The organism is Streptomyces sp. NPDC014623 (genome assembly GCF_043088245.1).
Lineage (GTDB): Bacteria > Actinomycetota > Actinomycetes > Streptomycetales > Streptomycetaceae > Streptomyces.
The window spans coordinates 1-175,288 of record NZ_JBIBZU010000018.1 but is presented as its reverse complement, the minus strand read 5'-3'; the positions used below and the strand labels follow the sequence as shown (position 1 = coordinate 175,288).

At 70.6% G+C, this 175,288-nt stretch carries 152 protein-coding genes, 5 tRNA genes, 1 pseudogene and 1 riboswitch; of the genes and pseudogenes, 111 read left to right on the top strand and 47 right to left on the bottom strand.

The genetic code is table 11. The annotated features are described in order from the left end of the window. Positions 1-138: 138 nt before the first annotated feature. The 8 genes from ACF1FZ_RS26770 to ACF1FZ_RS26735 form a co-directional block, all read right to left on the bottom strand. Positions 139-720 carry an ATP/GTP-binding protein gene (locus ACF1FZ_RS26770; protein WP_014048542.1) on the bottom strand — a complete coding sequence of 194 codons (582 nt, stop codon included), beginning with the start codon at positions 718-720 and terminating at the stop codon, positions 139-141. Next, on the bottom strand, positions 701-1,357 hold the full coding sequence (locus ACF1FZ_RS26765) for a DUF742 domain-containing protein (RefSeq protein WP_391775938.1): 657 nt from the start codon (positions 1,355-1,357) through the stop codon (positions 701-703). Before ACF1FZ_RS26765 ends, ACF1FZ_RS26770 begins: the two co-directional genes overlap by 20 nt. A gap of 89 nt (positions 1,358-1,446) precedes the next feature. After that, positions 1,447-1,860 carry a roadblock/LC7 domain-containing protein gene (locus tag ACF1FZ_RS26760; protein ID WP_006127847.1) on the bottom strand — a complete coding sequence of 138 codons (414 nt, stop codon included), beginning with the start codon at positions 1,858-1,860 and terminating at the stop codon, positions 1,447-1,449. A 10-nt stretch (positions 1,861-1,870) separates the two neighbouring features. Then, positions 1,871-5,092, bottom strand: coding sequence for a nitrate- and nitrite sensing domain-containing protein (locus ACF1FZ_RS26755; RefSeq protein ID WP_391775937.1), 3,222 nt, complete (start codon positions 5,090-5,092; stop codon positions 1,871-1,873). Positions 5,093-5,442: 350 nt separating this feature from the next. Then, the gene (locus ACF1FZ_RS26750) at positions 5,443-6,024 is read right to left on the bottom strand and encodes an ATP/GTP-binding protein (RefSeq protein WP_015611636.1); all 582 of its coding nucleotides are present in this window, start codon (positions 6,022-6,024) and stop codon (positions 5,443-5,445) included. Next, positions 6,005-6,412 (bottom strand): DUF742 domain-containing protein, encoded by a 408-nt coding sequence (locus tag ACF1FZ_RS26745; RefSeq protein ID WP_266709549.1) that lies wholly within the window; start codon positions 6,410-6,412, stop codon positions 6,005-6,007. The genes ACF1FZ_RS26750 and ACF1FZ_RS26745 overlap by 20 nt, the downstream gene beginning before the upstream one ends. A 134-nt stretch (positions 6,413-6,546) precedes the next feature. Next, positions 6,547-6,960, bottom strand: coding sequence for a roadblock/LC7 domain-containing protein (locus ACF1FZ_RS26740; protein WP_259934900.1), 414 nt, complete (start codon positions 6,958-6,960; stop codon positions 6,547-6,549). A gap of 9 nt (positions 6,961-6,969) precedes the next feature. After that, complete coding sequence (locus ACF1FZ_RS26735) at positions 6,970-10,617, bottom strand: nitrate- and nitrite sensing domain-containing protein (protein ID WP_391775936.1); 3,648 nt, start codon at positions 10,615-10,617, stop codon at positions 6,970-6,972. Between the two features lie 610 nt (positions 10,618-11,227). Between ACF1FZ_RS26735 and ACF1FZ_RS26730 the strand changes: the two genes are divergently transcribed. The 9 genes from ACF1FZ_RS26730 to ACF1FZ_RS26690 all read left to right on the top strand — a co-directional run bounded on the left by ACF1FZ_RS26730 (position 11,228) and on the right by ACF1FZ_RS26690 (position 15,154). Then, complete coding sequence (locus tag ACF1FZ_RS26730; protein WP_391775935.1) at positions 11,228-11,410, top strand: hypothetical protein; 183 nt, start codon at positions 11,228-11,230, stop codon at positions 11,408-11,410. 81 nt (positions 11,411-11,491) lie between these two features. After that, on the top strand, positions 11,492-12,268 hold the full coding sequence (locus ACF1FZ_RS26725) for a fumarylacetoacetate hydrolase family protein (protein ID WP_391775934.1): 777 nt from the start codon (positions 11,492-11,494) through the stop codon (positions 12,266-12,268). Next, complete coding sequence (gene gltX / locus ACF1FZ_RS26720; protein WP_391775933.1) at positions 12,261-13,772, top strand: glutamate--tRNA ligase; 1,512 nt, start codon at positions 12,261-12,263, stop codon at positions 13,770-13,772. The genes ACF1FZ_RS26725 and gltX overlap by 8 nt, the downstream gene beginning before the upstream one ends. 106 nt (positions 13,773-13,878) lie before the next feature. Continuing rightward, positions 13,879-14,598 (top strand): HAD family hydrolase, encoded by a 720-nt coding sequence (locus ACF1FZ_RS26715; RefSeq protein WP_391775932.1) that lies wholly within the window; start codon positions 13,879-13,881, stop codon positions 14,596-14,598. Between the two features lie 84 nt (positions 14,599-14,682). Next, positions 14,683-14,754 (top strand) — tRNA-Gln (locus ACF1FZ_RS26710). A 20-nt stretch (positions 14,755-14,774) separates the two neighbouring features. Next, a tRNA-Glu gene (locus ACF1FZ_RS26705) sits at positions 14,775-14,847 on the top strand. 60 nt (positions 14,848-14,907) lie between these two features. After that, positions 14,908-14,980 (top strand) — tRNA-Glu (locus ACF1FZ_RS26700). 9 nt (positions 14,981-14,989) lie between these two features. Continuing rightward, positions 14,990-15,061 (top strand) — tRNA-Gln (locus ACF1FZ_RS26695). Between the two features lie 20 nt (positions 15,062-15,081). Continuing rightward, positions 15,082-15,154, top strand: a tRNA-Glu gene (locus ACF1FZ_RS26690). A gap of 136 nt (positions 15,155-15,290) precedes the next feature. On the opposite strand, the gene ndgR is transcribed toward ACF1FZ_RS26690, so the two are convergent. After that, positions 15,291-16,007: an IclR family transcriptional regulator NdgR gene (gene ndgR, locus ACF1FZ_RS26685; RefSeq protein WP_033303994.1), complete on the bottom strand. Its 717-nt coding sequence runs from the start codon at positions 16,005-16,007 to the stop codon at positions 15,291-15,293. A gap of 174 nt (positions 16,008-16,181) precedes the next feature. On the opposite strand from ndgR, the gene leuC reads away from it, so the two are divergent. From leuC to ACF1FZ_RS26665, 4 genes are all read left to right on the top strand, one after another. Further along, positions 16,182-17,609, top strand: a complete 1,428-nt coding sequence (gene leuC / locus ACF1FZ_RS26680) for a 3-isopropylmalate dehydratase large subunit (protein ID WP_391775931.1) — start codon at positions 16,182-16,184, stop codon at positions 17,607-17,609. A 2-nt stretch (positions 17,610-17,611) separates the two neighbouring features. Continuing rightward, positions 17,612-18,205, top strand: coding sequence for a 3-isopropylmalate dehydratase small subunit (gene leuD, locus ACF1FZ_RS26675; RefSeq protein ID WP_391775930.1), 594 nt, complete (start codon positions 17,612-17,614; stop codon positions 18,203-18,205). A 104-nt stretch (positions 18,206-18,309) separates the two neighbouring features. Beyond that, positions 18,310-18,537 carry a hypothetical protein gene (locus ACF1FZ_RS26670; RefSeq protein WP_031100634.1) on the top strand — a complete coding sequence of 76 codons (228 nt, stop codon included), beginning with the start codon at positions 18,310-18,312 and terminating at the stop codon, positions 18,535-18,537. 142 nt (positions 18,538-18,679) lie between these two features. Further along, the gene (locus ACF1FZ_RS26665) at positions 18,680-19,327 is read left to right on the top strand and encodes an HU family DNA-binding protein (protein ID WP_391775929.1); all 648 of its coding nucleotides are present in this window, start codon (positions 18,680-18,682) and stop codon (positions 19,325-19,327) included. Between the two features lie 82 nt (positions 19,328-19,409). Here ACF1FZ_RS26665 and ACF1FZ_RS26660 read toward each other — a convergent pair whose 3' ends face one another. Both ACF1FZ_RS26660 and cofC read right to left on the bottom strand, forming a co-directional pair. Beyond that, positions 19,410-19,613, bottom strand: a complete 204-nt coding sequence (locus ACF1FZ_RS26660) for a hypothetical protein (protein ID WP_391775928.1) — start codon at positions 19,611-19,613, stop codon at positions 19,410-19,412. A gap of 10 nt (positions 19,614-19,623) precedes the next feature. After that, positions 19,624-20,307 (bottom strand): 2-phospho-L-lactate guanylyltransferase, encoded by a 684-nt coding sequence (gene cofC / locus ACF1FZ_RS26655; protein ID WP_391775927.1) that lies wholly within the window; start codon positions 20,305-20,307, stop codon positions 19,624-19,626. A 150-nt stretch (positions 20,308-20,457) separates the two neighbouring features. Between cofC and ACF1FZ_RS26650 the strand changes: the two genes are divergently transcribed. Genes ACF1FZ_RS26650 through ACF1FZ_RS26640 form a run of 3 tightly spaced genes read left to right on the top strand, consistent with a single transcriptional unit; the run spans position 20,458 to position 23,436 of the window. Then, positions 20,458-21,210 (top strand): lysophospholipid acyltransferase family protein, encoded by a 753-nt coding sequence (locus tag ACF1FZ_RS26650; RefSeq protein WP_391775926.1) that lies wholly within the window; start codon positions 20,458-20,460, stop codon positions 21,208-21,210. Beyond that, positions 21,207-22,217, top strand: coding sequence for an NAD(P)H-dependent glycerol-3-phosphate dehydrogenase (locus ACF1FZ_RS26645; protein ID WP_391775925.1), 1,011 nt, complete (start codon positions 21,207-21,209; stop codon positions 22,215-22,217). The genes ACF1FZ_RS26650 and ACF1FZ_RS26645 overlap by 4 nt, the downstream gene beginning before the upstream one ends. 34 nt (positions 22,218-22,251) lie before the next feature. Beyond that, positions 22,252-23,436, top strand: coding sequence for a D-alanine--D-alanine ligase family protein (locus ACF1FZ_RS26640; RefSeq protein WP_391775924.1), 1,185 nt, complete (start codon positions 22,252-22,254; stop codon positions 23,434-23,436). Between the two features lie 31 nt (positions 23,437-23,467). Here the strand turns inward: ACF1FZ_RS26640 and ACF1FZ_RS26635 are convergent, their stop codons facing one another. Further along, positions 23,468-23,956 (bottom strand): DUF3515 domain-containing protein, encoded by a 489-nt coding sequence (locus ACF1FZ_RS26635; protein ID WP_391775923.1) that lies wholly within the window; start codon positions 23,954-23,956, stop codon positions 23,468-23,470. Between the two features lie 20 nt (positions 23,957-23,976). Further along, complete coding sequence (locus ACF1FZ_RS26630) at positions 23,977-24,210, bottom strand: Lrp/AsnC ligand binding domain-containing protein (protein WP_014153840.1); 234 nt, start codon at positions 24,208-24,210, stop codon at positions 23,977-23,979. A gap of 320 nt (positions 24,211-24,530) precedes the next feature. Here ACF1FZ_RS26630 and ACF1FZ_RS26625 point away from each other — a divergent pair, with 320 nt between their 5' ends. Both ACF1FZ_RS26625 and thiD read left to right on the top strand, forming a co-directional pair. Then, complete coding sequence (locus ACF1FZ_RS26625; RefSeq protein WP_391775922.1) at positions 24,531-25,502, top strand: thiamine-phosphate kinase; 972 nt, start codon at positions 24,531-24,533, stop codon at positions 25,500-25,502. A gap of 10 nt (positions 25,503-25,512) precedes the next feature. Then, on the top strand, positions 25,513-26,322 hold the full coding sequence (gene thiD / locus ACF1FZ_RS26620) for a bifunctional hydroxymethylpyrimidine kinase/phosphomethylpyrimidine kinase (protein ID WP_391775921.1): 810 nt from the start codon (positions 25,513-25,515) through the stop codon (positions 26,320-26,322). A gap of 75 nt (positions 26,323-26,397) precedes the next feature. On the opposite strand, the gene rpmB is transcribed toward thiD, so the two are convergent. After that, positions 26,398-26,583, bottom strand: a complete 186-nt coding sequence (rpmB, locus tag ACF1FZ_RS26615) for a 50S ribosomal protein L28 (protein WP_003965989.1) — start codon at positions 26,581-26,583, stop codon at positions 26,398-26,400. A gap of 258 nt (positions 26,584-26,841) precedes the next feature. Here rpmB and ACF1FZ_RS26610 point away from each other — a divergent pair, with 258 nt between their 5' ends. From ACF1FZ_RS26610 to mutM, 9 genes are all read left to right on the top strand, one after another. Continuing rightward, complete coding sequence (locus tag ACF1FZ_RS26610; RefSeq protein WP_391775920.1) at positions 26,842-28,464, top strand: DAK2 domain-containing protein; 1,623 nt, start codon at positions 26,842-26,844, stop codon at positions 28,462-28,464. 51 nt (positions 28,465-28,515) lie between these two features. Then, positions 28,516-30,744 (top strand): ATP-dependent DNA helicase RecG, encoded by a 2,229-nt coding sequence (gene recG, locus ACF1FZ_RS26605; RefSeq protein ID WP_391775919.1) that lies wholly within the window; start codon positions 28,516-28,518, stop codon positions 30,742-30,744. 86 nt (positions 30,745-30,830) lie between these two features. Next, positions 30,831-31,415 (top strand): 16S rRNA (guanine(966)-N(2))-methyltransferase RsmD, encoded by a 585-nt coding sequence (rsmD, locus tag ACF1FZ_RS26600; protein WP_391775918.1) that lies wholly within the window; start codon positions 30,831-30,833, stop codon positions 31,413-31,415. Positions 31,416-31,441: 26 nt separating this feature from the next. Further along, complete coding sequence (gene coaD / locus ACF1FZ_RS26595) at positions 31,442-31,921, top strand: pantetheine-phosphate adenylyltransferase (RefSeq protein WP_391775946.1); 480 nt, start codon at positions 31,442-31,444, stop codon at positions 31,919-31,921. A 97-nt stretch (positions 31,922-32,018) separates the two neighbouring features. After that, a complete protein-coding gene (locus tag ACF1FZ_RS26590; protein ID WP_391775917.1) occupies positions 32,019-33,134 on the top strand; it encodes a cell division initiation protein in 1,116 nt (371 codons plus the stop codon). A 136-nt stretch (positions 33,135-33,270) separates the two neighbouring features. After that, positions 33,271-33,942: a YceD family protein gene (locus ACF1FZ_RS26585; RefSeq protein WP_391775916.1), complete on the top strand. Its 672-nt coding sequence runs from the start codon at positions 33,271-33,273 to the stop codon at positions 33,940-33,942. A gap of 2 nt (positions 33,943-33,944) precedes the next feature. After that, on the top strand, positions 33,945-34,118 hold the full coding sequence (gene rpmF, locus ACF1FZ_RS26580; RefSeq protein ID WP_003965982.1) for a 50S ribosomal protein L32: 174 nt from the start codon (positions 33,945-33,947) through the stop codon (positions 34,116-34,118). A 19-nt stretch (positions 34,119-34,137) separates the two neighbouring features. Further along, positions 34,138-34,962, top strand: coding sequence for a ribonuclease III (gene rnc / locus ACF1FZ_RS26575; RefSeq protein ID WP_391775915.1), 825 nt, complete (start codon positions 34,138-34,140; stop codon positions 34,960-34,962). Positions 34,963-35,060: 98 nt separating this feature from the next. Next, on the top strand, positions 35,061-35,918 hold the full coding sequence (gene mutM / locus ACF1FZ_RS26570; RefSeq protein WP_391775914.1) for a bifunctional DNA-formamidopyrimidine glycosylase/DNA-(apurinic or apyrimidinic site) lyase: 858 nt from the start codon (positions 35,061-35,063) through the stop codon (positions 35,916-35,918). 163 nt (positions 35,919-36,081) lie between these two features. Here the strand turns inward: mutM and ACF1FZ_RS26565 are convergent, their stop codons facing one another. After that, positions 36,082-37,044: a CAP domain-containing protein gene (locus tag ACF1FZ_RS26565; RefSeq protein ID WP_391775913.1), complete on the bottom strand. Its 963-nt coding sequence runs from the start codon at positions 37,042-37,044 to the stop codon at positions 36,082-36,084. 155 nt (positions 37,045-37,199) lie between these two features. Between ACF1FZ_RS26565 and ACF1FZ_RS26560 the strand changes: the two genes are divergently transcribed. The 5 genes from ACF1FZ_RS26560 (at position 37,200) to ftsY (ending at position 45,329) form a co-directional block, all read left to right on the top strand. Continuing rightward, positions 37,200-37,481: an acylphosphatase gene (locus tag ACF1FZ_RS26560; protein ID WP_391775912.1), complete on the top strand. Its 282-nt coding sequence runs from the start codon at positions 37,200-37,202 to the stop codon at positions 37,479-37,481. Positions 37,482-37,917: 436 nt separating this feature from the next. Next, complete coding sequence (locus tag ACF1FZ_RS26555; RefSeq protein ID WP_033304037.1) at positions 37,918-38,130, top strand: hypothetical protein; 213 nt, start codon at positions 37,918-37,920, stop codon at positions 38,128-38,130. Positions 38,131-38,460: 330 nt separating this feature from the next. Beyond that, on the top strand, positions 38,461-42,144 hold the full coding sequence (locus tag ACF1FZ_RS26550; protein WP_391775911.1) for an AAA family ATPase: 3,684 nt from the start codon (positions 38,461-38,463) through the stop codon (positions 42,142-42,144). A gap of 256 nt (positions 42,145-42,400) precedes the next feature. Then, positions 42,401-43,819: a sugar porter family MFS transporter gene (locus ACF1FZ_RS26545; RefSeq protein WP_391775910.1), complete on the top strand. Its 1,419-nt coding sequence runs from the start codon at positions 42,401-42,403 to the stop codon at positions 43,817-43,819. Between the two features lie 304 nt (positions 43,820-44,123). Next, on the top strand, positions 44,124-45,329 hold the full coding sequence (ftsY, locus tag ACF1FZ_RS26540) for a signal recognition particle-docking protein FtsY (protein WP_391775909.1): 1,206 nt from the start codon (positions 44,124-44,126) through the stop codon (positions 45,327-45,329). A gap of 65 nt (positions 45,330-45,394) precedes the next feature. Here the strand turns inward: ftsY and ACF1FZ_RS26535 are convergent, their stop codons facing one another. After that, on the bottom strand, positions 45,395-46,042 hold the full coding sequence (locus ACF1FZ_RS26535) for a bifunctional DNA primase/polymerase (RefSeq protein WP_391775908.1): 648 nt from the start codon (positions 46,040-46,042) through the stop codon (positions 45,395-45,397). 419 nt (positions 46,043-46,461) lie between these two features. On the opposite strand from ACF1FZ_RS26535, the gene ACF1FZ_RS26530 reads away from it, so the two are divergent. From ACF1FZ_RS26530 to ffh, 5 genes are all read left to right on the top strand, one after another. Further along, a complete protein-coding gene (locus ACF1FZ_RS26530; RefSeq protein ID WP_391775907.1) occupies positions 46,462-47,937 on the top strand; it encodes a hypothetical protein in 1,476 nt (491 codons plus the stop codon). 337 nt (positions 47,938-48,274) lie between these two features. Continuing rightward, positions 48,275-49,627, top strand: a complete 1,353-nt coding sequence (locus ACF1FZ_RS26525) for an ammonium transporter (RefSeq protein ID WP_391775906.1) — start codon at positions 48,275-48,277, stop codon at positions 49,625-49,627. Continuing rightward, positions 49,624-49,962 (top strand): P-II family nitrogen regulator, encoded by a 339-nt coding sequence (locus ACF1FZ_RS26520; RefSeq protein WP_391775905.1) that lies wholly within the window; start codon positions 49,624-49,626, stop codon positions 49,960-49,962. The genes ACF1FZ_RS26525 and ACF1FZ_RS26520 overlap by 4 nt, the downstream gene beginning before the upstream one ends. A gap of 32 nt (positions 49,963-49,994) precedes the next feature. After that, complete coding sequence (locus ACF1FZ_RS26515) at positions 49,995-52,448, top strand: [protein-PII] uridylyltransferase (protein ID WP_391775904.1); 2,454 nt, start codon at positions 49,995-49,997, stop codon at positions 52,446-52,448. Between the two features lie 121 nt (positions 52,449-52,569). Further along, the gene (gene ffh / locus ACF1FZ_RS26510; protein ID WP_391775903.1) at positions 52,570-54,117 is read left to right on the top strand and encodes a signal recognition particle protein; all 1,548 of its coding nucleotides are present in this window, start codon (positions 52,570-52,572) and stop codon (positions 54,115-54,117) included. A 54-nt stretch (positions 54,118-54,171) separates the two neighbouring features. Here ffh and ACF1FZ_RS26505 read toward each other — a convergent pair whose 3' ends face one another. Beyond that, positions 54,172-55,038 carry an SAM-dependent methyltransferase gene (locus tag ACF1FZ_RS26505; protein ID WP_391775902.1) on the bottom strand — a complete coding sequence of 289 codons (867 nt, stop codon included), beginning with the start codon at positions 55,036-55,038 and terminating at the stop codon, positions 54,172-54,174. Positions 55,039-55,558: 520 nt separating this feature from the next. Between ACF1FZ_RS26505 and ACF1FZ_RS26500 the strand changes: the two genes are divergently transcribed. The 17 genes from ACF1FZ_RS26500 to ACF1FZ_RS26420 all read left to right on the top strand — a co-directional run bounded on the left by ACF1FZ_RS26500 (position 55,559) and on the right by ACF1FZ_RS26420 (position 68,370). Continuing rightward, positions 55,559-56,152 (top strand): hypothetical protein, encoded by a 594-nt coding sequence (locus ACF1FZ_RS26500; protein ID WP_003965961.1) that lies wholly within the window; start codon positions 55,559-55,561, stop codon positions 56,150-56,152. Positions 56,153-56,307: 155 nt separating this feature from the next. Continuing rightward, positions 56,308-56,748, top strand: coding sequence for a 30S ribosomal protein S16 (rpsP, locus tag ACF1FZ_RS26495; RefSeq protein ID WP_099177594.1), 441 nt, complete (start codon positions 56,308-56,310; stop codon positions 56,746-56,748). 2 nt (positions 56,749-56,750) lie between these two features. After that, positions 56,751-56,990, top strand: coding sequence for an RNA-binding protein (locus tag ACF1FZ_RS26490; protein WP_014048589.1), 240 nt, complete (start codon positions 56,751-56,753; stop codon positions 56,988-56,990). Between the two features lie 120 nt (positions 56,991-57,110). Further along, positions 57,111-57,701, top strand: coding sequence for a ribosome maturation factor RimM (gene rimM, locus ACF1FZ_RS26485; protein ID WP_391775901.1), 591 nt, complete (start codon positions 57,111-57,113; stop codon positions 57,699-57,701). After that, positions 57,701-58,522 (top strand): tRNA (guanosine(37)-N1)-methyltransferase TrmD, encoded by an 822-nt coding sequence (gene trmD / locus ACF1FZ_RS26480; protein ID WP_391775945.1) that lies wholly within the window; start codon positions 57,701-57,703, stop codon positions 58,520-58,522. The genes rimM and trmD overlap by 1 nt, the downstream gene beginning before the upstream one ends. 124 nt (positions 58,523-58,646) lie before the next feature. Beyond that, on the top strand, positions 58,647-58,997 hold the full coding sequence (rplS, locus tag ACF1FZ_RS26475) for a 50S ribosomal protein L19 (protein WP_391775900.1): 351 nt from the start codon (positions 58,647-58,649) through the stop codon (positions 58,995-58,997). Between the two features lie 45 nt (positions 58,998-59,042). Continuing rightward, positions 59,043-59,816 carry a signal peptidase I gene (gene lepB, locus ACF1FZ_RS26470; RefSeq protein ID WP_391775899.1) on the top strand — a complete coding sequence of 258 codons (774 nt, stop codon included), beginning with the start codon at positions 59,043-59,045 and terminating at the stop codon, positions 59,814-59,816. Then, positions 59,809-60,864: a signal peptidase I gene (gene lepB, locus ACF1FZ_RS26465; RefSeq protein ID WP_391775898.1), complete on the top strand. Its 1,056-nt coding sequence runs from the start codon at positions 59,809-59,811 to the stop codon at positions 60,862-60,864. Before lepB (ACF1FZ_RS26470) ends, lepB (ACF1FZ_RS26465) begins: the two co-directional genes overlap by 8 nt. Further along, positions 60,782-61,663: a signal peptidase I gene (lepB, locus tag ACF1FZ_RS26460; RefSeq protein ID WP_391775944.1), complete on the top strand. Its 882-nt coding sequence runs from the start codon at positions 60,782-60,784 to the stop codon at positions 61,661-61,663. The genes lepB (ACF1FZ_RS26465) and lepB (ACF1FZ_RS26460) overlap by 83 nt, the downstream gene beginning before the upstream one ends. Before the next feature lie 49 nt (positions 61,664-61,712). After that, on the top strand, positions 61,713-62,483 hold the full coding sequence (gene lepB / locus ACF1FZ_RS26455) for a signal peptidase I (protein WP_391775897.1): 771 nt from the start codon (positions 61,713-61,715) through the stop codon (positions 62,481-62,483). Then, entirely contained in the window at positions 62,473-62,961 is a 489-nt protein-coding gene (locus ACF1FZ_RS26450; protein ID WP_391775896.1) for an NUDIX hydrolase, read from the top strand. The genes lepB (ACF1FZ_RS26455) and ACF1FZ_RS26450 overlap by 11 nt, the downstream gene beginning before the upstream one ends. 63 nt (positions 62,962-63,024) lie before the next feature. Further along, positions 63,025-63,333, top strand: coding sequence for a DUF2469 domain-containing protein (locus ACF1FZ_RS26445; RefSeq protein ID WP_003965949.1), 309 nt, complete (start codon positions 63,025-63,027; stop codon positions 63,331-63,333). A 133-nt stretch (positions 63,334-63,466) separates the two neighbouring features. Continuing rightward, positions 63,467-63,826, top strand: a complete 360-nt coding sequence (locus tag ACF1FZ_RS26440) for a YraN family protein (protein ID WP_391775895.1) — start codon at positions 63,467-63,469, stop codon at positions 63,824-63,826. Beyond that, positions 63,826-65,448 (top strand): YifB family Mg chelatase-like AAA ATPase, encoded by a 1,623-nt coding sequence (locus ACF1FZ_RS26435; protein ID WP_391775894.1) that lies wholly within the window; start codon positions 63,826-63,828, stop codon positions 65,446-65,448. The genes ACF1FZ_RS26440 and ACF1FZ_RS26435 overlap by 1 nt, the downstream gene beginning before the upstream one ends. Continuing rightward, positions 65,445-66,617, top strand: a complete 1,173-nt coding sequence (gene dprA, locus ACF1FZ_RS26430; protein WP_391775893.1) for a DNA-processing protein DprA — start codon at positions 65,445-65,447, stop codon at positions 66,615-66,617. The genes ACF1FZ_RS26435 and dprA overlap by 4 nt, the downstream gene beginning before the upstream one ends. 261 nt (positions 66,618-66,878) lie before the next feature. Continuing rightward, positions 66,879-67,715: an RNA polymerase sigma factor WhiG gene (gene whiG, locus ACF1FZ_RS26425; protein WP_391775892.1), complete on the top strand. Its 837-nt coding sequence runs from the start codon at positions 66,879-66,881 to the stop codon at positions 67,713-67,715. A gap of 97 nt (positions 67,716-67,812) precedes the next feature. Beyond that, positions 67,813-68,370 carry a TetR/AcrR family transcriptional regulator gene (locus ACF1FZ_RS26420; RefSeq protein WP_391775943.1) on the top strand — a complete coding sequence of 186 codons (558 nt, stop codon included), beginning with the start codon at positions 67,813-67,815 and terminating at the stop codon, positions 68,368-68,370. A 155-nt stretch (positions 68,371-68,525) separates the two neighbouring features. Here ACF1FZ_RS26420 and ACF1FZ_RS26415 read toward each other — a convergent pair. Then, positions 68,526-69,029 (bottom strand): annotated as a pseudogene (locus ACF1FZ_RS26415) (murein hydrolase activator EnvC family protein); the annotation flags it as partial. Positions 69,030-69,308: 279 nt separating this feature from the next. On the opposite strand from ACF1FZ_RS26415, the gene rpsB reads away from it, so the two are divergent. The 9 genes from rpsB (at position 69,309) to ACF1FZ_RS26370 (ending at position 79,499) form a co-directional block, all read left to right on the top strand. Further along, positions 69,309-70,241, top strand: a complete 933-nt coding sequence (gene rpsB / locus ACF1FZ_RS26410; RefSeq protein ID WP_391775891.1) for a 30S ribosomal protein S2 — start codon at positions 69,309-69,311, stop codon at positions 70,239-70,241. Between the two features lie 100 nt (positions 70,242-70,341). Further along, complete coding sequence (gene tsf, locus ACF1FZ_RS26405; RefSeq protein ID WP_391775890.1) at positions 70,342-71,178, top strand: translation elongation factor Ts; 837 nt, start codon at positions 70,342-70,344, stop codon at positions 71,176-71,178. Between the two features lie 157 nt (positions 71,179-71,335). Next, a complete protein-coding gene (gene pyrH / locus ACF1FZ_RS26400) occupies positions 71,336-72,112 on the top strand; it encodes a UMP kinase (RefSeq protein WP_325747235.1) in 777 nt (258 codons plus the stop codon). A 107-nt stretch (positions 72,113-72,219) separates the two neighbouring features. Beyond that, positions 72,220-72,777, top strand: coding sequence for a ribosome recycling factor (gene frr, locus ACF1FZ_RS26395; RefSeq protein WP_391775889.1), 558 nt, complete (start codon positions 72,220-72,222; stop codon positions 72,775-72,777). Then, a complete protein-coding gene (locus ACF1FZ_RS26390) occupies positions 72,777-73,868 on the top strand; it encodes a phosphatidate cytidylyltransferase (protein WP_391775888.1) in 1,092 nt (363 codons plus the stop codon). Before frr ends, ACF1FZ_RS26390 begins: the two co-directional genes overlap by 1 nt. A gap of 480 nt (positions 73,869-74,348) precedes the next feature. Next, a complete protein-coding gene (gene rlmN / locus ACF1FZ_RS26385) occupies positions 74,349-75,455 on the top strand; it encodes a 23S rRNA (adenine(2503)-C(2))-methyltransferase RlmN (protein ID WP_391775887.1) in 1,107 nt (368 codons plus the stop codon). A 78-nt stretch (positions 75,456-75,533) separates the two neighbouring features. Continuing rightward, positions 75,534-75,650, top strand: a riboswitch (TPP riboswitch). 71 nt (positions 75,651-75,721) lie between these two features. Beyond that, complete coding sequence (locus tag ACF1FZ_RS26380) at positions 75,722-76,816, top strand: thiamine ABC transporter substrate binding subunit (protein WP_391775886.1); 1,095 nt, start codon at positions 75,722-75,724, stop codon at positions 76,814-76,816. 44 nt (positions 76,817-76,860) lie between these two features. Beyond that, positions 76,861-78,474, top strand: a complete 1,614-nt coding sequence (locus ACF1FZ_RS26375) for an ABC transporter permease (RefSeq protein ID WP_391775942.1) — start codon at positions 76,861-76,863, stop codon at positions 78,472-78,474. A gap of 2 nt (positions 78,475-78,476) precedes the next feature. Further along, positions 78,477-79,499, top strand: coding sequence for an ABC transporter ATP-binding protein (locus ACF1FZ_RS26370; RefSeq protein ID WP_391775885.1), 1,023 nt, complete (start codon positions 78,477-78,479; stop codon positions 79,497-79,499). Positions 79,500-79,533: 34 nt separating this feature from the next. Here the strand turns inward: ACF1FZ_RS26370 and ACF1FZ_RS26365 are convergent, their stop codons facing one another. The 5 genes from ACF1FZ_RS26365 to ACF1FZ_RS26345 all read right to left on the bottom strand — a co-directional run bounded on the left by ACF1FZ_RS26365 (position 79,534) and on the right by ACF1FZ_RS26345 (position 84,663). Further along, the gene (locus ACF1FZ_RS26365; protein ID WP_391775884.1) at positions 79,534-80,652 is read right to left on the bottom strand and encodes an LOG family protein; all 1,119 of its coding nucleotides are present in this window, start codon (positions 80,650-80,652) and stop codon (positions 79,534-79,536) included. A gap of 34 nt (positions 80,653-80,686) precedes the next feature. Further along, positions 80,687-81,850: a hypothetical protein gene (locus ACF1FZ_RS26360; RefSeq protein ID WP_391775883.1), complete on the bottom strand. Its 1,164-nt coding sequence runs from the start codon at positions 81,848-81,850 to the stop codon at positions 80,687-80,689. Beyond that, positions 81,832-82,569: an ABC transporter ATP-binding protein gene (locus ACF1FZ_RS26355; RefSeq protein ID WP_391775882.1), complete on the bottom strand. Its 738-nt coding sequence runs from the start codon at positions 82,567-82,569 to the stop codon at positions 81,832-81,834. The genes ACF1FZ_RS26360 and ACF1FZ_RS26355 overlap by 19 nt, the downstream gene beginning before the upstream one ends. 223 nt (positions 82,570-82,792) lie before the next feature. After that, entirely contained in the window at positions 82,793-84,172 is a 1,380-nt protein-coding gene (locus ACF1FZ_RS26350; protein WP_391775881.1) for an aspartate aminotransferase family protein, read from the bottom strand. Beyond that, positions 84,157-84,663, bottom strand: coding sequence for an Lrp/AsnC family transcriptional regulator (locus ACF1FZ_RS26345; protein WP_391775880.1), 507 nt, complete (start codon positions 84,661-84,663; stop codon positions 84,157-84,159). The genes ACF1FZ_RS26350 and ACF1FZ_RS26345 overlap by 16 nt, the downstream gene beginning before the upstream one ends. 162 nt (positions 84,664-84,825) lie before the next feature. On the opposite strand from ACF1FZ_RS26345, the gene ACF1FZ_RS26340 reads away from it, so the two are divergent. Both ACF1FZ_RS26340 and ACF1FZ_RS26335 read left to right on the top strand, forming a co-directional pair. Further along, a complete protein-coding gene (locus ACF1FZ_RS26340) occupies positions 84,826-86,265 on the top strand; it encodes a gamma-aminobutyraldehyde dehydrogenase (RefSeq protein WP_391775879.1) in 1,440 nt (479 codons plus the stop codon). Between the two features lie 1,003 nt (positions 86,266-87,268). Next, positions 87,269-87,775, top strand: a complete 507-nt coding sequence (locus ACF1FZ_RS26335; RefSeq protein WP_391775878.1) for a hypothetical protein — start codon at positions 87,269-87,271, stop codon at positions 87,773-87,775. Between the two features lie 279 nt (positions 87,776-88,054). Here the strand turns inward: ACF1FZ_RS26335 and ACF1FZ_RS26330 are convergent, their stop codons facing one another. From ACF1FZ_RS26330 to ACF1FZ_RS26320, 3 genes are read right to left on the bottom strand one after another with little or no spacing between them, the layout of a single operon-like run. After that, entirely contained in the window at positions 88,055-88,876 is an 822-nt protein-coding gene (locus ACF1FZ_RS26330) for an SAM-dependent methyltransferase (RefSeq protein WP_391775941.1), read from the bottom strand. 35 nt (positions 88,877-88,911) lie between these two features. Further along, positions 88,912-89,616 (bottom strand): glycerophosphodiester phosphodiesterase, encoded by a 705-nt coding sequence (locus ACF1FZ_RS26325; protein ID WP_391775877.1) that lies wholly within the window; start codon positions 89,614-89,616, stop codon positions 88,912-88,914. 23 nt (positions 89,617-89,639) lie between these two features. Continuing rightward, a complete protein-coding gene (locus ACF1FZ_RS26320) occupies positions 89,640-90,674 on the bottom strand; it encodes an adenosine deaminase (RefSeq protein WP_391775876.1) in 1,035 nt (344 codons plus the stop codon). Positions 90,675-90,792: 118 nt separating this feature from the next. Between ACF1FZ_RS26320 and ACF1FZ_RS26315 the strand changes: the two genes are divergently transcribed. Continuing rightward, positions 90,793-91,494: a DUF4190 domain-containing protein gene (locus ACF1FZ_RS26315; protein WP_391775875.1), complete on the top strand. Its 702-nt coding sequence runs from the start codon at positions 90,793-90,795 to the stop codon at positions 91,492-91,494. A 69-nt stretch (positions 91,495-91,563) separates the two neighbouring features. Here ACF1FZ_RS26315 and ACF1FZ_RS26310 read toward each other — a convergent pair whose 3' ends face one another. Continuing rightward, positions 91,564-92,103: an NADAR family protein gene (locus ACF1FZ_RS26310; protein ID WP_391775940.1), complete on the bottom strand. Its 540-nt coding sequence runs from the start codon at positions 92,101-92,103 to the stop codon at positions 91,564-91,566. 216 nt (positions 92,104-92,319) lie between these two features. On the opposite strand from ACF1FZ_RS26310, the gene ACF1FZ_RS26305 reads away from it, so the two are divergent. The 7 genes from ACF1FZ_RS26305 (at position 92,320) to ACF1FZ_RS26275 (ending at position 101,545) form a co-directional block, all read left to right on the top strand. After that, entirely contained in the window at positions 92,320-93,834 is a 1,515-nt protein-coding gene (locus ACF1FZ_RS26305; RefSeq protein WP_391775874.1) for a gamma-aminobutyraldehyde dehydrogenase, read from the top strand. A 48-nt stretch (positions 93,835-93,882) separates the two neighbouring features. Continuing rightward, positions 93,883-95,130, top strand: coding sequence for a PotD/PotF family extracellular solute-binding protein (locus tag ACF1FZ_RS26300; RefSeq protein ID WP_391775873.1), 1,248 nt, complete (start codon positions 93,883-93,885; stop codon positions 95,128-95,130). Between the two features lie 50 nt (positions 95,131-95,180). Then, the gene (locus tag ACF1FZ_RS26295; protein WP_391775872.1) at positions 95,181-96,341 is read left to right on the top strand and encodes an ABC transporter ATP-binding protein; all 1,161 of its coding nucleotides are present in this window, start codon (positions 95,181-95,183) and stop codon (positions 96,339-96,341) included. Then, positions 96,338-97,261: an ABC transporter permease gene (locus ACF1FZ_RS26290; RefSeq protein ID WP_391775871.1), complete on the top strand. Its 924-nt coding sequence runs from the start codon at positions 96,338-96,340 to the stop codon at positions 97,259-97,261. The genes ACF1FZ_RS26295 and ACF1FZ_RS26290 overlap by 4 nt, the downstream gene beginning before the upstream one ends. After that, positions 97,261-98,064 (top strand): ABC transporter permease, encoded by an 804-nt coding sequence (locus tag ACF1FZ_RS26285; protein WP_391775870.1) that lies wholly within the window; start codon positions 97,261-97,263, stop codon positions 98,062-98,064. Before ACF1FZ_RS26290 ends, ACF1FZ_RS26285 begins: the two co-directional genes overlap by 1 nt. Positions 98,065-98,085: 21 nt before the next feature. Next, the gene (locus ACF1FZ_RS26280) at positions 98,086-99,501 is read left to right on the top strand and encodes an NAD(P)/FAD-dependent oxidoreductase (protein ID WP_391775869.1); all 1,416 of its coding nucleotides are present in this window, start codon (positions 98,086-98,088) and stop codon (positions 99,499-99,501) included. Positions 99,502-99,712: 211 nt separating this feature from the next. Then, positions 99,713-101,545: a chitinase gene (locus ACF1FZ_RS26275; protein WP_391775868.1), complete on the top strand. Its 1,833-nt coding sequence runs from the start codon at positions 99,713-99,715 to the stop codon at positions 101,543-101,545. Here the strand turns inward: ACF1FZ_RS26275 and ACF1FZ_RS26270 are convergent. Further along, positions 101,530-102,066, bottom strand: a complete 537-nt coding sequence (locus ACF1FZ_RS26270) for a phosphatase PAP2 family protein (RefSeq protein ID WP_391775867.1) — start codon at positions 102,064-102,066, stop codon at positions 101,530-101,532. The two genes, ACF1FZ_RS26275 and ACF1FZ_RS26270, sit on opposite strands and share 16 nt — an antisense overlap. A 410-nt stretch (positions 102,067-102,476) precedes the next feature. Then, positions 102,477-103,817: a 4-aminobutyrate--2-oxoglutarate transaminase gene (gene gabT, locus ACF1FZ_RS26265; RefSeq protein WP_391775866.1), complete on the bottom strand. Its 1,341-nt coding sequence runs from the start codon at positions 103,815-103,817 to the stop codon at positions 102,477-102,479. Between the two features lie 257 nt (positions 103,818-104,074). Here gabT and ACF1FZ_RS26260 point away from each other — a divergent pair, with 257 nt between their 5' ends. The 13 genes from ACF1FZ_RS26260 to ACF1FZ_RS26200 all read left to right on the top strand — a co-directional run bounded on the left by ACF1FZ_RS26260 (position 104,075) and on the right by ACF1FZ_RS26200 (position 122,464). After that, positions 104,075-106,444, top strand: coding sequence for an ATP/GTP-binding protein (locus ACF1FZ_RS26260; protein WP_391775865.1), 2,370 nt, complete (start codon positions 104,075-104,077; stop codon positions 106,442-106,444). Positions 106,445-106,590: 146 nt separating this feature from the next. Then, positions 106,591-108,168, top strand: a complete 1,578-nt coding sequence (locus ACF1FZ_RS26255; RefSeq protein WP_391775864.1) for a PucR family transcriptional regulator — start codon at positions 106,591-106,593, stop codon at positions 108,166-108,168. A 155-nt stretch (positions 108,169-108,323) separates the two neighbouring features. Continuing rightward, positions 108,324-109,769: an aldehyde dehydrogenase family protein gene (locus ACF1FZ_RS26250; protein ID WP_391775863.1), complete on the top strand. Its 1,446-nt coding sequence runs from the start codon at positions 108,324-108,326 to the stop codon at positions 109,767-109,769. Between the two features lie 509 nt (positions 109,770-110,278). Continuing rightward, complete coding sequence (locus tag ACF1FZ_RS26245) at positions 110,279-110,503, top strand: hypothetical protein (protein ID WP_391775947.1); 225 nt, start codon at positions 110,279-110,281, stop codon at positions 110,501-110,503. Positions 110,504-110,919: 416 nt separating this feature from the next. Continuing rightward, positions 110,920-112,866 carry an acyl-CoA dehydrogenase family protein gene (locus ACF1FZ_RS26240; RefSeq protein ID WP_391775862.1) on the top strand — a complete coding sequence of 649 codons (1,947 nt, stop codon included), beginning with the start codon at positions 110,920-110,922 and terminating at the stop codon, positions 112,864-112,866. A gap of 81 nt (positions 112,867-112,947) precedes the next feature. After that, the gene (gene aroA, locus ACF1FZ_RS26235) at positions 112,948-114,189 is read left to right on the top strand and encodes a 3-phosphoshikimate 1-carboxyvinyltransferase (protein ID WP_391775861.1); all 1,242 of its coding nucleotides are present in this window, start codon (positions 112,948-112,950) and stop codon (positions 114,187-114,189) included. A 107-nt stretch (positions 114,190-114,296) separates the two neighbouring features. Then, the gene (locus ACF1FZ_RS26230) at positions 114,297-115,079 is read left to right on the top strand and encodes a hypothetical protein (RefSeq protein WP_391775860.1); all 783 of its coding nucleotides are present in this window, start codon (positions 114,297-114,299) and stop codon (positions 115,077-115,079) included. A gap of 61 nt (positions 115,080-115,140) precedes the next feature. Beyond that, a complete protein-coding gene (gene dxr / locus ACF1FZ_RS26225) occupies positions 115,141-116,394 on the top strand; it encodes a 1-deoxy-D-xylulose-5-phosphate reductoisomerase (RefSeq protein ID WP_391775859.1) in 1,254 nt (417 codons plus the stop codon). Continuing rightward, complete coding sequence (locus tag ACF1FZ_RS26220; RefSeq protein ID WP_391775858.1) at positions 116,391-117,701, top strand: M50 family metallopeptidase; 1,311 nt, start codon at positions 116,391-116,393, stop codon at positions 117,699-117,701. Before dxr ends, ACF1FZ_RS26220 begins: the two co-directional genes overlap by 4 nt. Before the next feature lie 171 nt (positions 117,702-117,872). Then, complete coding sequence (gene ispG, locus ACF1FZ_RS26215) at positions 117,873-119,030, top strand: flavodoxin-dependent (E)-4-hydroxy-3-methylbut-2-enyl-diphosphate synthase (protein WP_391775857.1); 1,158 nt, start codon at positions 117,873-117,875, stop codon at positions 119,028-119,030. Between the two features lie 139 nt (positions 119,031-119,169). Further along, the gene (locus tag ACF1FZ_RS26210; RefSeq protein ID WP_391775856.1) at positions 119,170-120,015 is read left to right on the top strand and encodes a GNAT family N-acetyltransferase; all 846 of its coding nucleotides are present in this window, start codon (positions 119,170-119,172) and stop codon (positions 120,013-120,015) included. 29 nt (positions 120,016-120,044) lie between these two features. Further along, positions 120,045-120,620, top strand: a complete 576-nt coding sequence (locus ACF1FZ_RS26205; RefSeq protein ID WP_391775855.1) for a GNAT family N-acetyltransferase — start codon at positions 120,045-120,047, stop codon at positions 120,618-120,620. A gap of 143 nt (positions 120,621-120,763) precedes the next feature. After that, a complete protein-coding gene (locus tag ACF1FZ_RS26200) occupies positions 120,764-122,464 on the top strand; it encodes a proline--tRNA ligase (RefSeq protein WP_391775854.1) in 1,701 nt (566 codons plus the stop codon). A gap of 57 nt (positions 122,465-122,521) precedes the next feature. Here ACF1FZ_RS26200 and ACF1FZ_RS26195 read toward each other — a convergent pair whose 3' ends face one another. Genes ACF1FZ_RS26195 through ACF1FZ_RS26185 form a run of 3 tightly spaced genes read right to left on the bottom strand, consistent with a single transcriptional unit; the run spans position 122,522 to position 124,485 of the window. Then, positions 122,522-123,436 (bottom strand): aminoglycoside phosphotransferase family protein, encoded by a 915-nt coding sequence (locus tag ACF1FZ_RS26195; protein ID WP_391775853.1) that lies wholly within the window; start codon positions 123,434-123,436, stop codon positions 122,522-122,524. Between the two features lie 36 nt (positions 123,437-123,472). After that, positions 123,473-123,967 carry a ferritin-like domain-containing protein gene (locus ACF1FZ_RS26190; RefSeq protein ID WP_391775852.1) on the bottom strand — a complete coding sequence of 165 codons (495 nt, stop codon included), beginning with the start codon at positions 123,965-123,967 and terminating at the stop codon, positions 123,473-123,475. Further along, positions 123,964-124,485, bottom strand: a complete 522-nt coding sequence (locus ACF1FZ_RS26185; RefSeq protein WP_391775851.1) for a hypothetical protein — start codon at positions 124,483-124,485, stop codon at positions 123,964-123,966. The genes ACF1FZ_RS26190 and ACF1FZ_RS26185 overlap by 4 nt, the downstream gene beginning before the upstream one ends. A 171-nt stretch (positions 124,486-124,656) precedes the next feature. On the opposite strand from ACF1FZ_RS26185, the gene rimP reads away from it, so the two are divergent. The 10 genes from rimP (at position 124,657) to ACF1FZ_RS26135 (ending at position 137,711) form a co-directional block, all read left to right on the top strand. Next, entirely contained in the window at positions 124,657-125,154 is a 498-nt protein-coding gene (gene rimP / locus ACF1FZ_RS26180) for a ribosome maturation factor RimP (RefSeq protein WP_391775850.1), read from the top strand. 2 nt (positions 125,155-125,156) lie between these two features. Next, positions 125,157-126,197, top strand: a complete 1,041-nt coding sequence (gene nusA, locus ACF1FZ_RS26175; RefSeq protein ID WP_391775849.1) for a transcription termination factor NusA — start codon at positions 125,157-125,159, stop codon at positions 126,195-126,197. Positions 126,198-126,357: 160 nt separating this feature from the next. Next, positions 126,358-126,636: a YlxR family protein gene (locus ACF1FZ_RS26170; RefSeq protein ID WP_391775848.1), complete on the top strand. Its 279-nt coding sequence runs from the start codon at positions 126,358-126,360 to the stop codon at positions 126,634-126,636. 148 nt (positions 126,637-126,784) lie between these two features. After that, positions 126,785-129,901, top strand: coding sequence for a translation initiation factor IF-2 (gene infB / locus ACF1FZ_RS26165; protein ID WP_391775847.1), 3,117 nt, complete (start codon positions 126,785-126,787; stop codon positions 129,899-129,901). 167 nt (positions 129,902-130,068) lie between these two features. Beyond that, a complete protein-coding gene (locus tag ACF1FZ_RS26160; protein ID WP_391775846.1) occupies positions 130,069-130,365 on the top strand; it encodes a DUF503 domain-containing protein in 297 nt (98 codons plus the stop codon). Between the two features lie 23 nt (positions 130,366-130,388). Further along, a complete protein-coding gene (gene rbfA / locus ACF1FZ_RS26155; RefSeq protein WP_391775845.1) occupies positions 130,389-130,850 on the top strand; it encodes a 30S ribosome-binding factor RbfA in 462 nt (153 codons plus the stop codon). Continuing rightward, on the top strand, positions 130,847-131,746 hold the full coding sequence (gene truB / locus ACF1FZ_RS26150; protein ID WP_391775844.1) for a tRNA pseudouridine(55) synthase TruB: 900 nt from the start codon (positions 130,847-130,849) through the stop codon (positions 131,744-131,746). The genes rbfA and truB overlap by 4 nt, the downstream gene beginning before the upstream one ends. A gap of 211 nt (positions 131,747-131,957) precedes the next feature. Then, positions 131,958-135,518 (top strand): trypsin-like peptidase domain-containing protein, encoded by a 3,561-nt coding sequence (locus tag ACF1FZ_RS26145; RefSeq protein ID WP_391775843.1) that lies wholly within the window; start codon positions 131,958-131,960, stop codon positions 135,516-135,518. A gap of 41 nt (positions 135,519-135,559) precedes the next feature. Then, a complete protein-coding gene (locus tag ACF1FZ_RS26140; protein WP_391775842.1) occupies positions 135,560-136,513 on the top strand; it encodes a bifunctional riboflavin kinase/FAD synthetase in 954 nt (317 codons plus the stop codon). Positions 136,514-136,586: 73 nt separating this feature from the next. Further along, the gene (locus tag ACF1FZ_RS26135) at positions 136,587-137,711 is read left to right on the top strand and encodes an XdhC family protein (RefSeq protein ID WP_391775841.1); all 1,125 of its coding nucleotides are present in this window, start codon (positions 136,587-136,589) and stop codon (positions 137,709-137,711) included. 8 nt (positions 137,712-137,719) lie between these two features. Here the strand turns inward: ACF1FZ_RS26135 and ACF1FZ_RS26130 are convergent, their stop codons facing one another. The 9 genes from ACF1FZ_RS26130 to eccE all read right to left on the bottom strand — a co-directional run bounded on the left by ACF1FZ_RS26130 (position 137,720) and on the right by eccE (position 149,469). Beyond that, complete coding sequence (locus tag ACF1FZ_RS26130; RefSeq protein WP_391775840.1) at positions 137,720-138,715, bottom strand: oligopeptide/dipeptide ABC transporter ATP-binding protein; 996 nt, start codon at positions 138,713-138,715, stop codon at positions 137,720-137,722. Then, positions 138,712-139,773, bottom strand: coding sequence for an ABC transporter ATP-binding protein (locus tag ACF1FZ_RS26125; protein ID WP_391775839.1), 1,062 nt, complete (start codon positions 139,771-139,773; stop codon positions 138,712-138,714). The genes ACF1FZ_RS26130 and ACF1FZ_RS26125 overlap by 4 nt, the downstream gene beginning before the upstream one ends. After that, positions 139,770-140,690 (bottom strand): ABC transporter permease, encoded by a 921-nt coding sequence (locus ACF1FZ_RS26120; protein WP_391775838.1) that lies wholly within the window; start codon positions 140,688-140,690, stop codon positions 139,770-139,772. The genes ACF1FZ_RS26125 and ACF1FZ_RS26120 overlap by 4 nt, the downstream gene beginning before the upstream one ends. Further along, complete coding sequence (locus ACF1FZ_RS26115) at positions 140,687-141,778, bottom strand: ABC transporter permease (protein ID WP_391775837.1); 1,092 nt, start codon at positions 141,776-141,778, stop codon at positions 140,687-140,689. Before ACF1FZ_RS26115 ends, ACF1FZ_RS26120 begins: the two co-directional genes overlap by 4 nt. A gap of 3 nt (positions 141,779-141,781) precedes the next feature. Continuing rightward, positions 141,782-143,656 carry an ABC transporter substrate-binding protein gene (locus ACF1FZ_RS26110; protein ID WP_391775836.1) on the bottom strand — a complete coding sequence of 625 codons (1,875 nt, stop codon included), beginning with the start codon at positions 143,654-143,656 and terminating at the stop codon, positions 141,782-141,784. Between the two features lie 197 nt (positions 143,657-143,853). After that, the gene (locus ACF1FZ_RS26105; protein ID WP_391775835.1) at positions 143,854-146,772 is read right to left on the bottom strand and encodes an SCO5717 family growth-regulating ATPase; all 2,919 of its coding nucleotides are present in this window, start codon (positions 146,770-146,772) and stop codon (positions 143,854-143,856) included. 332 nt (positions 146,773-147,104) lie between these two features. Next, a complete protein-coding gene (locus ACF1FZ_RS26100) occupies positions 147,105-147,338 on the bottom strand; it encodes a DUF397 domain-containing protein (RefSeq protein WP_099177828.1) in 234 nt (77 codons plus the stop codon). 83 nt (positions 147,339-147,421) lie between these two features. Continuing rightward, on the bottom strand, positions 147,422-148,132 hold the full coding sequence (locus ACF1FZ_RS26095; protein ID WP_391775834.1) for a hypothetical protein: 711 nt from the start codon (positions 148,130-148,132) through the stop codon (positions 147,422-147,424). Further along, on the bottom strand, positions 148,129-149,469 hold the full coding sequence (eccE, locus tag ACF1FZ_RS26090; protein WP_391775833.1) for a type VII secretion protein EccE: 1,341 nt from the start codon (positions 149,467-149,469) through the stop codon (positions 148,129-148,131). Before eccE ends, ACF1FZ_RS26095 begins: the two co-directional genes overlap by 4 nt. Positions 149,470-149,652: 183 nt before the next feature. On the opposite strand from eccE, the gene eccB reads away from it, so the two are divergent. From eccB to ACF1FZ_RS26075, 3 genes are all read left to right on the top strand, one after another. Continuing rightward, positions 149,653-151,185, top strand: coding sequence for a type VII secretion protein EccB (eccB, locus tag ACF1FZ_RS26085; protein WP_391775832.1), 1,533 nt, complete (start codon positions 149,653-149,655; stop codon positions 151,183-151,185). A 10-nt stretch (positions 151,186-151,195) separates the two neighbouring features. Further along, the gene (gene mycP, locus ACF1FZ_RS26080; protein WP_391775831.1) at positions 151,196-152,440 is read left to right on the top strand and encodes a type VII secretion-associated serine protease mycosin; all 1,245 of its coding nucleotides are present in this window, start codon (positions 151,196-151,198) and stop codon (positions 152,438-152,440) included. A 146-nt stretch (positions 152,441-152,586) separates the two neighbouring features. Then, positions 152,587-153,039, top strand: a complete 453-nt coding sequence (locus tag ACF1FZ_RS26075; RefSeq protein WP_391775830.1) for a hypothetical protein — start codon at positions 152,587-152,589, stop codon at positions 153,037-153,039. Here the strand turns inward: ACF1FZ_RS26075 and ACF1FZ_RS26070 are convergent. Next, the gene (locus ACF1FZ_RS26070) at positions 153,015-153,407 is read right to left on the bottom strand and encodes a hypothetical protein (protein WP_391775829.1); all 393 of its coding nucleotides are present in this window, start codon (positions 153,405-153,407) and stop codon (positions 153,015-153,017) included. The genes ACF1FZ_RS26075 and ACF1FZ_RS26070 overlap by 25 nt on opposite strands. A 1,387-nt stretch (positions 153,408-154,794) precedes the next feature. Here ACF1FZ_RS26070 and ACF1FZ_RS26065 point away from each other — a divergent pair. From ACF1FZ_RS26065 to ACF1FZ_RS26055, 3 genes are all read left to right on the top strand, one after another. Beyond that, positions 154,795-156,054, top strand: coding sequence for a S8 family serine peptidase (locus tag ACF1FZ_RS26065; protein WP_391775828.1), 1,260 nt, complete (start codon positions 154,795-154,797; stop codon positions 156,052-156,054). Between the two features lie 76 nt (positions 156,055-156,130). Beyond that, positions 156,131-156,484 carry a WXG100 family type VII secretion target gene (locus tag ACF1FZ_RS26060; protein ID WP_391775827.1) on the top strand — a complete coding sequence of 118 codons (354 nt, stop codon included), beginning with the start codon at positions 156,131-156,133 and terminating at the stop codon, positions 156,482-156,484. 66 nt (positions 156,485-156,550) lie between these two features. Further along, positions 156,551-156,850, top strand: a complete 300-nt coding sequence (locus ACF1FZ_RS26055; RefSeq protein ID WP_391775826.1) for a WXG100 family type VII secretion target — start codon at positions 156,551-156,553, stop codon at positions 156,848-156,850. A gap of 102 nt (positions 156,851-156,952) precedes the next feature. Here the strand turns inward: ACF1FZ_RS26055 and ACF1FZ_RS26050 are convergent, their stop codons facing one another. The 3 genes from ACF1FZ_RS26050 to eccCa form a co-directional block, all read right to left on the bottom strand. Beyond that, the gene (locus ACF1FZ_RS26050; protein WP_391775825.1) at positions 156,953-158,038 is read right to left on the bottom strand and encodes a terpene synthase; all 1,086 of its coding nucleotides are present in this window, start codon (positions 158,036-158,038) and stop codon (positions 156,953-156,955) included. A gap of 283 nt (positions 158,039-158,321) precedes the next feature. Beyond that, a complete protein-coding gene (locus ACF1FZ_RS26045) occupies positions 158,322-158,621 on the bottom strand; it encodes a hypothetical protein (protein WP_391775824.1) in 300 nt (99 codons plus the stop codon). A gap of 399 nt (positions 158,622-159,020) precedes the next feature. Continuing rightward, positions 159,021-162,989, bottom strand: coding sequence for a type VII secretion protein EccCa (eccCa, locus tag ACF1FZ_RS26040; protein ID WP_391775823.1), 3,969 nt, complete (start codon positions 162,987-162,989; stop codon positions 159,021-159,023). 245 nt (positions 162,990-163,234) lie between these two features. Between eccCa and eccD the strand changes: the two genes are divergently transcribed. The 6 genes from eccD (at position 163,235) to ACF1FZ_RS26010 (ending at position 170,309) form a co-directional block, all read left to right on the top strand. After that, positions 163,235-164,737: a type VII secretion integral membrane protein EccD gene (gene eccD, locus ACF1FZ_RS26035; RefSeq protein WP_391775822.1), complete on the top strand. Its 1,503-nt coding sequence runs from the start codon at positions 163,235-163,237 to the stop codon at positions 164,735-164,737. Positions 164,738-164,913: 176 nt separating this feature from the next. Then, positions 164,914-165,204, top strand: a complete 291-nt coding sequence (rpsO, locus tag ACF1FZ_RS26030) for a 30S ribosomal protein S15 (RefSeq protein ID WP_003965855.1) — start codon at positions 164,914-164,916, stop codon at positions 165,202-165,204. Between the two features lie 270 nt (positions 165,205-165,474). After that, the gene (locus ACF1FZ_RS26025; protein ID WP_391775939.1) at positions 165,475-167,691 is read left to right on the top strand and encodes a polyribonucleotide nucleotidyltransferase; all 2,217 of its coding nucleotides are present in this window, start codon (positions 165,475-165,477) and stop codon (positions 167,689-167,691) included. Next, positions 167,688-169,067 (top strand): M16 family metallopeptidase, encoded by a 1,380-nt coding sequence (locus ACF1FZ_RS26020; RefSeq protein ID WP_391775821.1) that lies wholly within the window; start codon positions 167,688-167,690, stop codon positions 169,065-169,067. The genes ACF1FZ_RS26025 and ACF1FZ_RS26020 overlap by 4 nt, the downstream gene beginning before the upstream one ends. A 22-nt stretch (positions 169,068-169,089) precedes the next feature. Continuing rightward, a complete protein-coding gene (gene dapB / locus ACF1FZ_RS26015) occupies positions 169,090-169,842 on the top strand; it encodes a 4-hydroxy-tetrahydrodipicolinate reductase (RefSeq protein WP_391775820.1) in 753 nt (250 codons plus the stop codon). Positions 169,843-169,856: 14 nt separating this feature from the next. After that, positions 169,857-170,309 (top strand): hypothetical protein, encoded by a 453-nt coding sequence (locus ACF1FZ_RS26010; protein WP_391775819.1) that lies wholly within the window; start codon positions 169,857-169,859, stop codon positions 170,307-170,309. A 43-nt stretch (positions 170,310-170,352) separates the two neighbouring features. On the opposite strand, the gene ACF1FZ_RS26005 is transcribed toward ACF1FZ_RS26010, so the two are convergent. After that, positions 170,353-170,904: a hypothetical protein gene (locus tag ACF1FZ_RS26005; protein ID WP_391775818.1), complete on the bottom strand. Its 552-nt coding sequence runs from the start codon at positions 170,902-170,904 to the stop codon at positions 170,353-170,355. Positions 170,905-170,997: 93 nt separating this feature from the next. Continuing rightward, positions 170,998-171,237 (bottom strand): hypothetical protein, encoded by a 240-nt coding sequence (locus ACF1FZ_RS26000; protein ID WP_391775817.1) that lies wholly within the window; start codon positions 171,235-171,237, stop codon positions 170,998-171,000. Between the two features lie 175 nt (positions 171,238-171,412). On the opposite strand from ACF1FZ_RS26000, the gene thyX reads away from it, so the two are divergent. The 3 genes from thyX (at position 171,413) to ACF1FZ_RS25985 (ending at position 175,018) form a co-directional block, all read left to right on the top strand. Further along, the gene (thyX, locus tag ACF1FZ_RS25995) at positions 171,413-172,150 is read left to right on the top strand and encodes an FAD-dependent thymidylate synthase (RefSeq protein WP_391775816.1); all 738 of its coding nucleotides are present in this window, start codon (positions 171,413-171,415) and stop codon (positions 172,148-172,150) included. Between the two features lie 151 nt (positions 172,151-172,301). Then, positions 172,302-173,201, top strand: coding sequence for a 4-hydroxy-tetrahydrodipicolinate synthase (gene dapA, locus ACF1FZ_RS25990; protein ID WP_391775815.1), 900 nt, complete (start codon positions 172,302-172,304; stop codon positions 173,199-173,201). Between the two features lie 131 nt (positions 173,202-173,332). Further along, complete coding sequence (locus ACF1FZ_RS25985) at positions 173,333-175,018, top strand: ribonuclease J (RefSeq protein ID WP_325746037.1); 1,686 nt, start codon at positions 173,333-173,335, stop codon at positions 175,016-175,018. Positions 175,019-175,288 lie beyond the last annotated feature (270 nt).

Sequence of the window (175,288 nt, the reverse complement as noted above, 5' to 3'; positions counted from 1 at the left end):
GCAAGACGCTCGGCTGGGAGACCCCAGCCGAGCGTCTGCGTGATCTACTCACCACCTAAAACCAGGCGGTGTTGCAACGACCCCCTGAACCCAAGCTCCTTCGCCGGAGTACGGGGCCTTCGCCGTGCGGCTGAGGGATCAGCGCAGGCGGGCCATCAGGGCGTGCTCGACCAGCGTGATCAGAGCGCTCTTGGCGTCCGCGCGGTGCCGGGCGTCCGTCGTGAGGATCGGGGTGTCCGGGCCGATCTGGAGGGCTTCGCGTACTTCGTCGGGGGTGTAGGGCTGGTGTCCGTCGAAGCCGTTGAGGGCGATGACGAAGGGGAGGCCGCTGTTCTCGAAGTAGTCGACGGCGGGGAAGCAGTCGGCGAGGCGGCGGGTGTCGACGAGGACGACGGCGCCGATGGCGCCGCGGACCAGGTCGTCCCACATGAACCAGAAGCGGTCCTGTCCGGGGGTGCCGAACAGGTAGAGGATCAGGTCCTGGTCCAGGGTGATGCGTCCGAAGTCCATGGCCACCGTGGTGGTGGTCTTGTCCCCGGTGTGGGTCAGGTCGTCGATGCCCGCGGAGGCGGACGTCATCACGGCTTCGGTGCGCAGCGGATTGATCTCCGAGACGGCACCGACAAACGTGGTCTTACCCACGCCGAAGCCCCCTGCCACCACGATCTTCGCCGAGGTAGTGGAGCGGGCCGCTCCGCCGCTAGAGCTTGCGAAGTCCACTGAGCACCCTTTCGAGCAGTGTCACATCTGGCTGGCCGGCGGTCTCGTCGCCGCCGGGCTGATGGATAGCGACGAGTCCGGCCTCGGCCAGGTCGGCGACGAGGATCCGGGCAACGCCGAGGGGGATCGAGAGAAGGGCGGAGACCTCGGCCACCGACTTGATCTCGACGCAGAGCCGGCAGATCCGCTGGTGCTCGGGCAGCTGCCCCTGGAGCCTGGACGGATCGGCCGTGGTGCTGACCAGCGCCTCGATGGCGAGCTGGTAACGCGGCCGGGTCCGGCCGCCGGTCATGGCGTACGGACGGACCAGCGGATTGTGCACCGCGGGCTTGGCGGGCTCCGGGGCCTGCCGCTGGACCGGCTGGATGCGCGACGGCGGTGCCTCGTACCGCTGCTGCGGCTCGTGCTGCGGCTGCTGGTAGTGAGGCTGCTGCTGCGGCCACCCGGGACCGGGCTGCTGGGGCTGTTGCTGCCAGTCGCCGCCCTGTGCGCCCTGGTGGTACGGCTGATACGGCTGATAAGGGTCTTGCAGACCTTGCCCGCCGGGCACGGAGGGGGCGTCGAAACGGTTGTCACCCTGTTCACCCGGAACCCGCTGACCGCCCTCATAGGGGTGTCCGCCTGTGGGTGCTGCCACGTTTCCTCCTCCGACTGCCGGTCGCCGTCCCAGTGGTGCCGCGCCACCGCACCTTATGGCGCGGTGACGAGAAACGCACTGTCTGTCTATTAGTTAAGAAGACTTCCCTGGAGTTCGGCGCGGAGATCCGGGGTGAGAACACTTCCTGCACGGTCTACGAGAAGTGCCATTTCGTACCCAACCAGGCCGATGTCGGCATCGGGGTGGGCGAGGACAGCGAGTGAAGATCCGTCAGAGATGGACATGATGAAGAGGAATCCTCGCTCCATCTCCACAACGGTCTGATTCACGGCGCCGCCTTCGAAGATCCGGGAGGCACCCGCGGTGAGCGACGTCAGGCCGGAGGCGACAGCCGCCAGCTGATCGGCGCGGTCCCGTGGGAAACCTTCGGACATCGCCAGCAGGAGTCCGTCGGCGGAGACCACCACCGTGTGCGACACCCCTGGGGTGTTGTCCACGAAGTTGGTGATCAACCAGTTCAGATTCTGCGCCGCCTGGCTCATCGGGCTCACACTAACGCTCCTGGTTGTAGGTATCACTTGTGTCCGACCCCGCGGTACGTCCCCGCAGGACACCACGGCGCAGGTTGCTCAACCTGCCCCGCACGTCCTCAGGGGCGCGGGAGACCTGTGGGCCGCCCTGCTGGGTCTGCTCCGCCGTACCCTCGACCAGGTTGGCCTTGGGCACCCGCCGGGGGAGTCCGGAAGGGGTGATCCCGCCCGCCTTCGGCTCCCGGAGCTTCTCGGCCCGCTCCCAGCGCTCGTCGTTCGCCGAACGCCAGTCGTCGGGGCCTTCTCCGTCGGCCTGCTCCGTCCGCTGCTGCCCCTGCGGCTGTTCCTGCTGAGGCCGCTGTCGCTGCTCCGGAGCGGCAGGCTGATCGTTTCCTCGGCCGGAGGGCTGCCAGTGCTGCTGACCCGCGCCCCGGCGCGGGAGACCCGCCTCGGTCAGGTTGTGACCGGGATTCGGCGTCGGCCCCGGGCGGTCGAATCCTACGTGCTCCTGCGGTTCGGCGGGAGCGCTCGGCACGGATTCCGCTTCGGGCTGCGCCTGGGGCTCGAGGGCTCCCGGATACGGCTCCTGATCTGCCCAGCCGCCCTGGTGGGAGCGACCGTCCTGCGGAACGAACTGATCGGTGTACTGCTCCTGGAAGCCGTCCTGAGCGGGGTACGCGGCTTCCGCATAGTTGTTCGGCTGCGGGTTCTGATAGCCGTTCCCAGGGGCGTACGGGTCGTAGCCGCTCCCGTAACCCGCCTGCGGGTACTCCTGCTGCTCCTGACCGTACTGCTGCTCCGGAGCAGGGGTGTACTGCTCCTGGCCGTACTGCTCCTGCGCGAACTGCTGGTCCGGGGCGTACTGCTGTCCGGCGCCGTCCTGGAGCGGCGCATGCTCACCGTCCGTCTGTGCCCCCAGAGCGGCCCGGCGCTCCTCACGCATCAGCGACCGGTTGACCGGGTCCAGCTGCGGGGTGTCCGCCGCAGGGGCCTCGTAACGGGAGTCGTCGAAGCCGAGCTCCGCCGCTGTGCGCACCGGGGTGCGCTGCGACGCCGAGGCGAAGGCCTGCGGGCGTTGCTGCTCGGACATGATCGAGGAGACGGTGAAGTCGTTCTCCGGAGCGGGCTCACCACCGCCACCGTGGGTGATGGCGTCCGGCAGCATGACCAGCGACGTGGTCCCCGCCTGCTCGCCCGAGGGGCGCAGCTGGACGCGGATGTCGTGCCGGTCGGCCAGCCGGCCGACCACGAACAGGCCCATCCGCTGGGACACCGCGGCGTCCACGGTCGGAGGGTTGGCCAGTTTGTGGTTGATGTCCGCGAAGTCCTCGGCGGTGAGGCCGATGCCCTTGTCGTGGATCTCGACCATGACGCGGCCGTCGGGCAGCCGGGTCGCGGTGACCCGGACCTTGGTCTGCGGGGAGGAGAAGGTGGTGGCGTTCTCCAGCAGCTCGGCCAGCAGGTGCACGAGGTCGGTCACGGCCTGGCCGTGGATCTCGCTCTCCGGCACGCCGGTGAGCTCGATGCGCTCGTAGGACTCCACCTCGGAGGAGGCGGCCCGCAGCACGTCGACCAGCGGCACCGGCTGGTTCCAGCGCCGGCCGGGCTCCTCGCCCGCGAGGACGAGGAGGTTCTCGCCGTTGCGGCGCATACGGGTGGCCAGGTGGTCCAGCTTGAAGAGGCTCTCCAGCTGGTCCGGATCGGCCTCGTTGTTCTCCAGGTCGGTGATGAGGGTCAGCTGGCCCTCGATGAGCGACTGGTTGCGACGCGAGAGGTTGGTGAAGATCGCGTTGACGTTGCCCCGCAGCATGGCCTGTTCGGCGGCGAGCCGGACGGCCTCGCGGTGCACCTGGTCGAAGGCGCGGGCGACCTCGCCGATCTCGTCCTGGCTGTTGATCGGGATCGGCTGCACCCGGGTGTCCACCCGGCCCGGCTCGGCCCGCGACAGCTGGTCGACCAGCATCGGCAGCCGCTGCTCGGCGATACCGAAGGCGGCCGTACGCAGCCGGCGCATGGAGCGGCTCATCTGGCGGGCCATGAGACCGGCGATGATGAACGCGGCGAGCAGCGAGATGATCACGATCGCGGCGTTGACGATGGCGTCGTTGCGCGCGTCGGTCGAGATCTCCGCAGCCTCGGCCACGGCCTTGTCGACCAGCTCGTTCTCGACCGTCGTGTAGCCGTCGAACTTCGCGGTCGCGGCGGCCATCCAGGTCTCGGGGGTGATGCCCTTGGCCCTCAGCTCGTCCGGCTGCCTGCCCTGGCCGATCTGCTGGGCCATGCCGTCGAAGACCGAACCGTCGACGCTCGGAGGCGCCACGAAGGGCTTGCCGGCGGCCTTGGCCTCCGCCTCGGCGGCCTTCAGCTGCTCGGCTCCCTCGGCGGCCTTGCCGGCCATGACTTCCTTGAGCCGGGCCGCGTCGGCCTCCGTACCACCGGAGATGAACTCACCGAGGGCGATCTGCTCCAGGTAGTTGTACGAACTGAACGCGGTGACCTGGCCGTTGAACTTGCGCTGCTCCTGGCTCGGGCGCACCAGCAGGTGCATGCCGATCGAGCGCTGGAGCGATTCCGCGGCCTTGGCCAGCTCGATCGCGTACACGGTCCGGCCGTAACTGGTGATGTTGCCGGTCCCCAGGCCGAGCTCGTTGGAGAACTCCATCAGCGAGTGCTGGACCTTGGTGTAGCCCTCTTCCGTCTTCACCGGGTCCATGGCCTCGGCGTAGGCGGCCTTGCGCAGTTCGGGGAGCAGCGGCTCCTCCGCCTCGAACAGCTTCAGACGGCGGTGGAGACCCGCCTTGTCCGGCATGTTCTGCACGGCGGCGTCGAACTTCTGAGCGGCGCTGTCCGTGGTGGCGCGCACCCGCTCCACCTCGGCGGCGGTGCGCTTGTTGGACAGCAGGGGCTGAGCGGTGAGGTCACGCTCGTTCAGCAGTGCCTGTCCGTAGGCCGCGGCCGCGCGGACGACCAGCGCCGTCTTCTCGGCGTCCTGAGCTTCGTTCCAGGTGTCCACCGACCCCTTCACCTGGAAGCCACCCATGACCAGACCGACCAGCGCGGGGATCAGGAGAATGGCGTTCAGCCGGGTGGGCACCCGCCAGTTGCGCGGGGACAGCCGGCTGGTGCTGCCACCGGCCGGCCCCGCCTCGGACGACGTGTCCGCAGGCGGGGACGCCGCAGCGCGCGGCGGCGTGAAGTTGCCCCGCTCCGGCTGCGCCGCGGAGCCCTCGTTGCTTCGCCTCACTCGACCAACAACCTCTCGGCGTCGGCACCTACGTTGTGCCGGATTATCGTTCAGGGGCCGTGACTACTGGGTAGTTCGAGGCATTGCAGCACGCAGACCGGCCGCGTTCCAAACAGTCGGAATGAGAGATTCCACCTGTGAACGTCCTTAGATAAAACGGGCATAAAGAGCGAGCCCCGTCAAAAGGCGAGGCTCGTATGAGCGCAGCGGTACCGATCGTGCGCGTCGGGTGTTGGCGGGACTTCAATTGTCTGTCGAAATGTTATGAACACGGGGGCGGAGCGTGTCAAAGGACACAGGCCGCCCCCGTGTGACTACAGCAACCTCCGTAGGCCGCGACCGGCTTACGGCTACTTCAGGCGGGCCATCAGGGCGTGCTCGACCAGCGTGATCAGGCCGCTCTTGGCGTCCGCGCGGTGCCGGGCGTCCGTCGTGATGATGGGGGCGTCCGGGCCGATCTGGAGGGCTTCGCGTACTTCGTCGGGGGTGTAGGGCTGGTGTCCGTCGAAGCCGTTGAGGGCGATGACGAAGGGGAGGCCGCTGTTCTCGAAGTAGTCGACGGCGGGGAAGCAGTCGGCGAGGCGGCGGGTGTCGACGAGGACGACGGCGCCGATGGCGCCGCGGACCAGGTCGTCCCACATGAACCAGAAGCGGTCCTGTCCGGGGGTGCCGAACAGGTAGAGGATCAGGTCCTGGTCCAGGGTGATGCGTCCGAAGTCCATGGCCACCGTGGTGGTGGTCTTGTCCCCGGTGTGGGTCAGGTCGTCGATGCCCGCGGAGGCGGACGTCATCACGGCTTCGGTGCGCAGCGGATTGATCTCCGAGACGGCACCGACAAACGTGGTCTTACCCACGCCGAAGCCCCCTGCCACCACGATCTTCGCCGAGGTGGTGGCACGGGCCGTGCCGCCGCTAGAGCTTGCGAAGTCCACTGAGCACCCTTTCGAGCAGTGTCACATCCGGCGTGCCGCCGGCCTCTCCGTTGCCCGGCTGGTGGATGGCCACCATGCCGGCTTCCGCCAGGTCCGCCACGAGGATCCGTGCCACACCCAGGGGCATGGACAGAAGGGCGGAGACCTCGGCCACCGACTTGACCTCTCGGCACAGGTGGCAGATCCGCTGGTGCTCGGGCAGCAGTGTCCCGAGGTGGGCGGGGTCCGCTGTCGTGCTGACCAGCGCTTCTATCGCGAGCTGGTAACGCGGCCGGGTCCGGCCGCCGGTCATGGCGTACGGACGGACCAGCGGCTGGTCGCCTTCGCCGTCGTACGATGCGTGGTGCAGTGCGCCGTACGGATCGGGCGAGGCGGGTGGCGGGGTCATAAATCCTCCGGGCGTGACAGCAGGGTGTCGGCTTGCCGTCTGAAGGTGGCCGGTGAGGGGCTGTGTCGGCCGGACGGGTGAGGGTTTTGAGTAGTACCTGGGGGGATCGTGTCAGGTGTCTGCCGCATGGCCGGTCAGTGGAGCAGACTGCCTTGTAGTTCGGCACGGAGGTCAGGGGTGAGGACGCTCCCCGCACGGTCGACGAGGAGTGCCATCTCGTATCCGACCAGACCGATGTCCGCGTCCGGATGTGCGAGGACGGCGAGGGAGGACCCGTCCGAGATGGACATGAGGAAGAGGAAACCTCGCTCCATCTCCACGACGGTCTGGCTCACGGCGCCGCCTTCGAAGATCCGGGAGGCACCCGCGGTGAGCGACGTCAGGCCGGAGGCGACAGCCGCCAGCTGATCGGCGCGATCGCGCGGGAAACCTTCGGACATCGCCAGCAGCAGGCCATCCGCGGAGACCACCACCGTGTGGGACACCCCTGGGGTGTTGTCCACGAAGTTGGTGATCAGCCAGTTCAGATTCTGCGCGGCCTGACTCATGGGGCTCAACTAACGCTCCTGCTGGTGAGTGGGGCCGAGTTGGAAACTGCCGGTAGACGAGCCGGTGTTGGCCTGTCGTCCCTGCTGGATGCCCCGGCGGAGATTGGTCAGACGGCCGCGTACGTCATCGGGCGCACGCGAAACCTGAGGTCCGGACTGATGATTCTGCTGCTGAGCAGTGCCCGGCACCAAATTGGCACGTGGGACACGGCGGGGCAGCCCGGAAGTGGTGATCCCGCCCGCGGCGGGCTTCTTGACCCGCTCGGCCTGGCGCACCAGTTCGTCGTTGGGCGAAGCACGCCATGAACTGGTGGCGCCGGTGTCGGCCGCACCACGCCGCGGCATGGGCGGGGGCGTGGTGCCGGCGGGCTGGGGGGCGGCCGGTGCCTGCGGTTCCGCGGCGGGCGGCTGCTGGCCGCCCTGCTGCGGTCCGTGGAACCAGTTCGTCTCCAGCGTGTCGTACAGCGGTGTACGCCCGTCGCCGGGGCCGGCCGGCGGCAGTCCCTCGGGCTGCTGCGGCAGCGCCGGATGGCGCTGCGGCTCACCGGCGGAAGAACCCTGCGGACGCGGCGCGGGCGACTGGTCACCGAAACCCTGGTCCTGAGGAATCGGGGCGTTGAAGTCGGGGCGGGCGAACTGCGCGGTGCTCGCCGGGTCCGGGGCCTGCGGTGCCGAGAAGTCGGGGCGGGCGAACTGCGCGGTGCTCGCCGGGTCCGGGGCCTGCGGTGCCGAGAAGTCCGGGCGGGCGAACTCCGCGGTGGCACCGGGGCCCTGACGGTCGTTCATCGGCGGACGCTGGTTCGGCGGGCTGAACGGCTGGTTCGGACCGGAGGTGCCCGGCCGGGCGAACCGGCCGGTGTCGTGCTCCTCGTGACCACGCGGCGAGTCCGGCTGCGTACGGCGGGGAGCACCCTGCTCCTCGACGCCCCAGCTCGTGCCCTGCGGGCGCTGGGGCTGCGGGTCGCCGCCGGGCAGCTCGGCACGCGGGCCGCCGGAGGACGGCAGCAGACGGCCGGGGCCGCCGGGCTGCTGAGGACCGCCGTCGCCGCCCTGGCCGGGCCGGGGCTGCTGCGGAACCTGCCGCGCGGGCAGGCCGCTCTGCTGACCGGAGTGGCCGAAGAGATTGGGCCGGCCGGAGTCCGCACCCGCCGAGGGGCCCTGCGGGGGGCGCGCTCCCGGACGGGCACCGCCGGCGAAGGCTCCCGCGAGGCCGCCGCCCTGACGCGGCCCCTCGGGCCGGCCCTGACCGGGCAGTCCGGGGCTGCCGCCCTGCTGCGGCTGACGCGGTCCGCCGTCACGCGAGGGCAGCTCCGCCCGGGGGGCCGAGCCCGCGCCGACCTGCTCGCGCGGTGCGGCCGGTCCCAGCCCCTTCGCGGGAGCCGGCGCGGAGCCGCCGAACCCGGGACGCTGGCCGCCCGCGGGGGCGCCACCGCCGGCGAGGAGACCACCCGGGGCGCCGCCCTGCGCGCCCTTGCCCTGCTGACCCTGCTTCGACGGCTGCTTGCCGCCGTTCGCGACCTCCATGGGCAGCATGACCAGCGCGGTCGTACCGCCGGAGTCGGAGGGCCGCAGCTGGATGCGGATGCCGTGACGCAGCGACAGCCGGCCGACCACGAACAGACCCATGCGGCGGGACACCGAGACGTCCACGGTGGGCGGTGAGGCGAGCCGCTCGTTGATCGCGGCCAGGTCCTCGGGGGAGAGGCCGATACCCGTGTCGTGGATCTCGACGAGCACACGGCCGTCGGGCAGCGCGTGACCGGTGACCCGGACCTTCGTCTGCGGGGAGGAGAACGACGTGGCGTTCTCCAGCAGCTCGGCGAGAAGGTGCACGAGGTCGTTGACCACGCGGCCGGCGACCTCGGTCGCGGGCACCGCGGCCAGTTCGATGCGCTCGTACTGCTCCACCTCGGAGGCGGCGGCACGGAGCACGTCGACCAGCGGCACGGGCCGGGTCCAGCGGCGGCCGGGCTCCTCACCCGCGAGGACGAGGAGGTTCTCACCGTTACGGCGCATACGGGTCGCGAGGTGGTCGAGCTTGAAGAGCGAGGACAGCTGGTCCGGGTCGGCCTCGCGCGACTCCAGCTCGGAGATGAGCGAGAGCTGGCGCTGGATGAGGCCCTGGCTCCGGCGCGAGAGGTTGGTGAACATCGCGTTGACGTTGCCTCGCAGCAGCGCCTGCTCGGCGGCCAGGCGGACCGCCTCGCGGTGCACGTCGTCGAAGGCCGTGGCCACCTGGCCGATCTCGTCACGGGAGTGGATGCCGACCGACTCGACGGAGGTGTCGACGTCCTGCGGGTCCGTCTCCGAGAGCTGCTTGACGAGCTCGGGCAGCCGGTCCTGGGCGACCCGGGTCGCGGTGTCCTGCAGCCGTCGCAGCGAGCGGATCATGGACCGCGCCACGACGAAGGCGCCGACCAGCGACACGCCCAGGACGATGAGGATGATCGCACCGTTGAGGATCGCGTCGCGCTGCGACTCCTCACGCAGCTCGCGGGCCTTGCTCTCCATCTCGCCGAGGAGCGAGGCCTCGATGGTCTTCATGGCCTGGATCTTGGTGGAGCTCTGGTCGTACCAGTCCATGTAGGTGCGGGTCTTGCCGCTGCCCTCCATGCCCAGCGGACTGTCGAGCACCTTCTTGGAGTAGATGTCGGCCGCGGTGATCTCGGGATTCCCGGTGCCCAGCGGTGCCAGCAGCTCGGCGGAGCTCTTCCCGGTGGACTCGTAGGTCGTCTCGAACGTCTTGAGGGTCGAGTCCGCTTTTCCTTGAGCGTTGCGCCCGAACGCCTGGTCGTTGTCGTTCAGGTGCGGTTTGTCGCCGGTGCCGTCCGGCAGCGCCGCGGCGATGATGGCGCGCTCGACGGAGGCGTACTCCTTCGAGGACGAGAAGGCGGCCAGCGCACGCGTCCGCTTGATCATCTCCGGGTTGCTGGTGGCCTGCGCCATGTCCTGCGAAAGGCTCAGCAGCGAGGTGATCAGCTGGCTGTACTGGTCGATCGTGTTGAGGCTCGGGCTCTCGGCCGCGTACGCGTCCTTACGGATGCTGGTGATCTTGCCCAGCTGCCGGCTGATCTCGCTGACGCTCGCGTGGATGCTGTCCAGCGCCGCGTCGCCCGGGGTGTTGCCGATCTCGTCCGTGGCCTCGAAGAAAGCGGCCTTGGCACGGTCGGTGCGCTCACGGGGCTGGGTGACCTTGTAGTCGGTGGCCTTCACACCGTTCGACAGCGGGCCGGCCGACCTGTCGCGCTCCTCCTGGAGCGCGTTGGCGAGCGCGGTCGCCTTCCTGGTCATCTGGGTGAGCAGCTGCATGTGCTCCAACTGGTCCATGTCGTTCATGGACTCGTTGATGCGCAGTCCGCCCAGGGTGGTCGCCGCGACCACGGGGAGGGCGAGCAGGGAGACCAGACGCGTGCTGATGCGCCAGTTACGCAGGGCCAGACGCGAGCCGGTCGAGGTGGAGCCGGCCGGCTTGAGGGGCGCTGCGGCCTCCGTGCTGCCGGTGCCCGTCGTGCCGGGGCGCTGCGCGCGGTCACCGCCGTCACCGGCCGCACCGGGATTCTGGGCGTGCTGGGGCGAGGAACCGCGGTCGTTCCCGCCGCGCGGCTCCTGCTCCGCCGGGGTTTCCCCTCGGCCCTGGCGGGGCTGGGGCGACCCCATGCCATCCCTCTTGAAACGTCCCTGCACTAGCGTCGCAACCTCTGGACCAGGCGCTCCTCCGCGTGTGGCGCGGCGGGGCGGTGTCGGCGTCGTGGGGCGCTTGACGCGCCCCATGGTGGTCGTGAGTGACCGGCGTACTTCCCCCTCCCGCCGCCACTCGGCGCTGCGTTGCGCCCCTGCGCGCTGGGCCTGAAACCCGCGGCGGTGCGTGGAATTCCAGCACAGAGGAGGATCTCCAACAAGGCCCGCGTACCGGGCCGTGACCTGGATGACACGGTGTGACGGATGGGTGACAAGACGTAGAACGCGTTAGGGGTCAAGATGGGTCATTACGGGTGGCAGTCCTGAGGATGGCAGGTGTCCCAGACGCGATGATCGGGAGCGGAATGGCAGATTCAGAGACGTATTGTCGGGTTTGGGGACCATAGTCAACTGTCCGCAATAGGTGTTTTTGTCGGCAAGTTCGTGAGCAAACTCACATCATGATCGTCGTCTGATCCCGGCCAAGAGGGGGAATCGGATGTTTAGCCTGACGCTTTACAGGGATGGCGAATCCGACAACCGGCGCACCTCCGGGCAGCGCCCCAGCGACAAAGGTCCCATACGGCAGATGAAGACGACGATGACGTTCCGCAACATTGCCAACCCCCGGCGCACGACGCTGGCGCACCTCGAGGACGCCGGGGCGATGCAGCCGCCGGAGCAGCGGGAGCACGCCGTCGCCCTGCCCACCCAGACGGCCAACCCGCGCCGCACCGTCCTCATGGAAGCCCCGGCCGCGGCGGCGAAGTAGCGGCCGTCCCGCGGCCTGGCGAGGCGATAGCCTGGAGCGTCAGTCTTCAGCCAGCCAGCAAGTGAGGGGCGACAGCATCCCGTGCGCATCGCCAGGTTCTCCATCGACGGCAATGTCGCCTTCGGCGCGGTCGAGGGCGACAGCCCCGACAGCCTCGTCCTCGACATCATCAAGGGCATCCCGTACGCCGACTTCGAACTCTCCGGGACCAAGGTCCCGCTGAAGAAGGTCCGGCTGCTGCCGCCCGTGCTCCCCAACAAGGTCGTGGCCATCGGTCGCAACTACGCGGAACACGCCGCCGAAATGGGCAACGAGGTCCCGGATGTGCCCGTCGCCTTCTTCAAGCCCACCACCTCGGTGATCGGTGCGGGCGACTCCATCGAGTACCCCTCCTTCTCCGAGGAGCTGCACCACGAGGCCGAACTGGCCGTGGTGATCGGCCGTATGTGCCGCGAGGTCCCGCGTGAACGCGTCAAGGACGTCATCTTCGGTTACACCTGCGCCAACGACGTCACCGCCCGCGACGTCCAGCGCCGTGAGAGCCAATGGGCCCGGGCGAAGGGCTTCGACACCGCCTGCCCGCTCGGCCCCTGGGTGGAGACCGGCGTCGACCCCGCCGACCTGGCCATCCAGGCCACGGTCAACGGCCGGCAGCGTCAGCTCGGCCGCACGAGCGACATGATCCGCTCCGTCGAGGACCTGGTCGTCCACATCACGGAGGCCATGACGCTGCTCCCGGGCGACGTGATCCTCACCGGGACCCCCGCAGGGGTCGGACCCCTGCACGTCGGCGACGAGGTCGCCGTCACCATCGAAGGCATCGGCACTCTCACCAACAAGGTGATCAAGCGTGGCTAACGCACCCTCCCCCCAGCTCTCGACCTCGCTCGGCCAGGGGACACCCCCCCGCGTCCGTTTCTGTCCCTCCCCGACCGGTAACCCCCACGTCGGTCTGGTCCGGACGGCCCTCTTCAACTGGGCCTTCGCCCGGCACCACCAGGGCACCCTGGTCTTCCGTATCGAGGACACCGACGCGGCCCGCGACTCCGAGGAGTCCTACGAGCAGCTGCTCGACTCGATGCGCTGGCTCGGCCTCGACTGGGACGAGGGCCCCGAGACCGGAGGCCCGCACGCCCCGTACCGCCAGTCGCAGCGCATGGACCTCTACAAGGACGTCGCGGACAAGCTCCTGGCCGCCGGGTACGCGTACCCGTGCTACTGCACCACCGAGGAGCTCGACACCCGCCGCGACGCCGCTCGCGCGGCCGGCAGGCCCTCGGGTTACGACGGCCACTGCCGCGACCTGAGCGACGAGCGGAAGGCCGCCTACGAGGCCGAGGGCCGCACCTCGATCGTCCGTTTCCGGATGCCCGACGAGGCGATCACCTTCACCGACCTGGTCCGCGGCGACATCACCGTCCAGCCGGAGAACGTCCCGGACTACGGGATCGTCCGCGCCAACGGCGCTCCGCTCTACACGCTGGTCAACCCGGTCGACGACGCGCTGATGGAGATCACCCACGTCCTGCGCGGCGAGGACCTGCTCTCCTCCACCCCGCGCCAGATCGCCCTCTACCGGGCGCTCATCGAGCTGGGCATCGCCAAGGACACCCCCGCCTTCGGCCACCTCCCGTACGTCATGGGGGAGGGCAACAAGAAGCTCTCCAAGCGCGACCCGCAGGCCTCGCTCAACCTCTACCGTGAGCGCGGCTTCCTGCCCGAGGGGCTGATCAACTACCTCTCGCTGCTCGGCTGGTCGATCGCCGAGGACCGCGACATCTTCGGCCGCGACGAGCTGGTGGCCGCGTTCGACATCGCCGGCGTCAACGCCAACCCGGCACGCTTCGACCTGAAGAAGGCCGAGCACATCAACGCCGAGCACCTGCGCATGCTCGACGTGAAGACCTTCACCGAGGCCTGCGGGCCCTGGCTGAAGGCCCCCTTCGCCCCCTGGCCGCCGGAGGCCTTCGACGCGGAGCAGTTCGCCGAGATCGCCCCGCACGCCCAGACACGCGTGACGGTCCTCTCGGACATCACGGCCAACGTCGACTTCCTCTTCCTGGACGAGCCCGTCCACGACGAGGCCTCCTGGACGAAGGCCATGAAGGAGGGATCCGACGCCCTGCTCGTCTCGGCCCGCGCCGAGCTGACCGCCGCCGAGTGGAACGCCGAGGCGCTCAAGGCGGCCGTCCTCACCGCCGGCGAGAAGCACGGCCTGAAGCTCGGCAAGGCGCAGGCCCCGGTCCGCGTCGCCGTCACAGGCCGTACGGTCGGTCTGCCGCTCTTCGAGTCCCTGGAGATCCTGGGCCGCGAGAAGACGATCGCCCGCATCGACGCGGCACTGGCGAGGCTCGCCGCGTAGCTTTCCGCGCATGCCGGAGGCCGGGGCCCCTTCAAGGGCCCCGGCCTCCGGCATGCGCGTGGGGGCCTGTGGCATCGGAACGTCCGGAGACGGGTAGGTACGCCGCATGGCCATCCGTGCGGTCCTCTGGGACATCGACGACACGATCTTCGACTACTCCGGAGCCGACCGCATCGGTATGCGCAGACATCTGGAGCACGAGGGCTTCCCCGAGGGATACGGCTCCCTGGAGCGGGCCCTCGACGCCTGGAAGGCCGTCACGGACGTGCAGTGGGAGCGCTTCGCCGCCGGGGAGACCGACTTCCAGGGACAGCGGCGGGAGCGCGTACGCGCGTTTCTCGGACGGTGGCTGAGCGATGCGGAGGCCGACGACTGGTTCGGCCGGCACGCCGCGCACTACGAGGCCGCGTGGGCGCTCTTCCCGGACACCCTGCCGGTCCTCGACCGGCTGGCGGGAGGCTTCCGCCATGCCGTCCTGTCGAACTCGAGCATCCACAACCAGGACCGCAAGCTGCGCGCCCTCGGGGTGCGGGACCGCTTCGAGGCCGTGGTCTGCGCCGTCGAGCTGGGTGTCTCCAAGCCGGACGCGGGAGCGTTCCACGCCGCCTGCGAGGTGCTGGAGCTCGACCCGCACGAGGTGGCCTACGTCGGCAACGAACCCGACATCGACGCGGGCGGCGCGGTGGCCGCCGGACTCGCCGGGATCTGGCTGGACCGCGAGGGGCAGGGCGGGCGCCCCGACCTCGTGCGCATCACCGGCCTGGACGAGCTCCCCGGCCTGCTGGCAGGAGATACCCGTTTTGGAGCGCCGGACACCTTCAGGTAATGTTCTTCCTGCGCCACCCGAGCGGGCCGAAAGGCCCGGGCGGAAGCGCAGACAGAAACAAGACCCTCAGGGGTTGCGTTTCAGTGGGCTATGGTGTAATTGGCAACACTACGGTTTCTGGTACCGTCATTCTAGGTTCGAGTCCTGGTAGCCCAGCGCAAGTCAGCAGTAACCACGCCCCCGTTGTGTAGCGGCCTAGCACGCTGCCCTCTCACGGCAGTAGCGCCGGTTCGAATCCGGTCGGGGGTACAGATCCTTCCCGCGAGAACATCTGGGTCGCACCCACGTACTCGATGCAGGATCGCTAGGGCCCCCGTTGTGTAGCGGCCTAGCACGCTGCCCTCTCACGGCAGTAGCGCCGGTTCGAATCCGGTCGGGGGTACTTCCACCATGGGCTATGGTGTAATTGGCAACACTACGGTTTCTGGTACCGTCATTCTAGGTTCGAGTCCTGGTAGCCCAGCGCAAGTCAGCAGTAATCACGCCCCCGTTGTGTAGCGGCCTAGCACGCTGCCCTCTCACGGCAGTAGCGCCGGTTCGAATCCGGTCGGGGGTACAACACAGCAGTACGGCAAGGCCCTTCGCTTCGGTGAAGGGCCTTCTGCATGTGCGCGCAGTGTCCATCTCGGGGCCCCGGCAGGTGATTTGGGCCGCCACGACGCTGGGGCGGCCGGAGGGGACGAGATGGCCGGTCAGCCCGTGCGGCGCAGGGCCTCGCTCAGCCGTGCGGCGGAGTCGATGATCGCCTGCGCGTGCATACGGCCGGGGTGGCGTGTCAGCCGCTCGATCGGCCCGGAGACGGACACGGCGGCGACCACCCGGTTCGACGGCCCGCGGACCGGGGCCGAGACCGAGGCCACGCCCGGCTCGCGTTCACCGATCGACTGGGCCCAGCCCCGCCGCCGGACGCCCGAGAGCGCCGTCGCCGTGAAGCGGGCCCCCTGCAGGCCCCGGTGCAGGCGCTCCGGCTCCTCCCAGGCCATCAGGATCTGCGCGGAGGAGCCCGCCTTCATCGTGAGCGTGGAGCCGACCGGCACGGTGTCCCGCAGTCCGGACAGCCGCTCCGCCGCCGCCACGCAGATCCGCATGTCGCCCTGCCTGCGGTAGAGCTGTGCGCTCTCGCCGGTGATGTCGCGCAGGTGTGTGAGTACGGGTCCGGCCGTCGCCAGGAGGCGGTCCTCGCCGGCCGCGGCCGCGAGCTCCGCGAGCCGGGGGCCGAGAATGAAACGGCCCTGCATGTCCCTCGCCACCATGCGGTGGTGTTCGAGTGCCACGGCCAGACGGTGTGCCGTGGGCCGCGCGAGCCCTGTCGCCGCGACCAGTCCGGCGAGGGTGGCCGGACCGGACTCCAGAGCGCTCAATACCAGAGCTGCCTTGTCGAGAACGCCGACGCCACTAGAGTTGTCCATACGACGATACTCGCGTCTCACTCTGTGAAACGCAAGTTCAATTTTCCCCGGAAGTTGCGAACCTGTACGTGCGGCCGCACGACGGCCCGCAGCCACCGCCCCGCCCGGGGGCCAGGACGGCGGCACCCGAAATCTCTAGTTGGGCCGACGGCGACGCCGGCCGGAGGGAAAGCGATGGGTAGGACACTCGCGGAGAAGGTCTGGGACGACCACGTCGTCCGGCGCGCCGATGGCGAGCCCGACCTCCTCTTCATCGATCTGCACCTGCTGCACGAGGTGACCAGCCCGCAGGCGTTCGACGGTCTGCGCCAGGCCGGCCGGCCGGTGCGGCGGCTCGACCTCACCATCGCCACCGAGGACCACAACACCCCGACCCTCGACATCGACAAGCCGATCGCCGACCCGGTCTCCCGCGCCCAGCTGGAGACCCTGCGCAAGAACTGCGCGGACTTCGGTGTCCGGCTGCACCCGCTGGGTGACGTCGAGCAGGGCGTCGTGCACGTGGTCGGCCCGCAGCTCGGCCTGACGCAGCCCGGCACCACGGTCGTCTGCGGCGACTCGCACACCTCCACCCACGGCGCCTTCGGAGCGCTGGCCTTCGGTATCGGCACCAGTCAGGTCGAGCACGTCCTGGCCACCCAGACGCTGCCGCTGGCCCGCCCCAGGACCATGGCGATCACCGTCGAGGGCGAACTCCCCGACAGCGTCACGGCCAAGGATCTCATCCTGGCCATCATCGCCCGGATCGGCACCGGCGGCGGTCAGGGCTACATCCTCGAATACCGCGGCCCCGCCATCGAGAAGCTCTCGATGGAAGCCCGGATGACCATCTGCAACATGTCGATCGAGGCCGGCGCCCGCGCGGGCATGATCGCCCCCGACGAGACCACCTTCGCCTACCTCGAGGGCCGCGACCACGCCCCGAAGGGCGAGGAGTGGGACGCCGCGGTGGAGTACTGGAAGACGCTGCGCACCGACGACGACGCGGTCTTCGACGCCGAGGTCGTCATCGACGGCGCCGCACTCGCGCCGTTCGTCACCTGGGGCACCAACCCCGGCCAGGGCGCGCCCCTGTCGGCCAGCGTCCCCGACCCCGCTTCGTACGAGGACGCGTCGGAGCGCCACGCCGCCGAAAAGGCCCTCGAATACATGGGGTTGACCGCCGGCCAGCCGCTGCGTGAGATCAGCGTGGACACGGTGTTCGTGGGTTCCTGCACCAACGGGCGCATCGAGGACCTGCGCAACGCCGCCTCGGTCCTCGACGGCCGCAAAGTCGCCGACGGTGTACGGATGCTGGTCGTCCCGGGCTCCGTCCGGGTCGCGCTGCAGGCCGTCGAGGAGGGCCTGGACAAGGTCTTCACCGCCGCCGGCGCCGAATGGCGGCACGCGGGCTGCTCGATGTGCCTCGGCATGAACCCCGACCAGCTCGCCCCCGGCGAGCGCTCCGCCTCCACCTCGAACCGGAACTTCGAGGGCAGGCAGGGCAAGGGCGGCCGCACGCACCTGGTCTCCCCGCAGGTCGCCGCCGCCACCGCCGTGCTGGGCCGTCTGGCCTCGCCCGCCGACCTGTCCGACGTCCGTACGCCCGCCGGAGTCCGATAACCATGGAAGCATTCACCGCACACACCGGCCGGGCCGTTCCGCTGCGCCGCAGCAACGTCGACACCGACCAGATCATCCCCGCGCACTGGCTGAAGAAGGTCACCCGCGACGGCTTCGAGGACGGGCTCTTCGAGGCCTGGCGCAAGGACGAGGACTTCGTCCTCAACCGCCCCGAGCGCAAGGGCGCCTCGGTCCTGGTCGCCGGTCCCGACTTCGGTACGGGCTCCTCGCGTGAGCACGCGGTCTGGGCCCTGCAGAACTTCGGCTTCAAGACCGTCATCTCCTCCCGCTTCGCCGACATCTTCCGTGGCAACTCCCTGAAGAACGGTCTGTTGACCGTGGTCCTCGGCCAGGAGGTCGTCGACAGGCTCTGGGAGCTGACCGAGGCCGATCCGACGGCGGAGGTCACCGTCGACCTGGAGAAGCGCCAGGTCCTCGCGGACGGAATCACGGCCGACTTCGAGCTCGACGAGAACGCCCGCTGGCGACTGCTGAACGGGCTCGACGACATCAGCCTCACTCTTCAGAACGAAGCGGACATTGCGACTTACGAGGCGGCCAGGCCGTCCCACAAGCCGCGCACGATCGACGCCTGAGCAGCGCTTTTCCCGAACTGCGCCCCCCGCCGGTAGGCGGGGGGCGCAGTCGCTTGTTGAGACCCCCTCGGGCGACAACTCGCCCTAGATGGCACAATCGGCGCATGGAACGCGACAGCCAACTCGAGCTCTATGGCCAAGTCGCCGACCGATTGAAAGAAGCGCACGCAAAGGTGCGCGCACTGCAAGTCCCGGAGGGCGTACGGATGGCGCTGTCCCGGAAGCTGCTGGTCGTCACGGCCGCGGCTAAGCACGATCTCCCAGGCGCGGCAAGACGTCTGGACCGGTTGATGAAGGACCTCGATGAGGGCCGATTCCCCGAAGGTGACTGATGCTGCGGGCCGCGCAGCGGTCGACTTCGTTGCGGCACTAGGGTGATTAGCCCGTTTCGTGTTTGATTTGCGGTATATATCTGCCTAACGTGCGAAAAAGCCTGAACAGTTTCGTTCCGGCAATGTCTCCGAAGGGGAAGACGTGAACAAGGCGCAGCTCGTAGAAGCGATTGCCGACAAGGTCGGCGGCCGCCAGCAGGCCGCAGACGCAGTCGATGTGGTGCTCGACGCGATCGTCCGTGCGGTCGTCGCGGGGGACCGTGTCTCGGTCACCGGCTTCGGCTCGTTCGAGAAGGTCGACCGGCCCGCCCGGTACGCCCGCAACCCGCAGACCGGCGAACGCGTACGGGTCAAGAAGACCTCCGTGCCCCGTTTCCGTGCGGGTCAGGGCTTCAAGGACCTGGTGAGCGGCTCCAAGAAGCTCCCCAAGAACGACGTGGCCGTGAAGAAGGCCCCCAAGGGCAGCCTCTCGGGCGGTTCTTCCACCCGTACGACGGCCAAGGCGGCCGCGAAGAAGGCCACCGCGAAGAAGGCCACGGCGCGCAAGACCACGGCGGCCGCGAAGAAGACGGCCCCGGCGAAGACCACCGCCAAGAAGACCACCGCAACGGCCAAGAAGGCCACACCCGCGGCGAAGAAGGCGACCCCGGCGAAGAAGACGACGGCCACGAAGAAGACCGCCGCCGCCAAGACCGCCCCCGCCAAGAAGGCCACCGCGAAGAAGGCGCCCGCCAAGAAGGCCACGGCGCGCACGACCACGGCCAAGAAGTCCACCGCACGCAAGAAGTGAGACCGGGTACCGCTCGTTCCTCACACGCGCCGGGCCGGGCTCCCCTAGGGGAGCCCGGCCCGCGGGCTGTCCAGGAGTCCGTTCAGAGCGTCTGCAGCGTCACCAGGGTGATCCGCAGCGCGGTCCCCTCGCCCTCGGTCTCGATCCGTACCCGCTGTCCCGGACGCAGCAGCCGCAGTCCTCCCGCGTCGAACGCCGGGGCGTCGAAGGCCACCGGGGTGCCGTCGTCGAGGAGCACGCTGCCGGTGCGGGTCTCGGAGTCGTACGTGAACGAGGTCGCCTGCATGAGCGGCAGCCTACCGGTCACCGGCAGGCAGCACCGGGGCCGCCAGTCCCGCGGTGAACCGCCCCGCCCCCAGCGCCAGCGCGGCCTCCAGGTCGTCGCCCGTATCCACGTCCCTGCGGACCGAATCGAGGCCCGGCAGGGCGACCTCGACCGCCCCCGACGCCAGGTGCCGTGCACGCGACGCCCCGCCGAAAGCCGGCCGCAATTCCACGCCGGGCGCCGCGGAAAGAAATGTGGTGCCGATTCCCTGCGCATCGCTGACAAACGCACGGGGGAATGCCGCAGCGAATTCGAGCACCCGGGCCAATTCGCCCGAACGCAGCGCGGGGAGATCCGCGTTGAGCGCGGCCACCGCCGCGCCCCCGCGCCGCGCGCGCACCCACCGTGCGCCGTGTTCCAGTGCCGCGTCGAGTCCGGCCGCCGGGGTGTCGGCCACGGTGTGCGCGCCGAGCGCCGCCAGCGCCGCCCCGGCCACCGGATCGTCCGTGACGACCACCACATCTCTCACCGCCCGGCAGGACAGCGCGGCCGACACGGTGTCCTGTGCGAACGCCAGGGCCAGGCGCGGGCGCAGGTCCCCGCCCACCGCCCGGGCGAGTCTGCTCTTGGCCAGGGCGAGCGGTTTCAACGGGACGACCAGGGACCAGGGACCGGCCGGGTCGGTGTTCGTGACGATCTCCCCCTCCGTACGCATCGGCCCGTATTCTCGCCTGCCGGTACGGCAACCCGGAGGTCCGCCCCCATGGGTGAGGCGTACGGTGTTCTCCACGCACCAGGGGCCCCGGAGCGAGGCAGCACCGCCGCGAGCCCCGCAGCATCTCAGCTCCTAGAGGAAGGCGTCCGAGTGCCCCGCCGTAGAATCGGCTTCTGGTACCGCCTGGCGGCGGTCATCGCGAAACCGCCCCTGGTGGTTCTGTTCAAGCGGGACTGGCGGGGGATGGAACACATTCCGGCCGATGGCGGATTCATCACCGCGGTCAATCACAACTCGTACCTCGACCCGCTTTCGTACGGGCATTTCCAGTACAACACGGGGCGTGTGCCGCGGCTCCTCGCCAAGGCCGGACTGTTCAGGACGCCTTTCGTCGGAATGATCCTGCGCGGCACCGGGCAGATCCCCGTCTACCGCGAGACGACCGACGCGCTCGACGCCTTCCGTGCCGCCGTCGACGCCATCGAGCGGGGCGAGTGCGTCGCCTTCTACCCGGAAGGCACGCTCACCCGCGACCCCGACATGTGGCCGATGGCCGGCAAGACCGGCGCCGCCCGGGTCGCGCTGATGACCAGGGCCCCGGTCATCCCCGTCGCCCAGTGGGGCGCCAACCTCGCGATGCCGCCCTACGCCAAGGAGAACAAGCTCCGGCTGTTCCCCCGCAAGACCCTGCGGGTACAGGCCGGGCCGCCGGTCGACCTCTCCCGCTACTACGGTCTCGAGCCGACGTCCGACGTCCTGCGCCAGGTGACCGAGACCATCATGGCCGCGATCACCGCCCAGCTCGAGGAGGTGCGCGGCGAGAAGGCCCCCGCCCAGCTCTACGATCACCGCAGGGCCCGCGCCGAACAGCGGCGCAAGGCAGAGGGAAAGGGATCGACGTGACGCACCTCGCAAAGGCGGCCGTCTTCGGAACCGGCTCATGGGGCACGGCCTTCGCCATGGTCCTCGCCGACGCTGGCTGCGAGGTCACCCTCTGGGGCCGCCGCGCCGAGGTCGTCGAGGCCGTCAACACGACCGGCACCAACCCCGGCTACCTGCCGGGAGTCGAGCTGCCCGCCTCGGTCCGTGCCACGACCGACCCCGCCGAGGCGCTGCGCGGCGCCGACTTCGCCGTCCTCGTCGTGCCCTCGCAGACCCTGCGCGCGAACCTCGCCGACTGGACGCGGCACCTGGAGCCCGGCACGGTGCTCGTCTCCCTGATGAAGGGGGTCGAACTCGGCACCGCCAAGCGGATGAGCGAGGTCATCGAGGACGTCACGGAGGTCACGCCGGACCGGATCGCCGTCATCACCGGCCCCAACCTCGCCAAGGAGATCGCCGAACGCCGCCCCGCGGCCGCCGTCGTCGCCTGCTCGGACGAGGACGTCGCCCGGCGCCTCCAGGCCGTCTGCCACACCCCGTACTTCCGGCCGTACACCAACACCGACGTGGTCGGCTGCGAACTCGGCGGCGCGGTGAAGAACGTCATCGGCCTCGCCGTGGGCATCGCCGACGGCATGGGTCTCGGTGACAACGCCAAGGGCTCCCTCATCACCCGTGGTCTCGCCGAGACCACCCGGCTGGGGCTCGCCATGGGCGCCGACCCGCTCACCTTCTCCGGACTGGCCGGACTCGGCGACCTGGTGGCGACGTGCTCCTCGCCGCTCTCGCGCAACCACACCTTCGGCACCAACCTCGGGCGCGGTATGACGCTCCAGGAGACCGTCGCCGTCACGAACCAGACCGCAGAGGGCGTCAAGTCCTGCGAATCCGTGCTCGACCTGGCGCGCAGGCACGACGTCGACATGCCGATCACCGAGACGGTTGTCGGCATCGTCCACGAGGGCAAGCCGCCGATGGTCGCGCTCAAGGAACTGATGTCGCGCAGCGCCAAGCCCGAGCGACGCTGACTCGAGCCCTACCAGCAGGTACGCTCATCGCGATATGAGCAGCCAGAACCTCCCCCAGAGCCCTGAGAGCCCCCGGAGCTCCGAGCAGAGCTCCGAGCCGGGCCGCAAGCCGCGTGTGGCCGTCGTGTTCGGCGGCCGGAGCTCCGAACACGGCATCTCGGTCGTCACGGCCGGTGCCATCCTGAGCGCCATCGACCGGACGAAGTACGACGTCCTGCCGATCGGCATCACCAGGGACGGACGCTGGGCCCTCACGTCCGACGACCCGGCCCGCATGGCCATCACGGACCGGCGGGTGCCCGACGTGGGCCAGCTGGCCGACTCGGCACAGGGCACCGTGACGCTCTCCGTCGACCCCGCGAACCGGGACGTCGTCGTGAGCGAACCCGGTTCGGTGCCCACGGCCCTGGGTGAGGTCGACGTCGTCTTCCCCATGCTGCACGGCCCCTACGGCGAGGACGGCACGCTCCAGGGGCTCCTGGAGCTCTCCGGTGTGCCCTACGTCGGTGCCGGTGTCCTGTCCTCGGCCGTCGGCCAGGACAAGGAGTACATGAAGCGGGTCTTCACCTCCTTCGGGCTGCCGGTCGGCCCCTACGAGGTCGTCCGCCCCCGGGAGTGGGAGTCGGACCGGCCCGCCGCCCGCAAGCGCATCATGGAATTCGCGGCAGAGCACGGCTGGCCGCTCTTCGTGAAACCCGCCCGCGGCGGCTCCTCCATGGGCATCACCAAGGTCGACGACGCCGCCGGGCTCGACGAGGCGATCGACGAGGCCCGCCGGCACGACCCCAAGTTCATCGTGGAGTCCCTGCTGCGCGGCCGGGAGATCGAGTGCGGCGTGCTGGAGTTCGAGGACGGACCGCGCGCCAGCGTGCCCGCGGAGATCCCGCCCGTCACCGCGCACGACTTCTACGACTTCGAGGCCAAGTACATCGATTCGGCGGCCGGTCTGGTTCCCGCACCGCTCACCGACGAGCAGACCGCAGAGGTGCGGCGGCTCGCCGTCGAGGCCTTCGAGGCGGCCTCCTGCGAGGGCCTGGTGCGTGCCGACTTCTTCCTCACCGAGGACGGCACGTTCGTCATCAACGAGATCAACACCATGCCGGGCTTCACCCCGATCTCCATGTTCCCCCGCATGTGGCAGGCGAGCGGTGTGGAGTACCCGGAGCTGGTGGACCGGCTGATCACGTCCGCGCTCAACCGCCCCACCGGCCTGCGCTGACCTCCGAGGGCTGTCCCACGCGGGACAGCCCTCAAAGACTGTCGGGGACCGTTTTCTTCACGGGCGCGGCGAACGCGGACAGGGGGGTGACGTCGTGGGCGTACTCCGTCCCGAGCGTCACCTCGACATACGCCTTGCGGTAGGTGGTCGTGAACCGCGGGCCGGCGCCGTCGCGCTGCTCCAGCAGCCAATTGACGCCGTCCGCGTCCACGGCGTCGGACTGGGGATCGTCCATCTTCGCGGGCCGCGGGACGCCGCAGCGCAGTACGATCGCCCCGTCACCCCAGCCGGCCGTCAGTTCCGAATCCGGCGAGGGATCGCTCCGTTCCAGACCGGTGACGGTCTCCGGCAGCGCCTCGTGCAGTTTCCCGCAGTACCCGGCTGCCTCCGGCGACGGTGTGGGAACCGTCACCGAGGGCTGGGCACCACCGGAGGAACACCCCGCCGCGGCCAGCACGAACAGGGCGGCGGAGGGGGCGAGAACACGGGAACGGGGGGACCGGCGGCGGGTGTGAGTCACCGGACCAGCGTAGACAGGGGTCAGAGGTGGACGACCGGGCAGGTCAGAGTACGCGTGATGCCGTCCACCTGCTGGACCTTGGCGACCACCATGCGGCCGAGCGCGTCGACCGTGTCGGCCTGTGCGCGCACCACCACGTCGTAAGGACCTGTGACGTCCTCCGCCTGGATCACTCCCGGGAGCTTTGCGATGGTCTCGGCGACGATCGACGCCTTGCCCACCTCGGTCTGGATGAGGATGTACGCCTGTACCACGGAACCTCCAGGGCGGCCACGAGGATCATGTGGGGGAAAGGGACGCCACGTTATCGCGTCGCGCAGGGCCGCGGGGAGACCTGCGGGCCGGTTGACGCCCACAGCGTGGCGTATGCACCACAGAAGTTGACGTATCTCTTGACGGTACCGACAGCAGTAGGGGCTCGCGACCGCAAGCCCAGCGGTGCGGGAGAGGGACAGTGACGCCTGCACGTCCCGGGGCCACCGGCTCCCGTGGGCCGTCCGCCCACGGTCCGGGCCTCCGGCCGCTGAAACAGCCCGGACAGGTGTCCGGTGCGATATATGAGAGGTGAGACTCGGTGAAGGGAACCGTGGGCGAGTTGGGGGAGTTCGGGCTCATCAGAGAGCTCACTTCCCGGCTCACCACCACTCCGGCGGTACGGCTGGGACCCGGCGACGACGCCGCGGTCGTGGCCGCTCCCGACCGCAGGGTCGTGGCCAGTACGGACATCCTGCTGGAAGGGCGGCACTTCCGCCGTGACTGGTCGACGGCGTACGACGTCGGCCGCAAGGCCGCCGCCCAGAACCTCGCCGACATCGCGGCCATGGGCGCCGTGCCCACCGCGCTGCTGCTCGGTCTCGTCGTACCGGCCGACCTGCCGGTCACCTGGGCCGCCGAACTGATGGACGGACTGCGTGACGAATGCCAGGTCGCCGGCGCGGCCGTGGTCGGCGGCGACGTCGTCGGCGGTGACACCATCACCGTCTCGATCACCGCGCTCGGCGACCTGCGCAACCACGAGCCCGTGACCCGGGCCGGCGCACGGCCCGGCGACGTCGTGGCCGTCACCGGATGGCTCGGCTGGTCCGCGGCCGGATTCGCCGTGCTCTCCCGGGGGTTCCGCTCGCCGCGTGCGTTCGTCGAGGCCCACCGGCGCCCCGAACCGCCCTACCACGCGGGTCCCGCGGCGGCCGGGCTCGGCGCGACGGCCATGACCGACGTCAGCGACGGACTCGTCGCCGACCTCGGTCACATCGCCGAGTCCAGCAAGGTCCGCATCGACCTGCGCTCCGGGCTCATCGACATCCCGTCGCAGATGTCCGACATCGGGCAGGCCGTCGGGGTCGACCCCCTGCAGTGGGTGCTCACCGGGGGAGAGGACCACGCCATCGTGGCGACGTTCCCGTCCGACGTGAAGCTCCCCGCGCGCTGGAAGGTCATCGGAGAGGTCCTCAACCCCTCGGCGCTGCCCCAGGTCACCGTCGACGGGGCGCCCTGGACGAGCAAGGGCGGCTGGGACCATTTCGGATCCATCGAGGACGCCCAGTAGATTCCGGGGCATGAGCGCACCTGCCCCGATACCGCCCCGTGTCCTCACCGTCGCCGGATCAGACTCCGGCGGCGGTGCGGGCATCCAGGCCGACCTGAAGACGATGCTGGCCCTCGGCACCCACGGAATGAGCGTGCTGACCGCGGTGACCGCCCAGAATTCGCTGGGCGTGCAGGGCGCCTGGGAGCTGCCGGCCGAGGCCGTGCGCGCCCAGTACCGCAGCGTCGTCGACGACATCGGCGTCCAGGCGGTGAAGACCGGCATGCTGTCCTCGGCCGCCCTCGTCGACACCGTCGCGGAACTCCTCGCGCAGACCGGTGCGCCCGTCGTCGTCGACCCCGTCGGGGTCTCCAAGCACGGGGACGCGCTGCTGGCCGCCGAAGCACTCGACGCCGTACGCACCAAGCTGCTGCCCGTGGCCACCGTCGCCACCCCGAACCTCGACGAGGTGGCGCAGCTCACCGGAGTCACCGTCACCGACGAACCGGGGATGCGCGGGGCCGCCGCGGAGATCCTCGCGTACGGACCGCGCTGGGTGGTGATCAAGGGCGGCCATCTGCCCGGTGAAGCCGTGGACCTGCTCACGGACGGCAACGAGGAGCACTGGCTGCGCGCCCCCAGGCACGACAACCGCCACACCCACGGGACGGGCTGCACCCTCGCCTCCGCCATCGCGTGCGGACTCGCCCGCGGCCAGGACGTCCCGACCGCCGTGCGGGGCGCGAAGGAGTACGTCACCGGCGCGATCCGGGCCGGCTTCGCGCTGGGCGGCGGGATCGGCCCCGTCGATCACGGCTGGCTCACCCGCACCGCCCGCTGAAGCACAGCAAAAAGCCGGTCCACCGAGGTGGACCGGCTTTTTGGGCAACCGGAAGGCTGCGCTACGACGGGGACGTCAGCGCGCGACCTTGCCGGCCTTGATGCACGAGGTGCAGACGTTGAGCCGCTTCGGCGTCCGACCGACCACTGCACGCACGCGCTGGATGTTGGGATTCCAGCGACGGGACGTACGGCGGTGCGAGTGCGAAATGCTGTTGCCGAAGCTCGGCCCCTTGCCGCAAACGTCGCAGTTGGCAGCCACGGGTCACTCCAAAGACTTCAGATGCACTTACAGTGAATTCCGGCGCGCCGGAATCATTTTACTGAAGTGGCGGTACCGGAGGGATTGGCCCGGCTTTCGTCGGGCAACCGAAGCAGCATACAACGCCTGCTTCGGAGATACGAAACTACCACGGCTCCCCGCGCACTCCGTCCCGCACCTCTGCCCGAAGGGCCCGTGCGCGAGGGCTACCCTGCGGTGCAGCCAGCCCCCCACGGCCGCCCCCAAGGAGGACCAACGGTGCCGCAGCCCCCCGACGATCTCGACGCCGTCGCGGTGCGCACCTGGTGCTCACTGGCCCTGGAGGCCCTGGGCCGGGAGCGCACGGCCATCGACGCCATCAACGTCTATCCCGTCGCCGACGGGGACACCGGCACCAACCTGTACCTGACCGTCGAGTCGGCGTCCGCGGCCGTCGAAGCGGTCTTCGCCGCCCACGAGACCGGCTCCACCACGCCCTCCCCCGCGGACGCCGTACGGGCCATGGCGCACGGCGCGCTGATCGGTGCCCGGGGGAACTCCGGGACGATCCTGGCCCAGTTGCTGCGCGGTATGGCTTCCGTACTGTCCGAGTCGGGTGACGCGCGTCATCTGCGGGCCGCGCTGACGGAGGCCGCCGCAGCGGCACGGCTGGCCGTCGCCCACCCCGTCGAGGGCACGGTGCTCACCGTCGCCACGGCCGCGGCCGAGGCGGCCGTGGCCACGGACGGGAGCACATGCCTCGAGGACGTGGCCGAGGCGGCGTACGAAGGGGCGCGCGCCGCCCTCGCCGCCACCCCCGGCCAACTCGCCGTCCTCGGGCGCGCGGGCGTCGTGGACGCGGGCGGGCAGGGTCTGGTGGCCGTGCTCGGCGCACTGCTGGAAGCGGTCGGCGGACGGGCGCGGGAGCGTGCCGTCCTGCCCGCCCCCGAAGTCCTGCCCGGGGCCGGCGACTGCGCGGACGCGGATCCGGACGGCGGCCCGGCCTTTGAGGTCATCTATCTCCTGGAGGCCACCGACGACGCGGTAGCCGGGCTGCGGAGCCGGCTGGACGCCCTGGGGGACTCCCTCGTGGTGGTCGGCGGCGACGGCCTGTGGAACGTCCACGTCCACGTCGACGACGCCGGAGCTGCCGTCGAGGCCGGGGTCGAGGCCGGCCGGCCCCACCGGATCCGGATCACGCACTTCGCCGCCGACCGGATCCGCGCCCACCGGGACCCCGTCCAGCGTGCCGTCGTCGTGGTCGTCCCCGGTGACGGGCTCTCCGGCCTGTGCGCCGAGGCCGGGGCGACCACCGTGCTGGCGCGCCCCGGCGAGCCGCCCGCCAGCGGAGAACTGGTCGACGCCATCCGCCGGGCCCACGCCCGTGAGGTGGTCCTGCTGCCCAACGACACCCAGCTGCGCCACACCGCCGCCGCAGCCGCGGAACAGGCCAGGGCCGAAGGCATCCGGGTCGCCCTGGTCCCCACCCGTGCCGCCGTCCAGGGCCTCGCCGCGCTCGCCGTCCACGAGCCCGGCCGCAGCTTCGACGAGGACGTCGTCGCGATGACGTCGGCGGCCGGTGCCACCCGGTACGCCGAACTGGCCGTCGCCGAACGGCAGTCATGGACGATGGCGGGCGTCTGCCAGACCGGCGACATCCTCGGCATGATCGACGGGGACGTGGCCGTCATCGGTGAGGACGTCCCCGGCACGGCCCGCACGGTCCTGGACCGGATGCTGTCGGCAGGCGGTGAACTCGTCACCCTCGTCCTGGGCCAGGACGTGCCCGACGCCCTGGCCGACGAGCTGGGCGAACACATCCGCGAGGGTTACCTCGCCGTCGACACGGTCGTCTACCGGGGCGGCCGCCAGGCGGCGCCCCTGCTGATCGGCGTCGAGTGACACGTCGCGCGGGGCGGCGCGCGGAGACGTCTGTCAGTGGCGTGGTGTGCAATGGACCGCGTGTCCGCTTTCGATGAACCCCTCAAGAAGCTGCTCGGCGGAGCCACCGCGAAGGTGATGGCCGAACACCTCGACCTGCACACGGTCGGGGACCTGCTGCACCACTACCCGCGGCGCTACGAGGAGCGGGGCCGGCTCACGGCGCTCACCGAACTGCCGCTGGACGAGCACGTGACGGTCGTCGCACAGGTCGCCGACGCGCGGATCATGATGTTCAACAACGGCCGCGGCAAGCGGCTGGAGGTCACCCTCACCGACGGGAGCGGCAGGCTCCAGCTGGTCTTCTTCGGACACGGCGTCCACAAGCCCCACAAGGAGCTCCTCCCCGGGCGGCGGGCGATGTTCGCGGGCAAGGTCTCGGTCTTCAACAGGAAGATGCAGCTCGCGCACCCCACGTACCAGCTCCTCGACGCGAAGGACATGGAAGAGCCGGCTGATGTGACCGAGGCCGTCGGCGCCTTCGCGGGGCAGCTGCTGCCGATCTATCCGGCCTGCAAGCAGCTCGACTCCTGGCGGATCGCCAAAGCCGTCGACACGGTCCTGCCCAGCGCACAGGAGGCGGCGGACCCGCTTCCCCCGGCGCTGCGCGAGGGACGTGGGTTCATCCCCCTCCCCGAAGCGCTGCTCAGGATCCACCGCCCGCACACCAAGGCGGACATCGCGGCCGCGCGGGACCGGCTGCGCTGGGACGAGGCCTTCGTCCTCCAGGTCGCGCTCGCCCGCCGGCGCTACGCCGACACCCAGCTCCCGGCAGTGGCACGCGGACCCGTCCCCGGCGGACTGCTCGACGCCTTCGACGCCACGCTTCCCTTCACCCTCACCGAAGGCCAGCAGAAGGTCACCGGGGAGATCTTCGACGCCCTGGCGACGGAACACCCCATGCACCGGCTGCTCCAGGGAGAGGTCGGGTCCGGCAAGACACTGGTCGCGCTGCGGGCCATGCTCCGGGTCGTCGACGCGGGCGGCCAGGCGGCGATGCTCGCGCCCACCGAGGTGCTGGCCCAGCAGCACCACCGCTCCGTCACCGAGATGATGGGCGACCTGGCCGAAGGAGGCCTGCTCGGCGGCTCCGACCTCGGTACGAAGGTCGTCCTGCTCACCGGCTCCATGGGCGCGGCGGCCCGCCGGCAGGCACTGCTCGACCTGGTCACGGGCGAGGCCGGGATCGTCATCGGCACCCATGCGCTGATCGAGGACAAGGTCCGGTTCCACGACCTCGGTCTCGTCGTCGTCGACGAACAGCACCGCTTCGGCGTGGAACAGCGCGACGCGCTGCGCTCCAAGGGGAAACAGCCGCCCCACCTGCTGGTCATGACGGCCACACCCATTCCCCGTACGGTCGCCATGACCGTCTTCGGGGACCTGGAGACCTCCGTGCTCGACCAGCTCCCCGCCGGCCGTTCCCCGATCGCCAGCCATGTCGTCCCCGCCAAGGACAAACCCCACTTCCTCAGCCGCGCCTGGGAACGCGTCCGTGAGGAGGTGGAGAACGGCCACCAGGCCTACGTCGTCTGCCCCCGCATCGGCGACGACGCCGAGGAGGCCGCGGAGAAGAAGGGGAAGGCGGGGAAGAAGCAGGCGGCCCCCGGCGAGGACGGGGAGAAGCGGCCGCCGCTGGCCGTGCTGGACATCGCCGAGCAGCTCGCCAAGGGCCCGCTCGCCGGGCTGCGCATCGAGGTCCTCCACGGCAGGATGGCGCCCGACGACAAGGACGACGTCATGCGCCGCTTCGCCGCCGGCCAGGCCGACGTCCTGGTCGCCACCACCGTCATCGAGGTCGGGGTGAACGTCCCCAACGCCACCGCGATGGTGATCATGGACGCGGACCGCTTCGGTGTCTCCCAGCTGCACCAGCTACGGGGCCGTGTGGGACGTGGCAGCGCCCCCGGCCTCTGCCTGCTGGTCAGTGAGGCCCACGAGGCCAGCGCCGCCCGGGCCAGGCTCTCCGCGGTCGCCGCCACCCTCGACGGCTTCGAGCTCTCCCGCATCGACCTCGAACAGCGGCGCGAAGGCGATGTGCTCGGCCAGGCGCAGTCCGGGGTCCGTTCCTCCCTGAGGGTGCTCAGCGTCATCGACGACGAGGAGGTCATCGCGACGGCCCGTGAGGAGGCCGTCCGTGTCGTCGCGGACGATCCCGGGCTGGAGCGGCTGCCGGAGCTGCGCACCGCCCTGGACGCCCTGCTCGACAAGGACCGGGAGGAGTACCTCGACAAGGGGTGACCGGGCGGATCCCCGACGACGCCATATCGTGGGAGCACGGCGCGCGTCCCGTCCTGTGCGCCGCCCGCGACCCGAGGAACAGACCCATGACCCGCGTGATCGCCGGCACGGCCGGCGGACGCCGCCTGGCAGTCCCGCCCGGCACCGGCACCCGCCCCACCTCCGACCGTGCGCGCGAAGGCATGTTCTCCACCTGGGAAGCGCTCCTGGGCACGCTCGACGGCATCCGTGTCGCCGACCTGTACGCGGGTTCCGGCGCGGTGGGTCTGGAGGCGCTCTCGCGTGGAGCGGTCCACGCGCTGCTCGTGGAGGCCGACGCCAAGGCCGCGCGCACCGTGCGCGACAACATCCGCACGCTCGGTCTGCCCGGCGCCGAGTTCCGTGCGGGCAAAGCCGAGCAGATCGTGACCGGACCGGCACCCTCCGGTCCGTACGACGTGGTTTTCCTCGATCCGCCGTACGCCGTCACCGACGACGATCTCCGGGAGATCCTGCTCACACTCCGTGCTCAGGGGTGGCTCACGGACGACGCCCTCGTCACGGTGGAACGGAGCAGCAGAGGCGGGGAATTCAACTGGCCCGACGGATTCGAGCCACAGCGGTCCCGCCGCTACGGCGAGGCCACGTTTTGGTACGGTCGCGCCGCCTCTACGTGCGAAGACGCACGATGACCGCACCGGAGAGCGAGGGAATCACATTGCGCCGCGCCGTCTGCCCGGGGTCGTTCGACCCCATCACCAACGGGCATCTCGACATCATCGGACGAGCTTCGAAGCTGTACGACGTCGTCCACGTCGCAGTGATGATCAACCAGTCCAAGAAGGGCCTGTTCACCATCGACGAGCGGATCGAGATGATCCGCGAGGTCACCGCGGACTTCGGCAACGTGGAGGTCGAGTCCTTCCACGGCCTTCTGGTCGACTTCTGCAAGCAGCGTGACATCCCGGCGATCGTGAAGGGCCTGAGGGCCGTCAGCGACTTCGACTACGAGCTGCAGATGGCCCAGATGAACAACGGCCTCTCAGGGGTCGAGACACTCTTCGTACCGACGAACCCCACCTACAGCTTCCTGTCGTCCTCCCTGGTCAAGGAGGTCGCCACCTGGGGCGGCGACGTGGCGCACCTGCTGCCGCCGGCGGTCCACGACGCCCTCGTGGAGCGCCTCGGCCGGCAGTGAGGTGCTGACCATCCGTCACCAGGTGTCGGACGGGAGGCGACTGGCCTTACAGTCGTCCCGTCCGTCTCCAACAGCAGCAGAGAGTGGCGAGCACACGGTGGACGTGCAGAAGAAGCTCGACGAGATCGTCGAAACGGTCGGGAACGCCCGCTCCATGCCCATGTCGGCGTCCTGCGTGGTCAACCGGGCCGAACTGCTCGCGATGCTGGAGGAGGTGCGCGAGGCCCTCCCCGGCTCGCTCGCCCATGCCGAGGAGCTCATCGGCGGCCGTGAGCAGCTCGTCGAGCAGGCCCGGCAGGAGGCCGAGCGGATCATCGAGTCCGCTCACGCGGAGCGCAGCTCGCTGATCTCCGGCACCGAGATCGCCCAGAGGTCCCAGGCGGAGGCGGACCGGATCCTGTCCGAGGCCCGCAGGGAGGCCGACGAGGTCCGTGGCGAGGCCGACGAGTACGTCGACAGCAAGCTCGCCAACTTCGAGGTCGTCCTCACCAAGACCATCGGTTCCGTCGACCGCGGCCGTGAGAAGCTCCTGGGCCGCGGCGAGGGCGTCGACGAGCAGGGCTACGAAGACCCCGACTTCGCCGAGGCGCCGGAGCGCAGCGCCGATCCCGAGACGCTCCGCCGGCGTGCCGACGACTACGTGGACACCAAGCTCGGTGCCTTCGAGGCCGTGCTCGCCAAGACCCTGGAGGCCGTCGGACGGGGCCGTCAGAAGCTGCACGGCCGGGTCGCCACCGACGACCTCGGCGCGCACATGGCCGCCCAGGACGCCGCGGGCGGTCACCTGCACACCAGCGACGAGGACCACTGGGCCGGCCTGGCCGGCCTCGCCGCCCCCGAGCCGCAGCAGAGCCCCCGGCCCTCCTACACGGAGCCGTCCCAGCCCGGCTACGCGCCGGCCGCCGGCTACCAGGACCCCGCGCAGACCGGCTTCCCGGCCCAGGGCGGGTCCGAGCCGCAGTACGCACAGACGTACGGCTACCAGGATCAGCAGGCGGCGCAGGACGGCTACGGCTACCAGCAGCAGCCCGACCCTTACGCCGCCTACCAGCAGCAGGCGTACGACCCGAACCAGCAGCAGGAGTACGGCTGGCCGCAGCGGACCCAGGCCGCCCCCGCGCAGCAGGGGGAGAGCGCGCTCGACGAGACCAGTCTCTTCGACACCAGCATGATCGACCTGGAACAACTGCGCCGGTACGAGCAGGGCCGCTGACCGGAGCGGTCCGTACCGGATTGGGAGCTGGGCGGTACGTCCAGTATCCTGGCTCTTCGGTCGCGCGTATGTCCGTGATCCCGGCTGCCCTCTTTCCTCCGGACAGGGGCGGTCCTCCCGAAGCCTCACCTCGCACATGATTTCGAAAGCAGGAAAAGCCCTGAACGGTCACCTCGACCACCGAAACCCCCTCGTGTTCGATACGCGCGAGCTGGGCCGGCGTCCCGGTGCCATGAAGCGGCTGACCCGCTCGGTGGAAGCGCCCGGCTCGCCGGTCCTCGGTATCGACGGGGTCATCGGCGTGCCGGAGAGCGCGCCGGTGGCGCTGGACCTCCGCCTCGAATCGGTCATGGAAGGGGTGCTCGTCACAGGCACCGCCCGTGCGACGGCCGAGGGGGAGTGCGTAAGGTGTCTGGAGCCGCTGGCCCTCGAGGTCGAAGCGGACTTCCAGGAGATGTTCTCGTACCCTGACGCCGATGACCGGAACCGCAGCAGGACCGCGGACCCGGTCGACGACGCCGAGGACGACGAGGACAGGTTCTTTCTCGAGGACGACTCGTTCGACCTCGAGCCTGTGCTGCGTGACGCGGTGGTGCTCGCACTGCCGCTGCAGCCGGTGTGCAAGGAGACCTGTGCCGGTCTGTGTTCCGAATGCGGGATCAGGCTGGACGAGAATCCGGATCACCACCACGATGCCGTCGACATCCGTTGGGCGGCACTGCAAGGACTCGCCGAGACCGTTCAGGACGGCGAGAAGGACAACATGGGCGGCGCCGAACCGGGCGTCGACGAGAAGCAGGAGAAGTAGCCGTGGCTGTTCCGAAGCGGAAGATGTCGCGCAGCAACACGCGCCACCGCCGGTCGCAGTGGAAGGCTGCGGTCCCCACCCTGGTTTCGTGCGAGCGTTGCCAGGAGCCGAAGCTCCAGCACATTGCGTGCCCGAGCTGCGGCACCTACAACAAGCGCCAGGTCCTCGAGGTCTGAGCGGCTGGTGAGAGGCCCGATGTCTGAGTTGTCCAGCGCCAAGAAGCAGGCAGACAACGTCAACACAGCCTCGTCCCACACGCTTCTGGAAGGGCGGCTCGGGTATCACCTCGAGTCCGCCCTTCTGGTGCGTGCGCTGACCCATCGCTCGTACGCATACGAGAACGGCGGTCTGCCCACCAACGAGCGGCTCGAATTCCTCGGGGATTCGGTGCTCGGCCTGGTGGTCACGGACACGCTGTACCGCACCCACCCCGACCTGCCCGAAGGCCAGCTGGCCAAATTGCGGGCCGCGGTGGTCAACTCGCGTGCACTTGCGGAAGTGGGCCGCGGCCTCGAACTCGGCTCCTTCATCCGGCTCGGCCGCGGTGAAGAGGGTACGGGTGGCCGGGACAAGGCTTCCATCCTCGCCGACACCCTTGAAGCGGTGATCGGCGCCGTCTATCTCGACCAGGGCCTCAGCGCGGCCTCCGAGCTGGTGCACCGGCTCTTCGACCCGCTGATCGACAGGTCCTCCAACCTCGGAGCCGGCCTGGACTGGAAGACCAGTCTCCAGGAGCTCACCGCGAGCGAGAGCCTCGGAGTCCCCGAGTACCTCGTCACGGAGACCGGCCCGGATCACGAGAAGACCTTTACTGCTGCTGCTCGCGTCGGTGGTGTCTCGTACGGCACCGGCACCGGCCGTAGCAAGAAGGAAGCGGAGCAGCAGGCGGCGGAGTCCGCCTGGCGCGAGATCAGCGCCGCCGCGGAAGCGAGGGAGGCCGCGGCCGAGGCCGCAGCCGACGGAGGGGTCGCCGACATCCCTGCCGTCCCGTCGCCGCACTCGGACGCAGCTCCGGCCTGAATCATCCGGGAACCCCTCGGTGCGTCCGCGCACCGAGGGGTTTTCGCTGTCCCGTCACGGCTGTCACGCCCGTCCCGTCCCTCGAAGGAGTACCCGTCGTGCCCGAACTGCCCGAGGTCGAAGTCGTGCGCCGGGGCCTGGAGCGCTGGACCGCCGGGCGCACCGTCGAGGAGGTCGAGGTCCTGCATCCGCGTGCGGTCCGCCGGCACCTCGCGGGGGGTCACGACTTCGCGGCCCGGCTCCGCGGCCTGCGCTTCGGCGCGGCGATGCGCCGCGGCAAGTACCTCTGGGTCCCTCTCGACGAGGCGGAGTGCTCGCTCCTGGGGCACCTCGGCATGAGCGGGCAGCTGCTCGTACAGCCCGAGGAGGCCGCCGACGAGAAACACCTGCGGATCAGGATCCGCTTCGGCGACACACTCGGGACCGAACTGCGCTTCGTCGACCAGCGCACCTTCGGCGGGCTGTCACTGCACGGGAACACCACCGACGGCCTGCCCGACGTCATCGCGCACATCGCGCGCGATCCCCTCGACCCGGCCTTCGACGACACCGCCTTCCACCTGGCGCTGCGCCTGCGCCGTACGACGGTCAAGCGCGCCCTGCTCGACCAGTCCCTGATCAGCGGCGTAGGCAACATCTACGCCGACGAGGCGCTCTGGCGCAGCCGGCTCCACTACGAGCGGCCGACCGCGACCCTGACCCGCCCCAGGACGGCGGAACTGCTCGGCCATGTCCGGGACGTGATGCGGGAGGCACTCGACCAGGGGGGCACCAGCTTCGACAGCCTGTACGTCAATGTGAACGGGGAGTCCGGATACTTCGACCGGTCGCTGGACGCCTACGGGCGCGAGGACGAGCCCTGTCACCGCTGCGGGACACCGATGCGCAGGCGGCCGTGGATGAACCGTTCCAGTTACTTCTGCCCGCGCTGCCAGCGGCCGCCGCGGACCTCCTGACGTCACGGTTCACGCCTGGTGTGCCGCGTCGTACCGGCTCCGGGCTCCGACGGCCTCGGGCATCCGGTCCTCGAAGGACTGGATGAGGCTCCTCAGCCGCTCCTCGGCCTCACAGCGGGGTGCAGCGCGCCGCACGGGTGAGGGAGGACAGGCGGCGGAGGGATCAGAAGCCGAAGTCCTGCGTCCACCAAGGGCCGCCGGAGCCGAGGTGCACGCCCACTCCGAGGGTCTTGTAGTCGCAGTTGAGAATGTTCGCGCGGTGGCCCTCGCTGTTCATCCACGCGTCCATCACGGCCTGCGCGTCGGCCTGCCCCCGGGCGATGTTCTCGCCGCCGAGATTCTGCACACCGGCTGCGGCCGCACGATCCCAGGGGGTCGCCCCGTCGGGGTCGGTGTGGCCGAAGAAGTCACGGGCCGCCATGTCCTCGCTGAAGTCCTGGGCGAGCGCGGTCAGTGAGGTGCTGGTGGTGACCGGGCTGCAGCCGGCCGTCGCGCGCTCCTGGTTGACCAGGGAGAGGACGGCGGCCTGGGCGGAGGTGGCGGACGGGCTCGCCGGGGCGGCGGGCTTGCTGCTCGGGGCGGCCGACGAAGGCTTCGAAGCGGCCGGCGGCCGGGCCGCGGGGCTGGAGGGCGCGCTCTTCCTCGGCTGCTCGGCCGGCGGCTTCGTCCTCTCCGGCGTCTTCGCCGCCGGTTTCGACGCGGTGGCGGACGGCTTCCTGTCCGGCTTCTCGACCGGGGTGGCGGAGGGGGATTTGGAGGGGAGGGCGGAACGTCCGGCGCCCGGGCCGGCCCCGGCCGGGGACGAAGCCGACGACGAGGCCGACGCCGACGTGCGGCCGGTCGGCTCGGCTGACGACCCTCCCTGGGTCAGCAGGTCAGGAGCACCACCCGCGTACACCTTGTCGGCGGCGCCGCCTCCGCTGACGCTGTAGCTGTCGCCGCCGGGCAGCAGGCCGGAGGCGACAGCTACCGCTCCCACGGCCACGGCCGCGGACACGCCGAGGAGACCGGCCCGCACGGGTATGCCCGCTCGCTTCTTCCGGCGTGCACTTCGGTACCCGTCCTCCGTGTCCACCGCATGCTGCTCAGCGGCGGGGGCCGCGCCTGCGCGTCGATGCCGTCCCATGCGCTGTGCCTTCCTCGTGCTCCGGGCGTCGTTCCGACGTCACCGCATTCAAGATCAAATTCACCCGTTCGGGTGAGGCTATTGCGAGGGGACCTTACGCCATGACGGATTGGGGCGGCGTGCTCGTCGAGCAATGGGCCGGTTAGCGTTCGGGCATGAACGAAGACGCACGACTCGTCGTATGGGTACGCGGTCGAGTACAGCAAGTAGGTTTCCGCTGGTTCACCAGGGCAAATGCTTTGGAGATCGGAAGTCTCACCGGTTTCGCCCTCAATCTCGACGACGGCCGGGTGCAGGTTGTGGCGGAAGGGCCGCGTGAGAATTGCCACCGGCTGCTCGACTGGCTCGGTTCCAGCGACACGCCCGGCCGCGTGGACGGTGTCACTGAGATCTGGGACACGCCCCGGGGCGGCTATGAGGGATTCACGATCCGCTGATCACGAAGGAGGAAGAGGTCCGGGTCCGCTGTGCGCGCAAAGGGCGGCGACCGGTGAACGGGAAGGACCGCGAGGGCCGCGCACCCGAAATGACCTGCACAAGAAGCCGGTGGCCCGCCATGGTTGCCAAGAGGCGGGTGTCGTGCCAGGCTGCGGAATTGACGAAGATCTCCATGCCCTTCGGGTCCCGCGGGAGAGCCGCGCCGCATGATCGTCCAGCCGCGCGCCCCCGGGGCACCCGGCCCCGTGGCGTGTGATCGTGTTGACCGTCAAACTTTTTGGTGAGACGCTGAAAACCCCGCGCACCTTAGCTGTTCGGCAGAGCTGGAGACAGCGGAACAGCAGTGAACAGAGAGCACTGTCGAGCACCGCGGGTGCGATTCCCTCACGACCCACACCGCATCGGTCGGTCATACAGTGTGGAGGACCTTTCATCATGGCAAAGGCGCTTCTCGGTTACGTCGGCGGTTCCGACCCGCGACTCCTCGCCGAGATGCGACGGCTTCAGAAGCGCGTCCAGGACCTGGAATCCGAGCTCGTACGGATCCAGGACGAGAACGACGCGCTCAACGCCGCCGCTCAGCACCAGGAGTCGCTGCTCGACAGCATCGACATCGATGTTCCCCAGGCGGAGCCCGCGCTGACCTGATCCCCGGCCTTGCCGGGGCCGGCCGGTCCGCTCGCCAGCCGCTCGGGATCAACCATCGAAATCTTCGTCACGGATCGCTGTCCCGGACACCGGGGACTGCTGGTGATCCGGTCCGTCCGCGATCCGTCGCGTAGGGTTGTGCCCGGACCACCGCACAGCAACACCGTGCGGGTTTCACAAGGGACGCTTCGGCGTCCCTTCTTTCTTTGTCTCCTGGTCCGTCCCCGCCTGCCCTTTGGCCCGCCCCGGGCTTATCGCTCTTCGCCTACCGTCTGATGTGCCCTGCACCTTCATCAGCGAAACCGAGAGTGAAAGGTAGAGTCCGGCGGCGTGCACCTCAAGGCCCTGACCCTCCGTGGTTTCAAATCGTTCGCCTCCGCCACGACCCTGCGGTTCGAGCCGGGGATCACCTGTGTCGTCGGTCCCAACGGATCGGGCAAATCCAATGTGGTGGACGCGCTGTCCTGGGTCATGGGGGAGCAAGGGGCCAAATCCCTGCGCGGCGGAAAGATGGAAGACGTGATTTTCGCCGGCACCACGGGAAGGCCGCCGCTGGGCCGCGCGGAAGTCTCGCTGACGATCGACAATTCCGATGGTGCGCTGCCCATCGAGTACGCCGAGGTGACGATCACCCGGATCATGTTCCGCAACGGCGGCAGCGAATACCAGATCAACGGCGACACCTGCCGGCTGCTCGACATCCAGGAACTCCTCTCGGACTCAGGCATCGGCCGTGAGATGCATGTCATCGTCGGCCAGGGCCGGCTGGACTCGGTCCTGCACGCCGATCCGACGGGGCGCCGTGCCTTCATCGAAGAGGCGGCCGGTGTGCTCAAGCACCGCAAGCGCAAGGAGAAGGCGCTGCGGAAGCTGGAGGCGATGGGCGCCAACCTCGCCCGTGTCCAGGACCTCACCGACGAACTGCGGCGCCAGCTCAAACCGCTGGGCCGGCAGGCCGCCGTGGCGCGCCGGGCCGCCGTCATCCAGGCCGACCTGCGGGACGCCCGGCTGCGGCTCCTGGCCGACGACCTGGTGCGGCTGCGGGAAGCGCTGCGTGACGAGATCGCGGACGAGGCCGCCCTCAAAAAACGCAGGGAAGCGGCGGAGGCCGAACTCAAGGCGGCGCTCGTCCGTGAGGCGGGCCTGGAGGACGAGGTGCGCCGACTGGCGCCGCGGCTGCAACGGGCGCAGCAGACCTGGTACGAACTCTCGCAACTGGCCGAACGGGTGCGGGGCACGATTTCGCTCGCCGAGGCCCGGGCGAAGAGCGCCTCGTCCGCACCGGAGGAGGAGCGGCGCGGACGCGACCCGCAGGACATGGAGCGTGAGGCCGCACGGATCCGTGAGCAGGAGGCGGAGCTGGAGGCGGCACTCGAAGCGGCGGAGCACGCCCTGGAGGACACCACCGCACACCGCAGCGAACTGGAGCGGGAGCTGGCCGCCGAGGAGCGCAGGCTCCGGGACGCGGCCCGGGCCATCGCCGACCGGCGCGAAGGTCTCGCCCGGCTCCGCGGACAGGTCGACGCCGCCCGCAGCCGGGCGGCTTCGGCACAGGCCGAGATCGGCCGGCTGGGAGCGTCGAGGGACGAGGCGCAGGAGCGGGCCGCCGCCGCCCAGGAGGAATACGAGCAACTCAAGGCCGAGGTCGAAGGTCTGGACGCGGGTGACGCGGAGCTGGCGGACCAGCACGAGGGTGCGAAACGGGAGCTCGCCGGGGCGGAGGCCGCCCTGAGCGCGGCGCGCGAGGCGGTCACCGGGGCGGAACGCAGTCGCGCGGCGGTTTCGGCCCGGTACGAAGCACTGTCCCCGGGGCTCCGGCGCAAGGACGGCACCGGCGTCCTGCTCAGTGCGGGGGGCCGGCTCCCCGGACTGCTCGGACCGCTGGCGGAGCTGCTCACGGTGGCCCCCGGTCACGAGGTCGCCGTGGCCGCCGCGCTGGGCGCTGCCGCCGACGCCGTCGCGGTGACGGACCCGGCCGCGGCGGCGGACGCGATCCGCCTGCTGCGCAAGCAGGACGCCGGGCGCGCGGCGCTGGTGACAGGCGGAGCAGGGGCGGGGCGGGAACCCGCGCAGGCACCGGGACAGCCGCCGGAGCCGGTCGGTTCCCCTGCCGGTCAGGCGCCGGCGGGCACCGGACACGGCCACCCCCCGGCCGCCGGGACGGAGCACGGGGCGGCAGCGGCCGGCCGGGCCGTCGCCTCCGGGGAGCGCGGCGCGCCGGCCGTGGCCGACCTGCTGCAGGGGCCCGCCGAACTGCTGGCGGCCGTACGCCGGCTGGTGCGCGACATGGTGGTCGTCGGAACACTGGAGGACGCCGAGGAACTGGTCGCCGCCCGCCCAGGGCTGACCGCCGTCACTGCCGAGGGCGACGTACTGGGAGCCGATTTCGCACACGGTGGGTCCGCTGGGGCTCCCAGCCTGCTGGAGGTGCAGGCCTCCGTCGACGAGGCCGCCGCCGAACTGGCCGAACTCGCCGTGCGCTGCGAGGGACTCGCCTCGGCCCAGCGCGCCGCCGTGGCGCGGCGTGACGAGAGCGCGGCCCGGGTGGAGGTGCTGGGGGAGCGGCGCCGGGCCGCCGAGCGGGAGAAGTCCGCAGTGGCGCAGCGGCTCGGACGGCTGGCGGGGCAGGCCCGGGGCGCCGCCGGGGAGGCCGAGCGGATGACCGCTTCCGCGGCCCGGGCGCAGGAGGCGCTGGAGCGGGCCACCGAGGAGGCCGAGGAGCTGGCGGAACGGCTGCTGGTCGCCGAGGAGGACCCGGTGGAGGAGGAGCCGGACACCTCCGTCCGGGACCGCCTCGCAGCAGACGGCGCCAACGCACGCCAGACCGAGATGGAGGCCCGACTTCAGGCCCGTACCCACGAGGAACGCGTCAAGGCTCTCGCCGGGCGGGCCGATGCCCTCGACCGGGGGGCCCGCGCGGAACGAGAGGCCCGCGCCCGTGCCGAGCAGCGCCGCGCCCGGCTGCGCCACGAGGCTGCCGTGGCCACCGCCGTGGCGGCGGGCGCCCGGCAGTTGCTCGCCCATGTCGAGGTCTCGGTCGTACGGGCGGAGGAGGAACGGACCAGGGCCGAGGCGGCGAAGGCCGAGCGCGAGCGGGACCTGGCAGCCGAACGCGGCTGCGGCCGTGACCTCAAGAGCGAGCTCGACCGGCTCACCGACTCCGTGCACCGGGGCGAGGTGCTCGGGGCCGAGAAGCGGCTGCGCATGGAACAGGTGGAGGCCAGGGCGCTGGAGGAGTTCGGCGTGGAGCCGGCCGGTCTTGCCGCCGAGTACGGCCCGGACCAGCTGGTGCCGCCGTCCCCAGCGGCGGAGGGTGAGGAGCTTCCGGCCGATCCGGAGCATCCGCGTAACCAGCCGAAGCCGTTCGTCAGGGCCGAGCAGGAGAGGCGGCTGAAGGCGGCCGAACGGGCGTACCAGCAACTCGGGAAGGTGAATCCTCTCGCCCTCGAGGAGTTCTCGGCGCTGGAGGAACGGCACAAGTTCCTCTCCGAGCAGCTCGAAGACCTGAAGAAGACCCGGGCCGATCTGATGCAGGTGATCAAGGAGGTGGACGAGCGGGTGGAGCAGGTGTTCACGGAGGCGTTCCGCGACACCGCGCGTGAGTTCGAGGGTGTCTTCTCCCGGCTCTTCCCGGGCGGCGAGGGCCGTCTCGTCCTCACCGACCCGGACCACATGCTGACGACCGGCCTCGACGTCGAGGCCAGGCCCCCCGGCAAGAAGGTCAAGCGGCTCTCCCTGTTGTCCGGGGGCGAACGGTCCCTCACGGCCGTCGCCCTGCTGGTCTCCATCTTCAAGGCCCGGCCGAGTCCGTTCTACGTCATGGACGAGGTCGAGGCGGCGCTCGACGACACCAATCTCCAGCGTCTGATCCGGCTCATGGAGGAGCTCCAGGAGAGCTCCCAGCTCATCGTCATCACGCACCAGAAGCGGACGATGGAGGTCGCCGACGCGCTGTACGGCGTCTCCATGCAGGGTGACGGCGTCTCCAAGGTGATCAGCCAGCGGCTGCGCTGAACCCTCCTCCGTGCATCGGCTGACGCATGGGCACAGCTTCTTTACTTAATTTCCAACACTTCAACGCACCTTTTGGGCACTGCTGGGTACTTGTGAGGCACCTCTTCACCTGGGCCCAAGTCTTGACTTCGAAACTTGAACGCATAACCTCGTCAATGTTGTTTTTACCTTCAAGTGGTGGTCGGCTAGAAGTTGTGCGCCACTGAGAGGGCTCACCCCCCACACCTGACGTTGCGGCCAGGTACCAGGAGTTCATGTGACCAGCACAGCGCGCGGACCGGAGTCCGGAGCCCGGGAGGCCCATCCGGACCATCTCGGCCATGTCATCTTCATCACGGCAGCCGCAGCGATGGGCGGCTTCCTCTTCGGCTACGACAGCTCCGTGATCAACGGTGCCGTCGAGGCCATCCGCGACCGCTATGACATCGGGTCGGGGACGCTGGCACAGGTCATCGCGATCGCTCTGATCGGCTGTGCCATCGGCGCGGCCACGGCGGGACGCATCGCCGACCGCATCGGCCGTATCCGCTGCATGCAGATCGCCGCGGTGCTCTTCACCATCAGCGCCGTCGGCTCCGCGCTGCCGTTCGCCCTCTGGGACCTCGCCATGTGGCGGGTCATCGGCGGCTTCGCGATCGGTATGGCCTCGGTCATCGGCCCGGCCTACATCGCCGAGGTCTCGCCGCCCGCCTACCGCGGCCGGCTCGGCTCCTTCCAGCAGGCGGCCATCGTCATCGGCATCGCCGTCTCGCAGCTGGTCAACTACGGGATCCTGCAGCTCGCCGACGGTGACCAGCGCGGCAAGATCGGTGGCTTCGAAGCCTGGCAGTGGATGCTCGGGGTCATGGTCGTCCCGGCGATCCTGTACGGGCTGCTGTCCTTCGCGATCCCCGAGTCGCCGCGCTTCCTGATCTCGGTCGGCAAGAAGGACCGGGCCCGGAAGATCCTCGAAGAGGTCGAGGGCAAGAACGTCGACCTCGACGCGCGCGTGAACGAGATCGAGACGGCCATGCGCCGTGAGCACAAGTCCAAGTTCAGCGACCTGCTCGGAAGCCGCTTCGGCTTCCTGCCGATCGTCTGGGTCGGTATCGGCCTGTCGGTCTTCCAGCAGCTCGTCGGCATCAACGTGGCGTTCTACTACTCGGCGACGCTGTGGCAGTCCGTCGGCATCGACCCGTCCGGCTCGTTCTTCTACTCGTTCACCACGTCGATCATCAACATCATCGGCACCGTGATCGCCATGGTCCTGGTGGACCGGGTGGGCCGCAGGCCGCTCGCGCTCGTCGGTTCCACCGGTATGGCCATCGCCCTGGCCTTCGAGGCCTGGGCCTTCTCCGCAGACCTGGTCGACGGCAAGCTGCCGAGCACCCAGGGCGTCGTCGCGCTGGTCGCGGCCCATGTCTTCGTGCTCTTCTTCGCCCTCTCGTGGGGCGTCGTGGTCTGGGTCTTCCTCGGCGAGATGTTCCCGAACCGGATCCGTGCCGCCGCGCTCGGTGTCGCCGCCTCCGCGCAGTGGCTCGCCAACTGGGCGATCACCGCGAGCTTCCCCAGCCTGGCCGACTGGAACCTGTCGGGCACCTACATCATCTACACCTGCTTCGCCGTGCTCTCGATCCCCTTCGTTCTCAAGTTCGTGAAGGAGACCAAGGGCAAGGCGCTGGAGGAGATGGGCTAATCCCCGCTGCCCCTCTCCTCGACCCGCTGCCCCGGTCCGGCCCATGCCGGCCCGGGGCAGCGTTCTGCTGTCCGGGCCCGGGCCGGGTCCGGACAGGGGCGTCCTGCTGCGCCGGCAGCACATCCACCCGGCTCAGCGCCGGCCCGGCCGGTGCGCCCGCCGCCGGGGACGGGATCCAGGCCGCGGTTCTCCACGGACAGCGGCGTGTCTTTACCCCCAAACGTGGCATACGGCCCCGGCGGCCGGCTCCGACCGCTCTTCGCAACCGCGCCGGACCACTGCTGTGGCCGATACTGGACACGTTATGGAAATCGTCATCCTTGCTGTAGTCATCGCCCTGGTCGCGGTCGGCCTGATCAGCGGGCTCGTGGTCAGCAGCCGCAAGAAGAAGCAGCTGCCGCCCTCGGCGCCGTCGAGCACGCCGACCATCACTCCTCCCACCGAACCCCGTGTCGGTGAGGAAGCCGAGACGCCGCGCGACGAAGCGCGGCGCACCATCGAGGAGGTCGGTCTTCCCGGCGCCGGGACTCCCGTCGAGGAGACCCCGGTCGTCATCGAGCCGGAGATCCCCGAGCTCGAAGTCCCCGAGCCCACCGCCGGCCGCCTGGTGCGGCTCCGCGCCCGGCTCGCCCGCTCGCAGAACACGCTGGGCAAGGGGCTGCTCGCCCTCCTGTCCCGCGACAACCTCGACGAGGACACCTGGGAGGAGATCGAGGACACGCTCCTGACGGCCGACGTCGGCGTGACCCCCACCCAGGAACTGGTGGAACGGCTGCGCGAGCGGGTCCGCGTCCTCGGTACCCGGACGCCCGAGGAGCTGCGCACGCTGCTGCGCGAGGAGCTCGTCACCCTGCTCGGCCCCGACTTCGACCGTGAGGTCAAGACGGAGGGCGGGGACGGGACGCCCGGCGTCGTGATGGTCGTCGGGGTCAACGGCACCGGCAAGACGACCACCACGGGCAAGCTCGCCCGGGTCCTGGTCGCGGACGGCCGCAGCGTCGTGCTCGGTGCTGCGGACACCTTCCGCGCCGCCGCCGCCGACCAGCTCCAGACCTGGGGCGAGCGCGTCGGCGCCCGTACGGTGCGCGGCCCCGAGGGCGGGGACCCCGCCTCGATCGCCTTCGACGCGGTGAAGGAAGGCATCGCCGAGGGCGCCGACGTGGTGCTCATCGACACCGCGGGCCGGCTGCACACCAAGACCGGCCTGATGGACGAGCTCGGCAAGGTCAAGCGGGTGGTGGAGAAGCACGGACCACTCGACGAGATCCTGCTCGTCCTCGACGCCACGACCGGGCAGAACGGCCTCGTCCAGGCGCGGGTCTTCGCCGAGGTGGTCGACATCACCGGCATCGTCCTCACCAAGCTGGACGGCACGGCCAAGGGCGGCATCGTCATCGCCGTCCAGCGTGAACTGGGCGTCCCCGTGAAGCTCATCGGCCTCGGCGAGGGCCCGGACGACCTGGCCCCGTTCGAACCGGGCGCCTTCGTCGACGCGCTGATCGGTGACTGACCGGCACACCCCCGTGTACGCGTGAAGGGCGGTGGACCCGAGAGGGGTTCACCGCCCTTCGGTGTTCACCACCGGTGGCATATGTAGGCGAGGGCGCCCAGGAGCAGCCGGGCCTGCGGGGGAGCGGCAGCCGTGTCCCGCGCCGGCGGACGCAGCCAGCGGACGGGACCGAGGCCCCCGAGGTCCGACGGGGGAGCGGTGACGTACGCTCCGGGGCCCAGCGCCCGCAGATCGAGATCTGCGTCGTCCCAGCCCGTCCGGTAGAGCAGCCCGGGCAGCCCGGCCGCCGCGCCCGGGGCGACGAAGAACTGCGTACGGCCGGTGGGCGTCGACGCCACCGGCCCCAGCGGCACCCCCATCCGCTCCATTCGCACCAGCGCGCGCCGGCCCGCGGCGTCGGCGACGTCGAGCACGTCGAAGGTCCGGCCCACCGGCAGCAGGATCGAGGCGCCCGGCACCTCGGCCCAGGCATCCGCGACAGCACCGAGGGTGGCGCCCGGCGGCACCTCGCGGGCGGAATCCAGCGGGTGCGCGCCCGGGGCGGCGCACGCGGCGTCACCGCAGGAACAGGCCCCGGCCGCCGCACGCGCGCCCGGAGCCACCGCCCAGCCCCAGAGGCCTGTGTACTCCGCCACCGCGGTCGCACCGGCCGTACGGCTCCGGCGCCGCGTGCCGGACCGCATCTCCCGGATGCCGCCGATCGTGAAGCCCATGCCCCCTCCAACGGGTCCGACTCACCGGTGGTTACGACCCGGAGCCCTGGACGTCCTCCCGCCCCGCCGGTCGCCGGCGTGCGGTGTGGCGCCGCAGGATGCGCGATGCGCCCCGCGCGCCTCTGAATGCCTCATTCCGCTTATTGCTGATCGCGGCCTGTCAAGTGAATCGCGGACTACGCCGAACGGGTTCATCCGAAGGGGTGGCGAATGGTGGCGTTTCTGCAACGGCCCTCGCCAGGGCGGTGATCGCGGGATTACTGTGGGTGCTCGAAGCTGCAATTGCATGTGCAGTTGAGTATGCCTCGGGCAATTCGCCGGTTTGTTCGATGACGTGCAACGCCCGTACGGCCCACACCGGGACGCGGCATTCTGATAGAGGTTCGCGCGACAGGTTTCGGCGGATGGGGGGCGTTCCAGTGAGTGGCAGTGGCGCAGGCGAGACGAATGCCGGGAAGCGCCCCAACGGGCAACTGGGTTCGTGGTTCGTCCGGAGCGGCTGGTCGAAGGGCGAGCTCGCCCGCCAGGTGAACCGGCGGGCCCGTCAGCTGGGTGCCCACCACATCAGCACCGACACCTCCCGGGTACGCCGCTGGCTCGACGGCGAACAGCCCCGTGAACCGATCCCGCGCATCCTCTCCGAGCTCTTCTCGGAGCGTTTCGGCACCGTCGTCTCCGTCGAGGACCTCGGACTGCGCACCCCCCACCAGGCACCCTCGGTGGCGGGGGCCGACCTCCCCTGGGCGGGACCGCAGACCGTCGCGCTGCTCAGCGAGTTCTCCCGCAGCGACCTGATGCTCGCCCGGCGCGGCTTCCTCGGCAGTTCCCTCGCCCTGGCCGCCGGCCCGGCCCTCATCGAACCCATGCAGCGCTGGCTGGTGCCCGTCACCCGCCCGGGGCAGCCGGAACCGGAGCTGCCGGGTACGGAGAGCCGCCCCTCCCGGCTCTCCGGCCCCGAACTCGACCTGCTGGAATCCACCACGGCGATGTTCCGCCAGTGGGACGCCCAGTGCGGCGGCGGGCTGCGCCGCAAAGCCGTGGTCGGCCAGCTCCACGAAGTCACCGACCTGCTGCAGGAACCGCAGCCCCAGGCCACCGCCAAGCGCCTCTTCCGCTGCGCCGCCGAACTGGCCGAACTCGCGGGCTGGATGAGCTACGACGTGGGTCTCCAGCCCACCGCCCAGAAGTACTTCGTCCTGGCCCTGCACGCCTCCAAGGAGGCCGGTGACAAACCTCTGGGTTCGTACATCCTCTCCAGCATGAGCCGTCAGATGATCCACCTCGGCCGGCCCGACGACGCGCTCGAACTCATCCATCTCGCCCAGTACGGCAGCCGCGACTGCGCCACGGCCCGCACCCAGGCCATGCTGTATGCGATGGAAGCGCGTGCCTACGCCAACATGGGCCGGCCGAGCAAGTGCAAGCGAGCGGTCCGGATGGCCGAGGACACCTTCGCCGACGCCGTCCTCGACGACGAGCCCGAGCCCGACTGGATCCGCTTCTTCTCCGACGCCGAACTGCACGGCGAGAACGCCCACTCCTACCGTGACCTCGCCTATGTCGCGGGCCGCAGCCCCGCCTACGCCTCGCTCGCCGAGCCCGTCATGACCCGAGCCGTCGAGCTCTTCGGCGAGGACGACGAGCACCAGAGGTCCTACGCGCTCAATCTGATCGGCATGGCCACCGTGCATCTCCTCAAGCGCGAGCCGGAGGAGGCGGCCGTCCCCGCGACCATGGCCCTGAGGATCGCCAGGAAGGTCAGGTCGGAGCGCGTCAACACCAGGCTCCGCAAGACGGTCGACACCGCGGCCAGGGACTTCGGCGACATCCCCGAGGTCGCCGGGCTCAGCGATCTGCTCACCGAGCAGCTCCCGGAGACCGCCGAAGCGGTCTGACCGGCACCCTGCCACCGGCCGCGACGGCCGCCCCGTACCACCCGACTCGGCTCCCCCATCGCCAGGTCAGCGGGTCGCCGTCGTGGCCGGTTCACGTCGCCGGGTCTTCCGGCCGCACCGTATGCGGTGCGGCCGGCATGGTAGGCAGCGCACCGGGTCCGACGCCCCTGGTTCACCGGTACGTAACACACGCGGTTCCTTCGTCACCGCGGTGAAACACCGTGCGGCATTCGTGGAAACCGCGCTGCGCGAATGTCATGGCGCATAACCGGCCCGCACCTTTTCACCGTGGTCCCGCACCCCCGCACGTGGCCGCACCGACGACGAGGAGACGCCGATGCCCCCAGGCATCACGACGCTTGCCGCAGACGCTCCCGAGCTGTCTGCCGCCAACACCGGGTTCATGCTCATCTGCTCCGCGCTGGTGATGCTCATGACCCCGGCCCTGGCCTTCTTCTACGGAGGCATGGTCCGCGTCAAGAGCACCCTGAACATGCTGATGATGAGCTTCATCAGCCTCGGGATCGTCACGGTCCTGTGGGTGCTCTACGGATTCAGCCTCGCCTTCGGCACCGACATCGGCTCCGTCATCGGCTGGAGCTCGGACTTCGTCGGCCTCAGCGGGATCGGCGTCACCGAGCTCTGGGACGGCTACACCATCCCGGTGTACGTCTTCGCCGTCTTCCAGATGATGTTCGCCGTCCTCACCCCGGCCCTGATCAGCGGCGCCCTCGCCGACCGCGTCAAGTTCACCTCCTGGGCCCTGTTCATCGCCCTGTGGGTCACCGTGGTCTACTTCCCGGTCGCGCACTGGGTCTGGGGCGCCGGCGGCTGGCTCTTCGAGATGGGCGTCATCGACTTCGCGGGCGGGACAGCCGTCCACATCAACGCCGGTGCTGCGGCCTTCGGCGTGATCCTCGTCATCGGAAAGCGCGTCGGCTTCAAGAAGGACCCGATGCGGCCGCACAGCCTGCCGCTCGTCATGCTCGGCGCGGCGCTCCTGTGGTTCGGCTGGTTCGGTTTCAACGCCGGTTCATGGCTCGGGAACGACGACGGTGTCGGTGCCGTCATGTTCGTCAACACGCAGGTCGCCACCGGCGCGGCGGTCCTCGGCTGGCTCGCCTACGAGAAGATCCGTCACGGCTCCTTCACCACCCTGGGTGCCGCGTCCGGCGCGGTCGCGGGCCTCGTCGCCATCACCCCCGCGGGCGGTGCGGTCAGCCCGCTCGGCGCCATCGCGATCGGCGTCATCGCCGGCGTCCTGTGCGCCATGGCCGTCGGCCTCAAGTACAGGTTCGGCTACGACGACTCCCTCGACGTCGTCGGCGTCCACCTCGTCGGTGGCGTCCTCGGTTCGCTCCTCGTCGGCTTCTTCGCCACCGGCGGTGTGCAGTCCGACGCGGCCGGCCTCTTCTACGGCGGTGGACTCGGCCAGCTCGGCAAGCAGGCCGTCGGTGTCTTCGCGGTCCTCGCCTACTCTCTGGTGGTCTCCGCCGCCCTCGCGTTCATCCTCGACAGGACGATCGGGATGCGGGTCGGTGAGGACGACGAGATCTCCGGCATCGACCAGGTCGAGCACGCGGAGACGGCGTACGACTTCAGCGGTGCCGGCGGAGGCTCCGCCCCGCGCACCACGCCCCCGGCGCCCGGAACCACGACAGCCCCGACGAACAAGAAGGTGGACGCATGAAGCTCATCACCGCGGTCGTGAAACCGCACAGGCTGGACGAGATCAAGGAGGCCCTCCATGCCTTCGGCGTCCAGGGGCTCACCGTCACGGAAGCCAGCGGTTACGGGCGTCAGCGCGGGCACACCGAGGTCTACCGTGGTGCCGAGTACACGGTCGACCTCGTCCCGAAGATCCGTATCGAGGTGCTGGTCGAGGACGAGGACGCCGAACAGCTCGTCGACGTGGTCGTCAAGGCCGCCCGGACCGGCAAGATCGGTGACGGCAAGGTCTGGAGCGTCCCCGTCGAAACCGCGATCCGCGTCCGGACCGGCGAACGCGGCCCGGACGCACTCTGACCGGCGGTCCCTGTGAACGGAAAGGCAACTGGGTGACGAGCACCGAAGTGACCACCGAATCCGAGGACTCGGGACCCAGCGGCTATGCGGCGGCCCGGCTGCGCCTCCTCCAGGAGGAGGCGCATTCCGGGCCGCCGCGCCGTGCCGCGCTGGCCCGGCTCACCGACGGCTGGCTCGACGGGCTGTTCTCCGCGGCCGCGGAGGACGCGGGCGTCCGCGGTGCCGCACTCGTCGCTGTCGGCGGGTACGGCCGCGGCGAGCTCTCCCCGCGCAGCGACCTGGATCTCCTGCTCCTGCACGACGGGACTGCGGACACCGGGGCCGTCGCCACCCTCGCCGACCGGATCTGGTACCCCGTCTGGGACCTCGGCCTCGCCCTCGACCACTCCGTACGCACCCCCGGTGAGGCACGCAGGACCGCGGGGGAGGACCTCAAGGTCCAGCTCGGCCTGCTCGACGCGCGCCCCGTCGCCGGAGACCTCGGCCTCGTCGCCGGGCTGCGGACCGCGATCCTCGCCGACTGGCGCAACCAGGCCCCCACACGCCTCCCCGCCCTCGACGAGCTCTGCCGCGAGCGGGCCGAACGCATGGGCGAGCTCCAGTTCCTCCTGGAACCGGACCTCAAGGAAGCACGCGGAGGCCTCCGCGACGCCACCGCCCTGCGTGCCGTCGCGGCCTCCTGGGTCGCGGACGCCCCCCGCGAAGGGCTCGCACAGGCCCGGCGCACGCTCCTCGACGCACGCGACGCACTGCACCTCACCACCGGCAGGGCCACCGACCGCCTGGCCCTGCAGGAACAGGACCAGGTCGCCGGCGCCCTCGGCCTCCTCGACGCCGACGCCTTGCTGCGCCAGGTCTACGAGGCCGCCCGGACCGTCTCGTACGCCACCGACGTCACCTGGCGCGAGGTCAACCGAGTGCTGCGTTCCCGCTCCGGCAGGCCCCGGCTGCGGACGATCCTCGGCGGCGGGGCCAAGGCCGCACCGGAACGCACTCCGCTCGCCGAAGGCGTCGTCGAGGCCGACGGCGAAGTGGTCCTCGCGCGCACCGCGCGGCCCGAACGCGACCCCGGCCTCGCCCTCCGGGCCGCCGCCGCGGCAGCCGAGGCAGGACTCCCGCTGTCCCGCCACCTCGTACGCCACCTGAGCACTGCGGCCCAGCCGCTGCCCGTACCGTGGCCCGCCCAGGCCCGCGAGGAACTCATCACTCTGCTCGGCGCGGGCGAGGCCACCGTAGGCGTCTGGGAAGCCCTCGAAGCGGAAGGCATCGTCACCCGTCTGCTGCCCGACTGGGAGCGGGTCCACTGCCGCCCGCAGCGCAATCCCGTCCACACCTGGACCGTCGACCGCCATCTCGTCGAGACAGCTGTCCGCGCCTCCCACCTCACCCGCCGGGTCGGCCGCCCCGACCTCCTCCTGATCGCCGCCCTGCTCCACGACATCGGCAAGGGGTGGCCCGGGGACCACTCCGTCGCGGGGGAGGTCATCGCCCGTGACATGGCCGCCCGCATCGGCTTCGACAAGCAGGACGTGGCAGTCGTCGCCACGCTCGTACGCCACCACCTGCTGCTCGTCGAGACCGCCACCCGGCGCGACCTCGACGATCCCGCGACCGTCCGCTCCGTCGCCACGGCCGTGGGCAGCGCCTCCACGCTGGAACTCCTGCACGCGCTCACCGAGGCCGACGCACTGGCCACCGGCCCCGCCGCCTGGAGCTCCTGGCGCGCGTCCCTCGTCACCGACCTCGTGCAGCGCGTCGCCGCGCTGCTGGCAGGCGAGGAACCCCCCGTACCTGAACCGCTCGCGCCCAGCGCCGAGCAGGAACGCCTCGCCGTCGAGGCGCTGCGCACCGGCGAACCCGTCCTGTCCCTCCACACCCGGCCCGAACCGGCCTCCGAGGGCGGAGAGCCCGAACCCGTCGGCGTCGAACTCCTCATCGCGCTGCCCGACCGCCCGGGTGTCCTGCCCGCGGCGGCCGGGGTGCTCGCCCTGCACCGCCTCACCGTGCGCGCCGCCGACCTGCGCGCCGTCGAACTCCCCACCGAGCTGGGCGGACCGGCCGGCCTGCTGGTGCTCAGCTGGCGGGTCGCGGCCGAGTACGGTTCGCTTCCGCAGGCCGCCCGGCTGCGGGCCGATCTCGTACGAGCCCTCGACGGCTCCCTGGACATCCGGGCCAGGCTCGCCGAACGCGAGGCCGCCTATCCACGGCGGCGCGGAGTGAAGGCCCCGCCTCCCAGGGTGACCGTCGCGGCGGCGGGCTCCCGCCTGGCCACGGTGATCGAGGTCCGCGCCCAGGACGCCCCGGGGCTGCTGCACCGGATCGGCCGGGCACTGGAGCAGAGCGCGGTGAGGGTGCGCAGCGCCCATGTCTCCACGCTCGGGGCCAACGCCGTGGACGCCTTCTACGTCACGGACCCTGACGGTGAACCGCTGTCCCCGCAACGGGCCGCGGAGGTGGCCGGGGAGGTCCAGAAGGAGCTGGGCTGACCCCCTGCCCGGACCCCGTTCGTCACGAGAAACGGGCGAGGGCTTCGCGTCCTCCGGGGTCCGGATACCCTGGAGGACGACTGACCTGCCACGCCCCCGACCCTGAGGACCGACGAGCGCCGTGTTCGATACTCTCTCCGACCGCCTTAGCGCGACTTTCAAAAACCTCAGGGGCAAGGGCCGCTTGTCCGAGGCGGACATCGACGCCACGGCTCGCGAGATCCGTATCGCCCTGCTCGAGGCCGATGTCGCCCTTCCCGTCGTCCGCGCGTTCATCGCCAACATCAAGGAGCGGGCGCGCGGCGCCGAGGTCTCCCAGGCGCTGAACCCCGCCCAGCAGGTCGTCAAGATCGTCAACGAGGAGCTCGTCGGCATCCTCGGCGGCGAGACCAGGCGGCTCAGGTTCGCCAAGAACCCGCCCACCGTGATCATGCTCGCGGGTCTGCAGGGTGCCGGTAAGACGACCCTCGCCGGGAAGCTCGGCCTCTGGCTGAAGGCCCAGGGCCACTCCCCGCTGCTCGTCGCCTGCGACCTCCAGCGCCCCAACGCCGTCAACCAGCTGAGTGTCGTCGCCGACCGCGCCGGTGTCGCGGTCTACGCGCCGGAGCCGGGCAACGGTGTGGGCGACCCGGTCAAGGTCGCCGAGGACTCCATCGAGTTCGCCAGGTCCAAGGTTCACGACATCGTCATCGTCGACACCGCCGGCCGTCTCGGCATCGACGAGGAGCTGATGCGGCAGGCCGCGGACATCCGCGACGCCGTGAGCCCCGACGAGATCCTCTTCGTCGTCGACGCGATGATCGGTCAGGACGCGGTCAACACCGCCGAGGCCTTCCGCGACGGCGTCGGATTCGACGGCGTGGTGCTCTCCAAGCTCGACGGTGACGCCCGCGGTGGTGCCGCCCTGTCGATCGCCCACGTCACGGGCAAGCAGATCATGTTCGCGTCGAACGGCGAGAAGCTCGAGGACTTCGACGCCTTCCACCCCGACCGCATGGCGTCACGCATCCTCGACATGGGTGACCTGCTCACCCTGATCGAGCAGGCGGAGAAGACCTTCAGCCAGGAAGAGGCCGCCAAAATGGCCTCCAAGCTGGCGTCGAGCAAGGGCAAGGACTTCACGCTCGACGACTTCCTGGCGCAGATGGAGCAGGTCAGGAAGATGGGCTCCATCTCCAAGCTGCTCGGGATGCTGCCCGGCATGGGGCAGATCAAGGACCAGATCAACAACATCGACGAGCGTGACGTCGACCGTACGGCCGCCATCATCAAGTCGATGACCCCGAAGGAACGCGCCGAGCCGACGATCATCAACGGCTCGCGCCGGGCCCGTATCGCCAAGGGTTCCGGTGTCGAGGTCTCCGCCGTGAAGAACCTCGTGGAGCGGTTCTTCGAGGCCCGCAAGATGATGTCGAAGATGGCCCAGGGCGGCGGTATGCCGGGCATGCCCGGGATGCCCGGCATGGGTGGCGGCGCCGGCCGTCAGAAGAAGCAGGTCAAGCAGGCCAAGGGCAAGCGCAAGAGCGGCAACCCGATGAAGCGCAAGGCCGAGGAACAGGCCGCAGCGGCCCGGCGGGAGCAGGCGGCGCAGGGCGGCGCGTTCAACCTGCCCGCCCAGGAGGACAAGAACTTCGAACTGCCGGACGAGTTCAAGAAGTTCATGGGCTGACGGTCAGGAACACGTGCGAAGGGGCGCCCCGCCCGGCGGGGCGCCCCTTCGCGCTCACGTCACGCACACCAGGTAGCGGAAGACGTTCGGCATCCACACCGTGCCGTCGGGCCGCAGATGCGGATGCAGAGCCTCCGCGACCTCCTTCTCCACCTGGGTGCGGTCCGTCGCCCGGATCGCCGTGTCGAACAGCCCGGTCGACAGCAGGCCGCGTACCGCGCTGTCCACGTCGGCGTAACCGAACGGGCAGGAGACCCGGCCCGAGCCGTCCGGCTTGAGTCCGGCCCGTGCCGCTACCTCCTCCAGGTCGTCGCGCAGCGTCGGCCGCCAGCCGCTGCCGGAGCGCGGAGCGCGCGCCGACTCGGTGAGCCGGGCGGCCACCCGCAGTACGGGAGCCGTGGCGCACCGCTCCGGCGGCCCCCATCCGGTCAGCACCACCGTCGCCCCCCGCACGGCCAGCGGCACGGCGGAGGCCAGCGCGGGCGCGAGCCCCTCGGAGTCTCCGGCCGCGCAGCCGATCGGCTGGAAGGCGGTCAGCAGGTTGTACGGCGCCTCACCGTCCGGAGCGGTTGCCGGGACCCGGTCGGCGAGCCTCGCCCGCGGGCCCGTACGGCCCGGACCCGCATCCTGACCCGGATCGGGGGCGAGCCGCTCGCGGGCCAGGGCGAGCCGTTCGCGGTCGGTGTCGACGCCGGTGACGCGCGCCCCGCGTGAGGCCGCGATCAGCAGCGCGAGCCCGGAACCGCAGCCGAGGGAGAGCATCCGCGTGGCGGTCCCCACTTCGAGGCGCTCGTACACCGCCTCGTAGAGCGGTGCCAGCATGCGCTCCTGGATCTCGGCCCAGTCACGGGCGCGGGTACCGGCGTCCACCGGAGCGGACGAATCCGTGTACCTGTGGTGCCGGACGAGCGTAGGTGTCATGGAATGCGCCCCAATCCGCCGTGAGGTCGGTCGTGCCCGAGTGAGGTCCCCCATGTCCATGTGCTGGGTGTGCGCCCACAGCCCCCGTGTGTCAGAGAACTCCGCATCGGCGGTCCCGTCCAGGGGTCGGACGGGGTGGGACGGCAATGCTTGCGTGCCCCGGTCGTGCGCCCCCGGACGCCGTGTGGCAGGTGCGGCCGCCGGGAACAGCACGCCTGCTGCTCGCTACCTCACAGTGTTACCCGACACGCGGGGGCGCAGCACGTCGAGCGCCCCCGCGCCGGGCCTCGACCGGTGCGGGGCCGCCTCTCCGTGGCGGGTAATGTCGCCCGCGCGGCGTCCGTCCACGTCAGGGCGTACGCATGACTACGTACCACCTTGGTGTGAGCTGTGAGGCTTCTCCGCTGATCTGCGTACCCGCCCTCGTCCGGACGCATCAAGGGCAACTGACTGGTACGTGCAAATTATTTGGGATGCCCCGGAATAGGAACACCGGAGCGCCCAGGCTCGTTGTCACGACGTGAGCACGACACCACCTGTACTTGCCGCAGAGCTGGCACAGGCGTGGGCCGACATTCAGCGGTACCACCCCGAGCTGCCTGATCTTGCCGCGCCAGAGTCCCTGATCGGAGAGTCCTCGTCCGCCTGTGGCGCCGAACTCTCCTTCGAACGGCTGCTCCATGAGGCAGTCCACGGCATCGCCGCCGCGAGAGGTGTCCGGGACACCTCCCGCGCCGGCCGTTACCACAACCGGCGCTTCCTCGCGATCGCCGAGGAGCTGGGCCTCGATCATGCCGAGGAACCCCATCCCAGCAGCGGATTCTCGCTGGTGACACTGAATCCCGAGGCCAAACGCAGATACCGCCCGACCACGGAACGGCTGCAGCGCGCGCTCAAGGCGCACACCGTCGCCACCGCGGCGGACACCAAGCGCTCGTTCCGTGGTCCCGCCGCGCGGCACGGCTCGTCCGGGGGAGGAGTGCGGGTCAAGGCCGTCTGCGACTGCGGACGCAACGTCCGCGTCGTTCCCTCGGTCCTCGCCCAGGCTCCGATCGTCTGCGGCGGCTGCGGCAAGCCCTTCCGCATCCCGGAAGCGGCGGTCGCGGTGGGGTGACCCCATGCGGTGTGGCACAATGGCTAGCTGTACTCGACAGTCGCACAGGACCCCTCTCTCCTCCGGCTGACGCGTCCATCGGGCACCCGAGTACCGCAACCCCACGTGGCATCTTTTGTGCCCAACCACGTCAGAGACCAGGAGACACCACTTCCGTGGCAGTCAAGATCAAGCTGAAGCGTCTGGGCAAGATCCGTTCGCCTCACTACCGCATCGTCGTCGCCGACTCCCGTACCCGCCGTGACGGCCGGGCCATCGAGGAGATCGGCCTGTACCACCCGGTGCAGAACCCCTCCCGCATCGAGGTCAACTCGGAGCGCGCGCAGTACTGGCTGTCCGTCGGCGCCCAGCCGACCGAGCCGGTCCTCGCGATCCTGAAGCTCACCGGTGACTGGCAGGCCCACAAGGGTCTCCCGGCCCCCGCGCCGCTGCTGCAGCCGGAGCCCAAGGCTGACAAGCGCGCCCTGTTCGAGGCTCTGGCCACGGACGGCGACGAGGCCAAGGGTGAGGCCATCACCCAGAAGGCCAAGAAGTCGGACAAGAAGGCGGACGAGGCTGCTGACGCTGCTGCGTCCACCGAGTCGACCGAGGCCTGAGCATGCTCGAGGAGGCTCTTGAGCACCTCGTGAAGGGCATCGTCGACAACCCCGACGATGTGCAGGTCGCCTCGCGTGACCTGCGCCGTGGACGCGTGCTCGAGGTCCGGGTCCACCCGGAAGACCTCGGTAAGGTGATCGGCCGTAACGGTCGCACCGCGCGCGCCCTGCGTACCGTCGTGGGTGCCATCGGCGGGCGTGGAATCCGTGTCGACCTCGTCGATGTGGACCAGGTTCGCTGAAAGAGTTGAACACCGGCCGGGGCCGGGGAGGGCTTTCGAGCCGTCCCCGGCCTTTGTCGTCCGTACATGACCGCCGCCCCCATGTGCCGGACGGTCCGATAGACCAGCGGGAGAAGTAGCGTGCAGTTGGTAGTTGCGCGGATCGGTCGCGCCCACGGCATCAAGGGCGAGGTCACCGTCGAGGTGCGCACCGATGAGCCCGAGCTCCGGCTCGGGCCCGGGGCCGTGCTCGCCACGGAGCCCGCCCACACCGGGCCGCTGACGATCGAGGCCGGCCGGGTGCACAGCGGCAGGCTCCTGCTGCGGTTCGAGGGCGTGGGTGACCGTACGGCCGCGGAAGCACTGCGCAACACGCTGCTGATCGCCGAGGTGGACCCGGCCGAACTGCCCGAGGACCCCGAGGAGTTCTACGACCACCAGCTGATGGACCTCGATGTCGTCCTCGCCGACGGCACGGAGATCGGCCGGATCACCGAGATCACCCATCTGCCGTCCCAGGACCTGTTCATCGTGGAACGGCCGGACGGCAGCGAAGTGATGATCCCGTTCGTCGAGGAGATCGTCACCGAGATCGACCTGGAGGAGCAGCGGGCCGTCATCGTCCCGCCGCCGGGTCTGATCGACGAGAGCGAGGCCGTGATCGCCTCCACACGTGACGCGGAGGCGGACGCCGCCGGGGGCGACGGGCGTGAAGGGAAGAGTGACGCGTGATGCGGCTCGATGTCGTCACGATCTTCCCCGAATACCTGGAACCCCTGAACGTCTCGCTCGTCGGCAAGGCGCGCGCCCGGGGGCGCCTCGACGTACACGTCCACGACCTGCGGGACTGGACCTACGACCGGCACAACACGGTGGACGACACGCCCTACGGCGGTGGTCCCGGCATGGTCATGAAGACCGAACCCTGGGGCGAGGCGCTGGACGACGCGCTGGCCGGCGGTTACGAGGCCGGGGCGCACTCCCCGGTGCTCGTGGTGCCCACGCCCAGCGGCAGGCCCTTCACCCAGGAGCTGGCCGTCGAGCTCTCGGAACGGCCGTGGCTGGTCTTCACCCCTGCCCGCTACGAGGGCATCGACCGGCGGGTGACGGAGGAGTACGCGACCCGGATGCCGGTCATCGAGGTGTCCATCGGGGACTACGTCCTGGCGGGCGGGGAAGCCGCCGTCCTGGTGATCACCGAGGCCGTGGCCCGGCTGCTGCCCGGAGTGCTCGGCAACGCCGAGTCGCACCGTGACGACTCCTTCGCGCCCGGCGCCATGGCCCACCTGCTCGAGGGTCCGGTCTACACGAAGCCCCCCGAGTGGCGTGGGCGTGGCATCCCCGAGGTGCTGCTCAGCGGTCACCACGGCCGGATCGCACGCTGGCGACGGGACGAGGCCTTCCGCCGTACCGCTCTCAACAGACCTGACCTCATCGAGCGTTGCGAGGCGTCCGGCTTCGACAAGAAGGACCGCGAGATGCTCTCCATCCTCGGCTGGTCCCCGGGGCCCGACGGGCGATTTTGGCGCAGGCCCGAGGCCGTGGAAGAATAGGCCCGCTGTACGTCCGGCGTGCGCCCCTGCCACAGGGGGACAGACGCCCGTCCGATGTGAACAGCATCCGGACTTCACTCTCTCCCGTCGATGACCTGTGGCATCGGCGAAGAAAGCAGACAACATGACTTCCCTGCTCGATGGCGTCAACGCCGCCTCGCTCCGTACCGACCTCCCGGCGTTCCGCCCCGGCGACACCGTCAACGTCCACGTGCGCGTGATCGAGGGCAACCGCTCCCGTATCCAGCAGTTCAAGGGCGTTGTCATCCGCCGCCAGGGCGCGGGCATCAGCGAGACCTTCACGGTCCGCAAGGTCTCCTTCAGCGTCGGCGTCGAGCGCACCTTCCCGGTGCACAGCCCGATCTTCGAGAAGATCGAGCTCGTCACCCGCGGTGACGTCCGTCGCGCCAAGCTGTACTTCCTCCGTGAGCTCCGCGGCAAGGCCGCGAAGATCAAGGAGAAGCGCGACCGCTGATTCACCTCCGGCGTCCACAGGACGGCCCGATAGGATTCGGCCCCGATGGACACGGAAGCACAGCACATGGAGCGCGATCTTTCCTCCGGCCCCGCAGACGGGGAGGGGGAGGGGTCGCGCTCCACGCATGTCCCGGACCGGTCGGCAGCCTCTGTCTCCTGGAGGCGGACCGTCTTCCTCGGCATGCTGTGCACGGTCGCTCTGCTGCTCCTCAGCGCTTTCGTGGTGCAGCCCTTCCTCATCCCCAGTGGCTCGATGCAACCCACATTGCGGGTCGGGGACCGGGTCCTCGTCAACAAACTGGCGTACCGTTTCGGCTCGGAGCCGAGACGCGGCGACGTGGTGGTCTTCGACGGCACCGGATCCTTCGTACCGGAGACGGCGTCCGGGGAGAACGCCGTCGGCGCGCTGCTGCGCGGGGCGGCCGCGTCGCTCGGTCTGGCCGAACCCGCCGGGTCCGACTTCGTGAAGCGGGTGGTGGGCGTGGGTGGCGACCGTGTGGTCTGTTGCGACAAGCGGGGGAGGGTCGAGGTGAACGGTGCTCCTCTGGACGAGGAGTATCTGCACCCGGGCGACCGTCCGTCCGACGCCGCTTTCGACATCGTGGTGCCCGACGGCAGGCTGTGGGTGATGGGCGATCACCGCAGCAGGTCGCGGGACTCCCGGGACCACCTGGGGGCGCCCGGGGGCGGAATGGTGCCCGTCGAGCGGGTGATCGGGCGGGTCGACTGGCTCGGCTGGCCGCTCGGCAGGCTCGGCTCCCTAAAGGGCACCGACGCCTTCGCCGGCATACGGCCGGCGGACGGGGCCCATGGGTAACCGGGGGCGCAGGAGGGAAGCACCGGACACGGGCCCGCCGCCCACCGGCTCGAGGCCGGCCACGGGCCGCTCACTGCCCACACGGGCGGAGCGCCGCAGACTCGCCCGTAAGGTGAAGCGCCGCAGGCGCCGGTCCGCGCTCAAGGAGATACCGCTTCTCGTCCTCGTCGCGCTGTTGATCGCCCTGGTGCTCAAGACCTTCCTCGTCCAGGCCTTCGTGATCCCCTCCGGGTCGATGGAGCAGACCATCCGCATCGGTGACCGGGTGCTGGTGGACAAGCTGACCCCCTGGTTCGGTTCCGAACCGCAGCGTGGCGACGTCGTCGTCTTCAAGGACCCGGGCGGCTGGCTGCAGCAGGAGAACACCACCACCGAGGATCCGCCTGCCGGCGTGAAACAGGTGAAGGAGCTGCTGACCTTCATCGGGCTGCTGCCCTCCGAGGACGAGCAGGACCTGATCAAGCGCGTGGTGGCCGTCGGGGGTGACACCGTGAAGTGCTGCGGTACCGACGGCAGGATCACGGTCAACGGTGTGGCGCTCGACGAGCCGTATCTGAATCCCGGAGATGTGCCCTCCACCCTCGAATTCGAGGTACGGGTCCCCCGGGACCGCATCTTCGTGCTGGGTGATCACCGGTCGAATTCCGCGGACTCGCGGTTCCACCTCGACAAACCGGGCAAGGGCACGGTGTCGGAGGACGAGGTCGTGGGGCGGGCCGTGGTGATCGCCTGGCCGCTCGGGCACTGGCGCAGGCTGGAGGAGCCCGGAACGTACGCCTCCGTCCCCGGCGGGAGCGCCGGAACGACGGCCGGGGCGGCCCCGTCGAATAGTGTGTCCTCCCAGGATCACAACGGAATGATCCTGCTCCCGACCCCTGCGGAACTCCCGCTCGTTATGGGAGTGGTGGGCCTGCGCCGAATCGGGCGCGGGCGGTGGCACGGAGTGAGGAGTGGATGTGGGGGATTTGGCGGTCGGCGCACGATCCGGACACGACGAACCCGAGGACCGGCCTTCGAACAGCGGGGTCCCGGTGGAGGCGGGGAGTGACGGCGACTCCCCGGACGGTGGCAGTACGGCGGTGAAGAAGCCCCGTTCGTTCTGGAAGGAGCTGCCGCTCCTCATCGGCATCGCACTCGTTCTCGCGCTGCTGATCAAGACATTCCTGGTGCAGGCGTTCTCGATTCCCTCGGACTCCATGCAGAACACCTTGCAGCGGGGCGACCGGGTGCTGGTCGACAAGCTGACGCCGTGGTTCGGTTCGGAGCCGGAACGCGGGGAGGTCGTGGTCTTCCACGACCCGGGCGGCTGGCTGGAGGACACCGCGGCGCCCGAGCCCAACGCGGTGCAGAAGTTCCTGAGCTTCATCGGGCTGATGCCGTCGGCCGAGGAGAAGGACCTGATCAAGAGGGTCATCGCAGTCGGCGGCGACACGGTCGAGTGCAAGAAGAACGGGCCGGTGACGGTCAACGGCAAGGCACTGGACGACAAGTCGTTCATCTTCGCGGGCAACAGTGCCTGTGACGACGAGCCCTTCGGGCCGATCCATGTGCCCGAGGGCCGGATCTGGGTCATGGGTGATCACCGGCAGAATTCGCTGGACTCCCGTTATCACCAGGAGCTGCCCGGTCAGGGCACGGTGTCCACGGACGAGGTGGTCGGGCGGGCCGTCGTCGTGGCCTGGCCGGTCAACCGCTGGGCGACCCTCCCGGTGCCGAGCACCTTCGACCAGCCCGGGCTGAACGCGGCTGCCGCTGCGGCGGTTCCCGGAGTGCTGGGTGCAGCAGGCGCGCTGCCCCTCGTGTTCTGGCGACGCCGCAGGCTGACCCGCGGGCGTACCGCCGGGTAGGGTGCCGACTCGGATCAGCGATTGTCGATCTCCGATGGGGAGCGCTGGGATGAGTGGATCAGGACGTCATGACGGCCACGGCCGGCTCGGCAACGTGTTGTCGAACCTGGCCGTGGCCGTCGGCTGTGTGCTCTTCCTCGGCGGATTCGCCTGGGGAGCGGTGGTCTACAAGCCGTACACCGTGCCGACCGACTCGATGTCACCGACGGTGAACGCCGGCGACCGGGTGCTCGCGGAGCGGGTGGACGGCGGCGATGTGCGGCGTGGAGACGTCGTCGTCTTCACGGACTCGGCCTGGGGAGCCGTCCCCATGGTGAAGCGTGTCGTCGGGGTGGGGGGCGACAAGGTCGCGTGCTGCGACAAGGGCGGCCGGCTCACCGTCAACGGCGAGGCCGTCGAGGAACCGTATCTGCGGGACAGGGGCGCCTCGTCGCCCGCGTCGGCTGCCGGGACTCCGGCCTCACCCCGGAACTTCACGGCCGAGGTGCCCGAGGGCCAGCTCTTCCTCCTCGGGGACGAGCGGAACACCTCGCTGGACTCCCGTGTGCACCTGGAGGATCCGGGACAGGGCTCAGTGCAGCGCGGTGCCGTCCAGGCGCGGGTGGACGCCGTGGTATGGCCCATGAACGGCATGATCGGCCGTCCCGAGGCCTTTGCCGCCCTGCCCGGTGGTGTGTCGTCCGACGGGCCGCTGCGGCTGCAGGCCGGCGCCCTCGTGGCGGGTGCCGTGCTCATCCTGGGCGGAGCCGCCTACGGTCCGCTCGCGACCCGCTCCGCCCGGAGGACCAAGGGGCCGAAGGCGTCCGCCGATGCGTACTGAGGCGCGCAAGGTCGCTCGTGTGGTGCTCCTGGACCCGGACGACCGGATTCTGCTGCTGCACGGTTTCGAGCCCGAGGACCCGGCCGAGAGCTGGTGGTTCACCCCGGGCGGCGGCCTGGAGGGCGAGGAGACCCGGGAGGAGGCCGCCCTGCGGGAGCTCGCCGAGGAGACCGGCATCACGGATGTCTCCCTCGGGCCGCTGCTGTGGACGAGGACCTGCTCCTTCCCGTTCGACGGCCGGCGCTGGGACCAGGACGAGTGGTACTTCCTGGCCCGTACGTCGCAGACCGCGACCGACCGGAAGGGGCTCACCGAGCTGGAGCTGCGCAGCGTCGCCGGTCTGAGGTGGTGGACTTCCGCCGAACTTCTCGCCACGCGTGAGACGGTGTACCCGACCAGGCTCGCAGGGCTGCTGCGCACGCTGCTCGACGAGGGTCCCCCGAGTGTTCCGCTGGTTCTCGCCCCCGAAATCGTCTAATCGGCCAGGGGTGTGCGGGGCTGACGCACAATAGGGGGACGCACGGCTGAAGGGGAACATGCCATGAGTGCCGAGGACCTCGAGAAGTACGAGACCGAGATGGAGCTGAAGCTCTACCGGGAGTACCGCGATGTCGTCGGTCTGTTCAAATATGTGATCGAGACCGAGCGGCGCTTCTACCTCACCAACGATTACGAGATGCAGGTGCACTCGGTCCAGGGTGAGGTCTTTTTCGAGGTATCCATGGCGGATGCATGGGTCTGGGACATGTACAGGCCCGCCCGGTTCGTCAAGCAGGTTCGGGTGTTGACCTTCAAGGACGTGAACATCGAGGAGCTCAACAAGAGCGATCTCGAACTCCCGGGCGGCTGATCCCGGGCGTGCCGCCGGCGCCGCCCGGTTCACTCGTCCGGGTGGCCGGGATATCCACAACGGCCGAGTTGTCCACCAAGATCCAACAGGTCGGGCGGGGGGCGTCACAGTCGGGGCCGGAGGTGGTGCCGACATGAACGCACGGGGGGCACTCGGGCGGTACGGCGAGGATCTGGCGGCACGGCTGCTGGCGGACGCCGGTATGACCGTGCTGGACCGCAACTGGCGGTGTCGCGCAGGTGAGATCGACATCGTCGCCCGGGACGGCGACGCGGTGGTCGTCTGCGAGGTGAAGTCCCGCAGAGCGAGCTGTTTCGAACACCCGATGGAGGCCGTCACACCGGCCAAGGCCGACCGGCTGCGCAGGCTCGCCGAGATCTGGCTCGACCGGCACGGCGGGCCACCGCCGGGCGGGGTCCGGATCGATCTGATCGGCGTGATCCTGCCCCGGCGCGGCGCCCCGGTGGCCGAGCATGTCCGGGGTGTGGCCTGATGGGGTTCGCGCGGGCGTGTTCGGTGGCTCTGGTCGGTGTCGAGGGTGTGGTGGTGGAGGTCCAGGCCGATCTGGAGCCAGGTGTGGCGGCCTTCACGCTGGTCGGCCTGCCGGACAAGAGCCTGGTGGAGAGCCGGGACCGGGTCAGGGCCGCGGTCGTCAACTCGGGGGCCGAGTGGCCACAGAAGAAACTCACGGTGGGCCTGTCCCCCGCCTCCGTACCCAAGGGCGGCTCGGGTTTCGATCTCGCTGTCGCGTGTGCGGTGCTCGGCGCGGCCGAGCGGATCGACCCTGCCGCCATCGCCGATGTGGTGATGATCGGGGAGCTCGGACTCGACGGCAGGGTGCGCCCGGTGCGCGGGGTGCTGCCCGCGGTGCTCGCGGCGGCGGAGGCGGGTTACCGGCATGTCGTCGTCCCGGAGCAGACGGCTGGGGAGGCCGCCCTCGTGCCGGGCGTCTCGGTCCTCGGTGTACGGAGCCTGCGCCAGCTGATCGCCGTCCTCGGCGACGAGCCCGTGCCCGAGGAGCCGGCCGCCGACCGGGGCCGTCCCGACACGATGCTCGCGGGACTGATGGTGCCCGGAGCCGGCCTCGGCGCGGGGCTGGCTCCGCTGTCGGCCGACGGCACGGCGCACCGGCCAGATCTGGCCGATGTCGCGGGCCAGGACCGTGCACGCAAGGCGCTGGAGGTGGCCGCGGCAGGGGGGCACCATCTGCTGCTCTCCGGTCCGCCCGGGGCGGGGAAGACCATGCTGGCCGAGCGGCTCACGGCGATCCTGCCGCCGTTGTCCCGGCGGGAATCCCTCGAGGTGACGGCGGTGCACTCGGTCGCCGGCATCCTCCCGCCGGGCGAACCTCTGATCAGCAGGGCGCCGTACTGCGCTCCGCACCACTCGGCGACGATGCAGTCACTCGTGGGTGGGGGAAACGGTCTGCCGAGGCCGGGAGCGGTGTCCCTGGCGCACCGGGGCGTCCTCTTCCTCGACGAGGCCCCCGAATTCTCGGGGCGGGCCCTCGACGCACTGCGCCAGCCCCTGGAGTCCGGGCACGTGGTGGTCGCCCGCGCGGCCGGGGTGGTCCGGTTGCCCGCCCGCTTCCTGATGATCCTGGCCGCGAATCCCTGCCCGTGCGGGAGGCACACCCTGGCCGGTGCGGGGTGCGAATGCCCGCCGTCCGCCGTGCGCCGCTATCAGGCGCGGCTGTCGGGCCCACTGCTGGACCGGGTGGACCTACGCGTCGAGGTCGAGCCGGTCGGGCGGGCGGACCTGATGGGGAGCGGTGGCCGCGGGGAGTCCTCGGCCGAGGTGGCCATCCGCGTACGGGAGGCCAGGGAGCGCGCGGCGGCGCGGCTCGTGGGCACCCCATGGACCACCAACAGCGAAGTGCCCGGGCACGAGCTGCGGACCAGGCTGGTCACGGCGCCCGGCGCCCTGATGGCGGCCGAGCGCGACATGGAGCGGGGCATCCTCACCGCCCGCGGCCTCGACCGGGTCCTGCGTGTGGCATGGACCGTGGCGGACCTGAGGGCCGCCGACCGCCCTGACGCCTCGGACATCGCGGTGGCCCTGGAGCTGCGGACGGGCATCCCGCGGGGGGTCCCGGTACAGGCGGGTGCCCTGTGAACGCGCCACCGGACCACAGCGGGCAGGAGCGGTTGGCGCGTGCCGCCCTGACCCGCGTGTTCGAACCGGGGGACGAGCGCGGAGGCCGCTGGATCCGCGAGATCGGGCCGGTGGAGCTGATGCGGCGTCTCGGCGGCACGGACGGGTCGGCGCAGACACTCAAGGGGATGACGGCCGCCCGGCTCGCCGGTTACCGGCTACGGGTCTCGAGCGCCGATCCCGGGAGGGACCTGGCGGACGTGGCCGGTATCGGCGGGCGGTTCGTCTGCCCGGGCGACCGGGAGTGGCCGAGCCAGCTCGACGATCTGGGTGACGCGCGGCCCATCGGGCTCTGGGTGCGCGGCCGGCCCGATCTGCGTCTGTGGGCGCTGCGCTCCGTCGCCCTGGTCGGCGCCCGGGCCTGTACGCCCTACGGGGCGCACATGGCGACGACGCTCGCCGCGGGGCTGGCCGAGCGGGGCTGGGTCGTGGTCTCCGGTGCGGCGTTCGGGGTGGACGGCGCCGCCCATCGCGGGGCACTGGCCGCAGGCGGGGCGACCATGGCGGTCCTGGCCTGCGGGGTGGACGTGGCATATCCCCGAGGACACTCCGAGCTGATCGGCCGCATCGTGGAACAGGGCATGGTCATGGGTGAGCTGCCGCCCTCGGACCATCCGACGCGCAGCAGATTCATCCTGCGGAACAGGGTGATCGCGGCACTCACGAGAGGCACCGTGGTGGTGGAGGCCGAGTACCGCAGCGGCTCACTTGTCACCGCGAGGAACGCACAGCGGCTGGGCCGCTTCACGATGGGAGTGCCGGGCCCCGCCACCAGCGGTCTCTCAGCCGGGGTCCACGAACTCCTCCGCGGTGAGGGCGTCCTGGTCACCGATGCCGCCGAGATCTCCGAGCTGGTGGGGGAGATCGGCGAACTCGCTCCGGTCAGGAGCGGCCCGGTCCTGCCCAGGGACAGCCTCGACGCCGCCTCCGCACGGGTGCTGGACGCGCTGCCCCGGAAGGGCAGCATGGACGGGCGTGACGTGGCCCGGAGCGCCGGGGCGTCAACGGACGAAGCGCTCGGGCGGTTGTACGAACTGCACTCACTGGGGTTCGTCGAACGGGAGGGCGGCGGATGGAGGTTGACGCAGGGACGGACACGAGAAGGGGACGCGCGGCGAGGCGGTACTTGACCCGGAGCATTCGGGTGAAAAGGTGATGCCGATGGCCTCGGCAGTACCAGGTCGGGCCTCCGGGAACGGTGCGAGCGGTGACGGTCCATGCCGTCGGGCCCTGTCGGGCGGCGGGGAAAAGACGGAGATCCGGAACGCCATCGCACAGCGCGGTTCCCTCGCCCTTCGCTCACCGCGACACCTCGGTCACGCTACGCTCACAAGGAATCCGCCCCGCAGACACGTCCCAGCACTTCACAGCAGAACGGCTCAAGGCACCACATGCCCCAGCACACCTCCGGGTCTGACCGCGCGGCAGTACCACCGGCTGCGCGTGGCACTGTGCGCCCTCCCGCCCCCTCCTCGCTCGACGAGTTGTGGCGTTCGTACAAGACCACGGGCGACGAGAGGCTGCGGGAGCAGCTGATCCTGCACTACTCACCGCTGGTGAAGTACGTCGCCGGCCGGGTCAGTGTGGGGCTGCCGTCCAATGTGGAGCAGGCGGACTTCGTCTCGTCCGGCGTCTTCGGGCTGATCGACGCCATCGAGAAGTTCGACATCGAGCGGGCCATCAAGTTCGAGACGTACGCGATCACCAGGATCCGCGGGGCGATGATCGACGAGCTCCGGGCGCTGGACTGGATTCCCCGCTCCGTGCGGCAGAAGGCGCGCAAGGTCGAGCGCGCCTACGCCACGCTGGAGGCGCGGTTGCGGCGTACGCCGTCGGAGTCCGAGGTCGCCGCGGAGATGGGTATCGCCCTGGAGGAACTGCACGCCGTTTTCAGCCAGTTGTCGCTCGCCAACGTGGTGGCGCTGGAGGAGTTGCTGCACGTGGGCGGCGAAGGCGGCGACCGGCTGAGCCTGATGGACACGCTGGAGGACACCGCGGCCGACAATCCGGTCGAGGTCGCCGAGGACCGCGAGCTCAGACGGCTGCTCGCCCGCGCCATCAACACACTCCCCGAGCGGGAGAAGACCGTCGTCACGCTCTACTACTACGAAGGTCTCACCCTCGCCGAGATCGGAAACGTCCTCGGTGTCACCGAGAGCAGGGTCAGCCAGATCCACACCAAATCGGTGCTGCAGCTCCGGGCGAAACTGGCCGACGCGGGACGCTGAGCCGAGGCGGCTCCGGCCGGCCGGACGCGGGCGTACACCCCCCTTCGAACAGATGCCGCCGTAGAGTGGGGAGGTGCCCAGGATTCGAGCGGCCTCCGTGGCCGAGCACCGGACCATGCAGCGCGGCGCCCTCCTGGACGCCGCGCGCTCCCTGCTGTCCGAGGGTGGTACGGAGGCGCTGACCTTCCCCGCTCTCGCCGAGCGCACCGGCCTCGCCAGGTCCTCCGTCTACGAGTACTTCCGCTCCCGCGCGGCCGTCGTCGAGGAGCTCTGCGCCGTCGACTTCCCGGTCTGGGCCGCCGAGGTCGAGAACGCGATGGAACGGGCCGGGACACCCGAGGAGAAGATCGAAGCCTATGTCCGCCGGCAGCTGGACCTGGTCGGTGACCGGCGGCATCGCGCGGTCGTGGCGATCTCCGCGAGTGAGCTCGACGCGGGCGCCCGGGAGAAGATCCGCGCCGCGCACGGCGGCCTGATCGCCATGATCGTCGAGGCACTCGCCGACCTGGGCCACACCGAGCCGAGGCTCGCCGCCATGCTGTTGCAGGGTTCCGTGGACGCCGCGGTGCGCAGGATCGAGCTGGGCGCGGCGGAGGAGCCGGACACCGTGGCGGACACGGCCGTGGCCATGGTTCTGCGCGGAGTGCGAGGCTGAGCAGGCCTCCGGTCCGCCCCGGGGAGCGGCACACCGAACACCGGCAGCAGCCGGGAAGGACCCCGTCGGAGCAGTGACGGAGGGAGCAGCGACAGCGGGTCCAGATAGACGTCTCCGCGCCGCAGGCCCCAGTGGAGACAGCCGGACGCGCAGTGGGACGTCTCCGGCCCGACGGTCCCCACCACCTGCCCCGCCACCACCTCGTCGCCCTCGGTGACCTGGGCCCGCACCGGCTCGTACGTGAAGCGGAGCGGCGGCTCCCCGCTCCCGGCCACGTCCACGGAGACCACTCCGCGCCCCGCCACCGGACCCGCGAAGGCGACCCGGCCCGAGGCGGCCGCCCGCACCGGGGTGCCCGGCGGAGCGGCGAGGTCCGCTCCGCGATGGCCCGGCCCGTAAGGGCCGGCGGGCGGCTCCCAGCCCCGTACGACCAGGGGCCGGCCCGCGAGCGGCCAGGCGCGGTCACCGCCGGGCGGCGCGCCCGCCGCGGCCCTGGCGGTGAACGGTCCCAGCAGGACCACGAGCAGTGCGGCCAGCGTCGTGGCCGGCAGCGCGAGGAGGAGGGCTGCCGCCGGCGTGGCCGGAGGGGCAGGCGGTGTGCCTCGCACCGACGGGGCGGCACGGGGCGGGCCGACGGTTCTTCCAGGTGAGCGGAACATGACGGCAACGATCTCCCGGGGGCGGCGTCCCGCGGGGATCATGGCCCGGATCTGTGGACGGCCGAGCGGTTGTGGACATCGCCGTCACCCGGCACCCGGCGGGTCCCGTACACTTCTTCTGGCGATCCGGGTCACCGGGTCGACTTCGCACGCCCCGCCACCTCCCTCTCTGCGGACGGTGGCCGCGCTCCTCGGTCCCTTGTGGCACGGCGCGTCGGGGCGTCAGGCGCGACAGCAATCCTGCGGTCGCGACAACCGAGTACCTCAAGGAGTACGGCCATGGCCGTCGTCACGATGCGGGAGCTGCTGGAGAGCGGCGTCCACTTCGGTCACCAGACCCGTCGCTGGAACCCGAAGATGAAGCGCTTCATCTTCACCGAGCGCAACGGCATCTACATCATCGACCTGCTCCAGTCGCTGTCGTACATCGACCGCGCCTACGAGTTCGTCAAGGAGACCGTCGCCCACGGCGGCTCCATCATGTTCGTGGGTACGAAGAAGCAGGCCCAGGAGGCCATCGCCGAGCAGGCGACGCGCGTCGGCATGCCGTACGTCAACCAGCGTTGGCTCGGTGGCATGCTCACCAACTTCTCCACCGTCTACAAGCGCCTTCAGCGTCTGAAGGAGCTCGAGCTCATCGACTTCGAGGACGTGGCCGCCTCCGGCCTCACCAAGAAGGAGCTCCTGGTCCTCTCCCGCGAGAAGGCCAAGCTGGAGAAGACCCTCGGTGGTATCCGCGAGATGCAGAAGGTGCCCAGCGCCGTCTGGATCGTCGACACCAAGAAGGAGCACATCGCCGTCGGTGAGGCGCGCAAGCTCCACATCCCGGTCGTCGCGATCCTCGACACCAACTGCGACCCCGACGAGGTCGACTACAAGATTCCGGGCAACGACGACGCGATCCGCTCCGTCACCCTGCTCACCCGCGTGATCGCCGACGCCGTCGCCGAGGGCCTCATCGCCCGCTCCGGTGCCGCGACCGGTGACTCGAAGCCGGGCGAGAAGGCCGCCGGCGAACCCCTCGCCGAGTGGGAGCGCGACCTGCTCACGGGCGAGAAGAAGGACGACGCAGAGGCCCAGTCCTCCGCCGAGACCGAGAAGGCCGCCGACGCCGAGCCGGCCGCCGCCGCCGACGAGCAGGCTGCCGAGCAGGCCGAGGCCCCCGCCGAGGCGCCCGCCGCCGAGGCTCCGGCCACGGACGAGCAGGCCTGACACCCGTCAGTCACGGCTGAATGACGGCGGGGGCCGGTGCATCGCACCGCCCCCGCCGTTGACCCGTAGATCTTTCAGACTTCGAGAGAGAAACAGACTCATGGCGAACTACACCGCCGCTGACGTCAAGAAGCTCCGCGAGCTCACCGGCGCCGGCATGATGGACTGCAAGAAGGCGCTCGACGAGGCCGACGGCAACGTCGACGGCGCCGTCGAGGCGCTCCGTATCAAGGGCCAGAAGGGCGTCGCCAAGCGCGAGGGCCGTTCTGCCGAGAACGGTGCCGTCGTCTCCGTCGTCTCCGAGGACAAGACGTCCGGCGTCCTGCTCGAGCTGAAGTGCGAGACGGACTTCGTCGCCAAGGGTGACAAGTTCCAGGCCGTCGCCAACACGCTCGCCGCCCACGTCGCCGCGACCTCCCCGGCTGACATCGAGGCGCTCCTCGCCTCCGAGATCGAGCCCGGCAAGACCGTTCAGGCGTACGTGGACGAGGCCAACGCCAACCTCGGCGAGAAGATCGTCCTGGACCGCTTCGCGCAGTTCACCGGCGACTACGTCTCCGTCTACATGCACCGCACCATGCCCGACCTGCCGCCGCAGATCGGTGTACTGGTCGAGCTCGACAAGGCCGACGCCGAGCTGGCGAAGGGCATTGCCCAGCACATCGCCGCCTTCGCGCCGAAGTACCTCTCCCGCGAGGACGTCCCGGCCGAGGTCGTCGAGGCCGAGCGCCGCGTCGCCGAGGAGACCACGCGCGCCGAGGGCAAGCCCGAAGCCGCGCTCCCGAAGATCGTCGAGGGTCGCGTCAACGGCTTCTTCAAGGAGGCCACGCTCCTCGGCCAGCCCTACGCGCTGGACAACAAGAAGTCCGTCCAGAAGGTCCTGGACGAGGCCGGTGTCACCCTGAAGCGCTTCACGCGCATCAAGGTCGGCATCTGAGTCCGTCCGCGAACAACGGTGGACCCCGATAGGGTCTGGTGCAGTCGTCGGCCGCACTCAGCCGGACGACCGCAGATCTGACGAGGAGGCCATTGCCGCTGAGGGACACAGCCCCACCGGCAATGGCCTTCTTCGTATGTGCACGAGGAGAATCTCCATGAACAAGGGCGCGGACGCCACACAGGGTGATCACAAGCGCGACGACGGCACGATTTCCGGGCGCTTCATGCTGAAGCTGTCCGGTGAGGCCTTCGCGGGTGGCGGAGGGCTCGGTGTCGACCCCGATGTCGTGCACACCATCGCCCGCGAGATCGCCGCGGTCGTTCGTGACGGCGCGGAGATCGCGGTCGTCATCGGCGGCGGTAACTTCTTCCGTGGCGCCGAGCTCCAGCAACGCGGCATGGACCGGGCGCGGTCCGACTACATGGGCATGCTCGGCACGGTCATGAACTGCCTGGCGCTGCAGGACTTCCTGGAGAAGGAAGGCATCGACTCACGCGTCCAGACCGCCATCACCATGGGTCAGGTCGCGGAGCCGTACATCCCGCTCCGTGCCGTACGGCACCTGGAGAAGGGACGCGTCGTGATCTTCGGTGCCGGCATGGGAATGCCGTACTTCTCCACCGACACGACCGCGGCCCAGCGCGCCCTGGAGATCGACGCCGAGGCGCTGCTGATGGGGAAGAACGGCGTGGACGGGGTCTACGACTCCGACCCGAAGACCAACCCCGACGCGGTGAAGTTCGACGCGCTGGAGTACGGCGAGGTGATCGCCCGCGATCTCAAGGTCGCCGACGCCACCGCCATCACGCTCTGCCGTGACAACCAGCTCCCGATCCTCGTCTTCGAGCTGACCGCGGAGGGCAATATCGCCCGCGCGGTCAAGGGTGAGAAGATCGGCACGCTGGTGAGCGAAGAGAGCACCCGGGCCTGACGGCCCAGAAGATGGACAACGGCCTGCCGGTCGGACACCGTGCAGGTGAGGACGCCGACGCAGGATCCGACGATGCCGGGTCCGCCCAAGACACGCAGGAGCACGTGGTGATCGAAGAAATCCTCCTCGAGGCCGAGGAGAAGATGGAGAAGGCCGTCGTCGTCGCGAAAGAGGACTTCGCCGCGATCCGTACCGGTCGTGCGCACCCGGCGATGTTCAACAAGATCGTCGCGGACTACTACGGCGCGCTGACCCCGATCAACCAGCTCGCCTCGTTCTCGGTCCCCGAACCGCGGATGGCTGTGGTGACCCCGTTCGACAAGACCGCCCTGCGCAACATCGAGCAGGCGATCCGTGACTCGGACCTCGGTGTCAACCCGAGCAACGACGGCAACATCATCCGTGTGACGTTCCCCGAGCTCACGCAGGACCGCCGCAAGGACTACATCAAGGTCGCCAAGACCAAGGCCGAGGACTCCAAGATCTCGATCCGCTCCATCCGCCGTAAGGCCAAGGAGTCGCTCGACAAGCTCGTCAAGGACAAGGAGTCCGGCGAGGACGAGGTCCGCCGTGCGGAGAAGGAGCTCGACGACACCACCGCGAAGTACGTCACGCAGGTGGACGAGCTGCTCAAGCACAAGGAAGCCGAGTTGCTCGAAGTCTGATGAACGACTCTTCCTGGGGCGCCCCGCAGGGAGCCGGTTACTGGGGCGCGTCCGAGACGGGGACCGCTCCGGCGGGTCCCGCATACGATGTGCGAGGCGCCCAGCAGACTCGGCCCATGCCCATCGTGCCGGACGCTCCCGACGCAGGTAGAGACGCTGACGACCGCGACGACCGGAACAGGGACGCCGCCGCCCGCGTCAGCGGCCCCCTGTTCCGTGACGAAGAGCCGCAGGAGCCCATGTCCACCCCGTTGCCGACGCCCCCGCCGCACAGGAAGCGTGCGGGGCGTGATCTGCGTGCCGCCATAGGGGTCGGTCTCGGGCTCGGCGCGGTCGTCGCCGGGTCGCTCTTCATCGTGAAGGCCGTCTTCGTCGGTGTGGTCGTGATCGCGGCGGTGGTGGGGCTCTGGGAACTCGCCTCCCGCCTCAAGGAGCGCAAGGGGATCAACGCCCCCCTCGTGCCGCTCGCCGTCGGCGGCGCCGCCATGGTGGTCGCCGGCTACGTGCGGGACGCGGAGGGCGCCTGGACCGCGATGGCGCTCACCGCGCTCGCGGTCCTCGTCTGGCGGATGACGAAGCCCCCGGAGGGCTACCTCAAGGACGTCACGGCCGGTGTCTTCGCCGTGTTCTACGTGCCGTTCCTGGCGACGTTCGTCAGCATGATGCTCACCGCGGACGACGGTGCGTGGCGGGTGCTGACCTTCCTGCTGCTCACGGTGGTCGCCGACACCGGTGCGTACGCCGTCGGATGGCGCTTCGGCACGCACAAGCTGGCACCCCGCATCAGTCCCGGGAAGACCCGTGAGGGCCTTCTGGGCGCGGTCGGTTTCGCGATGGCCGCCGGTGCGCTGTGCATGCAGTTCCTGATCGAGGACGGCAGCTGGTGGCAGGGACTGCTGCTGGGGCTCGCCGTCGCCGTCAGTGCCACGCTGGGAGACCTGGGCGAGTCCATGATCAAGAGGGACCTCGGGATCAAGGACATGGGCACACTGCTGCCCGGCCACGGCGGCATCATGGACCGGCTCGACTCGCTGCTGCCGAGTGCTCCGGTCGTGTGGCTGCTGCTGGTGCTGTTCGTGGGATCCGGCTGAGCGGAGCCACGGCTTTCCGCGTCGCTCTTCCACGGGGCCCGCCGTCCACCGGACGGCGGGCCCCGCCCGTGTGCGCTCAACGACGCCGGGGCAGCCTCCTGCCGTTCCCGCGGAACCGCGGGAGGAGGAACAGTCCGGACAGGACCCACACCGTCAGGAACGCCCGCCTGAACCACGGAGGGCTGCCGGCGCTCGTCGAGTTCGGCTGCGGCCGGCACGGCCGGCTCCTGCTGCCGGGTCCTCCGGACGCGCCGCCGGTCCATGGGACTCCACCGGCACATGCGCTCGGCCCTGCAGGGCCCGGGCCGGCGGGAGCGCCGGCACCGGGCGCCGGCCGTGCGATCGGTCACCGTCGCCGCGCACGGCTGAGCCGCTCGCGGGCCGTGGGCGGCCTGCCGACGGCCGGCGCGGGTGGCCGGGGAGCCGCCCGAGCACCGGCGGCCCTGAGGACCACGGTGTGTCTGCGACACTGGAAGAACCATGCCTAAGCCCGGAGAACTCACTTTCGTCGCGCCCCGCGGAGCCAAGAGGCCGCCGCGGCACCTCGCCGACCTCACGCCCGACGAGCGCAAGGAAGCAGTCGCCGCGACCGGCGAGAAGCCCTTCCGCGCCAAGCAGCTGTCGCAGCACTACTTCACGCGGTACGCGCACGATCCGGCGGAGTGGACCAACATCCCGTCCGCGTCGCGTGACAAGCTCGCCGAGGCGATGTTCCCCGACCTGATGTCGGTCATGCGCCACATCAGCTGTGACGACGACACCACCCGTAAGACGCTCTGGAAGCTGCATGACGGCACGCTCGTCGAGTCGGTCCTGATGCGCTACCCGGACCGGGTGACCATGTGCATCTCGTCCCAGGCGGGCTGCGGGATGAACTGCCCGTTCTGTGCGACCGGTCAGGCAGGGCTGGACCGCAATCTGTCGACCGCCGAGATCGTGCACCAGATCGTGGACGGCATGCGGGCGCTGCGCGACGGCGAGGTCCCGGGCGGCCCGGCGCGGCTGTCCAACATCGTCTTCATGGGCATGGGCGAGCCGCTGGCGAACTACAAGCGCGTGGTCGGGGCGATCCGCCGGCTGACGGACCCGGAGCCGGACGGTCTGGGGCTCTCGCAGCGCGGTATCACCGTGTCCACGGTGGGCCTGGTACCGGCGATGCTGCGCTTCGCCGACGAGGGCTTCAAATGCCGGCTCGCGGTCTCGCTGCACGCGCCGGACGACGAGCTGCGCGACACCCTCGTGCCCGTGAACACCCGCTGGAAGGTCCGCGAGGTCCTGGACGCCGCGTGGGAGTACGCGGAGAAGTCCGGCCGCCGTATCTCCATCGAGTACGCGCTGATCCGTGACATCAACGACCAGGCATGGCGGGGTGACCGGCTGGGCCGGCTGCTCAAGGGGAAGCGGGTACACGTCAACCTCATCCCGCTGAATCCGACCCCGGGCTCGAAGTGGACCGCCTCGCGGCCCGAGGACGAGAAGGCTTTCGTCGAGGCGATCGCCGCCCATGGCGTGCCGGTCACCGTCCGGGACACCCGCGGCCAGGAGATCGACGGAGCCTGCGGACAGCTGGCTGCCTCCGAGCGCTGACGCTCTCCCGGCGGGCAGGTGCCATCCGGCCGGTCCGGCGTGATCCGGCCGGTGTAGCCTGGCCCGGAAACCAACTTCATATTCCGGCAGGGGAGCGCCACAGCGCTGAGAGTGCGGCACCGGGGACAGGCCGGCCGCAGACCCTCTGAACCTCGCCCGGGTCATTCCGGGTAGGAAGTTCGGACCTTACTCAAGCTGTTGCGCCCTGCCCGCTCGCGAGCGGGCAGGGCCGCGTCTCTTCCTGGTCATCTCCAGGAGGAATCATCATGAAGACCACCACGAAGTACGCGGCGACGGCGCTCGCCGCCGCGCTCGGTGCCACCGTGCTCGCGGGCTGCGGCGGTTCCGGCGACGGGGCCTCCGGCGATGCGGGAGCCGGCTCCAGGACCGTCACCCTGGTCAGCCATGACTCGTTCAACGCCTCGGACGCCGTCCTGAAGGCGTTCACGAAGGAGACCGGCTACAAGGTCGAGGTGCTCAAGAGCGGTGACGCCGGAGCCGCGCTCAACCAGGAGATCCTGACCAAGGGCTCCCCCCGCGGCGACGTGTTCTTCGGAGCCGACAACACGCTGCTCTCCCGGGCCCTGGACAACGGCCTGTTCACGCCGTACGAGGCGAAGGGCCTGGACCGCGTCCCGGCCGGCACGCAGCTCGACAGGGGCCGGCACCGGGTCACGCCCGTCGACACCGGTGACATCTGCGTCAACTACGACAAGAAGTACTTCGCCGACAAGAAGCTCGATCCGCCGAAGTCCTTCGACGACCTGCTGAAGCCCGCGTACAAGGACCTCCTCGTCACCGAGAACGCCGCGACCTCCTCGCCGGGCCTCGGCTTCCTCCTCGGCACGGTCGCCACCTACGGCGAGACCGGCTACCAGGACTACTGGAAGAAACTGAAGAACAACGGCGTCAAGGTCGTCGACGGCTGGGAGCAGGCGTACAACGAGGAGTTCTCCGGCTCCGCGGGCGGCAAGAAGACCAAGGCCGACCGGCCGCTCGTCGTCTCGTACGCCTCCAGCCCGCCCGTCGAGGTGCTGTACGCCGATCCGCAGCCCGCCGAGGCGCCGACGGGCGTCGCGACAGGTACCTGCTTCCGTCAGATCGAATTCGCCGGCCTGCTGGACGGCGCGAAGAACGAGGCGGGCGGCAAGGCGCTGCTGGACTTCCTGATCAGCAAGCAGTTCCAGGAGGACATGCCGCTGAACATGTTCGTGAACCCGGTGGTGAAGGACGCGAAGCTGCCGGAGCTCTTCACGAAGTTCGGAGCGACCGTCGACGAGCCGGCGACCGTGGCCCCGGAGAAGATCGCCAAGAACCGTGAGCAGTGGGTCCAGTCGTGGTCCTCGCTCGTCGTGAAGTAGTCGCGCGGCCCTCCTGGAGGGGGAACGCGGTGCGGCTCGGCCTCATGGCCGTGCCCGTCGCGTTCTTCGCGCTGTTCTTCGCCTACCCGGTCCTCGCGATCGTCGGCCGGGGGCTGAAGGCGGACGGTGTCTGGCGCTTCGGCCGGATCGGCACGGTGCTGAGCCGGCCGGACATCCTCGACGTCCTCTGGTTCACCACCTGGCAGGCCCTCGCCTCGACCGCACTCACCCTCCTGATCGCGCTGCCCGGCGCCTACGTCTTCGCCCGGTTCGACTTCCCCGGCAAACAGCTGCTGAGGGCCGTGGTGACGGTGCCGTTCGTCCTGCCGACCGTCGTCGTGGGTACGGCGTTCCTGGCGCTGCTGGGACGCGGCGGGTTCCTCGACGAGCTCTGGGGGGTCCGGCTCGACACCACGGTGTGGGCGATCCTGCTCGCCCACGTGTTCTTCAACTACGCGGTCGTCGTACGGACGGTGGGCGGCCTGTGGTCGCAGCTCGACCCCCGGCAGGAGGAGGCCGCCCGGGTGCTCGGGGCCGGCCGCCTCGCAGCCTGGCGGCGGGTAACCCTGCCCGCGCTCGCCCCGGCCGTGGCCGCGGCGGCACTGATGGTCTTCCTCTTCACGTTCACCTCCTTCGGGGTCGTCCAGATCCTCGGCGGTCCGGCCTACTCCACGCTGGAGGTGGAGATCTACCGGCAGACCGCCCAACTGCTCGATCTGCCGACGGCCGCCGTACTGACCCTGGTGCAGTTCGCGGCGGTCGCCGGCATCCTCGCCGTCCACGCGTGGACCGTACGGCGCCGGGAGACGGCCCTGAGGCTCGTGGACCCGGCGCAGACGTCCCGGCCTCCTCGCGGGGCCGGGCAGCGGGTGCTGCTCGGCGGCGTGCTGCTGACCGTGCTGCTCCTCGTCCTGCTGCCGCTCGGCGTGCTGGTGGAACGCTCCCTGGACACCTCGGACGGCTACGGGGCCGGCTTCTACCGGGCCCTGCGGACCGTCGACGCCAGCGGCTCCACCTTCCTGGTCCCGCCGCTCGACGCCATCGGCAACTCCCTGCGCTACGCGCTCGTCGCGACGCTCATCGCCCTCGTGGTCGGAGGCCTCGCCGCAGCGGCCCTGACCAGGCGGGCGGGGCCGCTCGTGCGGGGCTTCGACGCCTTGCTGATGCTGCCGCTCGGGGTGTCGGCGGTCACCGTCGGCTTCGGCTTCCTCATCACGCTCGACAAACCGCCGCTCGATCTGCGTACGTCCTGGATCCTCGTCCCGCTCGCGCAGGCCCTGGTGGGTGTCCCCTTCGTCGTACGGACGATGCTGCCCGTCCTGCGCGCCGTGGACGACCGGCTGCGGGAGGCCGCCGCGGTGCTGGGCGCCTCGCCGCTGCGGGCCTGGCGGGAGGTGGACCTCCCGCTGGTGCGGCGGGCCGTGCTGGTGGCGGCCGGGTTCGCCTTCGCCGTGTCACTCGGGGAGTTCGGCGCGACCGTGTTCATCGCCCGCCCCGACAACCCCACCCTGCCGGTCGCCGTCGCCAGGCTGCTCGGGCGTTCCGGAGAGCTCAACTACGGCCAGGCGATGGCCCTCAGCACGATTCTCATGCTCGTCTGCGCGGTGTCGCTGCTCCTGCTCGAACGTATCCGCACCGACCGATCCGGGGAGTTCTAGAGATGCTGGCAGTGGAGTCCGCCACGGTCCGGTTCGGGAAACGGACGGCGCTGGACGCGGTGGACCTGGAGGTCGCGGACCACGAGATCGTCTGTGTGCTGGGTCCGAGCGGCAGCGGCAAGTCGACGCTGCTGCGGGCCGTGGCCGGGCTGCAGCCCCTGGACGGCGGACGGGTGTTCCTGGACGGCGCCGACCAGGCCCCGTTGCCCGTGCACCGGCGCGGGCTCGGTCTGATGTTCCAGGACCATCAGCTGTTCCCGCACAGGGACGTCGCCGCCAACGTCGCTTTCGGACTGAGGATGCACGGCGTCCCCCGCGCCGAGCGGGACCGCCGGACCGGTGAACTCCTGGATCTGGTCGGCCTGCCCGGAGCCGGCCGACGGGCCGTCGCCGCTCTGTCGGGCGGCGAACAGCAGCGCGTCGCTCTCGCCCGGGCCCTGGCGCCACGCCCGAAGCTGCTGATGCTGGACGAACCGCTGGGCCAGCTGGACCGGAGCCTGCGCGAACGGCTCGTCGTCGAACTCCGCACCCTCTTCGGCCGGCTGGGCACCACCGTGCTCGCCGTCACCCACGACCAGGGCGAGGCCTTCGCGCTCGCCGACCGTGTCGTGGTCATGCGGGACGGCCGGATCGCCCAGGCGGGAACCCCGCTGGAGGTCTGGCAGCATCCCGCGTCGGCTTTCGTCGCCCGTTTCCTCGGCTTCGACAACCTGGTGGACGCCACGGTCACGGGGACGGCCGCCGACACGGCCTGGGGCAAGATACCGGTGCCCGAGGGGGCGCCTCAGGGCGCATGCGAACTGCTCGTGCGGCCGGGGGGCGTCCGGATCGGCGGCCCGCAGGACGGCCTGCGCTGCTCGGTGGGCGTACGCACCTTCCGCGGACACCACGTCACCGTCCTCCTGCACCCCGGCGAGGGGCCGGACCTGGAGGCGGAGTGCGCGCTGCGGGACACCCCGGAGGAGGGGGCCGTCGTGGGCGTGACCTTCGACCCGGCGGAGACGGTGGTCCTCCCACCGGCCTGAGTGCGCCGGGTGGCGGCCCCGGCTGCCGGCCGGGTCAGCCCGTCAGCCGGGCGAGGGCACCGGCCGCCTCCTCCACCGTGTCGACGAGCGCGATGCGGGACTCCATCGGCCGGCCCGCCGCGAGTGCGCTCAGCAGGGGCCACGCGGGCAGTTTCTCCGTCCAGTGCGCGCGGTTCACCAGCACCATCGGTGTGGGCGCGGAACGCGACTCGTAGTAGTTCGGCGTCGCGTTGTCGAAGATCTCCTGCACGGTACCGGCGGCGCCCGGCAGGAAGATCACACCGGCCGTCGACCGGGCCAGCAGCCCGTCCTCGCGCACGGCGTTCGCGAAGTACTTGGCGATGTGGTCCGCGAAGGCGTTCGGCGGCTCGTGGCCGTAGAACCAGGTCGGGATCGCGACCGAGGAACCGCCGTGAGGCCAGCGCTCCCGCACGGCGAAGGCGGCTTTCACCCAGGCGGTGACCGACGGGCTGAACGACGGCTCCGCGGCCAGGAGTTCACAGGCCTTGAGCAGCATCGCGTCGGAGTGCGGAGCCGCGTACGCGCCGAGGTTGGCCGCTTCCATGGCGCCCGGGCCACCGCCCGTCGCCACGGTCAGACCGCTGCGGGCCAGCTCCCTGCCGAGTACGGCCGCGCCGTGGTACTCCTCCGATCCGCGGGCCATCGCGTGGCCGCCCATCACGCCCACCACGCGGGCCCCGGCGAGGTGCTCGTCCAGAGCGTCGGAGACCGCGTCGTCGTGGAGTGCCCGCAGCATCGAGGCGAAGACGTCGCCGTTCGCCTCGGTCGCCTGGAACCAGTCGTACGCCCGGGCGTCGGGCGTCGATCCGTAACCACCCTCGGTCAGGCCCTCGTACAGGGCGTCGGGGGTGTAGAGCAGCCCGCGGTACGGGTCGAAGGGAAGACCCGGTACCGGCGGGAAGACGAAGGCGCCGTCCGCCCGTATCTTCGCGTCCGAGCGGGGTTCCATGCGGCAGCCGAGGAAGACGGCGCCCCGGGTGTCGGTCATGAGCAGCGCGTCGCCCCGGTCCGTCAGGTCGACGGCCTGGACGCGGTGGCCGGCGAGCGTGCCGGCCGCGACTGCCTGGTCGAATGCGGTGAGCGTCTCGATCTCGATGCCCGGCGCGTACGTGTACTCGTCCGTGTTCTCCACGCCGCCATGCTACGGACCGGCCCGGCGGCGGATGTCACCCCGTCAGAGGCAGCGCTGCCAGCTCCGCGAACGCCCAGGTGAGCGGGGCGAAAACGGTCAGCAGCACCAGGGCCCGCAGGACTGCGGCGGCGCGGAGGACGGACGCCGGCGCGCCGAGCCGCAGCAGGGTCCTCGCCGTACGGGCACGGGCCTGCCTGGCCTCCAGGGCGGTGGTCAGCAGGGTGGCCGTGGTGCAGCCGAGGACGAGTACGGCGCCGAGCGCGGTGAGCGGACCGAAGGGGCGGGGCCCGCCGGTGTACAGCACGGAGGCCGCGATCACCCCGGACAGGACCGCGCAGACGATGCCCAGCGGGCGCCCGATCCGCGACGCCTCGTCCATCAGGACCCTCCCCGCCAGCAGCCGTACGGCCCCCGGGCGCACCGCCTGGAGCAGCCGTCCGCACAGATGGGTGAGACCGGGCCCCACCATGGCCAGACCGATCGCGGTGAGGATCCAGCCCGCGAGCACGGCGGCCGGGGCCGAGCCCAGCCTGCCCGGCAGCGGGAAGGGGCCGCCCGCCGGGCCGCGGCTCGCGTACGCCTCGACCGCGAGTCCCACCGCGGTGAGCGCCACTCCCCAGGGCAGCCCCGCCGGCGCCGGTGCGGGTGCGAGATCCTCCTCGGCCTCCTGGGCACCGGACGGTGCGACCGGCCTGGAACGCAGCGCGAGCCCGCCGGCCGCGGAAGCGGCCAGCGGCACCAGCGCCAGCAGCGTGAGCGCGGCACCCATCGGCAGTGGTGCGCCCGCGCCGAGGAACTCGGCCGCGCCGCCGCCGAGCGGCAGCCCGGCCGGATCACTACGGAGGCGGAGGAAGAGGAGCAGCGCCACCACCGATCCCAGTGTGGTGGAGAGGGCCGTCGAGACCGCGCCCAGCACGGCGAGACGGGCCGGCCCGAGACCGGAGGCGAAGAGCCCGGGCCGCGGACGGATGCTCGGATCCGTGCGCGCGACCGCCACCGCGAACTGGACGGTCGCGGCGAGCGGGACGGTGCACCACAGCAGCCGCAGTACGGAACTCGACGCGTGCGCCGGGTGCGCGGAGGCGTACCCCAGCGTGCACAGGAGCAGGAAACCCACCCCGGCCGATGCGGCTGCGAGGAGCAGGCGCCGCATCAGGACCAGGGGATGTGAGCCGCGGGTCAGACGGAGAGCGAGCACGCCGAGCGGCCTTCCGTATCGGACGCGGCGGGCAGGGAGACGGTGGTGACACGGCGGCCGTCCAGCATGCCGACCGCACGATCGGCGAGTGCGGCGACCTCCGCGTCGTGGGTGGCGAGCACGACGGTGATCCCGTGGGACCGCGCGGCCGTGGTGAAGGTGCGCAGGAGCTGTGCGCGCTCGGCGTGGTGAAGGGTCGCGGTCGGTTCGTCCGCGAAGATCACGGACGGCGACGCGGTCAGCGCGCGGGCCACGGAGATCCGCTGACGCTGCGACTGGAGCAGGGCGTGGGGCCGTTTCCTGGCGAGCGGGCCGATGTCCAGGCGCTCCAGCCACTCGGCGGCGGCCTTCTTCGCCGCCCGGTGCGAGACGCCCCGCAACAGCAGCGGCAGGGCGGCGTTCTCCCAGGTGCTGAGCTCGGGCACGAGCTGCGGCTCGGCGGCGATCCAGCCGAATCTGTCCCGGCGGAGCCGTTCGCGCAGCCGGGGGCCCATGGTGTGCACGGGCACGCTGTTGAACCAGACCTCGCCCTGCTGGGGCACCAGCTGGCCGGAGAGGCAGTGCAGCAGGGTCGTCTTCCCGCACCCCCGGGGGCCGGTCACGGCAAGGATCTCGCCGTCGCGGACGCCGATCGAGACACCGTCGAGCCCCGGTGATCCGTTGTGGGAGTGATGCAGGGAACGTGCCCAGATCACGTCGTTGTCGGGCGGGGCCACCATGGCGTACACCTCGGTTCGGATCAGATTTCCCGTCCCCTCACGGGGGACGAATACAACGAAAACAAAGCTGATCGGTCACTCGGCACGCTAGGCAGCCGAAGCGGGGTGACGGGACAGTACGCGGCCCGGACGCCCCCTTCTCACTCGAACGGGTGCATCCGGGCCGCGTGGACCGTATGAAATGACTGCCGGACGCCCTGGAGGCGGCAGCCGGTGGCGTCGGTCAGAGCTTCGTCCAGGCCTCCGTCAGGACACCGCGCAGGATGCCCTCGATCTCGTCGAAGGTCGACTGGTCGGAGATCAGCGGCGGTGCGAGCTGGACGACCGGGTCGCCGCGGTCGTCGGCCCGGCAGTAGAGGCCGTTCTCGTACAGCGCCTTGGAGAGGAAGCCGTACAGGACGCGCTCCGTCTCCTCGTCGGTGAACGTCTCCTTGGTGGCCTTGTCCTTCACCAGCTCGATGCCGTAGAAGAAGCCGTTGCCGCGGACATCGCCGACGATCGGCAGGTCGAGCAGCTTCTGCAGCGTCGTCAGGAACGCGTTCTCGTTGTCCAGGACGTGCTGGTTGAGGCCCTCGCGCTCGAAGATGTCGAGGTTGGCGAGGCCGACCGCGGCGGACACCGGATGACCGCCGAAGGTGTAGCCGTGCAGGAAGGTGTTGTCGCCCTGGTAGAACGGCTCGGCCAGGCGGTCGGAGACGATGCAGGCGCCGATGGGGGAGTAGCCCGACGTCATGCCCTTGGCACAGGTGATCATGTCCGGGACGTAACCGAACTTGTCGCAGGCGAACATCGTGCCGAGACGGCCGAACGCGCAGATGACCTCGTCGGAGACGAGCAGCACGTCGTACTGGTCGCAGATTTCGCGCACCCGCTGGAAGTAGCCGGGCGGCGGCGGGAAGCAGCCGCCGGCGTTCTGCACGGGCTCCAGGAAGACGGCGGCGACGGTGTCCGGGCCCTCGAAGAGGATCTGCTGCTCGATCTGGTCGGCGGCCCAGCGGCCGAAGGCCTCCGGGTCGTCCCCGAAGAGCGGGGCACGGTAGATGTTGGTGTTGGGCACCTTGTGCGCGCCGGGCACCAGCGGTTCGAACGGGGCCTTGAGCGCGGGCAGGCCGGTGATCGACAGGGCGCCCTGCGGGGTGCCGTGGTAGGCGACCGCACGCGATATGACCTTGTACTTGGTCGGTTTGCCCTTGAGCTTGAAGTACTGCTTGGCCAGCTTCCAGGCGGTCTCGACCGCCTCACCGCCGCCGGTGGTGAAGAAGACCTTGTTGAGGTCGCCCGGGGCGTGGTGGGCGAGCCGCTCGGCCAGTTCGACGGCCTTGGGGTGGGCGTAGGACCACACCGGGAAGAAGGCCAGCTCCTGGGCCTGCTTGTAGGCCGTCTCGGCGAGTTCGTGACGGCCGTGTCCGGCGTTGACGACGAACAGCCCGGAGAGGCCGTCGAGGTAGCGCTTGCCCTTGTCGTCGTAGATGTAGGTGCCTTCGCCGCGCACGATGGTGGGAACGGGCGCGTTCTCGTAGTCCGACATGCGGGTGAAGTGCATCCACAGGTGGTCGTACGCGGTCCGGCTCAGGTCCTTGCTCACGGCTATCGGGTTCCCCACATATAGGTCTGCTTCTTGAGCTTGAGGTAGACGAAGCTCTCGGTGGAGCGCACTCCGGGTATGGCCCGGATACGTTTGTTGATCGTCTCCAGCAGGTGGTCGTCGTCCTCGCAGACGATCTCCACCATGAGGTCGAAGGAGCCCGCGGTCATCACCACGTACTCGCATTCGGCCATGGCCGCCAGGGCTTCGGCCACGGGGTCGAGGTCGCCCTCGACATTGATCCCGACCATCGCCTGGCGCCGCAGCCCCACGGTGAGCGGGTCCGTGACGGCGACGATCTGCATCACGCCCTGGTCGAGCAGCTTCTGGACCCGCTGGCGTACGGCCGCCTCGGAGAGGCCCACGGCCTTGCCGATCGCGGCGTACGGCCGGCGCCCGTCCTCCTGGAGCTGCTCGATGATTGCGAGGGACACGGCATCGACCGCTGGGGACGATCCGTTCCCGGTCCTGGAGTCTGCGCTGCGACTGGCCACGTCCCCACTGTGCACCGGGCTTCGTCTGTCTGGCAAGCCCGAATCGATGAAATTCGTTGTCTGAGCGTCCTGATCTCACTGAATCCGAAGTTCGCGGCGGGTGGGTATGTCGAAAGCGTCACCCCACGGTTTAGGGTGGAAGTCTCACCCATCGGACAGCCGACAGGAGGGGTGGTTGTGACCACCGAGGTGCGCCGTCTGCGCAACTACATCAACGGAGAGTTCCGGGACGCCGCGGACGGGCGGACCATCGACGTGGTCAACCCGGTGACGGAAGAGGTCTACGCGACCTCGCCGCTCTCCGGACAGGCCGACGTCGATGCCGCCATGGACGCGGCGGCCGCCGCGTTCCCCGCCTGGCGCGACGTGACGCCCGCCGAGCGCCAGAAGGCCCTGCTGAAGATCGCGGACGCCTTCGAGGAGCGGGCCGAGGACCTCATCGCGGCGGAGTCGGAGAACACCGGCAAGCCGCTGGAGCTCACCCGTACCGAAGAGATCCCGCCGATGGTGGACCAGATCCGCTTCTTCGCGGGCGCCGCCCGGCTGCTCGAAGGCCGCTCGGCCGGCGAGTACATGGAGGGCCTCACCTCCATCGTCCGCCGCGAGCCGGTGGGCGTCTGCGCCCAGGTCGCGCCGTGGAACTACCCGATGATGATGGCCGTGTGGAAGTTCGCCCCGGCGCTCGCCGCGGGCAACACCGTCGTCATCAAGCCCTCCGACACCACTCCGGCGTCGACCGTGCTGATCGCCGAGATCATCGGGCAGATCCTGCCGAAGGGCGTCTTCAACGTCATCTGCGGTGACCGCGACACCGGCCGCGCGATGGTCGAGCACCCGACCCCGGCGATGGCCTCCATCACCGGCTCGGTGCGGGCCGGCATGCAGGTCGCCGAATCCGCCGCCAAGGACGTCAAGCGGGTCCACCTGGAGCTCGGCGGCAAGGCCCCCGTCGTCGTGTTCGAGGACACCGACATCGCCAAGGCGGTCGAGGGCATCTCCGTCGCGGGTTACTTCAACGCCGGCCAGGACTGCACGGCAGCGACCCGCGTCATGGTCCACGAGTCCATCCACGACGAGTTCGTCGCCGCGCTCGCCAAGGCGGCGGCCGACACGAAGACCGGACTGCCGGACGACGAGGACGTGCTGTACGGCCCGCTGAACAACGCAGACCAGCTGGCGCAGGTCAGCGGGTTCATCGAGCGTCTCCCCGCGCACGCCAAGGTCGAGGCCGGCGGGCACCGGGTCGGCGACAAGGGCTACTTCTACGCCCCGACCGTCGTTTCCGGCCTCCGGCAGGACGACGAGATCATCCAGCACGAGGTCTTCGGCCCCGTCATCACCGTCCAGTCCTTCACGGACGAGGCCCAGGCCGTGGAGTACGCCAACGGCGTCGAATACGCCCTGGCCTCCTCGGTGTGGACCAAGGACCACTCCCGTGCGATGCGGATGTCCAAGAAGCTCGACTTCGGCTGCGTGTGGATCAACACCCACATCCCGCTCGTCGCCGAGATGCCGCACGGCGGGTTCAAGAAGTCCGGTTACGGCAAGGACCTCTCCGCCTACGGCTTCGAGGACTACACCCGGATCAAGCACGTCATGACCTCGCTCGACGACTGAGCGCTGTGCACGTGGACGTCCCCGGGCCGCGGCCCGGGGACGTCCACGGCGGTGTCCTCGTTCGCCGTGGCCGGAGTGTGCGGGCCGGGCCGCCGGCACCGGACGGCTGGTACGTCGTCCGCCGGGCCGGTGCGCCGGCGTGCCGCGCGGGTGCGCCCGGTCCCGGACCGCCTCGTGTGCCGTCCTTCCCTGCCGCGGGCCCTCTGTCTCCTCCGTGCCGGCTTGCCGGCGCCGTTCCGGCCGGCTGCGGCGATCGCCGCCCATGGGAGCCCGGCGGGCGCGCGGGTCCCGGCCGCCCGGACACGGGACGCCCCCTGCACTTCACCGACGGGACCCTCGGCACCGACGACGAGGGCGAGCCGAGGCGCCCCACGCCCGACGCCTTCTCGCGCCGGACCGCAATCCCCGTCACGCACACCGAGGAGACCGGCGGCACCGGCGAGTTCTTCGGGAGGACCAGTCCGGCGCTCATGAACCACCGGCCGACGGGCGGGGCCTCGCCGTCGTCAGCGACGGCACGCCCGCCCGGTCCACAAGGCCCGGCCGGGCGCAGGAGGCGGACCGGGCGGGGGCAGCCCGACGTCGCCGGGTACCTGGACCTGCGGCCGCGCCCGGCGGCGCACGGTTGCACAGCGTCCCCTGGCGGTCCCGGAGCCCCGGCACCGCCCGCCACGAGCGCAACGCGGAGAAGCGCGTCGGCCGCTACCACCATCCGGAGGCCGCCGCGGAACCGGCACCTGGGTGAACTACGTCTGCCCGGTGCCGCCGGCCGGCGGGAGCCCGGCCTCCTCCAGGGACGGAAAGACCGCGGCGTTCGCCGAGGACCCGCTCGTCCTCCCCGGCGACGTGAGCCGCGAACGACTCCCCGTCGCCCGTGACATGACCGCGAAGGGAGTGCACCGGCCTCGCGAAGAAGTGAACTCGGCCGCCGGCCTCCGAGTACCCGCCGGACGCGGCGGACCCCAGCTTTTGAACGTGTTCATGATGTGCGTACGCTGCGGTCATGAGCGAACGAGCCCTTGTGCGGCGCATACGCGTGTGGTTGGTCGTCTTCATCGTCTGTCTGGTGCTCAGCGGACTCACCGCCTTCCCGCTGGTCACCGAACTCCGCTGGGCCGAGGACCTGTTGGCCTCCTCCGCCTCTCCCGTGCCCGAGCACTTCCCCGCCCTGGCGGAATGGATCAGCCGGGTGCGGACCGGTCTCGACGAGGTCGACGCGAACCAGCCCTTCGTCCTGTACGGCACCGACTGGCTGGCCTTCGCCCACCTCGTCATCGCGGTCGCCTTCTACGGTCCCTACCGTGACCCGGTCCGCAACATCTGGGTGATCGAGTTCGGCATGATCGCCTGTGCCGGGATCATCCCGCTCGCCCTGATCTGCGGGCCGATCCGGGACATCCCGTTCTGGTGGACCGTCATCGACATGTCCTTCGGAGTGTTCGGGGTCATCCCGCTGCTCGTCGTCCGCCGCATGATCAAACGCCTGGAGGCGGTGGCCGTCACGGCGTGACGCCCGCCCGGCCGATGGGACGCCGAAGGCCGCCACCACGATGTCCGTCGCCGTGACGTTCGTGTGGCCGCCCTTCGCGGCGGTGGGATCGACGCTGTACACCGGCGTCCCGGACAGGCCGGAGGACGCCGTACGTCTCGCGGGCGGTCCCGGTCCGTTCCCGGACCGCCTGTCCGGCCTCGGCCCGGTGGGTCACTCCAGCTGCCGCGCCCGGTCCTCCACCGCCCGCAAGCGCGGCGGCCGCCGGCCGCCCCGGTCTTCGTACCGGTGCTCCCCGCGTCAGGGCTTCCGGCCCACCGCGCCGAACTGGGCGATCTCGGGGATACGCCCGGTGGACTCCGCCCGCCAGCGGGAACAGGACACGATGCCCGGCTCCAGGAGGTCCAGGCCGTCGAGGAAGGAGGCGAACTCCGAGCGGCCGCGGGCGGTGATCGGCGGGGTGGCGTTCTCGTTCCAGAAGCGCATCGCGGCCTCGTTGCCCTCGCCGCCCAGCTCCAGCGTGGGGTGGGTGAGCACCAGATGGCTGCCGGACGGCAGGGCGTCCATCAGCTTCGTCACGATGCCCCGTGCCTCGTCCGTGTCCAGGACGAAGTTGAGGATGCCCAGCATCATCACCGCGACCGGGCGCCGGAGGTCCAGGGTCCGCCCGGCGGCGCGCAGGATCCGCTCCGGATCCCGGGCGTCCGCCTCGATGTACTCGGTGGCGCCCTCGGGCGAACTGGTGAGCAGCGAGCGCGCGTGCGCCAGGACGATCGGGTCGTTGTCGACATAGACGACACGTGCGTCGGGCGCGGTGTGCTGGGCGACCTCGTGGGTGTTGTCCGCGGTCGGCAGTCCGGTGCCGATGTCGAGGAACTGGCCGATCCCCACGTCACCGGCCAGATGACGCACCACCCGGCCCAGGAACGCCCGGTCGGCGCGGGCCACTTCGCCGATGCTCGGATACATGCCGGTGACCCGGTCCCCCACCACCCGGTCGACCGAATAGTTGTCGCCGCCGCCCAGCCAGTAGTTCCACACCCGGGCGTTGTGGGCGATGTCGGCACGGACACGGGAGGGCGCGGTTCGGCGGCCGGGCTCGGGCACGTCTGCTCCTGGCATCATGGGCGGTACGGACCGCCCATGATGCCGGACCTTCAAGGAGTGGCTCGCGCAGGGGAGTTGGCCAACTGCTTCCGGAGCGCGTCGATCCGGTTGGTGGTGATCGAGTCGACGCCGCAGGCGAGCAGCCGGCGCATCGTGCGCCGGGTGTCCACCGTCCAGGCGGAGACCAGCAGTCCCTCCGAGTGGACGCGGTCGGCGAGCTCGCGGCTCAGCAGCCCGAAACGGTAGTTCAGCCAGCGCGGCCGTACCGCTTCGAGGAGCACGGGGCGCGGAGGGGCGAGCGTCGTCCAGGTCAGCGCGATCTCGGCGGACGGGTCGGCCGCACGCACCCGCAGCATCGCGTGTGTGTCCGCGCAGTAGTACACGCGGTCCTGGGCCCCGCACTCCCGTACCAGGCCGACGATCTCCCGTACGGACGCGTCGGTCGAACCGGGCAGGTCGACCATGATCCGCCGGTCACCGGAGGCGGACAGGGCCTCGCGCAGGGTGGGTACCCCGCCGCCGGTCCTCTGCGCCAACTCCCGGTGATCCAGACGGTCGAGCCGGATGTCGTGGCCCCACAGGCGTTCCAGCGTGGAGTCGTGGAGCAGCACGGGCACCCTGTCCCGGGTGACGCGGACGTCGATCTCGACCGCGTCCGCCCCCCGCTCCACGGCGGACCGGATCGAGGGAAGCGTGTTCTCGCGGGCACGGTAGGGATCGCCGCGGTGGGCCACGGCGGTGACGGTGGTGGTCATGAGGCCATTGTGACCGGGGAGGTTCACCGGCCCGGGCCCTCCAGCCAGTTCGTCGTGTACGTGTCGATCTCCGCTGCCAGCGCCCGCTTGCCCGCAGGGTCCAGATACGAGGCCTCCACGGCGTTCTTCGCCAGATCGGCCACTCCACGCTCGTCCAGGCCGAGCAGCCGGGCCGCCACCCCGTACTCGTTGTTGAGGTCGGTGCCGAACATGGGCGGGTCGTCACTGTTGACCGTGACGAGGACGCCCGCCTCCACCATCTCCCTCATCGGGTGCTGTTCGATGTCCGCGACCGCCCGGGTGGCGATGTTCGACGTGGGGCAGACCTCCAGGGGGATGCGGTGCTCGGCGAGGTGGGCCAGCAGCTTCGGATCCTGTGTGGAGCTGGTGCCGTGACCGATGCGCTCCGCGCGCAGCGCGGTGAGGGCGTCCCAGACGGTCTGCGGACCCGTGGTCTCACCGGCGTGGGGCACGGAGTGCAGCCCCTCGGCGATCGCGCGGTCGAAGTAGGGCTTGAACTGCGGGCGGCCCACGCCGATCTCGGGCCCGCCCAGGCCGAAGGAGACCAGCCCTTCGGGCCGCAGTCCGACGGCGAGCCGGGTCGTCTCCTCGGCGGCCTCGAGACCGGCCTCGCCCGGGATGTCGAAGCACCAGCGCAGGACGACGCCGAGTTCGGACTCGGCGGCCCTGCGGGCGTCCTCGATGGCCTCCATGAAGCCCTGCTCCGGGATCCCGCGGCGGGTCGAGCTGAAGGGGGTGACGGTCAGCTCCGCATACCGGATGTTCTGCCGTGCCATGTCCCGGGCGATCTCGAAGGTGAGCAGCCGGACGTCCTCGGGGGTGCGGACCAGGTCCACCACCGAGAGGTAGACGTCGATGAAGTGTCCGAAATCGGTGAAGGTGAAGAAGTCCGCCAGCGCCTCCGGGTCCGTGGGGACCTTGGAGTCGGGGTGGTGGGCGGCCAGTTCGGCCACGATGCGGGGGGAGGCCGATCCGACGTGGTGGACGTGGAGCTCGGCCTTGGGCAGCCCCGCGACGAAGGGGCGCAGATCGTTCATCGGATACTCCCGGATCTCTGTTGTCGGCCGGGCGCACCGGCTGCACCGGTCATCGTAGGCGGGGCCCTGCGGCTGCAGGACGGGCCGTAGCATGGCGGGACCACGATGGGGGAGGCCCATGTCAGACAACACACAGCAGCCCGGGGGCGAGGGCGCGCGGCGCGATCCGTGGGCTCCGCCCGACCACAGGGTGGATCTGGGCAAGCGGCCCGCGGACGCCGCCCCGCCCGCCGTGCACGACCAGCCCACGGTCACGTCCATGCCGAGCGCCGACTCGGGTACCGGGCCCGTACCCGGACCGGCCGGGGCCTTCGTCCCGCAGCAGCCCTCCGTGCCCGCCCCGCCGGTCGGACCGAACGGGCCGGGGCAGCCCGGCCCGTACGGTTACCCGGACTCGCCCGCCGTGCCCCCGGCGGCGTACGGCTACCCGGCCGCGCCCTCGCCCTCGTACGGCTATCCGGGATACCCCGGCTACGGCGGCCAGCCGCCCTGGGGCCCGGCGCCCGCGAACGGGCTGGGGATCGCGGCGATGGTCCTCGGCATCATCGCGGTGGTCGGCTTCTGCATGTGGGGGTTCGGCATCATCCTGGGCATCCTCGCCCTGATCTTCGGCATCATCGGCCGGGGCCGCGCCAAGCGGGGCGAGGCGACCAACGGGGGCATGGCCCTCGCCGGGATCATCCTGGGATCGGTCTCGATCGTCATCAGCGCGGTCTTCCTCGGATTCCTGATCTGGAGCGTCGCCAACGAGGACTCGGGCAGCGGTTACGACTACGACGACCCTTACGCCACGTCACTGGTCGTCGGCACCTCCCGCTGACCCTCGGTGGACGGACGCCCGTGGCCGGGTCCCGGGAAAGCGCGTCCCGGTGCCCGGCCGGGCGGGGCGTCACCCCGCGCGCAGCCGCGCACGCGCCTCCATGAGCGCGAAACCCAGCAGATTCAGTCCTCGCCAGGAAGCGGGGTCCGCGGTGCGCGGATCGTCCCGGGCGAGTCCGATGCCCCATATCCGGTCCACCGGACTGGCCTCCACGAGCACGCGCTCACCGGTGCCCAGCAGATACGCCCGCAGCGCCGGATCCTGGCCGAACTTGTGCACGCTGCCGTCGACGACCAGGGCGAACCGCTCCCGCGCCCATATGCCCTCGTCGAACCCCCCGACCAGCCGGCCCGCCCTCTTCGCGGCGGCGGGGCTGCTCGCCGCCACGGCCCGGGCCTCCCCCTCCGCGTCCCCGAAGAGCCGCGCCTTGCCCGCCATCATCCAGTGCTCGGCCGAGGCGTAGGTCACCGAACCGACGGTGAACGCCGCCGGCCACCACTGGCTGAGGCAGCTCTCCCCGAGACTGCCGTCCGGACGAGGCCGATGACCCCAGAACGGCAGGTACTTCACTCTCTCCCCACGGGCCGCCCGTGCCACGAGAGCGTCCATGTATTCCCGTTCCATGGCAGCCGAGTCTGGCATCCGCCACTGACAGCCGGTACAGGGTTTTCCGCACGCACCGGACACATCGTCGACAGATTCCGTCGCGTAACCAAAAGGAAACAACGGAATCACTTGTTGGCAGGGGTGCCCTCTGTCAGGATCGGCTCTCAATTCGGCAAGAAGCTACGCCGCTCCTGGTCACGGGGCAGCGGAGGAGACGTCATGGGCAACGGCTTCCAGGTGCAGGACCGCTTCGCCGCGGGTGCGCAGTACATCGGCGGACGGCTGCGCCCCGGCACATCGGGGCGCCTGCAGGACGTGGTCGACCCTGCTACGGGCAGGACGGTCCACCGCTACGAGCTGGCGGGAGCCGATGACGTCGACGCCGCTGTCGCCGCCGCCCGCGAGGCCTTCCCCGGCTGGTCGGGGCGCACCCCGGCCGAACGGTCCGAGGCGCTGCACCGCTTCGCCGCCGTACTGGCCGGGCAGGCCGAGGACTTCGCGTACGCCGAATCCCTGCAGTGCGGCAAGCCCGTCAAGCTCTCCACCGAGTTCGACGTGCCCGGCACGGTCGACAACGTCTCCTTCTTCGCCGGCGCCGCCCGTCATCTCGAAGGGAAGTCGGCCGGCGAGTACAGCGGTGACCACACCTCCTACGTACGCCGCGAGGCCCTCGGGGTCGTCGGCTCGGTCGCGCCCTGGAACTACCCGCTCCAGATGGCGGCCTGGAAGGTCCTCCCGGCCGTGGCCGCGGGAAACACCATCGTGCTGAAGCCCGCCGAGATCACCCCGCTCACCTCGCTGATGTTCGCGCAGGCGGCTGCGGAAGCCGGCATTCCGGACGGTGTGGTCAACATCGTCTCCGGTGCCGGGCGGGACGCGGGCGAGCATCTCGTGAGCCACCCGGACGTCGTGATGACCTCCTTCACCGGATCCACCGCCGTCGGCAGGCGGGTCGCCGAGCTCGCCACCTCCACCGTCAAACGCCTGCACCTGGAACTCGGAGGCAAGGCGCCGTTCCTCGTGTTCGACGACGCCGACCTCGACGCCGCGGTCCAGGGAGCGGTCGCCGGTGCCCTCATCAACACAGGCCAGGACTGCACGGCGGCCACCCGGGCCTACGTCCAGCGCCCTCTCCACGACGCCTTCGTGAGCGGGGTGGCAGCCCTGATGGAGAGCGTGCGGCTCGGCGACCCCTTCGATCCGTCGACCGACCTCGGCCCGTTGATCAGCCGTCAGCAGCGCGACCGGGTCGCCGGGTTCGTCGAACGCGCCCGCGCCCACGCCACCGTCGTCACCGGCGGCGAGGCTCCCGGAGGCGCACTCGCCGACGGGGCCTACTACCGGCCGACCCTGATCACCGGCGCCGCCCAGGACAGCGAGATCGTCACCTCGGAGATCTTCGGCCCCGTCCTGGTCGTGCTGCCCTTCGACACCGACGACGAGGGGATCCGCCTCGCCAACGACACTCCCTACGGCCTGGCCGCCTCCGCCTGGAGCACCGGTCTGTACCGGGCCAACCGCGCCACCCGAGAGCTCAGGGCGGGCTGCGTGTGGATCAACGACCACATCCCGATCATCAGTGAGATGCCGCACGGCGGGTGCGGGGCCAGCGGCTTCGGCAAGGACATGTCGTCGTACTCCTTCGAGGAGTACACCCAGGTCAAGCACGTCATGTTCGACAACACCGCGGTCGCCCGGAAGGACTGGCACCGCACCGTCTTCGGGGACCGATAGCAGCGGCCGCCGGCCGGCGGCTCCACCCACCCGGAAGGGCACACGCGTATGGAGCAGTACGAGCCCGAGCGCCTCTCCGCGCCACAGCTGGCCGCCATGAGGCGCAGCCTCGAAGGCGGCAGGGGCGCCCTCACCCGCCGTTCGCTCCTGAGGGCGTCGGGTGCGGGAGCCCTCTCGCTCGGCGGCCTCGGGGCGCTGAGCGCGTGCGGCATCCCGCCCGCCGCGCGGCAGGAGGGAGCCGCGGCCTCCGACGACCACTCGGCGGCGGAGAAGCAGATCAACTTCTCCAACTGGACCGAGTACATGGACGTCGGCGAGGACGGGAAGAGCCGTCCGACCCTGGACGCGTTCACGGAACGCACCGGGATCAAGGTCAGGTACACCGAGGACATCAACGACAACGTCGAGTTCTTCGGGAAGATCAAACCGCAGCTCGCGGCAGGCCAGGACACCGGCCGCGACCTCGTCATCGTGACGGACTGGCTGGCCGCACGCATCATCCGGCTCGGCTGGGCGCAGAAGCTCGACCCCGCGAACCTCCCGCACGCCTTCGCGAACCTGTCGGCCCAGTTCCGTACGCCCGACTGGGATCCGGGACGCGCCTACTCCTACCCGTGGACCGGCATCCCGACCGTCATCGCCTACAACGAGAAGGCGACCGGCGGCCGGAAGGTGGACTCCGTCACCCAGCTGCTCGACGACCCCCGGCTCAAGGGCAAGGTCTCCTTCCTCTCGGAGATGCGCGACTCGGTCGGGATGACGCTCCTCGACATGGGCAAGGACCCCGGGTCGTTCACGGACGCCGACTACGACGCGGCCGTCGGCCGCCTGCAGAAGGGGGTCGACAGGAAGCAGATACGCCGCTTCACCGGCAACGACTACACCGCCGACCTGAGCAAGGGTGACATCGCGGCCTGTGTGGCCTGGGCGGGCGACATCATCCAGCTCCAGGCCGACAACCCGGCGATCAAGTTCTCGATCCCGTCCGCCGGCTACATCACGTCGAGCGACAACATGCTGGTCCCGGCGAGGGCACGGCACAAGACCAACGCCGAGAAGCTCATGGACCACTACTACGAACCCCCGGTCGCGGCCCGGCTCGCCGCCTACATCAACTACGTCTGCCCGGTGGACGGGGTCACCGGTGAGCTCGCGAAGATCGACGAGTCGATGGCGTCCAACACGCTGATCCTCCCCGACGAGGCGATGGCCGCGAAGTCACGGGCCTTCCGCTCCCTCAGCTCCGAGGAGGAGACGGCGTACGAGGAGAAGTTCGCCGAGCTCATCGGCGCCTGACCGGCCCGCCCCCCTCCCGAACTCCTCCGACACCCCTGGGACCGTGACCCATGACACAGCAGCAGACAGCGGGCGGCGACGTCCGTCTCACCGGGATCAGCAAGACCTACGGCTCCTTCACCGCAGTGCACCCCCTCGACCTGACCGTCCCGCAGGGCTCCTTCTTCGCGCTGCTCGGCGCGTCCGGCTGCGGCAAGACCACCACCCTGCGCATGATCGCGGGCCTGGAGGACGCCACCACCGGCACCGTCTCGCTCGGCGGACGCGACATCACGGGCCTGCCCCCCTACAAACGGCCCGTCAACACCGTCTTCCAGAGCTACGCGCTCTTCCCGCACCTCGACGTCAGCGAGAACATCGCCTTCGGGCTGCGCCGCCGCGGCATCAGATCGGTGAAGAAGCAGGTCGGCGAGATGCTGGACCTCGTCCAGCTCGGCGACTTCGCCCGCCGTAAGCCGCACCGTCTCTCCGGCGGCCAGCAGCAGCGCGTCGCCGTGGCACGCGCGCTCATCAACCATCCCCAGGTCCTCCTCCTCGACGAACCCCTCGGCGCCCTCGACCTCAAGCTGCGCCGTCAGATGCAGCTCGAACTCAAGCGGATCCAGACCGAGGTCGGCATCACCTTCATCCACGTCACCCACGACCAGGAGGAGGCCATGACCATGGCCGACACCGTCGCGGTGATGAACGGCGGCCGCGTCGAGCAGCTCGGCGCCCCCGCCGACCTGTACGAGAACCCCCGGACCACCTTCGTGGCGAACTTCCTCGGCACCTCCAACCTCATCGAGGGCGAGATCGTCTCCAGGGGCACGGACGTCGTCGTCTCGGCCGGCGGCGGGAAGCTCAGGCTGCCCGGCGGGCGGTGCCCGTCCACCGGGCAGAACGGAGGGAAGCTGCTCGTGGGCGTCCGCCCCGAGAAGATCTCCCTCACCCACACCGACGACACGGCCGCGATACCCGACGGCCGTAACCGGGTCACCGGCCGCATCACCGACTCCAGCTTCATCGGTGTCTCCACGCAGTACGTCGTCGAGAGCCCGGCCGGCAGGGCTCTCCAGGTCTACGAGCAGAACATCGAGCGCGACAGCCGGCTCGTACCCGGCGCCGGGGTCGTCCTGCACTGGAACCCGGAACACACCTTCGGACTCGACGCGGACCAGCACATCGACGCCGGGGCCGCCGGCACCGAAGACATGGAGGAAGCGGCGTGAGCGTCACCGACGCGCCGCCGGCGCCCCCCGCGAAGGCCGGGGTCCGCACACCGTCCACCCGCAGGCGGCTCGTCCCCTACTGGCTGCTGCTCCCCGGCATCCTGTGGCTGCTCGTCTTCTTCGCGCTGCCGATGGTCTACCAGGCGTCGACCTCCGTACAGACCGGATCCCTGGAGAAGGGCTTCGAGGTCACCTGGCACTTCCGCACGTACTCGGACGCCCTCGCCGACTACTACCCCCAGTTCGTCCGGTCCCTCCTGTACGCGGGCACCGCCACCCTCCTGTGCCTGCTGCTCGGCTACCCGCTCGCCTATCTGATCGCCTTCAGGGCGGGCCGCTGGCGCAACCTGGTGCTCGTGCTGGTCGTCGCGCCGTTCTTCACCAGCTTCCTGATCCGGACGCTGGCCTGGAAGACGATCCTCGCGGACGGCGGCGCGGTCGTCGACGCACTGAACACCCTGCACGTCCTGGACGTCACCGCCTGGCTCGGCTGGACCGAGAACAACCGGGTCCTGGCCACCCCGATGGCCGTCGTCTGCGGTCTGACCTACAACTTCCTGCCGTTCATGATCCTGCCGCTCTACACCTCGCTGGAACGGATCGACGGCCGGCTGCACGAGGCCGCGGGCGATCTGTACGCCACCCCCGCCACCACCTTCCGCAAGGTGACGCTGCCGCTGTCCATGCCCGGGGTCGTCTCCGGCACCCTGCTGACGTTCATCCCGGCCAGCGGCGACTACGTCAACGCGGAACTGCTCGGCTCCACCGACACCAAGATGGTCGGCAGCGTCATCCAGAGCCAGTTCCTGCGTGTTCTCGACTACCCGACGGCGGCCGCGCTCTCGTTCATCCTCATGGCGGTCGTCCTGCTCGTGGTCACCGTCTACATCCGCCGCTCCGGGACGGAGGACCTGGTCTGATGCCCGTACTCCGTCTGCTCCGCCGGAACCTGGTCGTGATCGCGGGCCTGCTGACCCTCGCCTACATGGTCCTGCCGAACGCCGTCGTCATGGTCTTCTCCTTCAACCAGCCGAAGGGGCGCTTCAACTACGCCTGGCAGGAGTTCTCGCTCGACGCCTGGAAGGACCCCTGCGGCGTCGCCGACCTCTGCGGCTCGCTCTCGCTCTCGCTGCGGATCGCGTTCTGGGCGACCGCCGGCGCGACCGTGCTCGGCGTGATGATCGCGTTCGCGCTGGTCCGCTACCGCTTCCGGGCCCGCGGCGCGGTCAACTCACTGATCTTCCTGCCGATGGCGATGCCCGAGGTCGTCATGGCGGCCTCGCTGCTCACGCTCTTCCTCAACATGGGAGCCGGACTCGGTTTCCGGACCGTGCTGATCGCCCACATCATGTTCTGCCTCAGCTTCGTGGTGACCGCCGTCAAGGCACGGGTGATGTCGATGGACCCGAGGCTGGAGGAGGCCGCCCGCGATCTGTACGCGGGCCCCGTGCAGACCTTCGTCCGGGTGACCCTCCCGATCGCCGCCCCGGGGATCGCCGCGGGAGCGCTGCTGGCCTTCGCGCTGTCCTTCGACGACTTCATCATCACCAATTTCAATGCCGGTTCCACGGTGACCTTCCCCATGTTCGTGTGGGGATCGGCGCAGCGCGGAACACCCGTGCAGATCAACGTCATCGGTACGGCCATGTTCGTCATCGCCGTGGCGGTGGTCCTCGCCGGACAGCTCATCGCGAACCGGCGGAGGAGCCATGCGGGAAAGTAGCCTCCGAAGGAGTTGGGAACCATGGCCCCGGACGCCATGCGCAGTGCCGCACACTCACTCTCCGACGCACGTCCCGTGTCCTACTGGCTCGACAGCCCGGGAAAGCCGGAGGCCCGTCCCGCGCTGACCGGCGACGAGCGGTGCGGCCTCCTGGTCGTCGGCGGCGGCTACAGCGGGCTGTGGACCGCGCTGATCGCCAAGGAACGGGACCCCGGGCGCGATGTCGTCCTCATCGAGGGCCACGAGGTGGGCTGGGCCGCCTCGGGCCGCAACGGCGGATTCTGCGCCGCCTCGCTGACCCATGGCCTGGCCAACGGTCTGGAACGCTGGCCGGACGAGATCGGGGCCCTGGAGGAGTTCGGCGCGCGGAACCTCGACGCGATCGAGGCCGCGGTCGCCCGCTACTCCCTCGACTGCGACTTCGAGCGCACCGGCGAGATCGACGTGGCGACGCAGCCCCACCAGCTCGACGAGCTGCGGGAATGGCACCGCAGGACCCAGGAGCTGGGATTCACCGGACTGGAATACCTGGACCGGGACCAGGTGCGCGCGGAAGTCGACTCACCGACATTCCTGGGCGGACTGCTGGACCGGCGCGGCGTCGCCATGCTGCACCCGGCGAAGCTCGCCTGGGGCCTGAAAGAGGCATGTCTCGGCCTGGGTGTACGGATCTACGAGCACACCCGTGGCCTCGAACTCGTCCGGTCGGGGGCCGGTACGGCGGTGCGCACCCCGTACGGCCGGGTGTTCGCCCGTGACGTCGCTCTCGGCACGAACATCTTCCCCTCGTTGGTGAGGCGGGTGCGCCCGTACACGGTTCCGGTGTACGACTACGCGCTGATGACCGAGCCCCTGAGCGCGGAGCGGCTCGCCTCGGTCGGCTGGCGAAACCGTCAGGGACTCGGGGACAGCGCGAACCAGTTCCACTATTTCCGGCTCTCGGCGGACAACAGGATCCTGTGGGGCGGATATGACGCCGTCTACCCGTACGGCGGCCGGCTGCACTCCTCGCTCGATCAGCGTCCGGAGACCTTCCTGAAGCTCGCCGGACAGTTCTTCGAGTGCTTTCCGCAGCTGTCCGGAGTGCGTTTCAGCCACGCCTGGGGCGGTGCGATCGACACGTGTTCCCGCTTTTCGGCGTTCTTCGGCACGGCCCACCGCGGACGGGTCGCCTATGCCGCCGGATACACCGGACTCGGGGTGGGGGCGACCCGTTTCGGGGCGGAGGCGATGCTGGACCTCCTCTCCGGCGAGAAGACGGAGCGCACCGCGCTCGGCATGGTCCGTTCCAAGCCGGTGCCCTTCCCGCCCGAGCCGTTCGCCTGGGCCGGGATCGAGCTGACCAAGAGGTCCCTCGCCCGGGCGGACAGCCGTGGCGGACGCCGAAACCTGTGGCTGCGGACCATGGACCGGCTGGGGCTCGGCTTCGACAGCTGAGCCCGGGGGCTCCGGCTCACCACCGATCGGCAGCCGAACCCGCGGCGGGAGGCCCGCCGGTGCGGGCCTCCCGGAGACGGGGGCGCACGGGCCGCGGCAGCCCGGGGCGGGCGCAGCGGCGGGAGGCGAGGTACCGCCAGAGGTCTTGACAACCTGATTGGTCTGGACCATGTTGTGCGCACCCCCCATTCCCTGCTGCACGGAGGCTGTCGTGGCACGAACCGGACCCCGACCACCCGCCCGTCCCTCCGGGCTCCTCACCGCCCTCTCGGCCGGCCTCCTCGCCGCCGGCGCCCTGGTCGCCACGGCACCGGCCGCCGGAGCGGCCGACGCCGATCTGGCGCGCAACGGAGGCTTCGAGGCGGGACTCGACGGCTGGAGCTGCACCGGCGGGAGCGGCGCAGCCGTCAGCGCTCCTGTGCGCAGCGGGAGTTCGGCACTGAAGGCGACGCCGGCGGGCAGCGACAACGCCCGGTGCTCCCAGACGGTGACGGTGAAGCCCGACTCCGCCTACACGCTCGGCGCGTGGGTGCAGGGCAGCCCCGTCTACCTCGGAGTGTCCGGCACCGGGACCACCGACGTCTCCACCTGGACCCAGTCCACCGGTGCGTACAAGCAGCTCACCACCACCTTCAGGACCGGCCCCGCGACCACGTCGGTGACGCTCTACATCCACGGCTGGTACGGCACCCCCGCCTACCACGCCGACGACCTCACCCTGATCGGTCCCGGCGGCGGCCCCGTGGCCGTGCCCGCCGCGCCCACCGGCCTGCGGGCCGGCGCGGCGACCGCGTCCTCCGTCCCGCTGTCCTGGACCGCCTCCGCCGGAGCCACCGGCTACCACGTCTACCGCGGCGGTACGAAGGTCCTGGACACCACCGGCACCTCGGCGACCGTGACGGGGCTGGCGGCCTCGTCCGCGTACAGCTTCCAGGTCAGCGCCGTCAACGCGGCCGGTGAGTCGGCGAAGTCGGCGGCCGTGAGCGTCACCACGGCCACGGGTGGCGGAGGGAGTGACGACGCCGGTCTCCCGGAGCACGCCCTCGTCGGCTACCTCCACTCCAGCTTCGCCAACGGCTCCGGATACACGCGGATGGCCGACGTGCCCGGCTCGTGGGACGTCATCAACCTCGCCTTCGGTGAGCCGACGTCCGTGACCTCCGGCGACATCCGCTTCTCGCTCTGCCCCGTGGCCGAGTGCCCGAACGTCGAGAGCGAGGCGGAGTTCAAGGCCGCCATCAAGGCCAAGCAGGCCGCCGGCAAGAAGGTGCTGATCTCGATCGGCGGCCAGAACGGCCAGGTGCAGCTCGCCTCCACCGCCGCCCGCGACGCCTTCGTCTCCTCCGTCAGCAAGATCATCGACACCTACGGGCTCGACGGCCTGGACATCGACTTCGAGGGCCACTCGCTCTCGCTCGCCACGGGCGACACCGACTTCCGCAGCCCGACGACCCCCGTCATCGTCAACCTGATCTCCGCGGTGAAGTCGCTCAAGGCCAGGTACGGCGACGACTTCGTTCTCACCATGGCCCCCGAGACCTTCTTCGTGCAGCTCGGCCACCAGTACTACGGCTCGGGACCCTGGGGCGGTCAGGACCCGCGGGCCGGCGCCTACCTGCCGGTCATCCACGCCCTGCGGGACGACCTCACCCTGCTGCACGTCCAGGACTACAACTCGGGCCCGATCATGGGACTGGACAACCAGTACCACTCCATGGGCGGCGCCGACTTCCACATCGCCATGACCGACATGCTGCTCACCGGCTTCCCCGTCGCGGGTGATCAGACCAAGGTCTTCCCGGCGCTGCGTCCCGAGCAGGTGGCCTTCGGCCTCCCGGCCTCCCCCCAGGCGGGCAACGGCCACACCTCGCCCGCCGAGGTCACCAAGGCGCTGAACTGCCTGACGAAGAAGACCGACTGCGGCAGCTACCGGACGCACGGCACCTGGAGCGGACTGCGCGGGCTGATGACCTGGTCCATCAACTGGGACCGCTTCAACAACTGGGAGTTCTCGAAGAACTTCGACGCCTACTTCGGCGGCTGACCGTTTCCGCTGACCGCCCGCAGGGCGAGCAGCAGCACCCCGCCGACGCACCAGCCGGCCACCACGTCCAGCGGCCAGTGGTAGCCGCGCAGCACCAGACCGGCGCTCGTCGCCGCCGTCAGCAGGACGGCGGCGACGAGCGCCATCCATGACCGCTTCAGGTGCGGGGCCAGCAGCAGGGCCGCGGCCCCGTACGCCACCATCGCCGTGGTCGTGTGCCCCGAGGGGTAGTAGCCCGTCGCCTCGGTGAGCGGACCCTGGCGGTCCGTCCACAGCTTGAGCGGGACGACGAGCGCGGGGACGGCGGCCATGGCCAGGACGGCGTACAGCGCCGCGCGCCCGGCGCGGCGGAACCAGGCGACGAGGACCGCGCACGCCAGCACGGGCACGGCGGCCTGCACGTTGCCGAGATCCGCGAACAGCTCGGTGAGCGGGCGGGGTCCGCGACCGGCCAGCTCCAGGCCGAGCCGCTCGTCGGGACCCAGCAGCGGGCCGCCGGCCAGCACCTGCCAGGTGATCACCAGGAAGAGGACCGTCAGCGCCGCGGCCGCGGGAACGAGAAGAACCGGCCACCGGGGAACAGGGGGGAGTGTTCCGAGGTGGCCGGTCGGATCGGTTTGCCGCGCGCCCCGGGGGGTGTGGGGCGAGCGGCCATCCGATCGGTGAGGATTCCCGGAGCCCGCAGCTCCAGCGGTGTGCGCGATGGCACGGCCGGGACGGCACTGGGGGAGCCCCGGCCCGGCATCACCCGCAGTCCCCTGCGGGCGGGGTGTTTCTCTCATCTGGGAAAACCGTACGTCAGAGGAAGGAGGCACCGGAAGTGGCAACGGTATCCCGCCATGGCCCTCCCACACCTTCTTCACACGCCCTCACCCGGCCGCCGGTCGCCGCCGTCGGAGACGGCCCCCGGGGGCCGGGTGATTCGCACGCCTCAGAGCTGCGCGAACGCCTGCTCGAGGATGTCCAGCCCCTCGTTCAGCAGGTCCTCGCCGATGACGAGCGGCGGCAGGAAGCGCAGGACGTTGCCGTAGGTGCCGCAGGTCAGCACGAGCAGGCCCTCGGCGTGGCAGGCCTTGGCCAGCGCACCCGCGGCAGCCGCGTCGGGCTCCTTCGTGCCCGGCTTCACCAGCTCGATCGCGATCATGGCGCCGCGGCCCCGGATGTCCCCGATGGTGTCGCCGTTCGGGAGCTTCGACCGCATCTCGGCGAGGCGGCCCTTCATGACCTCCTCGATGCGCTTGGCCTTCCCGTTCAGGTCCAGCTCGCGCATCGTCTCGATGGCGCCGAGCGCACCCGCGCAGGCCACCGGGTTGCCGCCGTAGGTCCCGCCGAGGCCGCCGGCGTGGGCGGCGTCCATGATCTCGGCGCGGCCGGTCACCGCGGAGAGCGGAAGACCACCCGCGATCCCCTTGGCCGTGGTGATCAGGTCGGGCACGATGCCTTCGTCCTCGCAGGCGAACCACTGGCCGGTGCGGCAGAAACCGGACTGGATCTCGTCCGCGACGAAGACGATGCCGTTGTCCTTCGCGAACCGGGCGATCGCCGGGAGGAAGCCCTTGGCCGGCTCGATGAAACCGCCCTCGCCGAGGACCGGCTCGATGATGATCGCCGCGACGTTGTCGGCGCCGATCTGCTTGGTGATCTCGTCGATGGCCTGCGCGGACGCCTCGGCACCGGCGTTCTCGGCGCCGGTCGGCCAGCGGTAGCCGTACGCCACCGGCACGCGGTACACCTCGGGCGCGAACGGGCCGAAGCCCTGCTTGTACGGCATGTTCTTCGCCGTCAGCGCCATCGTGAGGTTCGTCCGGCCGTGGTAGCCGTGGTCGAAGACGACCACCGCGGTGCGCTTGGTCCAGGCCCGGGCGATCTTCACGGCGTTCTCGACGGCCTCGGCACCCGAGTTGAACAACGCCGACTTCTTGGCGTGGTCGCCCGGCGTCAGCTCGGCGAGCTGCTCACAGACCTCGACGTACCCCTCGTACGGCGTGACCATGAAACAGGTGTGGGTGAAGTCGGCCAGCTGCGCCGAGGCGCGGCGTACGACCGCCTCGGCGGAGGCGCCCACCGAGGTCACCGCGATACCGGAACCGAAGTCGATCAGCCGGTTGCCGTCCACGTCCTCGATGATTCCGCCGCCCGCCCGGGCGGTGAAGACCGGCAGCGTGGAACCCACACCTGCGGCGACCGCCGCGACACGGCGGGCCTGCAGCTCCGCCGACTTCGGGCCGGGAATGGCGGTGACGACGCGGCGCTCCTGCGGGATGTCGGACATGCGGGGCTCCTGGGGGTGTTTCGGACGCTTCTGTTTCTGCAGGCTAGGGGCGGGTGCGGGCAGTGGTCATGCTCCGATCGGGAGTGGTGGGAGCGTGTCCTTGTCCGTGGCGGACAGATGCCCCGGCGGGACATGTGTCCGCCACGGAGGGTGCTCGCGACCGGGCCGTACGCCCGCATGGCTGAACTCCCGGTGCACGGGCACTAGATTGGCCGGTGCGAGAAGGCGGGACCTGGCTGGTCAGGGGGCAGCGGTTCATGGACACCGAAGGCACGTACGACGCACGGGGCACGGGCGCGGACCGGGTTCCCCGCCCCGCCGGGCCACCGCCCGCGGCGCCACCGCCTCCCGCCCATGCCCCGCACCCGCGAGGGCCGTCGGCGGGGGACGCCGGGGTCGAGGAGTGGCTGCGCACCCCGCGTCCCGTGCGGGAACCGGGCGTATGGCGTTACGGGCACACCCCGCGCCCGCCCGAGGAACCCGAGGGCGTGTCCGACCGCTCGCTGCTGGTGGGGGTGCTCATCTCCGTACTCAGCGGGCTGCTCCTGTGGTCCCTCTGGCGCAACGGGTACATCCCCTACCGGCTCGTCCCCGTGAAGCTGTTCACCCCGGGCGACTGGTGGTACGCCGGTACGTTCGGCGGGCCCCGGACGATCGAGGGCGCCGACGCCCTCACGGTCTACGAGGCCGTCCTCTTCGGGCTTCTCGTCTACGGATGCGGGCGCCTGGGCAACTGGCCCGAGATCTTCCGGCGCCATGTCGCCGGCCGGGGGCAGCCCTTCCTCGGGCTGGCCGCCGCCGCCGGAGGAGCCCTGGCCGAGCTCCTCGTGTGGAAGGACGCCGTGCCGGTCGTCCGGCCGGTGCTGATCCTCGTCGCGTCGGTCGCGGGCGGGGAGATCTACCAGAGCCAGGCCGTCGTCAACCTGATCTACGCCCTGATCGCCCTCGGGGTGCTCTGGCCGTTCGCCGTCCTCGGCCGCTGGCGCCGACTCCTCGCCGGCCGGCTCGGGAAGGGCGCCCCCGTGGTGCCCGCAGCACCCTCCGCGCCCCCGGACGTCCCCACGCCCGAGCAATGGCCCGAGCTGCGCGCCGCAGGGCAGAGGGACGCCGCCGACACCCTCACCGCCGAGGTGCGAACCGGCCGGATGAACGACGTCGACGTCGCGCGGCTGCGCCACGCCTGGAGCGTGGGCCGGGGGCACCCGGAGCGCCTCGCCGCGTTCACCGAGGCGGTCCTGCGCACCGGCGGTGCCGCCGCGCTCCATCCCTCAGGCGCTCGGGACCTGCCGCGCCGCACCGCCCGGCACGACCTGCTCACCGGGCAGGTCCGGCTCGGCAGCTGCGCCGACGACCCGCACAACCCGTATGCCCGCCGCGGTTCGGGCATCGCCCTGGAACCCGCACTGCTGGGCACGTCGCTGCTGGCCGTCGGCCCGCCCGGGGCCGGCAAGTCCGCCCGGCTGGTGCGGCCGGTCGTCGAGTCGCTCGCCCTTCAGGCACTCGCCGGGCGGGCCGCGCTGCTCGCCGTCGGCGGGGCCGGGGGCGAACTCGGTCCGGACGACGCGTTCGACGTGGTGGTGCGGATCGGCGACCCGGGCTCCGCGCACGACTTCGACCTCTACGGCGGTACGACCGACCCGGACGAGGCCGCGAGCGTCCTCGCGGAGGGCCTGATCGGTGATGTGACCCACCTGGACAGCAGGCGCGCCGCCACCGTGCTGGCCCAGCTGCTCGGCCCCTACCGCGCCGTCCACGGGCACTTCCCCGGGGTGCCCGCGCTCCGGGAACTCCTGGACGGCGACCTCGCGGCGACCGACGCGCTGCGGGAGGCGCTCGCGGCGGGCGGCCACCAGGCGATGCTGCGCGAACTGGAGGCCCGGACCCGTCAGAAGGGAGGCGCCGCAGACCCCGGACCGGTGCTGGCCGACCGGATCGCGCTGCTCGACCGGCCCGCGTTCGCGTCGTTCTTCTCCACCGGGGAGGAGGCCCGGCCCTTCTCGCTGCGCTCCCTCGGCCACCTGCCCCTCCGGGTCAGGATCGACCTCCCCGAGCGGGCACACGCCGAGGCCTCGCGGCTGCTCGCCCGGCTCGTCCTCGCCCAGTTCAACGCCGTCGCCGCCGCCCGCACCGACCGTTCGCTCTTCGTCTGCCTGGTCCTGGACGACGCCACGCACACCGTCACCGCGGAGACCGTCCGGGGCGTCCGGCGACTGCGGTCGGTCAACGCGGGAGCGGTCCTGACGCTGCGCACCGTCGACGACGTCCCCGAAGGGCTGCACACCGCACTGCTCGGCGCGGTCGGCTGCTGCATGGCCTTCAGCGGGGTCACCACCTGGGACGGCAAGCGCTTCGCCGAGGTCTGGGGCAAGGAGTGGGTCGAGACCCGCGAGGTCGCCCAGCACGCGGTCTTCGCGGACCAGCCGTTCACCCGCGCCCTGCACGCGCTGCGCAAACTCGTCACCGGCAAGGCCGTGACCCGGGACGCCGTGACCGTGCGGCGGGTCGAGCGGGAGCGCTGGTCCGCCTCGGAGCTGGCGTACCAGCTTCCCGCAGGTCACGCGGTGCTGTCGCTGACGACGGTGGACGGCGAGCACGCGCCCCCGCTCCTGGTCGAGCTGGGCGGCTGAGCGCGAGGTTACGAGGACCCTGCCGCCCTGGCAGAATCGGTGAGGCCGCCTGTACGGGACGGCGCATTCGACCCGTCCGCGCAGGGCGGTCCCATCGAGCCGTCCGCACGGCCGGCGCAAACGACTCCCAGAGGTCCGGCGGTCCCATGCCTCCTACTCTCGCCTCCCTCGTCCAGCACTCGGCGCTCAAGCTCGCCGTCCGGGCGGGTGCCGACCGGCTCGGCACGCCCGTGCGCTGGGCGCACGCCAGTGAACTCGCCGACCCCGTCCCGTACATGGACGGCGGGGAGCTGCTGCTCGTCACCGCGACCAACCTCGACGCCCGGGACCCGGCGACGATGCGCCGGTACGTCCAGCGGCTGGCGGGCGCGGGGGTCGCGGGGATCGGCTTCGGTGTGGGGGTCACCTACGAGGAGATCCCGCCGGCGCTGGTGGACGCGGCCGAGGAAGCCGGGCTGCCGCTCCTGGAAGTGCCCCGCCGCACGCCGTTCCTCGCGATCAGCAAGGCGGTGTCGGCTGCGATCGCCGCCGACCAGTACAGGTCGGTCACGGCCGGTTTCGAGGCCCAGCGGGAACTGACCCGGGCCGCGGTCGCCGGGGACGGCCCGGGGGAACTGCTGACCCGCCTCGCCGCGCACGTCGACGGATGGGCCGCGCTCTACGACTCCTCGGGAGCCGTCGTCGCCGCCGCGCCCGACTGGGCCGCCCGCCGCGCCGCCCGGCTCACACCCGAGGTGGAGCGGCTCCGGGACCGCCCCGCCCCGGCCAGCGCGGTCGTCGGCGACAGCGACAGCGCCGACCGGGTCGAACTGCAGTCCCTGGGCGCCGGCCGCCGGAACCGCGGTGCGCTGGCGGTGGGCACGGGGGCGGCGCTCGGAACGGCCGAGCGCTACGCGGTGCACTCCGCGGTGGCCCTGCTGACCCTGACCACGGCCCGTTCCCGCGCGCTCCAGGGCGCGGAGCAGCGCCTCGGCGCCGCGGTCCTGAGGATGCTGCTGGCGGGCGAGTCCGTCCACGCCCGGGCCGTCGCGGGCGACCTGTACGGCGGACTGCTCGACGCCCCCTTCCGGCTGCTGATCGCCGAGGCGCCGGCCTCCTCCGGGACGGAACTGCTCGCCGGGACGATGGAGGCCGCCGCCTCCCGGTCCGGTGAGGCACTGCTCATGGTCCCCGAGGGTGAACGCCTCGTGGTGCTGGCCGTGGACGGGGGCGAGGCGGTCGCGGCCTGTGCGGCCCACGCCCGGACCACGGCCGGCCGGCCGGAGCGCGGGCCCGGTGCCGAGGACGCGGACGTGGTCGTCGGCATGTCCGCCCCTGCCGGCCCGATCGCCGTCTCCGCCGCCTACAAGCAGGCCGAGCAGGCGCTCTCCGTCGCCCGTCGCCGGGGCAGGGCCCTGGTCGAGCACGAGGAACTCGCGACCGGCTCCGTCCTGCCCCTTCTCGCCGACGACGCCGTACGGGCCTTCGCCGACGGGATGCTGCGACCGCTGCAGGAGCACGACGCGAAGGGCCGTGGCGATCTGGCCGCCTCCTTGCGTGCCTGGCTCTCCCGGCACGGCCAGTGGGACGCCGCCGCCGCCGACCTGGGCGTCCACCGCCACACCCTGCGCTACCGGATGCGCCGGGTGGAGGAGATCCTGGGGCGCTCACTGGACGATCCGGACGTGCGGATGGAGCTGTGGCTGGCGCTGAAGGCGACGGTCGCCTCCTCGGGGACGCAGTAATCCCTCCGGCTACGACAAACCGGCGCACCGGGAGGCCGCTCCACTCCACGGCGGACAAGCCTCATCCGCGCCGGGGCGTCCTACGGTGGGGCCGAAGGGCGCCTTCGCGGTGCCCGGCGATCGTCGTTCACCACCCCCGAAGGGCCGGAACCGCCATGACTTCCACCCACGCCTTCTGGCTGGCCGGCCGCCAGGCCACCGGCGAGGACAGCTTCGACGTCACCAATTCCTGGGACGGCCGTCTCGTGGGCACGGTCTCCGTGCCCACCGACGCCCAGGTCGAGGAGGCCGTCGCCGCCGCGTACGCCGTGCGCGAGGAGTTCGCCGCGACCCCGGCGCACGTACGGGCGGCCGCGCTCGACCACGTCGTGCGCCGCCTCACCGAGCGCACCGAGGAGATCGCCCAGCTGATCTCCGCCGAGAACGGCAAGCCCATCAAGTGGGCCCGTGGTGAGGTCGGACGTGCCGTCTCCGTCTTCCGGTTCGCCGCCGAGGAGGCCCGCCGCTTCAACGGCGGCGAAGCCCAGCGGCTGGACACCGACGCCGGCGGGACCGGCCGCCTCGGGCTGACCCGGCGCTTCCCGCGCGGGCCGGTTCTCGGCATCGCACCCTTCAACTTCCCGCTCAACCTGAGCGCCCACAAGGTCGCCCCGGCCATCGCCGTCGGTGCGCCGATCGTCCTGAAGCCGGCGCCCGCCACCCCGATCTCGTCCCTGGTCCTGGGTGAGCTGCTGGCCGAGACCGACCTCCCGGCCGGCTCCTGGTCCGTGCTGACGGTGCCCAACGACAAGATGCCCGCCCTGGTCCGGGACGAACGGCTGCCCGTGATCTCCTTCACCGGTTCCGGGCCGGTCGGCTACTCGATCATGGAGTCGGTGCCGCGCAAGCACTGCACCCTGGAGCTCGGCGGCAACGGAGCCGCTGTCGTGCTCGGCGACTACTCCTCCGAGGAGGACCTGGACTGGGCGGCGACCCGCATCGCGACCTTCTCCAACTACCAGGGAGGCCAGTCCTGCATCTCGGTGCAGCGCGTCATCGCCGACGCCACGGTCCACGACCGGCTCGTACCGAAGATCGTCGCGGCCGTCGAGGCCCTGGTGACCGGTGACCCCTCCGACGCGGCCACCGACGTCGGCCCGCTGGTGGACGAGGACGCCGCCCGCCGGGTCGAGTCCTGGGTCGACGAGGCCGTCACCGCCGGTGCCACACTGCTCACCGGCGGCAGGCGTGACGGTGCCACCTACGCCCCGACGGTCCTCACCGACCTCCCCGGCACCACGACGATCGCCTGCGAGGAGGTCTTCGGCCCGGTCCTGTACGTCCAGAAGACGCAGGGTGAGGCCGAGGCCTTCGCCGCCGTCAACTCCTCGAAGTACGGGCTGCAGGCCGGTGTCTTCACCCACGACCTGCAGACCGCCTTCCGCGCCCACCGGGCCCTGGAGGTGGGCGGCGTGGTCATCGGCGACGTGCCCTCCTACCGCGCCGACCAGATGCCGTACGGCGGTGCCAAGCAGTCCGGGGTGGGCCGCGAGGGCGTGCGCTACGCCATGGACGACTACACCTACGAGCGGGTGCTGGTCCTCACCGGCCTGGCCCTGTAGCCAGGACGCCCGCGACGAACGGCCGGAGCCCGGCTGTGCGGGGCTCCGGCCGTTGCTGCCGTCCCCGCGGTCCCGCGCGCCGTTGCCTGCGGACGACCGGTGCGCGGCGGCGGCACGCGTGAACCACCCGAGGACCGGACCGGTCCCGGGCGGGCGGCTTCCGCCGGTCCCGGGCGGGCGCTGCCGGTGCGCGGGGGAGCGGGTGACCGGGATCCGGTGGCAGCTCACCGACGCACCCGGCGGTGAAGGCGTCGAAGGTGCTCGCCCCAGGCCCTTCGAGGCCGTCGTCGGCCAGTGCGCACCGGTCTCGCAGCCGCGCGTCCCGGCCCGGCGGCTCCGGAGGCGGCCGGGCGCCCTGAGGAGGCGGACGGGCTCGCACGCCGTGCTCGGGAGCGGCAAGGCCGTGATCCGGCTCCCCGGCGATGATCGCGCGTGACCTCGGGCCCGTCCAGGCGGTTAGGGCAATCAGCGGATGAACACATCCGATGAGAAGAAGACGAGGTCATCACGTGAAATCACACCGGTCGCGGTCGCTGCTCCGAGGAATCGTCGGCTGCGGTGCCGCCCTGATGGCCGTGGCGCTGCCCGCCGGGGCGGTGCACGCCGACGAGACGCAGACCCATTCGCACAACGCGCCCCACGTGGCTCTCGTCCAGACCGGGCAGATCGACGACCCCCTGGAGGACGTGCTGGAGCACGTGGCGGTCCTGGGCGCCACCTACGTCCTCGACTGAGGCACGTCCTCGGAACCGCCCACCGGCCCGCCCGGCTCCGGGCGGTCTCCGGCCTCAGGCGAGGTCGCCCGACCGGCGGATCGGCGGTGCCCGGCTTCCGGTCCCGGCAGGCCGCACCGTCCCGGGGAGGGCGCGGCGACCGCCCTCCCCGCCGCACCCCTCCGCGCACCGGCGTGCCGCGCCCTTCGCGGCCGGTGCCCGGCGGTGGGCCCACGGAACGCCATGACGGGTGGAACCGCAGGCCGGACCGGCCGGAAGGGCCCGCGGTGCGAGGCTCCGGCCGCCTTCCCGTGCCTCGGGGAGGCGGCCGCAGGGGTGGTGGGGCCGACGCGGATCGGGTAGATACGGACGAGTGGTACCGATCGGCACGCGTACGGCCCGACCCCTACCCCGACTCGCGGCGAGGTGAGCTCCTCATGTCCGCCCCATCCGACATTCCCCAGGCCCCCAAAGTCACCGAGCGCGAAGCACGGCAGGTGGCCGAGGCCGCCCGTGAACAGGACTGGCGCAAGCCGAGCTTCGCCAAGGAACTCTTCCTCGGTCGCTTCCGGCTCGACCTGATCCACCCCCACCCCCAGCCCGCCCCCGACGACGTGCGGCGCGGTGAGGCCTTCCTCGCCCGGCTGCGGGAATTCTGCGAGACCCGGGTCGACGGCGCCCTGATCGAGCGTGAGGCCAGGATCCCCGACGAGGTGATCAACGGCCTCAGGGAACTCGGCGCGCTCGGCATGAAGATCGAGACCAGGTACGGAGGCCTGGGGCTGACCCAGGTCTACTACAACAAAGCGCTCGCGCTGGCCGGTTCGGCGAGCCCCTCGATCGGCGCGCTGCTCTCCGCGCACCAGTCCATCGGCGTACCGCAGCCGCTGAAGATGTTCGGTACCCAGGAGCAGAAGGACGCCTTCCTGCCCCGCCTCGCACGGACGGACATCTCCGCCTTCCTCCTCACCGAACCCGACGTCGGCTCCGACCCGGCACGCCTCGCGACCGCGGCCGTGCCCGAGGGCGACGACTACGTCCTGGACGGTGTGAAGCTCTGGACGACCAACGGCGTCGTCGCCGACCTGCTCGTCGTCATGGCCCGGGTCCCCGAGTCCGAGGGCCACAAGGGCGGCATCACCGCGTTCGTCGTCGAGGCCGACTCCCCGGGCATCACCGTGGAGCACCGCAACGCCTTCATGGGCCTGCGGGGCATCGAGAACGGTGTCACCCGCTTCCACCGCGTCCGCGTCCCCGCGGCGAACCGGATCGGCCCCGAGGGCGCCGGCCTCAAGATCGCCCTCACCACGCTCAACACCGGCCGCCTCTCCCTGCCCGCCATGTGCGTCGGTGTCGGCAAGTGGTCCCTGAAGATCGCCCGTGAATGGTCGGCCGCCCGTGAACAGTGGGGCAGGGCGGTCGCCCGGCACGAGGCGGTCGGCGCGAAGATCTCCTTCATCGCCGCCACCACCTTCGCCCTCGAAGCGGTCGTGGACCTCTCCTCACAGATGGCCGACGAGAGCCGCAACGACATCCGCATCGAGGCCGCGCTCGCCAAGCTGTACGGATCGGAGATGGGCTGGCTGATCTCCGACGAGCTCGTCCAGATCCGCGGCGGACGCGGCTTCGAGACCGCGGCCTCACTCGCGGCCCGGGGCGAACGCGCCGTCCCCGCCGAACAGATGCTCCGCGACATGCGGATCAACCGGATCTTCGAGGGCTCCACGGAGATCATGCACCTGCTGATCGCCCGCGAGGCCGTCGACGCCCACCTCAAGGTCGCCGGCGACATCATCGATCCCGACAAACCGCTCTCCGACAAGGCGAAGGCGGGCGTCAACGCCGCCGGCTTCTACGCACGCTGGCTCCCCAAGCTGGTCAGCGGTCCCGGCCGGCTGCCCAGCGCCTACGGTGAGTTCCGCGTTCCCGGGCACCCCGACCTCTCCGTGCACCTGCGGTACGTCGAGCGCTCGGCCCGCAGGCTGGCCCGCTCCACCTTCTACGCGATGTCCCGCTGGCAGGGCCGCATGGAGACCAAGCAGGGCTTCCTCGGCCGGATCGTCGACATCGGCGCCGAACTCTTCGCGATGAGCGCCGCCTGTGTCCGGGCCGAGCACCTGCGCGCCGACGGCGACCACGGCCGCGAGGCCTACCAACTCGCCGACGTGTTCTGCCGGCAGTCCCGTCTCCGTGTGGAGGAGCTCTTCGGCCGGCTCTGGTCCAACACCGACGACATCGACACACGCGTCGTCGGCGGAGTCCTCTCCGGGACCTACACCTGGCTGGAGGAGGGTGTCATCGACCCCAGTGGTGACGGCCCCTGGATCGCCGACGCCACTCCGGGCCCGGCCACCGGGGACGACGTCCACCGCCCGATCCGCTGAACCCGGGGCACCCCCGCGGGGCGCGTCCACCGCCTGGACGCGCCCCGCGGACACGCCCACCGCAGGGCAGCATGGACGTCCGTGACCGTCACCGACATCCCCGGCTCCAAGTCCGTCACCGCCCGCGCCCTCTTCCTGGCCGCCGCGGCGAACGGCACCACCACCCTCGTGCGCCCCCTGCACTCGGACGACACCGAGGGGTTCACGGAGGGACTGACCCGCCTCGGATACGGGGTCAGCCGCGAGCCGGACCGATGGCACATCGAGGGCCGCCCCACCGGCCCCGCCGTCACCGACGCCGACGTCCACTGCCGCGACGGGGCCACCACGGCACGTTTCCTGCCGGCCCTCGCCGCCGCCGCGGCCTCCGGAACGTACCGCTTCGACGCCTCCGCCCAGATGCGCCGCCGCCCCCTCGCGCCGCTCACCGAGGCCCTCCGGACCCTCGGCGTGGACCTGCGCCACGGAGAAGCGGAGGGCCACCACCCGCTCACCGTCGAGGCATCGGGCGTCAAGGGCGGCGAACTGGTCCTGGACGCCGGGGAGTCGAGCCAGTACCTCACCGCCCTCCTCATGCTCGGCCCGCTCACCGCCGAAGGCCTCCGGATCGAGGTCACCGAACTCGTCTCGGCGCCGTACATCGAGATCACCCTCGCGATGATGCGCAGCTTCGGCGTCGACGTCGTCCGGGAGGGGAACACCTTCACCGTTCCCCCGGGCGGCTACCGCGCCACCACCTACGCCGTCGAGCCCGACGCGTCCACCGCGAGCTACTTCTTCGCCGCCGCGGCCCTCACGGGCCGTGAGGTCACCGTCCCCGGCCTCGGCACGGACGCGCTCCAGGGCGACCTGCGCTTCACCGACGTGCTGCGCCGGATGGGCGCCGACGTGCGTACGACGGCGGACTCCACGACCGTACGGTCAGCCGGCCGGCTCTCCGGCCTGACGGTCAACATGCGCGACATCTCCGACACGATGCCGACCCTCGCGGCGATCGCACCGTTCGCCACCTCGCCGGTACGGATCGAGGACGTCGCCAACACCCGGGTGAAGGAGTGCGACCGGCTGGAGGCCTGCGCGGAGAACCTGCGGAACATGGGGATCACCGTGCGCACCGGGCCCGACTGGATCGAGATCCACCCCGGCACCCCGCGCTCCGCCGAGATCGTCACCCACGGCGACCACCGCATCGTGATGTCGTTCGCCGTCGCCGGACTGCGCACCCCCGGCATGAGCTACGACGACCCCGGCTGCGTACGGAAGACGTTCCCCCGCTTCCACGAGGAGTTCGCGGACTTCGTGGCGAGGACCACGCAGGGGTGACGACCTGACGCGGAACGGCTGTGCCCGCCCGCGGCATGCCGCACAATCGAGCCCCGGCCGCGATCAGGGAACGGATCGCGGCGCGTCGACGGTGGACAGGGGCAGGGATGTTCGGGGTGCACGGGGCGGGCGGCCGCCGGGCTGTCGTAGGGGCGGGCTGTGCGGTGGTGGCCCTCGTGGGCCTCGCCGGATGCGGAAGCGGCGGCGGCAGCGACAAGGACGAGGCCGGGCGTGAGGGGGCCGGGCAGGGCCCCGCCCCCTCACGCCCGGCAGCCACGGCGGGCCCGGCCGACGGGCTCACCGAGGCGCAGCTCACCGCAGTCGCCTTCGCCGACGGGGAGCCGGCCGGCGGCCTCACGGCGTCCGAGTACACCCTGGACGGGCCGCTCGGGGACTCCTACACCGCCGATCCCGCTCCCTGCCAGCCGCTGGTCAGCCTCGCCGGTGACGTCAGCGGCCACGCCCCCGTCGCCCAGGTGCAGCGCAAGGCCGACAAGCCCGGGGAGATGCTCGGGGTCACCGTCGACGTGACCCTGCGTTCCTACGGTGACGGCGAGGCCGCGAAGGTCATGGCGTCGCTGGAGAGGGCGGGCCGGGACTGTGCCGGGGGCTTCACCGAGGTACGAGCCGTCGCACGCGCCAGGTACGAGAAGGCCGAACCCGCCGCGCTGCCCGCCTTCGCGGACGAGGCCGACGAGGCGAAGGCGTACCGCTTCACCGTTCTCGACGTGAAAGGGAAGCTGAAGCTGTACGAGTACCTCACCGTCCTGCGGTCGGGTTCCACCACACTCGCGTTCCGCGCGGAGATCCTCGGCACACAGGACATCGGCGGGGTTCCGGAGGACGTCATGGCAGCCCAGTGGAGGAAATTCCGTGCCGGGCAGGCCTGAGGCACGCACAGAGGGGGGAGCCCTGTCGGCGCGCCCAGCGGATGCGGCCACAATGGGGGCCATGAGCGACAGCCCCGCACCCCTCGCCGACCCGCATCTCGTCTTCGACGCGGCGGAAGGCCGCCGGGATCTGGTGATCCTCGGCTCCACCGGGTCCATCGGCACCCAGGCCATCGACCTGGTCCTGCGCAACCCCGGCCGTTTCCGCGTCACCGCGCTCTCCGCCGCGGGCGGCAGGGTCCAGCTCCTCGCCGAGCAGGCCCGGCAGCTGCGCGTACGTACGGTCGCGGTGGCCGACGGGGGCAAGGTGCCCGCGCTCCGCGAGGCCCTGCGTGAGGCGTACGGCGCGGGGGAGCCGCTCCCGGAGATCCTGGCCGGGCCCGACGCCGCCACGGATCTCGCGGCGGGCGACTGCCACACCGTGCTGAACGGGATCACCGGCTCGATCGGCCTCGCCCCGACCCTCGCCGCGCTGAGGGCGGGCCGCACCCTCGCCCTGGCCAACAAGGAGTCGCTGATCGTCGGCGGCCCCCTGGTGAAGGCGCTGGCGGCCCCCGGCCAGATCATCCCGGTCGACTCCGAGCACGCGGCGCTCTTCCAGGCCCTGGCGGCGGGGAAGCGCGCCGACGTCCGCAAGCTCGTCGTGACCGCGTCCGGCGGCCCGTTCCGGGGACGTACGCGCGCCGAACTGGCCGACGTGACCCGCGAGCAGGCCCTGGCACACCCGACCTGGGCGATGGGCCCGGTCATCACGGTCAACTCCGCGACCCTGGTCAACAAGGGGCTGGAGGTCATCGAGGCGCATCTGCTCTACGACATCCCGTTCGACCGGATCGAGGTCGTGGTCCACCCCCAGTCGTATGTTCACTCGATGGTGGAATTCACCGACGGCTCCACCCTCGCCCAGGCGACACCGCCCGACATGCGGGGTCCCATCGCGATCGGTCTCGGCTGGCCCGAGCGGGTCCCGGACGCGGCCCCCGCGTTCGACTGGACGAAGGCCTCCAGCTGGGACTTCTTCCCGCTCGACACCGAGGCGTTCCCGTCCGTCGGACTCGCCCGGCACGTGGGCACCCTGGGCGGCACGGCGCCCGCGGTGTTCAACGCCGCCAACGAGGAGTGCGTGGACGCCTTCCTGGCGGGACAGCTCCCCTTCAACGGAATCATGGATACGGTCACATCGGTGGTCGCCGAACACGGCACCCCCGCCACGGGAACTTCACTGACGGTCGCGGACGTCCTCGAAGCGGAGACCTGGGCCCGGTCCAGGGCCCGCGAGCTCTCGGCGGAAGCGGCAGCGGAGGCGCGCGCATGAGCATGACGACGATCCTGATGACGATCCTCGGTATCGCCATCTTCGCCGTGGGTCTGCTGTTCTCGATCGCCTGGCACGAACTGGGCCACCTGTCGACGGCCAAGCTCTTCGGCATCAGGGTGCCGCAGTACATGGTCGGCTTCGGGCCGACCGTCTGGTCGCGCAGGAAGGGCGAGACCGAGTACGGCATCAAGGCCATTCCGGCGGGTGGCTACATCCGGATGATCGGCATGTTCCCCCCGGGTCCCGACGGCCGGATCGAAGCACGCTCCACCTCACCGTGGCGCGGCATGATCGAGGACGCCAGGTCCGCCGCCTTCGAAGAACTCGAGCCGGGCGACGACACGCGTCTCTTCTACACGCGCAAGCCGTGGAAGCGCGTGATCGTGATGTTCGCCGGCCCCTTCATGAACCTGGTCCTGGCCGTCGCCATCTTCATGGGTGTGGCCATGACCTTCGGCTTCCAGACACAGACCACCGAGGTCGCGGGTGTCCAGCAGTGCGTGATCGCGCAGAGCGAGAACCGGGACACCTGCAGGGCGTCCGACCCGGTCTCGCCGGCCAAGGCCGCGGGTCTCCAGGAGGGCGACACCATCGTCGCCTTCGACGGCCGGAAGATCGACGACTGGGCCACCCTCTCGGACAGGATCCGGCAGACCATCGGTCCCGCCACCATCACCGTGCGGCGCGACGGTCAGGAACAGACCCTGAACGCCGTGCTGAAGAAGAACGCCGTCGCCAAGAAGGACGCCGACGGCGAGGTCGTCCCCGACCAGTACGTCAGCGCCGGATACCTGGGCTTCGCCGCGAAGACGGAGATTCTGCCGCTCTCCTTCGGCGACTCGGTCGTCCGCATGGGCGACATGATCGAGAACGGCGTCGACTCGATCATCGCCCTGCCCTCCAAGATCCCCGACCTGTGGAACGCGGCGTTCAGCGACGGCGAGCGGGCCGACGACTCACCGGTCGGCGTGGTCGGCGCGGCCCGGATCGGCGGTGAGGTGATGAACCTCGACGTCCCGGCCCAGAACCAGATCGCGATGATGCTGTTCCTGCTGGCCGGCTTCAACCTCTCGCTGTTCCTGTTCAACATGCTGCCCCTGCTCCCGCTGGACGGCGGGCACATCGCGGGCGCGCTCTGGGAATCCCTGCGCCGCAACGTGGCCAGGGTCTTCAAGCGGCCCGACCCCGGCCCGTTCGACGTGGCGAAACTCATGCCCGTCGCCTACGTGGTCGCCGGGATCTTCATCTGCTTCACGCTGCTGGTGCTGGTCGCCGACATCGTGAACCCCGTCAAGATCACCTGACGCTTCAGGTGTGCGGCCGGGGCACCCGGACGGGTCTTCGGCCGCACCACGGGACCGGTTCGGCGGCGGGGTGCGCCCCTGCTCCCTCCGGTGCCGTAACCTCGAAGCCCGGAGCCCGCCGTTCTCGGGACCTCGATCCACACTGATCCACACCTTGGGGATGCTCAGCGCATGACTGCGATTTCTCTCGGAATGCCGGACGTTCCGGCCAAGCTCGCCGACCGACGGGTCAGCCGCCAGATCCAGGTCGGCTCGGTGGCGGTCGGTGGGAACGCACCGGTGTCGGTGCAGTCGATGACGACGACGCGTACGTCGGACATCGGTGCCACGCTGCAGCAGATCGCGGAGCTGACGGCGTCGGGCTGTCAGATCGTGCGGGTGGCGTGCCCGACGCAGGACGACGCGGACGCACTGTCGACGATCGCGAAGAAGTCGCAGATCCCGGTGATCGCGGACATCCACTTCCAGCCGAAGTACGTGTTCGCGGCGATCGACGCGGGCTGCGCGGCGGTCCGGGTGAACCCGGGCAACATCAAGCAGTTCGACGACAAGGTCAAGGAGATCGCGAAGGCCGCGGGAGACGCGGGCACCCCGATCCGTATCGGTGTGAACGCCGGCTCGCTGGACGCGCGGCTCCTGAAGAAGTACGGCAAGGCGACACCGGAGGCTCTGGTGGAGTCGGCGCTGTGGGAGGCGTCCCTCTTCGAGGAGCACGGCTTCCGGGACATCAAGATCTCGGTCAAGCACAACGACCCGGTCATCATGGTGAACGCCTACCGCCAGCTGGCCGCGCAGTCGGACTACCCCCTGCACCTGGGCGTGACGGAGGCGGGGCCGGCGTTCCAGGGGACGATCAAGTCCGCGGTGGCGTTCGGCGCGCTGCTCTCCGAGGGGATCGGCGACACGATCCGGGTGTCGCTTTCGGCTCCTCCGGCGGAGGAGGTCAAGGTCGGTCTGCAGATCCTCGAAGCCCTGAACCTGAAGCAGCGGCGTCTGGAGATCGTGTCGTGCCCGTCGTGCGGCCGCGCGCAGGTGGACGTGTACAAGCTGGCGGACCAGGTGAGCGCGGGCCTGGAGGGCATGGAGGTCCCGCTGCGGGTCGCCGTGATGGGCTGCGTCGTGAACGGCCCCGGTGAGGCCCGCGAGGCGGACCTGGGTGTGGCGTCCGGCAACGGCAAGGGGCAGATCTTCGTGAAGGGCGAGGTCATCAAGACCGTCCCGGAGTCGAAGATCGTGGAGACCCTCATCGAGGAAGCCATGAAGATCGCCGAGCAGATGGAGAAGGACGGCATCGCCTCGGGCGAGCCCAAGGTCTCCATCGCCGGCTGACCTCCCGCCTCTTCGTGCCCCGCAGGCCGGGCCCTGCGGGGCACAGCTGTGTCCCACCGGCCGTCGCCCGTACGGGGCGGCACCCCGCAGTCTTGTTCGGTACAGTGCGGACATCAGCAGACCGTTCGGTGAGGCCCCAGTGTTGACGCAGACCACCACCCGGGTTCTCGACCCCGGCGAACTCCCCGCCGCGCTCGCGATCCTCGAGAGCGAACCCGTGGACAACGCGTTCGTCACCTCCCGCGTCCAGATCGCCGGACTCGACCCCTGGCGTCTCGGCGGCGAGATGTGGGGCTGGTACGCCGACGGCCGGCTGCGCTCGCTCTGCTACGCCGGGGCCAACCTCGTGCCCATCTGCGCCACCCCCGAGGCCATCAGGGCCTTCGCCGACCGTGCCCGGCGGGCCGGCCGCCGCTGCTCCTCGATCGTCGGGCCGGCAGGCCCCACGGCCCAGCTGTGGCGCCTGCTCGAACCGAGCTGGGGCCCCGCCCGTGAGGTCCGCCCCCACCAGCCGCTCATGGTGACCGAGCGCCCCTCGGCCGAGGTGGTGCCCGACCCGCTCGTGCGCAGGGTCCGCAAGGAGGAGATGGACGTCCTCATGCCGGCCTGCGTGGCCATGTTCACCGAGGAGGTCGGCGTCTCCCCGCTGGCGGGGGACGGCGGGCTCCTCTACCAGGCGCGGGTCGCCGAACTGATCACCACCGGCCGGTCCTTCGCCCGCATAGAGGACGGCAAGGTGCTCTTCAAGGCGGAGATCGGCGCGGTCACCCCCCGCGCCTGCCAGATCCAGGGAGTCTGGGTCGCACCCGAGGCCCGGGGCCGGGGCCTCTCCGAAACGGGCATGGCGGCCGTTCTGCGCCACGCGCTCAGCGAGGTGGCACCGGTCGTCAGCCTCTATGTGAACGACTACAACACCGCCGCACGCAGGGCCTACAGCCGCGTCGGCTTCCGCGAGGCGGGCGCGTTCATGAGCGTGCTGTTCTGACCGGACGGCCCGGCCAGTAGGGTTCCCGCATGGCAGCAGCAACCCCCATGTCCCCCTGGGGCTCCGGGACCCCCGACATCGTGGTCGGACCGCTCGACCTCGCCGCCCGCGTCGACGAGGCACTCGCCGTGCAGGCGCTGGCCTTCGGCCTCACCCAGGACGAGATCGACGTACGCCGCCACATCGTGCTGCGGCACCTCGACCATCCGCAGGCCCGTGCTCTCGGAGCCACCGCCGCCGACGGGCGGCTCGTCGGATTCGTCTACGGGCTGCCGAACGACCGGGCGCACTGGTGGTCCACCGTCGTCGAACCGTATCTGCGGGCCACCGGGTCCCAGGGCTGGCTCGACGACTCGTTCGTGATCACCGAACTCCACGTCCATCCGGAGTTCCAGCAGCGCGGCATCGGCCGGTGCCTGATCACCACCGTCACGGACACCGTCGGCCTGCCCCGCTCCATCCTCTCCGCGATCGACACGGAGAGCCCCGCCCGTGGCCTCTACCGCGCCCTCGGTTACCAGGACCTCGCCCGGCAGGTGCTCTTCCCGAGCGCGCCCAAGCCGTACGCGGTGATGGGCGCGCCCCTGCCGTTGCGCCGCGGCTGAGGCCCTCCCGCACGCGGGGGGTGTGCGTGCTCGGCCCCGCGGCCGCCGCCCCCGTGTGCCGGACGGCCCCGTGAATCGATTTCCGCCCGCACGGGCCCCCCGGCTAACCTCGGGCTCACCACCCTTCCGAGCAGGAGTTCACCATGGCCCAGGTCCAGCGCATGTCCCGATTGATGGTCAAGACACTGCGCGACGACCCGGCGGACGCCGAGACGCTCAACCACAAGCTCCTCGTCCGCGCCGGTTACGTACGCCGCACCGCGGCCGGCATCTGGTCCTGGCTGCCGCTCGGCAAGAAGGTCCTGGAGAACATCACCCGCGTCGTCCGCGAGGAGATGGACGCCATCGGCGGCCAGGAGGTCCTGCTCCCCGCGCTGCTGCCCAAGGAGGCCTACGAGGCGAGCGGCCGGTACGACGAATACGGCGACCTGCTGTTCCGGCTCAAGGACCGCAAGGGTGCCGACTACCTCCTCGGCCCCACCCACGAGGAGATCTTCACCCAGGTCGTCAAGGACATGTGTTCGTCCTACAAGGACCTGCCCGTGATCCTCTACCAGATCCAGACCAAGTACCGCGACGAGGCCCGCCCCCGCGCCGGTGTGCTGCGCGGCCGCGAGTTCCAGATGAAGGACTCGTACTCCTTCGACACCACCGACGAGGGCCTGGCCGAGGCCTACCGGCTGCACCGTGCCGCGTACATCCGGATCTTCGAGCGCCTCGGCCTCGACCACCGCATCGTCTCCGCCGTCTCCGGTGCCATGGGCGGCTCCGCCTCCGAGGAGTTCCTCGCCCCCGCGCCCGCCGGCGAGGACACCTTCGTCGACTGCCCGAACTGCGACTACGCCGCCAACACCGAGGCGGTGACCTTCAAGGCCACCGCTGCCGACGCCTCGGCGACCGGCCCGGTCGAGGAGCTGGACACCCCCGACACCCCGACGATCGAGACCCTCGCCGCCCATCTCGGCGTCCCTGCCTCCGCGACCCTGAAGAACCTGCTGGTCAAGGTGGACGGCGAGATCGTGGCCGTCGGTGTGCCCGGCGACCGAGAGGTCGACCTCGGCAAGCTCGGCGAGCACCTCGCCCCCGCAGTCGTCGAACTCGTCACCGCCGAGGACTTCGTGGGCCGCCCCGACCTGGTGCGCGGCTACGTCGGCCCGCAGGGCCTGGAGAAGGTCCGCTACATCGCGGACCCCCGCGTCGCCGACGGCACCGCCTGGATCACGGGTGCCAACAAGGAGGGCAAGCACGCGAAGAACGTCGTCGCGGGCCGTGACTTCGAGGTCGACGACCACCTCGACGTCGTCGTCGTCGAGGCGGGCGACCCCTGCCCCAACTGCGGCACCGGCCTCCAGGTCGACCGTGCCATCGAGATCGGCCACATCTTCCAGCTCGGGCGCAAGTACGCCGACATCTTCTCCCTCGACGTCCTCGGCCAGCAGGGCAAGCCGGTCCGCGTCACGATGGGCTCGTACGGCATCGGTGTCTCCCGTGCGGTTGCCGCCCTCGCCGAGCAGACCGCCGACGACAAGGGCCTGTGCTGGCCCCGCGAGATCGCCCCGGCCGACGTGCACGTCGTCGCCGCCGGCAAGGCGCTCCAGACCGAGCTGGCCCTCGACGTCTCCGAGAAGCTCGGCGCCGCGGGCCTGCGCGTCCTGGTCGACGACCGTGCGGGCGTCTCGCCGGGCGTGAAGTTCACCGACTCCGAGCTCATCGGAGTCCCGAAGATCCTTGTCGCCGGACGCCGTTCGGCCGAGGGCGTCCTGGAGCTGAAGGACCGCCGCACGGGCGAGCGCGAGGAGCTCACCGTCGACGAGGCGATCGCCCGCCTGACCGACCAGGGCTGACCGGCCGCACGGCAAGGGGGACCCCGCGCGGTGCGCGGGGTCCCCCTTGCCGTGGGACTAGAGCCAGCCCGCGAACTCCAGCGACAGCTCGCCGTCCTGGGTGCGCCCCGCCTCCAGCGCACGCGTGCCGGACTCGACGGCCCGGAACAGCGTCCAGCCACGCAGCCGCGCATGGTCGACCTCCAGCGAGTCGGCGAGCTTCTTGACCCGGCGGCGGGCCGTCGCGGCACCGCCGGGTGAGGCGATCAGGTCCTCGACCCGGTCCCGCACCAGCCGTGCCAGGTCGTACGCCCGCTCGCCGGTCAGCGGCTCCGGGCCGACCGCCAGCCACGGGGCACGCTCACCCGACAGGACCTTGCTCTGCCGGAAGTTGCCGTGCAGCAGGAAGAGTTCGGGGGAGTCCTGGACCAGCTCCTCGCGGGCGGTGAGGGCCGCCGAGACGAGAGGTTCGAGCGCGCCGTCCCGGGCCGCGGCGGCCCGCATGGGCCCCACCTGCCGGGCGGTGCGCTCCACGACGGTCTCGAAGCCGTGGCCGGCCGGAGGCTCGACCCACAGCCGCCGCACCGTGCCGGCGGCCTCCAGCAGGGCCTTCGCCTCGGGAAGGGAACGCAGCGACACCTCGTGGTGCAGCCGTTCCAGCAGGAGGGCCCCCTCGGGCACTCCGGCGTCCGGAGCGGGGAGGAGCTCGGCGGCCCCCCAGCCGTTCCAGTGCGCGAGCGCCGCCCGCTCGAGCGCGGGAGCGGCTCCGGGCGGCGCGATCTTCAGCACGGCGGACGTGCCGTCCGCCCGGCGTACCAGGAGGACGAGGCTGCTGCGTCCGCCGGGGGCACACACCCGGTCGAGGGAGACCGAGTGGGCGGACAGCGCCCTGTCGGTGAGTGCGGGGAGCTGTCCGAGCCACTCCGCGGCGGCTGCGTCCCCGCACGTCTCGCCGAGCGCTCGCACCAGACGCTGCGGCGGTTCGAAACCCATACGTGCCTTGTTCCCTTTCGGAGTGTGCCCGGTCGCTCAGTGCGTGACGCCCGTGGCGCCCGCCTCCGCCGTGCCGTCCGGCGGCGCGGCCTTCTCGGTGAGCCCAGGAAAGGCTACGCCGGTGCCACGCCAGCGCACCGCACGCACCGCGGCCTCCCGCAGCGCGGCCGCGGCATCCTGCCGCGCCGGCCCCGGGGCGGCCCGTACGAGGTCGGAGTACACGCCCGCGACCCGGTCCTCCAGCACGGCGGCGAGCCGCATCGCGGTCGCCGGATCCCGCACCGCGAAGGGCAGGGTGTACGCCGCGTGCGCCGCCACCGGAGTCCCTCCCAGATCGCGCACCGTCCGGGTGAGCGCGTCACGCCGGGCCCGGTGGGCGTCGCCGGCGGCCGTCGCGTCGCTGCGGCGGCTGTCTTCCAGCCGGCCGCCCAGCACCCCGTAGCCGTACACCGCGGCGTGTTCGGCGGCGAGGGCGGCCTGGGCGGCCCGCAGGGTGCCCTCCGTGTCGCCGGTTCGGGCCTTCTGCCTCATGCGGGGATCTCCTTGGCCAGTTCGGTCAGCAGATACGCGTGGGCCGCACCGGCGGCGGCGACCGAGGCCAGCAGCCTGGCCAGTTCCGGTTCGGCGGTCAGCAGGGCCGCCGCGCGGCCGTCCGCCACCCGCCGCTCCTCGGCAGCCAGCTCGCTCAGGGCCGCCCGGGCGTCCGGGGCGCCCACCGGCGGCGTGGGGGCGGGCGAGCCACCCGGGGCCTTCACCCGCCCGCCCAGGGCCGCCAGGTGTTCCCGCACCGCGGCTCCCATCGGCGCGAGCCCCGCTTCCGTCACCGGGTGGGCGGCAGCGACCTGTTCGTAGCGGGAGAGCAGCGAGGCACTGTCACGGGCGGCCGCCGCCCGCAGCGCCTCCGCCCGGAGTGCGGTGGCCCTGGCATCCGTACCACCAGGGGCCGTTCGTGTCCCAGGGCCGCCCCCGCAGCCCGTCAGCACCGCACCCAGGCCGAATGCTCCCGTGGCGGTGAGCGCACTTCTGCGCGTCGTCCCCGTGCGGCGCACTTGTCTCCTTCAGCCTGGTTTTTGACAGTTTCTGACCTGAAGTGATCACCGAAGGTGAGCGTACCCGCGTGCGGGCGGCAGGCGGACGGCAACACCCCTGCGGACCGGATACCCTTTGACCTGACACGCGACGATCCCCACAACAGCACACGCGGCCGAGGAGTCACCCGGATGAGCACCACCCAGAGCGACAGGCTGCGCGAACTGCTGGAGCCGCTCGTCGGCGCCAAGGAGCTGGACCTCGAGGAGATCGAGGTGTCCCGGGCGGGCCGCCGCCGGGTGCTGAGGGTCATCGTGGATTCCGAGGACGGCGTGGAGCTCGACACCTGCGCGGAACTCAGCCGCAGCATCTCCGAGACGCTGGACGAGACCGACGCCATGGGTGAGGGCGAGTACGTCCTCGAAGTGAGCTCTCCGGGCGCCGACCGCCCGTTGACCGAGCACCGCCACTACGTACGTGCCACCGGCCGGCTGGTCAGGCTCACCCTGAGCGAGGGCGGCGAACTGGTGGCCCGCATCCTCGCGGTCGACGACGAAGGGCTCGATCTGGAAGTGCCCGGCGTCAAGGGCCGCAAGCCCACGTCGCGCCGTGTCGCCTTCGGCGAGATCGCCAAGGCGCGCGTGGAGATCGAATTCAACCGCAAGGACAAGAAGGAAGAGGAGGCGTAGCCGTGGACATCGATGTGAAGCTTCTGAAGGGCTTGGCGCAGGACAAGGAGATCCCCTTCGACGTGCTCGTCGGGGCGATCGAGTCGGCCCTCCTCATCGCGTACCACCGCACCGAGGGCAGCCACCGGCGCGCGCGCGTCGAGCTGGACGCCGGCGGCCATGTCACGGTGTGGGCGAAGGACGACCCGGCCGAGCTCGAGGAGGGCCAGGAGCCCAAGGAGTTCGACGACACGCCGTCCGGCTTCGGCCGTATCGCGGCGACCACCGCCAAGCAGGTCATCCTGCAGCGGCTGCGCGACGCCGAGGACGACAGGACCTTCGGTGAGTACGCGGGCCACGAGGGTGACGTCGTCACCGGCCTGGTCCAGCAGGGCAAGGACCCGAAGAACGTCCTGGTCGACATCGGCAAGCTGGAAGCGATCCTGCCGGTGCAGGAGCAGGTGCCGGGTGAGGAGTACACCCACGGCCTGCGACTGCGTACGTACGTCGTGCGGGTGGCCAAGGGGGTGCGCGGTCCGTCCGTGACGCTCTCGCGCACCCACCCGAACCTGGTGAAGAAGCTCTTCGCGCTGGAGGTTCCGGAGATCGCGGACGGCTCGGTCGTCATCGAGGCCATCGCCCGCGAGGCGGGCCATCGCACCAAGATCGCCGTGCGCTCCACCCGGGCCGGTCTCAATCCGAAGGGTGCCTGCATCGGCCCGATGGGCAGCCGTGTACGCAACGTCATGGCCGAACTGCACGGCGAGAAGATCGACATCGTGGACTGGTCGGACGACCCCGCCGAGATGGTCGCCAACGCGCTGTCACCCGCCCGGGTCAGCAAGGTCGAGGTCGTCGATCCGGGGACGCGCTCCGCGCGGGTGACCGTGCCCGACTACCAGCTGTCGCTGGCGATCGGCAAGGAGGGGCAGAACGCCCGCCTGGCCGCCCGTCTCACCGGCTGGCGCATCGACATCCGCCCGGACACCGAGACCGAGGCCGAACGGGACGTGGCCGACCGTGAGCGCGCCGAGCGCGCCCGGGAACGCTCCGAGCGCGGCTGACCCGCCGGCCCGGACCGCGCAGGCGTCCGGACCGGCTCCGGAGGGAACGGGCCGGGCCCGGAAGGAATAGATCGAGGCGCCGAGGCGCTGAGATCACGACAACATCCGTTCGATTTTTGCCCCCAGGGGGTGAGGTCGGTGCGGGGAGGTAGACTTAGCCGTGTCTGGCCGGACGCACGCCCGTGCTTGCCCCGAGCGAACCTGTGTGGGATGCCGGGAGCGAGCGGCCAAGAGCGAGCTGCTGCGCATCGTGGTGGACGAGGGAGAAGTTGTCCCTGATCCACGCGGTACGCTGCCCGGCCGGGGTGCGTACGTGCACCCCACCTCCGTCTGTCTGGATCTGGCGGTTCGCCGCCGGGCCTTCCCCCGGGCCTTCAAGGCCAAGGGGCCGTTCGATTCCGCGGCACTGCAGCGGTTCGTCGAGCGGGTGACACCGTAAGAAAGTGAACGGCACGGGTCCCCGTGCGGTCAGGTACCTCGCGAGTTGGAAGTAGGTCGAGATTGCGATGAGCACTCGATGAGTACGCGATGAGTACGCCCATGAAGTAGCGACGGTCCGGCGGTAACCCGGACCTAAAAGGAGCGAAGTGGCTAAGGTCCGGGTATACGAACTCGCCAAGGAGTTCGGCGTGGAGAGCAAGGTCGTCATGGCCAAGCTCCAAGAACTCGGTGAGTTCGTCCGTTCGGCGTCCTCGACGATCGAGGCGCCGGTCGTGCGCAAATTGACTGACGCACTGCAGGGTCCCGGCGGCAACGCCGGCAAGTCCGCTGCAAAGCCTGGCGCGCCTCGCAAGGCCGCCCCCGCAAAGCCCGCAGCGCCCTCCCCGGCCGCCGCGGCACGTCCTGCTGCCCCCAAGCCCGGCGCACCGGCCCCCAAGCCGGCCGCTGCCGAGGCCCCGGCGAGCAGCACCCCCGCGGCGCCCTCCGCGCCGTCCGCAGGCCCCCGTCCGGGCCCCCGGCCCGCGCCGAAGCCGGCCCCGGTCACCCCGGTGCCCGCCGCGGAGTTCTCCGCTCCGGCCCCGGCCCAGCAGCCGGCCGCGCCGCAGCAGCAGCCCCAGGCCCCGCGTCCGACGGGCGCCACCCCCGGGCCGCGTCCCGCCCGTCCGGCTCCGGCCGGCGGTCAGCGTGACGGCGGTCAGCGCGACGGCGGCCAGCGTGGCGGCGAGCGTGGCGGAGACCGTCCCGCACGTCCCGCAGGCCAGGGCGCACCGCGTCCCGGCGGCTCCCGTCCGGCCGGCCCCCGTCCGGGCAACAACCCCTTCACCTCCGGCGGTTCCACCGGCATGGCGCGCCCCCAGGCGCCCCGTCCCGGCGGTGCCCCGCGCCCCGGTGGCGGTCAGGAGCGCCCCGGCGCCCCGCGCCCCCAGGGTGGCCCCGGCGGCGCCCCGCGCCCGCAGGGTCAGGGCGGCGGCGCACGTCCGACCCCGGGCGGCATGCCCCGTCCGCAGGCTCCCCGTCCGGGCGGCGCCCCCTCGGGTAACCGTCCGAACCCCGGCATGATGCCGCAGCGTCCCGCTGCGGGCCCGCGTCCCGGTGGTGGCCCCGGCGGCGGCCGTGGTCCCGGCGCCGGCGGCGGTCGTCCCGGTGGCGGCGGTCGTCCCGGTGGCGGCGGCTTCGCAGGCCGTCCGGCCGGTCCCGGTGGCGGTGGCGGCGGCTTCGCAGGCCGTCCCGGTGGTCCCGGTGGCGGTGGCGGCGCAGGCCGTCCCGGTGGTGGCGGCGGCTTCGGCGGTCGTCCCGGCTTCGGTGGACGTCCCGGCGGCCCCGGTGCCCGTGGCGGCACGCAGGGTGCGTTCGGCCGTCCCGGCGGCCCCGCGCGCCGTGGCCGCAAGTCGAAGCGTCAGAGGCGCCAGGAGTACGAGGCCATGCAGGCCCCGTCGGTGGGCGGCGTCATGCTGCCTCGCGGCAACGGGCAGGCCGTCCGGCTGTCGCGCGGTGCGTCCCTGACCGACTTCGCGGAGAAGATCAACGCCAACCCGGCGTCGCTCGTCGCCGTGATGATGAACCTCGGCGAGATGGTCACCGCCACGCAGTCCGTCTCCGACGAGACGCTGCGGCTCCTCGCGGACGAGATGAACTACGTCCTGGAGATCGTCAGCCCGGAGGAGGAGGACCGCGAGCTGCTCGAGTCCTTCGACATCGAGTTCGGTGAGGACGAGGGCGGCGAAGAGGCCCTGGTCTCCCGTCCGCCGGTCGTGACCGTCATGGGTCACGTCGACCACGGTAAGACCCGACTGCTGGACGCGATCCGCAAGACGAACGTCATCGCGGGCGAGGCCGGCGGCATCACGCAGCACATCGGTGCGTACCAGGTCTCCTCCGAGGTCAACGGCGAGGACCGCCGCATCACCTTCATCGACACCCCGGGTCACGAGGCGTTCACCGCCATGCGTGCACGTGGTGCGAAGTCCACCGACATCGCGATCCTCGTGGTGGCGGCGAACGACGGTGTGATGCCCCAGACGATCGAGGCGCTGAACCACGCCAAGGCGGCCGAGGTGCCGATCGTGGTCGCGGTCAACAAGATCGACGTCGAGGGTGCCGACCCGACCAAGGTGCGCGGTCAGCTCACCGAGTTCGGTCTGGTGGCCGAGGAGTACGGCGGCGACACGATGTTCGTCGACATCTCCGCCAAGCAGGGCCTCAACATCGAGGCACTGCTGGAGGCCGTCGTCCTCACCGCCGACGCCTCGCTCGACCTGCGGGCCAACCCGGAGCAGGACGCGCAGGGTATTGCGATCGAGTCCCACCTCGACCGCGGCCGCGGTGCCGTCTCGACCGTCCTGGTCCAGCGAGGCACGCTGCGCATCGGCGACACGATGGTCGTCGGCGACGCGTACGGCCGTGTCCGGGCGATGCTCGACGACAACGGTCAGAACGTCCAGGAAGCGGGTCCCTCGACCCCCGTCCTGGTGCTGGGTCTCACCAACGTCCCGGGTGCCGGCGACAACTTCCTGGTCGTCGACGAGGACCGTACGGCCCGTCAGATCGCCGAGAAGCGCGCCGCCCGTGAGCGCAACGCCAACTTCGCCCGCAAGGGTGTCCGGTTCTCCCTGGAGAACCTGGACGAGGCGCTCAAGGCCGGTCTGGTCCAGGAGCTCAACCTCATCATCAAGGGCGACGCGTCCGGTTCGGTGGAGGCTCTCGAGTCCTCGCTGCTCCAGCTCGACGTCGGTGAAGAGGTCGACATCCGGATCCTGCACCGCGGTGTGGGTGCGGTCACCGAGTCGGACATCAACCTGGCGACCGGCTCCGACGCCATCGTGATCGGCTTCAACGTGCGCGCCGCAGGGCGTGCCGAGCAGATGGCCGAGCGCGAGGGCGTGGACGTCCGGTACTACTCGGTCATCTACCAGGCGATCGAAGAGATCGAAGCGGCCCTCAAGGGCATGCTCAAGCCGGAGTACGAAGAGGTCGAGCTCGGCACGGCGGAGATCCGCGAGATCTTCCGCTCGTCCAAGCTGGGCAACATCGCCGGTGTGCTGGTCCGCTCCGGCGAGGTCAAGCGCAACACCAAGGCGCGCCTGCTGCGCGATGGCAAGGTCATCGCGGAGAACCTCAACATCTCCGGTCTGCGTCGCTTCAAGGACGACGTCACCGAGATCCGCGAAGGCTTCGAGGGCGGTATCAACCTCGGAAACTTCAACGACATCAAGATCGACGACGTCATCGCGACGTACGAGATGCGCGAGAAGCCGCGAGGCTGATCAACGGGGGTTCCCGGGGGGAGGCCCCCGGGCTCTCCTCCACAGTCGGGGCCGGTCGACGGGTCGTATTTCCGTCGATCGGCCCCGGCCGTTCCGTGTACGGTTCTGGTGTCCCTGCCAAGTGATGGCGGGGCATGACCCCGAACCGGCGGGACATCCGGACACACATGTATGTGGGGACTCTGTCCTTCGATCTGCTCCTGGGCGACGTACGGTCGCTGAAGGAGAAGCGCTCCATCGTCCGCCCGATCGTCGCCGAGCTCCACCGCAAGTTCGCGGTGAGTGTCGCGGAGACGGGAGGCCAGGACCTCTACCGCAGGGCCGAGATCGGTCTTGCCATGGTCTCCGGGGACACCGGACACCTCACAGACGTACTCGACCGGTGCGAGCGCATGATCGCGGACCGGCCGGAAGTGGAGCTGCTGTCCGTACGACGGCGGCTGCACAGCGACGCAGACGAATGAGCAAGGCTTAAGGAGACGGACCAGTGGCCGACAACGCGCGGGCGAAGAAGCTGGCGGACCTCATCCAGGTGGTGGTCGCCGAGAAACTGCAGCGCGGTATCAAGGACCCGCGCCTGGGCACGCACGTGACCATCACGGACACCCGTGTCACCGGCGACCTGCGGGAGGCCACGGTCTTCTACACGGTTTACGGCGACGACGAGGAGCGGGCCAGCGCGGCCGCCGGGCTGGAGAGCGCCAAGGGCATCCTGCGCTCCGCGGTCGGTGCCGCGGCGGGGACGAAGTTCACCCCGACCCTGGCCTTCGTGGCCGACGCCCTGCCGGACAACGCCAAGGCGATCGAGGACCTGCTCGACCGGGCACGCGCCTCGGACGCCAAGGTCCGGGAGGCTTCCTCCGGTGCCACGTACGCCGGCGAGGCGGACCCGTACCGCAAGCCGGAGGACGAGTCCGACGAGAACGGCGAGGGCTCACCTTCCGCATGACACAGCAGAACAGGACGCCGGACGGCCTCGTCATCGTCGACAAGCCGTCCGGCTTCACCTCGCACGACGTCGTGGCCAAGATGCGCGGCATCGCCCGCACCCGGCGTGTCGGCCACGCCGGCACGCTGGATCCCATGGCGACCGGCGTCCTCGTACTCGGCGTCGAGAGGGCGACCAAGCTGCTCGGCCATCTCGCGCTGACCGAGAAGGAGTACCTGGGGACGATCCGGCTCGGCCAGAACACCGTCACCGACGACGCGGAGGGTGAGATCACCTCGTCCGCCGACGCCTCGGGAGTGACGCGTGAGGGCATCGACGCCGGGGTCGCCGCCCTGACCGGCGCGATCATGCAGGTGCCCTCCAAGGTCAGCGCCATCAAGATCGACGGCAAGAGGTCCTACGCCCGGGTGCGTGGCGGTGAGGAGTTCGAGATCCCGGCCAGGCCGGTGACCATCTCGTCCTTCCAGGTCTACGACGTCCGCGAGGCGGTCGCCGCGGACGGCGCCCCGGTCGTCGACCTGGTCATCTCCGTCGTGTGCTCCTCGGGGACGTACATCCGCGCCCTGGCCCGCGACCTCGGCGCCGGGCTCGGCGTCGGCGGACACCTGACCGCGCTGCGGCGCACCCGTGTCGGGCCGTACGGCCTCGACGCGGCGCGCACACTCGACCAGCACCAGCAGGAACTGACCGTGATGCCGGTGGCCGAAGCGGCCGCCTCGGCCTTCCCGCGCTGGGACGTGGACGAGAAGCGCGCCAAGCTCCTGCTCAACGGCGTACGGCTGGAGATGCCGTCCTACCCGCCGGGTCCGGTCGGGGTCTTCGGCCCCGACGGGGCGTTCCTGGTGCTCGTCGAGGAGCAGAAGGGCAAGGCCAAGAGCCTCGCCGTCTTCGCCTGACGAGGGCCTCCCGGTGGGTCCGGCCCATCGTGGAGCGGGCAGCCCCCGGTGTGTGCCCGCTCCACGATCCCCCTCCCACGAGCAACCCTGTCCGCACGGACCCGCCGTCTCACCCCGACGGGCGGGCGCTCGGAGTGACCGGGGGGTGTGAGGGGGGCGCTTTCCCCCGTGCGGCACCGGTGTCGATCACCGGGGACCTACTGTTCGGAGCATGGGCAGCGGGGACCGGTCGAAGCTTGTGAGAATCTGCGATCAGGCCGGCCGGCCGCGGGGGACCGGGTTCGTCGCGGACGACCGGGGCACGGTCGTCACCAGCCATCAGGCCGTCGCCCGCTGTGCGTACCTCACACTGCACGCCGCCGACGGCCGCAGCTGCCCCGTAGGCCCCGAGGACATCACCGCGCTGCCCGCCCTGGGCCTCGCCCTGCTGCGCACCGGCGGCCCCGGGGCCCTGGGGGTGGATCCGCTTCCCGTCGCCGTGCGCGAGCAGCTCGGCACGGGCACCTATGTGCGGATCGCCGCCCACGGCTGGCGCGAGGCACGGGTGCTGGGGACGACTCCGGCGACGTACTCCGAGGGCGGACGCGACCATCCGGTCGGCGACGCGCTGGAGCTCGCCCTCGGCACGGACGGGCGCGACGCGCTGCGCTCCGGCGGGGCCGCCGTCGGCGGGCCCGTGACGGACCCGCGCACGGGGGCGGTCCTGGGGGTGCTCTCGACCGCGCTGAGCGCCGGGCGCGAGACCGCCGGGCTCGCCGTTCCGCTCGTCCTCCAGGGCGCCCCGGGCCCGCTGGCCGAGGTGCTCCGGCGCAACGCGAGCGGCGTCCCGGGGTACGGCTGCGACCTCAACCTCGCGGGGGCGCTGCAGCTGACCGCCACCTCGCTCGGCCACGCCGACGGCCGCCCCTGTGGCGCGGCGGCCGTCGAACGCCCCGGCGTCAGCGCCGAGTTCACCGCCTTCGAGACCGGCACCAGGCCCGTGCTCGGCCTGGTCGGCGCCCCGGGGACCGGCCGGACCACGGAGCTGGCCGCTCTGGCGGCCCGCCGGGCCCGCGGGGCCGTGCCCGCCCTGACCCTGTGGCTGCGCGGAGCCGACCTGCTGGCCGATGACACCTCGGTCACCGACGCGATGGCCCGGACACTGCGGCGCTCCGGGAGGATCGTCACCGCGGCCGGTGCCCGTGGCGACATGGAAACCGCGACCCCCGAACGGGTGGCCCGCCTCGCCGCGGCGTCCGGGCGCCCGCTCCTGGTCGTCGTGGACGGCCCGGAGGAGATGCCGCCCCTGCTGGCCCACCGGCTCGCCGCGTGGACCGGTGCGACGGCCGGGTGGCTCCTGGCCCACGGGGTGCGGATGGCCGTCGCCTGCCGCCCCGAGCACTGGGAGACCGCCGGGGCGCTGTACCCCACGGGCGCTCTGCACCGGCCGGAGCGGCAGGAGGGGCCTGCCCGGGGGCTGCCCCCCGCTGTCCGCCTCGGCGACCTCACGGCGGAACAGGCCGAGCGGGCGGGGGAGCGGTACGGCATCCCGCCCGCCACGGTCGCGCCGGACCACGACCGGCACCCCCTCACCCTGCGCCTCCTCGCCGAGGTCCGGGAGGCGCTGCCCCCCGATGTGCCCGGCAGACCCGGCACGGAAGAGGTCTTCGCCGCCCACCTCGATCTCACCTGCCTCCGGATCGCCGTACGGATCGGGGCCCGGGCCGAACCCCCGCTCCGGGGCACTGCGGTCCGCAGACTGGCGGCGAAGGTGGCCGGCCAGGTCCACGAGGCCGCCAGGCGCTGCCTCGGGCCGGGCCAGGGCGAGCTGGACCGGGCGGCGTTCGAGGAGATCTTCCCCTGGCGCACGGGGTGGGCCCCGGCGGTCCTCACCGAGGGGCTGCTGGTCCCGGCGGGCGCGGGGTACCGCTTCGCCCACGAGGAGCTGGGGGACTGGGTGCAGGGTGCGCACCTGGACCTGGACGCGGCACTGCACGCGCTGGTCCACCGCTGGCACGCGAAGGGGGCGCCCCCGCCCGCTCCGGAGGGCCCGGCGGCCTCCCGCAACCTCCCTGTGCCGCGCCATCGCATCGGTCCGGTGCTCCAGGCGGTGCTCCTGCTGGGGAAGCGGCAGGGGCACGCGGCGCAGGCACACCGGATGGCGGACCTGATCGAGGCGATGGACCGCCTGCCCGGCGGGCCCGGCGCGCCGGAGCGGCTCGTCGAAGCGTCCTGGTGGGCGGCGCACCTGCTCCGGGAGAGCCTGCTCAGGGTGCCGGACGCCCGCCCCTGTCTCGGGGTGCTGCGGGTACTCGCCGGACGGATCACCCGGCGTTCCCTGTCCGGCGGCGGCCCGGCCGCACTCGGCCCCTACGCCGAATTCGGACCGTGGTTCTGGTGCCGGATCAGGCTGCCCGAGGAGGACCGGATCGACCTGCTGCGCCGGCTCCTGCCCGCGGACGGCTCTCCCCGCACGGGCGGAGGCGAACGATTCCTGGACGCCGTGTCCCGGCGCCTGGCCGCCCGGCCCACGACCGTCCAGGCACTGCTGTGCCGCTGGTTCACCGACGAGAGCCCCCTGCCCGCCGAGGAGGGCGTGCCGGTGCGGCTCACCGTGGCCGCCGCCGCGCAGGCCCTCCTGTACGCCCGCCGGAACCTCGCCCTCGACGACCTGGCCGAGGCGCTGGCCGACACCGCCCACCCCCGCGCCGGTGAACTGCTGGCCGCCCTGGCCGAGGACGAGCCGGCCGCCTTCTGCCGGGCCGTGGAACGGTGGGCGGGCGACGAGGACCGGCCGGAGCGGCGGGCCGCCGCGGCCGTCCACGCCGCACTCGCCGCCGCCCGCCCCCTCCCCGGCTCCGGCCGCGCCCTGCTGCGAAGCGCGGCGCTCACCCTGCTGGCCCGGCCGGACGACAGGACTCTGCACGCCCTGGCGCTCACCGTGCTCGTACGGGATCCGGAGACGGAGGACCGCTACCTGCCGCAGGCCCTGCGCGTCTTCGCCGCCGGAGACCCGCGGCTCCCGCTGGCCCTGCTCACGGAGGTGTTCCCCGAGCACCCCGGGCCGGTACTCGCCGCGCTGCGCTCCCGGCTGGCCCTGCCCGGTGACGCCGCCGACGGCGTCCTGCGGGAACTGGCCTCCCTGGACGCCCCCGCCCTGGCGCTGCACGCCCCGGGTCTCGTACGCCATTACGTCGAGAGCCGTAACCGCTCCGGCGAGGACGCCGGGGCGCAGACCGCCGCCTACGTGGACCTCAGGCTGGAGCACGGCCCGGCCGCCCGGGCACTGCTGCTGCCCCTGATGGCCGGGCTGCTGAAGGCCCGCCCCGCACCACCACCCGTACGCGCCGCGCTGGCACAGGTGCTCGCCGCGCCGGGGAGCACCGCTTCGAGGGCGCTGCGGACCGAGCTGCTGGAGATCCTGCTGGATTTCGAACAGGACACGGGAAAGGACCCGGAGGTTCTCGGCGCCCTGCTGCGGGCGGCCGCAGCGGGTTCCGGCCTCCGCCCCGAAACCCGCACCCGGGCTCTGGTGCACCGCACCGGGACACTGCTCGTACGGACACCCGGGGGTGCGGCGCGCTTCGACCACGGGCTGGCCGAACTCGCCCGGGAGGTTCCCGGATTCGGGGCCCTGGTCACCCGGTGGCTGGCGGACGCCCCGCAGGAGTGGGCCGCGGTGGTGGGCCCCGGCCTCCGCCGGGCGATGGAGGCACCGGACGGGGCGCGGCCCGGCATCCCGATGCCGATGCAGTCCGTGGGGTGTGAGCATGGCAGTCTTAGACCTGCGTAATGGACACACACGTACACAGGTTCGGGCGAGGAGCGGTCACAGTGCACTGCTGGCGTGGCTTGGAGGACATCCCTGAGGGCTGGGGACGCAGCGTCGTCACCATCGGCTCCTACGACGGGGTGCACCGCGGGCACCAGCTGATCATCGGCCGTGCCGTGGAGCGGGCGCGTGAGCTCGGCGTGCCCTCCGTCGTCGTCACCTTCGACCCGCACCCCAGCGAGGTCGTCCGCCCCGGCTCGCACCCCCCGCTGCTCGCACCGCACCACCGGCGTGCCGAGCTCATGGCCGGACTGGGGGTGGACGCGGTGCTGATCCTGCCGTTCACCGCCGGCTTCTCGCAGCTCTCGCCCACCGACTTCATCGTGAAGGTGCTCGTCGACAAGCTGCACGCGAAGCTGGTCATCGAAGGGCCCAACTTCCGCTTCGGGCACCGGGCCGCGGGCGACGTCACGTTCCTCGCCGAGCTCGGCCCGACGTACGGCTACGGCGTCGAGGTCATCGACCTCTACGTGAGCGGTGACGCGGGGGGCGGCGAGCCGTTCTCCTCCACGCTCACCCGCCGTCTGATCGCCGAGGGCGACGTCGCGGGGGCCGCGGAGATCCTCGGCCGCCCGCACCGTGTCGAGGGCGTCGTGGTGCGTGGCGCCCAGCGAGGACGCGAGCTGGGCTTCCCCACGGCGAACGTGGAAACGCTGCCGCACACCGCGATCCCCGCCGACGGCGTGTACGCGGGCTGGCTCACGGTGGACGGCGAGGCGATGCCCGCCGCGATCTCCGTGGGCACGAACCCGCAGTTCGACGGCACCGAGCGGACCGTCGAGGCGTACGCGATCGACCGTGTCGGCCTCGACCTGTACGGACTGCATGTGGCGGTGGACTTCCTCGCCTACGTACGCGGCATGCTGAAGTTCGAGTCGGTCGACGACCTGCTCGTGGCGATGGCCGCCGATGTGAAGCGGTCCAGCGAGCTGATCGCGGCGTACGAACGGACCTGACGCCCTCCTGTGGTGCGCACGACGGCGCCGGGGCATGGTCGGATGCAGAGGGCCGAGCCGGGAGGATGCGCACGTGCGTGAACTGCTGTCCGAACTCCGTGACTGGCATGCGGCCGGTACGCCGTTCGCCCTGGCCACCGTCGTCGCCGTGCGGGGCAGCGCGCCCCGGGGCCCCGGATCCGCGATGGCGGTGACCGCCGCCGGTGCGGTGGCGGGCAGCGTCTCCGGGGGGTGCGTGGAGAGCGACGTGTACGAGACCGCCACCGAGGCACTCGGCACGGGCCGGACGCAGCTGCGCACGTACGGCATCAGCGACGACGAGGCCTTCGGCGTCGGACTGACCTGCGGCGGCACGATCGAGGTCCTGGTGCAACCGTGCGTCACGGCGGAAGACCGGGCCCTGCTGCGGGAGCTGGCCGACACCGTCACCTCCGGGGAACCCGTGGCGCTCGCCACCGTGGTGTCCCCAGCCGCGTCGGCTGGCCGACACCGGATGGTCCTGGCCGGCCGTGTCAGCGGATCGCTCGGCGACGAAGGGCTCGACGCCGCCGTCACCGACGACGCACGCGGACTGCTCGCCCAGGGCGCCACCGCCGGCATCCGGTACGGCCCGCACGGCGAGCGCCGGATGGAGGAGGTCACCGTGTTCGTCCAGACCTTCGCCCCCGCCCCCCGCATGCTCGTCTTCGGAGCCATCGACCACGCGGCGGCCACCGCGAGGATCGGGGCCTTCCTCGGCTATCGGGTGACGGTGTGCGACGCCCGTCCCGCCTTCGCCACCCGGGAGCGCTTCCCGACAGCGGACGAGGTCGTCTGCGCCTGGCCGCACACCTATCTGGAAACGACCCCGGTGGACGCGCGCACGGTCGTCTGCGTCCTGACCCACGACCCGAGATTCGACGTGCCCCTGCTCGCCGCCGCGCTGCGCACACCCGCCGCGTACATCGGCGTGATGGGCAGCCGGCGCACCCACGCCGACCGGACCGCCCGGCTGCGGGAGGCCGGGGTGGACGAGGCGGCACTGGACCGCCTCGCCTCACCCGTCGGCCTCGACCTGGGAGCCCGCACACCGGAGGAGACGGCCGTCTCCATCGCCGCCGAGATCATCCAGCACCGCTGGGGCGGCACGGGCCGCCCTCTGGGCGAGCTGACGGGCACGATCCACCATGCCCCGGAACCCTGGTCCCGACCGGCCTGATCGCCGCTCTAGGAGAGGCCCGCCCCCGCCGCCCAGTGACAGGCGACCTGGGCCCGGCCGTCCCCGTCCAGGACAGGCAGGTCCTTCGTGCGGCACGCGTCCGCGACCCCCGCACGCTCCGCCTCGCCCGAGGCGAGTACCTGGCAGCGCGCGTGGAAGCGGCACCCTGACGGGACCTTCGAGGGGTCCGGCGGTTCGCCCGTCAGGATCACCGGCTCGCCGTCCGCCTCCGGAAGCACGGACAGCAGCGCCTGGGTGTACGGGTGACGTGGAGCCGTGAGGATCTGTTCCACGTCACCCGTCTCCACGATCCGTCCGAGATACATCACCGCCACCCGGTCGGCGATGTTCCACGCCAGCCCCAGATCATGGGTCACCACCAGCGCCGACAGGCCCAGTTCGTCACGCAGCCGCAGCAGCAGTGCCAGGATCTCGCCGCGCACGGACGCGTCCAGCGAGGCCACCGGTTCGTCCGCGACGATGAGCTCCGGTTCCAGGACCAGCGCGCCCGCGATGACGACACGCTGGCGCTGGCCGCCGGACAGCTCGTGCGGATACCGCAGGAAGAACCGATCCGGAGGCCGCAGTCCCGCCCGCGCCAGCGCCCCGGACACGGCCGCCCGCTCGTCGCCCGCGTAACCGTGGATGCGCAGGCCCTCCGCCACAGCGTCGTACACCGTGTGGCGGGGGTTGAGGGAACCGCTGGGGTCCTGGAGCACCAGCTGCACCCGTTTGCGGTACGCCTTGAGCGCCCGGCCGGCGTAGTCGAGGGGCTCGCCCCCGAAGGTGACCCGGCCGGACGTGGGCGGCACCAGACCCAGCAGGGACCGGGCCAGCGTCGTCTTCCCGCAGCCCGACTCGCCGACCAGGGCGACGATCTCACCGGGACGGATGTCGAGGTCGACCCCGTCGACCGCCCGCGCGGTCGCCGCCCCGCGCCGCCCGGGGAAGGCGACCTTCAGCGCCTGGGCGCTGAGCAGGGGGGCCGGGGGAGTGGTCGTCATGAGGTGCTCCTTGCTTCCCCGGCACCGTCGTGCGGGCCGGGCGTCACGGGGGCTTGCGGCCCCACCAGCACACAGGCCGCCCGCCGGGACGGGCCGGCCGGACGCAGTTCCTGGTCCTCGGTGGCGCAGGAGTCCAGTGCCGCCGGGCAGCGCGGATGGAACGTACAGCCGGAGGGCAGTGCCGACGGATCCGGCGGATCACCCGGCAGGCCGCGCGGCGCGCGCCGCGACGCGAGGTCGCCGATGCGCGGGAAGGCGGCCGACAGGGCGCTGCCGTAGGGGTGCCTGGCCTTCTCGTACACCTGCTTGGCGGGGCCCTCCTCGACGACCCGGCCGGCATACATCACCGACAGCCGGTCGCAGGTGTCCGAGAGCACCGCCAGATCGTGGCTGATCATGATCAGGCCGAGGTCCTGATCGCTGACGAGCTGTTCGATCAGCCGTAGGATCTGCGCCTGGATCATCACGTCGAGGGCAGTGGTGGGCTCGTCGGCGATGATCAGCCGAGGATCGCAGGCCAGCGCCATGGCGATCATCACGCGCTGGCGCTGACCGCCGGACAGCTCGTGCGGATAGGCGTCCGCGCGCGCGGCCGGAAGTCCCACCTGTTCCAGCAGCTCACCGGCGCGCCGACGGGCGGCCGCCGGGGTTCCCCTGCCGTGCAGCAGGATCGGTTCGGCGATCTGGTCCCCGATGCGGTGCACGGCGTTCAGCGAGTGCATCGCGCCCTGGAAGACGATCGACGCACCGGCCCAGCGCACGGCGCGCAGCCGTCCCCACTTCATGGTGAGGACGTCCTCACCGTCCAGCAGGATCTCGCCGCTCAGGGTCGCGGTGGCGGGCAGCAGTCTCAGCAGGGCGAGCGCGAGTGTCGACTTCCCGCAGCCGGACTCCCCGGCGATGCCCAGCTTCCGGCCCGCCTCGACCCGCAGATCGACCCCCCGTACGGCGGGGACGGCCGAGGCCCCGGAGCCGTAGGTGACATGCAGGTTCCGGACGTCGAGCAACGGCTGCCCGGTCCCCGGCTCCGTAACGCTCTCGGTTTTCACGGCGGTCAACGGGACACCCCCAGCTTGGGGTTGAGCACGGTCTCGATGGTGCGGCCGCACAGCGTGAACGCGAGGGCGACGACCGCGATGGCGAGTCCGGGCGGAGCGAGGTACCACCAGTTGCCGGAGCTGACGGCTCCGGCCTCACGGGCGTCCTGGAGCAGCCCGCCCCAGGAGACGATCGTGGGATCGCCGAGCCCGAGGAAGGCGAGGGTCGCCTCGGTGAGGATGGCGGTGGAGATGACCAGTGTGGTCTGCGCGAGCACCAGCGGCATCACGTTGGGCAGCACATGGCGGGACATGATGTGGCGGTGCCCGCCGCCGAGCGCCTTGGAGCGCTCGATGTACGGGCGTGACTCCACCGACAGCGTCTGCGCGCGCACGAGCCGAGCGGTGGTCGGCCAGGTCGTCACCCCGATGGCGAGGACCGTCGTCCAGAGGGACCGCGAGAGCACCGTGGCCAGTGCGATGGCGAGCACCAGCGTCGGCATCACCAGGAACCAGTCCGTGATCCGCATGACCACATTGCCGTACCAGCCCTTGAAGTGACCGGCCGTGATGCCCACCAGGGTCCCGATGGCCACCGAGAGGAAGGCGGCGAGCAGGCCGACGGTCAGCGAGACCCGTGTCCCCCACACCAGCAGGGCGAGCAGGCTGCGGCCGAACTGGTCGGTGCCGAGCGGGAACCCGGCGCTCGGCGACTCCAGCGGGCCGCCCGGCGCGGCGGTGACACTCAGCGAACCCGCGCCCACCAGCAGCGGGGCGGCCAGCGCGGTCAGGGCGATCAGCGCGAGCACGGCGAGTCCGGCCAGGCCGGCCCGGTGGCCGCGGTACTGCCGCCAGAAACGGGCCGCCGCATGACGCCGGCGGGCCCAGGTCAGCGCACGCGGGCCGAGGGCCGGCGCGGCGTCGGTCGTGGTCGTCATCGGCCCACCCGGGGATCGAGGAGCGGATAGATCACATCGGCGAGCGTGTTCATCAGGATCACCGCGGCGGCGAAGATGAAGAACAACGCCTGCACCAGTGGCAGATCGGGCACGCTCAGCGCCTGGTAGAACAGCCCGCCCAGGCCGGGCCAGGAGAACACCGTCTCCACGAGGATGGCGCCGGCCACCGTGTTGCCCAGATTGACGAAGAGCAGCGTCACGGTCGGCAGCATCGCGTTCGGGACGGCGTGCCGGCGGCGTACGAGGTCGTCGCGCAGGCCCTTCGCGCGGGCCGTCGTCAGATAGTCGCTGCCCATCTCGTCGAGCAGCGAGGAGCGCATCACCAGCAGGGTGCGCGCGTACTCGACGGCGACGAGGGTGACGACCGGCAGCACGAGGTGATGGGCCACGTCGAGGACGTGGGCGACCCCGCTCCCGCTGCCGGACTCCATACCTCCGGTCGGGAACATGCCGGGGAGGGGCCCGATACCGACCGACAGGGTGATGATCAGGAGCAGACCCAGCCAGAACGAGGGCACCGAGTACAGCGTCAGCGCGAAGGCCGTGTGGAAGCGGTCACCGGCCGATCCGTTGCGCCAGGCGGACCTGGCGCCCAGCCAGATGCCGATCGCCGTGTAGATCACGAACGCGGTGCCGGTGAGCAGTAGCGTCGCGGGAAGGGCCTCGGTGATCTTGTCCATCACGGGAGCACGGAACTGGTACGACGTGCCGAAGTCCCCGGTCAGGGCCTTGCCGCAGTATTCGGTGAACTGCTGCCAGAGCGGCAGGTCCAGACCGAATTCCTTGCGCATCGCGGCGATCTGCTCGGTCGACACCTGCCGGCCGCCGGTCATCTGCTTGACCGGGTCGCCGGGGATCAGACGGAACAGGAAGAAGCTGGTGACGAGCACGGCGAACAGCGAGACGGCCGCACCGGCCAGCTTGCCCGCCGCGTAACGGAGGTACGCGGTCGTGCTGCGGGCGCGTGGACCGCGGACCGACGGCCCGGCCGGAGCCGGGTCGTCGGTCCGTACGCCGTCCACGCCCGCCGCGCCCTTCAGGAGCGCGGGAGTGCTTTCTGTGCTCATGGACTATTCACGGTCTTCCGCGGTGGAACGACGACGCATGGCGAACAGCAGCCCGCCACCGGCGAGGACGACTACGGCGGCACCGACACCGACGAGGACTCCGGTGGAGCTGCCGCTGTCACCGGACGGGCCGCCCGACGCACCGGCGGCCGGGACCGCCGACCACCAGCTCCAGTAACCGTCCTGACCGTAGATGTTCCCCGCGTCCGAGGGCATGGTCGTGATCGACTTGATGTGGTCGGTGCGGTAGGCCTCGACGGCATTCGGGTACGCCATGACATTCATGTACCCCGTGTCGTACAGCCGCGACTCCATCTGCTTCACGAGGTCGGCCCGTTTGGCGGGGTCGTATTCCGCCAACTGCTTCGCGTAGAGCTCGTCGTACTGCTTGTCGCAGATGAAGTTGTCGGTCTGCGCGGTCTCCTTCGGCTTGGCCGGCAGCGCGGCGCAGGTGTGGATCGACATGACGAAGTCGGGATCAGGGTTGACGGACCAGCCGTCGAAAGCGAGGTCGTACTCACCGGCGTACCAGGGGTCGGAGACGTTGTCGCGGCAGTCGACCTTCAGGCCGATGCCGAGGTCGCCCCACCATTCCTGGAGGTACTTGCCGATCGCCTTGTCGTTGGGGTCCGTGGCGTGGCACAGGATGCGGAAGTCGAGCGGTTTGCCGTCCTTGCCGGTCCGCTTGCCGGCGCTGTTCTTCCGGTAGCCCGCCTCGTCGAGGAGGGCGGCGGCCTTCGCCGGGTCGTGGGCGAGCTTCTGTCCGGCCGACGGCTTCCAGAAGTACGAGTCGTAACGTGGCGGGATGTAGCCTTCGCCCTCCACGGCGTACCCCTGGAAGACCTTGTCGATGATGGTGGTGCGGTCCATGGCCATGAACAGGGCCTGACGGACCTTCTGGTCCAGCAGCGCCGGATGCCCGTCGCCGAACTTCTTGCCGTCCTCGGTCCGGGCGCCGGGATTGACCGCCAGCGCGTAGAAGCGCCGGCCGGGTGCGTCGTTCACCTTGATGTTGTCGGCGGTCTTCAGCGACGCGGCCTGAGCGGGGGTCAGGCTGGGGCTGCCGGCGACGAAGGAGACTTCACCCTTTCGGAGGGCGGCGACGGCTGCGTCCTGGTCCTTGTAGTACCGGAAGACGAGCTCGTCGAACTTGGGCGCGCCCCGCCAGAAGTCCTTGTTGGCCTCCAGCTTCACATAACTGTCGACCTTGTAGTCCGTCAGGATGAACGGCCCGTTGCCGACGATCGGGAACTTCGTGTCGTTGTTGAACTTCGAGAAGTCGCCGACCTTCTCCCAGACGTGCTTGGGGACGATGGGCACGTCCAGCGCCGTCATCGTGGCCTGAGGCTTCTTCAGCTCTATGACCAGCTTGTCCGGACTGGGTGCGGTCACCTTCCTGAAGTTGGAGACGAAGCTGCCGTTGGAGGTCGCGGCTCCTTCGTCGGTCATCATCGTGTTGAAGGTCCACGCGGCGTCCTCGGCGGTGGCCTTCTCGCCGTCCGACCACTTCGAGTCGGACCGGATGGTGTACGTCCACGTCAGCTTGTCCGCAGAGGTCTCCCACTCGGTGGCGAGCCCGGGGACCGTGTGGCTGTCCTTGGCGTCGTAGTTGGTGAGGTAGTCGTACATCAGCCGGTGGATGCTCGTGGAGAGCAACCGCTGCGCGAGGAACGGGCTCAGGGAGTCGACGCTCTGCGCGACCGCGACCGTGAGGGTCGATTTCCCGTCGGCGGCCTGCGCCTCCTGAGGGGCGGCCGTGAGCGGGTTTCCGGGTACGACCGATCCGGCGGCGAGCGCCAGGGAGGCGGCTCCGGAGACGAGAAGGATACGCAGGCGGCCGCGTGGGCGGGAGGAGCGTGATGGAAATCTTGTGACCATGAACGTGGACCTCGCGTCATGACTCGCACGGTGAAGGCGGGAAGACCTCTGGTTCGCCAGCTGGTGAAGCGAAGGTCTATCAGCGGCGGTCGAGCCGCGTCAACGGTCCGCCAAACCGCGTGTGGTCTGCGGGAATGCGGTGAGGGCCCACACCGGGTGAACGGTGCGGGCCCTCATTGGTCCAGACCTCTACTGCCTCACTGCTGAGGCGCGGGCGGCGGCTGCGGAGGGTGCTGCTGCCGGGCTCCCGGCGGAACAGGACCTTGCAGTTCCGGCTGCCCGGGCTGATGTGCCTGGCCACCGTGGTGGGCGGGCGGCGGAGGCGGCCCGGCCGGACTCCCGCCGGACTGGGCCTGGGAGGGCGGCGTCTGCTGCCAGGCGTTGTTCTGCGCACCCTGAGCGGGATACGGCGGGTACGGCTGCTGCGGCGCCACGGCCTGCTGGTGCGGGGCGGCCTGCTGGGGAGGCTGCTGGCCGCCGTACGGGGGCTGGCCGCCGTACGGCGGCTGCGGCTGGGCGGGGTACGGCGACTGCCCCGGGTACTGCTGTCCGGGATACGGCTGTCCGGGCTGAGGCTGCGGCGCGTACTGCTGTGGGCCGGGCACCTGCTGGCCCGGCATCGGCGGGGCGAACTGCGGCGGGTTGCCGCCGTCCGTCGTCCACAGCCCCTGCTGCTGCTGGGCCCGCTGGAAGTCCTCCGCGACGAGCGCGGAGAGATTGAAGTACGCCTCGCGGGTCTTCGGCCGCATCATGTCGAGGTCCACCTCGGCGCCGGCCGCCAGGTGCTCGTCGAACGGCACGACCACCACGCCGCGGCAGCGGGTCTCGAAGTGCTGCACGATGTCGTCGACCTTGATCATCTTCCCGGTCTCGCGGACACCGGAGATGACGGTCAGGGAACGCTGCACCAATTCCGCGTAGCCGTGCGCCGACAGCCAGTCCAGCGTGGTGGACGCGCTGGAGGCACCGTCGACGGACGGCGTCGAGATGATGATCAGCTGGTCGGCGAGGTCCAGGACACCGCGCATCGCGCTGTACAGCAGGCCGGTGCCCGAGTCGGTGAGGATGATCGGGTACTGCTTGCCCAGGACGTCGATCGCCCGGCGGTAGTCCTCGTCGTTGAAGGTCGTGGAGACAGCCGGGTCCACGTCGTTGGCGAGGATCTCCAGACCGGAGGGCGCCTGCGAGGTGAAACGGCGGATGTCCATGTACGAGTTGAGGTACGGGATCGCCTGGACCAGATCGCGGATGGTGGCCCCGGTCTCGCGGCGCACCCGCCGGCCGAGCGTGCCGGCGTCGGGGTTGGCGTCGATGGCCAGGATCTTGTCCTGCCGTTCGGTGGCCAGGGTCGAGCCGAGTGCGGTGGTCGTCGTGGTCTTGCCGACTCCGCCCTTGAGGCTGATGACCGCGATGCGGTAGCACGACAGCACCGGCGTACGGATCAGCTCCAGCTTGCGCTGCCGCTCGATCTCCTCCTTCTTTCCGCCCAGCTTGAAGCGGGAGGCGGCGGACGGGGTCCGGCTGCTCTTGGCCTTCTGCTTGCCCCGGACCAGCCGGTCCGACGACAGCTCCACGGCGGCCGTGTAGCCGAGCGGAGCGCCCGGCACGGAGCGCTCGCGCTGGTCATGGGTGACCGGCGTCGGCCAGGCCGACCCGGTGCGGGGGTCCACAGGCGGAGCCTGGGGGGCGGGTGGCTGGGGCTGGTACGCCTCGGGCCGCTGCGGCGCGGGCGGACCAGGCGGGGCCTGGGCCGCCTGCTGGGACACCTGCGGAGGGAGCGGGGCCCCCTGCGCGGGGAACTGCGGCTGCCGGCCGGCCTGCGGGGCCGGAAACCCGTAACCGCCCTGCTGCGGTGCGGCCGGGGGCAGCGGGGGCGCGCCTCCCTGGGCCGGGGGCAGCTGCGGCGGCGTCCGGGGGAATCCGTAACCGTCCTGCTGCGGTGTCTGGGGGAACCCGTAACCCCCCTGAGGAGCATGCGCGTCGGGCTGAACCGGCTGCTGCGGCCCCTGCGGGGAGGGCTGCGCGTGCGGCGGGGACGGTTGTGCGTGCGGCGGGAACGACTGCGCGGGCGGCAGCGGGAACGACTGTGCGGGCGCGGGCGGCGGCGGAGTCTGCGGGAACCCGTGACCCCCCGGCGCTTCTGCAGCCGGGGCGGTCCCGGGCTGCTGCGCGGGCCACTGCGGCGCGGACTGCGGTACACCCGGCTGTTGCGCGGCGGGCTGGAAGGCGGGCGGCAGGGGCGGAAGGGCACCCTGCGCGGGCGGCGCCGGTGCCCAGGGAGCCGGAGCGTCCGACGGCACGGCGGCCCGGGGCGCACCTGCGGCCGCCGCCGCGTCGGGGGACGGCGCCCCGGCCGGCGGTGCGCCGGACGAGGCTGTGCCCGTCACGGAGTCCGCAGGCTCGTCCGCCTTCTCCTCGACCGGCCAGTCGTCCGTCTCCGGCTCCTCGCCGGTCGCCCTTGCGGGGCCCTGCGGGGCGTCCGCCTCCGGGACGCCGGTCTCGTCGTCCTCGTCGTCCTCGTCGGGACCCGTTTCGCCGACCGGACCGGCCGGGTTCGCGCCCTCGTCCTCGGAGGCTGTGGCCGAAGGGGAGGGAGCGGCGGAATCACCGGAACCGGACGCAGGGGCCCCGGCGTCGGCGGCTTCGCGCTCCGCGATCTCCTGCTTCAGCGCGGCGGGTGAGAACCGCATGGTGGCGCCGCTCTCCACACCGCCGTCACCGAACGGGCCGGACGCGCCGCTCACGGCTCCGGGCTCCCCGGAGCTTGCCGCGGGGGCGGCCGGAGCCGGTGCCGCGGGAGTGGGCGCGAAAGACGGCGAGGGCGGTTCGGAGGAGGCCGACGCGGCTTCGGACGACGCTGCCGGAGGCGGCGGCCAGCCGGGCTCGAAGCCGCCGGTGGACCGCGGTCCCGGTACGGACAGCGGTGCCCCCTGCGGCGGCGGCGCCAGATGTGACCCCGCTCCTCCCGACGAGTCACCCGGCGCGTTCTGCGTGTACCAGGCGGGAGGGGTGTAGTCGATGGTGAACTCACCCGTCATCTCGGCGGGATCCGCGTCGGACGACTCGTCGACGGGCGTGTTCCATCCCCCGCTGATCTCGTCCCGATCGCCGTTCACTTTGCCTCCTGGTGTGGTCGAGCACCCTTGTGCCGTGGTGGGTGGGGGCGACCGTTCCCGTTGACCGGTCCGCCCGGCTCTCCCCCTTGCGACGCGCAGTGCCTGCCCGCAGGTTCCTCTGCCGCGCCCCCACCCACCCTAATCGCCATGGGCCGCACTACGGCAGGCTGTACCGCCCTGGGAGGACTGTCCCGTGGGTCACGCCCGGCCACCGAGCGGAACGGGCACGGCAGGACACGACGGGAACGGGCGGTTCGCCGTGCGCCGGAACACAACCGGACACGAGGAAGGGGCGGCAGTCACCGACAGCCGCCCCCGCAACGTGCGGTGGTCTACTTGAGGTCGAATTCACCGTCCCGCGCGCCCAGTACGAACGCGCGCCACTCGGCCTCCGTGTAACGCAGTACGGTCTCCGGGTCCAGCGACGAGCGCATGGCGACCGCGCCCCCCGGAAGATGGGCGATCTCGACCCGTTCCTCGACGTCCTCCGTACCGGGTGCGCTCAGCCACTCAACATCCGAGATGTCGAGAGCGTAGAGCTCGTCCTTTTCCTGCTGGGTGCCCATGCGCACGTCCCTTCGGTCGAACCGTGTCGTTCCCCGCCATGATCCTGAAATGCGGCGCGGTCCGGGCGCAAACGAGACAGGATTCAGTCCATCCTGCGAGCAGTGCCCAGCAACCCGGTCTCGACATCCGTCGCGCTCGTCATCACCCAGTGGCGTTCGCGGCCCGCCACCCAGAGCGTGACACCGTCCGCCAGGGTGGGCAGAGCCTCGCTCTCGGTCCGTGCGAGCCCCAGGATCCGGCCGATCTGCTCCGCCTCCGCGGGCGACACCCGCTGAACACCCACGAGCGTCGCCGCCCGCATCAACCGAGGCGCCACCGGGCTCAGATAGGGAAGCAGCGTCAGTACCGACTGCCAGGGCGAGGACACCACCCGGCCGCGAGGCGGACGCATGCCGCAGTCGCGCACCACCACCACCGGGCTGCCGACGGTCGCTCCGGTCGGCGGGACCCGGCCCACGTCATGCAGCGAGACGCACTCGAGGCCGGCGCCCGCGGCCTGCGCCAGCGTGGTCCACGCCTGGGTGCGCCCCGTCTCGACCGCCACCCGCGCGCCGGTGGCGGCCGCGCGCAGTGCCAGCACCTGTGCCGTCCACAGACCGCCGATCAGCAGGACGTCGTACGGCGCGGGCCGGTGGAAGCCGATCATCTGCGGACGGCCTTCGGCGTCGTCGCCGATGATCACCCCGTCGTCACCCACCGGCAACGACAGTGCGCCCAGGTGATCCGCCGCCAGGGTGTGGCCCGCATGACGGGGGCCCAGCAGCCCCCGCCTCGGAGCGATGCGCTTCGTCACTGTGCGCCTCCCAGCGGGAGCGTCGCCAGGACGCCCGGCAGCTGTTCGCGGTCCAGCCGTACGAGGCCCACCTCGGCGTGCCGTGCGGCTTGCTCCAATGTCCTTCGTACGCCGACCAGTTCGGTGTCGGAACCGCCGGTGACCCGTACGTGGCCGCACACGGACACGTGGCCCTGGTGCGCACCGCGGCGCACCGTCAGGCTGACCGTCGTCGCGTACGCGGGCACCGAGGTCAGCAGCGCGACGAGCCGCGGGAGCGGCGTGGCCCCCCGGCCCAGTTCGGGCCAGCGGTCCACCGCGTAGGCGGTGTGCCAGCGGTCGTCGCAGCGCCAGACCCGCGTCGTCTCCGCCGTCCGCCGCTGCGGTGCGGCATCCGGGCGCCCGGCGCGCGCCGACAGGATGGGATTGGCGCACGCGGACGTCGCCACGGCGGAGTTCAGCTCCTCCTGGTCCAGCACCGAGGCCCGGAACCCGGCGCCGGTGATCCGGCTCGCCACATGGTCCGCGACCCGCACCAGGCAGCGCTGGGCCCCTCCGATTCCGCCACCGCGGGCCTCCACGGCCTCCCGGCACAGTTCGGGGTCCAGTTTCACCGCCACCCAGGTCATCCGAAGCGCGGGAGCCCCGGTCCGGTCCTGGAGGGGGGCGTACGAGAGCCGGGCCACCGACCGCTCCGGCAGGTGCGGCGCCGGAGCGGGCCGTACCTGCTGCACGAGCTGCGCGGACTCCAGGACGATGTCGTCCACCGCGAGCGCGTCGCCCAGGAGGGACAACGGGAGCGCCCGGGCTCCCCTCGCCTGGCGGAGCGACTCACCGCTCGCCTCGACCCGTACGACCGCGGTCAGGAACGTGCCGTCCCCGACCATGCCCACCGTGCGGCGGGCGCCGTCCACGTAGATGTACGGAGCGAATCCGGGCACGTTCTCCGCCACGGGAGCCAGCTGGGGCTCCGTATCGGCGGGGGCCGCCACGGCCGTCCGCCTGCGACGGCGGAGGGACGACACCGTCGACAGCCAGTCCTGCACGGCCCGGCCCCGGCGGCGTACCACCGCGAGGAGGATCAGCAGACAAGCGATCACGCCGGCGGGAATCAGCCACACACCACCGAGTGCGGCGCCCACCACGGCGACGGCCAGGGCCGCCTCGACGAGCACCATCCGACGCAGCGCGGGACCGACGCGTCCGGTCCTGGAGATCGAATGGAGAGTGGTGGCCGCAGGGGCGCCCGCCGACTGCTGGGGAGCCGTTCCGTCCGGCCCGTTGCTGCGTTGCCTCCGGGAAGGGCCGGGCGTTCGGTGGGTGGACCGCCTTACGCGTTCCCCCGTCGCTGCACCCATCGCCGCGTTGCCCCCTCGTGTCCGTATTCACCGTCTTTTTCACGGGCGTTGACCGGGCGATCACCCTACCTGAGCGGTGAGAGCCAAGTGCCAACAGGCATAGTAGGGGTGCCGGTCGGCGGCAGCGGTTCACGGCCGGTGTGGGAACCTGGTCGCCCACAGGGGAGAAGGGGCAGCGCGCACATGGCATCACGGCGGGACGAACTCAATGCCTACACCTTCGCGAAGCGGAGGTTGGTCGCACAGTTCCTGCAGCCCCACCCGTCCGGCTCGGAAGAGGGCGCGCCCCGCCCTCTTCGGGCGGTGGTGCCCGGAGCGATCGTCGGCGTGGTCGTCCTGGCGGTGTTCGGAGCCTGGGGCATGTTCAAACCCGTAGCACCCCAGAACTGGGACACCCCCTACGAGAACGTCATCATCGCCAGCAAGTCCACCACCCGCTACGTGGTGTTGAAGACCGACGGCAAGACCCAGCTCCACCCGGTGCTGAACATGTCCAGCGCCAAGCTCCTCCTCGCACCCGACAAGGGCAAGGTCGTCAACGTCGACGAGTCGGTCCTCGACAGCGGCGAGATCCCGCACGGGGCGACCCTCGGTATCCCGTACGCCCCGGACCGCCTGCCCGACAAGGGCGAAGCGGGCTCCACGAAGCGCTGGGCCGTCTGCGAACGGCCCGGCGAGGGCGGCCGGGCCATCCAGAAGGCCGCGTTCGTCTTCGCGGAGCGCGAGCAGAAGAAGACCGAGGGTGCGGGCAGGCTGCGGGGCGGCGAGGTGATGTACGTCGAAGGCCCGGGCCCGGACCGGACGCGCTACATCGTGGACGCCACGGGCAAGGCGTATCCGGTGGAGAACGACGAGCTGCTGCTGCGCACCCTGGTCGACCAGGACCGTGACCCCCAGCGGGTGTCCGCCGACTGGCTCGCCACGCTGCACATGGGGGACGAGGTCACCTTCCCTGCCATCGAGGGAACTCCCGGTACCGACGCGGGTGTTCCCGGGAAGCTGAAGTCCGAGGACAACAAGGTGGGTATGGTCCTCGCCGCGCCCTCCGGTACGAGGACCCAGCAGTACGTGGTCCTGCCGGGGAGGGTCGCCCCCGTGTCCGACTTCGTCGCCAAGCTCCTGCTCAGCAGCAGCGCCCTGGTCGGCCTCGAGCAGGACGGCAGGGCGAAGCCCGTCAGCGCCGGAGCATTCGAACCCGGTGAGGCGTTCGGGCAGGAGAAGGACTGGCCCGCGAGCGAGGCCGCCCCCGTCAACTCCGCGAGCGCGAAGAGCGGAAGCCGTAACACCGTGTGCAACGTCCTGCGCGACGTCTCGGAGAAGAGCGGTGCCGGCACACTCAGCACCTGGGCGGGCAAGAGCTTTCCCGCCGCGCTCCCCACCGGCTCGAGCAGTGCCTACGTCACCCCCGGCTCCGGTCAGCTCTTCCGGCAGTTCAAGGGGTCCAGCCCCGGGGCCGGCCCCTTGTTCCTGGTGACCGACACCGGCCTGCGCTATGCCATGCAGTCCAACGGTGACAGCGCGCAGGACGACGCCGGTATCGGTGAGTCCGGCACGAAGGAGGAAAGGGAGCGGAGCCGGCAGGAAGGGCAGCAGGCACAGAACCGGCTCGGGTACAAGGACGTCGATCCCGCACCCGTCCCCGCCGCCTGGTCCGCCTTCCTGCCGACAGGCCCCCGCCTGTCTACGGGCGCAGCCCGCCAGCCGCAGGGTTCGTGAGGAGCGACACGTGACCACGGAACCTTCGTACCGGCGGCGCCTTCTGACAGCCGCGGCCGCCACCGCCGTTCTCCTCGTCTCACTGCCGGTGCTGCCCGCAGCCGCGGACGACTCCACCCAGTGCACCTTCCCCTCGAAGAAGTACGCGGGCCGTCCGTGGGCACTGCAGCGCGTGCTGATGGACGAACTGTGGGAGCAGTCCACGGGCAAGGGGGTGCGGGTGGCCGTCATCGACACCGGCGTCGACGTCAAGAACCCTCAGCTCACGAAGGCCGTGGACACCGGGAGCGGCCGCAACTACCTGCCGAAGGACCTCAAGGACGACAACGGCGGCACGATCGAGCGCGGCAAGGAGAACGGCACCACCGACCTGGTCGGTCACGGCACCAAGGTCGCCGGCATCATCGCCGCACGCGAGGCGAAGGGCACCGGTTTCACCGGCCTGGCCCCGGACGCGACGATCATCCCGATCCAGCAGAACGACGCCGAGGGCCACGGGACGGCGGAGAAGCTGGCAGAAGCCATCGACTACGCCGCCGGGCAGGGTGGGGCGGACGTCATCAACATCTCCCAGGACACGGCTGACGCGGTGAAGCCCACGCCCCTGCTGGAGCAGGCGGTACAGGCCGCCCTGGCCAAGGAGATCGTGGTGGTCGCCTCGGCCGGCAACGACGGGCTGGGTGGCAACATCAAGAAGACCTACCCGGCCTCGTACGAGGGCGTCCTGTCCGTGGGCGCGTCGGACCGCAACAACGAGCGGGCCGCCTTCTCCCAGTCCGGCGACGTGAGCGTCTCGGCTCCGGGCGTGGACATCATCTCGACGGTCCCCGGCGGGGGGCACTGCTCCGACAACGGCACCAGCTTCTCGGCACCGTACGTCGCCGGGGTCGCGGCCCTCATCAAGGCCAAGCACAAGGACTGGACGCAGGAGCAGATCGTCGCCCAGATCGAGCAGACGGCGGAACGCTCCGTCGCGGGCAAGGACCACCTGGTCGGCTGGGGCGTCGTCGACCCCGTGCGTGCGCTGACCGAGGACGACAAGCCCATCGAGAAGCCGGTGGCACACGAAGGACTGAACAAGGGTGAGGCGCCGGTCGCCGCCACGGTCCACCTGGGCGAGACCGCCGACGAACGCAACGCCCGGCTCGCGACCTACGTCGTGGTGGGCGGAGGGGTTCTGGTCGCCGCCATAGCGGGAACGGCCGTGGCCGTGCGCGACAGACAGAGACTGCAGGGGCGGCCGGGCGGTATGTGACGCCGGAAGTTACGTGATGGACAAGACAGTTGGTGCTGTCAGGGCCGTTGGCTAGAGTGATCTGATGAGTCCAGTGCTGTTCACGCGGGTGCGATAGCAACGCGAAACGGACTGAGCAAACGGGGAAAACGGGGAAGGGCAGCAACGTGACCGAAGGCGAAGGGGATCTCCGGCGCGGGGTAGGCGCCCTGGAGAAGTTCCAGAAGCGCGTGAACGCGCTGTTGACGGACCTCGAGAGTTCACCGGCCAGCAAGTCGAAGGTCGCGGCGCAAACGGTGTCGCGCACCGCTTTCAGTGGCCAGAACACGTGCTTCGCGGAAGCGGATGGGCTTTACACCCAGTACAACCGGGTCCACGAGTCACTCGTCACGCTCTCGAAGTCCCTGAGTGACCGGATCGAGTACCTGAACCTCGGCGTGCACGCGGCAGCGGTCGGCTTCGACAACGTGGACGAGGACACGCGGCGGCGGTTCTACGAGATCCAGATGGATCTGGACGCGGAGCGGGAGCGGGCTCAGGGCGAGAAGACCGCCGAGCCTGAGCAGCCGCGCTCCGACAGTAAGACCGGCTCCGCCTACGACGACCTGGGTGACAGCTGATGAGCGACGAGAAGCAGCCGGAACTGAGTCCTGCGGAACAACAGAAACAGGACAAGGCCGGCGTTCAGATTCAGCTGGGCCAGACGGACATCGCTCGTCTCGTGGATCAGGGCCTGTTCAACCCGGGGGGTGCCGGCTCCCCGGGGCCGGGGCGGACGTCCTTCGAGAACCACCAGCTCAACGCGATGATCGACCTGATCGAGAAGTCCAAGCCGGAGGACCTCGAGGAGGCGGGCAAAGCGCTCTGGAAGGCCAGGGACGCGATCAAGGACGCGGCGAAGGAACTGAAGGACTTCATCGCCGACGTCGACTGGCACGGCGAGTCCGGAATCGCCTTCCGGGACTGGGGCAGGGGTTTGGTCGCCCATGCCGAGAAGCTGAGCGACTTCGCGGATGTGGCCGGGACGCAGATCACGGTCGCGGGCACGGGCCTCGCCTCCGTGCGCAGCTCCCTCCCGCCCCGGGACAACCGTGCTGTCCGCAAGTCCCCGGATGAGATCGAGACCCCGAAGCGGATCGAGGGCAACGCCGAGTACGAGGCGGCGTTGAAGGTCGAGAAGGACCGTCAGGAGGCCATCAACCAGGCGAACCGGCTGGCTTCGTACTACGCGGTCTCGGAGGAGAGGCTGGCGGCGCAGGAGCCGCCGCGGTTCGATAAGACGCTTGATGTTGATATGCCCAGGCCGTCGGAGGGAAAGCGCGGGCTGGAGGAGCCGGGCGCCGCATCGCCGACGGGTTCCGGGTCGTCCGGCAGGGCGGACGCTGGAGGCGTGACGGCACATACGACGACTGGCGGCCGAGGGTCTTCAGCGAGCGACCATGGCTACGAGACGCCTGTGGCGGTGGCGCCTGTCCTGGACAGGGGCACATCGACAGAGATCAATAGCGTCGCCACCCCGACGGCCCCGGTGAATACTCCCCCCGTCACGCCTTCTCCGGCTCCGACCACGAGCCCTGCCCCTGGAGGCCCTGTTCCTCCCATGGCTACGGGCTTCGTCAGTCCCGTGACAGGTAGCTCGCGGGGGCCTCAGGCGGCAACTAACGCACCCAGGGCTGTCGGCCAGGCCGGTGGTGTCAGAACAAGTGGTCCCATGAGTGGTGGCCCCGCTGCGAACGGCCGCACCGGATCCCCGGTAGGGCGTCCTGCCCCCGTGAGCGGAGGCTCGTCCTCCGGTGTTTCCGGACGTGCGGGCGGCGGGCCGCAGCCCCCTGCCGCCGGCCAGTCCGGCGCCACGGGCGGCAGGCCCATGGCCGCAGGTCATGCGGGCACGTCTGGAGGTGCCGGCCCACGTGCCGGCCGAGCGAGTGGCATCGTCGGTGGAACTCCCCAGCGTCCCGTCCCGGGCGCCGGTGCCACTGGGGGAGCCCGTGGTGTTCCGCGCGGCACGGTCATCGGAGCCGGCGGAGCGGCCCGAGCGGGCGGTCCGACAGACGGCGTAGGCCAGCGGGGGGTCGTCGGAACCGGAGGCAGCGCTCCTCGCCCTGGTGGGCGCGGTATGCCCAGCACCAACGGCGTGGTGGGCACACCTCGCGGAGGCGCTGCGCGACCTGGTGCAGGTGCGAAGGGCTTCACTGCCGGAGGCTCGGGTCTTGTGCGTGGTCCTGCGGGCCGGAGGGACTCCGGAGACGAGGACCAGGATGACGGCACGCCTCGCCCGGACTACCTGACGGAAGACAGAGAGACGTGGGAGGCCGGCCGGCGTGGAACCGCACCGCCGGTGATCGAGTAGGTACGCGGGAGATTCGGAAGTCAGGATGTCAGCAAGAATGAACCAGACCCGGAAGCGCCGTACGCCTCTCGGACTGAGAGGGCGCCTGCTCGGCACGATGGCCGTGGCCGCTGCCTGGAGTGTGGGATTCGCTGGGGCTGCTCCCGCCGCAGTCGCCGTGGATGCGCAGTCGAAGCAGTGGTACCTCGAATCCATGCGTGCCGAAGAGATGTGGAAGACGACTACCGGCGAGGGCATCAAGATTGCTGTCATTGACACCGGGGTTAACTCTTCGACGCCCTCGCTGAAGGGACAGGTACTCAAAGGGCTTGATGCCACAGGTGCCGACGGGGACGAAACCGACGATTACAACGGCCACGGCACCACCATGGCTGAGCTGATCGTTGGCACTGGCCGGGGCGGGGGCCTGAAAGGCCTCGCTCCCGGAGCGAAGGTCATCCCGATGAGAGTCGCCGACACTCAATTCCAGAACGAGAACTCGGTCAACACGTACGATACTGCAGACTCAATTCGGGCCGCTGCTGACAGCGATGCGCAGATCATCAGCATGTCGTTCGGCAGTGAATTCACCATGGATCGAGAGATTCGAGCGGCAGAATACGCGCATAGCAAGGGGAAGTTGTTTTTTTCGGCTGTTGGTAACGAAGCCCAAAAAGGTAACAAGCCGATCTATCCAGCAGCGTATCCAGAAGTTGTCGGTGTCGGAGCGACCGACCGTCAGGGCAAGGTGTCCGAGACATCCCAGCACGGTGACTTCGTGGATATCGCTGCACCCGGTGACGATCTTCCTTTCTGGTGCGACGAGAATTTCGAACGTTATTGCCAGGGAAATGGCGGAACCAGCTCTGCCACGGCCATCACCTCAGCCGCCGCCGCCCTGATCTGGTCCGCCCACCCGGACTGGACCGCCAACCAGGTCCTCAACGTCCTCTTCGACACCGCTGGGCGAGGTGACTGGGAGAAGGGCACGCTCAGCAACTACCTCGGCCACGGCATCATTCGCCCGGCCGTCAACATCCTCAAGGGCACAGGCGATCCCGGTGACCCGGACATCAGCCCTCTCACCAAGGAGAAGACGTCCGGCTCCGCAGGCTCGGCCGCCCCGTCTGCACCAGCCTCGTCACAGCCTGAGAAGGAGACCGAGGCTGACGGCGCCGCCGTGGCAGGCTCCAGCACGGAGAGGCACGACGACAGCCAACTGGGCCTGATCCTCGGCGGGGCAGCAGTGGTCCTCGTGCTCGGCGGCGCCGCTTTCGCGCTCGTCCGCAAGCGCCGCGCTGCCTGACTGACCGAAGTTCCTCATATGCACCCCCGGCGGTGACGCCGGACCGAACAAGAGCACAAGGAAGGAAGCCAGCACCATGGCAGATCAGAAGCTTTCAGATGAGATGCTCCTCAAGCTCGAGGGCGAGCTCACCAAGCGATTCGACTCCGTGAGGGGCCAGCTGAAGACGCTGCAGGCGACGATCGACAGCCTGGAAGGCGCGTGGAAGGGTATCGGCGCCAACGCCTTCAACTCCAAGCAGGCTGACATCAACCTGAAGATGGGCAACATCGCCACCCGCCTGGTGAACTTCCAGGAAGCCATCAAGGCGGCCCGGACCATCTCGGGCAACACCGAGGACGAGATCCGGCAGGCCCTCCAGGGCGTGGACGTGGTCGCCGGTCACTCGGAAGGCTCGCAGGCCAAGACCTCGGCCATCAACGCTCTCTGAAACTTGCTGTACCCGTACCACCGCGTACGGACTATCACTTCGAACCAGATTGAACTGGAGGACCGTATGCCGACCAACGACGGCACGATGGTTGTCACTTACGCAAGCCTGGAGCAGGCTGCCGGGGACATCGACCGGCAGAGCAGGCAGCTTCAGGAAGACCTTGCGTCGATCAAGCGCATGGTAGCCAGCGTGTCCGAGCTCTGGGTGGGCGAGGCCAAGTCGGCGTACGACGCGGCGCAGGCCGGCTGGGACCGCGACGCCACGGGGATCCAGACCGCCCTGGCCGAGATCTCCCGCAAGGTGCGCGACGCCGGTACCGCCTACCAGGCCGGCGACAAGCGGGCGAGGGCCAACTTCGAGTAGGCCTCGCCGAAGAGCAAACGGGTCAGGGTGGGCATGCACGGGAGGTGCCCACCCTGACCCGTTTCGTGTGCTGGAAGCGCTCGCGCTCAGTCGGCCGAGGATCTACGGCTCAGGTCGCTGGTCCTGTAACAGGGCCCACCACCAGGCGATGCCGGCGATCGGCAGAGGCTGGTCCGCTTCCCGTTCCTGGAAGGGGGAGGCGGCGCTGCCGACCGGAAGATCAGCGGGATCTTCCGGATTGACGTAGCGGCTGGTGGTGAGGGACCAGTCGTAGTCGGCGCGGATCCAGAAGTCGCAGTCCGCGATCCACCGGCGGAGTTCGGGACCGGCGGCACGCAGGATCTGGTCGCGGAGGCGGAGGTAGAGGGTCATGGCGCGGGTGTGCATCCTGGCGGTCTCGCTCACCGCTTCGTCGATGGAGCACTTCCACTCGTACGCGATGAGGTCGACGATGTTCCCGTATCCCTCTTGGCTGCGCCGGCGCTCCTTGTGGTACGAGATCAGGTCGTTGGACCAGCCGATGATCGCGGCGAACACCTCGACGAACGCGCGAACGTCGTGGCGCTCGTACTCCGCCGCAGGGAGGTCGTATCCGTGGATGATCTCGCTGAGTGTCGAGAAGATCTTGACCCCGGAGGAGTCGAGCCGGACCGTCAGGTGGTCGGAAAGGCTGGGGATCCGCCCGTGGGCGCTGTTGGCGGCCATCCAGATCTGGCCCTGGAGGTAGGCACGGAAGCTGGCGGCCCAGCGGGCGGTCTGCACGGGTGTGGTCAAGTCGTCGAGCCGCAGGCGCAACTCGCGTAGAGCGGCACTGTAACTGTCGTCGACGGGAGCCGCCCAGGGGACTTCGACGACGCGCTGGAGCTTGGTGACGATGAGCAGGGTGGCGTCCGGAGATGCCGCGACCGGCCCCTCGTCGCAGAACTCGTCGTCGAACGCGAACAACCACATCAGGAAGTCCGACGTCCACTGCAAGGCCGCGGGACGCCCGGCGGGGGCGCCGCGGCCGGTGATCTCCCCCACGGAGATGCGCTGCAACCGTTCACGTTGTGTCCGGTCGGCGTAGAGGCCGAACCGATCGAGCCAGGCGGCCGAGCGCTCGTCGATCTCACGCCAACTCGGGTGAATCCCCGAGGGGAGCGGAACCCACAGCTGAGGGATCTTCGGCGTTGGAGCTGGGGAGATCATCTACCGCCCTTTCACACGTACTGCGCCATTCCTCTGAGTCCCGGAAGTTAGCAAGGGCCACGACTGACGGGTACGGCAGTTTCCAGCCTGCCTGGCCTACGGGCCACTGTCTTCCCTCTCATGGGCACTGGGTATCCGTATGCCTCTTCGCCACCTGTGAAGAGGCAAAACGGCGGCTGGTCGCACCGATTTCCCGGTTCATCGTTCACATCGCGTCGCTGGCCTGAAAGTGCCTTTTGTCAGCTCGGATTCACCGATTCGGGGATGGATCACCGGATCTCACCTACGCCGGTTCCCGTTCCTGCTGGTCCACCGCAGCCGTGGCCTGGCTGACCATGCTGGACAGTTCGCCATGGCTCCACTCCGCGTCCGCGGTCACGGACATCAACTGGAACGCCGAAAAGGCGCCGGCCCCCGCCGTCCCGGAGAGAACGGCGTGCGCCGCGACGAAAGCCGAACCGGAGATCTCGGGTGCCGAAGGATTGAACGATTCACACCCCCTGTGGATCCGGTCCGCCTCGATGCGGCCCATGGCGACGAGGGCGACAGCCAGGACAATAAGAATCACGTGCAGCGTAAGCACATCGGTCTCTTTTCATATGTCCCGGGCCGCGGACCCGGTCTGCCAGGGCTTCGAGGGCGGTGGAACCCGTGCGGTCGCTCTCGGCGGCCCTGCCGGGAACCTTCCGCGGCTCGTCGCGGAGCGTGGTGGCGTCGCTCCGGCCATGGCCGCGAACAGTCGTCCCCCTGGCCGCACGACCCGGGTGGATGTTCACCGTGACCGTGAAACCACCGCCCCCTGTCGTGGTGGCCGTGAGGTTCTTCCTCAGGCCGCGCTCCGGAGCGTCGTCGAACTGCCCCTGGTCCGCTTCTTCCTGCCGGGAGACGGGCGGTGGCCCGCCGCGTGGGGGAAGGAAGGAGGGGGCGGCGCGTACCGACCGTGCACCGGTGGGGCCGCGCCGCCCCGTCACTGCCGTACGCCCTACCGGTCCCCGGCCATGAGCCCGGACTGCACCAGCGGATTCCCGCGTCGCCGGGTGACGAAGACCCCGCGCCCCGGAGGCATCGGGCGCGGCCGTACGTTGCCCAGGATGTCCCCCTCGATGGGATCGCCGGACAGCATCACGCCCTGCGCGCCCAGTTCGAGGATGCGCTGCAGGAAGGGCTCGTACAGCGCGCGGCCCGCCCCCGCCGTGCTGCGGGCGATGATGAACCGGACGCCGACGTCGCGGGAGAAGGGCAGCATCTCCGTGAGCTTGGCCAGCGGGTTCCCGCTGGAGGTGGAGACCAGGTCGTAGTCGTCGACGACCACGTACACCGAGGGACCGCTCCACCAGCTGCGGTCACGCAGCTCCTGGGCCGTGACATCGGGCGAGGGCGTACGGCGCTTCATCAGGTCGTACAGGGCGTCCGTGTGGTGCTCCATGTTGTTGGACATGGGCACGTACTCCGCCAGGTGCGTCGCGGGCGTGACGTCCAGGAGCGCTCGCCTGTTGTCGATGACGAAGAACTTGGCGGCGTTCCCCTCGTACCGCTCGGTCAGCTGCTTGATGAGCAGGCGCAGCAGATTGGACTTGCCGGACTCGCTCTCGCCGAACACCAGGAAGAACGGGTCCCGCTCGAAGTCGAGGAAGACCGGCTCCAGATTGTTCTCGTCGATACCGAACGCGATGCCCCGTTCCGGCTGCGCGTCACCCGCGGGCAGCTCGTGGGCCGGGAGTTCGCGGGGCAGCAGCCGGACAGCCGGTGCGGGAGCCGCGGTCCAGTGCCGGGCGACCTCCTGGTTCATGGCCGCCGTGGCCTCGGAGAGGTCGCTGTCGGAGTTGATGCCGTCGATCCGCGGTACCGCGGCCATGAAGTGCAGCTTCTCCGGCGTGAGACCGCGCCCGGGCACGCCTGCGGGCACGTTGACCGCGGCCTTGCGGTCCAGCTCGGAGTCCATGACGTCACCGAGCCGCAGCTCCAGCCGGTTCATCAGGTGGTCCTTCAGGTTGGCCCGGACCTCCATGGAACGCGACGCCGTGACGATCAGGTGGATGCCGTACCCGAGGCCGCGCTGCGCGATGTCGATCGCCGCCGCTTCCAGGGCCTCGTAGTCCGTCCGGAAGTTGCCCCACCCGTCGATGATCAGGAAGACGTCGCCCCACGGCTGGTCCGTCACCGAGATCTCGCCGCGCGCCCGCATCCTGCGGAAGGTGGCGATGGAGTCGACGCCCGCGCTGCGGAAGTACTCCTCGCGGCGGGCCATGATCCCGTACACCTCGGCGACCGTACGGCGCACCCGTTCGGGGTCGAGCCGGGACGCGATCCCCCCGACGTGGGGCAGGCCGGAGACCGAGGCCATGCCGCCACCACCGAAGTCGAGCCCGTAGAACTGGACCTCCTGAGGTGTGTGGGTCAGGGCGAAGCCCGCGATGAGCGTGCGCAGGAGCGTGGACTTGCCCGACTGCGGGCCGCCGGTGATCTGCATGTGGCCCGCCGCGCCGGAGAAGTCCCGGTAGAGGGTGTCGCGGCGCTGCTCGTAGGGCTTGTCGACCACACCCAGCGGCACGACGAGGCGCCCCGAGCCCTCGAACCCGGGCTGGGTCAGGCCGCGGCCCTCGACCGCGGAGAGCCCCGGCAGGAGCTCGTCCAGCGACGGCGGATTGTCCAGCGGGGGCAGCCACACCTGGTGCGCGGAGGCGCCCCGGCCCTCCAGCCGGCGCACGATCACGTCGAGCACCGTGTCGGCCAGGGCGTCGTCCTGGGCCTGACGCGCCTCGGGCACGCCGGTCTGCGCACTCGGCTGCACGTAGCGCACCGGCACCGGAGCCGCGGTGAACACCACGGGCCTGCGGTCCACCGGCAGAGGCCCGGACGACGCGGCCGGCTGGGCGCCCGAGCGGTACACCCCGGAGACGTACGCCGCCTTGAAGCGCACCATCTCGTCGGTGCCGTACTTCAGATAGCCCGATCCGGGGACGTTGGGCAGGTGGTAGGCGTCGGGCACCCCCAGCGCGGCCCGGGACTCGCCCGCGGAGAACGTACGCAGACCGACCCGGTACGAAAGGTAGGTCTCCAGACCGCGCAGCCGCCCCTCTTCGAGACGCTGCGACGCCAGCAGCAGGTGGACGCCCAGTGAACGGCCGATACGCCCGATCTGCACGAACATCTCGATGAAGTCCGGCTTGGCCGTGAGCAGCTCGCTGAACTCGTCGATGACCAGGACGAGGGAGGGAACGGGCTGCAGCGGAGCACCCGCCGCCCGCGCCTTCTCGTAGTCGTGGATGTTGGCGTAGTTGCCCGCGTCGCGCAGCATCTCCTGGCGACGGTTGAGCTCACCGCTGATGGAGTCGCCCATGCGGTCCACCAGCGTCAGGTCGTCCGCGAGGTTGGTGATCACCGCGGCCACGTGGGGCATCTGCGCCATGCCGGCGAAGGTGGCACCACCCTTGAAGTCCGCGAGGACGAAGTTCAGCGTCTCCGAGGTGTGGGTGACGGCGAGACCCAGAACGAGCGTACGGAGCAGCTCGGACTTGCCGGAACCGGTGGCGCCGACACACAGGCCGTGCGGGCCCATGCCCTCCTGTGCCGCCTCCTTGAGGTCCAGCATCACGGGTGCGCCGTCCTCACCCACGCCGATCGGCACCCGGAGCCGCTCGGCCTGCGAGCGGGCCCGCCAGGTCCGGCTCACGTCGACCGACGCGGCGTCACCGAGATTCAGCAGGTCGGTGAACTCCAGATTGGCGAGCAGCGGCTCGTCGTCGTCCCCGCCCGTGGCCACATGGAGCGGGGCCAGCTGCCGCGCCAGCGCCTCCGCGGCCTCGTGGCTCAGCAGATCGGGGAGACCGTCGTACACCAGGCCGTGCCCCGACTCCAGCTGCAGTGACTTGGGGTCCACCACGATGGAGAGGCCGCCGCGCGCTCCGTTGACCTGTCCCGTGACGATCTCGACGACCGTCACACCCTGAAGGCCCTCGGCCGACGCGAGCGCGGACGTCGCGGGTACGGACTCGCCGTCGAGCACGACGACGACGTGCGGCTGGTCGAGGAGCGGCTGCCCGCCCGGCTGGAAGCGGGGCCGGCCGTCGAGGTGTCCCGCGAGCAGTTCCTCGAGCTCCGCGACGCTCGTGCTGATCAGGCGGCGGCTGCCGGCGCCGTCGATGGAACCGCGCGCCTGGACGTGCGGGAGCCACTTCGTCCAGTCCCAGCGCGGAGCGGCGTCCCGGCCGGCCGCGACGGCGATGACCAGGTCCTCGGGGGAGTGCAGGGAGGCGAGTGCCCCGACCATCGCGCGGGCCGTGGCACGCGCGGACTCCGCCTCGCCGCTGATCGTCAGGTGGTAGAAGGCACGGAGCGAGACCGCCATCGGCAGGCCGTCCAGCGTGCTGTGGGTCGTCAGGAACTGCTGCATCGCCCCGGCGGTCAGCGGCTCCAGCTCATCGACCGGCGCGGTGTCGGGCGCGACGAGCGGCGTTGCGAGTTCCTGGCTGCCCAGGCCGATGCGCACATGCGCGAAGTCCGCGTCCCCGATACGGCGCTCCCACACCCGGCTGCCCTCCGCGACCAGCGCCCACAACTGATCCGGCGACGGGTGGAGATAGAACTGCGCGTCGCGCTGCTGCCGGGCGGTCCTCAGTACGGCGCGCCTGGTCTGCGTCAGGTACTTCAAGTAGTCGCGCCGCATGTCCGCGAGCTGGCCCTGGGTGCCACGCCGGAAACGGATGATCATCGCAATGGCCATCGCGATCGTCGACGCGATCATGATCATGCCCATGATCCGCATGATCGGGTTCGGCGTCATGAAGAAGAAGACGACGGAGCCGCCCATGCCGAGCATCGGCAGCAGCTGCATCATCACCCCCTCCTGCTGCCCGCGAGGCAACTCGGGCGGAGGTTGCAACTGCACCTGCTCGCCCGGAATTTCGGAGGGGAGGGCCCGCGGTGGGCGCTTGACGACGATCTGGCTCACAGCTCACCAATTCCCTTGCCGGACGGAACTGTTCCTATCGGCGCCCCCGTGGCGACGGGTTCCGTCCGCGGGTGGATCCTACTGGCGAGCCCCGTGACCCGAGGGCGGTAGGGTGTCGCGACGCGTGTACGCATCCGCTAACTACCGCAAAAAAATGGGTCATTCGGGACGCGGGCGGAGCCCGTGACCCAGGGTGCGTTTTCAGGAGATTCCAGCAGAACCATGAGGGGGAGCAGCACGTGACTATGACGGCCCGAACGGCGGCTACCGGATCCGGGCGGCCGGGTCCCGGAGTACCGGCCGGCAACGGAACCGGATTCTGCCGGGTCACGGTCGTCGCGCCGGACAGCCGCGTCGACGTGGCGCTGCCCGAGGACATCCCCGTAGCCGACCTCTACCCGGAGATCCTCCGGCTGTCGGGCCAGAGCCCGGCCCAGGGTGCTCCGGTCGGGTACCACCTGGTGCGCCGTGACGGCACCGTCCTCGACAGCGGGCGCACGCTGGCCGACCAGCGCATCCTCGACGGCGAGCTGCTCTCCCTGAGGCCCTTCTCGGAGTCGCTGCCCCCCGCGGTCTTCGACGACGTCTCCGACGCCGTCGCCACCGCCGTCGCCCGGGACCGCACCCTCTGGGGTGACGGCCTCATGCGCTCGGCCGGTCTCTTCGGCGGGTCCGTCCTGCTGGTCCTGCTCGGCTTCGTGCTGTGGACCTCCGACGTCCGGCACGACATGCACGGCCTGCCGGGCATCCTGGCCGCCGTCACCGCTCTGCTCCTTCTCGCGCTGGCGTGCGTACGCGCCCGTATCTACGCGGACCGCGGCTCGTCCATCGCGCTGGGCACCGGCGCGCTCACCAACGCCGCGGTCGCCGGTGCCGGACTCCTGCCGCTCAGCGAGGGCCAGGGCATCGGCAGGCTCCAGTTCCTGCTCGCCTGCGCCGCCGTGCTGGTGGTGTCGGTGATCCTCATGATCGCCGCCCCCGAAGGCGACGGAACCTTCGTCGCGTTCGTGTTCGCCTCCGCCATCGGCGTACTCGTGACCTTCATCGCGATCATGACCGGCATGGCACCGTCCGAGACCGCGGCCGTCTGCGCGCCCCTCTCGGTGGGGCTCCTCGGCTTCCTGCCCGGACTCTCCACCCGCTTCGCCCGCCTCCCGATCGGCTTCGAGCCTCCCCGCACCACCGTCGGCGACTACGGGACGTCCGAACCGGCGCCGCAGGGCCCCGTCGACGCCGGCCGCATCGCCGCCCAGGCGCGGCGCGGCCACGAACTGCTCCTCGGCCTGGTCGGCGGCTGCGCGCTGGTGGCCGTGGGCGCCGCCGCGGTGCTCGGCTTCTCGGACAGCGTCTGGGGCCAGCTTCTCGCGCTCGTCACCGGGGCCGCGATGCTGATGCGCGCCCATCTGTTCCGCTACACCGCCCAGGTCGGCTGCGCCCTGGGGGCCGGCCTCGCCGCACTCGTGCTCCTCGGCCTCGGGCTGTCGCTCAACCCGCCGGTCCGGCTGATCCGCGAGGCGCTGACCGGCGACAGTGCGGGACTCGACATCCGTACGATCTGGCTCACCGCCGCGGTGGCAGGCGTCGCCGCGCTGATCACCGCCATAGGGCTGATCGTGCCGCGCAAGGGAGTCACCCCGTTCTGGGGGCGCTTCCTGGAGGTCGCCGAAGCGTGCGTACTCCTGACGCTGCTGCCGCTGTGCCTCGCCGTTTTCGACGTCTACCACTCGATCCGGGCGCTCACCAGCTGACGCCCGTCGGAGGCGCCCCGGGGGGCTGGTACTCTGGCCAGTGGCCGTTTGTGTACGCGTCCCCGGATCATCCTGGGGGCTGCGCTCATCGGACCTTCGCCTCCGAGTCGTGGAAGCTCCCCTGAGATCAAGACCAGGGGCACTCGTGGGCGCATCGAACATCAAGAGGAGTACGCGTGCCGCTCGACGCCGCTACGAAGAAGCAGATCATGTCCGAGTTCGCCCAGAAGGAGGGTGACACCGGATCCCCCGAGGTCCAGGTCGCCATGCTCTCCCGCCGGATCTCGGACCTGACGGAGCACCTCAAGACGCACAAGCACGACCACCACTCCCGTCGTGGTCTGCTGATCCTGGTCGGCCAGCGTCGCCGCCTCCTGCAGTACCTCGCCAAGAAGGACATCCAGCGCTTCCGTGCGCTCGTCGACCGCCTCGGCATCCGCCGTGGCGCGGCCGGCGGCGCCAAGTAAAGACGCTGTTGAAGGGAGCGGTGCCCAATTCCAGGGGACCGCTCCCTTTGCCGTACGTGCGGTACCGGGCCCCGGCTCAGTAACCTGGACGTACAACACCAGACGAGGAGAGGCGCCCCACGGCCGCCGCCGGTCCTCGGTAGTGGCCCCCGGGACAACGCCCGGGAGCTTCGATCGAAGACCGGCCCCGCACACACGGTGCGCTTCTCCGCACCGTCCTGCGCCACACGGGCGCCAGGACGAAAGACGACGAGTATGGAGAAATCACTAGTGGAGAACGAGACCCACTACGCCGAGGCCGTTATCGACAACGGAACCTTCGGCACCCGCACCATCCGCTTCGAGACGGGCCGCCTGGCCAAGCAGGCCGCCGGCTCCGCCGTCGCGTACCTGGACGACGACACCATGGTGCTGTCGGCCACCACCGCTTCCAAGCGGCCCAAGGACCAGCTCGACTTCTTCCCCCTCACGGTGGACGTCGAGGAGCGGCAGTACGCGGCCGGCAAGATCCCCGGCTCCTTCTTCCGCCGTGAGGGCCGGCCCTCCGAGGACGCGATCCTCACCTGCCGCCTGATCGACCGCCCGCTGCGCCCCTCCTTCAAGAAGGGCCTGCGCAACGAGATCCAGATCGTCGAGACGATCATGGCTCTCAACCCCGACCACCTGTACGACGTGGTGGCGATCAACGCCGCCTCCGCGTCCACGATCCTGGCGGGCCTGCCCTTCTCCGGCCCGATCGGCGCCACCCGCGTCGCCCTGATCAAGGGCCAGTGGGTCGCCTTCCCGACGCACACCGAGCTCGAGGACGCCGTCTTCGACATGGTCGTCGCCGGCCGCGTCCTCGACGACGGCGACGTCGCGATCATGATGGTCGAGGCCGAGGCCACCGAGAAGACCATCCAGCTCGTCAAGGACGGCGCCGAGGCCCCGACCGAAGAGGTCGTCGCCGCCGGTCTCGAGGCTGCGAAGCCCTTCATCAAGGCGCTCTGCAAGGCCCAGTCCGACCTCGCCGCCAAGGCCGCCAAGCCCACCGGCGAGTTCCCGGTCTTCCTCGACTACCAGGACGACGTCCTGGAGGCGCTCAGCAAGGCCGTCAGCACCGAGCTCGCCAAGGCGCTCACCATCGCCGGCAAGCAGGAGCGCGAGGCGGAGCTGGACCGCATCAAGGAGATCGCGGGCGAGAAGCTGCTCCCGGCCTTCGAGGGCCGCGAGAAGGAGATCTCGGGTGCCTACCGCGCGCTGACCAAGAAGCTGGTCCGCGAGCGCGTCATCAAGGACAAGGTCCGCATCGACGGCCGCGGCGTCACGGACATCCGTACGCTCGCCGCCGAGGTCGAGGCCATCCCGCGCGTGCACGGCTCGGCGCTCTTCGAGCGTGGCGAGACCCAGATCCTGGGCGTCACCACCCTCAACATGCTCCGCATGGAGCAGCAGCTGGACACCCTCTCCCCGGTGACCCGCAAGCGCTACATGCACAACTACAACTTCCCGCCGTACTCCGTCGGTGAGACCGGCCGCGTGGGCTCGCCCAAGCGCCGCGAGATCGGCCACGGCGCGCTCGCCGAGCGCGCCATCGTGCCGGTGCTGCCCTCGCGTGAGGAGTTCCCCTACGCGATCCGCCAGGTCTCCGAGGCGCTGGGCTCCAACGGCTCGACGTCCATGGGCTCGGTCTGCGCCTCCACCATGTCGCTGCTGAACGCCGGTGTGCCCCTCAAGGCCGCCGTCGCCGGTATCGCCATGGGCCTGATCTCGCAGGAGATCGACGGCAAGACCCACTACGTCGCCCTCACCGACATCCTCGGTGCGGAGGACGCCTTCGGCGACATGGACTTCAAGGTCGCCGGTACGAAGCAGTTCGTGACCGCGCTCCAGCTCGACACCAAGCTCGACGGCATCCCCGCCTCGGTGCTGGCCGCCGCGCTGAAGCAGGCCCGTGACGCACGTCTGCACATCCTGGACGTCATGAACGAGGCCATCGACGTCCCGGACGAGATGTCCCCGAACGCCCCGCGGATCATCACCGTCAAGATCCCCGTGGACAAGATCGGTGAGGTCATCGGCCCCAAGGGCAAGATGATCAACCAGATCCAGGAGGACACCGGCGCCGACATCACGATCGAGGACGACGGCACCATCTACATCGGTGCCCAGCAGGGCTCGCAGGCCGAGGCCGCCCGCGCCACGATCAACGCCATCGCCAACCCGACCATGCCGGAGGTCGGCGAGCGCTACCTGGGCACGGTCGTCAAGACCACCACCTTCGGTGCGTTCGTCTCCCTGATGCCCGGCAAGGACGGTCTGCTGCACATCTCGCAGATCCGCAAGCTCGCCGGTGGCAAGCGTGTGGAGAACGTCGAGGACGTGCTCGCCGTCGGTGCCAAGGTCCAGGTCGAGATCGCGGAGATCGACTCCCGCGGCAAGCTCTCCCTGATCCCCGTGATCGAGGGCGAAGAGGCCGACGAGAAGAAGGACGACACCGACAAGTGACGTCCCGTAGTTCCGTGACGACGGCCCGCCCCTCCTCGGAGGGGCGGGCCGTCGCCCGTACCCAAACGCTTCTCAAGGGCAGCAACGGCATCGGCACGGTACGCCGTACCGTCCTTCCCGGCGGTCTCCGTGTCGTCACCGAGACGCTGCCCTCCGTACGCTCCGCCACCTTCGGGATCTGGGCCAACGTCGGTTCACGCGACGAGACGCCCGCCCTGAACGGCGCGACGCACTACCTCGAACACCTCCTCTTCAAGGGCACGGCCGGGCGCAGTGCCCTCGACATCTCGTCCGTGATCGACGCGGTCGGCGGCGAGATGAACGCCTTCACGGCGAAGGAGTACACCTGTTACTACGCGCGGGTCCTGGACACCGACCTGCCGCTGGCCATCGACGTCGTCTGCGACATGCTGACCGGCTCGCTGATCACCCCCGAGGACGTGGACGCCGAGCGCGGCGTCATCCTCGAGGAGATCGCGATGACGGAGGACGACCCGGGCGACTGCGTGCACGACCTCTTCGCGCACACCATGCTCGGCGACACCCCGCTGGGCCGCCCGGTCCTCGGCACCGTCGACACGGTCAACGCGCTGAACCGCGGCCAGATCGCCCGCTTCTACAAGAAGCACTACGACCCCACGCACCTGGTCGTCGCCGCCGCGGGCAACGTCGACCACGCCACGGTCGTGCGGCAGGTCCGCAAGGCGTTCGAGCGCGCCGGCGCCCTGAGCCGCACCGACGCCGTACCCACGGCGCCGCGCCAGGGCTCCCGCACCCTGCGCGCCACGGGCCGCGTCGAGCTGCTGAACCGCAAGACGGAGCAGGCCCACATCGTCCTCGGCGTGCCCGGCCTGGCCAGGACGGACGAGCGCCGCTGGGCGCTCGGCGTCCTGAACACCGCGCTCGGCGGCGGCATGAGCTCCCGCCTCTTCCAGGAGGTCAGGGAGAAGCGCGGCCTCGCCTACAGCGTGTACTCGTACACCTCGGGCTTCGCGGACTGCGGGCTCTTCGGTGTGTACGCGGGCTGCCGGCCGAGCCAGGTGCACGACGTCCTCAAGATCTGCCGCGACGAGCTCGACCGCGTGGCGACGGACGGCCTCGATGACGAGGAGATCGGCCGCGCCGTCGGCCAGCTCGCCGGTTCCACCGTCCTCGGTCTGGAGGACACGGGCGCGCTCATGAACCGCATCGGCAAGAGCGAACTCTGCTGGGGCGAGCAGATGTCCGTCGATGACATGCTGGCCAAGATCGCGGCGGTCACCCCCGACGAGGTGCGGTCCGTGGCGGCCGACGTCCTCGGACAGCGGGCCTCGCTCTCGGTCATCGGCCCGCTGAAGGACAAGCAGGCGGACCGCCTCCAGGAAGCGATCTCCTGACCACCCCGTAAGGAAAGAGCACATGAGCAAGCTGCGCGTAGCCGTTCTCGGCGCCAAGGGACGCATCGGATCCGAGGCCGCCCGGGCCGTGGAGGCCGCCGACGACATGGAGCTGGTGGCCGCGCTCGGCCGTGGCGACGAGCTGGAGACCCTCACGGACAACGGGGCCCAGGTGGTCGTCGAGCTGACCACACCCGGGTCGGTGATGGACAACCTCGACTTCTGCGTCCGGCACGGGATCCACTCCGTGGTCGGTACCACGGGCTGGACCGACGAACGGCTCGCGCAGCTGAACGCCTGGCTCTCCGGTTCTCCGGAGACCGGTGTGCTCATCGCGCCGAACTTCTCCATCGGCGCGGTCCTCACGATGAAGTTCGCGGAACGGGCCGCCCGCTACTTCGAGTCCGTCGAGGTCATAGAGCTCCACCACCCGAACAAGGCGGACGCCCCCTCCGGCACGGCCACCCGCACCGCGCAGCTCATCGCCGCGGCCCGCGAGAAGGCCGGAGCGGCGCCGCAGCCCGACGCCACCGTCACCGCACTGGACGGAGCCCGCGGCGCGGACGTCGACGGTGTCCCGGTCCACTCGGTCCGGCTCCGCGGTCTTCTCGCCCACCAGGAGGTCCTGCTGGGGGGTGAGGGCGAGACCCTCACCCTGCGCCATGACTCGCTGCACCACAGCAGCTTCATGCCGGGCATCCTGCTCGGCGCCCGCCGCGTGGTGACCACTCCCGGCCTCACTTTCGGCCTGGAACACTTCCTCGACCTGAACTGACTGGGCCCGACCCCATGCGCGCAAAGCTCACCTACGTCATCACCGCTGCCGTCCTGGTCTTCTACTTCGTCCTGGCCGGCAGCCGGGGCGTCCTGCTCATCCGGCACGGGACCCTGCTCACGGTCACCTTCGGTGTGGCGGTGCTGATCCTGCCGGTGATCGGCATCTGGTTCCTCTGGAAGAACACCCAGTTCGTGCGGCGGGCCAACGCCCTGGCCGCCGAACTGGACGCGGAGGGCGGCCTCCCCGTGGACGAGCTGGTGCGGACCCCGTCCGGACGTGTCGACCGCGACTCCGCCGACGCCGTGTTCGCGCGGCGCAGGGAGGAGACGGAGGACAGCCCGGACGACTGGCGCTGCTGGTTCCGGCTGGCGGTCGCCTACCAGGACGCGAGGGACACCCCACGTGCCCGTAAGGCGATGCAGCGCGCCATCGCCCTGCACAGGGACAAGCCGGTGCGCGCCTGAGCGGCGCGCACCGGCTTGTGAGGGGCCGCGGGGCCTCGGCCCGTCAGTCCGTGCGGTATTCGTCGTCCCAGGCCTCGACCGAGTCCGTGGCACGCTCGAACGCCTCGGTGCGGGCCAGGAAGTCCGCGTTGTGGTCGGTGACCAGCGGCGCCAGCGGCTCGCCGTCCTTGCGCACCACGATCAGTGCCTGTCCCTGGACGGTGCGCGGGAAACCGAGCCACTTCACGGGCTGCTGCACCGTGCGGACCGCTGCGGTGTCCTCCCACCGCACGGTCGTCGTACGGAAGAAGCCCACCCGGCGTACGCCGTACCTGCTCACCCAGGCACCGACCCGCAGCAGCCGCAGCGCGACCGCGATCACCACACCGGCAAGAGCGAAACACAGGCCGGCACCGGAGAGCGATCCGGCGAACGTGATGATCGTCGCGGCGAGCAGCACGAAAGAGGCCAGCAGCAGCAGGGTGGCCGCCGCCGCGACCCGCCACGGGCCGGGACGGTAGGGCCGCCGCCAGCTGTCGTGGTCGTCGAACGGAAGTGCGATGTCCTCTGCGTCCGCGTCGAATACGCGGTCGGCCGTCAGAAAGGGCAGGGGCACGACTGATCCTCACTCACAAGCACGCTCGATTGCTGTGCCCGGTGAGGCTACCGAGCGGCCCCCCGGCCGACCACCCCAGGGGGCTCGTACGGGTCAGCGGCGCTGGGAGGCCTCGGACGTCTGGCTGTGGGACGGCGTCCGCTCGGTGTCGAGAGCGGGCAGGCCGAAGAGCAGCGATCCGGCGAAGCCGGCGATCAGCGTCAGCCCCACGAGGGACCGGCCGGCCAGCTGGGAGCGGCTGGCACGCTGGCGGGGAGGCGGAGTGACATTACTGCGGAACCGGTCGGCCTCGGCAACGAACGAGAACGGGACGGATTCACGCCGGCGGAACATGAGGAAACTCTCCTTGAACTCTGTGACGGGTGCTGCTAATGAGTCAGACGTACGAGAGGCCCGATCGGTGCCCCGAATCGCCGAACCCATCCAAGATTTCCCGCTGACGGGTGTCCTCTCCGAGGCCCGTAGAGTGGACGCCGCCCGAGCGACGCCATTGGAAGGACCCCCGCCGGTGACCGACACCCCCGAGCCCACGAAGGCCCACTTCCGCAGCGATGTCACCGTTGACCTGGTGAAATCAGCGGCCAGCGACTCCGACGTGCTGTTCGCAGCCCGTGTGTCCACGGCCGGGGAGCAGTCCCTGGAAGAGGTCGCCAAGGACCCCGAGCGCTCGAAGGGGCTCATCAACTTCCTGATGCGGGACCGGCACGGCAGCCCGTTCGAGCACAACTCGATGACCTTCTTCATCAGCGCCCCGATCTTCGTGTTCCGCGAGTTCATGCGGCACCGTGTGGGCTGGTCCTACAACGAGGAATCGGGTCGCTACAGGGAGCTCGAGCCGGTCTTCTACGTCCCGGGGGAGTCCCGCAAGCTCATCCAGCAGGGCCGCCCCGGCAAGTACGAGTTCGTCGAGGGGACTCCGGAGCAGCACGAGCTCACGAGCCGCGCCATGGAGGACTCCTACCGCCAGGCGTACGACGCCTACCAGGAGATGCTCGCCGCCGGGGTCGCCCGTGAGGTCGCCCGGGCCGTGCTCCCCGTCGGCCTGTTCTCCACGATGTACGCCACCTGCAACGCACGCTCACTGATGCACTTCCTCGGCCTGCGCACGCAGCACGAGCTGGCCAAGGTGCCGTCCTTCCCGCAGCGCGAGATCGAGATGGTCGGCGAGCAGATGGAACAGCACTGGCGGAGCCTGATGCCGCTCACTCATGCCGCTTTCAACAAGAACGGACGGGTGGCCCCGTAAGCAGTGTCCGTATTGCGGCGTTTGGTGAAGTTCATCTAGGCTGATCAAACGGACCCGGCACTGCCTGAACCCCCGAGCAGGCAGTGCCGGGCTCCTCTTCCTCGTCCCCCGAGGGAGCGCGACGCTCCGAGCAGCGAGTAGCGTGTTACCCATGGCTCCGATCTCCACTCCGCAGACCCCCTTCGGGAGGGTCCTCACCGCTATGGTCACGCCCTTCACGGCGGACGGCGCACTCGACCTCGACGGCGCCCAGCGGCTCGCCGCCCACCTGGTGGACGCAGGCAATGACGGCCTGGTCGTCAACGGCACCACGGGCGAGTCCCCGACCACCAGCGACGCGGAGAAAGACCAGCTCGTACGGGCTGTGCTGGAAGCCGTGGGGGACCGGGCCCACGTCATCGCCGGCGTCGGAACCAACGACACGCGGCACAGCATCGAGCTGGCCCGCACCGCCGAGCGCAGCGGCGCCCACGGCCTCCTCGCCGTCACCCCGTACTACAACAAGCCGCCGCAGGAGGGTCTCCTCCGGCACTTCGGCGCCATCGCGGACTCCACCGGCCTCCCGGTGATGCTGTACGACATTCCGGGCCGCAGCGGTGTGCCGATCGACACAGAGACGCTCGTACGCCTCGCCGAGCACCCCAGGATCGTCGCCAACAAGGATGCCAAGGGCGATCTGGGCCGTTCCAGCTGGGCCATCGCCCAGTCAGGCCTTGCCTGGTACTCCGGTGACGACATGCTCAACCTCCCGCTGCTCTCGGTCGGCGCCGTCGGTCTCGTCTCCGTCGTCGGCCACGTCGTCACCCCGGAGCTGTGCGCCCTCATCGAGGCGCACCTCGGCGGCGACGTGCAGAAGGCCACGGAGATCCACCAGAAGCTGCTCCCGGTCTTCACCGGGATGTTCCGCACCCAGGGCGTCATCACCACCAAGGCGGCGCTCACCCTGCAGGGCCTGCCGGCCGGCCCGCTGCGCCTCCCCCTGGTGGAGCTCTCCGCACAGGAGACGGCTCAGCTCAAGATCGATCTGGCCGCCGGCGGGGTACAGCTCTGAACTACGGACTTCACAACTGAATACGCGAGGACACTCGCGGCGGAAACACCACCTGATAACAGCAAGTGCACGAATGACATGCGCGCCACGTGCCCTCAGCGGTACGTGGCGCGCGTGGTAAGGAGAGTCTTTTGAGTCATCCGCATCCTGAACTCGGTACCCCGCCGAAGCTCCCCAAGGGCGGCCTGCGGGTCACCCCGCTGGGCGGCCTGGGCGAAATCGGCCGCAACATGACGGTCTTCGAGTACGGCGGCCGCCTGCTCATCGTCGACTGCGGTGTGCTCTTCCCCGAGGAGGAGCAGCCCGGCATCGACCTGATCCTGCCGGACTTCACCACCATCCGGGACCGCCTGGACGACATCGAGGGCATCGTCCTCACGCACGGCCACGAGGACCACATCGGTGGTGTCCCGTACCTGCTGCGTCTGAAGCCGGACATCCCCCTGATCGGATCGAAGCTGACCCTCGCGCTCATCGAGGCCAAGCTCCAGGAGCACCGCATCCGTCCCTACACCCTCGAGGTGGCCGAGGGGCAGCGGGAGCGCATCGGCGTGTTCGACTGCGAGTTCATCGCGGTCAACCACTCCATCCCGGATGCTCTCGCCGTCGCCATCCGGACCCCCGCGGGTCTGGCCGTCGCGACCGGTGACTTCAAGATGGACCAGCTTCCGCTGGACGGCCGGCTCACCGACCTGCACGCCTTCGCGAGGCTGAGCGAGGAAGGCATCGACCTCCTTCTCTCCGACTCGACGAACGCGGAGGTCCCCGGATTCGTCCCGCCGGAGCGGGACATCTCCAACGTCCTGCGCACGGTGTTCGCCAATGCGCAGAAGCGCATCATCGTGGCCAGCTTCGCCAGTCACGTCCATCGCATCCAGCAGATCCTGGACGCCGCCCACGAATACGGCCGCCGGGTCGCTTTCGTCGGACGCTCGATGGTGCGCAACATGGGGATCGCCCGTGACCTGGGCTATCTGAAGGTGCCCGCCGGACTGGTCGTCGACGTCAAGACCCTCGACGACCTGCCCGACGACGAGGTCGTACTGGTCTGCACGGGTTCCCAGGGCGAGCCGATGGCCGCCCTCTCCCGCATGGCCAACCGGGACCACCAGATCCGTATCGTTCCCGGCGACACGGTGATCCTGGCGTCGTCCCTGATCCCGGGCAACGAGAACGCGGTCTACCGCGTGATCAACGGCCTGACCCGCTGGGGCGCGAACGTCGTCCACAAGGGCAACGCCAAGGTTCACGTCTCGGGCCACGCCTCGGCCGGCGAGCTGCTGTACTTCTACAACATCTGCAAGCCGAAGAACCTGATGCCGGTGCACGGCGAATGGCGCCACCTCAGGGCCAACGCCGAACTCGGTGCGCTGACCGGTGTACCGAAGGACCACATCGTCATCGCCGAGGACGGCGTGGTCGTCGACCTCGTGGACGGCAAGGCGAAGATCGTCGGCAAGGTCCAGGCCGGCTACGTGTACGTCGACGGCCTTTCGGTCGGTGATGTCACCGAGACCTCTCTCAAGGACCGTCGCATCCTCGGTGACGAGGGAATCATCTCGGTCTTCATCGTGGTCGACAGCTCGTCCGGCAAGATCGTGGGCGGCCCCCACATCCAGGCCCGCGGCTCCGGCATCGACGACGGCGCGTTCACCGCCGTGGTGCCCAAGGTCGAGGAGGCCATCAACAAGTCGGCTCAGGACGGGGTGATGGAGCCGCACCAGCTCCAGCAACTGGTCCGGCGCACGGTCGGCAAGTGGGTGTCGGACACCTACCGCCGGCGTCCGATGATCCTTCCGGTCGTCGTCGAGGTCTGACCCGACGATTGCGGCCAGGCCGCGGACCTGGAGCGGGGCGCCTCGATTTGCATCGAGGCGCCCCGCTCCAGTACGTTTACTGTTCCGCCTGAACGAGAAGCCCTCCGCGCACATCTGTGCCGGGAGCCCTTCGACGAGGCGGAAAATCTGACTCAGCACCTCTGATAAAGTCAGGTCAGCCGAAAGGCAAAGGCCACTCCACAGGCCACCGGAATCACATTCGGACCGGAAACGGAACGGAAAAGAGTCTGGTAAAGTCGGAACCGCCGG

Coding starts and splice junctions, on each gene's coding strand:
- ACF1FZ_RS26760 (WP_006127847.1), bottom strand. CDS start 1,860: ATGAGCCAGGCGGCGCAGAATCTGAACTGGTTGATCACCAACTTCGTG.
- ACF1FZ_RS26745 (WP_266709549.1), bottom strand. CDS start 6,412: ATGACCCCGCCACCCGCCTCGCCCGATCCGTACGGCGCACTGCACCAC.
- ACF1FZ_RS26740 (WP_259934900.1), bottom strand. CDS start 6,960: ATGAGTCAGGCCGCGCAGAATCTGAACTGGCTGATCACCAACTTCGTG.
- ACF1FZ_RS26735 (WP_391775936.1), bottom strand. CDS start 10,617: ATGGGGTCGCCCCAGCCCCGCCAGGGCCGAGGGGAAACCCCGGCGGAG.
- ACF1FZ_RS26730 (WP_391775935.1), top strand. CDS start 11,228: ATGAAGACGACGATGACGTTCCGCAACATTGCCAACCCCCGGCGCACG.
- ACF1FZ_RS26715 (WP_391775932.1), top strand. CDS start 13,879: ATGGCCATCCGTGCGGTCCTCTGGGACATCGACGACACGATCTTCGAC.
- ndgR (WP_033303994.1), bottom strand. CDS start 16,007: ATGGACAACTCTAGTGGCGTCGGCGTTCTCGACAAGGCAGCTCTGGTA.
- leuC (WP_391775931.1), top strand. CDS start 16,182: ATGGGTAGGACACTCGCGGAGAAGGTCTGGGACGACCACGTCGTCCGG.
- leuD (WP_391775930.1), top strand. CDS start 17,612: ATGGAAGCATTCACCGCACACACCGGCCGGGCCGTTCCGCTGCGCCGC.
- ACF1FZ_RS26670 (WP_031100634.1), top strand. CDS start 18,310: ATGGAACGCGACAGCCAACTCGAGCTCTATGGCCAAGTCGCCGACCGA.
- ACF1FZ_RS26660 (WP_391775928.1), bottom strand. CDS start 19,613: ATGCAGGCGACCTCGTTCACGTACGACTCCGAGACCCGCACCGGCAGC.
- cofC (WP_391775927.1), bottom strand. CDS start 20,307: ATGCGTACGGAGGGGGAGATCGTCACGAACACCGACCCGGCCGGTCCC.
- ACF1FZ_RS26640 (WP_391775924.1), top strand. CDS start 22,252: ATGAGCAGCCAGAACCTCCCCCAGAGCCCTGAGAGCCCCCGGAGCTCC.
- thiD (WP_391775921.1), top strand. CDS start 25,513: ATGAGCGCACCTGCCCCGATACCGCCCCGTGTCCTCACCGTCGCCGGA.
- recG (WP_391775919.1), top strand. CDS start 28,516: ATGGACCGCGTGTCCGCTTTCGATGAACCCCTCAAGAAGCTGCTCGGC.
- rsmD (WP_391775918.1), top strand. CDS start 30,831: ATGACCCGCGTGATCGCCGGCACGGCCGGCGGACGCCGCCTGGCAGTC.
- ACF1FZ_RS26585 (WP_391775916.1), top strand. CDS start 33,271: ATGATTTCGAAAGCAGGAAAAGCCCTGAACGGTCACCTCGACCACCGA.
- rnc (WP_391775915.1), top strand. CDS start 34,138: ATGTCTGAGTTGTCCAGCGCCAAGAAGCAGGCAGACAACGTCAACACA.
- ACF1FZ_RS26565 (WP_391775913.1), bottom strand. CDS start 37,044: ATGGGACGGCATCGACGCGCAGGCGCGGCCCCCGCCGCTGAGCAGCAT.
- ACF1FZ_RS26560 (WP_391775912.1), top strand. CDS start 37,200: ATGAACGAAGACGCACGACTCGTCGTATGGGTACGCGGTCGAGTACAG.
- ACF1FZ_RS26555 (WP_033304037.1), top strand. CDS start 37,918: ATGGCAAAGGCGCTTCTCGGTTACGTCGGCGGTTCCGACCCGCGACTC.
- ftsY (WP_391775909.1), top strand. CDS start 44,124: ATGGAAATCGTCATCCTTGCTGTAGTCATCGCCCTGGTCGCGGTCGGC.
- ACF1FZ_RS26535 (WP_391775908.1), bottom strand. CDS start 46,042: ATGGGCTTCACGATCGGCGGCATCCGGGAGATGCGGTCCGGCACGCGG.
- ACF1FZ_RS26525 (WP_391775906.1), top strand. CDS start 48,275: ATGCCCCCAGGCATCACGACGCTTGCCGCAGACGCTCCCGAGCTGTCT.
- ACF1FZ_RS26520 (WP_391775905.1), top strand. CDS start 49,624: ATGAAGCTCATCACCGCGGTCGTGAAACCGCACAGGCTGGACGAGATC.
- ACF1FZ_RS26505 (WP_391775902.1), bottom strand. CDS start 55,038: ATGACACCTACGCTCGTCCGGCACCACAGGTACACGGATTCGTCCGCT.
- ACF1FZ_RS26490 (WP_014048589.1), top strand. CDS start 56,751: ATGCTCGAGGAGGCTCTTGAGCACCTCGTGAAGGGCATCGTCGACAAC.
- trmD (WP_391775945.1), top strand. CDS start 57,701: ATGCGGCTCGATGTCGTCACGATCTTCCCCGAATACCTGGAACCCCTG.
- rplS (WP_391775900.1), top strand. CDS start 58,647: ATGACTTCCCTGCTCGATGGCGTCAACGCCGCCTCGCTCCGTACCGAC.
- lepB (WP_391775899.1), top strand. CDS start 59,043: ATGGACACGGAAGCACAGCACATGGAGCGCGATCTTTCCTCCGGCCCC.
- lepB (WP_391775898.1), top strand. CDS start 59,809: ATGGGTAACCGGGGGCGCAGGAGGGAAGCACCGGACACGGGCCCGCCG.
- lepB (WP_391775897.1), top strand. CDS start 61,713: ATGAGTGGATCAGGACGTCATGACGGCCACGGCCGGCTCGGCAACGTG.
- ACF1FZ_RS26450 (WP_391775896.1), top strand. CDS start 62,473: ATGCGTACTGAGGCGCGCAAGGTCGCTCGTGTGGTGCTCCTGGACCCG.
- ACF1FZ_RS26445 (WP_003965949.1), top strand. CDS start 63,025: ATGAGTGCCGAGGACCTCGAGAAGTACGAGACCGAGATGGAGCTGAAG.
- ACF1FZ_RS26440 (WP_391775895.1), top strand. CDS start 63,467: ATGAACGCACGGGGGGCACTCGGGCGGTACGGCGAGGATCTGGCGGCA.
- ACF1FZ_RS26435 (WP_391775894.1), top strand. CDS start 63,826: ATGGGGTTCGCGCGGGCGTGTTCGGTGGCTCTGGTCGGTGTCGAGGGT.
- whiG (WP_391775892.1), top strand. CDS start 66,879: ATGCCCCAGCACACCTCCGGGTCTGACCGCGCGGCAGTACCACCGGCT.
- rpsB (WP_391775891.1), top strand. CDS start 69,309: ATGGCCGTCGTCACGATGCGGGAGCTGCTGGAGAGCGGCGTCCACTTC.
- tsf (WP_391775890.1), top strand. CDS start 70,342: ATGGCGAACTACACCGCCGCTGACGTCAAGAAGCTCCGCGAGCTCACC.
- pyrH (WP_325747235.1), top strand. CDS start 71,336: ATGAACAAGGGCGCGGACGCCACACAGGGTGATCACAAGCGCGACGAC.
- ACF1FZ_RS26390 (WP_391775888.1), top strand. CDS start 72,777: ATGAACGACTCTTCCTGGGGCGCCCCGCAGGGAGCCGGTTACTGGGGC.
- rlmN (WP_391775887.1), top strand. CDS start 74,349: ATGCCTAAGCCCGGAGAACTCACTTTCGTCGCGCCCCGCGGAGCCAAG.
- ACF1FZ_RS26380 (WP_391775886.1), top strand. CDS start 75,722: ATGAAGACCACCACGAAGTACGCGGCGACGGCGCTCGCCGCCGCGCTC.
- ACF1FZ_RS26375 (WP_391775942.1), top strand. CDS start 76,861: ATGGCCGTGCCCGTCGCGTTCTTCGCGCTGTTCTTCGCCTACCCGGTC.
- ACF1FZ_RS26370 (WP_391775885.1), top strand. CDS start 78,477: ATGCTGGCAGTGGAGTCCGCCACGGTCCGGTTCGGGAAACGGACGGCG.
- ACF1FZ_RS26355 (WP_391775882.1), bottom strand. CDS start 82,569: ATGGTGGCCCCGCCCGACAACGACGTGATCTGGGCACGTTCCCTGCAT.
- ACF1FZ_RS26335 (WP_391775878.1), top strand. CDS start 87,269: ATGAGCGAACGAGCCCTTGTGCGGCGCATACGCGTGTGGTTGGTCGTC.
- ACF1FZ_RS26330 (WP_391775941.1), bottom strand. CDS start 88,876: ATGCCAGGAGCAGACGTGCCCGAGCCCGGCCGCCGAACCGCGCCCTCC.
- ACF1FZ_RS26325 (WP_391775877.1), bottom strand. CDS start 89,616: ATGACCACCACCGTCACCGCCGTGGCCCACCGCGGCGATCCCTACCGT.
- ACF1FZ_RS26320 (WP_391775876.1), bottom strand. CDS start 90,674: ATGAACGATCTGCGCCCCTTCGTCGCGGGGCTGCCCAAGGCCGAGCTC.
- ACF1FZ_RS26315 (WP_391775875.1), top strand. CDS start 90,793: ATGTCAGACAACACACAGCAGCCCGGGGGCGAGGGCGCGCGGCGCGAT.
- ACF1FZ_RS26310 (WP_391775940.1), bottom strand. CDS start 92,103: ATGGACGCTCTCGTGGCACGGGCGGCCCGTGGGGAGAGAGTGAAGTAC.
- ACF1FZ_RS26305 (WP_391775874.1), top strand. CDS start 92,320: ATGGGCAACGGCTTCCAGGTGCAGGACCGCTTCGCCGCGGGTGCGCAG.
- ACF1FZ_RS26300 (WP_391775873.1), top strand. CDS start 93,883: ATGGAGCAGTACGAGCCCGAGCGCCTCTCCGCGCCACAGCTGGCCGCC.
- ACF1FZ_RS26295 (WP_391775872.1), top strand. CDS start 95,181: ATGACACAGCAGCAGACAGCGGGCGGCGACGTCCGTCTCACCGGGATC.
- ACF1FZ_RS26285 (WP_391775870.1), top strand. CDS start 97,261: ATGCCCGTACTCCGTCTGCTCCGCCGGAACCTGGTCGTGATCGCGGGC.
- ACF1FZ_RS26280 (WP_391775869.1), top strand. CDS start 98,086: ATGGCCCCGGACGCCATGCGCAGTGCCGCACACTCACTCTCCGACGCA.
- gabT (WP_391775866.1), bottom strand. CDS start 103,817: ATGTCCGACATCCCGCAGGAGCGCCGCGTCGTCACCGCCATTCCCGGC.
- ACF1FZ_RS26260 (WP_391775865.1), top strand. CDS start 104,075: ATGGACACCGAAGGCACGTACGACGCACGGGGCACGGGCGCGGACCGG.
- ACF1FZ_RS26255 (WP_391775864.1), top strand. CDS start 106,591: ATGCCTCCTACTCTCGCCTCCCTCGTCCAGCACTCGGCGCTCAAGCTC.
- ACF1FZ_RS26250 (WP_391775863.1), top strand. CDS start 108,324: ATGACTTCCACCCACGCCTTCTGGCTGGCCGGCCGCCAGGCCACCGGC.
- ACF1FZ_RS26240 (WP_391775862.1), top strand. CDS start 110,920: ATGTCCGCCCCATCCGACATTCCCCAGGCCCCCAAAGTCACCGAGCGC.
- ACF1FZ_RS26230 (WP_391775860.1), top strand. CDS start 114,297: ATGTTCGGGGTGCACGGGGCGGGCGGCCGCCGGGCTGTCGTAGGGGCG.
- dxr (WP_391775859.1), top strand. CDS start 115,141: ATGAGCGACAGCCCCGCACCCCTCGCCGACCCGCATCTCGTCTTCGAC.
- ACF1FZ_RS26220 (WP_391775858.1), top strand. CDS start 116,391: ATGAGCATGACGACGATCCTGATGACGATCCTCGGTATCGCCATCTTC.
- ispG (WP_391775857.1), top strand. CDS start 117,873: ATGACTGCGATTTCTCTCGGAATGCCGGACGTTCCGGCCAAGCTCGCC.
- ACF1FZ_RS26205 (WP_391775855.1), top strand. CDS start 120,045: ATGGCAGCAGCAACCCCCATGTCCCCCTGGGGCTCCGGGACCCCCGAC.
- ACF1FZ_RS26200 (WP_391775854.1), top strand. CDS start 120,764: ATGGCCCAGGTCCAGCGCATGTCCCGATTGATGGTCAAGACACTGCGC.
- ACF1FZ_RS26195 (WP_391775853.1), bottom strand. CDS start 123,436: ATGGGTTTCGAACCGCCGCAGCGTCTGGTGCGAGCGCTCGGCGAGACG.
- ACF1FZ_RS26190 (WP_391775852.1), bottom strand. CDS start 123,967: ATGAGGCAGAAGGCCCGAACCGGCGACACGGAGGGCACCCTGCGGGCC.
- rimP (WP_391775850.1), top strand. CDS start 124,657: ATGAGCACCACCCAGAGCGACAGGCTGCGCGAACTGCTGGAGCCGCTC.
- ACF1FZ_RS26160 (WP_391775846.1), top strand. CDS start 130,069: ATGTATGTGGGGACTCTGTCCTTCGATCTGCTCCTGGGCGACGTACGG.
- truB (WP_391775844.1), top strand. CDS start 130,847: ATGACACAGCAGAACAGGACGCCGGACGGCCTCGTCATCGTCGACAAG.
- ACF1FZ_RS26145 (WP_391775843.1), top strand. CDS start 131,958: ATGGGCAGCGGGGACCGGTCGAAGCTTGTGAGAATCTGCGATCAGGCC.
- ACF1FZ_RS26130 (WP_391775840.1), bottom strand. CDS start 138,715: ATGACGACCACTCCCCCGGCCCCCCTGCTCAGCGCCCAGGCGCTGAAG.
- ACF1FZ_RS26120 (WP_391775838.1), bottom strand. CDS start 140,690: ATGACGACCACGACCGACGCCGCGCCGGCCCTCGGCCCGCGTGCGCTG.
- ACF1FZ_RS26115 (WP_391775837.1), bottom strand. CDS start 141,778: ATGAGCACAGAAAGCACTCCCGCGCTCCTGAAGGGCGCGGCGGGCGTG.
- ACF1FZ_RS26110 (WP_391775836.1), bottom strand. CDS start 143,656: ATGGTCACAAGATTTCCATCACGCTCCTCCCGCCCACGCGGCCGCCTG.
- ACF1FZ_RS26100 (WP_099177828.1), bottom strand. CDS start 147,338: ATGGGCACCCAGCAGGAAAAGGACGAGCTCTACGCTCTCGACATCTCG.
- eccE (WP_391775833.1), bottom strand. CDS start 149,469: ATGGGTGCAGCGACGGGGGAACGCGTAAGGCGGTCCACCCACCGAACG.
- eccB (WP_391775832.1), top strand. CDS start 149,653: ATGGCATCACGGCGGGACGAACTCAATGCCTACACCTTCGCGAAGCGG.
- ACF1FZ_RS26070 (WP_391775829.1), bottom strand. CDS start 153,407: ATGGGCGACCAAACCCCTGCCCCAGTCCCGGAAGGCGATTCCGGACTC.
- ACF1FZ_RS26065 (WP_391775828.1), top strand. CDS start 154,795: ATGTCAGCAAGAATGAACCAGACCCGGAAGCGCCGTACGCCTCTCGGA.
- ACF1FZ_RS26060 (WP_391775827.1), top strand. CDS start 156,131: ATGGCAGATCAGAAGCTTTCAGATGAGATGCTCCTCAAGCTCGAGGGC.
- ACF1FZ_RS26055 (WP_391775826.1), top strand. CDS start 156,551: ATGCCGACCAACGACGGCACGATGGTTGTCACTTACGCAAGCCTGGAG.
- ACF1FZ_RS26050 (WP_391775825.1), bottom strand. CDS start 158,038: ATGATCTCCCCAGCTCCAACGCCGAAGATCCCTCAGCTGTGGGTTCCG.
- eccD (WP_391775822.1), top strand. CDS start 163,235: ATGACGGCCCGAACGGCGGCTACCGGATCCGGGCGGCCGGGTCCCGGA.
- dapB (WP_391775820.1), top strand. CDS start 169,090: ATGAGCAAGCTGCGCGTAGCCGTTCTCGGCGCCAAGGGACGCATCGGA.
- ACF1FZ_RS26010 (WP_391775819.1), top strand. CDS start 169,857: ATGCGCGCAAAGCTCACCTACGTCATCACCGCTGCCGTCCTGGTCTTC.
- ACF1FZ_RS26000 (WP_391775817.1), bottom strand. CDS start 171,237: ATGTTCCGCCGGCGTGAATCCGTCCCGTTCTCGTTCGTTGCCGAGGCC.
- dapA (WP_391775815.1), top strand. CDS start 172,302: ATGGCTCCGATCTCCACTCCGCAGACCCCCTTCGGGAGGGTCCTCACC.